Below are 230,686 nucleotides of genomic sequence, written 5' to 3' on the forward strand. Positions count from 1 at the left end.
CCGCCGCGCCCCCCACCCCGCCAGTCGCCACCTCAGTGCCCGACATCGCCCGACGCGGCACCCGGCCAGTCACCACCCCGCCGCCGGGCACCCCGCCAGTAGCCACCCCGCCGCTCAGCACCTCACCGCTCAGCGACGTCCTGCACCGTCACGGCGCCACCCCTTCCGCGATCCTGGACGCCGCCCACCTCGCCGCACCTCTGGGCGCGGGCGGTGCGGCGGATCGAGTGGTGCCGGCGCCGCTGGGCGTCGACCTCGACCGCCTCCTCGGCCCCGCCGCCACCGCGCTGGACCGTCCCTCCACCCGTGAGCCCCTGCTCCCGCTAGGCGCCGCCGAAGCACGCCGGCGCTGCGCACGCCTGACCCCACCACTCGGCCTGGACGCCCAAGCGGCCTACGAGGCGTCCCTCCGCCTCGCCCTCGCACGCCGTGAACGCGACCACCGCCCCGAACACCTGGCCCTCGCCCTCACCGCCCTGGACCCCGGCGTCGCCTGGGTGCTCAAGACCGCGGACGTCGACCGGAGAGCCCTGCTCGCCGACCTGGCCGCGACCTTCCCGCCGCCACGCCGCAACCCGCTCCTCACCGTCGAACGCCGTCTCGGCCTGCCCTCCCGCCACCGCGACCTCGTCCGCCGCTACCAGCGCACCACCGGACGTGCCGTGACCTCGGTGGACGCCCTGCCCGCCCTGATCCGCGGCTGACGAGCGCCCCCAGCGGGTGAACCGGCGGGTCACCGCGGCGGTCGGGCCCGGTGCGCCGGAAAAGGAGTCGGTGAGCACCGATAACATCTCCGGCACAGGACCGAGCACATACCACCGTGCAGCACACACCGAGGAGTCACCGTGTCCCAGCCGCGCCCCGCAGCCGCTCCAACCCCACCGCGCGTGGTGGTGACGGCGGGGACTACCGCGGGGACGGCGGTGCGTGAAGCGGGGCTGCCGGGCAAGGGCCCGGACGCCGTCGTGGTCGTGCGCGACCCCGAGGGCCACCTCCGCGACCTCTCGTGGACGCCGCAGGTCGACGTCGAGGTGGAGGCCGTCGCCGCCGACACCGCCGACGGCCGCAGCGTCATCCGCCACTCGACCGCACACGTCCTCGCGCAGGCCGTGCAGCAGCAGTTCCCCGACGCGAAGCTGGGCATCGGCCCGCCGGTCAAGGACGGCTTCTACTACGACTTCAAGGTCGACAAGCCGTTCACGCCCGAAGACCTCCAGGCGCTGGAGAAGCGCATGAAGTCGATCATCAAGGGCGCGCAGCGGTTCAACCGCCGGGTGGTCGAGTCGGTCGACGCGGCCAAGTCCGAGCTGGCCGCCGAGCCGTTCAAGCTCGAACTGGTGGACATCAAAAGCGACGTGGACACGGCCGAGGTGATGGAGGTCGGCGGCGGCGAGCTGACGATCTACGACAACCTCGACCCGCGCTCCGGCGACCGCGTCTGGGGCGACCTGTGCCGCGGCCCGCACGTGCCGACGACCAAGCACATCCCGGCGTTCAAGCTGACCCGCGTTGCCGCCGCGTACTGGCGCGGCAACGAGAAGAACCCGCAGTTGCAGCGCATCTACGGCACCGCGTGGGAGTCGCAGGAGGCGCTGGACGCGCACATGGAGCTGCTGGCCGAGGCCGAGCGGCGCGACCACCGCAAGCTCGGCGTCGAGCTGGACCTGTTCAGCTTCCCGGACGAGATCGGCTCCGGCTTGGCGGTGTTCCACCCCAAGGGCGGCATCATCCGCAAGGCGATGGAGGACTACTCGCGCGCCCGCCACGCCGAGGAGGACTACGAGTTCGTCTACTCGCCGCACATCACCAAGGGCAACCTGTTCGAGACGTCCGGTCACCTCGACTGGTACAAGGACGGCATGTACCCGGCGATGCACCTCGACGCCGAGTACGACGACGACGGCAAGTTGCGCAAGCCCGGCCAGGACTACTACCTGAAGCCGATGAACTGCCCGTTCCACGACCTGATCTTCAAGTCGCGCGGGCGGTCGTACCGCGAGCTGCCGCTGCGGATGTTCGAGTTCGGCTCGGTCTACCGGTACGAGAAGTCCGGCGTGATCCACGGCCTGACCCGCGTGCGCGGCATGACGCAGGACGACGCGCACATCTTCTGCACGCCCGACCAGGTCCAGGACGAGCTGAAGTCGCTGCTGTCCTTCGTGCTCGGGCTGCTGCGCGACTACGGCCTGGACGACTTCTACCTGGAGCTGTCCACCCGCAACGACGAGAAGTACGTCGGCTCCGACGAGGTGTGGGAGAAGGCGACCGAGGCGCTGCGCGAGGCGGCCGAGGACTCCGGCCTCGAACTGGTGCCGGACCCGGGTGGCGCGGCGTTCTACGGGCCGAAGATCTCCGTGCAGGCGAAGGACGCGCTGGGCCGCACCTGGCAGATGTCGACCATCCAGCTCGACTTCACGCTGCCCGAGCGGTTCGAGCTGGAGTACACCGGCCCGGACGGCACCCGGCAGCGCCCCGTCATGATCCACCGGGCGTTGTTCGGCTCGATCGAGCGGTTCTTCGGCGTGCTGACCGAGCACTACGCGGGTGCGTTCCCGGCGTGGCTGGCGCCCGTCCAGGTGGTCGGCATCCCGATCGCGGACGAGCACGTCGACCACCTGCTGGCGGTCGCCAAGCAGCTCAAGGCGAAGGGCATCCGGGTCGAGGTGGACGCCTCCGACGACCGGATGCAGAAGAAGATCCGAAACCACACCACGCAGAAGGTGCCGTTCATGCTGCTGGCCGGCGGCAAGGACGTGGAGCAGGGCGCGGTGTCGTTCCGGTTCCGCGACGGCACGCAGATCAACGGCGTGCCGGTGGAGCGGGCCGTCGAGACGGTCGTGGACTGGGTGGCGCGACGGGAGAACTCCTCGCCGACGGCGGAACTCGTCCAGTGACGGACCAGTACGAGGAGCAGGACGGGGTCGGGGTCCACGACGCGTTGCAGCGGCTGTGGACCCCGCACCGCCTCTCGTACGTGCGGGGTGAGGGCAAGGCGGTCGGAGACGAGCCGGAGGGGTGCCCGTTCTGCCGGGTGATCGGGCTGAGCGACGCCGAGGGGCTGATCCTGGCGCGCGGCGAGCTGGTGTTCGCGGTGCTCAACCTGTACCCGTACAACCCGGGTCACCTGATGGTGCTGCCGTACCGGCACGTGCCTGACTACACGGGCCTGACGCCGGCCGAGACGGCCGAGTTCGCCGCGTTCACCCAGACGGCGATGCGGGTGATCCGTGCCGTGGCCAGCCCGCACGGGTTCAACATCGGCATGAACCAGGGCGTCGTGGCGGGTGCCGGCATCGCCGCCCACCTGCACCAGCACGTCGTCCCGCGCTGGGGCGGCGACGCGAACTTCATGCCCGTGATCGGCCACACGAAGGTGCTGCCCCAGCTCCTCGGCGAGACCCGCCAGCTCCTCGCCGACGCCTGGCCAACCCCTTGACCTCCCGTGAGTCCTACGTCCAGGACTCTCGCGTTCCGAACGTAGGACTCACGCGTCGTGAACGTAGGACTCTCGGGTTCTGGAGGTACGACTCGCGCGGATACACGGGGTTGGCGTGGGTTAGATCACCACAGTGCGACCATGATCCGACCTTTAGACACCTTCCTGGCCGATCGTCAAGAAGGGTGAGCGTCGATACGGTGCGTTGCATGACCGCACCAGAGCGTTCGCGGCTGGCCCGAGAACGGCTCTCGCGCGAGTTACGAAGGCTGCGCACCGAGGCCAAGATGACCGGAACGGCCACGGCGCGCGCTACCGGGATGAGCCAGTCCAAGCTGTCGAAGATCGAGAACGGCATGCTCCTCCCGTCCGTGACCGACGTGGAGCGACTTGTCGCGGAACTGTCCGCGACCAGGGAGACCAGGGTCGAGCTGGTCGAGTTGGCCCGCCAGCTGCACGCCGAGGCGGAGACCCGCCGAGTGGTGCTGCACCGCGGGGCCCACCGGCACCAGCAGACCGTGGCACGTATCGAGGCCCGCGCCACCACCAGCCGCTTCTTCCAGAACGCGGGTGTGCCCGCGCTGCTGCAGAGCGAGAACTACCTCAGGGTCGTGCTCAACGCCACGCCCTCCCACGAGCAGGACACCGCGATCGCCACCCTGCGCACCCGTCGGGCCCGCATGGACGACCTGGGCAAGCGGTTCGTGTTCCTGCTCGCGGAGAGCGCCTTGCGCTGGCGGATGGGCTCGGCCGACCTGATGTGCGAGCAGATAGACCACCTGCTCGGCCTCAGCCGAAGACCCAATGTGCAGCTCGGCGTGGTGCCGTGGACGGCGGACGCGAACCTGGTGGCGCTGCACGGTTTCCAGGTGTACGACGAGCGGGTGGTGACGTTGAGCGTGCTGACCGGCAACGCGACCATCACCGACCCGCACGACGTGCGCGAGTACCTGGCGCTGTTCGGCAGGCTCGAACGGCTGGCGGTGCGCGGCGACGCGTTGGACGACCTGCTCGCGCAGGTCTCCAGGGACCACCGCAAGCTCGGCTGAGCTGGGCGGTTAGGCTGCCGGGGACCACTTCGTCCCCGTCGGTAGGTGCCTCGCCACCCCATGCTGAACATCTTCGCCCGCGCGTCCGTCTCCCGCGTCACCGATCCGATCGGGGCGTGGCTGCTGCGCCGCGGCCTCACCCCGAACGCCGTCACGGTGCTGGGCACCGTCGGCTCCGTCGCCGCGTCGCTGTGGTTCATCCCGCGCGGTGAGCTGTTCGTCGGCGCCGTGCTCGTCACGGTGTTCGTGCTGCTGGACCTGATCGACGGCGCCATGGCGCGCGCCCAGGGCGGCGGCACGAGGTTCGGCGCCGTCCTGGACGCGAGCTGCGACCGGATCGCGGACGGCGCGCTGTTCGCCGCCATCGCCTGGTGGACGTTCGGCGTCGACGAGCACGGCCTGGCCGCGGCGACCCTGGTGTCGCTGGTCGGCGCCCAGGTCACCTCGTACGTGAAGGCACGTGCCGAGGCGTCCGGCCTGTCCGCCGACGGCGGGATCGCCGAACGGGCCGAGCGGTTCATCGTCGCGCTGGTCGGCATCGGCCTGCACGGCCTCAGCGTGCCCTACGTGCTGCCGATCGCGCTGTACCTGCTGGCGGCGTTGGTGACGATCACCGTGGTCCAGCGCATCCTGGCCGTGAGCCGCGCCGCGAAGGAGCTCGGGAAGTGAAAGCGCGGGACATCAAGGGTGGCTTGGCCGACCTCGGCTACGCGGCCGGGTGGCGCCTGGCGCGGCTGCTGCCGGAGAGCTGGGCGCGCGGCCTGTTCGACCTGGCCGCCGACCGGGCCGCGAAACGGGGCGGCGGCGGTGTCCGGCAGCTGCGGGCGAACCTGCGCCGGGTCGTGCCGCGGGCCGGTGAGGCGGAGCTGGACGAGCTGGTCCGGCTCGCGCTGCGCTCGTACGCGCGGTACTGGCGCGAGGCGTTCCGGCTGCCGTCGCTCGACCTCGAGGCCGCCTACGCCGAGTGCGACCGGACGATGACCGGCGTGGAGAACCTGGACGCGGCGCTGGCCGAGGGCCGGGGCGCGGTGATCGCGCTCCCGCACTGCGGCAACTGGGACATGGCGGGCGTCTGGCTGGTCGGGCACTGCGGCACGTTCACCACCGTCGCCGAGCGGCTCAAGCCCGAATCGCTGTACCGGCGGTTCATCGCGTTCCGCGAGAGCCTCGGCTTCGAGGTGGTCCCGCTGACCGGCGGCGACCGCAACCCGGCGGTCGTGCTCACCGAACGGCTGCGCGCCAACAAGGTCGTCTGCCTGCTGGCCGACCGCGACCTCACCGCCGGCGGCGTGCCGGTGACGTTCTTCGGCGAGCGCACGCTGATGCCCGCCGGTCCGGCGCACCTGGCCGCGACGACGGGCGCGGCGCTGATCCCGGCGGGCCTGTGGTTCACCGAGGACGGCTGGGTCATCCGGCTGCACCCGCCGGTCCGGGTCCCGGGCACGGCGGGCGTGCCGGCCGCGACCCAGCAGCTGGCGGACGTGTTCGCGGCCGACATCGCCGCGCACCCCACCGACTGGCACATGATGCAGCAGCTGTGGCTGGCGGACCTGCCGGAGAGCAGGCAGAAGGCGCTGCGCCGGGTGCTGGCCCGCCGGGGTGAATCGGCGTGAAGGTCGGCATCGTCTGCCCGTACTCCTTCGAGGTGCCCGGAGGCGTGCAGGCCCACGTGGTCGACCTGGCGCGCGCGCTGCGGGGCCTCGGGCACGAGGTGGAGGTGCTGGCGCCCGCGGACGACGACACGCCGGTGCCGGAGTTCGTCACGTCCGCCGGCCGCTCGGTCGGCATCCCGTACAACGGGTCGGTGGCGCGGCTGTCGTTCGGGCCGGTGTCGTTCACCCGGGTCCGGCGGTGGATCGCCGAGCACGACTTCGACGTGCTGCACCTGCACGAGCCGACCGCGCCGTCGCTGTCGATGCTGGCGCTGATGGTCGCGGACGGGCCGATCGTCGCCACCTTCCACACGTCCACGCCGCGCTCGAAGATGCTGTCCGCGTTCCAGGTGGTGCTCCAGCCGTTCCTGGAGAAGATCACCGCCCGGATCGCGGTGTCCGCGCTCGCCCGGCGGGTGCAGGTGGAACACCTCGGCGGCGACGCGGTGGAGATCCCGAACGGGGTGGACGTCGGGTTCTTCGCCGACGCGAAGCCGTTGGACGGCTACCCGCGCCCCGGCGGCACGGTCGGCTTCGTCGGCCGGTTCACCGAGCCGCGCAAGGGCATGCCGGTCCTGCTCGACGCGTTCCGCGCGCTGGACGAGCCGGACGTGCGGCTGCTGATCGTCGGACGCGGTGACGAAGCCGAGTTGCGCAAGCAGGCGGGTCCGGAGCTGGCGTCGCGGATGGTGTTCCTCGGCATGGTGGACGACGAGACGAAAGCGCGCGCGCTGCGCAGCGTCGACGTCTACTGCGCGCCCAACACCGGTGGCGAGAGCTTCGGGATCATCCTGACGGAGGCGATGTCGGCGGGCGCGGCGGTGCTGTCGAGCGACCTGGACGCGTTCCGGCGGGTGCTGGACGACGGCAAGACCGGGGTGCTGACCCCCGTGGGCGACTCGGCGGCGTTGGCGGCGGCGTTGCGCGACCTGCTGACCGACCCGGTCCGGCGGGCGGACTACGTGGCCGCCGCGCGGCAGCGGGTGATGATGTTCGACTGGTCGGTGGTGGCCGCGCAGGTGGTGCGGGTCTACGAGAGCGCCATGGCGGCCGATCCGCGACGGGTGGGCGAGGCGTGACCAGTTCCGGCGTCGCGATGACGTTCCTGGTGTTGTTGGGGTTGGCGGTGCTGATCGGCCCGTGGACGCTCGGCACGGCGAACCGGCTGGACCGGCTGCACGTGCGCACGGACGCGGCGTGGGCGGCTCTCGACGCGGCCCTGGCGCGGCGCGCGGTGGTCACGCGCGCGGTGGCGGCGGTGTGCGGCAAGTCGGACCTGCGCGCGGCGGCGGACCGGGCGGAACGGTCGCCGCGGGCCGATCGCGAGGCGGCGGAGAACCGGCTGTCGGCGTTGCTGGAGGGGCTGGACCGGTCGGTGCTCAAGCCCGAACTGGCGGCCGAGCTGTCCGACGCCGAGCAGCGGGTGGTGCTGGCCCGGCGCGTGCACAACGACGCGGTGCGGGACACGTTGTCGTTGCGGCGGCGGCGGTCCGTGCGGTGGTTGCGGCTCGCGGGCACCGCGCCAACGCCGTCGTACTTCGAGATCGCCGAGCCGGGCGTGGACTCCGAGGTGTCCCCGTTGACCCAGCGCGTGTCGGCGCGGGTCGTGCTGCTGGACGCCGAGGACCGGGTGCTGATGTTCGAGGGCTTCGACCCGACCCGGCCGGACGAGCTGTTCTGGTTCACCGTCGGCGGCGGGGTCGAGCCGGGGGAGGACATCCGGACGGCGGCGGTGCGGGAGCTGTTCGAGGAGACCGGGGTGCGGCTGGTCCGGGAGGACCTGGTCGGTCCGCTGTGGAAGCGGCACGCCGTGTTCGCGTTCGACGGCTTGAGCTACGCGGCGGCCGAGTGGTTCTTCGTCGCGCGGGTGGACGCGGTCGAGGTGGACACCTCGCGGTTCAACGACATCGAGCGGCAGACCATCCGCCGGCACCGGTGGTGGTCGGTGGCGGAGCTGGAGTCCACCGACGCGACCGTGTACCCGGTGCAGCTGGCCGAGGTGCTGCCCGGCGCGCTGGCCGACTGGGACGGCACCACCCGTTCCGTGCGCTGATTTCCCTGCGGTCCTGCCCTGATTTCCCGAAAATAGCGGGCGACCGCACTTCTGCGGATCTTTGCCGGCGGATCCGACTATTGTGTGTGGCACGCTGGGTGGGGGAATACCGCTACTACGGGGACGAATCAGTCCGACTGGGCCAGCGGAATTCGGCTCGCCGTCGGGAGGCTCTGTGTCACTTGTTGAGCGATTCGTCGTCGGCGTCGACATCCAGAGCTTCTCCGCCAGGGTGACCCGGCAGCAGGTCGTGCTCCAGAACGGACTCGACCGGATGCTCGACGAGGCCGCGCGGAGCGTGGGGCTCAACCGCGAGCTGTGGACGCGGCACCCCGCCGGGGACGGCGAGGTCGCGGTGCTGCCCGCTGACGTGGACCTTCTAGCGGTGGTGCGGCGGTTCATCACCGAACTCGACCTCAGGCTCACCGACCACAACGACGACCACGACGCGGGGGCGCGCATCCGGCTGAGGGTGGCGATGCACATCGACGTGGTGACCCGACCCGGTCCGCTGGGTTACGCCGGACCGGCCCTGACCGTGCTGCAGCGCCTGCTCGATTCCGAGCCGCTCCGGTCCGCGCTGGTGGCGGCTCCGAAGGCCAACCTCGCGCAGATCATCTCGGAGTCCCTCTACCGCAAGGCCGTGCTCCCCGAACTCGGCGGGCTGCGACCGCGGCAGTTCCGGCCGGTGCGGGTGGACCTGCCGGCGAAGGACTTCCACGAGGCGGCCTACGTGTTCGTGCCCGGCGAGTCGCCCGCGCCGCAGGCCGAGCAGCCGGACGAGCAGCGCAAGAACCCCGGTGCGGCGTGGTCGGCCTTGCCCGGCTTCCCCTTCGTGCTGCCCGCGCTGCGGACCGAACGGCGACCGCCCAAGCCCCGCGCGCAGCGCTCGACGGCGGTCAAGGAGACGGTGACCGGTGCGGTGGAGGTGGTCGAGCCGGTCGAGCCGCCGTCGGTCGACCTCGGTCCCGAGGTGCGCCAAGCGGTGCGCGAGGTGCGGGAGGCGCTTGCGCGGGGTGAGGTCGACGTCGCGGACGTCCGGACCACGCGGACGTTGCTCGTGGCGGCGGGGCGCGACGGCAAGGGGTGGCTGCGCGCGTCGGACGGGCCACTGCTGGCCGGCGCGCTGCTGACCGAACTCGATCAAGCGTGGTCGGAGTTCTCCGGCGGCGGGTGGGGTTTCCGCGCCCAGCGCGCACGCCTCCACGGGGTGACGCTGACCGGGCCGCGCGAGTTCCGGGAATTGTCGGTCGCACTGGGGTGGCGCGCCGAGAAAGCCGAGACTATTCCGCTGTACCGGGAATTCATCAAGCGGGCGAACGCGGGCGAATCGTTCTACCCGACGTTGCGCAATCCCGAGCGGGAAGTTTATCCGACCTGGCACGACGAGTGGTCGCCGACGGTCATGGCCGTGCACGTCCGGCTGCAGCAGTGGGAGCGGTGAGATGGAATTCATCATCCTGATCGTGGTGGTCGCCGCCGGCGGCTGGTTCGGCGTCGCCGGGGTGCGGACCGTGCCCAGCGGGCAGGTCGGCGTGGTGACCAAGGTGTTCGACACCCGGCCGAGGCGCCCGGAGGACGACCCGCGGGTGAGCTTCCTCGACGCGGCCGGTCCCCAGGCGCGGCTGCTGCACGGGAACACGCGCACGTGGCTGGTCCCGTGGCTGTACCGGGTGGAACTCGTCCCGCAGACGTACGTGCCGAGCGGGACGATCGGCGTCGTCGTGGCCAAGGCGGGTGTGGCACGTCCGCCGGACAGCTCGATCGCCCAGCACGTCGAGTGCGACCACTTCCAGGACGGCGAGCGCTTCCTGCGCGACCGCGGTCAGCAGGGCCGTCAGCTCGAGGTGTTGCCCAGCGGGTTCTACGACATCAACCCGGTGCTGTTCGAGGTGATCACGGTGCACACGCCGGAGGCGATGGCGCGCGAGGGCCTGACGGCACAGGCCCTCGCCGAGATCGAGATCGAGATCGGTGAGACCGGGGTGGTGGTCACCCACTTCGGGGCCAAGCCGCACCTGGTCGACGTCGGCCCACCGGTCGACGGCCACCGGAGCTTCCAGCTGCCGTGGGTGTTCCTGGCCGGTGGGGGATGGCGCGGTGTCCAGCGGGAGACGCTGGACGAGGGTGGCCGCTACACGCTCAACCCGTGGTTCGCGCACGTGGTGGAAGTGCCGACGCGGGTCCTGATCCTGGAGTGGACCAAGGACAAGAAGACCACCAGCAACCTGGACATCTCCCTGGGCCAGGTCGTCCTGGACGTGCAGGGGTACACCGTCCGGCTGGACATGAAGCAGACCGTGCGCATCCCGGCCACGGCGGCGCCGGGCATCGTGCGCAACTTCGGTCTCGGCGGGCAGGGCGAGGCGGGTGGGCGCAGTTCGGTGCAGGAGTTCGTGAAGAAGGAACTGGCGGCCACCGTGGACGCCTACTTCCGCCGGATCTCCTCGCGCTACCGCATCCAGGAGTTCATCACCCGGTACAACGAGGTGTGCAACGAACTCGCGGGTGAGGTGCGCCAGGCGCTGGACCGCACGGGCGTCGACGCCATCACCACGACGCTGGAGAACTTCGAGTGCGACGAGCCGGAGATCAACGACATGCGGCGGCAGATCGCCGTGCAGCAGGAGAGCGTCAAGCTCGAAGAGGCGAAGCTGGCCGAGTTGCGGGCGCGCAAGGCCAGCGAGGAGGTCCGCAACGAGACCGCGTTGCAGCAGGTCAAGGTGGAAGAAGAACGTCGCAGGCTGGATTTCGTCGAGCTGAAGATGCTCGTCGAGCTGCTCGGCCCCGAGCACGTGACCGTGGAGCGCGTCCTCGCGCAGTGGGTGAAGGTCAACGTCCCGCAGTACATCGGCGGCTCGGACGTGATGGGCATGCTCCAGTCGATGCCGATGGCTCAGACGCGGGACATCATGGCCATGATCAAGAACGTCGCGGCGCGTGCGGAACCCGATCCATCGGAACTCACCAGCGGCAACAACGGCTCCGCCGAGAACTGACCCCGGCGAGCACTGGCCCGCCGAGGGCTGATCCAGCCGAGCGCTGGCCCCGCCGAGTGCTGACTCTGTCGAGCACTGACCCGCCGAGTGCTGGCCCGCCGAGTGCTGGCCCGCCGAGTGCTGGCCCGCCGAGTGCTGACCCGGCGAGCACTGGCCCGCCGAGTGCTGATCCAGCCGAGTGCTGGCCCTGTCTAGCGCTGGCCCAGCCGAGTGCTGGCCCCGGCGAGCGCTGACTCCCGCCGGCGGCTACAGGATGAACGTCGCGATCATCTGCCCCAGCAGCCGCACGTCGGCGTGGCCCTTGAACTCCAGTCGCACCTGACCCAGGCCGCTGAACCACAGGTCGAGTTCGGCGTCCATGTCGAACGTCCCCGCCGTCTCGATGGAGAACGCCTGCACCCGGCTGTACGGCAGCGACGTGAAGTCCTTCTTGCGGCCGGTCATGCCCTGGACGTTCACCGCGATCACCCGCTTGTTGGTGAACACCACGAAATCACGCACCGTCTTGAAGCTCGACACGATGTGCTCGCCCTGGATCAGGATCGGCGACACCTGGGACGCGATGTCCTCGGGACGGCACGGGGCCAGCTTGAAGACGGACTGCTTCTCGAAGTCGATCACACCACCGAAAGTACCCGCTAGCCCGACCACCCCGCCCGGTTCGTGGCCGATTCCCGGGAGATCCCCGACCCCGTCTCCGGGTGATCCCCGAACAGGTCGGCGTGCACCCCCGAGAAGAAGTAGCACATCGCCTCACCCTCGGCGTCACCGATGGCCACCCGGGGATCGCGGGACACCGCCTCGTAGAACTCCTGCCCCATGGCGACGATGAAGCCGCGCGCGTACAGGAACCCGTCGTCCGAGCCCTCGGTGACCTCGTGCACGTCGGCCCGGTCGATCTCGTGCAGCTTCCGCTCGACCACCCGGTCCAGCGCGGTCAGCTCCTCGGCGGACAGCCCGGCGCAGGCCTCGCCCAACGCCGCCAGCACCAAGTCGAGGTGTTCTTCGAGTTCGGCGGCTTCCTCGAAGGCGTCAACGGACACGTCGCGCTTGGCCAACGCGTGGCGCAGCTCGTTCGGCTCGGGGCCGAGCGTGGCCCACGCGTCTTCCAGCATCGCCCAGAAACGGGCCTCTTCGGCAGCGGTAGGGAGGATCATGGGGCGAAGCTAGCAACGGGGTCCGACAATTCCGGCCCTCCACCGCGCCGGGTCGTGCCGGGAGAAATCAGTCGGCGCGCTTGAAGCTGTCGATCACGCCGCCCCAGGCGGGCCCGTCCCAGGTGACGACGAGCGACGAGCCGTCCGGCTTGAGCGCCAAGGTCCCGCGCTTGCGGTCCTCGTTCGGCGTGGTGCAGGTGAGGGTGAGGACCGGCTCGGCCGCGTCGGCGTCGGCAACGGCGCCGGGGCACGCGAGCCCGCCGGTCGTCTTCGCGGTCGCGCCGGTGATGGTGAGCGCGGCGATCGGGCTGTCGTTGATCGGCTTCCACGTCCCGTCCAGGCCCTTCGCCTGCGGCTTCTCCGTCGTCGTTTCCGGCGTCGCCGACGTGGTCGTGGTCGTCGCCGGGGACGCGTTCTGCTCGCCCCCGCCATCGCCACCGCCGCAGCCGGTCAACAGCCCGGCGGACAGCCCGAGAACCGCGACACCCAGTGCCAAGCGCATGGAAGAGCCCCCTCTTCAGTGATCTTCCGGCTCTGTGATCTTCCGGAAAGCGGGCACCATCCCAGCGCACCGCCCCCGATCGAGGCAAATCGGCCGTGCGCGGACGTGCGGGCGTGCGGGTGACCGGGGCAGGGTCACCCGCACGCCCAGGGCTGCGATCACACCGGCGCGATCACACCGCCGCGATCACACCGCCGCGATCACACCGCCGCGATCACACCGGCGCGATCACACCGCCGCGATCACATCGGGCGGAATCACATCGGGCGCGATCACACCCGGCCGATCACCTCGTTGCCGTAGGCCGCGAGCGTCTTGTCCTTGTCGTCGTGCATCAGGTACAGCGCGAACTGGTCCACGCCCAGTTCCTTCAGTTCCCGCAACCGGTCCACGTGCGCGGAAGCCGGGCCGAGCAGGCAGAACCGGTCCACGATCGCGTCCGGCACGAAGTCCGTCGACCGGTTGCCCGCCTTGCCGTGGTGGGCGTAGTCGTAGCCCTCGCGGCCCTTGATGTACTCCGTCAACGCCGCCGGCACGACACCCGAGTCGCCGTACCGCGCAACCAGGTCGGCCACGTGGTTGCCGACCATCCCGCCGAACCAGCGCAGCTGGTCGCGCTGGTGCGACAGGTCCGTGCCCACGTACGCGGGCGCGGCCACGCACATCGTGATCGCCGCCGGGTCGCGCCCCGCGGCTACCGCCGCCTCGCGCACCGACCCGATCGTCCACCGCGCGATGTCCGGGTCGGCGGTCTGCAGGATGAACCCGTCCGCCTGCTCTCCGACCAGCTTCAACGCCTTCGGCCCGTAAGCGGCCATCCACATCTCCAGCTTGCCGTCACGCACCCAGGGGATGCGCACCGGCGTGCCGTGGTGCTCGACCTCCCGACCCTCGGCCAACCCCTTGATCACCGCCATGGCCTGGCCCAGGGTCGCCAGGGACGCCGGTTTCTGCCCGATCACCCGCCGCGCCGAGTCGCCACGCCCGATCCCGCACACCGTGCGGTTGCCGAACATGTCGTTCAACGTCGCGAACAGCGAGGCCGTCACCGACCAGTCCCGCGTGCTCGGGTTGGTCACCATCGGCCCGACCACCAGCTCACGGGTGGCCGCGAGCACCTGCGAGTAGATGACGAACGGCTCCTGCCACAGCACCACCGAGTCGAACGTCCAGCCGTACCGGAAACCGTTGTCCTCCGCGGCTTTCATCGTGGCCACGACGTCCCGCGCGGGCGGGTCCGTCTGGAGCACCACACCGAAGTCCACTTCCGCCTCCTACACCAGGTACTGGTTCAGCTCGCGGGACAGGAACTTCCCGTGTCCGGCCGCGCCGTGGAAACCGCCGGAGTCCACGACCACCCGGCCGCGCGAGAGCACCGTGTCGACCTTGCCGGTGATCTCCATGCCCTCGTACGCCGAGTAGTCCACGTTCATGTGGTGGGTGGCCGCCGAGATGACCTGCGTCGCCGACGGGTCGTACACCACGACGTCCGCGTCCGCGCCGGGCGCGACGACACCCTTGCGCGGGTGCAGGCCGAACATCCGCGCGGGCGTGGTGGAGCAGATCTCGACCCACCGCTCCAGGCTGATCTCGCCCTTCACCACGCCCTGGTGCAGCAGGTCCATCCGGTGTTCTACGCCCGGCATCCCGTTGGGGATCTTCGAGAAGTCACCGCGCCCCAGCTCCTTCTGGTCCTTGAAGCAGAACGGGCAGTGGTCGGTCGACACCACCGACAGGTCGTTGGTGCGCAGGCCGCGCCACAGCTCCGACTGGTGCTCCTTGGGGCGCAGCGGGGGAGAGGCGACGTACTTCGAGCCCTCGAAGCCCGGTTTCGCCAGGTCCTCCAGCGACAGGTACAGGTACTGCGGGCAGGTCTCGGCGAACACGTTCTGCCCGGTGTCACGGGCTTTCGTGACCGCGTCCAACGCCTGCGCGGCGGACAGGTGCACGATGTACAGCGGCGACCCGGTGACCTTCGCCAGCGTGATGGCGCGGGACGTGGCCTCGCCCTCCAGCTCGGCGGGCCTGGTCAGGCCGTGCTCGACCGGGTCCGTGCGGCCCTGTGCCAGCGCCTGCGCGACCAGCTGGTCGATCGCGATGCCGTTCTCCGCGTGCATCATGACCGTGGCGCCGGTCTCCCGCGCCTTCTGCATCGCGCGCAGGATCTCGCCGTCCGTGGCGTAGAAGACGCCGGGGTAGGCCATGAACATCTTGAACGTGTTCACGCCCGCGTCGACGCAGGACTCCATCTCCTTCAACGACGTGTCGTTGACGTCGGAGACGATCATGTGGAACCCGTAGTCGATGGCGCAGTTGCCATCCGCCTTGCCGTGCCACTTGTCCAACGTGGACAGCAGCGAGGTGCCCTTCACCTGCACGGCGAAGTCGATGATCGTGGTCGTGCCGCCCCACGCCGCCGCGATCGTGCCGGTCTCGAAGGTGTCCGCGGAGAACGTGCCGCCGAACGGCATCTCCATGTGGGTGTGCCCGTCGATGCCGCCGGGGATGACGTACTTGCCGGTGGCGTCGATCGTCTCGTCGGCCTGCAGCGGGAAACCGGGCGCCAGCAGCGCGACGATCTTCTCGCCGTCCACCAGCACGTCGGCGGCGACGGCGCCGGTGGCGTTCACCACCGTGCCGCCCTTGATCAGGGTGCTCACGGCCGCACCAGCCCCTCGTACGTGTCGGGCCGGCGGTCGCGGTAGAACGCCCACAGGTTGCGGACCTCGGCCAGCAGGTCCATGTCGAGGTCCCGGACCACGATCTCCTCCTCCGTGTCGGAGGCGGCCTCGCCCACCAGCTGACCGCGCGGGTCGGCGAAGTAGGACTGGCCGTAGAAGTCGTTGTCACCCAGCGGTTCCACGCCCACGCGGTTGATCGTGCCGACGTAGTACTCGTTCGCCACGGCCGCCGCGGGCTGCTCCAGCCGCCACAGGTACTCCGACAGGCCGCGGCTGGTCGCGGACGGGTTGAACACGATCTGCGCGCCGTTCAGCCCGAGCGCCCGCCAGCCCTCCGGGAAGTGCCGCTCGTAGCAGATGTAGACGCCCACCTTGCCCACGGCGGTGTCGAACACCGGGTAGCCGAGGTTGCCGGGCTTGAAGTAGAACTTCTCCCAGAACCCCTTCACCTGGGGAATGTGGTTCTTGCGGTGCTTGCCGAGGTACGTGCCGTCCGCGTCGATCACCGCGGCGGTGTTGTAGTAGATCCCCGGCTGCTCCTCCTCGTACATCGGCACCACGAGCACCACGCCGTGCTGCTCGGCCAGCTCGCACATCAGCTCGGTGGTCGGACCGTCGGGGATGCCCTCGGTGTAGGAGTAGAAGTCCGCGTCCTGCACCTGGCAGAAGTACGGCCCGTAGAACAACTCCTGGAGGCACACGACCTGCGCGCCCTGCGACGCGGCGGTGCGGACCGCCTCGACCGCGTTCGCGATCATCGACTCCTTGTCGCCGGTCCACTTCTGCTGCACGAGACCTGCGCGGATGATCTTGCTCACGCGTTCTCCCTCCGTGGCGTCAGGACCAGGTAGACGAGCATGCCGCCGACCAGGCCGACGACCCAGTTGTAGTCGTAGAGCGGTTTGAGGAACGGGATCAGGCCGTCCGCCGGGAACGGCCCGTTGTAGGCGCCGCCCACGGCCAGCACCGAACCCACCAGCGTGGCCGCGACGGCGCGCCAGTTCCAGCCGGCCTTGAACCAGTACGCGCCCCGTCCGGACAGGTACAGGTCGGGCAGTTCCAGCCGGGTCCGGCCGAGGATCCAGTAGCCGGCGACGAACACGCCCGCCACGGACCCCAGCAGGCCGCCGTAGAAGCCGAGCCAGGCGAAGATGTAGATGCCCGGGTCCGAGATCAGCCGCCACGGCTGCATCAGCACGCCGATGACGCCGGTGATGAGGCCGCCGAGCGCGAACGTGATCCGCTTCGGGAACGCGTTGGAGAAGTCGTAGGACGGGCTGACCACGTTCGCCGCGAGGTTCGCCGACACCGTCGCCAGCACCAGCGCCACCAGGGCGACGAGCACCACGGCGGTGCTGTCGAACCGGCTGGCCAGCGCGGCCGGGTCCCAGATCGCCTCGCCGTACAGCGCCATCGCGCCGGACGTGGTCAGGATCGCCACGATGGCGATGAACGACATCGTCGTGGGCAGGCCGAGGATCTGGCCGACGACCTGCTTGCGCTGGCTGCCGCCGAACCGGGTGAAGTCCGGCATGTTCAGCGACAGCGTCGACCAGAACGCGATCATGCCCATCAGCGACGGGAAGAACACCTTCCAGAAGTCCGCGCCCCAGCCGAGCTTGGACGGCTCGGACAGGATCGGGCCGAACCCGCCCGCCTTCACCGCGACGTAGCCGAGCAGGACCAGGAAGCCGACGCTGACCAATGGCGCGGTCCAGTTCTCGAACCGCCGGATGGCGTCCATGCCGCGCCAGATGATCAGCATCTGGACCACCCAGAAGCCCAGGAAGCACAGCCACAGCGTCCACACCTGGCCCAGCACGACCGGCGCGTTCACCCACCCGTCACCGGCCAGCCGGCCGACGATCACGTACAGCGCGACGCCACCCACCCACGTCTGGATGCCGAACCACGCGCACGCGATGAACGCCCGCAGCAACGCCACCAGGTTCGCGCCGCGCACCCCGTAGAACGCGCGGGCGAACACCGGGAACGGGATGCCGTACTTGGTGCCCGCGTGGCTGTTGAGCAGCATCGGGACCAGCACGATGAGGTTGCCCAGGGTGATGGTGACGAACGCCTGCACCCAGTCCATGCCCAGCGCCACCAGGGACGCGGCGAGCGTGTAGCTCGGGATGTTGTGCGCCATGCCCATCCACAGCGCGAAGAAGTTGTAGGTGGACCAGGTGCGCCGCTCCAGCGGGACCGGCGCCAGTTCCGGGTTGTAGTGGGGGCTGTCCGCGATGGCCGAGTGATCGCGGAGTTCGACGCGGCCGTCGGGGTCGGCTGTGACCTGCGTTGCGGAGTCAAGGGCCATCGGTCACTTCCCTGTTACGCTCGTGAAACACCCTTCTGGCGGGCGCTTCGCCGCGATTTCCATCCCGGCATCCTCCGGTCGGCCCGCGTGCCCCGGCAGTGGCAAAGTGTCCACGCTTGCCATGATCAGGGCACACTCTGTCCATTGCCGGCCGAGGGCTCCGCGAGCTGTTGTTGCAGGGCCAAGTGGCGGAACTGGTAGAACGCCCCGAACTGGCGCAACACCTCCAGTCGGTGTGCGTCGGCGAGGAACGTGCCCAACCGCCACGGCAGGTCGCGCCGCAGCGCCAGCAGCACCCTGGCAGGGACGTACGCCGCCCACGCGGTGAACATGGTGATCGCCGCCGGGCCGCCCGCGACCGCGCCACCCGCCGCCCACCAGCCCAGCAAGGCGTCGCCGGTGACGATCCAGACCGAACCGCCGGTGATCACGGCGGCCACGACGGCGAACATCCCGCCGACGACGACCGTGGAGATCCGGTCGCGCCGTAGGGTGGCGTCCGAGGTACGGGCGCGGACCGTGGCGACGCGCTGGTCGAAACCCACCGCGCCGCGCAGCCACGCACCGGCGACGACCCCGATCACGAGGCCGGCCAGCAACGCGGCCGAGATACCCGCGACCACCCCGGCGAACGGCTCGCCGTCCAGGCATGGCAGCGCGCCGCCATCGCCATTGACAGCGAGCGCCACCGCCCACGCCACGGCGATCGCGAGCCCTCCGCCCTTCAGCCGCCGTGCCACGTCGGACCACGTGATGGGCAGGCTGCGGAAACCGCCGCTGCCGGACCCCTCTCGATGCGGTCCGGTCCCCGTGCGGACCGCCGTGTACCCCACGCAGAACGCCGCGCCCAACAGCAGCCCGACGACCGGGCCTATGCCCAGGCCGACCACCTGCGGTCCGAGCACCGCCGCGGCCGCGCCCCATACGAGGCCCGCCGTGACCCCCACGGCTACCTCCAACTGCCCGAGTGGAAGCGCGCGTCGCAACTTCCACCACGCGAAGTTGGGCGTCGCCCGACCTTCGAGGTGCCGGGCGAGGAAGCCGAGCCAACGCCGAGGTCCGTCACCGCGGTGGTGGGGTGTGCGGGTGGTGCCTGCCGGCCGGGCGCGATCGGCGTAGGTCTCGGCGATGAACGACTCCAGCAGGAACACCCGCACCGCCGCCTCGTCGGGCAGCGTGAGCAGCTCGTCCGGCCGCGACACGGCCCGGGCCATCGACACCATCAGCGGCGAGGTGAGCGCGGCGGCCACCGGTTCGTGCGCCACGGCGGACCGCCAGCCCTCGCCCAGGTGCGCCAACGCGTCCGCGATGCGGACCCCGGCGAGCTCGAACGTGGCCACGCCCGCCAACTCTGCCAGCGCCGGGTCCGGCCTGCTGGTCAGCACGACCGGATCGGCGGGACCGAGCTGGGCGTTCAGGGCCTCCACCGCCAACCTGCGCAGCGGCGGGGCCAACTCGTCCAGGCCGTCCAGCACCGGCAGCACCCCGCCCGCGTCTACCAGTTCGGAGCCGGCCGTGATTCCGTAGTCGGCCTCCAGGCGTTCGGCCAGCCAGTCCCGCAGGAGTTGCTGTTCCGGGTTCCACAACGCCAGCAGCACAGGCACCGGCACGGGCTCGTCCGGCCGCCGGTGGTCGAGCATGTCCAGGGTCAACTTCACGGCGAGGACCGTCTTGCCGGACCCTCCCGGACCCACGACGACCAGCCGGCGTACGGGCAGCAGCCGGAACGCCGCCGCGGACCCGGTCAGTTCCGACCGCTCCACCCGGCCCGCCGTCGACCACGCCACCGGCAGCGTGGGGGAGCGGAGCATCCCGCGCCCGACCCACTCGCCGTGCCACTGCGTCCGGACCGTCGCGGCCAGCTGGGCACGTGCGCGGTCGACGTCGACCGCAGGCTCGCGGACCTCGGCACGCCTGCCGAGCAGCACCACGAGCAGCACCAGAGCCACTGCCGCCGCGACCGCGCATGCACTCGCCACGCCCTCGACGCTAGCGAGGTCGAACCAAGTGGCGCGATAGACGGAAAGCCAGATCGAGGACGCCGTGACGCTCGTCAGCGACGCCGCCGCGATCGACAACCACCGCCCGTCGCGCGGCGCGGAGGGCGCGGGGTGGATGTGGACCGCGCCGATCCGCCCCGCCTGGATGACCGATCCGGTGATGTCGGCCGCGGTGACCTCGTTGACCGTTCGGCCATCCTCGGTCACCGGTTCGGCGGCTCACCGGCGCCGAAGCGCTTGCGGAGCAGCCTGCCCTGCTCCACCACCCGGGCCCGCGTCTGCTGGGCGGCGAGCCAGGCGTTCGAGTTCTGCACCGCGGCCAGCCGCACCGCCCAGTCGACCGGCTGGACCACGGTGCCGCTGCGGCGGTCGTGCCAGCACGTCGGGCCGCGCAGCGACAGGCACTCGACCACGGACAGCAGCAGCAACACCAACCCGAGCAACAGCAACGGGATGCTGAGCCGGAGCAGCCCGAAGGTCGACGCCACCCACCCCACGGCCGGCAGCAGCACGGTGAACGTCGTGCGCTTCGCGGCCTGCCCGAGCCGAATCCGCCGCGAGCCGTCGGCCGGGACGACGACCAGCGAGGTGATCACCTTGCCGACCGTCCGCCCCAGCCACGCGTGCGCGACGACGTCGTACAGCGCGACGACGAGCACTTGGGCCAGGATCGTGGCGGCGACCGAAAACGTGACCGTGCCCCAGACGTCGGACAGTCCCGCCGCAGCGCTGTCGCCCACGTCGTCCCACTCCATCGACAGCAGGCCCGTCACGCCGTCGCCCGTGAACGAGGCGGTGTTGAGCGCGGCGTTGCGCTTGATGTGTCCGACGGTCAGCAGCCACACCGGCGAGGTGACCGCAAGGATCAGCAGCCAGTCGACCAGGCGTGCGGCCCAACGGCGGGCAAGGCGGCGCGGCACAGGCAGCTGTTGGGTCATCGCGTACTCCCCGGAATGCTCACGTAGAGTGTTAAAGATACTACGTTCGGTGTTTGGTGGTGCCCGTAGATCTGCGGCCGGAAGGGCACCGCTCTGGTGAACTCCGGTCAATGGTCGACTGGCCGTTCACGGTGACCTAACGTCCGTCGGATGAAGCTCGAACTGCGGCACCTGCGGGTCGTCTGCGCGATCGCGGACTCGGGCAGCCTGTCGAAGGCGTCCGCCCTGCTCGGCCTGGCGCAACCCGCCCTGACGGCCCAGCTGCACCGGATCGAGGCCCTGCTCGGCGGCAAGCTGTTCGACCGGGACCACAAGGGCGCCCGGCCGACCGCGCTGGGCGGGCTGGTGCTGGAACGCGCCCGCGTCCTGCTGCCCGCGTTCTCCCGGCTGGAGGAGGACGCGCTGCGCCTGGTGGACGACGACGCGCCGGGCGATCGGTACCGGGTCGGCGCGGTGAACGGGCCGATGCTCGGCGGCCTGGTGCACCGCCTGACCGAGGCGCACCCCGGCTCGCACGTCTCGACGCAGGTGTCGTGGTCGGGTGACGAGCTGGCCGGCATGGTCGCCGCGGGCCGGCTCGACTACGTGCTGGTGGGCGTGTGCGGGGACGCGCCGCCGCCGTCCGAGCACGGGCTGACGTGGAGCGTGATCGCGATCGACCCGGTGTTCGTGCTGATGCCCGAGGACCACCCGTTCACGCTGCTGGAGGAGGTGGAGCTGGGCGCGCTGGAGGACATGCAGTGGGCCGTCACGCCGGGCGACGGGTGCTTCGGCGACTGCTTCGTCGCCGCGTGCAGCCGCGCCGGCTTCAGCCCGCGCACGATGTACTAGGTCGACATCAACAGCTGCATCGACCTCGTCGCGTCGGGTGACGCGGTGGCGCTGTGCCAGCCGACGTTCCGCCGCACCCCGGGCCTGGTGGCGGTGCCGCTCGCGAGCGCGCCGCTGCGGTGGCGGCACCTGATCGGCTGGAACCCGGAAGGCCCGGCCGCCGCCTTCGGCCCGCAGGTGCTCCGGTACGCCGCCGAGGCCTACCGCGAGACCGCCGAGCGCAACCCGCGCTACACGGCCTGGCTGCCGACGCACCCCGAGTACGGCGCCGTCGCCCTGCACGCCGCCTGAGCGAGAGCCGGTGACGTCCGCCGTCGCCCCTCAGCGGAGCGGCGGCCCACCGCCGCGGTAGCCGAACCCGCCCGGGTCGTCATAACCCGGTCTTATGACCCAACCGGTATTACCGCGGCCGGGCCGGCGGACCTAGGTTCGGGGAATCCCTGCACTCCCTTCGAGGAGAACTCCCTGATGTCAGCACTGTTGAGACCGCTCGCGCTCGCCGCGGCGCTGGTCGCGGCCGGCACCCTGTCGCCGGCCGCCGCCCAGGCCGCTCCCGCCGACCAGAACGCCGAAATCCTGTCCACGATCCAACGCGACCTCGGATTGGACGCGGACCAGGCGCGTGTCCGCCTCGCCGCCGACGAGCGTTCCGCCGTGACCGCGCGCACCCTGCGCAAGCGGCTGGACACCCGGTTCGGCGGCGCTTGGATCGACTCGTCCGGCACGCTCACCATCGGCGTGACACAACCATCCGAAGTGGACGAGGGCGTGCGCACGAAAGTGGTCCAGCGCAGCGAAAGCGACCTGGACGCGGTGAAGTCCGCGTTGGACGCGAACGTCGCCAAGGCGCCGCGTTCCACCCCCGGCTGGTACGTCGACCTGCCCACCAACACGGTGGTCGTGAAGTCCCAGCCTGGCAAGGTCGCCGCCGCGCGCGAGTTCGTCGCGTCCTCCGGCGTCGCCGCTTCCGCCGTCCGGTACCTCGTCACCACCGAGGAACCCCGCCCGCTGATCGACGTGATCGGCGGCAACGCCTACAACATCGGCAGCGGCTCGCGCTGCTCCGTCGGCTTCTCCGTCAACGGCGGGTTCGTCACCGCCGGGCACTGCGGGTCGACCGGCGCGTCGACGTCCAACCCGAGCGGCACGTTCCGCGGGTCGAGCTTCCCCGGCAACGACTACGCGTGGGTCCAGGTGGCGGCGGGCAACACCCCGCGCGGCCTGGTCAACAACTACTCCGGCGGCACGGTCTCGGTCGCGGGCTCGCAGGACGCGCCGGTCGGCTCGACCGTGTGCCGCTCCGGCTCCACCACCGGCTGGCACTGCGGCACGATCCAGGCGCGCAACTCGTCGGTGACGTACCCGCAGGGCACGGTGTCCGGCCTGATCCAGACCACGGTGTGCGCGGAGCCCGGCGACTCGGGCGGCTCCCTGCTCGCGGGCACCCAGGCGCAGGGCGTGACGTCCGGCGGCTCGGGCAACTGCAGCAGCGGCGGCACCACGTACTTCCAGCCGGTCAACGAGATCTTGCAGGCGTACGGCCTCACCCTGATCACCAGCGGCGGCGGCAACCCGGACCCGCCGACCGGCTGCGAGGACCCGGAGGCCACCTACAACGGCTCCCTGGCCTCCGGCGGGCAGACCTACGAGCCCGGCAACAGCTACTACCAGTCCACTGCGTCCGGTGCGCACGTCGGCTGCCTGGTCGGTCCGACGAGCGCGGACTTCGACCTGTACCTGCAGAAGTGGAACGGCAGCTCGTGGGCCGTCGTGGCGAAGGGCGACAGCCCGGCCGCGAGCGAGACGGTGACCTACAACGGCACCGCCGGCTACTACCGATTCCGGGTGCACGCGTACAGCGGGTCCGGCAACTACTCGCTGGGGGTCAAGAACCCCTAGCTGCGGGGGGAAGGAACCGTCGCGGGTCCGTGTCGCGTCTCCCCACGACACGGGCCCGCGCGGTCTTCACGGATCGTGGTCGGTAGATCACCTGATCGAGCGGCTACGGAAGAGCGCGGAAGCGGTCGATGCCATAGGGGTCACTTGCAAGGTCCCCAACCAGGTTAGGAAAACCGTGTCCGGAAACCGCACGCGCGGACTTCTGCGTGCCGCTGCCCTGCTCGCCGTCGGCGCTTCTCCGCTGCTCGCCTCCGCCGCGTCGGCGGCCGAGGCGCCCACCGACATCGTGGACGGCACCATCGGCCACGCGCCCGAGGTCGGCCAGGCCGCGAAGCTCGCGACCGACCTGCTCAGCGGCCAGGCCCTGAAGCTGCCCAGCCCGCTGTCCGTCGGCGCGGGGCAGGTCCAGGCGCCGAAGCTGGCCGCACCCGCCCTCACGCCGCCCGGTGTGCCCGCCGTGCCAGGTGTGCCGGGTGTGCCTGGTGTGCCCGCCGTGCCGGGTGTGCCTGGTGTGCCGCACGTGGGCCTGCCGATGGTGGGCGACGCCCTCGCGCCGCAGGGCCGTGCCCTGCCGTCGGTGCCGGCCGTGCCGCTGCCGCAGCCGCCCGTCGCGGTCCCGCAGCTGCCGGACGTCCCGCCGCAGGTGGGTGCGCTGCCGGTGCACGCGCCGCAGGTCGGCTAGGTCGAGGTGGGCGGGCGGGGCAGTCGAGGGTCCCGCCCGCCCATCTCCTGCACCAGCAACGCCACGTACAGCGACAGCACCGACTCCGGGTCCTCCAAGGACACCCCGAGCACCTGCTCGATCCGGCTCAACTGCTGGTAGTAGGCGGTTCGGGAGAGGTGGGCGGCGGCAGCGGCGGCGGACTTGTTGCCACCGTGCTCGCAGAAGCAGCGCAGCAGCTCCACCAGCCGAGTGCCCTGCGCGCCGTCCCTCGACAGCAACGTCCCCAACTCGCGGTCCGCGAACGCCAGCACCCGCTCGTCCTCGCGCAGCAGGTGCAGCAGCCCGCGCAGCCGCACGTCGTCCAGCCGGTGGTACAGCCGCGTTCCCGGTGACCGCAGGGCCGCCCCCGCGACGTGCGCCGCCTCGCCCAGCGACCGCCGCACGTCCGGCAGCGCGGTCACGGTCGTCCCGACGGCCACCACCACGGGCAGCGCGTGCTGCGTCTCCGCAGCCCGTTGGTGCACCTCCCGGGCGAGCCTCCGCAGCACGCCGTCCAACGCGGCCTGCGGCGGCAGCGACAGCAACGCCCGCACGCTCGTGTCGTCCACGACGCCGACGAGCGCGGGCACCGTCACCCGCCGGGCCGCCAGCGCCGTCGCCTCGGCGAGGTCGCGCAGCACCTCCTGCGAGGCCAACGCCTGCGCGGGTGCGGTGGCGGTGCCGGGCCGGATCGCCACCCCGACGAGCTGCCGCCGTTCCAGCGGCACGCCGAGCGCCGCCGCCCGCGTCGGCAGGTCGTGCGGCGGCTGCCCGAGCAACTGCGTGAGCAGCGTCCGGTGGGTCTGCCGCTCCAGCGACTCCCGGTCCCGCGCCACCAGCCGGTGCACGGCCAGCGCCGACGCCGCGCGTTCGGCCACCACGACGTGCCGGTGCGCCGGCTCGTCCGGGCTGAGCAGCACCAGCCGGCCCCAGTCCGCGCCACGGGCGCCGACCACCGTCACCAGCCAGCCGGCCTCCGCGTGGTACGCCGTCCGCTCCGACACCGCCACGGCCCGTGACCGCTGGCCCCAGTCCGCCAGCAGCGAGGTCGGGTCCTGGCCGGCCGCGTCGTACGCCAGCACCTCGTGCCCCAACGTCTCCAGCACCACCGGCAGCCCGGCGGTCCGCGCCACCTCGCGCAGCACCTCCGCCGGTTCGGCACCGGCCACGGTCAGCGCGGTGAACGTCTCGTGCACCTGCTCGGCCGCCCGCAGCTCGGCCAGCTGGGCGTCCACGATCAGCGACACCACGGCCTCGGTCACCGACACGAACCGGGTCTCCTCGGCCAGCGTGACCAGCGGCAGCTCGTGCTGCTCGGCGGCGGCCACCAGCGCGCCCGGCACCTCGTCGCTCCACCGCCGCACCAGCTCCACCACAAGCCCCGACGCGCCGACGGACGCCAGGTCCGAGACGTACTTCCGCAGCCCTTCGGGGTCCTCGGGCAGCGCGATCCCGGTGGTCAGCACCAGCTCGCCGCCGCGCAGCAGGTGCGCGATGTCGGCGACCTCGGCGACGTGCACCCACCGCACCCGCTTGCCCATCCCGGCCGCGCCCGCGACCACGGCGGGCTTCCCGCGCCGGACCACCGGCAGGGCGAGCGCTTCGGCGACCGTGGGGTACATGGACACAACGTAATGCCGATCGCGGGAAAGCGGTACAGGTTGTCCATGGCGGGCGTGAACCCGGCCGACCAGACTCCTGGGCACGGACCTACGACCGGAGGACGCGATGGGACACGAGGAGTTGCTGGCCCGGCACCGCGCCGTGATGCCCGACTGGATGGCCCTCTACTACGACCGGCCGATCGAGCTGGCGAGCGCGAGCGGACGCCGGGTCACGGACCGTGAAGGCCGCACCTACCTGGACTTCTTCGCCGGCATCCTGACCAACGCGGTCGGCTACGACGTGGCCGAGATCTCCGACGCGATCCGGTCCCAGCTCGACACCGGCGTGCTGCACAGCTCCACGCTCTACCTGATCAGATCGCAGGTCGAGCTGGCCGAGAAGATCGCCGAGCTGTCCGGCATCCCGGACGCCAAGGTGTTCTTCACCAACTCCGGCACCGAGGCCAACGAGACGGCGCTCATGCTGGCGACCAAGTTCCGCCGCAGCGACCAGGTCCTCGCGCTGCGCAACTCCTACCACGGCCGCGCGTTCGCCACCGTCGCGATCACCGGCAACCGCGGCTGGTCGGCGTCCTCGCTCAGCCCGGTGAAGGTCAGCTGGGTGCACGGCGGCTACCGGTTCCGCAGCCCGTTCAAGGACCTGTCGGACGCCGACTACGTCAAGGCGTGCGTGGCGGACCTGCGCGAGGTGATCGAGACCACCACCGCCGGTGACGTGGCGTGCATGATCGTCGAGCCGATCCAGGGCGTGGGCGGGTTCTCCTCGCCGCCCGACGGGCTGTTCCGCGCGTTCAAGGAAGTGCTGGACGAGTACGGGATCCTGTTCGTCTCCGACGAGGTGCAGACCGGGTGGGGCCGCACCGGTGAGCACTTCTGGGGCATCCAGTCGCACGGCGTGACGCCGGACGCGATGACGTTCGCGAAGGGCCTGGGCAACGGGCTGGCGATCGGCGGCGTGGTCGCGCGCGGCGACCTGATGGACTGCCTCACGGCCAACTCGCTGTCCACGTTCGGCGGCAACCCGATCGCCACGACGGGTGCGCTGGCGACGCTGAACTACCTGCTTGACCACGACCTGCAGGCCAACGCCGCCAAGCTCGGCGACCGGCTGATCGGTGGGCTGCGGTCCATCGCGGAGGACCGGCCTGCGGTCGGCGACGTGCGCGGCAAGGGTTTGATGGTCGGGATCGAGATGGTGGGCGCGGACGGCGCTCCGGACCCGGCGAAGGCGGTCGAGGTGCTTGAGGGCACGCGGGAACGCGGGCTGCTGGTGGGCAAGGGCGGCCTGTACGGCAACGTCATCCGCCTCGCGCCGCCCATGACGTTGACCGAGGACGAGGTCGAGGAAGCACTCGGCATCCTGGAGGACGTGCTGTGACCAGCGTGCGGATCACCCCCAAGAGGATCGGTCACTGGATCGGCGGCAAGCCGTGGGACACCGCCGGTGGAGTCGACGGCTCTGTCGGGAGCGCGCGCTCCGGTGACGTGTACGACCCGGCGACCGGGCAGGTGGTGGCGCGGGTCGACTTCGCCGACGAGTCCACTGTGGACGAAGCGGTGGCTTGTGCGCGTGAGGCCTTCACGTCGTGGCGCAACGCTTCGCTGGCGCAGCGGTCGACGGTGATGTTCGCGTTCCGGGAGCTGCTGAACGCCCGCAAGGGTGAGCTGACGGCGATCGTCACCGCCGAGCACGGCAAGGTGCTGTCCGACGCGGCGGGGGAGGTGCAGCGCGCGCTGGAGGCCGTGGAGTTCGCGTGTGGCATCCCGCACCTGCTCAAGGGTGGGTTCAGCGAGAACGCGTCCACCCGGGTCGACGTGTACTCGATCCAGCAGCCGCTGGGGGTGGTCGGCGTGATCTCGCCGTTCAACTTCCCGGCGATGGTGCCGCTGTGGTTCGTGCCCAACGCGATCGCGTGCGGTAACGCGGTGGTGCTCAAGCCGTCGGAGAAGGACCCGTCGGCGGCGAACTTCATCGCGGAGCTGTTCGCGGAGGCAGGGTTGCCGGACGGTGTGCTGAACGTGGTGCACGGGGACAAGGTCGCGGTGGACCGGCTGCTGGAGCACCCGGACGTGAAGGCGGTGTCGTTCGTGGGGTCGACACCGATCGCGCGGTACGTCTACGAGACCGGTACGCGGCACGGGAAGCGCGTGCAGGCGTTGGGCGGTGCGAAGAACCACATGGTGGTGCTGCCCGACGCGGACCTGGACCTGGCGGCGGACGCGGCGGTGTCGGCCGGGTTCGGCTCGGCGGGGGAGCGGTGCATGGCCATCTCGGTCGTGGTCGCGGTGGACCCGGTCGGCGACGAGCTGGTCTCGAAGATCGTAGATCGGATACAGAAACTGCACGTCGGTGACGGACGGCGTCCGGGCTGTGAGATGGGTCCGCTGGTCACCGGCGCCCACCGCGATCGTGTTCTGTCTTATGTGGACAACGGACAATCCGAAGGCGCCTCGCTGGTCGTCGACGGTCGATCGCATGCGATCGACGGTGAAGCCGAGGGGTTCTGGCTCGGCCCGACCCTGTTCGACCACGTCGGCGCGGAGATGTCGATCTACCGGGACGAGATCTTCGGGCCGGTGCTGTCGGTGCTGCGGGTGGCGAAGTACGACGATGCGCTGGACGTGGTCAACGCCAACCCGTACGGCAACGGGACGGCGATCTTCACCAACGACGGCGGTGCGGCGCGGCGGTTCCAGAACGAGGTCGAGGTCGGGATGGTGGGCGTGAACGTGCCCATCCCGGTGCCGGTGGCTTACTACTCGTTCGGTGGGTGGAAGGACTCGCTGTTCGGCGATTCGCACGCGTACGGGCCGGAGGGCGTGCACTTCTTCACCCGGACCAAGGTTGTCACCGGCCGGTGGCTCGACCCGTCCCACGGCGGGGTCAACCTCGGGTTCCCGCAGAACACGTGAGCCCGACGGAACACGTGCGTGAGTTGGTCCGGCGGTTCTACGCCGACGCGTGGAACCGCTGGGACGACTCGGTGGTGGACGGGCTGCTGGCCCCGGACTTCACGTTCCGGGGCTCGCTCGGCGCAACGGTCCGCGGGCGTGACGGCTGGCGGGCGTACCGCGACCAGGTCAGGGCAGCGGTGCCGGACTTCCACAACGAGGTCGTGGCGCTGGTGGTCGAACGTCGGACGGCGGCGGCACGCCTGCACTACACCGGCCACCACCACGGCGTGCTGCTCGGAGTGCGGGGTTCCGGCGGCGCCATCAACTACCCCGGCGCAGCGTTCTTCACCGCGTCGGGCGGGCTGCTGACCGACGCGTGGGTGTTGGGCGACCTCGACACGCTGCGCACCCAGCTCGTCGACACCACCCAGCCCTAACGACCCATTCCACGGCCCGCCTCCACTGTTCGCGGACCGGACCGGGCCGGATCGGGCCGGGGCTGGTGGTGGTTGTCGGTCCGATCCGTCCCCGCGTCCTGCACTTCGGGCGTTCGCTACTTCGACTGGGCAGCCAGTGCCTGAGGGAGCGGGTCGTATCGGCTGAACCGGCGCGTGTACGTGCCGGTGCCCGAAGTGAGCGACCGCAGCTCCACCGCGTACCTGAGCAGTTCCGTGGCGGGCACCTCGGCGCGGATCACCGTGTAGCCGGGGCTTTCCGCCTCCGTGCCGAGCACCCGACCCCGCCGGCTGGACAGGTCGCCGAGCACGGTGCCGAGGTGGTCGTCCGGCAGCCGCACCGTCACCTCGTCCACCGGTTCCAGCAGCGCGGTCCGCCCGTTCGCCGCAGCGTCCTTCAACGCCAGCGAGCCGGCCGTCTGGAACGCGGCGTCCGACGAGTCGACCGAGTGCGCCTTGCCGTCGACCAGCGTCACCCGGACGTCGACCACGGGGTGCCCGCCCAGCAGTCCGCGTTCGAGCTGCGCCCGCACACCCTTCTCCACGCTGGGGATGAACTGGTTCGGAATCGCGCCGCCGACGATCTTGTCCACGAATTCGAAGCCCGACCCGCGCGGCAGGGGGTCGACGATGATGTCGCACACCGCGTACTGGCCGTGGCCGCCGGACTGCTTCACGTGCCGCCCGTGCCCCTTGGCCTGGCCGGCGAACGTCTCGCGCAACGCCACCCGCACCGGCTCCGTGTCGACCTCCGCGCCACCCGCCCGCAGCCGGGCCAGCACGACGTCCGCGTGCGCCTCGCCCATGCACCACAGCACCAGCTGGTGGGTCTCGGCGTTGCGCTCCAGCCGCAACGTCGGGTCGCCCGCGACCAGCTTGCCCAGGTTGCGGGCCAGGTTGTCCTCGTCGCTGCGGCTGCGCGGCACGACCGCGACCGGCAGCAGCGGTTCCGGCATCTCCCACGGCGTCATCAGCAGCGGCTTCTCCGGCGCGGACACCGTGTCGCCGGTTTCCGCCGAGCCCAGCTTGGTCAACGCGCACAGGTCACCCGCCACGCAGTACGGCACCTCGCGGAGGTTCGCCCCCAACGGCGAGTAGATGTGCGCGACCCGCTCGTCCACGTCGTGGTCCTCGTGACCCCGGTCCGCCATGCCATGACCCGACACGTGCACCGGGCGTTCGGGGCGCAGCGTCCCGGAGAACACGCGCACCAGCGACACGCGGCCCACGTACGAGTCGACGGCGGTGCGGACGACCTCCGCCACCAGCGGTCCGTTCGGGTCGGCTGCCAGCCGTGGCTGCGGGATGCCGTCCACGCCGGTCACGTCGGGCAGCGGGTGTTCCAGGGGGGACGGGAACGCGCGGGCGATGCCGTCGAGCAGTTCGGGCAGGCCGAGGCCGGTCAGCGCGCACACCGGCATCACCGGGTGGAACGAGCCGCGCGCGACCGCCGTCTCCAGGTCCGCGACGAGCGTCGCCTGGTCGATGTCCTCGCCACCGAGGTAGCGGTCCATCAGGGTCTCGTCCTCGCTCTCCGCGATGATCCCCTCGATGAGCGCGTTGCGGTCGTCCTCGTGCCGGGGGTCGTCGGTGGTGAGCAGGTTGACCAGGCCGCCGTCGTCACCGGGGAGGTACAGCGGCACGACGCCCGCGCCGAAGGCCGCCTGGCAGGACGCGATCTCGGTTGCCACGTCGGCGCGCTGGTGGTCGGTCCGCGCGACCACGACCGCGCGCGGCATGCCGACCATCGCGCACTCCTCCCACAGCGCGATCGTCGAAGCGTCCACCCCTTCCGACGCGCTGACCACGAACAACGCCGCGTCCGCCGCGCGCAGGCCGGCCCGCAACTCGCCGACGAAGTCCGCGTAGCCGGGGGTGTCGATCAGGTTGATCTTGATGTCACCGTGCCGGACCGGAGCCACCGCGAGCCCGACCGACCGCTGCTGGCGGACCGCCGCGGGGTCGTGGTCGCACACGGTGTTGCCTTCGGTGACCGATCCGGCTCGGGTCAGCACGCCGGTGCTGGCGAGCAGGGCCTCGGCGAGCGTCGTCTTGCCGGAGCCGGACGGGCCGACCAGCACGACGTTGCGGACCTTGGCCGGGTCGTCCACAGCGACCGCGCCTGCCGAGTGGCCGTTGTCGGAGTGTTTGCTGCCCATGGGACCCACACCTCCACAAGTGATTAGTGTCCGATCTCACACCCGTGGGCCGCGGGGGACAACCCCAAGCGGTCACACCCAACCCGGCAGGAGGAATGCGGACGGGCGTCGCGACCAGGCCCGCCGCACCGGGTCGGAGTGCCGGTGGTGGCGGTGTCAATCCGGTGCGTGGCGTAGGCCACTACCTGCGAAGGGAGGGGAAGTGGCCTGCCGAGAACGGGCGTGATTGGCATGCTTGGGCGGTCCACGTGGCCCGTAACATGGAGGTGCAGGTCCTCTACTTCGAGAAAGGTTGGCCGTGACCACTTCACCCGACACCGGCACCCAGGTCACCGGCACTTCCCGCGTCAAGCGGGGCATGGCGGAGATGCTCAAGGGCGGTGTGATCATGGACGTGGTCAACGCCGAGCAGGCCAAGATCGCCGAGGACGCGGGCGCCGTGGCGGTCATGGCGCTGGAGCGGGTCCCCGCCGACATCCGCGCGCAGGGCGGCGTGTCCCGGATGAGCGACCCGGACATGATCGACGGCATCATCGGCGCGGTGTCCATCCCCGTGATGGCCAAGGCGCGGATCGGCCACTTCGTCGAGGCGCAGGTGCTCCAGGCGCTCGGCGTGGACTACATCGACGAGTCCGAGGTGCTGACCCCGGCGGACTACGCGAACCACATCGACAAGTGGCAGTTCACCGTGCCGTTCGTGTGTGGTGCGACGAACCTGGGCGAGGCGCTGCGGCGCATCACCGAGGGCGCGGCGATGATCCGCTCGAAGGGCGAGGCCGGCACCGGCGACGTCTCCAACGCCACCACCCACATGCGCAAGATCCGCGCGGAGCTGCTGCGGTTGCAGAACCTGCCGGCCGACGAGCTGTACGTCGCCGCGAAGGAGCTCCAGGCCCCGTACGAGCTGGTCCGCGAGGTGGCAGAGGCCGGCAAGCTGCCGGTCGTCCTGTTCACCGCGGGCGGCATCGCCACCCCCTCCGACGCCGCGATGATGATGCAGCTCGGTGCGGAGGGCGTGTTCGTCGGGTCGGGCATCTTCAAGTCCGGCAACCCGGCGCAGCGGGCCGAGGCGATCGTGAAGGCGACGACGTTCTACGACGACCCGGACGTGATCGCCAAGGTGTCGCGCGGCCTCGGCGAGGCGATGGTCGGCATCAACGTGGACGAGATCCCCGAGCCGCACCGGCTGGCCGAGCGCGGCTGGTAGGACTTCGGTCGACGTGACAGCGGCCCGCCGGACTTCCGGCGGGCCGCTGTCGTCCTGTCAGGAGATCGGGTAGACCTCGATCCGCGCGTTGTGGCCGTTGGCGCCGGCCAGTTTCTTGTCGCAGGTGATGAGCGGTACGTCGAGTTCTTCGGCGAGCGCCACGTAGAGGGCGTCATAGGCTGATACGGAGTGCCGGATCGCCCATGCACGCCTGATCAGCACTCGATGGCTGACCCGGGTGACCGGGGTCATCCCGATGTGTTCGAGGTGGCGGTATCCCTCCGCCTCGGAGATCTCTCCGCGTAGGGCCATGCCGCGCAGAGCACTCAGCGCCTCCGCGTCGAGGATCTCCGGCGCCGCGAGGTCGGAGGTGAGGAGGCGTCGAACAAGCTCCTGGTCCGGATCTCGGCCTGCGAGGAGTTCGACGAGCGCCGAGTTGTCGACCACCGCGCCGACGGTCATTCGCCCTCCTCCCGAATCTTGCGAACGTCTCGGACGTAGTCGCCGACGTCGAGGGTCGAGCCGTGCAGCCGCGACCGCTGGTAGATCTCGGTCATGGTCGGCTGGCGGGCCATCTCGATGAACATGTTGCGCAGGTAGGCGGTCAGCGAGATGCCCTCCGCGTTCGCACGGGCCTGGAGGGTGGCGACCACGTCGGCGGGCACGTCGCGGATGTGGACCGGCTTGGTCGCGCGCTCGCTCATGCCTTCGACTATAGGTGGGGCGGTTGCTGTCTGCATGCAAGGTTTATCGGTCGCTGCACCGCCCGACTGGATCGCTCGAACGTGCGTTCTAGACGTGCTCCGAGACCAGCAGGGCGGTAGTACCCCGTTCGAGTGCCTGGGCCGTGTGCGGGATGTCGCCGGGGTAGACGAGGTAGTCCCCGGGGCCCAGTTCGATCGGTTCGGTCCGCGGTCCGGCGAGCATCCGGCCGGTGCTGACGATCAGGTGTTCCACGGTGCCCGACATGTGCGGCTCCGACTCGCGGGCCGCGCCCGGTTCCAGCCGGAGCATGTAGATGTCACGGCGGGCGCCCGGCGGGCAGGACGCGAGCAGGGTCGCGGTGTAGTTGGCGCGTTCCGAGTAGATCGCCGGACCCTCGCCCGCCCGGATCACCCGGACCCTGGCGGCGGGCGGGTCGACGAGGCGGGAGAACGGCACGCCGAGCGCCACGCCGAGCGCCCACAGCGTCTCCACGCTGGGGTTGCCGCTCGCCGACTCGAGCTGGGACAGCGTCGACTTCGCGATCCCCGCCCGCTTGGCCAGCTCGCTCAACGACAGGCCGGCCCGTTCACGCTCCCGGCGGAGCGAGGCGGCGATGACCTGGAGCGGCGCGCCTGTGTTCGACATGACAGTCCAATCGTTCGGCTTGACGAACGCCTTCCCGGGTGTTCATCGTAGAAGACGATGCGTTCGACATGGCGAACCCTGGACCCCGAGCTGCTGCGTGACGTCTCCGCGGTGGCGGCCGGCGCGGCGGTCAGCGGCGCCTCGTTCGGCGCGATCTCCACCAGCGCGGGCATGTCGTGGTGGCTCCCCGTCGTGATGTCCCTCCTCGTCTTCGCGGGCGGCTCGCAGTTCATGGCGGTCGGGGTGGTCGCGGCCGGCGGCAGTCCGGCCGCGGCGGTGGTGGCCGGACTCCTGCTCAACGTCCGCCACCTGCCGTTCGGCCTGGCCATCGGCGACGTGCTGGGCAAGGGCCTGCTCCAGCGGCTCGTCGGCAGCCACCTCCTGATCGACGAGACCACCGCGTTCGCGCTGGCCCAACCCGACCCGCGCAAGGCCAAGACCGCCTACTGGCTGTGCGGCGTCACGTTGTTCGTCGCCTGGAACGTGTCGGTGGTCGCGGGCGCGCTGATCGGCCGGAACATCGGCGACCCCAGCGCCTTCGGGCTGGACGCGGTGTTCCCCGCGGCACTCCTCGCGCTCCTGCTGCCGGCCCTCAAGGACGCCGCCACCCGGAACGCCGCCCTGCTCGGCGCGGCCGTCGCGCTGGCCGCCACGCCGTTCCTGCCCGCAGGCGTTCCGGTGCTGTGCGCGGTGCTCGGACTGCTGATCACCGCACGTCAGAAGGTGCCCGCATGACGTTGACCGCGATCCTGGTGCTCGCCGCCGGCACCTACGCATTCCGCCTCTCCGGGCCGCTGCTGCGCGACCGGCTCAAGCTGTCGGACCGGGTCAAGCTGCTGATGTCCACCTCGGCGACGGTCCTGCTGTTCGCCCTGGTCGCCACGTCCACGCTCGCCAAGGGCCAGTCCTTCGCGGGTTTCGCGCTGCCGATCGGCGTGCTGGTCGGTGGTATCGCGGCGTGGCGGAAGGCGCCGTTCGTGGTGGTGGTCGTGCTCGCCGCCGCGACGACCGCCGGCCTGCGGTTCGTCGGCGTGTCCTAGACCGGCGCGGACCGGGCTGCCACGGCGCTCAAGGCCATTCAGGACCGGCGAGATCCCGAGCGGAATCATCGCCGATCAGCGGATGGCGGCGGCCGGCCTACAAGTAGTCGGCCAGCCGGCCGGCGAGCCGGTGGCGGTCGCGGGCGGCGCCGGGGTTCGGCTCCGCGCTGCCGGGCTTGCCCGCCAGCACGTCGTCCACGAACTTCGCCACCGCGTCGGGCGGCGGCACGATCGGCAGGCCGAGGTGGGCCACCACCACCGGCTTCTCCGTCGGGTCGGTCTCCACCGCGATCGACCAGCCGCGCTGCTCGCTCCACAGCAGCATCAGGTCACGGCCCGGCCCTTCCAGGCCCAGGTACGCGGTGGCGGTGTCGCTGACCTCGAACTCGGTGCCCTCGGGGGGCACGCCGACTTCTTCGGCCACCGCCCGCACGTACCTGGCCAGACCGAGACTGATCTGCGCGCTGTCATCCATAACGCCTATTCTGGACCTTTCAGGCGTTCATCGGGGCCGTGAGCAACGACTCCGGGATGCCGAAGGCGTCGACCAGCGCCCGCGCGTGCGGTCGCAACCGCCCGCAAAGCTCGTTCACCGCCTGCGAAACGGCCTTCGCCCGCTGCGGCGTGAGCCGGCCGTGTTCCAGGAACCACGCCCGGTCTGCTTCGATCGTGCTCAACGCGTACAGGTCGCACACCTCGTCCAGCAGCGCCGAAGTCGAGGGGTCGCCGCACCGGTCCACCGCCGCCACGAAAGCCTCCAGCACCACCCGGTCCACGTGCGCGCGGGCGGCGTGCAGCACGTGGTCCTGCGCGGCGTTGAAGACGTCGAACGCGTTCTCCTTCGAAGCACGCCGCAACCGCCGAGCCAACCCCTCCAGCACGTGCTTCTCGCGGTCCTCGAACTGCCGCACCTGCCAGCCGCGGTCCAGCAGCGCGTCCGAACTGCCCGACACCAACCGGTCGATGATCGCCCGCGCGGCCGTCCGCTCGATCACCACGCCCACCGCCTGATCGGCCACGAACCGCGCCATGCCCCACGGGTCCAGGTCGCCGACGTGGTCGCGGTAGCTGGTCAGCAGGCCTTTGGCGACGAGTTGCAGCAACACCGTGTTGTCGCCCTCGAACGTCGTGAACACGTCGGTGTCCGCCTTGAGCCCGGCGATCAGGTTGTCCGACAGGTACCCGGCACCGCCGCACGCCTCCCGGCACGTCTGGATCGTCCGCGTGGCGTGCCAGGTGGCGACGGCCTTCAGCCCGGCCGCCCGCGACTCCAACTCGCGCTGCTGCCGGTCGTCCGCGACGTCGTGCAGCGCCGACACCATCTCCTCCTGCGCGAAGTGCAGCGCGTAGGACGTCGCCAGCGCGGGCAGCAGCCGCCGCTGGTGGGCGAGGTAGTCGAGCACCACGACCTCGGCACCGGTGTCCGGCCGGGTGAACTGCCGGCGTGAGTCGCCGTAGCGGACGGCCAGCGCCAGCGCCTTCTTGGCCGCGCTGCCCGCCCCGCCGGCGACGCTGATCCGCCCGCGCACCAGCGTGCCGAGCATGGTGAAGAACCGGCGGCCCTCGCCCTCGATCGGGCTTGAGTACGTGCCGTCCGGCGCGACGTCGCCGTACCGGTTGAGCAGGTTCGCCCGCGGCACGCGCACCCGGTCGAACGACAGCCGCCCGTTGTCCACGCCGTTCAGGCCGGCTTTCGGCCCGCAGTCCTCGATCCGCACGCCCGGCATCGGTGCGCCGGCGTCGTCCCGGACGGGCACCAGCAGCGCGTGCACGCCCTGCCCCTCGCCGTTGGTCACGAGTTGCGCGAACACCACGGCCATCCGCCCGTCACGGGCCGCGTTGCCGATGTAGTCCTTGCGCGCCGACACGTCCGGCGTGTGCACCACGAATTCCTCGGTCGACGGGTCGTAGGTGGCGGTGGTGCGCAGGTTCTGCACGTCCGACCCGTGCCCGGTCTCCGTCATCGCGAAGCAGCCGGGCAGTTCCAGGCTCATGATCGCGCGCAGGTACCGGTCGTGGTGCCCGGCCGTGCCGAGGGCCTGCACCGCGCCGCCGAACAGGCCCCACTGGACGCCGGCCTTGACCATCAGCGACAGGTCGCCGAACCCCAGCACCTCGAACGCCACCACCGAACCGCCCACGTCGTCCCGGCCGCCGTACTCGGCCGGGAACCCGATCAGCGGGTGGCCTGCCTCGGCCAACGCGTGCAGCTGCTCCAGCACCCAGGCCCGGTACTCCTCGCGCCCCAGTTCGCGCGGCTTGCCGGCGTCGGACTCGAGCAGGCCGGACAGCAGTTCCACCGAGTTCCGGCGCAGCGTTCCCCAGCGGCCGTCGAGCAGTTCGCGCAACGCGTCCGCGGTCGTCCGGTCATCGGTGTCGCCTGTGGTGATCCCCATGCCCCTTGTTAACACACGTTCACGCCGGCGGCTCGACAACGCGCTTGCCCCTGGCCCGCCGCAGGTGTTCGACTGCCGAGGTGATGATCGAGTACACCCGCTACGACGTGCCGGCCGACCGCGTCGAGGCGTTCGAGGCCGCCTACCGGCGTGCCGCCGCGCACCTCGCCGCCGCCCCCGAGTGCCACGACTTCGAGCTGACCAGGGGCGAGGAGGGTCACGTCGTCCGCCTGACCTGGGCGGCCGACCCGGACGGTTTCCGCGCCGGACCCCACTTCGCGCCGTTCACCGCCGAACTCGCCGACTTCGCCGCGTACGCCGACGAGCCGCGCCGGCACGAGCCGGTCGACATCGGCCGGCCGGTGCCGACGCTCTACGAGTGGGCCGGCGGCGCGGAGGCGTTCGAGAAGCTGCTCCACACCTTCTACCTGCGCGTGCCGGAGGACGAGCTGCTGGCGCCGCTGTTCGCCGGCATGGACCCCGACCACGCGCACCACGTCGCGGACTGGCTCGGCGAGGTCTTCGGCGGACCGAGCGCCTACTCGGCGTCGCGCGGCGGGCACCGGGGCATGGTGGGCCGGCACCTGGGCCGGGGGATCACCGAGCAGCAGCGCCGGCGTTGGGTGTCGCTCCTGCTCGACACGGCGGACGACGTCGGCCTGCCGGACGACCCGGAGTTCCGCTCGGCGTTCGTCGGCTACCTGGAGTGGGGCACCAGGATGGCGGTGGTCTTCTCGCAGCCCGGCGCCCAACCGAACCCCGCCGAGCCCATGCCGACGTGGGACTGGGGCAACGTGCGCCCTTGGCAGGGCTGACGCCGCAGGGGCGACACGGGCCTGTTCATCGCGGTGGCTCGGAGCCGTGCCCCGCCCCCCCGCTCAGGACCACCGGTCGTCCCCCACCGGCGGCACGGAGTGCTTGCGGACGTGCTGGAACAGCAGGTTCGTCTGCACCTCGCTCACCTCCCGCCGGGTGGTGAAGCGGTCCAGGACCAGGCGTTGCAGGTGGGCCGTGTCGGCGACCGCGACGTGCACCAGGAAGTCCTCCGGCCCGGCCACGTGCGACATCGCCAGCACCTCCGGCAACGACAGGACGTAGTCCATGAACGGCTCCACGATCGCCCTCGTGTGCGGCCGGACGCGCACCGCGATGATCGCCTGCACCGGCCGTCCGACGGCGGTCAGGTCGACCTCCGCGTGGTAGCCGGTGATCACGCCGCGCTCGCGCAGCGCCCGGTGCCGCACCACGCACGTGGACGCCGCCACGTTGACCCGGTCGGCAAGATCCTTGTTGGGCAGCCGTGCGTCCTTCTGGAGCTCTTGCACGATCGCCGCGTCCACCGAATCCAACACGTCGAACTCCTCCATCCGCCGAACAGCCTGCGGAAGTTTCCCCCCAAGTCCGACGACAAGTCCACGATTCGGCCATGACGCGGTTGCGAACGACGGCGGTGCACGGTGGGCGCGACGACCTCGCCGACCTTGGCGTGCACGCCCTGCCGATCGACCTGTCCACCACCTACCCGATCCCCGACCAGACCGAGGGCGGCTACGCGCTCCAGGCGTTCGCCGAGGGCGCGGCGCACGCCACCTCACCGGTCTACTCCCGGCTGCACAACCCCACCGTGGCCCGGTTCGAGCAGGCCCTGGCCGCGTTGGAGGGCACGTCGGCCGCCGTGGCGTTCGGCAGCGGCATGGCGGCCGTGACCGCCGTGGTGCAGGCCGCGTGCGTGCTGACCGGCAAGACGCACGTGGTCGCGGTGCGGCCCATCTACGGCGGCACGGACCACCTCCTGTCGTCCGGGCTGCTCGGCGTCCGCACCACCTACGCCACCGCCGACGAGGTCGCCGACGCGATCACCCCGGAGACCGGCCTGGTGGTGGTCGAGACGCCGGCCAACCCCAACCTGGACCTGCTCGACATCGCCGCCGTCGTCGCGCGGGCCGGTGACGTGCCGGTGGTCGTGGACAACACGTTCGCCACGCCCGTGCTCCAGAACCCGGCCGCACACGGCGCGACCTACGTCCTGCACTCGGGCACCAAGTACCTCGGCGGCCACGGCGACGTGCTCGGCGGCGTGGTGGCGTGCGACGAAGAGCACGCGGCACCGCTGCGCCAGGTCCGGATCATCACCGGCGCGGTGCTGCACCCGCTGGGCGGCTACCTCATGCACCGCGGCCTGGCCACGCTGCCGCTGCGCGTCGAGGCGGCCCAGCGCGGCGCGGTCGAGTTGGCGGCACGGCTCGACGCGCACCCCGGCACAGGTCTGGTGCGGCACCCGAGCCTGCCCGGCGCCGACCCGGCCGGGCTGATCGGCACGCAGATGCGCGGTCCGGGCGCGATGCTCGCGTTCACCACCCGCGAGGACCCGGCCGCGGTGGTGCGCCGGCTGCGGCTCGTCACGCCCGCCGTCAGCCTCGGCTCGGTGGACACGCTGATCGAGCACCCCGCCGCGCTCACGCACAGGCTGGTGCCCGACGCCGCCCGCGAGGCGTCCGGCGTGCCGGCGAACCTGCTGCGCCTGAGCGTCGGCCTGGAGGATGTCGAGGACATTTGGGACGACCTCGACCAGGCCCTTTCCGGACCTTGTGAACAGGATTACATCAAGCCTTCCTCAAGCGGTTTCCGGGAGCCCGCCGCGAGCCACTAATGTGCGGTCGTCAGGAATGAGCAGCGCGCTGCGGAGCCGGACGCCGTCGAGTGCCCCAATCGGGCTGTGCGGCTGCCGGACCTGCCACAACGGGTCTCCGTGCGCGTTCGCTCGTTCCTCGACGGGAAGCCGGTCGCGTGATGACCGCCGAACTGCGGTCTCCGTGCAATTCGGTTCTCCCTCCAGAAGCCGCCCGGTGTATCGGCGGTGAATCCACCTTTGTCGGACCGTCGACCGGTTCGCGCACATCCCGGTGCCCGTCGTGCCGCCCTCCGTCGGCAGGCGAGCCCCCCAAGCCCGTCGTTCGGTGGCTTACCAGGCCGCCGAACGGGTCGCGGTGCGCGACCACTAGCGCGCCGCGGGAAGTGCCGATCGGGCCGGACGGGTGCCACGAGCAGCCGTCCGGCCCGGTCACCTAGGCTGGTGGGGTTCAACCAGGAAGTCGGCGGAGCCGACAATCAGTCGGAGGAACCCCAGCCGTGTCCGTCGTCGGTGTCCTCGCCCTCCAGGGCGACGTCCGTGAACACCTCGTGGCGTTGGCGGAAGCCGACGTCCTGGCCCGTCCGATCCGCAGGCCGGAGGAACTGGCCGAGGTCGACGGCGTGGTGCTGCCGGGCGGCGAGTCGACGACCATCAGCCGGCTGCTCGCCACGTTCGACCTGCTGGAACCGCTGCGGACGCGGATCAAGGAAGGCATGCCGACCTACGGGTCGTGCGCCGGGATGATCCTGCTCGCCGACCGGGTCCTCGACGGGCGACCGGACCAGCACCAGCTCGGCGGGCTCGACATCGTCGTGCGGCGCAACGCGTTCGGCCGGCAGGTGGATTCCTTCGAGTCCGATCTCGACTTCACCGACGTCGGTGACGTGCACGCGGTGTTCATCCGCGCGCCATGGGTCGAATCGGCGGGTCCGGAGGTGGAAGTACTCGCCCGGGTGCCGGAATCGGCGGACGCGGGAGAGGCCGCCGGTAGGATCGTCGCGGTTCGGCAGGGGCACGTGCTCGCCACCTCGTTCCACCCGGAACTGACCGGCGACGGGCGAGTGCACCGCCTTTTCGTGGACATGGTCCGTGCGGCGGGCTGAGTATTCGACGGAGGACAAATGAGCGGCCACTCAAAGTGGGCGACCACCAAGCACAAGAAGGCCGCCATCGACGCCAAGCGCGGCAAGCTCTTCGCGCGGCTGATCAAGAACATCGAGGTGGCGGCCCGCACCGGCGGCGGTGATCCCGACGGCAACCCGACCCTGTACGACGCCATCCAGAAGGCGCGGAAGAACTCGGTGCCGCTGGACAACATCGAGCGTGCGCGCAAGCGTGGCGGCGGTGAGGAGGCGGGCGGCGCGGACTGGCAGACCATCATGTACGAGGGCTACGGCCCCAACGGCGTGGCGGTGCTGGTCGAGTGCCTGACCGACAACCGCAACCGGGCCGCGTCCGAGGTGCGCACCGCGATGAGCCGCAACGGCGGTTCGATGGCGGACCCCGGCTCGGTGGCCTACATGTTCACCCGCAAGGGCGTCGTGATCGTGCCGAAGGGCGAGCTGGCCGAGGACGACGTGCTGATGGCGGTGCTGGACGCGGGCGCCGAGGAGGTCAACGACCTGGGCGAGAGCTACGAGGTCGTGTCCGAGGCCGGTGACCTGGTCGCGGTGCGCAAGGCGCTCCAGGACGCCGGGTACGACTACGAGTCGGCCGAGGCGAACTTCCTGCCCTCGGTGTCCGTGCAGCTGGAGGCCGACGGCGCGCGGAAGATCTTCAAGCTGATCGACGCGCTCGAGGACTGCGACGACGTGCAGAACGTGTTCGCGAACTTCGACGTGACCGACGAGGTGATGGCGGAGGTCGACTGACCCCGCGTCCGGCCCTCCACAGCCCCGTGCCCGGTCGTGCCGGCGCGGGGCTGTCGGCTGTGGGTGTGCCGGTGCTCATGCGGGGTTGACGCCGGCAACGGGCACAATGGGCAGGGTGTCGAGCCCCGCCCCCAGTCCACAGGACATCAACCTGCGCAATTGGCTGCTGACCCAGGCCGAGCTGCACGGCCACGCGGTGGTCTCCGTACCCGAGGACGCCGAAGGCGCCGGGTACTCGTTCTCCGTGGGCGCGTGGCGCAGGTTCGGCGTGGCCGAGGCGGTGGTGCTCGGGCTGCCCGAGGAGCACGCCAAGGTGCTCATCCACGCCTACGTCGACCGCGCCCGCAAGGGTGAGCGGTTCGTGCCGGGCCGGCTCTACCACGACTTCTTCGAGGGCGTGCCGGTCACGTTCGAGCGCGTGTTCAAGGGCTTCTACCCGGAGTTCTTCGGCAGCGCGTTCCTGCTCTACGGCAAGGGCGACTTCGCCGCCCTCCAGATCATCGTGCCGACCGCCGAAGGCCGCTTCCCGTGGCACCACGACGCGCCGATGGGCTTCGGCGACTGGCAGCTGCTGCTGACCGAGAGCGGTCGGCCGGAGAGCTGGGAGCCGGGCGTCAACGGTCCGTGACCGGCGCCACGTTGTCCGGGAAATGTTGTCAGGTGTGAGGTCACCGACCACTGACAACGCCCGTCGGGTTATCACTGTGATGTGCGTCGGCACGTCGGGGCGCCGCACGCCGCAAGGGGGGAGGCACGTCCCGTCCTGCGCGGGCGAAGGGGGAGCCGCGCAGGACGGGACGCGCGACGAGGCTTGGTCAAGGGGGCCCCGCCCTGGCCAAGGAATGGGCCGTGGGGGGAGTGACCGAGGCTCCCCCCGCGACAAAGCCCGCGGAGGACGACCTCAAGGGCCTGCGGCCTCCGGACGTGCGACCTCAGGGCGTGCAGCTCAGGACCTGCAGGCCAGGACGGGCAGCCTCAGAACGGCGGGCAGCCTCAGAACGGGCAGCCTCGGGACCTGCGACCTCGGGACCTGAGGCCTCCGGACGCGCGCCTCGGAACCTGCGGCCTCCGGACGTGCAACCTCCCGACGTGCAACCTCCGGACGTGCGACCTCAGGGCGTGCGGCCGAGCAGGGCGATCAGCCTGGTCTGCGCGTCCGCGTCGGCGGACACCGGAACCGGTGGGTCGAACAGCCCGCTCGCCGCCCACGACTCGGCGTTCGGCTCGATGTAGTCGAGCACCACCTCGGCCACGTCCGGGTCGATCCGCTCGTCCACCCCGATGGCGCGGGCCAGGTCCCAAGCGTGCACGGCCAGGTCCGTCGTCATCTGCCAGCCGTACTCGATCGCGGGCTCCTTGCCGGAACTCAGGTGGACCGACTTCTGCAACGCCTTCGGCGCGATCCACGCCTCTCTCGCCGCAGCCGCCGCCAGCACCCAGGAGTGCAACGGGTCCTCGCCGAGCTGGTCGCCGTCGAAGCGGTCACCCACCTGCTCGATCGTGCAGCCCGCCAGCAGTTCCGGCGCCCACAGCTGCTCGTGGACCAGGTGGTTGACCAGTTCGCGGACCGTCCACTCCTTGCACGGGGTGCCCCAGTCCCACTGCTCGGGGCGCACCCGGCGCACCCGCGAGTCGAACTCCGTCATCGCGCGTCCGTGAGCCTCGATCAGATCCACCCCACGAGTGCACCAAACGTTGACCCGAACCGCACCCCGAGCCGGTGCATTGGTCCACACGACGGTGCGTGGACTTGATCTAGTGCACCCGTACGGCCCAACGGCGGGTCACTTGAACGCGGCGGCGTTGCGCGCGGCCCAGTCGGCGAACGTGCGGGCCGGACGGCCGAGGACCCGCTCCACGTCCGGGTTCACCCGCTGCTCCTCCGCCGACGGTGTGCCGAGGATGCCCAGCGTGGCGTCCACGGCCGGCTCTGGCATGTACTGCACCATCCCGGCGCGTGCCTCGTCACGGGTCAGCTCGACGAACCGGACCGGCTCGCCCAGCACGTCCCCGATCACCGCGACCTGCTGCCGGGGTGTGATCGGGGCCGGACCGGTCAGCACGTACGTCGCGCCCGCGTGACCCGGTTCCCGCAGCGCCACGGCAGCCATGTCGGCGATGTCGTCCGGGTCGACGGTCGGCAGCGCGACATCGCCGAACGGCGCCATGGCCACCCGCTCCGCGCGGATCGTCGCGGCCCACGCGAAGGCGTTCGAGTCGAAACCGCCCGGCCGCAGCACCGTCCACGGCAGACCCGACCCCTTGACCTCGTCCTCGAAGTCCGACTGGTGGCGACCCGTGCCGACGCCCTGCGAGGACAGCAGGACGACCCGCTGGACGCCACCGGCCCGTGCGACGTCGAGGACGTTCCGCAGCACCGCCCTGTCGCCACCGGCGGCCAACCAGCCGGGTGCGGTCAGCAGGAACAGCGCGTCGGCGCCGTCCAGCGCGGGCGCGAGGCTTTCCGGCCGCACCATGTCCGCCGTGAGGGTTCGCACACCTTCCGGCACGTCCGCCGCCGTGATCCCGCGCGCCACGGCGGTCACGTGCTCGCCGGCCGCCGCCAGTGCCCCTACGAGGGTCCGGCCGACGTTCCCCGTCGCCCCGGTCACCACGATCATGTCCACTCCCGAGAAGTCGTTGTCGAGTACTCGGGGGAAGTTACTGGCCTGGATATAGTAGGTACCTAGAGGAAAGTACTGGCGGAAGGGGCTTGTTGTGACCAGCAGCACAACGTGGACGGCCGGCGCGACGTCCGATCCGGAGCTGGCCTGCCCTATCGCTCCGGTGGTCGACATGGTGTTCAGCCGCTGGACGACGCCGATCCTGTGGACGCTGAACGAGTTCGGCCGGCTGCGGTTCGTCGAGCTGTCCCGGCGCATCACCACGATCACGCCCAAGGTGCTGACCCAGCGGCTGCGGCAGCTGGAGCGCGACGGGCTCGTCATCCGCACCTACCACGCCGAAGTGCCGCCGCGGGTCGAGTACGAGATCAGCGAACTCGGCCGCAGCCTCGCGCCGCTCTTCGCCACGCTGGCCGAGTGGACGGCGGTCAACCTGGAGAAGGTGGAACGGGCCCGGCAGGACCACGACGCCCGGGAACAGGTCGGCGGCCGGCGAACCTGAGCGCCTGCGGGGAAGTCCGCGTCGGCGCGGATAAAGACGCAACGACCCGCCGCGGCGGCGGTGCGGCGGGTCGACGCGCACCTCCAGCATGCACCACATTCCTGAATGGCAGCTGATGGTTTGCCCGATCGGATGTCGATTCGTCACACCTGAAAAGGTCTCGCAACCGCGCCACCGCCCGCCGCTGGTCACGTCCGGTCGCTGGTCACTCCCGGGTCCTGACCACCAGCGACGCCAACCGCCAGGTGCCGCCGTCCGGGGTGGCCTGCGGCGCCTCGGCGAGGGAGAGGTGCGGGAACCGTTGCAGCACAGCGGAAAGCGCCACCTCGGTCTGCACCTTGGCGAACGCCGCGCCGAGGCAGAAGTGAGGACCGTGCGAGTACCCGAGGTGCCCGGTCGAGGGCTCGCGGGTGACGTCGAGGTCGTCCGGCGCGGAGAACGCGCGCGGGTCGCGGTTGGCGGACATGATCCCCGCCATCACCGGCTGTCCCTTGTCGATCACCACGTCGCCGAAGGTCACCTCCTCCTGCGTGTACCTGGGCGCGGTGAGCAGCTGCGGGCCGACCCACCGGGTCAACTCCTCCACCGCGCGCGGCATCAGGCCGGGGTCGGCCCTGAGCGCGGCGAGCTGGTCGGGATGGGTGAGCAGCGCTTCCAGGCCGTTGACGATCAGGTTGGCCGGCGTCTGCCCGGCCAGCGCCAGCTGCCACACCAGCGTGACCAGCTCGGCGTCCGAGAGCCGGTCGCCGTCGTCGTCCTGCACGCGCAGCAGCTGCGAGATCAGGTCGTCACCCGGTGACGTCCGGCGCGACTCGACGGCGGCCTTCGCGCCCTCGATGATCCCGGGGATCGCGGCGAGGAACCCCGGTCCGTAACCCGCCACGACGGCCTCGCCGTACTCGCGCCACCGGAGCCGGTCCTCGGCGGGGATGCCCACCAGCTCGCAGATCACGTCCATCGGCAGTGGGCGGGCGAAGTGCGGCATGAGGTCCACGGTGTCGCCGTCCGGCAGGGCGTCGAGCAGCGCGGCCACGAGCGCCTCGATGCGCGGCCGGAAGCCTTCCGCCCGACGCGCGGTGAACGCGGGCGCGGCCAGCCTGCGCAGCCGGACGTGCTCCGGGCCTTCCATCTCGGACATCGTGCGCAGGTACGGCAGGCAGTGCTCCGGGATGCCGGGCAGGCGCATGAAGCTGTTCGCGTTCAGCGCGAAGCGCGGGTCGCCGAGCATCGCGCGGGCGTCCTCGTGCCTGGTCAGGATCCACAGGTCGCCCATGCCGGGCACGGTCATCCGCGCCACCGGGCAGTCCTCGCGGGCTTTGGCGTAGGCGGTGAACGGGTCGAGCAGCACGTCCGGGTTGGTGGGGTCGATCTCGGGAACGGTCAACGCGAGCCTCCGGATGTTCAGATCAGATGTTCTCATCATCTGAATGGTGACGGTATCTTGACCGCGAGACGCCTGGCAAACAGGGAGCGTGGACGGTGCGGCTGAGCAGGGTGGAAGCCCAGGAGCGCAACCGGGCCCGGGTGCTGGACGCGGCCCGCGAGGAGTTCGCCGAACGCGGGTTCCGGGACGCCAAGATCGACACCATCGCCCGGCGCGCCGATCTCACCCGGGGCGCGGTGTACTCGAACTTCCCCGGCAAGCGCGCCCTCTACTTCGCCGTGCTGGCCGACCTCGTCGAGCGCGCTTCGACCCCCGCGAACCCGCAACGCGGTCCGGACGTGCGTGCAGCCCTCGGCGCGCTGGCCCGCGCGTGGGTCACCTCGCTCAGCCACGACGCGTTGGCGCGGGACTTCATGCCCGAGGTGGTCGCGGAGGAGGTGACGCGGCGGCCGTTCACGCAGCTGCTGAAGCTGGACGCGCTGCTGCTCAGCCTCGCGATGGAAGCCCTCGAACCGGCCGCGACGCCGCCGGGCTCGCCGCCGTTCAGGATGGTGCGCAAGGCCGAGGTCGTGCTCACCGCGCTGCACGGCGCGAGCCAGCTGGCCACCGCCGCGCCGGGGTTCCTGGAGCCGTTCGACGTGGTCAGCGCGTGCGAGCAGCTGGCGGGACTGGAGCTCGGCGACTGGTGGCCGCCACCCGCCGAGGCCGCGGTGCGGACCGAGGACCGGCCGTGGACGCCGCCGACCGCGGTCGACCTCGTGCGCGGCGGGCAGGTGACGCCCGACGAGGACGGCGTGGTCGTCGTGCTGGGGCTCAACAGGCTGGCCGCGGTCGAGGAGGCGGTGCGGGCGGGCGCACGGGTAACCCTCGCGATGGTGACCGGCACGCCGGCCGAGCTGGCACCGCTGGCGCGGCTCGTGGTGGCGCAGCTGTGCGTCAGCCTGCGGCAGGCGTTCCCGGTCGCCGCGTGGCCCGCGGTGCGGGTGGTGTGCGACGAGACCGGCGCGTTGGCGGGCGCGGCGGGCGTGCCGGCCGTGAGCGACGAGACCGAGACCGCGGTCCGCGTCGAGGGCGGCCGGATCGTGGCGCGGGCCGAGGGCTCAGGCGCGGGTCACGCGGTCAGCGCCGGGACGCGGGTGCGGACCTAGGCTCCGGCGCCGTCCTCGGCGCCGTCCTCGGGGCGGTCGTCGGGGTGGTCGCGGTCCTGGGCGTGACCGGACGGCGTTCCAGCACCTTGCGGAAGTCCGCCGGGATCGGGGTGCTGCGCAGCTCCGGCGTGCCGAACGAGACGTAGCGGTTCCAGCCGGTGACGACCGGGGTGCCGTCCACGTCGCCGTCGAACCCCATGGTCAACGTGGTGGTGCCGAGCGTCCGCACGCGCACGGAGATCCGCAGCAGGTCGTCGAACCGGCTCGGGTTGAGGTACCGGATGGACGTCTCGGCCAGCACGAAGTCGATGCCGTGCTTCTCCAACTCCTTGTAGGACCCCAGCAACGACCGCAGGGTCTCCACCATCGCGGCCTCGAAGAAGACCGCGTAGCGGGAGGCGTGCACGATCCCCTGGCGGTCGCAGTCGACCGGGCGCACCCGCACCCGGTGCACGTGGGCAGGTCGCGGGTCAGCCATGCAAGCGATCCTATGGGGTCGCCGGAACGGCCCGCTTCGGCCGGGCGGCGGCTGCTCCGAGCGTCGCCGCCACCAGCTGCCCGACCGCGACCAGCAAGATCACCACCGCCGGGTGCCAGGCGGTGAGCAGCGCGCCGCCGCCCGCCGCACCCGCCGCGAACGCGCCGGTCTTCAGGCTCGCCCCGGTGGTCGACACCTGTCCGAGCAATCCCTCGGGCGTGTACCGCCGGCGTGCGGTGATCGTGGCGGTCAGCGTCGGCCCCTGAGCCACGCCGCTGAGCACCGCCAAGCCCAGGAGCACCGGGAAGTGCGCGGTCACCGGCCAGAGCGCGAGTGTCACCCCGTACAGCGCGACGGTCGTGAAGACCACCCGTTCGGGGCGCCACCGCGGCAGCCGCCGGCGGACCGCCAGGATGCTCGCCACGCAGCCAACCTCCACGGCCGCCCACACGATCCCGGTCTGGTTCTCGTCGACGCCCAACGCCCCGAGGTGCAGCGGCAGCGCCGTGACGAGCATGCCGACCGACCCGTACCCGACCACCGACGCGACGGTCGCGCCGCGCAGCGGGGGAGTGGTGGCCAGGTGCCGGAGCCCGCGCTTCATCGCGGAACGCAGCGACTGGTGCTCGCCGGGAGGGTGCGGCGGCACGCTCAGCGTGATGGTGCACAGCCCACCGGCCGATGACAGCGCGGCGACCGCGGCCACCGCGACGGCGGGTGACGCGGCGGTGCTCAGCACGGCGGCGAGCGCGGGCCCGCCGATCGCCGCCGCGTTGAACAGCAGCGCGTCCTGCGACGTGGCCGCGTGCACGTCGGTCGCCAGGCGCGGGACCAGGCTGGTGAACCCGCCGCTGGTCATCGGCAGCGTGATGCCCGCGACGAACGCCGCCGCCACGAGCCACGGCGCGGGGGCGAACACCATGGCCAGCGCCATCGCGGACAGCACGAACTGGTTGGCGGCAAGAGCGGACACGGGCCGCCGGGTCCGGTCGAGCCACGCGCCGAGCAGCGGTCCGGACAGGATCGACGGCACCGTGTACGCGGCGATCACCGCACCGGACAGCAGCGGCGAGTCGGTGCGCGCCAAGGCGAGCAGCACCACGGCGACGGCGACCATCTCGTCCGCGAGGCGGGCGAGGCCCGCGGACCAGAGGTACCGGACCATCACCCCGTGCGGCGGTGCCGGCGCACGCTCTCCTCGACCAGGTCGAGCACGGGTTCGAGGTCGTCCGCGGGCAGGCCCATGGCCAGGTGCGACACCAGGCCCTCCAGCACCAGCTCCAGGAACGACGTCAGCACGGTCACGTCCACGTCGTCGCGCAGGTTCCCGGCTTCGCGCTGGCGCTCCAACCGCTGCCGCGTCGCGTCGGTCAGCTGCCGCGACCGCTCCGCCCACCTGGCCCGGAACTCGGGGTCGGTGCGCAGCCGGCGGGACACCTCCAGCCGGGTGCCGAGCCAGTCCGCGGGGTGCTCGACCTCGCTCGGGTCGGGCGGCGCGAGGAGGTCGCGCATGACCTGCACGAGGCCCTGCTCGGCGACGACCTCCGCCATCCGCAGCGCGTCGTCCTCGGCGAGGGCGAGGAACAACGACTCCTTGTCCCGGAAGTGGTGGAAGATCGCGCCCCTGGACAGGCCGGTAGCCTCTTCCAAGCGGCGCACGGTGGCGCCTTCGTAGCCGAAACGCGCGAAACACGCACGCGCACCGTCAAGGATCTGGCGGCGGCGGGCATCGAGGTGGTCCTGGCTCACCCTGGGCACCGGTCGATGTTGCCAGGGCCGCCCGGGGAAATCCAATCAGTACGTACGGCTTGCCTGGCCCCACTTTGGGGTGTACTTGCTGATCGGAGCTCGAAACCCCTGGTGGACAGCACTACGGTGGCGCACCGTGACCGCAGGTGAGGACATCCGGCCGCCGCTCAGGTTGGTGCCGGGATTGGGCTGGGCGAGCGGACCGTCCACGGTGGACCGGAATCGGCGCGGACCGGACTTGATCGATCTGATCAGGCTGGTCGGACGCCGCCCCGGCGACCCGGCGGACAGCGCCACGGGGTGCGAGGTGGTGGTGTTCGAGACGTTGTGCGTCCCGGAGCCGCTGCGCACCCCCGCGTACGCGCTGGCTCTCGGTGACGACGGCGGGCACGGCGGTGCGGGGGTCGGCGCGCTCCGGCACACGCGGTACTTCGTGCACGAGGCCGCGTTGCACGCGTGCGTCGGTGACGAAGCGGTCATGGCCGACCAGTTGGACGTGCTCGCGGACCGGGGCGACGTGCCGGTCCGGCTGGTGTCGTTCGCGGCGGGACACGTGGGGGTGCTGCGGTCGTCGTTCGCCGTGCCCGCCGGGCGACGTCAGGTGGAGGTGCTGGACCGGATCGCGTTGGACGTGCCGTCGTCGCGCGCCGAGTTCCGCCGCTGGGCCGCCCACTACCGCAGCCGCTGAACCTCGAGTCCCCGCTCAGGCGCCGCGAGTCCCCGCTCCGGCGCCGCAGGTCCCCGTTCCGGCACCGCGAGTTCTCCGTTCGGCCGCCGCGAGTTCTCCGCTCACGCCCTGAAACGCCCGTTCAGCGCAGTGCGGCGGCGGCCGGTCGGCGGACGGGCGGCCGTCGCACACCGGCTGTTCGGCGGCCACGGGTGGTGCGGGCAGCCGACATGTCGTTGATCCGTAAGGGTTTTACCTAGCTGCGAGTGTCGGTACCCCCGTGTAGCGTCGAACGGGCGAGAATGATCACGGGGAGTGCGCAAAGTGACTGCTGTCCGTAATGTCCCGGTTCCGGGACCCACCCCGGCGGTGTTCCGGGATCGAGCCGAGGCCGAGGCCTACGTCGCCTCGGTCTGCTTCAAGCACGGACCTCCGAGACTGCTCGGAGTCGAGTTCGAATGGACCGTCCACCACGTCGAAGATCCCGCCAGACCGCTCGACGCGAAGACCCTCGCGTCCGCTCTCGGCAAGCACGCGCCACCGACCCTCGTCCCCGACAGCCCTCAGCGACCACTGCCCTCCGGCACACCGCTGACCGTGGAACCGGGTGGCCAGGTCGAGATCTCCACCCCGCCCCGCGAATCGCTGACGGACCTCGTCAAGGTCGTCGCGGCGGACATCGACCACCTGCGCAACCTGCTCGAACCGGCCGGTCTCCGGCTCGGCCAGCGGGGCGCGGACCCGTTCCGCCCGCCGCGCCGGATGCTCCGGATCCCGCGTTACGCGGCCATGGAACACGCCTTCGCGCCGCTCGGGTCCGAGGGCATCACGATGATGTGCAGCACCGCCGGCCTCCAGGTCTGCCTGGACTTCGGGCTGGCGCGCGACCTGCCGAAGCGGTGGGCCGCGGTGCACGCGCTCGGTCCCGTCCTCAACGCCCTGTTCGCCAACTCGCCCGGGGTTAACGGGCGTCGCACCGACTGGGCCAGCGCGAGGATGCGTTCCCTCTACGCCACCGACCCGGTGCGCACCCGGCCCGCCGCGGTGTGCGCCGACCCGGCCGCCGCCTGGGCCAAGCGCGTGCTCGACACACCGGTCATCGCGGTGCGCAGACCCGGCCCGAACTGGTTGCCCCAGCGCCACTTCACGTTCGCCGACTGGATCGCGGGCGCCCACGACAGACCGGCGACCGCGGACGACCTCGACTACCACCTCACCCTCCAGTTCCCGCCGGTCCGGCCGCGCGGGTACGTGGAGGTGCGCTACCTCGACACCCCGCCGGCCGGGCAGTGGCTGCCGCCGGTGGTGCTGATGGCGGCGCTGTTCAGCACGCCCGAGACCGTCGACGGCGTGCTGGCGGCCACCGAGACGGCGACGAACCGCTGGCTCGCCGCCGCGCGCTACGGCCTGGACGACCCGGTGCTCGCCCGCGCGGCGCGCGACGTGGTCGACCTGGGCTGCGTCGCGCTGTCGGACACCGACCTGTCCGTCGGCCAAGCGGACGCGATCGCCGAAGAACTGCAACGCATGCTCGCTGAGAAGACCGCAGGGGGCCGATCATGACCACTTCCGACACCACCGGAACCGACCTGTCCCACGTCGACGGCGTCCGCGACCGGATCGCCGCCCAGCTCACCCGCGCCCGCGACCGCAGCAGGCTGCTCACCGACGCGGTGGACGACCACGACCTCGTCCGCCAGCACTCCAAGCTGATGTCACCGCTGGTGTGGGACCTCGCCCACATCGGCAACCAGGAAGAGCTGTGGCTGGTCCGCGACGTGGGCGGCCGTGAGCCGGTCCGGGCGGACATCGACGAGCTCTACGACGCGTTCAAGCACGCCCGGTCGGCCCGTCCGGAACTGCCGCTGCTCGGCCCCGCCGAGGCGCGCCGGTACGTCGGCGAGGTCCGCGACAAGGTGTTCGACGTGCTGGAGCGCACCCCGCTCGAAGGCCACAAGCTGATCGACGGCGGGTTCGCGTTCGGCATGATCGTGCAGCACGAGCAGCAGCACGACGAGACCATGCTCGCCACGCACCAGCTGCGCGTGGGTGAGCCGGTCCTGGACGCTCCGCCGCCGCCGCGCGGTGGTCCGGTCGGCCCGGCCGAGGTGCTGGTGCCGGGTGGCCCGTTCACCATGGGCACGTCCACCGAGGCGTGGGCGCTGGACAACGAACGGCCCGCGCACCAGGTCGTCACCGATCCGTTCTTCATCGACACCACCCCGGTGACGAACGGCGCGTACGCGCGGTTCATCGCCGACGGCGGCTACACCGACCCGCGGTGGTGGAGCGAGGCCGGCTGGGCGCACGTGCAGAAGGCTTCCCTCGTCGCGCCCCGGTTCTGGGAGCGCGTCGGTGACGAGTGGTACCGGACGGCGTTCGGCGTCACCGCGCCGGTCGACCCGCGGCAGCCCGTGGTGCACGTCTGCTACTACGAGGCCGAGGCGTACGCGAAGTGGGCGGGCAAGAGGCTGCCCACCGAGGTCGAGTGGGAGAAGGCGGCCCGGTTCGACCCGGCGACGGGCCGGTCGCGCCGCTACCCGTGGGGCGACGAGGACCCGGCGGAGCGGCACGCGAACCTGAACCAGCGGCACCTGGCGCCGGCACAGGTGGGCGCCTACCCGGCGGGCGCGTCGGCGTTGGGCGTGCACCAGCTGATCGGTGACGTGTGGGAGTGGACCGGCTCCGACTTCCACGGCTACACCGGTTTCGAGGTGTTCCCGTACGCGGAGTACTCGCAGGTGTTCTTCGGCCCGGACTACAAAGTGCTGCGCGGCGGGTCGTTCGGCAGCGACCAGGCCGCGGTGCGCTCGACGTTCCGGAACTGGGACTACCCGATCCGGCGGCAGATCTTCGCCGGCTTCCGCTGCGCGCGGGACGCCTCGCCCGACGAGTCGGCCTGACGTGTGCCGCCACCTGGGTTACCTGGGCCCGGCCGTGCCCGTCGCCGCTCTGGTGCACGACCCGCCGAACTCGCTCGTCCGGCAGTCGTACGCGCCGCAGGACATGCGCGGCGGCGGCACGGTCAACGTGGACGGCTACGGCGTGGGCTGGTACCCCACGCCGGGCGGTCCGGCGCTGCGCTACCGCCGGGCGGGCACGATCTGGTCGGACGAGAACCTGCTCGCGCTGAGCCGGGTCACCGTGTCCGGCGCGGTGCTGGCCGCGGTCCGGTCGGCGACGGTGGGCATGCCGGTGGCGGACACCGCCTGCGCGCCGTTCACCGACGGGCAGTGGCTGTTCAGCCACAACGGGCGGGTGGTCGACTGGCCGGAGTCCGTGGTGGACGTCGCCAAGACGCTGCCCGTGGCCGCGCTGCTGACGCTGGACGCGCCGACCGACGCGGCCCTGCTGTGGGCGTTGGTGCGGTCCCGGCTGGCGGCGGGCGCCGCGCCCGGTGACGCGCTCGCCGACGTGGTGTCCGAAGTGGCCGCCGCCGCGCCCGGATCGCGGCTGAACCTGTTGCTCACCAACGGAACCGTGCTCGCCGGCACCACGTGGACCCATTCGCTGTGGGTGCTGTCCGGCGACGGCGCGGTGACGCTGGCCTCCGAGCCGTTGGACGACGACCCGCGCTGGCGGGAGGTGCCCGACGGGCACGTCGTCACGGCAGATGTGTCTACTGTGGACGTTCAACGGATTGGACGAGGATGACCGAGCCAGTGCTGGACGTGCACCTGACTCCCGAGGACGCGGCCGTCGCGCTGCGGGCCGAGGCGAGGGCGGGGCTGACCGCGCGGCCGAAGTGGGTGTCGCCGAAGTGGTTCTACGACGCGGTCGGCAGCGACCTGTTCGAGGAGATCACCCGGCTGCCCGAGTACTACCCGACCCGGGCGGAGCGGGAGATCCTGGTCGCGCGGGCGGCGGAGATCGCCGCCCTCACCGACGCGCGGGCGTTGGTGGAGCTGGGTTCCGGCTCGTCGGAGAAGACGCGGCTGCTGCTGAGCGCGTTGCGCAACCACGGCACGTTGACCGAGTTCGTGCCGCTGGACGTGTCGCCGTCGGCGCTGACCGAGGCGGCGAAGGCGATCATGGCCGACTACCCGGGCCTGCGGGTGCACGGCGTGGTCGGCGACTTCACCGAGCACCTGGGCCTGCTGCCGGGCTCACCGCCGCGAGTCGTGGCGTTCCTCGGCGGCACGATCGGCAACCTCATCCCGGAGGAGCGCGACAAGTTCTTCTCGTCGGTGCGCGAGGTGCTGAGCACGGGGGAGTGGCTGCTGCTGGGCACGGACCTGGTGAAGGACCCGGAGGTCCTGGTCCGCGCGTACGACGACGCGCAGGGCGTGACGGCCGAGTTCAACCGGAACGTGCTGCGGGTGATGAACCGTGAGCTGGACGCGGACTTCGACCCGGACGACTTCGCGCACGTCGCCCTGTGGAACGCGGAGGAGGAGTGGATCGAGATGCGGTTGCGGGCGGTGCGCCCGGTCAAGGCGCACGTCGCCGCGTTGGACCTTGACGTCGAGTTCGCCGAGGGAGAGGAGCTGCGGACCGAGGTGTCGGCGAAGTTCCGCCGCGAGGGCGTGGAACGCGAGCTGACCGCCGCGGGCTTCACCTTGCACCGCTGGTGGACCGACTCGGAAGGCCGGTTCGCGCTGTCCCTGGCCCGCGCCATTCCCTGACCTCACAGCGATCTTGCGCGGATGACCGCGTTATCAGGCGCAGCCATGCGGTGTGGCCGTTTTGCCACAGCGCACGGCTGCGCCTTCGGGACTCCGGACGGGCTGAGCCTCGGAGCGTTCGCGCCATGTGCGTCGTCCGTAGTGTCGAAGTGAGCCCGCGGTGTCCACCCCGCCGGCAGGCATCCGTCCAACCCACGTTGACGTCCGAGGTCAGGAGCCGCCGCATGAACGAGTACTCGATCCAGGGGATCGGCATCTCCGAACTGGTCGACCGCTTCGACACACCGCTGTACGTCTACGACGGCGCAGGCATCGAGCGCACCTACCGCGACCTGCGCGCCCGCCTGCACGAGGCGATCGAAATCTTCTACTCGCTCAAACCCAACCCCAACGTCAGCGTCGTCAAGGTCCTGCGCCAGGCGGGCGCGTCGGCCGAGGTCTGCTCCATGGGCGAGCTGAGCAGCGCTCTGCGCGCGGGCTTCCGGCCCGCCGACGTGCTGTTCACGGGCCCCGGCAAGAGCGTCGACGACCTGCGGGAGCTCGTGGCCCTCGGCATCCGCGCCATCATCTGCGAGTCGTGGGGGGAGCTCAAGCACATCGACGAGCTCTCCGCCGCCGCAGGCCTGCGCACGCCCGTGCTGCTGCGGATCAACCCGGCGTTCGGGGTGCGCGGCGGCCGGCTGACGATGGCGGGCAAGCCGCGCGAGTTCGGCATCGACGAGGACCAGGTGCTCAGCGCGACGGATGTCGTGCAACGCCACCCGAACGTGCGTTTCATCGGCGTCCACGTCTTTACCGGCACGCGCATCCTGGACGCACAGGTGGTGGTGGACAACACCGAACGCATCCTCGACCTCGCCGTGAAGGTGTCCGAGGCGCTGGGTTTCGACCTGGAGCTGGTCGACATCGGTGGCGGCATTGGCATCCCGTACTACCCCGAAGAGCGGGAAGTGGACCTCGACGTCCTCGCCACGGGCATCAACAAGGCCGTGGACGCGTTCCTGCTGAGCCGGCCGTCCGCGAAGCTCGCCATCGAGCCCGGCAGGTTCCTCGTCGGCCCCAGCGGCGTCTACGCGGTGGGCGCTCGCTACGTGAAGCAGTCCCGCGGCGAGCGCTTCGTCATCACCGACGGCGGTACCCACCAGAACATGTCGGCGGTGGGCATGGGCACCTACCTCAAGCGCAACTTCCCCATGGCCCTGCTGACCGACCTGGACCGCCCGGTGACCGGCCCGGCGACCGTCACGGGCCTCCTGCTCACCCCGACCGACATCATCGGCCAGGACATCGACCTGCCCGACGTCGAACCCGGCGACGTGATCGGCGTCTTCCAGTCCGGCGCCTACGGGCCGAGCGCGTCCATCACCTACATGAACGGCCAGGGCTTCCCCGCCGAGGTCCTCGTCCACGAGGGCAAGGCCCACCTCGTGCGCAGCCGCGACACCGTGGAGGACCTGTTCACCCGCCAGATCGTGGCGGAGTTCGACGCCGACGCCGCCGCGGCGATCCCCGACGAGGAGCTGTCGGCGGGCGTCCGCGAGGAGATCGCGCGCCTGGTGGGTGAGTCGGAGATGTCCGACGACACCACCCTGTTCGACGACCTGGCGCTGGACTCCCTGTCCGTGGTGAACCTGCTGGGCAGGCTGGAGGGCCGCTTCGGAGTGCACGTGGACCCCCACGAGGTGAGCGGCGAGACCTTCCGGACCGTGGGCTCCCTGACCCGCTTCGTGGCGGACAGCCGTCGTGCCCGCTGAGCACGTGGTGCCGCGCCTGCTGCACCACCTCCTCGACGAACGAGCCGCCGCCACCCCGGACGCGCCGGCCCTCACCACGGCCGACGGCACCCTGACGTACCGCGAGGCGCACGACACGAGCCTGCGCCTCGCCGGCTGGCTGACGGCCCGAGGGGTCCGTCCGCGGGACCGCGTCGTGATCGCCATGCCGACCACGATCGACGTCCCGCCCCTGCTCCACGCCGCGTCCCGCGTCGGAGCGGCGTTCTGCGTGCTGCACGAACAGGTCCGGGGCAACGGCCTGACCCACGTCCTGGACGACCTGGAGCCCTCCCTCCTGATCACCGCGGACGAGGAGGCGTCGACCCAGGCCCACCGCCGCGGTATCCCCGTGGCCATGGCCGCGGACCTGCGCACGGCCGCCGCCACGGCCGAGCCCGTGGCGTTGCCCGAACCGTCCCCCGACGACATCGTGTGCCTGAGCTACACGTCGGGCAGCACCGCGCTCCCGAAGGCCGTGATCTCCGAACACCGCCAGATGGTCTTCGCCGCGACGGCGATCCACCACGAGATCGGCTACGGGCCCGGTGACGTGGTGTTCTGCCCGCTGCCCCTGTCCTTCGACTACGGCCTCTACCAGCTGTTCCTGGCCGCCCTGGGCGGCGCGCACCTCTGGCTCGGCTCCGTCGTCCAAGGCGGTCCGGGCCTGCTCAAGGCCCTGGTCGACGCCGACGCCACCGTGTTGACCGCGACACCCGCCATGACCGAAACCCTGGTGTGGCTCTTGGAGCGGACAACCGTGGTGCCGCAGCGCTTGCGCCTGCTCACCACGACGGGTGCGGCGATGAAGCACCACACCGCGGCGGCACTGCGCGCGGCCCTGCCCGCTCTCCGCCTGCAGATCATGTACGGCCTGACCGAGTGCAAACGAGTCTCGATCATGCCCCCGGACGAAGACCTGACCCGTCCGGGAGCCTCGGGCCGCCCCCTGCCGGGAACCGAGGTCCACGTCCAAGGCCCGACCGGCGAGCGCCTGGCCGTGGGCGAGACCGGCGAATTCGTCGTCCGCGGCCCCCACGTGATGCCCGGCTACTGGCGCCGCGAAGACCTGACCGCCGACCGCTTCCCCCTGGCGTCCGACGGAACCCGGGAACTCCACACCGGCGACTACGGCCGGATGGACGAGGACGGCTACCTCTACGTGGACGGCCGCAGGGACGACATCTACAAGGAGCGGGGCTTCCGGGTGAGCACGACGGAAGTGGAAGCAGCCGCCCAGACAGTCCCGGGCGTCCGCTTGGCGGCCGTGATCCCACCCCGAGACGCACCAGGCTCGTCCGCGGTCCTGGTGGTGACCGGCGACGTGCGGCCAAGAGCCGTCCTTGGTGCCCTCCGCAGCCGCATAGAACCGTACAAAGTCCCCCAAGAGTGCGTGGTGGTGGACGAAATCCCGTTGTCCGGCAACGGCAAACTGGCACGAGCCGCCCTGGCCGACATGCTGGCCAACCGCACCGTCCCCGCCGCGGAGATCCACTGACTCCACGCGACGCGCGAGCGTGGTCCGGTTGTTGCCGGGCACTGATCTGGTGAAGGACCCCGATGTCCTGGTCCGGGCGTACGACGACGCGTTGGGCAAGCCCGGCCGACCCCGGTTCGGGTCGGCCGGGCTTGTCAGACGAGCCGGTGCCCGCCGTCGACGTGCAGGACGGCTCCGGTCATGAACCGGTTGCGCTGCACGGCCACGAACGCCTCGGCGATGTCCTCGGGCGTCCCGATCCGGCCGACGGGCAGGCGGTCGGCCATCGCGGCGAGCCGTTCGGCCTTGGCGGGACCGGCCAGGACGTCCCACACGGGGGTGTCGACCCAGCCGGGCGAGACGACGTTGACCCGGATCGGCGCCAGTTCCACCGCCAGCGCGCGGGCGAGTGCTCCGAGCGCGCCGTTGGCGGCGGCGAGCACCGAGGCGCCCGGCCCCGGCCGGTACGCGGCGATGCCGGAGGTGAACGTGATCGAGCCGTCGGGTGCGACGTGCGGCGCGGCGTGCTTGGCCACCAGCCACGGTCCCAGCAGCTTGACGTCCAGCGCGGCGCGCGCGTGGGCCAGGGGGAAGCCGTCGATCGGGTGGTAGGCGTCGGTGGCGTCGACCGCGGTCACCACGACGTGGTCGAGCGCGCCGGTCCGCTCCACGAGCCGCCGCACGTCGTCTTCCCGGGTGATGTCGGCCTGGGCGGTGCGCAGGCTTTCGCGGGCGAGGTCCTGTGCGGCGGCGGCGAGCCGGTCGGCGGACCGGCCGGCGATCGTGACGGTGGCGCCCTGGGCCAGGAGGAGCCGGGCCAGGCCCAGACCCATGCCGGAACTGCCGCCGACGACGAGTACGTGTGTCATGGGAGCAGCGTCGCGGTCGCGGACGGCTGTCGGGAGACCGGAGCGGGCCTGGTCCTCGCGGGGCCACCCCGGCGTGGTGCGAGACTCGGGGCGTGCGAGGTGCCCTGGGTGAGTTCCTGCGCGGCAGGCGTGGTCGCGTCCGGCCCGAGGACGTCGGGCTGCCGGCCGGGGTCGGGCGGCGGCAGACGCCGGGGCTGCGGCGCGAGGAGCTGGCGGCGCTGGCCGGCGTGAGCGTGGACTACTACACACGGCTGGAACAGGGGCGTGACACGAACCCCGGGCCGGAGGTGCTGCACGCGCTCGCCTCGGCACTGCGGCTCGGCGACGACGAGCGGGCGCACCTGCACGCGTTGGCGCGCAACGCGTCGGGCACGTCACCCGTGCCGCGCCTCGGCGCGGGTGCGCCGCGTCCCGGTCTGCTGCACTTGATCGAGGCGGTGCGCCCGGCCGCGGCGTACGTGCTCGACCAGATCAGCACCGTGCTCGCGGTGAACCCGGAGGGCACCGCCCTCATGCCGGGCGTGCGCGAGTGCGGCAACCTGGTGCGCTACGTCTTCACCGACCGGCGTGCCCGCTCGGTGTTCGTCGCGTGGGACGACATGGCGCGGGACTGCGTGGCCCACCTGCGCACCGTCGCCGCCGCCGACCCCACCTCCACGGCCCTCGCCGACCTGGTCGCGGAACTCTCCGCAGCCGACCGGGACTTCGCCACCCTGTGGCGGCACTACGACGTGAAGGTCAAGACCGGCTCCCGCCGCGCTTTCCGCCACCCGACCGCCGGCCTCGTCACCCTGACGTCCGAAATCCTCACCGCCCCGGACGGCCAACGCCTCGCCGTCTTCCGCCCCACCCCCTGACCCCCGAAACACGACTCACTGGGTGTGCCGGTGTTGGTCGACGGAGCCGGTGGGCGGGAGGGCGGCGATCGACGGGTCGGTGATCGAGGCGCGGAGGGCGTCGGCGAAGCGGTCCGCCCGCAGCACCCGGAACGGGCGCGAGTGGTACGGGCGGGTCGTCGGGTCGACGGGGGCGGCCAGGCCCAGGTCGTTGCACCGGGCCGCCACCTCCTCGTACGCCGCGGCCAGGTGGCGCTCCCGCTCGTGCCAGTCGGTGGCGGCGAGCACCGACCGCAGCACCGGCACGAGGTCGGTGTACCGGGCGAACGCGGACCCGAGCCACTTGCCGTAGGGCGGGTAGCGGCGGTCGATCAGCAGCCGCAGCCGCATCAGGTCGCGGGTGAGCCGAGCCGCCACGACGGCCGACCCCAGCTCGTCCCCGACCTCGCCGCACCGCCCGACGAAGGCCTCCTCCTCCGCGATCCGCGACCACTGGCACGCCAGCACGTACCGCCACACGTCGTCCGGGTACCACCGCAACGCCTCGCGCGCCGCGGTCAGCACGCCGAGCCCGTCGTGGAACACCGCGCCCGCCGTCGTCTCCGCCAACCGCTGCGTCGGCGCGCTCAACCAGTCCCGCGCGGTGACGCCGCCACGCGGGTCGAAGCCCAGCTCCCGGTCGAACCACGTGCCCGCGTCCGTGACGTCCACCCGGTGGTCCACCGGTCCCTCGGTGAAGGTCATCTGCGCGCTCGCGTGGTCGCCGTCGCCGCCGGCGAAGTGCGTGGGGTAGCCGAGGAACGACTTGGGCAGGTGCTCGGCGAGCGCGGTCCGGAGGTCGCCGGCGCGGGTGTCGTCCGGGTCGAGGAACAGTTGCAGGCGCGGGCCCCACTCGTGGTCGGCGGACCGCTCGGTGTCGAAGCCCAGCACCTCGGAACCGGAGCCGATCCGGGCGGCGCTGTGCGGCACCTCGCCGAAGTGCCGCCTGACCAGCGGTTCGACCGCCTCCCGGTAGAAGCGCTCGGACAGGACCAGGCCGGGCACGAACCGTTCGTCGGTCACGAAACCTCCGTTCTGCGGGTGTTGCCCCGCTCGAACGAGTGAAACTCTCGCGCGGTGGCGTCGTGGTGTGATCGAGGGGCGACGCCGAGTGAACCGAGGGAGCGCCACCACATGCAACTCCATAAGAGAACCTTGGCCCTGGTGCTGGCGGCGGGCACGGTGATGTCCGGGCTCGTGGGCGTCGGCACCGCCGCCGCCGCGCCGGCTGCCGCCCCCGTCGAGTGGTCGACGTGCGCGGCGGACGTGCTCGCCGAGATCCCGGCCGCGGAGCGGGACAAGGTCAGCTGCGCGAACCACCCGGTGCCGGTGGACCACGCCAGGCCGAACGGCGCGAAGATCACCATCGCGCTGATGAAGCGCCCGGCCGAGGACCAGGCCAACCGGATCGGCTCGCTCTTCATCAACCCCGGCGGTCCCGGTGGCGCGGGGCTCATCTACTCCGCGTACGGCAGTTCGTTCTTCCAGCCCGAGATCATGAAGCGGTTCGACCTGATCGGGTTCGACCCGCGCGGCGTCGGCCGCAGCGCGCCGTTGCGCTGCTTCAAGACCCTTGAAGAGGCCGACGAGATCTTCGGCCGCATGTCCGCCATCCCGGTCACCCGCACCGAGATCCGCAACACCATGGACGCGACCGAGGACTACACCGACGCGTGCGCGCGCAACGCCGGCCCACTGCTGAACCACATGTCCACCGAGGCCGTGGCACGTGACCTCGACCTGCTGCGGCAGGGCGTCGGTGACCGGCAGTTGACGTTCGTCGGCTTCTCCTACGGCACGCTGCTCGGCGCGACCTACGCCAACATCTTCCCGTCGAAGTCCCGCGCCCTGGTGCTGGACGGCAACGTCGACCCGGCGCTGCGCACGTCCGACGGCGCGGAGTACGACCGGCAGCGCGCGCAGGGCTTCGAGCTGGCGCTGGACGCGTTCCTGAAGCGCTGCGACGCCGACGGCGACAAGTGCGCGTACAGCGACGGCGACCCGCGGGCGAAGTTCGACGAGGTGCGCGACCACCTGCGCACGCAGTCGATCACGCTGCCGTCCGGCCAGGTCGTGACCTACGACGGCTACATCGGCCGGGTCACCGGTGACCTGTACGCGCCGACCAGGTTCAAGGCGCTGGCCGCGTGGCTGCAGGGCGTCTACGCGGTGCTGCACCCGGGCGTCGCCACGTTCAGCGCGCAGGCCGAGTTGTTGCCGCCGTTGGCGAACAAGCACGGGCTGGCGGACATCCGGGCCGGGCGCACCGGCGACACCGAGTACCTGTACGACGACTCGTACTACGGCGTGAACTGCACGGACAAGCCGTTCGTCCGGGTGCCGCAGCTGTTCCCGGTGCTGGCCGCGAAGTGGGAGCGGGAGTCGCCGACGTTCGGCCGCCAGCAGGCCGCGTCCGACCTGCTGACGTGCGCGACCTGGCCGGTGCCCCGTCCCGACCGCTGGGCCGGGCCGTGGCACCGGCGCACGCCGAACCCGGTCGTCGTGGTGGGCAACTACTACGACCCGGCCACGCAGTACGAGTTCTCCAAGCGCATGGCCCGTCAGCTCGGCAACGCGCGGCTGATCAGCGTGGACTCGTTCGGGCACTGCATCCTCGGTGACAGCGCCGGCGCGGACGCCCTGGTGACGGACTACCTGGTGAACCTCAAGGCCCCGGCCGACGGCCAGGTGTTCCAGCCCAACGCCCAGCCGTTCTAGCGGTCCGGGGTGCGGCCGTGGCGAACGCGACGGCCGCACCCGCCAGGACCACCGAGCCCGCCGGGACCTCGGGGAGCCACCACCCCGGCGACTCCATGGCGAACGCCCCGGCCAGGTAGGCGGCGGCCGTGAGCAGCACGGTCACGTCCCGCCGCCGCCACGCCAGGACGGCGAGGCCTGCCGCCACCACCACCGCGAGCGCCAGCTCGTCGTAGTCGACGTGGTCGAAGGTGACGGCGGTGGCCGACACCATCGTGAAGGAGCCTTCGTCCGGCGGGTCCACCGCGATGAACCAGCCGTCGAAGGCTTCGCCCAGCCACAGCCAGACGCCGACGAGCAGCAGCGGGTACCAGGCGCCGGGACGGCGGGCGTGCAGCTCGTAGCCGGCGAGCACCAGCGCGGCCAGGCAGAGCAGGAGCGCCATCGGTTCCCACAGGGCGCCGACGAAACCGACCGCCGCCAGGACGTGCCACGGCCGCACGCGGTGGGCGTGCGCGTGGGCGACGACCGCGCCGGCGGCGAGCGCGAACTCGGGGTAGCCGGGGTCGGGCAGCGGCGTGACGCTCCACATCAGCGCCGCGAACTGCTCCTCGGACAGGAATTGCAGGCCCGGTGCCGGGGGAACGGGCTCGTAGAGGTACCAGAGCGCGATCAAGTAGCCCAGCGCGGAGCCGCCGAGAGCGGCGCTGCGTGCCCGCCACGCCCAGAACCCCAGACCGATCGCGACCGCCGTCCCGGCCAACAACCTGATCACCTCGACCACGAACCCCACCCCCGGCGGGCAACCCTAGCGATCCGGCAGGGGCGTTTCTCCGGCAGTTCGGGAGGGGCCGTGGCGTACGCGACCGCCGCCCCCGCCAGTACCACGACCTGCGCCGGCGGCGCCGACAGCGTGATGAACCAGGGGACGATCAAGGTCTCCCGGTTGGCGGTCACGTAGGCGAATCCACTGTAGACAAGGCCTGTGAGCAGCATGATCGGGCTCCTGCGCCGCCACGACCACACGGCCAGCACGATTGCGGCCACGACAGCCAGGACGACCTCGTCGTAGCCGGCCACCGAGTTCGAGGTGGTGGCGGCACTCCGGCCCGAGACCACCAGGAGGGGTGCCTCGCCATCGGGCAGGTTCGAGATCCCCGGCTCGCGGAACGGCGATGCCGGGATCACCCTGTCCACGGCCAGCCACACCACCAGACCGACACCGACGACCAGCAGCGGGTACCAGGCGCCGGGACGGCGGGAGTTCAGGTCGTAGGCGGCGGCCAGCACGGCCACGACCAGCAGGGCCATCGACAGCACGGTCGCCGCGGTGACCTGCGCCAGCAAGCCGGGCAACCCGACGATCGCCACCACGTGCCAAGGTCGCCGACCGTTCATCCGGGCGTGCGCGAACACGGCGCCCGCGACCACCACCAGCTCCGGGTACGGCGGTAGGTTGAGGTCGAAGGACGGTTCCACGGCAAGCGGCATGTAGGACATCCAGCCCGTGTACTCGACCTCCCTCGGCATCAACAACCAGAGCGCCGCCAGGTACCCCGCCGCGGTGGCCGCGATCGTGAAGCTGCGCGCCCGCCACGCCCAGAAGCCCAGGCCGACGGTGACCGCCAGCCCGACCAGGAACCGGCCGACGTCGAACACCGGCGGATCGATCCAGAGCACCCACCAGCCGATCGATCCCCGGGTCAGCGAGACCGCGAACAGGGTGGCTCCGGTCACCAGCAACGGGAACCAGATGCCGGGCTTCTCGGCGTGCGCCGCACGTGCCTTCAGCAGCAGTCCCGCGATCACCAGCGAGAGCCCGGTTTCGGCCGGCGGGCCGCCCTCCCACAGCGGGAGGACGAGCCCGACCAGCACGAGTAACGCCCAGCCGGTGTCGAACCACACGGCTTTCGGTGTGAGGACCCCCATGGGCGCGTAACCCTAGCGGCTCTCCGAAATGCCGAACCGGGTGTGCACATGACGCAGCCACCCCGGCGCCCACCAGTTCGCGCGACCCGCGAGCCGCATCAACGCGGGCACCAGCACGGCCCGCACGAACGTGGCGTCCACGATGATCGCCACCGCCATGCCCGCGCCCAACATCTGGAGGTACATCACGCTGCCCGACGCGTAAGCGGCGAACGACAGGGCCAGGATCGCCGCCGCCGCCGTGATGAGCGGCGCGCTGCGCTGGATCCCGGTGGCGACGGCGGCCCGCTCGTCACCGGTGCGCGCGTACTCCTCGGCGATGCGCGAGACCATGAACACCTCGTAGTCCATGGACAGCCCGTAGGCGATGCAGAACATCAGGATCGGGATGCTCGGTTCGAGCGTGCCGGTCGGCGTGAAGTCCAGGACGCCCGACAGGTTCCCGTTCTGGAAGCCCCACACCACAACGCCGAACATGACCCCGAGGCTGAGCAGGTTCAACACGGTTGCCTTGAGCGGCAAGAGGATGCTGCCGGTCATCAGGAACAGCAGCACGAAGGTGATGATCAGGATCAGGGCCACGACGAGCGGCACGCGGTCGGTCAGCGCGTCGCGGAAGTCGGCCAGTTCGGCCGGGTAGCCGCCGACGAGGTAGTCGGGCTGGAGGGCGCGGACCTTCGCGACCAACTCCGGCACGTCACCCGAGAGGGCTCCCTGGGACGGGATCGCCGTCCACACCGTGCCGTAGCCGTTGGTCTCCACGTCGACCTGCACGATGCCGGGGACGTCCCCGAGCCGTGCCGCGAAGTCGTCATCCTGCGCACCTTCGTTCCGGGCGCCCTTGGCGATCACGCGGATGGCGTCGGTCTGCTCCTGACCGAAACCGTCGCGGATCTGGTCCTGCACGATCCGGCTGGACGCGTCGGCGGGCAGGATCCGGTCGTCGGGCAGGCCGAACTTCAGGCCCAGCACCGGTGAGGCGAGCAGGAGCAGCAACGCCAGCACCGCACCACCCACCAGGACCGGCCGGTTCATCACCGTGTTCGCCGTCCGTGCCCAGAATCCGAGGGCGCCGAAACCGTTGGACCGTTCGACGGCCGGGTGCGGCTTGAGGGACGCGAGGGCGGCGGGCAGGACGGTGAGCGCGCCGACCACGGCGAAACCGACCACCAGCACGCCCGCGTAGGCGAAGGAACGCAGGAACGGGAAGGGGAACAGCAGCAGCATCGCCAGGGACGCGGCCACGGTGAGTCCGCTGAACAGGACCGTGCGCCCGGCCGTCGCCACCGCCCGTTCAACCGCTTCCGGCACGCTCGCGCCGCCGGCGAGTTCCTCGCGGTAACGGGCGATGACGAACAGGCAGTAGTCCACGCCCAGTGCCAGGCCCATGACCAGGGTGATGTTCGCGGCGAACGTGGAGACCTCGGTCAGGGCCGTGAGCCCGCGCAGCGCGGCCAGGGTGCCGACCATGGCGAACAGGCCAACGCCGAGCGTCGTCAACGCCAGGGAAACCCGGCGGTACAACAGGATCAGCAGGAGCAGCACCACCGGCACCACGATGAGCTCGGCGCGCAGGAAGTCCTTGGCGGCCTGGGCGCCGACCTGGCGGAACACCTCGTCCTGCCCGCCGACGCCCACGGTGATCACGTCGTCCGCCCGGGTGAACCGTTCGGACAGTTCCGCGATGGCCTTGCGGGCCTCGGTGGCCGAGCCCGGAACCCACGCCAGGATCAACGCCTGGCTGCCGTCCTCGGACTTGAGCGCCGGGCTCTCGCGGTCCCAGTAGGACTCGACCTGGCGCACCTCGGGCGCGAGTTCCGCGGCCAGCGCACGGCCCCGCTCGGCGTTGCGCGGATCGTCCACGTCGCCGCCGCGTGCCGTGACCAGCAGGGTCAGGTTGGGGTTGCCGGTGTCGAACTCCTCGGCCAGCACCTCGGCCGCGCGCAGCGACTCCGTGCCCGGCGCCTCGAAGCGGGACAAGGACAGCGCCGCCAACGTGCCGCTGCCCACGACGGCCGCCGCCACCGCGACGATCGCGGCGACGATCAGGATCAAGCGTCGCCGGCGCACGGCGAATCGCCCCAGCTTGAACACGGGGTACTCCTCGGATCGGGCAGAATGCGAGCAAGTGCTCGTGTTCTGAAAATACGAGTACTTGCTCGTGTTTGTCAACGAGTGGCAAGGTGGTGCCCGTGGAGCCGAAGGTGGTGCGCCGGCAGGCGCGGGGTGAACGGCGGATGGCCGAACTCCAGGACGCGGCGGCGGCGGTGTTCGCCGAAGTCGGCTACGAGGCCGCGACTACCAACGCCATCGCCGCGCGGGCAGGCGTGTCGCCGGGCACGCTGTACCAGTTCTACGGCAACAAGGAGGCCATCGCGCAGGCGTTGGCGGACCGGTACCTGGAGCAGCTGCGGTCCGCTCACGGGGCGTTGACGCCGGAGTTGGCGCACCTGCCGCTGGACGAGCTGGTCGACCGGATGGCCGGGCCGATGATCGAGGTGAACGTGGCCAACCCGGGCTTCAAGGCGTTGTTCGGTCGGGCCGACATGCCGGAACGCCTGGCCGAGCCGACCCGGGCCGTGCACGCGGCCCTGTTCGGGCGGATCGACGCGGTGCTCGCGGCTCGCCGCCCGGACCTGCCCGCCGCCGACCGCGTCCGTGCCGCGCAGGTGACCATGCGGCTGTTCGGCGGGCTGATCCCGATGATCGTGTCGGCCGGGGAGGACGAGCGCCCGGCGTTGGTGGAGGAGCTGAAGAAGGTGCTGCGCGGCTACCTCGTGCAGATCCTCGGGTGAACGCGCGGACGTGAGGGACGCCCTGATCGGCGCCCCTCACGTCCTGTCGTGCGGCCTGTCGCTCACCTCGTCGGCGCCTACTTCGGCGGCGGCGGGACCAGGCAGCTGATCGGCGTCGACTGGTTGCCCGACGCGTCCACGCCGTAGACGAGCGCGTCGCCCTTGAGCGTGATGCGCCAGTCGATGTCACCGACACCCGGCTTCTGGTTCGGCGTCGCACCCGGCGCCTGCACCAGCTTGATCTTCGTGCCGGACGGGAACCCGCCGAACACGGCCGTGCTGGCCGAGTCGGAGACGAAGACCTGCGGGTCCGGGTCGACCGCGTCGGTCGCGGTCAGGACGAAGAAGCCGTCCTCGTTGTCGGCCGGCGGCTCGGTGCCACCGCCCGGGTTGTTGGTGGGCTGGCACGTCACGACCGGGGGCGTGGTGTCCACCCAGTCCTTCAGCACGTCGTCGCACACCTGGTTGCCGGCGGCGTGCGTGAAGCAGCCGCGGATCGAGTCCGTGCCGAGGCCCGCGAGGCCCTGGGTGGCCGGGTAGACGAAGTCCACCGTGCCGGCGGCCGAGGTGTTGCCGCCACCGGCCGCGTTCACGTTCGGGCCGGACAGGATCGTGAAGGTGACCGGGACGGACGCCACGGGGTCGCCGAAGTCGTCGGTGACGGTCGCGGTCACGGTGTGCGTCTGGCCCGGCGTGCCGAGCTCGTTGACCTCGTGCTCGGGCTCGACGTCGATGGCCGCCGCGCAACCGCGCACGTTCACCGTCGGGTTGCCGAACGCCACGACGTGGCCCTCGGTGTCGGAGTAGGTGACCGACGGGTTGACCGCCAGCGCGCCGCCACCGGCGGTCGGGACGTGGGTCGCGGTGAACGTCAGGGTCACCGCTTCGGTGCCGAGCTCGTCGATGGTCCAGGTGAGCTGGTTGCCGGCCTGGACGACCGAGCCCTTGGAGACCGCCGCGCCGCTCGCGGTGAACTGCGGCGCCACGGTGTCGACCACGGTCACGTTCGTCGCCGCGGGCACCACGATGGCCGCGCCGATGGCTTCGAAGACCTCTTGCAGCTGTGCGGGAGTCGGAGCCTCGTAGTAGTGCGTGGCGTCGGGGTCCGTCGTCCAGTCCCGGATCTCGGCGGAGTCGACGGAGCCGAGGCCGATGCCGAAGATCTCGGTGCCGGCCGCGCGTGCCGCCGCGGCGGCGGGGCTCGCGTCCGGGCCGACGGTCGTCTGGCCGTCGGTCATGATGACCATCGTCTTGGAGTTGGTGGGCACCGATCCGGCGAGTTCCGCCTGGCCGGTCGAGATGGCGGCGGAGTGGTTCGTGCCGCCGGACGCGTTGAGCGCGTCGATGGCGGACTTGGCGGCGTTCGCGTCCGACGAGAGCGGGGCGTCCACCGTGGCGCCGTCGGCGAAGCTGACCACGCCGATGCGGCTGCCGTTGGCGATCACGCCGTTCAGCGAGCCGTCGGTGGCCTCGTCGATGATGTCCACGAACGACTTGGCGGCGTTCTTGAGGTCGCCGATGGCCCCGGCCATGCTGCCGGACCGGTCGAGCACCAGCTCGATGTCCACCGGGTTGCCGGAGATGCCGGTCTGGGCGTCGAGCGTCACGGTGACCGGGACGGAGCCGCCACAGCTGATGTCGGTGGCGCCGAGCGCCTTGGTGCCGGTGACCGTTCCACCGGCCGCTGATGCCGCGGTGGTCGTGGCGAGTGGGGCGGCGAGCGCGGCCAAGAGGATCGCGGTTACGCCACAAGCCCGTCTTCGGGAGTTCTTGTGCATTCGGGTTCGCACCTCCTCGTGCGTGCCGACGGGTGTGAATCCCCCTCTGGAATCACGCCTGAGTATTCCGGTGAAGCCGGGTAAGTCAGTCCCCGAACAGGTGCGGACCAGCGACGATCCGACCTAATGACGTTCCGAGCGAGTCGGATGGCGTCGGCATGACGAGGTTAAGCGCGTATTCTGTAGAACGACAATACCTTCACCCGTTCGGTCTAGCAGAAATGATCCGTCGTTTTCGATCTGCGCTTCGTTACATTGATTGTCGGAATTGTGACGACAATGCGGCGGACGAGTGGCGCGCAACCCGTTTCCAGGCGTGGAAGTCGTCTGTCGACCAGTCCCGTCGGCCCTGGAACACTGGACCTCGTGGCGCGGATCGAGCTCGTCCTCGGTGACATCACCGAGCAGCATGTCGACGTCGTGGTGAACGCCGCGAACTCGTCCCTGCTCGGAGGTGGTGGTGTCGACGGCGCCATCCACCGCAAGGGAGGCCCGGACATCCTGGCGGAGTGCCGCAAGCTCCGTGCGGGCCACTACGGGCGCGGCCTCAGGACCGGCCAGGCCGTGGCCACGACCGCCGGCCGCCTGCCCGCGAAGTGGGTGGTGCACACCGTGGGGCCGGTCTGGTCGCCGACGGAGGACCACTCCGGCCTGCTGGCCGACTGCTACCGCAACTCCCTGCGCGCAGCCGCGGACCTCGGTGCCCGCACCATCGCGTTCCCCGCGATCTCCACCGGCGTCTACCGCTGGCCGATCGCCTCCGCCGCTCGCGTCGCCCTGACGACGGTCGCCGAGGTGTCGTCGGACCTCCCGACCATCGCCACCGTCCACTTCGTCCTCTTCGACCGCGCCGCCTACGACGCTTTCCGAGCCGCAACGGCTCCTTGAGCAGCGAAAGGGCCGCCCACCCGGAGGTGGACGGCCCCTTCTGGGGTGTCGACTAGCTGCGGACCATCTTGCGCAGCACGTACTGCATGATGCCGCCGTTGCGGTAGTAGTCGGCCTCACCCGGGGTGTCGATGCGGACCACCGCGTCGAACTCCACCTTCGCGCCGTCCGCCTTCGTCGCCGCCACGTGCACCGTCCGGGGCGTGTCGCCGTCGTTCAGCGCGGTGATGCCGGTGAAGTCGAACGTCTCCGTGCCGTCCAGACCCAACGACGCCGCCGTCGAGCCCTCCGGGAACTGGAGCGGCAGGACGCCCATGCCGATCAGGTTCGAGCGGTGGATGCGCTCGAACGACTCGGCGATCACGGCCCGCACGCCGAGCAGCGAGGTGCCCTTCGCGGCCCAGTCGCGCGACGAACCGGAGCCGTACTCCTTGCCCGCCAGCACGACCAGCGGCACACCGGCCGCCGCGTAGGCCTCGGACGCGTCGTAGATCGTGGTCTGCGGCGCACCCTCCTCCAGGAAGTTCCGGGTGAACCCGCCCTGCACGCCCTGGCCGTTGTCCTCGTCGGCGAGCAGCAGGTTGCGCAGCCGGATGTTCGCGAACGTGCCCCGGATCATCACCTCGTGGTTGCCGCGGCGCGAGCCGTACGAGTTGAAGTCCTTGCGGTCGACGCCGTGCTCGGTCAGGTACTTGCCCGCGGGCGAGTCGGCCTTGATCGAACCGGCGGGGGAGATGTGGTCCGTGGTGACCGAGTCGCCCAGCAGCGCCAGCACGCGCGCGCCGCCGATCTCCGTCACCGGAGCCGGCTCCATCTCCATGCCCTCGAAGTACGGGGGCTTGCGGACGTAGGTCGACTGCGGGTCCCACTCGAACGTCTTGCCGGTCGGCGTGGGCAGCGACTGCCACCGCTGGTCACCGGCGAACACGTCCTTGTAGCCCTTGGCGAAGCCCTCCGGCGAGATCGACGACGCGACGACCTCGGAGATCTCCTGCGGCGACGGCCAGATGTCGGCCAGGTACACCGGCTTGCCGTCCTGGTCCGTGCCCAGCGGCTCGGTGGTGATGTCCTTGTCCATCGAACCGGCCAGCGCGTACGCCACCACGAGCGGCGGGGACGCGAGGTAGTTCATCTTGATGTCCGGGTTGATCCGGCCCTCGAAGTTCCGGTTGCCCGACAGCACCGACACCGCGGCCAGGTCGCCCTGGTTGATGCCCGCGGAGATCTCGTCCTGCAACGGGCCGGAGTTGCCGATGCACGTGGTGCAGCCGTAGCCGACCAGGTGGAAGCCCAGCTTCTCCAGGTACGGCAGCAGCCCCGCGCGCTCGTAGTAGTCCATGACGACCTTGGAGCCCGGCGCCAGCGTGGTCTTGACCCACGGCTTGCGCTCCAGGCCCTTCTCCACGGCCTTCTTCGCCAGCAGCGCCGCGCCGAGCATCACCGACGGGTTGGACGTGTTGGTGCACGACGTGATCGCGGCGATCGCGACGGCGCCGTGGTCCAGCTCGAACTCCGCGCCGTCCAGCGACACCTTGACCGGGTTGGACGCCCGGCCCTCCGCGCCCTCGGCGGCGGAGTGGAACACGTGCGGCGAACCGCCCGCGTCACCGTTGCTCAGCGCGGCCGGGTCGCTGGCCGGGAACGACTCCTCGGACGCCTCGTCCACCGGCGAGTTCTCCACGCCGTCGGTGTGCGCGACGTACGCGCCGAGCGCCTGCCGGAACGCCTCCTTGGCGCTGGTCAGCTCGATCCGGTCCTGCGGGCGCTTCGGGCCGGCGATCGACGGGACGACCGTCGACAGGTCCAGCTCCAGCGTCTCGGAGTAGACCGGCTCGGCCGACGGGTCGTGCCAGAGGCCCTGCTCCTTGGCGTAGGCCTCGACCAGCGCCAGCTGCTCGGCCGAGCGGCCGGTCAGCTTCAGGTAGTCGATGGTCTCGCCGTCGACCGGGAAGATCGCGCAGGTGGACCCGAACTCGGGGCTCATGTTGCCGATGGTGGCGCGGTTGGCCAGCGGTACCGCGCCGACGCCCGAGCCGTAGAACTCGACGAACTTGCCGACCGCGCCGTGCTTGCGCAGCATCTCGGTGATCGTCAGCACCAGGTCGGTCGCGGTCGCGCCGGCGGGCAGCTCGCCGTGCAGCTTGAAGCCGACGACGCGCGGGATCAGCATGGAGACCGGCTGGCCCAGCATGGCGGCCTCGGCCTCGATGCCGCCGACGCCCCAGCCCAGCACGCCGATGCCGTTGACCATGGTGGTGTGGCTGTCGGTGCCGACGAGCGTGTCCGGGTAGGCGATGCCGTCGCGGGTCATCACCACGCGGGCCAGGTGCTCGATGTTCACCTGGTGCACGATGCCGGTGCCCGGCGGGACGACCTTGAACTCGTCGAACGCGGTCTGGCCCCAGCGCAGGAACTGGTAGCGCTCCTTGTTGCGCTGGTACTCCAGGTCGACGTTCAGCTCGAACGCGTCCGGCCTGCCGAAGATGTCGGCGATCACCGAGTGGTCGATGACCAGCTCGGCGGGCGCCAGCGGGTTCACCTTCGTCGGGTCGCCGCCGAGCTGGGTGACGGCCTCGCGCATGGTGGCCAGGTCGACCACGCACGGCACGCCGGTGAAGTCCTGCATCACCACCCGCGCGGGCGTGAACTGGATCTCGGTGTTCGGCTCGGCCGACGGATCCCAGCTGCCCAGCGCGCGCACGTGGTCGGCGGTGATGTTCACGCCGTCCTCGGTCCGCAGCAGGTTCTCCAGCAGGATCTTCAAGCTGTACGGCAGGCGCTCGGCGCCGTCGACCGCGCTCAGCCGGAACACCTCGTACGAGGCGTCGCCGACGGTGAGCGTGCCGCGGGCGCCGAAGCTGTCCTTGCTTGGTGCAGTCACGTGAAACTCCATCTGGTCACGCGCGAAGTCGGTAGGGGAACTTCTGTCGAGTCTTCCGCACCGTCCGGTGCGGCGCCCTCTCACCCCAAACAGTACGCGTGTCCTGTATTCCGCTTCAACCCGGTCCTACGTTGATCGGGGCATCATCACATCCGTGGTGCGTCTTGATCGAATCGGCAAGCGCTACGGCCGCGGGCCGTGGGTGTTGCGCGACGTCTCGCTGACCGTGGAACGCGGTGAAGTGGTCGTGCTGCGCGGCGGCAACGGGTCGGGCAAGTCGACCTTGTTGCGCGTCGCGGCGGGCGTCACGGCGCCGTCGGCAGGCCTGGTGCGCAGGGGCGCGTCGGTCGGGTACGTGCCGGAGCGGTTCCCGACCGGCGTGAAGCTGTCCGCGCGGGACTACCTGCGCCACCTCGCCGACGTGCGGGGCGTGCCGGTGCGGTGGGACCTGGTGGAGGCGCTGGGTTTCGTCGGTGAACCGACCGCGCCGATGGCGACCCTGTCGAAGGGCAACACGCAGAAGATCGCTCTGGCGCAGGCGTTGCACGCGACGGACCTGCTGGTGCTGGACGAGCCGTGGTCCGGGCTGGACGCCGCCGCGGCCGGTGCGCTGACCGACCTCGTGGCGTCGTCGGAGGCGGCCGTCGTGCTGACCGACCACCACGGGCACGACGTGCCGGGTGCCCGCGAGGTGGCGCTGGGCGCGGTCGCCCAGGGTGGCGTGGTGATCGAACTGGACTCGGTGGGGGAGGCGTTCGCGCTGATCAGCTCGTTGGAAGGGGTGTCCGCGGCACGTGCGGTCGGCGGCGGGGCGCGGGTCGAGGTGCGGGCCGGGTTCAGCGACGGCGTGCTGGCCGAGGCGCTGCGGCTCGGCTGCTCGGTGCGGAGCGTCCGCTCGTGACGGCCCTGGTGCGGTACCTGCTGGTGGACGTGCTGCGCACCCAGCGCTGGCTGCCGCCGTTGCTGGTGCACTTCGCCGTGCTGGGGATGCTCTACGCCTCCGACGCCGGTCCGCCGCTGCCCGCGTACGCCGGGACGTGCGTGCTCGTCTACCCGGTGTCGGTGTGGCTGACGGTGGTGATCGGCACCGCCGAGGACCCGGTCCGCCGGACCGTCACCGTGGTGACGGCTGGGGGCTGGGCCCGTGCGCAGGCCGCCGTGACCGCGCTGTCCGTCCTGGCGGCCCTGGGGCTGGCCCTGATCGCCGCCCTGGCGCCCGTCGTGACGCAACCGCGCCCGTACCCGCCCGGCACGGTGGCGCAGGGCTTCGCGGCGCTGGCGGTGTGCGCGCTGGTCGGCGTCGGCGTCGGCGTGCTGTGCAGCCGTCCGGTGATCACGCAGACCGGCTGGTCCGTCCTCGCGGCGACCGCGTTGGTGGCGCTGGTGTTCCTGTTCGGCCGCACCCCGCCGGTCGGCAACGTGCTGTGGTCGCTGTCCCACGACGACGGCGTCACGTCCGCGTTGACGCTCTCCGGCGTGCTCGCGGTCCTCTTCGTGGCCGGCGCGACCTGGCTCGGCACAGCGGTCGGCCCCCGCCGCGGGTGACGCTCGCGACGGGGGCCGACCGGTAGAGCCCGGGTTACTTGACGGCCTTGAGCAGCTCGTCGATGTCCTTCGGCTCCAGACCGCGCATCAGCGTCAGGAACAGCTCGCTGTAGGTCCGGAACGGGCTGACGTACCACTTGCCGTCCACCTCGGTGGCGACCACGCCGATGCCGTCCTTCAGCACCTGCGCGCCGATGCGGGCGATCACGTCGACCGCGGCCGGCGGGATGTCGCCGCCGCCCTGCTGCTCGACCATCTGCGTGATCTCGTCCGCGCAGAGCTTCTGCGACTTGCCCTGGACGGTGGCGCTGTAGCAGTCGCCGTCCCGGCTGATCGACACCTTCTCGCCCTCGGCCTCGATCACCAGCTTGCGGATCGTGAGCAGGGAGCCGCCGGAGACGTCCTCGGAGTCGGTCTCCAGCTCGATCAGCTTCGCGCCCGTGTCGGGCGTCTTGCCCATCTGGTCCAGCAGCACCGGGCCGAGGTCCTGGAGCACGCCCATCTCGTCCGGCGGCAGGAGCGCGATAACGCCCTCGATGTCACCGGCGAGCGCCTTCGTCACCATCTGCTTGGCGGCGTCGTTCGCCGAACCCGCGCCGGCCGGTGCGATGCCCTTGGCGGGCCACTTGAGGTCTTCGGACTCCAGCGCGGCGTGCGCGATGGTGTAGAAGAGGCTCGGGTACCACTCGTCGCCGACCTTGATGGTGGCGATGCCGATCGGCTTGCCCTTGCGGTCGGCCTTCTCCTTGGCGAAGTCCAGCGTCTCCGTCTCGGGGGTGGCCTTGTCGAGGTCCGCGCCGAGCGCGTCGACGAGCTTGTCCGTCAACGGGATCTGCTTGACGTCCGAGGTGATCGTGATCTTGCCCTCGATCACCTTGTTGATCGTCAGGTGGTCGTTGACCTTCTCCGCGGCGGCGTCGTCGAACTTGATGCCCTCGCTCTTGATCTGGACACCGGTGAGCTTGTTCGGGTCGGCGTCCGGCTTCAGGATCTCCAGCCGCTTGGCCTCGCTGACGGTGGCCTCGGTGTAGTCCTTGCTCAGCTTGGCCTCGGCGGGCGCCAGGCCGTTCATGATGCCGAGGACGTCACCGCTGCCCAGCGCGCTGAGCAGGTTGTTCGCCGCCGTGGACGGGCTCTCCGAGCCGGCCGCGACGTCGTCGGAGCTGCGCAGCGCCCACACCGTGGCGACCGTGCCCGCGGCCAGCGCGAGAACGGCGACGATCGAGGTGATGATCAGTCCGGTGCGCTTCTTCTTCGGCGGCTCGCCACCGGAGAAGCCGTACGGCTGCTGGCCGAAGTCCTGCTGGTAGCCGGGCTGCTGGGGCTGCGCGAAGCCCTGCGGACCGGTCTGCGGGTAACCCTGCTGAGGCTGCGGACCGGTCTGCGGGTAGCCACCCTGCTGCGGGTAACCCCCCTGCTGCGGGCCCTGCTGGGGGTAGCCGCCCTGCTGCGGGTAGCCCCCCTGCTGCGGCTGGCCGTACGGGTTGTTCTGCGGTGGCCATTCGCCTCCGCCGCCACCTGGGTAGCTCACGGTGCTCCTCCTGGAGTGCTGATCGCTGTGCGGGATTTCGCGGTGAGCACGGTGATCGCCCCGGCGACCCCCAGCACAGCACCACCGAGGGTTGTCACCGGTCCGGTCGTGGTGATCCCGACCAGTGCCGCCTCGTTGCCCCCTTGGACGGCGGCAAGTGCCGCCACCGTTCCCGCAATCGTGCCAAAGAGGAGAACCAGCCATGCGGCGAACCGGCGAAGTCGCACCACCCAGAGCACCACGCAGCACACCGCCAACGGGGTGAGCCCGACCCAGATCCCGCGGACCACCTCGCCCGACACGCCGTCCAACCCGGCGAAACCACGCAGAGCGAGTACCTCGTAACTGGTCCTCGTGACGGTGCCCGAACGCAGCCAGGGCAGGAACGTGCCCACCACCGCTGTGACCAAACCGATAACTCCGAGCACGGCTCCGGCCCGTCCCCTGGCGGTCGGCTCCGCCGAAGGTCGTCTCATGGTCGGCTCCACTGACGTGTCCTGCGCACCCGGACATGCTCGCAGGCGTGTGGGACGGTGGTCGCATGAGTGCGCGGGACGTGATGGCCGTCGCACGGCGGATCACCGTGCTCACCGGCGCGGGGGTGTCCGTCGAGTCGGGGGTGGTGCGGTTCGCGTTCGACGCGTCGTCGTTCGCGTCGTCGGCGGCGGTGCGGCGGGCGGCGTGGGAGTCCTGGCTGGACGATCCGATGTGGACGGCCGCGCCGAACGCCGCGCACCGCGCGTTGGCGGGGTTGGAGCGGGCCGGGCGGGTGCGGTCGTTGGTGACGCAGAACGTGGACGGGCTGCACCAGCGGGCCGGGTCTTCGTCGGTGGTCGAACTGCACGGGTCGATGTCGCGCGTCGTGTGCTCGTCGTGTGGTGACACCGGTGCGATGAGCGAGGCGTTGGACCGCGTGCGCGGAGGTGACGCGGTACCGCTGTGCGTGGTGTGCGGCGGGGTTCTCCGGCCGGCCACGGTGGCGTTCGGCGAGCCGTTGAGCCCCGATGTGCTGCGTGCGGCGCGGACGGCGGCGCTGGACTGCGACGTGATGGTGGTCGCCGGGACGTCGCTCATGGTCGAGCCCGCCGCGGGGCTGGTGCCGCTGGCGGCGCGGGCGGGCGCGGCGGTGATCATCTGCGCGCTGGAACCGACGCCGTACGACGGACTCGCGGCTGCCGTCGTGCGTGAGCCGGCCGCGTCGGCGTTGCCGGAGCTGGCGGCGGTGCCCGTGGTGGCGACCGGGCCGATCCGCACGTGGGGCGACCCGAGCAGCTGGTGACCACCCGTTCGGTGGGTACGACCAGCCTTCCGTGATCAGCCGCCGGTGGCAGCATCGACGGCGTGGGAGACCAGCAGTCACCGATCAACCTCCGCGACGCCGTGGTCGTGCCGCGCTTGGAGGACGAGCTGGCCGTCAGGTGGCGCGCCGACCAGTTCAGCGCCGCCGAGGAGGGCCACGGCTGGCGCTTCCGGCCGAAGGGCGACCACGCGGTGCGCCTGTCCGGGCGCGAGTTCCGGCTCGACAACATCCACTTCCACCGCCCGAGCGAGCACTGGGTCGACGGCCGGGCGCGGGGCGCGGAGATGCACGCCGTCCACCTGAGGGCCGAGGACGTCCTGCAAGCGTGCGTGGTGGCGGTGTTCGTCGGCCTCGGTGAGCCGGGCGCGTCGGACGCGAAGCCGCCGAGTGGCATCGACCTGCCCGCGCTGTTCCCGGGCGGCGGCTTCCACCGCTACGAGGGTTCGCTGACCACCGGCGAGTTCGACGAGGTGGTGAGCTGGGTGGTGATGACGGAGCCGGTCCAGGTGGACGACCCGGCCCTGCGCGCCTTCGTCCGGGCGCACGCCGACCGCGCCCGGCCCGTGCAGCCCCTCAACCGCAGGTTCGTGCTGACGAGCCGCTGAGCCCCGCTGCCCCTGGCCGACGCGGTCCACTCCGGACATCGGGGAGTCCGCTCGCGAGGCCTGCGTCCCGGCAAGGCCCCGACCGACCGCGAAGTCCGGCGGTAGCGATCGACGGTGGTGGTCAATAAGGTCATCGGGCATGCGCGTACCCCTGACTGTCGCCGATTTCCTCCACCGCGCGGAGCAGGTCTTCGCCGACACGACGGCCACCGTCGACGAGCCCGACCAGCCCGCCGCGCCCGTGCCCACGACCACGTACGGCGGGTTCGCCACCCGCGTCCGCGCCTGGCAGGCCGGGTTCGACGCGCTCGGCGTCGGCGAGGGCGAACGGGTCGCCGTGGTCAGCCACAACTCGGCCCGGCTGCTCGAACTGCTGCACGCCGTGCCCGCCTCCGGGCGCATCGCGGTGCCGGTCAACTTCCGGCTGCGCGCCGACGAGGTGTCCTACATCGTCGAGCACAGCGGCGCGTCCGTCCTCCTGGTCGACCCCGAACTGGACTTCGACGGGATCACCGCCCGCCACCGCTTCGTCCTCGGGGAGGAGACCGAGTCGGAGCTGATGCGGTTCGACGCCGAACCCCGCCCGTGGCGCGAACCGGACGAGGACGCGACCGCGACCGTCAACTACACGTCCGGCACCACCGCCCGGCCCAAGGGCGTCCAGATGACGCACCGCAACATCTGGATCAACGCGGTCACGTTCGCCATGCACGCCCGCGCCTGGGAGCGGGACGTCTACATGCACGTCCTGCCGATGTTCCACTGCAACGGCTGGGGCATGCCGTTCGGCCTCGCGGGCCTCGGCGTGCCGCAGGTCGTGCTGCGCAAGGTCGACGGCGCCGAGATCCTGAGGCGCGTGCGCGACCACGGCGTCACGCTGATGTGCGGCGCGCCCGCGGTCTGGAACGCCGTCCTCGACGCGGCCCAGGAGTGGGACGGCGAGATCCCCGGCCGCGACGCGGTGCGGATCATCTGCGCGGGGGCGCCGCCGCCGAGCCGCACGATCGCCCGCGTCGGCGAGGAGCTGGGCTGGGAGTTCCTCCAGCTCTACGGCCTGACCGAGACGTCACCGCTGCTCACGTTCAACCGGTCCCGACCGGCTGACGACGCGCTGTCGGCGCAGGAGCGGGCGCGGAAGCTGTCGCGGGCCGGCGCGCCGGGGCTGGGCGTGCGGCTCAAGGTGTCCGAGGGCGGCGAGGTGCTGGCCCGCGGGAACGTCGTGATGGCCGGTTACTGGGAGAACCCGGAGGCCACCGCCGAGGCGCTGGAGGGCGGCTGGTTCCACACCGGCGACGGCGGCACGCTCGACGACGAGGGCCACCTGACGATCTCCGACCGGAAGAAGGACGTGATCATCACCGGCGGCGAGAACGTGTCGTCGATCGAGGTGGAGGACGCCCTGTTCAGCCACCCGGCGGTGGCCGAGGCGGCGGTGATCGGGGTGCCGCACGACAAGTGGGGCGAAACGATCAAGGCGCTGATCGTGCCGGCCGAGGGAGCCGAGGTGACCGAGGCGGAGCTGATCGCGCACTGCAAGGCGCGGCTCGCCGGGTACAAGGCGCCGACGTCGGTGGAGTTCCGCGACGCCATCCCGCGCACCGCCACCGGCAAGGTGCAGAAGTTCAAGCTGCGCGCGCCGTACTGGTCCGATCTGGACCGCGAGGTCAACTGAGAGTGGGCGACCGCCCGGCGCACGGTGGTTTACCGCGCCTCCTGTGACCCATGTGGTTGATGTTCAGCCCGGGACCATTGGAATCAGTGAGGTAGGAGTGGCAGAGTCGGTCCACGTGACGCCGTTCGGCGTAACGCGGATCGGCTGAGTGCGCGGGAGGCGGGAGTCGTGACGCGATGGATGGTCTCGGTCGTGGTCGCGCTGTTCACCGTGGTGTGCCTGGCGGGTACGGCCGTCGCCGTGCCGCCGCCGCCCCCGAACCCGGGTGACGCCGAGATCGCCGCCGGTCGGCAGCAGGCGGACGCCAAGGCCGCGCTGGTCGGCGAGCTGACCGGTCGGCTCACCGACGCCGAGGCGCGGTTGCGGCAGCTGACCGACGACGTCGCGTTCAAGATGGAGCTGGCGAACAAGGCGCGGGTCGACCTGGAGACCGCCCAGGCGGCGGCCGACCGGGCCCGCCGGGAAGCGGAAGCGGCGAAGGTCGAGGCCGACGCCGCGGGGCAGGCCGTCGAGCAGGCCCGCGTGCGGTTGGACGAGTTCGCCGGCGCCAGCTTCCGGCAGGGCAGCCTCGTCGGGTCCGTCTCGGCGTACATCGGCGCGTCCAGCCCGGAGGACCTGCTGGCCCGCGCGCAGCTGCTGGAGGCCGTGAGCGAGTCCAGCCTCGACGCGCTGGACGACGTGGAGCGCAGCCGGGGCGAGAAGGCGAACAAGGACGCCGCTGCCCGCGCCGCCCTCGACGTGGCCGGGCAGAAGGAGTCCGCCGCCGATCAGGCCAAGCGGGACGCCGACGCCGCACAGGCCACCGCGTCGGAGGCCCAGCAGGGCCAGGCCGCCGCCGCGCAGCGCATCCAGGACGACAAGGCCGTGGTGGAGGGCGAGCTCAACCAGGCGTTGGGCGCGGTCGAAGGGCTGGAGGGCCAGCGCGCCCAGTACAACCAGTGGCTGGACGACAAGCGGCGCGAGGAGGAGGCGGCGGCGTTGGCCGCTGCGGCTGCCGCTGCCGCGGCGGCTGCTGCTGCTCAGCCTGCGCCACCGCCGGCCGTTCGACCGCAACCCGTGGTGCCGCCGAGCAGTGGCGGCGTGGAGACCGTCGTCGCGCGTGCGATGAGCCAACTGGGCGTGCGGTACTCGTGGGGCGGCGGCAACTACGACGGCCCGACCGTCGGCATCCCCGACGGCGGCGTCGGCGATGCGCACGGGGACTACTACACCGTCGGTTTCGACTGCTCGGGGCTGATGATGTACGCGTTCGCGGGGGTGGGCGTCTACCTGCCGCACTACAGCGGCTACCAGTACAACGCCGGCCGCAAGGTGCCGCTCGCCCAGGCGCAGCGCGGCGACATGCTGTTCTGGGGTCCGGGCGGCGGCACCCACGTCGCCCTGTACCTGGGCGGCGGCATGATGGTCGAGGCGCCGTACTCCGGCTCGTCCGTCCGCGTCTCCCCGGTCCGGTACGGCGGGATCATGCCGTACGCCACGCGCCTGCTGTAGCAACTGCCCCGCCTGCGGCTACTGCCCAGCCGTCGCCGTACCCACCCGCTCCAGGCGCAGCGCCCGCACCTCCTCGCGCAACGCCCTGATCTCGTCCAGCAGCCGGTCGTCCGGGGTGACCGCCCCCGCCTTCGCGCCGGACCCGGACCCGGACTCGGACTCGGACTCCATGGCGCTGCACACCACCGCGATGAACAGGTTCAACATGGTGAACGTGCCGACGAGCAGGTAGACCAGGAAGAAGATCCAGGCCAACGGCTGCGTGGCCATCAGGTCCCGCATCACGTCCGACCAGCCGTCACCGGTGGTGATCTGGAACAGCGTCAGCACGGTCGAGCCGAGGTCGCCGAAGCGGGGGTCACCGCCGGCGCGGAACAGGTTGACGGCGACCACGCCGCCGACGTACAGCAGCAGCACGAGCAGACCGGACAGCGACAGCAGGCCGGGGATCGACCTCACCAGCGCGGTCACCACGCGGCGCATGCTCGGCACCATCGCGACCAGCCGCAGCGCGCGCAGGACGCGCAAAGCCCGGATCACCGACAGCGGCCCTGCGGCGGGCAGCAGGGCGATGCCGACGACGACGAGGTCGAAGCAGTTCCACGGGTCGCGGAAGAACCGGAGGCGGTGCGCGTAGAACCGCGCGGCCAGCTCGGCCACGAAGACCACCATCGCGGCGTCGTCCAGCCCGGTCAGCAGGCCGCCGTACGACGAGACCAGGGCCGGTGACGTCTCGCAGCCGAGGGCGATCGCGTTGACCGCGATCACCCCGATGATCACCTGCTGGAAGCGCTTGCCGTCCACCACGTCGCGGACGCGGTCGCGCAAAGCCATGCCGAACTCCTCCTGCGCACAGGTCGGGGGATCTTGCTCGATCGAGCACCGCCCCATCGGCAAGCCGCGCGTACCGCTTGAGCCGATTCACCTGGACGAGCGGAAGAAGTCGAGGTCGGGCGCACACGGGCTCGGGCATCCCCATTCTGCGGGACAAGGCGCGATCGGGTCGGTCCACTGTGGACTCAGGGTGGATATTCCCCTTATTCGGCGTGACCGCGAATTCATGTCCGGAAATGCGGATATTTGGTAATTTCGGTCATGATCACCCCAATGCGCGGCGCGGATTCGGTAATGTCCTGGGATCTGAGGAAGTCTTGTCCAGGGGGGACCATGGCGGCCGGCTCATTGCTGCCCGATGACGGCGAAGTGACCATCGAGAGACGTGGCCCTGGTGTCGTCCACCAGGCCCCGCCGCGGTTCCCCAGCGCGTCGCGATGAACGACCGCTTCCACCGGGCGGTGCTCGAACACGCCGACGCCGCGGTGCTGGTGGTGGACCCGAGCGACCTCGGCGTCCGGTGGGCGTCCCCGGCGGCGCGGCGGCTGTTCGGCGGCGCGTCCGGCGTCCTGCCCGACCTGGTGGCGGACTCCGACGCGGCGGCCGTGGGCACGTTCCTCCAGGCGGCGGGCCGCACGGGCGCTTCGCGGTGCACGTGCGCGGTGCCGGTGGAGGGATCGGTGCACCGGCGCGTCGACCTGGTCGCCCGTGACCTGAGCGCGGACCCGGACGTCGGCGGTCTCGTCGTGGTCGCGCTCGACGTCACGGGCTGGGCGGAGACGGCGGACGAACTGGGCAGCCGGCTCAACACCGACGTGCTGACCGGCCTGGCGAACCGCCCGGGGTTCCTGCCCCGGCTTGAGCAGGCGGTGCGCGGCGCGCCGGGCACGGTGCTGCTGTTCCTCGACCTCGACCAGTTCAAGGAGGTCAACGACCACCACGGGCACGCCGCCGGCGACCACGTGCTGCGCCTGGTGGCGTTCCGGCTGGCCGCGGTCGTGGCCGGTCGCGGCACGGCGGCCAGGCTCGGCGGCGACGAGTTCGTCGTGCTGCTCGACCGGCTGGACGAGCAGCAGGCGATCGCCGCCGCCCGCGAGATCCTGGCCGTGATCGCCACGCCGGTGGCGTTGGCGGACGGCGTGGTCCGGGTGTCGGTGTCGGCGGGCATCACGTTCGTCCGGCCGGGGCACGGCGCGGAGGACCTGCTGCACCAGGCGGACCTGGCGATGTACCGGGCCAAGACGATCGGCCCGGTGGGCGTGGCCGTGTACGACGAGGACCTGGAGGACTGGGCGCTGGCCCGCAAGCACCAGGTCGACCGGCTCGCCGAACGGCTGGAGGAGCTGCACGCGGAGAACCGGGCGCTCGCCGAGGCGGCGACCATCGACCAGCGGACCGGCCTGCCGAACCCGGCCACGTTCGACGCCGACCACGCCCGCCTCAACCGCGCCGGCGAGCCGTACAGCCTGCTGCTCGTCGACATAGACCGCTTCCACAGCTACAACACGCTGTACCGCTACCTGGCCGGGCACGAGACGTTGCGCAAGGTCGGCCAGGCCATCCACCGCACCGCCCGGTCCGCCGATCGCGCGTACCGGTACGGGGGCGAGGAGTTCACCGTGCTGCTGCCCGACACGCGGCTGGACGGCGCGCTCGCGCTGAGCGAGCGGATCAGGCAGGCGGTGGAACGGCTGGGTGTCGAGCACCGGGGCAACGCCGGCGGGGTGGTGACGGTGTCGATCGGCGTGGTGGAGGTGCCTCCCGGCGCGTCGGTGGCGGACGCGGTGGAAGAGGCCAGTGTGGCGGTCCTGGAGGCCAAGGACGCCGGCCGGAACCGCGTGGTCGGCCGACGGGCGGGCAGCTAGCCGTCCCGGCCGGTCACGCTGCGAGCGCGTCCAGCAGCCACGAGTACGCCGCGCCGACGCTGACGTCCTCGCCGGTGACCGTCCCTACCAGCGCCCAGTACCGGCGCAGCCGGGGATCGCGCTCGACCTCCGTCCGGCCGAGCAGGGTGCGGCGGAACGAGGGCGTGTCCCGCGCGTCCCACACCGCCGCGTGCGCCGCCACGAACAGGTCCAGCGCCGGCCCCGGCTCCGGTGGCCGTTCGGCTCGGACCAGTGGACGCGCCAGGACACACGCCCGGCCCACCCCGTCGTGCAACGCCCGTTCGTCCGGCACGCGGTGACGGGCAGCCAAGCGGCGGCGCAGCGACAGGTCCGCCGTGAGCACGGCCATCTCGGCGTACGCGAGCACCTGCGCGGGCGTCGGATCGGCCGGCGGCGGTGGCGCGCTCACGGACAGGAACATCTCGACCGTGTCCGGGGGCGCGGGGCCGAGGTAGCACCGGCTCCAGAACGACGTCAGCGACTCCCGTACGGCCCGCCCATCCTGCGCGCCGGCGAGCAGTGCCAGGCGTGCGTCGCGCGCGGCCGGTGACGCCTCCTCCACCGCGCGCAGGGAAGCACGGCGCCAGGTCAACTCCGCCAGCGACACGTCGAGCGCGGCCCGTTCCGCCGTGACCACGTCGGCCAGCGACCGCCGTCCGGCGAGGACGTCCGCGATCACGGCCAGGCCGAGCCCGAGGCCGCGCAGCCGCCGGACGGTCTCCAGCCGCTCCACCGCGTCCCGGTCGAACCTCCGGTGCCCGCCGGCGCTGCGCGGCGGATCGAGGATGCCCTCGTCGCAGTAGAACCGGATCGTGCGCACCGGCACGCCGGTCAGCCGTGCCAGGTCGCCGATGCCCAGCACTGTGTCCCCCGTCACGATCGGTTGAACCTCCACCCCGGTGCCGTTCCTACGGTACGGCCATGACGACTTCCGACCGGCTCGCCGAGTGGTTGTGCGAGCAGACCTCCGCCTTCGTCGCGCACGTGCGCGACTTCGCCGTCCCGGTGCCGACCTGTCCGGAGTGGACGGTGCGGGACCTGGTCGCGCACGTCGGCCAGGAACACCGCTGGGCCGCCGACGTCGTGCGCACCGGCCGTCCGCTCGCGGTGCCCGACCCCCGTGAGCAGGAGGTGCCCGAGGACTGGGCCTCGTGGCTGCACGCCGGCGCGCGGCAGTTGATCGACGTGGTGGGGGACGGCGCGGCCCCGGTGTGGACGTACCTCGGCGCCCGGCCCGCCCGGTTCTGGCTGCGCCGGATGCTGCACGACACCGCCGTGCACCACGCAGACCTCGCGGGCCGTGCGCCGGTGATCCCGGCCGACCTCGCGGAGGACGCCGTCGACGAGGTCCTGGGCTTCGTGGCCGCGCCGGGTGCGGCGGCTGTGAAGCCGGCGTTGGCCGAGCTGCGTGGCGACGGCCAGACGCTCTCGCTGCGCCCGCGCGACAGGGCCCCGTGGCTGATCACCCGTGGTCCCGCCGGGCCGACCTGGCGACGCGGTGACGACGACGCGGACGTCACCGTCACCGCGACGGCCCGCGACCTGCTGCTGATCGTGACCCGGAGGCTGCCGCCCGACGACCCCCGGGTCGCGATCGGCGGAGACCGGGCGCTGTTGGACCACTGGTTGGCCCACACGGCGCTGTAGACGCGCTGTCATCACCCGCATGGGGCCTGGGGTGGGCCGTTCGGCCGTCGTGATGACTACGTTGGGTAGACAAACTGGCCAGTTTGATTGCGAGTCAATGAATTAACCTGGGCCGTTCTGGTGAAAGTGGTTACAGCGGGTTAGGAATGTGGCGCGCCGCCGCGCGCACGGGGAACGCGGCGCGTCTCACCTGAACCCAGGATCGGTGCCCTTGAACCACGACTCGATGCAGCACTTCTCGTCCGGCCTCTCCACCCTCACGCTCGCCTACGTCGTCTCGGTCATCGGCTCGCTGCTCGGCCTGGCCTGCATGGCCCGCGCCCGCGCCGAGCGGACCCGGGCGGCCAAGGTGCGGTGGACGGTGTTCGGCGCGGTCTCCATCGGCGGCGTCGCCATCTGGCTCATGCACTTCATCGCCATGCTGGGCTTCGAGGTCCCCGGCACCCCCGTCAAGTACTCCGCGCCCGTCACCGCGCTGTCCGCCGTCGTCGCGATCGGGGTGGTCGGTGTCGGGCTGTCCCTGGTAACGCTCATCCGGTTCACCAGGATGCGGCTGCTGGTCGCGGGTGCGCTGGCCGGGCTGGGCGTGGCGGGCATGCACTACCTGGGCATGTCCGCGATCCGGTTCAAGGGCGAGATCTCCTACGACACCACGATGGTGGTGCTGTCGTGCGTGATCGCGGTGGTCGCGGCGACGGCGGCGTTCTGGTTCACCCTCGTGGTGAAGACCGCCGTGGCCAGGACGGCGGCCGGGCTGATCATGGGCGTGGCGGTGACCGGGATGCACTACACCGGTATGGCGGCGGTGCGGGTGAGCGTCGACCCGGAGTTCGCCGTGCCGTCGGGCACGAGCGTGTTCGACCTGGTGTTCCCGGTCTTCGTGACGAGCGCGGTGGTGGTGGCGGCGCTGCTGTGGATGCTGTTCACCGCCGACGACGACGCGCTGGGCGAGACCGCGTAGACCGCGGCTACCGTGAGGGCTGTGGTGTCCTGGGCGGCGGTGGTCCTCGCGGGTGGTCGGGGCAGCAGGCTGGGTGGGGTCGACAAGGCGGCGGTCGTGGTCGACGGCCGTACGCTCCTCGACCACGTGCTGGACGCTGTCGCGTCGGCGCGGCAGACCGTGGTCGTCGGGCCGCGCAGGGACGACGTGCCCAGGGTGACGTGGGCGCGGGAGGATCCGCCGGGCGGCGGACCGCTGGCGGGCCTTGCCGCGGGGTTGGCGCACGTCGACGCCGAGGTGGTCGTGGTGCTGGCGGTGGACCAGCCGGGCGTCACGCGTTCCACCGTGGACCGGCTCTTGGCCGCGGTCGGTGACACGGGCGCGGTGCTCGTGGACGACGGCGGCCGGCTCCAGTGGCTCACCGGCGCGTGGCGGACCGAAGCGCTGCGCCGGGCACTGCCCACCGATCCCCGTGACGTCTCGATGCGGTCCGTCCTCGGTCCGCTGGACCCGGCCCCTGTCGTCGCCCGACCAGGAGAAGCCCACGACATCGACACCCCGCACGACCTCACCTGATAGCCGTCGCGTCAGTGGGGGATCGGCCGGTGGGGGCGTCGGACCAGGTCGCTCCGGTGGTGCTCGAGCGCCCGCGGCCGGACCCGACCCGACCTGTCCACTGTGGATCACCCCAAGGGCACGCGCCACGACCGGAAACGAGCCGTCGCCGCTGTCAAGACCCCCTTCACAAGGTCCATACCGTCCTCGGGGGAGACTGGGCCGGCAGTCGCACAACCCTGTCGAGGAGGACCTTTGTCCGAGCCCGCCGCCGAGGCGATCCACACGCCGGCTCGTGACGCCCAGCTGCTCGAACGCACTGTGTTCGAGGTCAAGCGGGTGATCGTCGGGCAGGACCGGCTGGTCGAGCGGATGCTCGTCGGTCTGCTGGCCAAGGGCCACCTGTTGCTGGAGGGCGTGCCCGGCGTGGCCAAGACGCTGGCCGTGGAGACGTTCGCCAACGTCGTCGGAGGCTCGTTCTCGCGCGTCCAGTTCACCCCCGACCTGGTGCCCGCCGACATCCTCGGCACCCGCATCTACCGCCAGGGCAGCGAGACGTTCGACGTCGAGCTCGGCCCCGTGGTGGCGAACTTCGTCCTCGCCGACGAGATCAACCGCGCGCCCGCCAAGGTGCAGTCGGCGATGCTGGAGGTCATGGCCGAGCGGCACGTGTCCATCGGCGGCAAGACGTTCCCGATGCCCAACCCGTTCCTGGTCCTGGCCACCCAGAACCCGATCGAGAACGAGGGCGTCTACCCGCTGCCCGAGGCGCAGCGCGACCGGTTCCTGTTCAAGATCCAGGTCGAGTACCCGACGGCCGAGGAGGAGCGGGAGATCGTCTACCGGATGGGCGTCGAGCCGCCGGTGCCCAGCCAGGTGCTCGGCCCGGACGAGCTGGTCCGCCTCCAGGGCGTCGCCTCCCGGGTCTTCGTGCACCACGCGCTGGTCGACTACGTGGTGCGGGTGGTCATCGCGACCCGCGCGCCCAAGGAGCACCAGCTCAACGACGTCGCCGGCTGGGTCGCGTACGGCGCGTCGCCGCGCGCCAGCCTCGGCATCATCGCCGCCGCCCGCGCCCTGGCGCTGGTGCGAGGGCGTGACTACGTGCTGCCCCAGGACGTCGTGGACGTTGTGCCGGACGTGCTCCGCCACCGCCTGGTGCTGTCCTACGACGCGCTCGCCGACGGCGTCCCGCTGGACCACATCATCACCCGCGTGCTCCAGACGGTGCCGTTGCCGCAGGTCTCGGCACGTCCGCAGGCCCCGCAGCCCGCGGGCAGGCCGTGACCGAGTCGACCCCGACGGCCCCCGAGCGGCCGAACTGGGCACCGCCGACCATGCACGGTGGCCGGCTGGAAGCGGCGCTGCGCACGCTCGAACTGGAGGTCCGCCGCCGGCTCGACGGGCTGCTCCAGGGCAACCACCTCGGCCTCGTGCCCGGACCGGGCTCCGAGCCCGGCGAGGCGCGGCCCTACCAGCCCGGTGACGACGTGCGGCGGATGGACTGGGCGGTCACCGCCCGCACCACCGTGCCGCACATCCGCGAGACCGTCGCCGACCGCGAGCTGGAGACGTGGCTCGCGATCGACCTGTCGCCGAGCCTCGACTTCGGCACGGCCGCGTGCGAGAAGCGCGACCTCGTGGTCGCCGCGACGGCCGCGGTCGCGCACCTGACGCGCGGTGGCGGCAACCGGATCGGCGCCCTCGTGTCGACCGGAGAACACCTGGTCAGAGTGCCCGCACGGGGTGGTCTGGCGCACTCTCGGGGCCTGATCCGCAAGGTCGCCGAGACGCCCCGCGCCCCCGAGGGCACCCGCGGTTCGCTGGCCGACGTGGTCGAGCAGCTGCGCCGCCCGCCGCGCCGACGCGGCCTGGTCGTGGTGATCTCCGACTTCCTCGGCGGCACGGAGTGGCAGCGCCCGCTGCGCGCGTTGTCCGCCCGGCACGACCTGGTCGCGATCGAGGTGATCGACCCGCGTGACATCGACCTGCCGGACGTGGGCACGGTCGTGCTGGCCGATCCGGAGAGCGGTCGGCAGCGCGAGGTGGTCGCGTCACCGTTGTTGCGCCGTGAGTTCGCGGCGGCGGCGGCCGAACACCGCGCGGAGGTGGCCGCGGGCCTGCGTCGCGCCGGTGCGGGCCACCTGGTGCTGCGCACCGACTCGGACTGGATCGCCGACACCGTCCGCTTCGTCGTCGCACGCAAACGCCGCTGGTCGGGAGGGGTGGCCTGATGAGCCTGTCCGGGTTCACCGCGCCGTGGTGGTTCCTGCTGCTGGTCGTGGTGGCGGCGCTCGCGGTGTTCTACGTGGTGCTGCAACGCGTGCTGCGCAAGCGGACGCTGCGGTTCGCCAACCTGCCGATGCTGGAGAAGGTCGCGCCCAAGCGGCAGCGCTGGTACAAGCACGTGCCGGCGGCGTTGCTGATGGTGGCGTTCATCGTGCTGACGGTGGCGCTGGCCGGGCCGACCGCCGAGCAGAAGGTGCCGCGCAACCGCGCGACCGTGATGCTGGTGATCGACACGTCGCTGTCGATGAAGGCGACGGACGTCAAGCCGTCCCGGCTGGAAGCCGCGCAGGTGGCCGCCAAGTCGTTCGCGGACGGGCTCACGCCGGGCATCAACCTCGGGCTGATCTCGTTCGCCGGGTCGGCCACCGTGCTGGTCGCGCCGACCACCGACCGCGAGGCGGTCACGCAGAGCATCGACGGGCTGAAGCTGGCCCAGTCGACGGCCACCGGTGACGCGATCATGGCCGCGCTCGCGGCGGTCGACTCGTTCGGCAAGATCGTCGGCGGCGCGGACGGCCCGCCGCCCGCGCGCATCGTGCTGATGACCGACGGCAAGGAGACCGTCGGCACCCGCAAGGCGTTCGACGCGGCCGACGACGCGAAGAAGACGGGCATCCCGATCTCCACGATCTCGTTCGGCACCGAGGACGGTGTGGTCGAGATCGAGGGACGGCAGCAGGAAGTGCCCGTCGACGACGACTCGATGAAGGAGATCGCCGAGCGGTCGGGCGGCGAGTTCTTCAAGGCGGCGAGCGCCGAGGAGCTGCGCCGGGTGTACGACACGCTGGGCGAGCAGATCGGGTACGAGAAGAAGCAGTCCGACGCGTCGCGGCCGTGGGTGGCGCTGGGCACCGTGCTGGGGATGATCGCTGTGGCGGGCGCGCTGCTCTTCGGGCAACGTCTGCCGTGAGCGGGCAGTATGTCGGCCGTGGCGGAGACGCGGTGGCGGGAGATGGTCGACTGGTCCGTGGCGCTGCTGCGCCGCGGCACCGGCGAGGGCGTGCCCGAGTGGAACCGGCGGGTGCTGTCCTCGGGGCTCGACAACGAGTGCGACCTGCGGGTCTGGCTGGGTGAGCAGGGGGTCACCGGCTACCCGCAGATGCTGCTGGTGATGGAGCGGTTCGGCTACCCGGACGTGCTGGAGGCGTGGTCGGACGCGTTGGTGAACGCCCAGTACGCCGACCGGCCCGAGCTGCGTCCCATCCTGGACCGGCTGCTGGCTGAGGCGGCGCTGCTGGGACCGATGCGCGTCCAGGCGCGCAAGACGTACGTGGCGCTGGTGTCGCCGCGGCGCACGTTCGCCATCGTCAAGGCCACCTCGCGCACCCGCGTCGACCTGGGTTTGCGCCTCGCCGGCCATGAGCCGACCGGCCGCCTGGAAGCCGCGTGCTCGCTGGGCAACGACACCATCACCGTCCGGATCGGCATCGTCAGCGCCGACGACGTGGACGACGACACCCTCTCCGTCCTCCGCCGGGCCTACACCGCCAACACGTGAGTCCTACATTCACGCCCCGTGAGTCCTACGTTCAGAACCCGTGAGTCCTACCTTCAGAACACCCGTGTCCTACGTTCAGAACGCATGAGTTCAACGCTCAGAACGCTGGAGTTCCAACGCCGAACGACAGCCCCGTGTTCTGAGCGTTGAACTCGGGGGTCCTGAACGTAGGACTCACGCGTACTGAACGTAGGACTCACGCGACCGGAACGTAGGACTCACGGGGTTAGCCGTGGATGGTGCGGTACGTGGCGGCGGCGCCGGGATGGAGGGGGAGGCCGGCGGTGCCGATCAGGCTGCGGACGTCCAGGAACTGGGTGCCCAACGTCTGCCGGGGGACGAGAGCGGCGGCACGGGAGATCAACGTGCGGGTGATCGCGGCGGCCACGGCGTCCGGCAGCGACGCCCGGCACACCAGCAGGTTCGCGACGCCGATCGTGGGCACCTCGCGGGTCGCGCCGTAGACCCCGACCGGCACCGGCACCTGCTCGTACACCGAACCGTGCGCCGCGCGCAAACCCGGCAGCAGCTCCGCCAACGGCAGCAGCCGGATGCCGGACAGCCCGTCCAACGTCGGAGTCGGCACCCCACCGGACCACAGCAGCGCGTCGATCTGCCGTTCCACCAACGCCTGCGCCGCCTCGCCGAGCCGGTAGTGCTCCACCCGCACCGAGTCCCGCAGCCCCAGCGCGACGAGCATCCGCTCACCCGACAACGACGCGCCGGACCCCTCCGCGCCCAGCGACATGCTCCGCCCGGCCAGGTCGACGGGCGCCTGCGCCGGATCGTCCTCGCGCACCACGAGCTGGAGGTAGTTCTCGTACACCCGCCCGAGGGCGCGCAGCTCCAGCCCCGGATCGGCGACCCGGGCCGAGTCGGCGAGCGTCAGCGCGACCTGGGCCCGACCGTCGCCGAGCAGGGACAGGTTCGCCAGGCTGCCCTCCGTCTCCAACACCCGCCCGCGCACGTCGATCAGCTGCTCGGCGAGCAGGGTGGCGAAGTCGAAGTACATGCCGCCACGCTCACCCGCCGCGATGGTCAGCTCGTCGGACGGCACGCCTGCCGTGCAGCCGGTGGCCACCAGCCCGAGGAGGAACACCCGCCGGTTCACAGCGTCGGCTCCAACGGCAGCGTGACGCATGCGGTGAACCCGTCCACGGAGACAAGCGACAGGACACCCTGCCGCGCCTTCACCAACTGGTCCGCGATCGCCAGGCCCAGGCCCGTGCCCGGTTTGCCCGACCGCCCACGCCAGAACCTCGACGTCGCCAGCGTCAACTCCTCCGCCGTCAGCCCCGGTCCGTCGTCGTGCACCTCCACCCACCCCACACCGGCCGAACGGTCCGCGCCCAACGACACCCGCACCGCCCCGCCGTACTTGACCGCGTTGTCCAGCAACACGTCCAGCACTTGCGCCAGGTCCGACTCCGGGCAGCGCACCAGCACCGGCAACGTCGGCGTCCCCGGCACCGGCACCTGCCAGAACCCCGCCCGGTCGACCACGAGCGCGCCCAGATCGGTCAACCCAGGCTCACGCCCACCCGCCGCGACCTCCGTGGCCGCGCTCTCCGCCGACGCCAACGCCAACAGCCCGTCCAGCAGCGATTCCAGCCGCTCGATCTCGGCCACGCCCGCCGTGTACGCGCGCTGACCCTCGGGCTTCACCTGCCCGCTCAACGTGTCCATCCGCAGCCGCAGCGCCGCCATCGGGTTCCGCAACTGGTGCGACGCGTCCGCGATCAGCCGCCGCTGCTGGTCGGCGGCCTCCGTCACGGCGTCCGACATCCGGTTGAACGACTCCGACAGCTCGCGCACCTCCGGCGGCCCACTGCTGCCGGCCACGTGCGCCCGCCGTTCACCCGCCGCCACCGCACGCACGCCGACCGCCAACTCCGCCAACGGCTTCAGCAGCCACCGGGCCACCGCGACGACCAGCAGGATCGAGATCACCGCCGCCGCCAACGCCCCACCCAGGATCAACAGCCACCGCGTGGTCACGTCTGCCGCAGCGCGCTCCACCGAAGCCCGGAGCACCACCGCCCCGGCGACCCGCGTGCCCGTGCCGACCGGCCGGGCGAACACCACGTCACCCGACGACCACGGCTTCACCGTCGGCACGGACGACGCGGGCTGGTTGCGCAGCGCGGCGTCCAGCACCCTCGCCAGCGACGGGTCTTCCGAGGTCAGGCCCGCCTGGGCGACCGGCTGCCTGCGCGCGTCCACCACCACGACGGGCTCGCCGTACAGCTCGACGTAGGCCGTGACCTCGTCCACCAGCGCCGCGTTGTCCCCGGTCGTGTCCGCCTGCTGGGCGAGCGCGGCGAACCGGTCGAGGTCGGCGGTGCGGGTCAGCACGAACCGCTGGGTGCGTTCGGCGGCCGTCGCCGACAGCAACGGCACCGCGAACGCCGCCACGGCCGCGGCGGAGAACAACAGCAGCACCAGCAGCAGGCGGCGGCGCATTCACCCACCCAACCGGTAGCCGAAACCGCGGATCGTCGTCAGCAGGTTCGGCCGGTTCAGCTTCGCCCGCAGCCCCGCCAGGTGCACGTCCAGGGTCCGCGACACCGCCAGGTACGCGTCACCCCACACCTCGTCCATGAGCTGCTGCCGGCTCACCGCCGTGCCCGCCCGACTGGCCAGCGCGGCGAGGACGTCGAACTCCTTGGTGGTCAACGAGACCTGCGCGTCGCCGACCGCCACCCGCCTGCCCTCCAGATCGATCTCCACGTCGCCGACCCGCACCGTGCGGTCCTTCGGCCCGGTGAGCGCCGCGCTGCGCCGCGCGACCGCGTCCATCCGGGCCAGCAACTCGCCGAGCCGGACCGGTTTCACCAGGTAGTCGTCCGCGCCGAGGCGCAGGCCGCGCACCAGCGACCGCTCGTCACCCCGCGCGGTGAGCACCAGGACCGGCACCGGCGACACCTTCCGGATCTTGCGCAGCACTTCCAGCCCGTCGGTGTCGGGGAGGCCGAGGTCGAGCAGGAGGAGGTCGAAATCGCGGTGGACGAGGAGCGCGTCCGCGCCGCGGGCCACCCGGCTCGGCCGGTGGTCGTTCGCCTCCAGTGCCTCGACCAGGGCGTCCGCGACCCCGTCGTCGTCCTCGACGAGCAGCACGCGCACTTCGTCCACCACCTTCGGTTGGGGCGATTATGGCCTCCGGGGTGTAGACATTGGCTTGTGAGCATCGGAGAACAAGTACCAGCGGCCCTGCTGGACGAGGCCAGCGAGGCGCTGGAGGAACTGGCCGGAGTGCTGGCGGGCGGCCAGACGCTGAACGACGCGCTCCAGCAGCTGGTCGAATCGGCGTCGCGGGTCATCCCGGACGCCGAGAACGTGAGCGTGACCGTCGTGGGGCCGAAGGGTGCGTCCACCGAGGCCTGGACCGACGAGAAGGTCGTCGAGATCGACCGCAAGCAGTACGAGACCGGTGACGGGCCGTGCCTGGAGGCCAACCGGACCCAGCGGCCGGTGCGGGCCACCGTGGAGGGCGGCCGGGAGAAGTGGCCCGCGTTCGCCGAGGCCGCCGAGCGCGCGGGCGTGCAGGCGTACCTGTCCGCGCCGATCGTGGTCGAGGACGACGTGATCGGCTCGCTGAACCTCTACAGCTCGGACGGCCGGGCGTTCGACCCGTTCGACGAGGCGTTGCTGCGGCTGTTCGTCACCGCCGCCTCCACCTCCATCACCGGGTTCCGCCGGTACGAGCGGTCACGTCGACTGGTCCAGCACTTGCAGCACGCGCTGGAGTCGCGGGGCGAGATCGACCAGGCCAAGGGCGTGCTGATGGCCGCGCACGGCGTCGACGCCGAGGAGGCGTTCGCCCGGCTGGTGGGCGAGTCGCAGAAGCACAACACCAAGCTGCGCGACGTGGCCCGGAACCTGCTCGCGTCGGTGCGCGGGCCGTCGGGCCAGGCGAACCGGGGTCAGGACGACCAGTCCGACCAGGCTCAGTCCGACCGGGATTCCGCCGGGGACAGGTAGAGCCAGGCGCCGTCCTCCCGGACGAAACGGCTGTTCTCGTGCAGCACGTCGCGTTGCCCCTGCCAGCGGTAATGGGCGCGGAACTCCACGGTGCCGGTCGTCTGGAACGGCGTGCCGCCGGTCCGGGACAGGACCTCCAGGTGGGTCCAGCGCTGGTCGGGGTCCAGGTCCACGGATGCCGGCCGGGTCGACGGGTGCCAGGTCGCCAGCAGGTAGTCCTCGTGGCCCAGGGCGAAGGCGCTGAAGCGGGAGCGCATCAGGGCCTCGGCCGTCGGAGCCTTGCGGCGGCCCTGGTGGAACGGGCCGCAGCACGTGTCGTAAGGGTCACCCAGGCCACACGGGCAGCGAGTGGTCACGACGTCATTCCGGGCGGTCGCACGCCGTGCGGCCCGAACGGTCGTAGCGCACCCAGGCCAGCGCGTTCTCCGCCTCGCGGTCGCCGGCGGCGGCCTCGGCCGCGAGGGACGCGTGCACCTGGTAGCGCACGTCCGCCGGCACGGCCGGGTTGACCAGCAGGTTCGCCCGGATGGCCGGCCGCGGGTCGTCGGCGAGCAGCGCCAACGCCTCGGCGGGCGCGGCGGGGTCGGTCGACAGCGCCTCGCGCACCGCGTCGTCCGGGTCACGGGCAAGCGCGACACCGCGCGCGGCGGACATCGGTTCGGTCACGGGCACCAGGATAGAGAGGGAAGCGGCCCCCCTCCCGTTGACTGCCAGTCGGGGAGGGGAGCCGCTTCGAGGGAGGGCCGGCTACGGCGTCAGCCGCAAGCCGCACCGTTCAAAGTGGGAGACGTGAACGGTGGGGTGCCGCCGGAGAAGCTCGCGTTGTAACCGATGGTCGCGGTACCACCGGTTGCGAGCCCGCCGTTCCAGGAAGCGTTGCCGACGCGAACGATGTCGCCAGAGTCGGTCCACGTCCCGTTCCAGCCCTGGGAAACGGTCACACCGGGTGCGGAGAACGTCAGGGTCCAGCCAGTGAGCGCCGCGCCCCGGTTCTCGATGACGATCTCACCGGTGTAACCGCCCGACCACTGGCTCACCACGCGGTGCGCCACCGTGCACCCGCCGGGGGGCGGGGTGGTGGTCGTCGTGGTCGAGGTGGTGGTCGTGGAGGTAGTGGTGGTGGTGGAAGTGGTGGTGGAGGTCGAAGACGACGTGGTGGTGGACGTCGTGGTGCTGGTCGGTCCCGCCGCGATCGCCATGTCGTACGCCCGCTGCGGCACGAACTGGCCGGCACTCGCGATGCAGCCGTCGGCCTCGCCGGGCAGTTTGATCCACAGGAACGCGCCGATCTGCGAGTCGCCCGTGTTGGTGGTGCTCGCCGTGCCGATCGCCCGGCCGGCCGGGTCGCACCACTCGCTGCCGAGCGGCCCGTTGCCGTTGCGGCTGGTGTCGATGACCGCCTTCATCCGCGAGTCGCCGAGGTTGTTGAGCACCGCCTTGGCGAACGAGACCTCGTCGCGGGTGTACCGGTAGTTCGACACGTTGGTCGAGATGCCGTCCGCGCTGTTGGAGATGTCCGCCGCACGCAGCCGGTTGGCCGCCTCGCCGGGGGTGAGCCACGCCGAGTGGCCGATGTCGAAGTACACCTTCGCCTGCGCCGAGCCCGACTTGAGCTTCTTGCCCGCGTAGGCCATCGACGCCTTGGTCTCGTTCTGCTGGGACTCGCTCTGGCACGAGGTCATGATCGGGAGCACGTCCGGCTCCAGCACGATCGACGCGGGACGGCCCCCGAGCCCCGCGGCGACCTGGTCGACCCAGGCCCGGTACGCCGAGTGGGAAGGCGCACCGCCGCCGCTCGCGCCGCCGCAGTCGCGGTTCGGCACGTTGTAGACGACCAGGATCGGGATCTTCCCGGCCGCCGCGGCGGCGCCGACGAACGCGTCCACCTGGCCCCTGACCTCGGACGTGTTGGTCGTGGTGAACCAACGCGCCTGCGGGGTGTTGGCGATACGGTCGCGGATGACCGCGGCCCGTGAGTCGTTCGGGTTCTGCGCCACCCACCTCGCCGCCGAGGCGTTCGGGTCGACGTAGAACTCCGAGTCGGCCGCCTGGGCGGTCGTCGCCCCGGTGCCGAGGACCAGCGCGACCGCACTGGCGACCAACGCGCTGGAGAGCACGCTCGCCGCGGCCAACCTGGCCTTGTGGCGCGGTCGGTGGTCGGCGTGACCGGAGTGGGTGGCGTTCTGTGCTCGCATCGGGGTCCTCGCAGCGTCGGTGCTGAACGGGGGCTGACTGGCACTGGGAGCGCTCCCAGGTGGCAGGACTGTAGCCAGTCGGAAACGTTGAGGAAAAGAGGGCGTGTCGACTGGAGGCTCGCCGCCGTGTCTCACGTTCCGTGAAGAAATGGCCCGCTGAACCCTGGTTGAGATCGGTTGGTTGCCGCCGAACAACCCTTCCGTCGACGCTGTGTAGGCATTCGAGAGAGTGGCTGAGCTGAACGGGTGACCGAGGTCTGGGTCATGGGCGAGTCGAAGTTGATGTCCGAAATTCAGTGAATTACGCCGTGAGGACGCGGCACGGATAGGCCGAAAAGCTCAACTCTGGTGCAGGAAAACGGACAATCGTAGTCTGGGAACGCTCCCAGACCTCTTTCGATCCCGTTTCCACCCGGAGGCCAACGCAATGACGCGCACTCCCTCCCGCTCCGTCGCGGTGGCGGTGACGACGGCAGTCCTGGCGGCCGTCGCCCTGTCCGCCACCGTGCTGGTGCCGCACCTGCGACCGGTCGCCACCGCGCAGGTGGCGGCCCAAGCCGACCCGAGGGTCGAGCAGCTGCTCGCCCGCATGTCGCTCGACGACAAGGTCGGCCAGATGACGCAGGTCGACCGCGGCGCGCTCGACTCCCCGCAGGACCTGGCCACCTACCGGATCGGCTCGCTGCTGTCCGGCGGCGGTTCGGCACCGGCCACGAACACGGCCCAGGGCTGGGCCGACATGTACGACGACTTCCAGCGCACGGCCATGTCCACGCCGCTCGGCATCCCGCTGATCTACGGCGTGGACGCGGTGCACGGGCACAACAACGTGCGCGGCGCGACGATCTTCCCGCACAACATCGGCCTGGGCGCGAGCCGCGACCCGGAGCTGGTCCGGCGCATCGGCGAGGCCACCGCGAAGGAGGTCGCGGGCACCGGCATCGACTGGAACTTCGCGCCCTGCCTGTGCGTGGCGCGCGACGACCGCTGGGGCCGCACGTACGAGTCGTTCGGCGAGGTGCCGGAGATCCCCACCGCGATGACGACCTACATCGACGGTCTCCAGGGCGCGACGCTCGGCGGCACGAACAGCTCCGTGCTGGCCACCGCCAAGCACTACATCGGCGACGGTGGCACGACCGCCGGCGACGACCAGGGCAACACCCAGATCAGCGAGCAGGAGCTGCGCTCGGTGCACCTGCCGCCGTTCAAGGCCGCGGTGGACCGCAACGTCGGCTCGGTGATGATCTCCTACAGCAGCTGGAACGGCGTCAAGGCGCACGGCCACCGCTACCTGATCACGGACGTGCTCAAGACCGAGCTCGGCTTCACCGGGTTCGTCGTCTCGGACTGGGCCGGGATCGACCAGATCGACGGCGCGTCCGGGTTCACCGGCGCCGAGGTCGCCGCGTCGGTCAACGCGGGCATCGACATGGTCATGGTCCCGCACGACTACCGGAAGTTCACCAGCCTGCTCAAGACCGAGGTCCAGGCCGGACGGGTGTCGATGACCCGGATCGACGACGCCAACCGGCGCATCCTGACCAAGAAGTTCGAGCTGGGCCTGTTCGAGCGGCCCCTCACCGACCGCTCGCTGACCGGCACCGTCGGCTCGTCCGCGCACCGCGACCTGGCCCGCCAGGCCGTCCGCCAGTCCCAGGTGCTGCTGCGCAACGACCGCGTGCTGCCGCTGGCCAAGACCGGCAAGTACTTCGTCGCGGGCAAGTCGGCCGACAACATCGGCTACCAGAGCGGCGGCTGGACGATCTCCTGGCAGGGCGGCAGCGGCAACGTCACCCCCGGCACCACGATCCTCCAGGGCATCCGCGAGACGGTCGGCTCCGGCGCGACCGTCACCCACGACCGCTACGGCGCGGGCGTGGACGGCTCGTACACCGCGGCGATCGCGGTGGTGGGGGAGACACCGTACGCCGAGGGGGAGGGCGACCGGCCCTACGGCCTCGGCCTGGACCGGGAGGACCTGGAGACGATCAACCGGCTCCGCTCGGCGGGCGTCCCGGTGGTCGTCGTGCTGGTCTCGGGTCGGCCGCTGGACGTCGCGAACCAGGTCGGCGACTGGAACGCGCTGCTCGCGTCGTGGCTGCCCGGCACCGAGGGGCGCGGCGTGGCCGACGTCCTGTTCGGCGACTACAACCCGACCGGCACCCTGCCCGTGACCTGGATGAACAGCGGCTCGCAGCAGCCGATCAACGCGGGTGACGGCAAGGCCGCCCTGTACCCGCTCGGCCACGGCCTGAGCTACGCCCCGCGCACGACGACGACCACCCCGACCAGCACCACGACCACCACTCCGACCAGCACCACGACGACAAGCACCACCACGACCACCACGACCACCACGACGTCGCCGAACGCCGGCTGCGTGGCAACGACCCGCATCGCGAGCTCCTGGCAGGGCGGGTTCCAGGCGGAGGTCACGGTCACCAACCGGGGTGGCGCCGGGATCAACGGCTGGACCGTCACCTGGGCCAAGCCGAGCGGCCAGACGATCAACTCGCTCTGGAACGGCAGGCTGACCCAGACCGCGACCTCGGCCTCGGTGGACGACGTCGGCTGGAACGGCACGCTCGGAGCCGGCGCTTCGGGGTCCTTCGGGTACGTCGCGAGCGGCGAGGCCTCGACGCCCGAGCTGATCTGCCGATCAAGGTAGTGACGGGTCTTGGCTACTTTCTGGGAGCGCTCCCCCACGCTGCGTCATTCGGCGCAGCGCGGGCCAACGTTCGGTCCAGCAGGCGGGTGCCTCGGGGGCGAATTTGTCAAGGCTTTGTGGCTCAACCCTCTTTTCACGGTGTTTCGATGCCGTTACAGTCCCGACTGGGAGCGCTCCCAGAAACCTCCACCGCCCTGCCCCTCGGAGGCACCACATGCGACGACGCATGTTCAGAGCGTTGACCGGCACGCTGGCCGTGCTGGTCAGCGCGTTGACGCTGACACCGTTCCAGCCCGCGGCGACGGCCGCCCCGGCGTTCAACTACGCCGAGGCGCTGCAGAAGTCGATCTGGTTCTACGACGCCCAGCGGTCCGGGGCGCTGCCCGCGGACAACCGGGTGAACTGGCGCGGTGACTCGGCGCTGCGCGACGGCAGCGACGTCGGACTCGACCTGTCGGGCGGTTTCTACGACGCGGGCGACCACGTCAAGTTCGGCCTCCCGTTCGCGGCCACGCTCTCGATGCTCGCCTGGGGCGCCGTCGAGAACCGCGACGCCTACGAGAACTCGGGCCAGCTGCGGCACCTGATGTCGAACCTCAAGTGGGGCACGGACTGGATCATCAAGGCCCACCCGTCGCCCAACGTGGTGTACGGGCAGGTCGGCAAGGGCGACGACGACCACAAGTGGTGGGGCGCGGCCGAGGTCATGCAGATGGCGCGGCCCGCGTACAAGGTGGACGCCTCCTGCCCAGGCTCGGACCTCGCGGGCGAGTACGCCGCCGCGATGGCGTCGGCCTCGATGGTGTTCAAGCAGACCGATCCCACCTACTCGGCCACCCTGCTGACGCACGCCAAGCAGCTCTACAGCTTCGCGGACACCTACCGCGGCAAGTACAGCGCCTGCATCACCGACTCGGCGAACTTCTACAACTCGTGGAGCGGCTACCAGGACGAGCTCGTGTGGGGCGCGATCTGGCTGTACCGCGCGACCGGCGACGCGAGCTACCTGGCCAAGGCCAAGGCGGAGTACCCGAAGCTGTCCACGGAGTCGCAGACCACCACGCGGTCCTACCGGTGGACCATCGCCTGGGACGACAAGTCCTACGGCGCCTACGCCTTGATGGCGAAGCTGACCGGTGAGGCGGAGTACGTCGCCGACGCCAACCGCTGGCTGGACTACTGGACCACCGGCTACAACGGCAGCCGCGTGCGGTACTCGCCGGGCGGCCAGGCGCACCTCGACACGTGGGGCTCGCTGAGGTACGCCGCCAACACCGCGTTCGTCGCGCTGGTCTACAGCGACTGGCTGCGCCAGAGCGACGCCGCCAAGGCGACCGTCTACCACGACTTCGGCGTGCGGCAGATCAACTACGCGCTGGGCGACAACCCGCGCAACGCCAGCTACGTCGTCGGCTTCGGCGCCAACCCGCCGAAGAACCCGCACCACCGCACGGCACACGGCGCGTGGGCCGACACGATGGAAGACCCGGTCACCAGCAGGCACGTCCTGTACGGCGCGCTGGTCGGCGGCCCCGGCACGAACAACGACGCCTACGTGGACAGCCGCAAGGACTTCGTGGCCAACGAGGTCGCGCTGGACTACAACGCCGCGTTCACCGGCGCGCTCGCCCGGCTGTACAAGGAGTACGGCGGCACGCCGCTCGGGAACTTCCCGGTCGCCGAGGCGACGGACGGCCCCGAGCTGACCGTGCAGGCGTCGGTGAACCAGAGCGCGACGGGCTTCACCGAGATCAAGGCGTTCGTCCTCAACAAGTCCGCGTGGCCGGCCCGGATGTTCAACGGCTCGCTGCGCTACTACTTCACCCTCGACGGCGCCACCACGCCGGACCAGGTCACGGTCGCCACGAACTACAACCAGTGCGGCACGCCCAGCGGACCCAAGCAGCACAGCGGTTCCGTGTACTACGTGGACGTCCCGTGCCCCGGCGTGTACCCCGGCGGCCAGTCCGCGCACAAGCACGAGGTGCAGTTCCGGATCACGAGCACCGGCACGTGGGACCCGTCCAACGACTGGTCCTACGCGGGCCTGGGCACCGGCAACACGGTGGCGCAGACCGACCGCGTCGTGCTCGCCCAGGACGGCCGGGTGCTGTGGGGCAAGGAGCCCGGACCGGCGGTCGAGGACCGCGAAGCCCCGACCGTCCCCACCGCGCTGCGGGTGACGAGCACCGGGACCAACAGCGCCACCCTCAGCTGGGTGGCCTCCACCGACAACGTCGGGGTGACCGGCTACGACGTGCTTCGGGCGGACGGCACGGTCGTAGGTGCCACGGGCACCCCGACGTTCCAACTCGCCGCGCTGTCCCCCGGCACGCACACGTTCTCCGTGCGGGCCAAGGACGCGGCGGGCAACCTCTCGGCGGCGAGCGCGCCGATCTCCATCACGATCACGGAGGTCGACGACCGCGAGCCCCCGACAGTCCCGAGTGGACTGTCCGTGTCCGCGGTCACCACCTCCGGCGCGACGCTGACCTGGGCAGCCGCCACGGACAACCAGGCCGTGTCCGGCTACGAGGTCGTGCGTTCCGACGGCACGATCGCGGCCACCACCACCGGCCTCAGCCACAAGTTCACCGACCTGGCCGCCGACACCGCGTACACGTTCACGGTCCGCGCCAAGGACACGTCCGGCAACGTCTCGGCGGTCAGCACGGCGGTGACGTTCCGGACCACGTCCGGCGGTGTGGCCGGCGCGATCGCCGTGCAGCAGCGCGGCAGCGGCGCGGCGAGCACCAACCAGATCGGCGCGACGATCGCGGTGGTCAACCGGGGCACGACCGCGGTCGACCGGTCCACCGTCACCACGCGGTACTGGTTCACCGGTGACACGGCCAACGCCAACTACCAGGTGTTCTGCGACTGGGCGGTGGTCGGCTGCGCGAACGTGCGCGCCACCGTGGTGAAGCTGCCCGGCGGGCGTCCCGGCGCGGACGCGTACCTCCAGGTGTCCTTCGCGGCCGGCACGCTCGCCGCCGGCGCGAGCACCGGCGACATCCAGTTGCGGGTGGCCAAGTCCGACTGGTCCTCGTTCAACCAGGCCGACGACCACAGCTACCGGGTCAGCTCCGCGCTGACCGACTTCGACCGGGTGACCGCGTACACCGGCGGCACCCTCGCCTGGGGCATCGAGCCCTAGCACCCGATCTCGGCACGGGGCGTTCTGCGCGCCCAGGCGTCCCGTGCCGACACCACTCGCCGCACGCCCTTGGAGCTCGCGGATCAATGGCTGATCCGTGCAGGAGGAGGACGCATGAGGTACCGCACCAGAGCGGGACGGTTGCGAACCGGACCGCTCGCGTTGATAGCCGCGGCGGCAACCGCCGCGGGTGTTATGCCGTTCGTCGCGCCGGTGGCCAACGCCGCGGTGGCGTGCACGGTCAACTACCAGATCTCCAGCCAGTGGCAGGGTGGGTTCGGCGCCAACGTCAGCATCCGCAACGAGGGTGACGCGGTCAACAACTGGCGTCTCACGTGGACCTTCCCGGACGGCCAGCGCGTTCAGCAGGGCTGGAACGGCACGTTCACGCAGAGCGGCTCCGCGGTCACCGTGGCGGCGCCCGGCTGGGCGCCGAACCTCGGTACCGGCGCCACGGTCACGCCCGGCTTCAACGGCTCCTGGACGGGCCAGAACCGGCCGCCGACGGACTTCGCGCTGAACGGCACGCGCTGCACCGGCCCGAACGTCAACGTCGACCCCACGGTGTCGCTGACGTCCCCGACGACGGGGCAGGCGTTCCAGTCCGGCCAGGCGGTCGGGCTGGCGGCCTCCGCCGCGGACACCGACGGCACCGTCGCCAAGGTCGAGTTCCTGGCCGACGGCGTGGTCGTCGCGACCGACACGAGCGCCCCGTACACGGGTTCGTGGACCGGCGCGACCGTGGGCGAGCACGCGATCGTGGCCCGCGCCACCGATGACAAGGGCGGCATCGGCAACTCCAGCATCGCGAGCATCCGCGTCATCGCGGGTCAAGCGGTGCAGGTCAGCCCGCCGTCGTTGAGCGTGCGGCAGGGCGGCACCAACACCTTCGGCGTCTCGCTGGCCACCGCGCCCACCTCGTCGGTGACGGTCGCGGTCGCGCGTTCGGCGGGCAGCACCGACCTGACGGCCGGTCCCGCGTCGCTGACGTTCACCACGTCCAACTGGGCGACCAAGCAGAACGTCACGGTCACCTCGGCGGCCAACGGCGGCGACCTGGCCACGGCCACGTTCACCGCCAGCGCCACCGGCGTCACCCCGGCGTCGGTCGAGGTCAAGGAGATCTCCGACTCCGCGTCGGACTTCGAGCAGGCCTTCCTGGACCAGTACGCCAAGATCCACGACCCGGCGAGCGGCTACTTCCGCACGTTCTCCGACGGGCTCAAGGTGCCGTACCACTCGATCGAGACGCTGATGGTGGAGGCGCCGGACCACGGTCACCAGACCACGTCCGAGGCGTTCAGCTACTACCTGTGGCTCGAGGCGAGCTACGCCCGGATCACCAGTGACTGGTCTTCGTTCAAGAAGGCCTGGGCCGCGATGGACAAGTACATCATCCCGGCCACGGCGGACCAGCCGACGAACAACAAGTACGACGCGTCCAAGCCCGCGACCTACGCTCCCGAGCACCCGCGGATGGACATGTACCCGTCGCAGCTGGAGTCCGGCGTCCCGGTGGGTCGCGACCCGATCGCGGCCGAGCTGAAGTCGGCCTACGGGACCGACGACATCTACGGCATGCACTGGCTGATCGACGTCGACAACACCTACGGCTTCGGCCGGTGCGGCGACGAGTCCGACGCGGCGCCCGCGTACATCAACACCTACCAGCGCGGTTCGTCGGAGTCGGTGTGGGAGACCATCCCGCAGCCGTCCTGCGACACCTTCGCGCACGGTGGGACGAACGGCTTCCTCGACCTGTTCACCAAGGACGCCAGCTACGCCAAGCAGTACAAGTACACCAACGCCCCGGACGCCGACGCGCGTGCGGTGCAGGTGGCGCTGCTGGCGCAGGAGTGGGCGACCGAGCAGGGCAAGGCCGCCGAGATCGCCCCTGAGATCGCGAAGGCCGCGAAGATGGGCGACTACCTCCGCTACGCCATGTTCGACAAGTACTTCAAGAAGATCGGCAACTGCACCAGCCCCTCGTCCTGCCCCGGTGGCACCGGCAAGGACAGCGCGCACTACCTGATGTCCTGGTACTACGCGTGGGGTGGCGCGACCGACACGTCCGCCGGTTGGGCGTGGCGCATCGGTTCCGGCGCCTCGCACCAGGGCTACCAGAACCCGCTCGCCGCGCACGCGCTGGCGAACGTGGCGGCCCTGAAGCCGAAGTCGGCGACGGGTCAGCAGGACTGGGCCACGTCGATGACCCGTCAGCTGGAGATGCTGCAGTGGCTGCAGTCGGCCGACGGCGCCATCGCCGGTGGTGTCACGAACACGTGGGAAGGCTCGTACAGCCAGCCGCCGGCCGGCACGCCGACCTTCTACGGCATGTTCTACGACGCCCACCCGGTGTGGCGCGACCCGCCGTCGAACCGCTGGTTCGGCTTCCAGGCGTGGCAGATGGAGCGCACCGCCGCCCTGTACGAGATGACCGGCAACGCGGCGGCCAAGAAGATCCTCGACAAGTGGGTCCCCTGGGCCATCGCCAACACCACCCTCGGCACCAACGGCCAGTTCCAGATCCCGTCGGACCTGGAGTGGACCGGCGCTCCGGACACCTGGAACGCCACCAACCCCGGTGCCAACGCGAACCTGCGCGCCAAGGTGCTCAACTTCAGCCAGGACGTCGGCATCGCCGCGTCCTACGCCAAGACGCTCCTCAACTACGCGGCCAAGTCGGGCAACGCCCAGGCGAAGACCGTCGGTGAGGGCCTGTTGACGGCGCTGCTGGCGCACCAGGACGACAAGGGCATCGCGATTCCGGAGGAGCGCAAGGACTACAACCGCTTCGACGACGTCTACAACACGACGACGCTCGAGGGTCCGTACGTCCCCGCCGGCTGGTCGGGCGACATGCCCAACGGCGACATCGTGAAGCCGGGCGCGTCGTTCCTCGACATGCGCTCGATGTTCAAGCAGGACCCGGACTGGCCGAAGGTCCAGGCTTACCTGGACGGCGGCCCCGCGCCGACCTTCACCTACCACCGGTTCTGGGCGCAGGCTGAGATCGCTACGGCGTTCCAGCTGCACGTGGAACTGTTCGGGTAGAACCCGAAGGTCGCCGACACCCCCCTCACGACGTGGTGAGGGGGGTGTTCGGCTTGCGTCGTCTCAATAGACGGACGCATCCGGGTCTGATGGCCGCGGACATCCTGGTGAAACAGCGTTGAAACTTCGGTGTTGACGCGGGTGAGAGAGCTGTGCCACATTTCTGGCACCCCGCCCCGATCTACAGGTGGGTACTCGTGACGCGGCGATCGAAACGATTCGATTCAGTGAGCTGCGCATTCGAGCAATTCGACGACCACGAGAGGTGTGCCGTGGACCCGCTGCCGTTCCGCGACCCGGGTCTGCCGGTCGAGGCCAGGGTGGCCGACCTGCTCGGCCGGCTGACCGACGAGGAGAAGGTGGCGCTGCTGCACCAGCACCAGCCCGCGGTGCCGCGTTTGGGCCTGTCCGGGTTCCACACCGGCATGGAGGCGCTGCACGGCGTCGCGCGGGTGGGCACGGCCACCGTCTTCCCCCAGGCCGTCGGGCTGGGCTCATCGTGGGACACCGGCCTGGTGCGGCGGGTCGGCGAGGCGACCGGCGTGGAGGCGCGCGGGTTCCACCACCGCGATCCGGTGGCGTACGGGCTGAACGTGTGGGCGCCGGTGGTGAACCCGTTGCGGGACCCGCGGTGGGGCCGCAACGAGGAGGGCTACTCGGAAGACCCGACGCTGACCGCGGCGATGGGCACGGCGTACGCGACGGGTCTGCGCGGCGACCACCCGCGCTACCTGCGGACGGCGCCGACGTTGAAGCACTTCCTGGGCTACAACAACGAGGACGACCGCTGCGCCACGTCGTCGGATCTGCGGCCACGGGTGCTGCACGAGTACGAACTGCCGTGCTTCCGCGGCCCGGTCGAGGCGGGTGCGGCGGTGGCGGTGATGCCGTCGTACAACCTCGTGAACGGCCGTCCGGCGCACCTGAGCCCGTTGATCGAGGACGAGCTGCGGACGTGGGCGCCGGACGGGCTCGCGATCGTCAGCGACGCGTACGCGCCGTCGAACGTGGCGGGGATGCAGGAATATTTGGAGACGCAGGCCGAGGGGCACGCGGCGCTGCTGAACGCGGGGCTGGACAGCTTCACCGACCAGGACGACGACCCGACGTTGATGATCGAGAGCGTCACCACGGCCCTCAAGGACGGCCTGCTGGAGTGGTCCACTGTGGACCGGGCGGTCGGCAACGTGCTGGCGCTGCGGTTCCGGCTCGGCGAGTTCGACCCCGTCGACGGCAACCCGTACGCGGGGATCACGTCCGATGTGGTCGGCACGCACGGAGAGCTGGCGCTGGAGGCGGCACGTCAGGCGGTCGTGCTGCTGCGCAACGACTCCGTGCTGCCGTTGGAGCGCGGCACGAAGCTCGCGGTCATCGGCACGCACGCGGACGCGCTGTTCGAGGACTGGTACAGCGGCACCCTGCCGTACCAGGTGACCGTCCGCCGGGGACTGGAGGAGTTCGCCTCCGTCTCGTACGCCGAAGGGGTCGACCGGATCGCGCTGCGCGCGGCGGACGGCCGTTACCTCGGTGTGCGCGGTGGTGTCGTCGGGCTGGGGGAGCGGGCGCTGTTCGACCGCTTCGACTGGGGCGACGGCGTGTGGACGCTGCGGGACGTGGGTTCCCGCCGCTACCTGGGCACGTCCGAGGACGGCACGCTGGTGGCCGCGGCGACCGCACCGGGCGGCTGGGACGTGCGTGAGCTGTTCGAGCCGCGGCTGACCGACGGCGGCGTGGTGCTGCACAACACCGTCGGTGGGATCGACACGGGGCCGTTCGCGGTGGAACTGGTGGCGGACGGCGTCGCGGCGGCGGTCGAGGTGGCGGCGGACGCCGACGCGGTCGTGCTGGTGCTGGGCAACGACCCGCACGTCAACGGCCGTGAGACGCAGGACCGCACCACGCTGCGGCTGCCGTGGCTGGACCTGGTGCGCGCGGTGCGCGAGGCGAACCCCAAGACGGTGCTGGTGCTCGTGAGCAGCTACCCGTACGCGTTGGACGGTGAGGAGCAGCACCTGCCCGGGATCGTGTGGACCGCGCACGGCGGGCAGGAACAGGGGCGGGCCGTCGCGGAGGCGCTGTTCGGCCGGTACTCGCCGTCCGGCCGGCTCCCCCAGACCTGGTACCGCTCCGACGACGACCTGCCGGACATCCTCGACTACGACATCATCCGCGCGGGCAGCACGTACCTGTACTTCACCGGCGACCCGCTGTTCCCGTTCGGCCACGGGTTGGGCTACACCGCGTTCGAGTACTCCGGTCCGGAGTGGACGGACGGCGTCGTCACCGTGTCGGTCACCAACACCGGACCGGTCGCGGGTGCGGAGGTCGTGCAGCTGTACTCCGCGGCGCCGGACTCGCGGGTGCGGCAGCCCGTGCGCAGGCTCCAGTCGTTCCACCGGGTGTTCCTGGAACCGGGGGAGACCGCGGTGGTCGAGTTGCCGGTCGAGCACCTGTGGCACTGGGACGTCACCACCGGACGCTGGGTGGTCGAGGCAGGGCGGTACGAGCTGATGGTCGGGGCGTCCTCGCGCGACATCCGCGGACGGCTGGTGGTCGACGTGGCGGGGGAGGTGGTCGCGCCGCGCACGGGTGCGTTGCGCGCCTTGGACTTCGACGATTGCGACGGGGTGCGGCTGGTGGACGACGAGGTGGTGTTCACCTGCGAAGGCGCGTGGATCGCGTTCCACGACGTGACACCGGAACCGCGGTCCGCGCCACCCGGCACCCGGCTCTCGGTCGACGGCACATCGGTCGTGCTCACCGCGGACGTGGCGGGCACGCGGGTCAAGGAGGTGAGCTGACGTGGTCACGATCGCCGACGTCGCCCGGCACGCCGGGGTCGCGCCGAGCACGGTGTCCTACGTGCTCACCGGCCGCCGCTCGATCTCCACGGCCACCAAGGCCAGGGTCGAGGCGAGCGTGCGGGCGCTGGGCTACCACCCGCACGCGGGCGCGCGGTCGCTGGCGAGCAACCGGGCCAACGTGCTGGCGCTGGTGCTGCCGATGCGCGAGGGCATGCACATGCCGGTGCTGATGCAGTTCGTCGTCGCGGTGGCCAACGCGGCCCGGCGGCACGACCACGACGTGCTGCTCGTGACCGCGGACCAGGGCGCGGCCGGCTTGCGCCGCGTGGCGGGCAGCGCCCAGGTCGACGGGCTGCTGGTGATGGACGTCGAGATGCACGACGAGCGCGTGCCGGTGCTGCGGGAGCTGGACCGCCCGTCGGTGCTCATCGGCTTTCCCGCCGACGCCGCCGGTCTGACGTGCGTGGACCTCGACTTCGCCGAGGCGGGCTCGCGGTGCCTGGACCACCTGGCCGACCTCGGGCACAAGTACGTGGCGCTGGTCGGCGCGCCGCGTGCCGTCTACCAGCGCGACACCGGGTTCGCCCACCGCACCATGGCCGGGTTCAGCGCGGCGGCGATGCGCCGGGACGTCTCGTCGACCACGCTGCCCACCGAGACGGACCACGAGTCGGTCCGGGTGGCGATCACGGGCTTGCTCGAACGGCACCCGTCCGTCACGGCCCTGGTGGTGCACAACGAGGCGGCGTTGCCGTCCGTGGTCGAGGTGCTGCGGTCGCTCGGCCGGAAGGTGCCCGACGACATCGCGGTGATCGCGATCTGCCCGGACGACCAGGCCGAGCGCCTGATGCCGCCGTTGACCTCGGTCGCCGTGCCCGCCGAGCAGTTGGGCCACCACGCGGTCGCGTTGCTGATGGCCAAGCTGGACCGGACCCCGACCCCTCCGCTGACGCTGCTGCCGCCACGCCTCACCGAGCGGGCGAGCACGGCGCCGCGCTGAATTCGGTGCCTCCTGGCGCTACCCTCCGGTGGATGAGCGACAACCACGTCGTGGTCATCACCACCACCGACAGCGAGGACGCGGCGGTCGCGTTGGCGCGGGCCGTCGTGGAGGCGCGTCTGGCGGCGTGCGTGCAGATCAGCAGCCCCGTCCGCAGCGTCTACCGGTGGGACGGCGAGGTGCGTGACGACCACGAGTGGCAGCTCTGGATCAAGACCGCTTACGACCGGGTCGACGAGCTGACCGAGTTCGTGACGGCGCGGCACACGTACGACGTGCCGGAGGTCCTGGCGCTGCCCGTGCTGGGCGGCAACCCCGACTACCTGGAGTGGATCACCTCCGAAACCCGGCCACCCACCCACCCCTCCCCGTGAGTCCTACGTTCACGTCGCGTGAGTCGTCCCTTCGGAACCCCCGTGTCCTACGTTCGGAACCCCCGAGTTGAACGCTCAGAACAATGTCGGCCGGCTCGGGCCGTTCTGAGCGTTGAATTCGGGGGACGGGAACGTAGGACTCACGCGTTCTGAACGTAGGACTCACGGGGGGTTAGAGGGATAGGCGGTGGCGTAGGAGGGTGGCGGTGTGGACGGGGGTGGCGGACGAGCCGTGGCGGACCTGGGTGCGGCAGCTGAAACCGTCCGCCACGATCGCGGTGTCGGGGGCGGCGGCGCGCACGGCGGGGAACAGGGTTTCCTCGCCCACCGCCATCGACACGTCGTAGTGGCCGCGTTCGAAGCCGAAGTTGCCGGCCAGGCCGCAGCAGCCTTCCAGCAGGGAAGCACCCACCCCCGCCTTCGCCAGCAGCTCGCGGTCGGCGTCCACACCACCCTCCGCGTACTGGTGGCAGTGCGGCTGCACGATCGCCCGGTCGGCACCGGCCAACGGCTCCAGCAGCGGCGACACGTGTTCGGCGAACGTGCGCACCGACTCGGCCAGCCGCACCACGTCCGGGTCGTCGCCCGCCACCTCCACCGCGTCCGAACGCAGGAACGCCGTGCAGCTCGGCTCCAACCCGACCACCGGCACACCGTCCCGCGTCCATGGCCGCAGCAGCCGGGCCGTCCGCCGCACGACCCGCCGCGCCACGCCCAACTGCCCGGTGGAGAACCAGGTCAACCCGCAGCACACCGCCGAAGTGGGCACCTCGACTCCCTGGCCGACGTGCCCGAGCACCGCCGCCGCGTCGAAACCGATCCCCGGTTCGAAGTGATTCGTGAACGTGTCCGGGAACAGCAGCACCCGCTCACCGCCGCCGCCACCGGGCGAGAACCGGGACTGGAACGAACGCACCGGCACGGGCAGCGGCCGTTCCGGGGCCACCCCGCCGAACCGGGCGAACCGCGCGCTGACCCGGTTCACCAACCGCAGCCGCAGCCACAGCGGCAGCCACCCCATCGAGTAGTGCGCCGCCGGACGCACCCGCCGCCGGTAGTGGTGGTGCAGGAACTCCGCCTTGTACGTGGCCATGTCCACGTCCACCGGGCAGTCCCGCTTGCACCCCTTGCACCCCAGGCACAGGTCCAGCGCGTCTCGCACCTCCTCGGAACGCCACCCGCCCCGCACCACCTGCCCGCCGAGCATCTCGAACAGCAGCCGCGCACGTCCCCGCGTGGAGTGCTTCTCCTCCCGCGTCACCCGGTAGCTCGGGCACATCACCCCACCGGACGTGTTGAGGCACTTGCCCACCCCGACGCACCGCCGCGAAGCCGCCGCCAGGTCACCCCCGTCGGCGCGCAGGGCCAGCCGCGCGCGCGTCGGGATCACCGGGGGCGAGACCAGCACCCGCAGGTCGGAGTCCAGCTTGGCGGGCGCGACGATCCGCCCCGGGTTCATCCGGTTCTCCGGGTCGAACGCCGCCTTGAACCGCTCGAACGCCCGGATCGCGGCCGGCGGGTACATCCGGGGCAGCAGCTCCGACCGCGCCTGCCCGTCGCCGTGCTCACCGGACAACGACCCGCCGTGCGCCACGACCAGGTCCGCCGCGTCCTCCACGAAGGACCGGTGCCCGCGTTCGAAGTCGAAGTCGATCCGCACGTGCAGGCAGCCCTCGCCGTAATGCCCGTACGTGACGCCGCGCCGCCCGTGTCCCGCCAACAACGCGTCGAACTCCCGCAGGTAGGCGCCCAACCGCTCGGGTGGCACGGCCGCGTCCTCCCACCCGGACCACGCCTCACCGCCGTCCGCCATCCGGGTCGCGAGCCCTGCGCCGTCCTCACGCACCCGCCACAGCGCGCGCTGCCGCCCCGGATCGGTCACCACCAACGAGTGCGGTGCGAGCGCGGCGGCGGCGTGCGCGACGGCGTCCTCGGACGTCTCGACGAACAGCCAGCTCTCACCGCGCGGCAGCAGCAGCCGCGAGTCGCCCGCGGCCCGTGCCAGCTCGGCGTTCAGGCCCTCGATCGTGAGCACGTCCAACTCGCGCAGCGCCGGGGCGAGGTCGGCCGCGTCGTACGGCCCGTCGAACCCGAGCACCGCCAGCACCCGGCGCGGCGGAGCCTCCACGAGGCGGAGGGTCGCACCCAGCACCGTCGCGCACGTGCCCTCGGAGCCGACCAACGCCCTGGTCAGGTCGGGCAGCGCGTCCAGCCGGTACCCGGACACCCGCCGGTCCAGCGCGGGGAACCACGTCGGGTCCACCTCGGGCAGGTCCAGCGGCGGGGGAGTGCGGGTGTCGAACCGGCGGCCGTCCGCCAGCAGCACGTCGAGCGCGCGCACGTTGTCGCTGGTCTTGCCCCATGCGACGGAGTGCGCGCCGCACGCGTCGTTGCCGATCATCCCGCCCAGCGTGCAGCGCGAGTGCGTGGACGGGTCGGGCCCGAACACCAGCCCGTGCGGCCGGGCAGCGTCGTTGAGCCGGTCCAGCACCACCCCCGGCCGCACCACCGCGATCCGCTCGACCGGGTCGAGCGAGATCACCTGGTCGAGGTAACGCGAGAAGTCGATCACCATCCCGGTGCCCGCCGAGTTGCCCGCGATCGACGTGCCCGCGCCGCGGTTCGTGATCGGCACGCCGTGGTCGGCCGCCACCCCCACCGCGGCCACCACGGCGTCCACCGTCCGGGGCCTGACCACGACCGACGGCACGTGCCGGTAGTTGGAGGCGTCGACGGAGTAGAGGGCGCGGTCGGCCGGCCCGGCGAGCACGTCGCCGTCCACCGCCGTCCGGAGTTGCTCGACGAATCCGGTCACGGACCGATTGTGATCCACCTCCGGCCGATGATGGCGTACCCGTTGGTACGGGATAGCCTCGCCCGCATCAACCAGCACCGTGTCAACCAGCAGTGATGGGAGCAAGCGTGTCGAGGTCCGTTCTGGTCACCGGAGGCAACCGGGGCATCGGCCTGGCGATCGCGCGGGCGTTCGCCGCGCAGGGCGACAAGGTCGCGGTGACGCACCGCGGTTCCGGCGCGCCCGAGGGCCTGCTCGGTGTCAAGTGCGACGTGACCAGCTCCGCCGAGGTCGACGCGGCGTTCGCCGAGGTCGAGGCGGCGCACGGGCCGGTCGAGGTGGTGGTGGCCAACGCGGGCATCACCGACGACACGCTGCTGCTGCGGATGACCGACGAGCAGTTCGCCCGCGTCCTCGACGCCAACCTGACCGGCGCGTTCCGGGTCGCGCAGCGCGCGTCCAGGGGGATGCTGCGCAAGCGCTACGGCCGGATCGTGTTCATCTCGTCCGTGGTCGGCCTCGCGGGCGGCGCGGGCCAGGTCAACTACGCGGCCAGCAAGGCGGGCATGGTGGGCGTCGCCCGGTCCATCGCCCGTGAACTGGGCAGCCGCAACATCACCGCGAACGTCGTCGCGCCCGGGTTCATCACCACGGACATGACCGACGCGCTGCCCGAGGAGCGCAGGAACCAGATCCTCGCCCAGGTGCCGGCGGGCCGGTACGGCACGACCGACGAGATCGCCGCCGCCGTCACGTTCCTGGCCTCCGACGCCGCCGCCTACATCACCGGCGCGGTGCTGCCGGTCGACGGCGGCCTCGGCATGGGCCACTGAACGCGCCGCCGAGGCGCTGAACCCCACGCCTCCCCACCGAGTACACAGCCACACCAAGCACAACATTCCGGAGGACGTTTCAGTGACGGGACTGCTCGAAGGCAAGCGGCTGCTGGTCACCGGGGTGATCACGGACGCGTCGATCGCCTTCCACGTGGCCAGGGTCGCGCAGGAGCAGGGCGCGCAGGTCGTGTTGACCGGTTTCGGCCGGATGACCCTCGTGGAGCGCATCGCCAAGCGCCTGCCGCAGACCGCGCCGGTGGTCGAGTTGGACGTGCAGAACCAGGAGCACCTGGACTCGCTGGCCGACCGGGTGCGCGAGCACGTGGACGGTCTCGACGGCGTGGTGCACGCCATCGGCTACGCGCCGCCGTCGTGCCTCGGCGCGCCGTTCATGGACGCGCCGTGGGAGGACGTGGCCACGGCCATGCACGTCTCGGCGTACTCCTACAAGGCGCTGGTGCAGGCGGCGCTGCCGCTGATGGGCCGCGGCGCGTCGGTGGTCGGCCTCGACTTCGACGCCCGCCAGGTGTGGCCCGCCTACAACTGGATGGGCGCGGCCAAGGCGGCGTTCGAGTCGATCAACCGGTACATGGCGCGCGACCTCGGGCCGCAGGGCATCCGGGTGAACCTCGTCTCGGCGGGCCCGGTGCGCACCATGGCCGCCAAGTCGATCCCCGGTTTCGCCGACCTGGAGTCCCTGTGGGCCGAGCGCGCGCCGCTCGGCTGGAACGTGGACGACCCGACGCCGGTCGCCCAGTCGGTGTGCGGGCTGCTGTCCGACTGGTTCCCGGCCACCACCGGCTCGATGGTGTTCGTCGACGGCGGCGTGCACTTCCTGGGGTTCTGACCCGGCAGCCGGGTCGGCGTGTGAACGGTCACGCCGACCCGGTTGAGCGGCTTCCGCGCACCGGCGCGAGGATGTCAGGGTGAGTTACGACGCGCTGCTCTGGCTGTCCTTCGGCGGACCGGAAGGACCCGAGGACGTCCGCCCCTTCCTGGAGAACGTGACCCGCGGTCGCGGTGTGCCGCCCGAGCGGCTGGACGAGGTCGAGCAGCACTACCAGCACTTCGGCGGCGTCTCGCCGATCAACGCGCTCAACCGGGCCGCGATCGAGGCCGTGCGCGGCCTGGTCGACCTGCCGATCTACTTCGGCAACCGCAACTGGCACCCGATGGTCGAGGACGCGCTGGCCGAGATGAAGGCCGCCGGTGTCCGGCGCGCGCTCGTCTTCCCGACCAGCGCTTACGGCGGCTACTCGGCGTGCCGGCAGTACGACGAGGACATCCTCCGGGCCCGTGCGGCCGTCGAGGACGCGCCGGAACTGGTGAAGCTGCGCCAGTTCTTCGACCACCCGCTGTTCGTGGAGTCGTTCGCGGACGCCGTGCGCGCCGCCGCGGCAAGCCTGTCCGAAGCGGATTACCGACTGGTGTTCACGGCGCACTCGGTGCCGGTGGCGGCGGACAAGGCCGCCGGACCGCCCGAGGACGGCGGCCACCTCTACTCCCGGCAGGTCGCCGAGGCGTCCCGGCTGGTCGCCGCCGCCGTCGGCGTGGCCGACTTCGACGTGGTGTGGCAGTCGCGGTCCGGTCCGCCGCAGGTCCCGTGGCTGGAACCGGACATCGTGGACCACGTCGAAGCCCTGTACGACAAGGGCGTGCGGAACGTGGTCGTGTGCCCCATCGGGTTCGTCAGCGATCACCTCGAAGTGGTGTGGGACCTCGACACCGAGGCCCGTGAGCGCGCCCAGGAGCTGGGCATGGGCTTCGCCCGCGCCGGCACGCCCAACGACGACCCCAGGTTCGCCGAGCTGGTGGCCGAACTGGTCGCCGAGCAGGTGTCCGACGGGCCTGTGCGCAAGTTGTCGGGCTTCCCGGCCCGCGGCTGCACCACGAACGGCGCGTTCTGCGCCACGCGCTGCTGCGAGCCCGCGAAGCGGCCGGGAGCGGGCCGGTGAGCGTCGACTTCAGCTGGTCGCCCCGGCCCGCGGACTGGCGTGACGCGCTGCGCATCGCCGTGCCGCTGTACCGGTGGGCGCCGTGGTTCGCCGCGGCGCTCGGCGTGCTGGGCGTCGTCGTGCTGGCGATGGGCATGACGTGGGCGGGCGTGTTCGGGCTCGTCCTCGCTGTGATCATCGTCGCACTCGTCCCGGTGGGCACCGCGGTGAACTTCCACAACCACCCGCTGGCGGCCAAGACCGTCACCGGCACGGCGGACGCCCACTCGCTGCGGATGTCCGTCGGCGAGGCGGCGCGCAGCGAGCTGAACTGGGCCGAACTGCCCGGCTGGGCGGAGACGGCGCGCGGCTTCGTCCTCAAGACCGGCACGACGGCCGTGTACGCCGTGCCGCGCCGTGCGTTCGCCGACGACGAAGCGGCGGCGGCGTTCCGCTCCCTGCTCGTGGAACACGTCGGCCCGGAGGCCTGACGCGGCCGAACGGCCGCGTACCCTCGGTAGGCGTGTCCTGTGCGAGTGCGACGCTGGTCGTCTGGACGTCAGCCTGGCTGCATGGTGCGGCTGCGGCCGACGACGTCCTCGACGCCCTGGGGTTCTGGGCCGAGCTGCACGAAGTGGCCGCGGATGACGACGGCACCGCGACCGCTCTCGACCTGCCCGGCCCCGACGAGGTCCCGGTGGGGCCCGCCCTGCTGCTGGCGTCGCTGCGCCGCGCCTCCCCCACCACGGCGAGGTTGGTGATCCCCGTGCCCGGCGACGTCCGCGGCCTCGGTGGCAGCGGGCCGCTGTCCAAGTGCGCGCTGCGCGCCGGGCAGGCCGCCGTGCTGCCCGATGTCGGCGTCGGCCTGGTGCCCGCGCTGGTGGCCGACGGCGTGATGCGGTGGACGGTGTTCGACCTGCCGTCCGCGCCCGGTGGCGAGCACGTGCCCATCGGGGAGGCGGAGCACGGCCTGGCGTCGGCGATGCGCGAGGCGGCCACCGCGCTGGTGACGCTGGACGTGGCGCGGCACCGGCCGAACGTGCGGGCCGAGATCGCCGAGCTGTCCGCGGAGCACTCGAAGGTCGACTGGCCGGCGGGGATGCCGCCGCGAGCGCTGCGCGTGCTCCAGCGCGCCGCCGAGGTGGCCGCGATCCTCGCCGTGGCGGCGTCCGACGCGCCCGGCAGCGCCGTCTCGGCCACCGCCACGCGGGCTCGGGACGAAGCGCTGCGGCCGTTGTCCGAGGCGGTGCGGCGGGCTCGGCTCGCGGCCGTGGACGAAGCCGTCCGGGTCCTGTCGGATCAAGGCGCCGGCCGCCATTAGGTCGATGGCGGTCGTCGAATATTCGACACCCATTCGATGAACGGCGAAATATTTGCGGTCCGAAACCGGTACCGCCGCGTCGTTCACATCCGCGGAAGTATTTTCGAAGTCGACGGTGAAGTGTCCTGGATCGGCGCTCGTAATAGGCCGAACAGGCGATCGGCGCGGCATCCGTTTGCCGTCCGAATCGATTCCGGCGCGCTTCCGCACGGCAATCGCATCGGCGTGTGAAGTACTGCAAACCGCAGGTCAGCGCGTTCGGGGCGGCGGTACGCGCACGGGTATAGCGCTGGATTAAGTGCAGGTCAACCCCTCGTCAACACGACGTGTCATGCGTTACCGTTCGTCTGGGAGCGCTCCCAGTCCCCAGCTGTTTCGGTCTCGCGTCGAATCCCGACTCGGCGTTTGGCCTGGGAGCGCTCCCAGATGGCGGGTTGCACGCAAGGAGGCGATGCATGAGTCTGCGCACTTTTGTACGGTCCCGGAAACTCACCGGAGCATTGGCGGTGACCTCGGTGGCGGCCCTGTCCGTAGCCGGGGTGGTGGCCTCGCTCCCACGCAGTTCAAGCTGAACGGGACGATCTGCACGGGGAACATCAGCACCACGACCTCGACGTCGACGTCGACGTCGACCACGACGAGCACGTCCACGACGACGACCACCACGTCCAACAACCCGGGCGGTCCGAAGGTGGACAACCCGTACGTGGGCGCCGGCGTGTACGTGAACCCGCAGTGGTCGCGTCTCGCCTCGGCCGAGCCGGGTGGCTCGCGGATCGCGAACCAGCCGACCGGTGTCTGGCTGGACCGGATCAGCGCGATCGAGGGCAACGACTCGCCGACCACCGGCACGATGGGCCTTGCGGACCACCTGGACGAGGCGGAGAAGCAGCGCGCCGCCCGTTCGGACGGCCAGCTGGTCTTCCAGTTCGTGGTCTACAACCTGCCCGGTCGCGACTGCGCGGCGCTGGCGTCGAACGGTGAGCTCGGCCAGACCGAGATCGGCCGGTACAAGACCGAGTACATCGACCCGATCGTGAGCATCGTCTCGCGGCCGGAGTACTCGAAGCTGCGCATCGTCCCGGTCATCGAGATCGACTCGCTGCCGAACCTGGTGACCAACGTGTCGCCGCGTCCGACCGCCGTGGCGAACTGCGACGCGATGAAGGCGAACGGCAACTACGTCGAGGGTGTCTCGTACGCCGTCGGCAAGCTCGGCGCCATCGCCAACGTCTACAACTACATCGACTCCGGCCACCACGGCTGGATCGGTTGGGGCGACACGGTTCCGGAGTACGACAACTTCTACGCCGCGGCGAAGACGTTCGCGTCCCTCCTGGGCAAGAACGGCGCCACCAAGGACAAGATCCACGGCTTCATCACCAACACGGCGAACTACTCCGCGCTGGAGGAGCCGTTCTGGACGGTCGACGACCTCGTCGGTGGCCGCCCGGTGAAGGAATCCGCGACCTGGGTCGACTGGAACGACTTCAACGGTGAGGTGGGCTTCGCCCAGGGCATGCGCGCCGAGCTGGTGAAGCAGGGCTTCGACAGCGGCATCGGCATGCTGATCGACACCTCGCGCAACGGCTGGGGCGGCCCGAACCGGCCCACCGCCAAGTCGACCGCGACCAACGCGAACGACTACGTGAACGAGTCGCGCATCGACCGCCGCTACCAGAAGGGCAACTGGTGCAACCAGGCCGGTGCCGGTCTGGGCGAGCGTCCGAAGGCCGCTCCGAAGCCGAACATCGACGCCTACGTCTGGATCAAGCCGCCGGGCGAGTCCGACGGTGCCAGCGAGGAGATCCCGAACCCCGAGGGCAAGGGCTTCGACCGCATGTGCGACCCGACCTACGGTGGCAACGTGCGCAACGGCAACAACCCCTCGGGCGCCCTGGCCAACGCCCCGCTGTCGGGCCACTGGTTCTCGGCCCAGTTCCAGGAGCTCATGGCCAACGCCTACCCGGCGCTGTGACCACCGGCTGACTGGTACGACAACTGAACAGCTCTTGCACTCCGTAGGCGGCGTCCACTTGGGCGCCGCCTACGGGCGTTTATCCGGTTGCGGGCGCGGTTACCGTGCGTCGGTGGACGTAGAAGAGATCACCGCGCGGTTGGCGCTCCGGTTCGGTCCGTCGGTCGCGCCGTGGTGCGCGCGCGTGCCGGAGCAGGCGGCTTCGGTCGCTTCACGGTGGAATCTCACGCTCGGCGGGATGACGCCGCAGGGCGCGTCATCGGTCGTGGTGTCCTGTGCGCGGTCCGACGGTGCTCCGGCGGCGCTGAAACTCAGCCCGGACGCCGTTTTCCTGGCCGAGCAGGCGGCGGTGCTGAGGCTGTTCGCCCCGTCCGGTCGGGTGCCCGCCGTGCTGGGGGAGGACGAGGGCGTGCTGCTGATGGAGGCGATCCGGCCGGGCACGATGGCCGACGAGCTGCCGGTTCCGCCGACGCCCGAGGAGTGGGCCGGGCTGGCCGCCGCCCTGCACACCGTGCCGGACTCCGGTGGGCCTTGGCTGGAGCTGCGGGCCCGGTGCGAGGAGTTCTACACCCGCATCGGCCGTCGCCTGGCGGACCCGGTCGTCGCCGCGCACGTGTCACCGGCGATGTGGGACCGGGCCCGTGACCGCTGCCGCGCCCTGCTCGACACCCAGCCGCGCGTGCTGCTGCACGGTGACCTGCACCTGGGCAACGTGCTGGACGGTGGTCCGCGGGGCCTGATCGCGATCGACCCGCGGGCGTGCGTCGGCGACCCGTGCTTCGACGTCGTGGACTACGTGCTGGACGCGGCCGGCCGTGAAGGCGTCGCCGAACGCGCCAAGCGGGTAGCCGAGGCGGCGGACCTCGACCCCGACCGCCTGCACGAGTGGTGCCGGGCGCTGGCCCCGGTGAACGCCCTCGCCTACCTCGACGACGAGGCCGCGCTCACCGAACTGCTCGCCCTCGCCCGCTGATCGGCTCCGCCCGCGGGTGGAGCTGCTCTACGTCGACCGACGACCGATCGGTGCGTAGGTTCGGTGGGGTGACTTCCGAACTCCCCACCACCGCGGGCGCCCTCCGCGCGGCAGGCCACCTGCCGCGCGGGGTGAAGGCCGAGATCCGGGAAAACCTGCTGGCCGCGCTCCGGGAAGGCCGCGACCCGTGGCCCGGGATCGTCGGGTTCGACCGCACCGTCCTCCCGCAGCTGGAACGCGCCCTCCTCGCGGGCCACGACGTGGTGCTCCTCGGCGAACGGGGCCAGGGCAAGACGCGCCTGCTGCGCACCCTCGTCGGCCTGCTGGACGAGTGGACCCCGGTGATCGCGGGCGCCGAGCTGAACGAGCACCCGCTCGACCCGATCACCCCCGAGTCGAAGCGCCGCGCCCGGGAGCTCGGCGACGAGCTGCCCGTCGAGTGGAAGCACCGCGACGAGAGGTTCGCCGAGAAGCTCGCCACGCCGGACACGAGCGTCGGCGACCTCGTCGGCGACGTCGACCCGGTCAAGGTCGCGCAGGGCCGCAGCCTGGGCGACCCGGAGACCATCCACTACGGCCTCCTGCCCCGCTCGCACCGCAGCATCATCGCCGTCAACGAGCTGCCCGACCTGGCCGAACGCATCCAGGTCGCGCTGCTGAACGTGATGGAGGAGCGCGACATCCAAATCCGCGGCTACACGCTGCGGCTCCCGCTGGACGTCCTCCTCGTCGCCACCGCCAACCCCGAGGACTACACGAACCGCGGCCGGATCATCACCCCGCTCAAGGACCGGTTCGGCGCCGAGATCCGCACCCACTACCCGCTGGAGATCGGCGCCGAGATCGACCTGGTGCGCCAGGAGGCGGACCTGGTCGCGGAGGTCGGCGACCACCTGCTGGAGGTCATCGCCCGGTTCGTGCGGCACCTGCGCGAGTCGTCCGCGATCGACCAGCGCTCCGGCGTGTCGGCCAGGTTCGCGGTCGCGGCGGCGGAGACGGTGGCGGCGAGCGCCCTGCGTCGCAGCGCCCTGATCGGGGAGAACCCGCCGATCGCCCGCCCGGTCGACCTGGACTCGGTGCCCGAGGTGCTGCGCGGCAAGCTGGAGTTCGAGGCCGGCGAGGAGGGCCGCGAGCAGGAGGTGCTGGTCCACCTGCTGCGCCGGGCCACCGCGGACACGGCGCGGTCGACGTTCGCCGGGATCAACCTGCGGCCGTTGGCCGAGCTGGTGTCCGACGGGCACCCGGTCGCGACCGGTGAACGGGTTCACGCGGGCGACCTGCTGGCCGCGCTGCCGGAACTGCCGGTGCTGCACGAGGTGGCGGAGCGCGTGGGCGCGGGACCGAAGGACCCGGTGGGGCGGATCGCGTCGGCCGTGGAGCTGGCGCTCGAATCGCTCTACCTCACCCGCCGGCTGGCCAAGGACAGCGACGACGACCGGACGGTGTACGGATGAGCACCTACCGGTACGGCCGGTACGCGGACGGGCCGGACCCGCTGGCCCCGCCGACCGACCTGCGTGCCGCCATGGACGAGCTGGGCCGCGAGGTCATGGAGGGCGCGTCGCCCGAGTCGGCGCTGCGCGAGCTGCTGCGCCGGGGCACGTCCGGCACCCGTGGCCTTGACGACCTGACCGCGCGGCTGTGGCAGAAGCGCGCCGCGCTGACCAGGCGGAACCGGTTGGACGGCACGCTGCAGGAGATCCAGCGGCTGCTGGACGAGGCGGTGACGGCGGAACGGGCGGCGCTGTTCCCGGACCCGGACGACGACGCGCGGTTCCGCGAGGCCACGCTGGACGCGTTGCCGCAGTCGACGGCGGCGGCGGTGAGCGAGCTGGCCGAGTACGACTGGCGCTCGCCACAGGCCCGGGAGTCCTACGAGCAGATCCGGAACCTGCTCGGCCGGGAGCTGATGGACCAGCGGTTCCAGGGCATGAAGCAGGCCATGGAGAACGTCCGGCCCGAGGACGTGCAGCGCATCCAAGCCATGCTGGGCGACCTGAACGCCCTGCTCGCCGCCCACGCCCAGGGCGATGACACGACGGAGCGGTTCGCGGAGTTCATGCGCGAGCACGGCGAGTTCTTCCCGGAGGACCCGAGGTCGGTGGAGGAGCTGATCGACGCGCTCGCCGCCCGGTCGGCCGCCGCCCAGCGGATGATGAACTCGATGACCGACCAGCAGCGCCAGGAGCTGTCGGCGTTGTCGCAGCAGGCTTTCGGCGACTCGGGTGTCGGATCGCAACTGTCCCGATTGGACTCCTTGTTGCAGGGCCTGCGGCCCGGTGAGGACTGGACCGGTTCGGCGCGGTTCCGGGGCGACAACCCGATGGGGTTGGGCGAGGGCGCGCAGGCGATGGCGGACCTGGCCGAGCTGGACGCGTTGGCCGAGCAGCTGTCCCAGTCGTACCCCGGTGCGAGGTTGGAGGACATCGACCTGGAGGCGTTGGTCCGGCAGCTCGGTGACGAGGCCGGGGTGGACGCGCGGCGGCTGGCCGAGCTGGAACGGGAGTTGAGGTCGCAGAACCTGCTGGAACGCGCGCCGGACGGTTCGCTGCGGTTGACGCCGAAGGCGTTGCGGCGGTTGGGGGAGACGGCGTTGCGCGGCGTGATCGACAGCGCGCGGCAGCAGGGGCAGCGGGACAACTCGTCGGCGGGTGCGGCGGGTGAGCTGATCGGGTCGACGCGGCCGTGGCAGTTCGGCGACACCGAGCCCTGGAACGTGCCGCGCACGGTGACGAACGCCGTGCTGCGGTCGGCCGGTGGCCCGGTGCGGTTGGACGTGGTGGACGTCGAGGTCAGCGAGACCGAGCAGCGGTCGCGCGCGGCGGTCGCGCTGTGCGTCGACACGTCGTGGTCGATGGTGCAGGACGGCCGGTGGGTCCCGATGAAGCGCACCGCGCTGGCGCTGCACCACTTGGTGCGGACCAGGTTCCGGACGGACGCGCTGGAGCTGATCACGTTCGGCCGGCACGCCGAGACCGTCGACATCGGCCGGCTCACCGCGCTGGAAGGCGTCTGGGAACAAGGCACCAACCTCCACCACGCGCTGTTGCTGGCAGGTCGGCACGTCCGCAGGCACCCCGATGCCCAGCCGGTGGTGCTGGTTGTGACCGACGGCGAACCCACCGCGCACCTGGAGGCGACCGGCGAAGCCGAGTTCCACTACCCGCCCCTGGACCGGACCCTCGGCAAGACGTTGGTGGAGGTGGACGCCCTGGCCCGGTTGGGCGCGTCGATCACCGTGTTCCGGCTCGGTGACGACCCGAGGCTGACCGCGTTCGTGGACACCGTTGCCCGCCGTTCGGGTGGCCGTGTCGTGGCGCCGGGGGAGGACGGCCTCGGCGCGGCCGTGGTCAGCGACTACCTGCGCTCCCGCAAGCGCCGTCACTGACCCTGCCGGCCCACCTGCGGCGACCTCGGCCGGGGAAACCCCGGAATCCCTCAGCCGCCCGCCAGGCAGCGTCGCACTGCGGACAGGTGGGTCGGCACCACTCGTCCCTGGTGGGGGCGGGCTTGCCGGTCGTAGGTGTCGGCCCAGCGGGCGAAGGCGTCGCGGGACTGGGCGGAGGTGAGGGCCGAGTCGGCCAGGTGACGCATCCTGGCGTCGTAGGCGGCAACGGCGTCCGGGGCGTCGTGGAACACGGTAGCCGTGTCGGTCTCCACGTAGGCCAGGGACGAGTCGCGCCCGTCGACCCTGGTCCCGGCCGGCTCAGTCTTCCCGTTCCTCCCTGATCTCACTCTTCGTCTCACGCTCCCGCTCGGTCGGCGCGAGGGCCCTTTCCGTCGCCGTGTCCGGCTCCACCCGGTGTTTGCCGGGGCGGGTCAGCGAGAAGTGCGACTCGTCGCGCATCCGCTCCACCATGTGCGGGTAGTGGAGTTCGAACGCGGGCCGCTCCGACCTGATCCGGGGCAGTTCGGTGAAGTTGTGCCGGGGCGGCGGGCACGTCGTCGCCCATTCGAGCGAGTTCCCGAAACCCCACGGGTCGTCGCGTTCCGCCGGGTCGCCGAACCGGTAGCTGCGCAGCACGTTCCACACGAACGGCAGCACGGACGCGCCCAGCAGGAATGCCCCGACCGTGGAGATGGTGTTCATCAGGGTGAACCCGTCGGACGGCAGGTAGTCGGCGTACCGGCGCGGGAAGCCGATGTTGCCCAGCCAGTGCTGGATCAGGAACGTCAGGTGGAAGCCGAGGAACGTGGTCCAGAAGTGGAGCTTGCCCAGCGGCTCGTTCAGCATCCGCCCGGTCATCTTGGGAAACCAGAAGTAGATGCCCGCGTACGTGGCGAACACGATCGTCCCGAACAGCACGTAGTGGAAGTGCGCCACCACGAAGTACGTGTCCGTGACGTGGAAGTCGAGCGGCGGCGACGCCAGGATGATGCCGGTCAGCCCACCCAGCAGGAACGTGATCAGGAACCCGACGCTGAACAGCATCGGCGTCTCCAGCGTGATCTGCCCCTTCCACATGGTGCCGATCCAGTTGAAGAACTTGATCCCGGTCGGCACCGCGATGAGGAACGTCATCAGCGAGAAGAACGGCAGCAGCACCGCGCCCGTGGCGAACATGTGGTGCGCCCACACCGCCACCGACAGCGCGGCGATGGCGAACGTGGCGAACACCAGCCCTTTGTAGCCGAACAGCGGTTTCCGGCTGAACACCGGGAAGATCTCCGACACGATGCCGAAGAACGGCAACGCCACGATGTACACCTCGGGGTGCCCGAAGAACCAGAACAGGTGCTGCCACAGGATCACGCCGCCGTTCGCGGGGTCGAACACGTGCGCGCCCAGGTGCCGGTCGGCGGCCAGGCCCATCAGCGCCGCGGTGAGGATCGGGAACGCGAGCAGGATCAGCAGGCTGGTGACGAAGATGTTCCAGGTGAAGATCGGCATCCGGAACATGGTCATGCCGGGCGCGCGCAGGCAGCACACCGTGGTCACCATGTTGACCCCGCCCAGGATCGTCCCGAGCCCCGACACGGCCAGGCCCATGATCCACAGGTCGGGTCCGACGCCCGGCGCGTGCACCGCGCTGCTCAACGGCGTGTAGCCGGTCCAGCCGAAGTCCGCCGCGCCGCCCGGCGTGACGAACCCGAGCATCACGGTCAGCCCGCCGAACAGGTACAGCCAGTACGAGAACGCGTTGAGCCGGGGGAACGCCACGTCCGGCGCGCCGATCTGCAACGGCAGGATGTAGTTCGCGAACCCGAACAGGATCGGCGTCGCGTACAGCAGCAACATGATCGTGCCGTGCATGGTGAACAGCTGGTTGTACTGCTCGGTCGACAGGAACTGCAGCCCCGGCCGGGCCAGCTCGCCCCGGATCAGCAGCGCCATCAGGCCACCGACCATGAAGAACATGAACGACGTCGACAGGTAGAGCAGCCCGATCTGCTTCGGGTCCGTCGTCTTGAGCAGACTCAGGAACACGGCGCCCTTGGACCGTCGCCTGGCCGCACCAGGGTGGGTGATCACGGGTTCCGGCTTGAGCGCGGTCATCCCCGCCTCCCTCGTCCCGACGACGTCCCGACGACGTGAGCCAAGCCACATGTTCCTCCGGTCGGACGCGCGCGGCAAACGCGCGGGACCGGCGTTCAGTCGACCTCGGGGCGCTTGACCTGCTGTTCTATCGCGCCCGACGCTCGTTCGAGGAAGCGCAGCAGCTCCACCGGGAACGGCAGCACCAGCGTCGAGTTCTTCTCCGCGGCCACCTCCACGATGGTCTGGAGCAGCCGGAGCTGGAGCGCGGCGGGCGCCTGGGTCATGGCCACCGCCGCCTCGGACAGCTTCTTCGACGCCTGCAGCTCGCCGTCCGCGGTGATGATCCGGGCCCGCCGCTCCCGCTCCGCCTCGGCCTGCCGCGACATGGACCGCTTCATGCTCTCCGGCAGCGCCACGTCCTTGATCTCGACCCGGTCGATCTCGATGCCCCACGACAGCGCCGGGTTGTCGATCATCAGCTCGAGGCCCTGGTTGAGGCGTTCCCGGTTGGACAGGAGGTCGTCCAACTCGCTCTTGCCGATGATCGAGCGCAACGACGTCTGCGCGACCTGGAGCATGGCGAACCGGTAGTCCTCGACGCTGACCACCGCCCGGACCGGGTCGACCACCTTGAAGTAGACGACGGCGTCCACGCGCACGGTGACGTTGTCGCGCGTGATGCCGTCCTGCGCCGGGATCGGCTGGGTGACGATCTGGAGGTTCACCTTCCGGAGCCGGTCGACGCCCGGCACGACCATGGTCAACCCGGGTCCGCGCAACGACGGCAGCACCCTGCCGAACCGGAAGACCAATGCCTGTTCGTACTGCTTCACGACGCGTGCGCTGCCCGCGAGCCCGAGCGCGACCAGACCGAGCACGCCGATGACGATGTCGAGGACCATCGCGACCATCTCCCTGGTCAGAGGGTACGCCCGCCGTCCCACCAGGCGGACGTTCGTCCACCGTCCGGTAGGGGAGTTAGTGTCGTTCACATGCAGACCTGGTCATCTACTCCAGTCCCGCGGGTAGCGGGCGAGCCGCGCCCGCTGCGGCTGTTCGACACCGCCACCGGCGAGGTGCGCCCGACCGCTCCCGGTGCCACCGCCAGGTTGTACGTCTGCGGCATCACCCCGTACGACGCCACGCACCTGGGGCACGCAGCCACCTACCTGGCGTTCGACCTGGTGCACCGGGTGTGGCTGGACAACGGCCACGACGTGCACTACGTGCAGAACGTCACGGACATCGACGACCCGCTGCTGGAGCGCGCCGAGCGGGACCAGGACGACTGGGTGGTCCTCGGCATGCGGGAGACCGCACTGTTCCGCGAGGACATGGTGGCGTTGAGGGTGCTGCCGCCGCGCGAGTACGTCGGCGCGGTGGAGGCGATCCCGGAGGTCGTCGAGGCCATCGCCAAGCTGATGGCGAGCGGGGCCGCGTACCGGGTGGACGACGCCGAGTACCCCGACGTGTACTTCGACCAGTCGGCGACCGGCCGGTTCGGCTACGAGTCGAACTACGACCTGGAGACGATGACCCGGTTCTTCGGCGAGCGCGGCGGCGACCCGGACCGGCCGGGCAAGCGGCACCCGTTGGACGCCCTGGTGTGGCGGACCGCGCGGCCCGGTGAGCCGTCGTGGCCGTCCGAGCTCGGCGCCGGCCGGCCGGGGTGGCACATCGAGTGCAGCGCGATCGCGTTGAACCGGCTCGGCACCGCGTTCGACGTGCAGGGCGGCGGCTCCGACCTGATCTTCCCGCACCACGAGTTCTCCGCCGCGCACGCCGAGTCGTTGACCGGTGAGCACCCGTTCGCGCGGCACTACGTGCACGCGGGCATGATCGGCCTGGACGGCGAGAAGATGTCCAAGTCCCGCGGCAACCTGGTGTTCGTGTCCAAGTTGCGGGCCGAGAAGGTCGACCCGAACGCGATCCGGCTGGCGTTGCTGTCGGGCCACTACCGCACCGACCGGCCGTGGAGCGACGCGCTGCTGGCGGAGGCCGAGGCGCGGCTGGCGAAGTGGCGTGCGGCGGCGGCCCTCGCGTCGGGTCCGAGCGCGGTGGACGCGGTTGCCCGGCTGCGCGACCACCTGGGCGACGACCTCGACACGCCCCGCGCGCTGGCGGCCTTGGACGGCTGGGCCGCCGAGGCGCTGTCGACGGGCGGCTCGGACGCCACCGGGCCCGCCCTGTTCCGCACGGCCGTCGACTCGCTGCTGGGCGTGGAGCTGTCTTCAGCGGAGCTGTGACCAGCGCGGACGAGAGCGGGGCCGCCCCTCGAAGGGACGGCCCCGCCGGTCACGCGACAGCTCAGGCGTCGAGCGTCCAGCTGTTGATGTAGCCCGTGTCCAGGGAGGCCTGGTCGCGGACGCGCAGCTTCCAGGTGCCCGCGGCGGCCTCGGACGAGGCGTTCACGGTGTAGCTGCGGCTGATGTTGTCGGTGCTGCTGCCGGTGCGGTTGTGCAGGTTGTAGACCGAGCCGTCCGGCGCGACCAGGTCGACGATCAGGTCACCGATGTAGGTGTGCCGGATGTCCACCTGCACGGTGGTGCTGGACGAGGCGTTGCCGGCGCAGTTCAGCGTGATCGTGCTGTTCACGTCGGAGTTGTCGCCGATGGTCACGTCGGTGCCGTTGGTGGCCGCGGCGCAGCCGCTGGTCGTCGTGACGGCCCACGAGAACGTGGTGCTCGCGGTCCGCGACGCCGAGTCGCGCACGGTCGCCGTCACCGAGTAGTTGCCCGCGGTCGTCGCCGTGCCGGAGATCAGGCCGGACGAGCTGATCGACAGGCCGGCGGGGAGGCCGGTGGCCGAGAATGTGTACGGCGCGGTGCCGCCGGTGGCGGACAGCTGGACGCTGACCGAACCGCCGACGAGCGTCGACTGGTTGCCCGGGTTGGTGACCGCCGGGCCGCCGGGGGTCGCCGAGCCGGTGTACATCAGCTTGTTCGGCGAGCCGGTGCCCGGGCTGGTGATCTTGTCCGAGGTGGCGGCGGCGATGACCGCCGAGTTCACCGTCGGCGGGGTGGCCGTGGGGTTGTCCGCCAGGTACAGCGCCGCCGCGCCCGCGACGTGCGGGGACGCCATCGACGTGCCGCTGATGGTGTTGGTGGAGGTGTCGTTGGTCATCCACGCCGACGTGATGTTCTGGCCGGGCGCGAACAGGTCGGTGCAGGTGCCGAAGTTCGAGAACGAGGCACGCGCGTCGGTGTTGGTCGACGCGTTCACGCTCAGCGCCTCGGCGACCCGGGCCGGCGAGTAGTTGCACGCGTTCGCGTTCGAGTTGCCCGACGCCACCGCGTACGTGATGCCGGCCGCGATGGAGTTGCGCACCGCGGTGTCCAGCGCGGAGTCAACGCCGCCGCCCAGCGACATGTTCGCGACGGCCGGCTTGACGGCGTTCTGGGTGACCCAGTTGACGCCGTTCACCACGCCCGCCGTGGTGCCCGAGCCCTGGCAGTTGAGCACCTTGACGGCGATCAGCTGCACGCCCTTGGCGACGCCGTGCGCGGTGCCGCCGACGGTGCCGGCAACGTGCGTGCCGTGGCCGTTGCAGTCGGTGTTGTTGGTGTCGACGGTGTTGGTGCCCCAGGTGGCACGGCCGCCGAAGTCGCTGTGCGTGGTCCGGATGTGCACGAACGCGACCCGCGGGTCGGCGGCGAGGCGCCTGGCCTGCCCGGCGGACAGCGAGGCGTGGAAGCCGTTGAGGGCGTGCTGCCACGCCACGCGGACCTGGCCGCCGTACTTGCCGACCAGCGAGGACGCGGTCGACGCGGACTCCGATCGCGGTGACGAGGCGTCGTTCAGGGCCACGATGTAGGAGCCGGGGACGGCGTCGGCGCGCTCGGCGCCGAGCACGGTGCCCTCGGCTGCCGCCACTCCGGTGTTCGCGAAGGCCAGCGCGGCGGCCGACACGGCGGCCAGGCCGAGCACGGCCAGCTTTCTGGTGGTGCGGGCGTCTCCCATGGCAGGGTTCTCCCTTTTTGGGCAGGGCGGCGCGGCCGTGCCGGGCGGGTGCGCCGGGCGGCCGTGCGTGCAGGGTGGGGACGTTCGCGCGAACTGGGTGTAGCGACCTGGTCACGTGAATGCTCCGTGACGACACCGGGCCCCGATAGCGCCGATCGTCGGTACTCGGCGCGATCTAAACCGATCACTACGGCCGAACGCGTCCGATCAGCGTCGGACAGGGCCGAATGCCGACCCGGTCAGGGGGCCAGTCGCTCGTCCCGGTACTCCCGCCACCGCTTGAGCATCTTCGGCAGCTCGGCGTGGAAGAACTCGAAGAACATCAGGGTCTCGGCGATGCGCTTGCCCGCGGGCGTCTCGACGCCGAGCGCGCTGACGCCTTCCTTGAGCGGTCCGGTCATCCGGCGCAGCATCTCGTCCCGGCGGAACAGCGCCTCGTACCAGAGGTCGTCGAGCACCCGGTAGAGGTCGCGGCGGGTGCCCGTCTCCCGTTCCCGGCTCACCAGGCCGATCTGGGTCAGGTACCGGACCGCGCCGGAGATCGCGGCAGGGGACACGCGCAGCACGTCGGCCAGTTCGGCGGCGGTCATCTCGCCGGAGTCGGTGGCGAGCAGGGCCACGAACACCCGCGCGGGCATCCTCGGCATGCCGGACTCGGTGAACACCGAGGAGAAGCGCTCGATGAAGCGCAGCACGGCCTGATCGTCCCGCTCGTCCACCTGTGTCACCGCCGGATCATCCCCTCGTGGCTCTTCGAACGGGTGGCAGTTTATACGCTTCCTTAACTTCACGACTTTGTGAATCGACTGTAGCTTTCTGCTCATGACTGCTGCGATATCCGTGTCGGCCCTGGTCAAGACGTTCGGGCCGACGCGTGCACTGGACGGCTTGGACCTCACCGTCCACGAGGGGGAGGTGCACGGCTTCCTCGGCCCCAACGGTTCGGGCAAGTCGACCACCATCCGGGTCCTGCTGGGTCTGCTGCGCGCCGACGCGGGCTCCGCGTCGCTGCTGGGCGGCGATCCTTGGCGCGACACCGCCGAACTGCACCGCCGCCTCGCCTACGTGCCGGGCGACGTGAGCCTGTGGCCGAACCTGACCGGCGGCGAGGTGATCGACCTGCTAAGCAGGCTGCGCGGGGGCCTGAACGAGAAGCGCCGGGCCGACCTGCTGGAACGCTTCGAGCTGGACCCGCGCAAGAAGGGCCGCACCTACTCCAAGGGCAACCGGCAGAAGGTGGCACTGGTCGCCGCGCTCGCCTCGGACGTGGAGCTGCTGATCCTGGACGAGCCGACCTCCGGGCTGGACCCGCTGATGGAGGCCGTGTTCCAGGAGGCCGTCAACGAGCTGCGCGGCCGGCGGACGGTGCTGCTGTCCAGCCACATCCTGGCCGAGGTCGAGGCGCTGTGCGACCGGGTCAGCATCATCCGCAACGGCCGCACGGTGGAGACCGGCACGCTGGCAGACCTGCGCCACCTCACTCGCACCAGCGTGTCCGCCGAGCTCGTCGGCGCCCCGAACGGGCTGGCCGGGCTGTCCGGCGTGCACGACCTCGAGGTGGACGGGACGCGGGTGAAGTTCGAGGTGGACACCGACCACCTCGACACGGCGCTGCGCGCGTTGGTCGGCAGCGGCGTCCGCACGCTGACCAGCCAGCCGCCCACGCTGGAAGAGCTGTTCCTGCGCCACTACGAGGACGAGGCGCCGGCCGGAGGAGTGGAAGAGGCGGTGTCGTCGTGACCGGGCTCGGCTCGCTGGTCCGCCTCGCCCTGCGCCGCGACCGGCTGCTGCTCGCCGCGTGGATCATCGGCCTGGTCGGCATCACCCTGTCCACCGCGTCGACCCTGGAAGAGCTGTACGGCTCGGTCGACTCGCGGCAGCAGTTGGCCGCGACGGCGGGGAGCAACCCGGCGTTCCTGGCCATGCTCGGCCCGCTGCACGACGCGTCGACCGTCGGCGGCGTGCTGGCCTGGCGGTGGGGCGTGTTCGGCTCGCTGCTCATCGGCCTGATGAGCATGTTCCTGGTCACCAGGCACACCAGGGCCGAGGAGGAGACCGGCCGGCTGGAGCTGATCGGCTCGGCCGTCGTCTCCCGGCACGCGCCGCTGGCCGCCGCGGTGGTCGTGGCGCTGCTGGCGAGCACGGCGATCGGCCTGCTGATCGCGTTCGGCCTGCTCGGCGTGGGTCAGTCGGCGGCCGGGTCGTTCGCGTTCGGCCTGGCCTTCGCGTCGGTCGGCTGGGTGTTCACCGGTGTCGGCGCGGTGAGCGCGCAGCTGTCGGAGAGCGCCCGCACGGCCAACTCGATCTCCGGTGGCGTGCTCGGCGCCGCCTACCTGTTGCGCGCCGTCGGTGACGGGGCGGGCGACCAGGGCCCGACGTGGCTGACGTGGCTGTCGCCGTTGGGGTGGCTGGAGCAGACCAGGGCGTTCGCCGGCGACCGGTACTGGGTGCTGCTGCTGCCGTTGGCCCTGTTCGCGGTGCTGCTGGTCGCCGCATCGGCGCTGGTGGCGAAGCGCGACATCGGCGGTGGCCTGCTGCCGACCCGGCTCGGCCCGGCCCGCGCGCCCGCCTCGCTGGGCAGCGCGTTCGGCCTGGCCTGGCGGTTGCAGCGGGGCATGCTGATCGGCTGGACGGTGAGCCTGTTCGGGCTCGGCGCGGTCTACGGGTCGATCGCGCGGGGGGTCGAGCAGATGTTGGAGGCCAACCCGGCGCTGGAGAAGATCCTGTCGCAGATGGGCGGCGCGGGCGCGATCGTCGACGTCTACCTGGCGTCGATCATCGGCATCATCGCCCTGTTCAGCGCGATCTACGTGGTGCAGGCGACGTTGCGGCTGCGCGGCGAGGAGACCGAGTTCCGCGCCGAGGCGGTGCTGGCCACGCCGGTCAGCCGGTACGCGTGGGTCGGCAGCCACCTGGTGTTCGCCACCGCCGGCACGGCCGTGGTGCTGGCCGCCGCGGGTGCGGGCGCGGGTCTGGTGCACGGGGCGCGCGTCGGCGATGTCGGCGGGCAGGTCGTCCGGCTGGTGGGCGCGGCGTTGACGCACGTCCCGGCGGTGTGGGTGGTCGCGGGGATCGCGCTGGCGCTGTTCGCGGTGGTGCCGAAGCTGGCCTCGGCGGGCTGGGCGGTGATCGTGGTGTTCCTGGTGCTCGGCCAGCTCGGGCCGCTGCTCCAGCTCGACCAGTGGGCGATGGACTTGTCGCCGTTCACGCACATCCCGAAGGTTCCGGGCGCGGACGTGACCGCTGGGCCGCTGCTGTGGCTGACGGTGGTCGCGCTGGGGCTGGTGGCGGTCGGGTTCGCGGCGTTCCGGCGGCGGGACGTCGGCTGAGGTCGGGGAAGAGGCCTTCCGGGAAGAGTTTGTGAAAGGAGTCTTTCGAAACATCTCTTTCAGGTCTACCGTCGGGGCCATGGATCTGCCACAGCCCCGACGGGTCACCGATGTCGACGCGCTGCGGGCGCTGGCCCACCCGCTGCGCGTGTCGCTGTTGAACCACCTGCTCGCGGTCGGGCCGCGCACCGCGAGCTCCTGCGCGGAGGCCGTCGGGTCGACCGCGTCGAACTGCAGCTGGCACCTCCGGCAGCTGGCGAAGAACGGGTTCGTGGAACGCGTCGAGGCCGGTGACGGGCGGGAACGGCCGTGGCGGGCCACGTCGGTGGGCTACGACGTCGGCGGGTTCGACGAGGACCCGGAGGTCCGCACGCAGCAGGACGCGCTGCTCGCGTTGGGGCTGAACGACGAGAACCGGCTGGTGCAGCGGTTCCTGGACCGGCAGCACGAGCTGCCGCGCGAGTGGCTGGAAGCCTCCGCGATGCACGGATACGCGGTCAACGTGACGCCGGAGGAGCTGGTCGGCCTGGTCGGCCTGATCGACGACATCCTGCGCCCGTACCTGGTGCCGGTTCGCGAGGACGTGCCGGAGGGCGCTCGGCCCGCGCACGTCGGCATCAGGGCCTTCCCGCGGTGAAGGGGCCGTTGGGGGTGCCCGCGTTCCGCCGGTTGTGGATCGCCGGGTTCGTCTCCGAGATCGGCGACTGGGTGCTTTTGGTCGCGTTGCCGGTGTACGTGTACCAGCTCACGGGCTCGACGGCGGCGACCGCGACGACGTTCGTGGTGGCGTTGCTGCCGAGCCTGGTCCTGTCGCCGCTGGCCGGGGTGCTGGCCGACCGGTGGGACCGGCGGAAGCTGATGCTGCTGGTCAGCCTCGCCCAAGCCGTCACCCTGCTGCCGCTGCTCACCGGCGACCTGGTGCTGGTCAACGTGGTGACGGCGGTGCAGGCCGGGCTGGCCGCGCTGTTCGAACCCGCGAAGAACGCGCTGCTGCCGACGCTCGTGCCGCGTGAACAGGTGCCCGCGGCGAACGGGCTGGTGGCGTTGAACAGCAACCTGGCCCGGCTGGTCGGCGCGTCGCTGGGCGGTCTGGTCCTCGGGTACACCGGGCTGCCCGGCGTGGTGCTGGCCGACGTGGTGTCGTTCCTGCTCGCGGCACTGCTGTTGGCATCGGGGACGGCGGACCCCGCTCGTGAGGCCGGGAAACCCGCGTGGCGGGCGTGGCTGGACGGGCTGCGCGAGATCCGGGGACCGTTGCGGCCGATGGTCGCCGTGGTCGGGCTGATGGCGGTGAGCCAAGGGCTGTTCGTCGTGCTGTTCGTGGTGTTCGTGACCTCACGGCTCGGCGGCGGCGCGGCCGAGGTCGGGTTGCTGCGCGGCGTCCAGGCGGTGGGAGGGCTGCTCGGCGGTCTGCTGGTGGGCGTGGTGGCCCGAAGACTGCCGCCCGGCAGGCTCCTGGGGGTGGCGCTGCTCGGCTTCGGTGTGGTCGCGGCGGTCGGCTGGAACGCCCCGCACCTGACCACGGCGCCGGCCTTCTACCTGGCAGTTTTCGCGGTGGTCGGCGTGCCGGGGGTGCTCGCGGGCGCGGGGATGATGTCGGCGCTCCAACTGCACACGGTCGACGAGGTGCGCGGTCGGGTGCTGGCCACGTTCGGCAGCCTCTACGACGGCGGCCAGGCGCTCGGCATGGTGCTGGCCGGTGTGCTGACGCCCATGCTCGGGCTGTCCGCGCTGCTCAACGTGCAGGCCGGTCTCTACGTCATGGCCGGGGCGCTGGCGCTGGCCCGTCTTGGCGCCCGGCGTCCGCGCGTCGCGGCTTGAACCCGAGCAGCAGCGCGGGCGGCACGGCCAGCACCAGGCCCGCGGGCACGAGGAACGCGCTCATCGGGTCCAGGTGGTAGAGCGGCACGAACGCGATCGGCGACGCCGCGCCGCCGAGGAACCGCAGCGACTGTACCACCGACACCGCCCCGCTCCGGTTCTCGCCGCCGTCGGACAGCACCAGCGCGTTCAGGCTCACGATCACCGCCTGGCTGAACGCGCCCGCCACCGCCCACAGCGCACCGACCGCCACCACCGACGGCAACACCCCGACACCCGCCAACAGCACCGCGCCGCCCGCCGCACCGAACAACGCCCAGCGCCGCGCGCCGAACCGGTCGATCGACCACCCCGTCAACCGCGCGCAGAAGATCCCGACCAGGCCGAACCCGGTCAGCACCAGCCCGCGCTGCCCGGCGCCCAACCCGAACGAGTCACCCAGCCGGAGCGCCACGAGGAACGACACACCGCCCAGGCACCCCCAGCCCACGAATCCGACTACGGCGACCCGCAGCGTCCGGAGCTGCCAGGCGCTGCGCAACCGTGGCCGTTCACCGCCGCGCGGCGGGTCGGCGGGCAACCCGGCCAACGCCAGCGCACCGGCCACCACCGCCGCGCCGACGAACGCCCACCGCCACGACGCCTCCGCCGCCAACCCGCTCAGCAGCGGCGCCGACGTCTGCCCGGCGGCCTGCATGGACGCGAACACGCCCAGCGCCCGCCCCAACCGGGCCTGCGGCGTCACCGCGGCGATCGCCGCCAGCAGCAGGGGAGTGGTGAACGCGTTCGCCGCACCCTGCAGAGCCCGCCCGCCCATCAGGACGGGAAACGACCAAGCGACCGCGCACAACACCGAGGCGACCACGTAGACGGCGTAGGCGATCCGAATGGTCCGCCGCGCGCCCCACCGTTCGCCGAGCGTGCCGGACACCAGCATGAGCAGGGCGAACGGCACCATGTACCCGGTCAACGTGGCGGCGGCCGAGCCGGCGGAGATGCCGAAGCCGGCACCCACCTCGGGCAGCACCGACGACGTCATCGCGCCGCCGAACGGCCCCAGGAACCCACCCGCGTAGAGCGCCGCGAGTCGGACCCGGGAGCGGGACGTGTCCACAGGAGCCGCTTTCACCACCGGAATTGTCGGCCCCTTCCGGCAGGGTTGAAGCAGGGGCCCTGCCGGGGACGACGTGCCGGCCGGTCGGGCCTGGTCACATGCCGGTCGGCCCGCGCCCCGGTCCGCGCCCGCGCCGCCGCAGGTACCGCTCGAACTCGGCCGCGATGGCGTCACCACTGGCCTCGGTGATCTGGATCTCCGCGTCCCCGCGCTCCTCCAGCGCCCGCACGTAGTTCCGCACGTCCTCGTCCTCGTCGGCCATCTCGCTGACCGTGCGCTCCCACTCCTCCGCCTGCTCCGGCAGCGCACCCAGCGGCACCTCGACGTCCAGCACCTCTTCCACCCGGTGCAGCAGCGCCAGCGTCGCCTTCGGCGACGGGGGCTGGGACACGTAGTGCGGCACGGCGGCCCAGAACGAGATCGCGGGCACCCCCGCCTGCACGCACAGGTCCTGGAAGACACCCACGATCCCGGTGGGCCCCTCGTACCGGGACCGCTCCAGCCCGAACTTCGCCGCCGCCGCCGCGTCGTACGCCGTCCCCGTCACCGGCACCGGCCTGGTGTGGGGGGTGTCCATCAGCAGCGCACCCAGCGTGACCACCGTGGTCACGCCCAGGTCCTCGATGTGGCCCAGCAGCTCGGCGGCGAACTTCCGCCACCGCATGTTCGGCTCGATCCCGTGCACCAGCACCACGTCGGTGGACGACCCGGGCGGGCGGCACACCGACAGCCTGGTGGTCGGGAATTCAACCCGTCGGGTGATGCCGTCCACCAGTCGAACTGTGGGACGAGTCACCTGGAAGTCGTAGTAGTCGTCCGGATCGATCTCCGCCAGGGGCGTCGCGTCCCACGTGAGTTGCAGGTGCTCGATCGCCGTGCTGGCGGCGTCGCCAGCATCGTTCCACCCCTCGAACGCCGCCACCATGATCGGATTGGTGAGCGGTTCGCTGGGGTCGAAGGGGGTCTGGGCGGCCTCGTCCGGATCGGTCACGGCGTCAGACTACGACCACTGCCGCAGACCCGACGCCGTAGGCTTGGCGCATGTCGGATCGTGTCACGCCCCCTTTTCCGGGCGCGCCGGCCGACCCTCGACGTGACCAGGCCCGATGTCGTGCCCCACGTGCACCGCACGATCGCCGGCAGTCGGCGCGCACGCCGTGGAGATCACCACGTTCGGGGCCGATCCGCCCAATCGTTCAACGCGTGATCACTGGGGGAAGGTGCGCATGACGGTCGACGCCGTGCTGTGGGACATGGACGGCACGCTGCTGGACTCGGAGAAGCTGTGGGACATCCCGCTCTACGAGTTCGCCGAGAAACTGGGCGGCACGCTGTCGCTGGAGACGCGGCACGCGATGGTCGGGTCGAACGTGGCCACGACCATGGCGTTGCTGTTCACCGAGGTCGGCATCACTCCGGGTGACGGCGACATCGAGGACGGCGCGGCGTGGATCCAGCGGCGCACCGAAGAGGTGTTCCGCGCCGGACTGCCGTGGCGGCCGGGCGCGCGCGAGGCGTTGCGAGCGGTGCGGGACGCCGGGGTGCCGATGGCGCTGGTGACGTCGACCGAACGGCAGTTGACCGAGGTCGCGCTGGACACGATCGGGCGAGACCTGTTCGACGTCACGGTGTGCGGTGACGAGGTCGACGGCCTGAACAAGCCGCTGCCCGAGCCGTACCTGAAGGCGGCCCGCCTGCTCGGCGTCGACCCGACCCGCTGCGTGGCGGTCGAGGACTCGCCGACCGGCACCACCGCCGCCGTCGCCGCGGGCTGCACGGTCCTGGTCGTCCCCTGCGACCTCCCGGTCCCCGAAGGCGAACGCCGCGTCTTCCGCGACTCGCTGGTGGGCGTGGACCACCGGACCCTCGCCGCGCTCCTGGCCCGCTGACCGCGCGAGTCGCCCACTCCGGTACCCCGAACTCCGCGCTCGCGTCCGGCGAGGCGTCCACGAACGTGGAGTTCCGGGTGTCCGGGGTGGACGAATCGCGGTCAGGCGGCGGGTGACACCGCCCGGGCGCGGCGCGCGGCCGGGTCCACCAGCAGGCCGAACACCACGCCGAGACCGAGCCACAGCGTGGCGGTCTCGGCCAGCGAGGCCAACCGGAAGTCCCACAGCACCTCGCCCGGCACGTCCGCCGGAACGGCGTCCGGGGTGGCCGGGAACGCCACCAGCAGCACGACCACCGCCACCACCACGGCCAACGCCACGGCGGTGCCCCGGACGGGCCGGTTCAGGTGACCGAGCCGGGACGCCAGGTAGCTCGCACCGAACGCGACCAGCAGCCCGGCCGCGATCAACCCCAGGTAGAGCACCGTCCGGTACTCCACCGTGTTCGGGTCGCCCACCGCCGGCGGGTTCGCCGGGTACTTCACCGCGGGCAGCAACGCCGCCGCGCCGAACACCGCCGCCGACAACGTCACCGCCCGCACGAACGGCGCCTGGGACGCGAACCAGCGCCGCGACCCCGCGTACGCGGTGGCGAACAACGCGCCGACGGCGACACCCACCAAAACTGCGGCGAGCACACCGCCGACCACCTGCGTGCCACGGCTGAACAGCTCGCCGTGCCCGTGACCACCCGGCTCCACCGGCCGTGCCTGCTCGACGGCCAGCGCCGCCCGGATCGGCGGTCCGACCACCAGCACGCCGACCAGGCCCGCGAGCAGCCCGGACACCGCGCCCGCGCCGACACCGCGGAGCAGCAGACCCTTGTAGGTGGGCACGTTCGCCCGCATGTCGGCGAGCCCTAGTGGCACGGGACGCCGAGTGCGTGGCGCCCGTCGTGGAAGAACTCGTGCACGGTCTCGGCGGCGTGGCCGAGCGCGACGCCGTTCTCCTGGAGGACCAGCCACGTCATGGTCAACGCGACCAGAGCGATGGCATAGGCCCATTTGGGGATCGGACTGGCTTGATCGTCGGAAACTGCGGGAACCTGCGCGGGGCTCGTCATGACGGCCTCCTCCATACCTCGTGGAAGGTCAACAACACTTCGCGCCGCAGCCGGTCTCCTGACTCCCGGATCGACACCGTCCCCGCGTCTTCCCAGCCGCTCCACGCGACCAGTGACGTTCTCGGCGGGTTGGTTCCCCGGTCACAGTGGCGAGGACCGCGCCGGATTCACACCGGCTTCCCGTCCACTGCGGCGCCCGAACCGTAGATGTGGATCGTGGCCGGGCACAACCGGCCAGACGAGTTGTCGTACTCCTCACGCGTGCGGGTCAGCGCGGGTCAGCGGGGCGGCAGCGGGCAGTCGCCGCACGTCCCGCCGCCGTCGAGCCGGTAGTAGAGGCAGCAGCTGCGCCGGCGGAACACGACCTCGCCGGGGAACGGGATGAACTCGCCCGTGCCCTTCAAGGGCGGCTCGGCGAACAACTCCTCGCCGAGCTCGACGCAGTCCGCCGCGATGCCGCTGCGGCTGATCGTGCGCAGCGCGCCCGCCATGGAGGACGCCGCGTTGCCCCACAGCAGGCCGCGCGCCACCGACGTGATCCCGTGCACCGCTTCGACCACCGGCTCCATCGACTCGGCGATGCCGACGCCCGCGACGGGGTCCTTGAGGCGGACTTGCAGGCCGTCCGGCCGGTACCGCCACCACAGGTTGGCGGGCCGGACGTCCGGCGCCACTCCGTCGACCGCGCGGGCCGCCACCACCGGACTGAGCAGCCGCGCCGTGTAGCTGAGGAAGAACAGCGACGCGGCGACCCGCCTCTCGGCCGTGCGGTACCGGGTGGCGATCCGGTCGAGCGCGTCGGGCAGGGCCGGGCCGTGCAGCAGGTCTTCGCCGTCGTGCCAGCCGTCGTCGGGCCGGACGCCGTCGGTGGGCCGACCGACGTCCAGGACGAAGAACGGGCTCAGGCCGCGGATCTGCCGCAGGGTGGTGAGGACTCGGGCGAACTCGGACACGTGTCCTAGTCTGCCGCCGTGGACGCACTGGGGTTGGGACTGACCCTCGGCTTGGCCGCCGGCATCAGCCCTGGCCCGCTGTTGGTGCTGGTGGTGACGTCGGCGTTGCGCTCAGGCCGGAGGGCCGGCGTGTTGACCGCCTGCGCGCCGTTGTTGTCGGACGCCGTCGTGGTCGCGGTGACGCTGCTCCTGCTGGACCGGTTGCCCGGACGGGCGCTGGGCGTGCTCGGGGTGGTGGGCGCGGTGTTCGTGGTGTGGAGCGGCGCGCAGACGGTCCGGGAGGCACGGTCAGCCGCCCTGCCCACCGATGCCACGCACCCAACCCTCGAAACCACCACCGAAACCACCACCGAAACCGGTGCCCTGAAGCGGGCGGTGGTGGTCAACCTGCTCAGCCCGCACCCGTGGATCGCGTGGGCGACCGCGTTGGGGCCGCTGATCGTCACCACCTGGCGCGAGTCGGCCGGCGCGGGTGCGGCGCTGCTGATCGGGTTCTACGCGACCCTGGTCGGCGGCAAGATCGTGATCGCCCTGCTCGTCGCCCGCGGGCGCAGTCGGCTGCGCCACAACGGTTACCGACGTGCGCTGACCTGTGCCGGGGTACTGCTCGTCCTCGTCGGCATCACGATGGGCGTCGAGTTCGCGGGCCACCTGCGCACGGACTGACCAGTGCTCCCACGTCGGTTCGGTCTGCTCGCCGGGTTCACCAAGGACGACGTTCTCCAACGCTCGCCGCGAAACTTGATTGACCGGCGCTGGACACTAAGCCTCGTGCGAAAGGGTCGGGGCGATCCGCATCCCGAACCGGAGCCGCCGGCGCCACGCCGGTGATCACCGTCGACTCGGAGGAACCCTGGTGGAAGACGTCACCTTCACCAACGCCGAGGTGGTGTTGGCCGGTTCGTTGACCTTGCCCGACCGGGGTGCGCCGGTGCCGGGTGTGGTGATGGTCGGTGGGGCGGGGCCGTCGGATCGGGACAACGACACGTACTTCCCGGCGATCCGGCGGCACCTGGTGGACGCCGGGATCGCCGTGCTGTCCTACGACAAGCGCGGTGTCGGCGGGTCGTCCGGGGACTGGGTCGACGCGACGTTCGACGACCTGGCGTCCGACGCGGGCGCGGCGCTGGATTTCCTCCGTGCGCGGCCGGAGGTGCGGAGCGGGGCTGTCGGGCTGTTCGGGCACAGCGAGGGCGGCTGGGTCGTCCTGCGCGCCGCCACGTTGAGGGACGACGTTCCGTGGGTCGTCACGAACGGCGGCCCCGGCACGACACCTGCCGCGCAGGGCCGCCACGAGCTGGCAGTCTCCCTGGGGCGCGACGGCGTCACCGACGACGGGATCGGGGCCGCGCTGGCCGCCTACGACCGCGTTATCGAGGCCGGTCGACGCGACGCCGACTTCGCCGAGGCCGCCCGACTCGCCCACACGCCGCCCACCGCGTTCAGCGAGCGCGCGGCCCAGGTGGACGAGCGGTTCTGGGGGTTCCTCAAGCGCGGGCAGGACCACGACCCGTTCCCGGACGCGCTGCGCCTGCGCTGCCCGCACCTGGCGATCTTCGGTGCCGACGACGCCGTGGTCCCGGTCGCCGACAGCGTCCGGGTGTTCACCGCCGCCGCCCGCCACCCCGACCGCGACAACCGGGCGACGCTGACCGTCGAGGTGTTCCTGGGCGCCGACCACCGCGTCCGGATCGACGGCGGCACCCGCCTGGCACCCGGCTATCCCGACGCCCTGACCCGATGGATCATCGGCCGGAGCGCCTGAACCCGTTCGTGTGCAACCGGCGCGAGGCCGCTTTGGTAACTGCTTCAGTCTGCTCACGGTCGGGCAAGCACCCTCAGGGGATGTAGAACGTCATCAGGTCGCCGCGCACCGGCGGGAACAAGGTGTGCAACAGCTCGGCGTTCGGGCCGGGGTAGACGTCCGGTTCCCGCGCGGTCAGGCCTTTGAGGCCGTGCGGGCCGAACAGCAGCGATGCCAGGAGGTCCGGCGCCACCCCCGCACCGCCCGCCGCGCCCGGTGCCTGCATGGTGCCGCCCGGCACGACCCGTCCGACCTCGCCCGCCTTGAACGGCAGCCGCACGTGCGAGCGGTAGAAGGAGACCACCGCCTCGCCCTCCTGCTCGCCGAAACCGCCGTCCGCCAACCGCCGCCCGAACGCCGGCCGCAGGTGCTCCACCAACGCGATCGGGTCGCCGATCCGCACGTAGTAGGAACTCGCGTCCTCCGGCGCCGGCCCCAGGAACGGCTCCAGCGCCGCACCCGCGACCGTGCCCGGTCGCTCGTTCACCTCGGTGGCCCCGGTCAACGCGAGCAGCGCGTGCGCGGCGGCCTCGTCCACGGCCGCCACCTCGCACAGCCGGACGCCCTCGTCCGGCGGGGTGGTGCGCCCGGTCGCCACCGGCACGCCGTCCCGCTCGACCAGCCACTGCGCGCTGCCGTCCCGCGCCACCAGCCACCGCCACAGGCCGGGGGAGTGCGGCATCCGCAGGTCCGCCCGTGCCTGCTCGGCGTCCTGGAGGCGTTTCATCGTCGGGATGTCGGCGGCCGTCGCCTCACGCAGGACGTGGCCGGAGCCGTCCGGTCGGCTCGTCACCGGCCGGGTGGCCGAGATGGGGATTGCGTAGGTGTAGCCGAACAGGCGGTAGAAGTACGGAATGCCGAGCATGACGTTTACCAGCTGACCGCGCGCGGCCGACCGCTCGTGCGCCCACGCCATCAACGCCCGCACCAGCCCACGGCCCTCGTACGCGCGGTCGGTGGCGACCAGTTCCACCTGGCCCGCCGGGATCTCCAGCCCGTTCAGCACCAGCGTCTCGTCCAGCAGGGTCGCGGTGGACACGACCTTGTCGCCGTCCACGACGACCGCGCACGCCTCCCAGCCCGCGTCCGGGTCCTCGATCACCAGGCGGTGGTCGATCGCGTCCGCCGGTTCACCCCGGTCGGTCAGCAGGGCGGCGATCCCGTCCAGGTCTTCCGGGCGCGCGGTCCGCAGCACCAGCCCACCTGACAGCCCGCTCCCGGTCAGCCCGCCGCCACTTGACGGCCCGCCGTCGCTCAGCCCGCCGTTGTTCAGCTCGGCACCGTTCAGCCCGCCGTGGCTCAGCCAGCCACCTGACAGCCCGCCGTCGTTCAGCCCGCCATCGGTCATCCGGGCAGTGTCTCGGCGTGCCGCGCGCGACGCCATCGGATTTTCGGTGGCGTTCCGGCCCACGCCACCGCACAATCCGCGCATGCCGTGGCTCCCCGCTGACTTCGCCCACCCGACCCGCGTCCCGCTCGACGCCGAACACCACCTGCGGCCCATCCGCGAGTCCGATGTGGACATCGACTACCCGGCCGTGATGGGCTCGCGCGAGCGGCTGTGGTCGCTGTACGGCGAGCACTGGGGCTGGCCGCCGGCCACCATGACCCACGAGCAGGACCGCGTCGACCTCGCCCGGCACGAACGCGAGCAGGAGGCGCACGAGTCGTTCAACTACGCCCTGTTCAACGCGGACGAGACCGAGCTGCTGGGGTGCGTCTACATCGACCCCGCCGACGACGCGCTGATCTCGTGGTGGGTCGTGGACGAGCACGCGGGCACGGACCTGGAGCGCGCGCTGGACGCGTTCGTGCCGAAGTGGATCGCCGAGGTGTGGCCCTTCACGAGCCCGCGCTACGGGATCGAGGGCCCGCAGTGACGGAGCGGCCCACGCGACCGAACCGGGGGTCTGCCTGCCTGCGGCCGTTCGGGGGATGCGAGGATCAGACCCCGTGAAGACCTTCGACGAGCTGTTCGCCGAGCTGAGCGAACGCGCACGCACCCGCCCTGAGGGCTCCGCCACCGCCGCGGCTCTGGAGGCCGGGGTGCATGCGCAGGGCAAGAAGGTGCTGGAGGAGGCCGGCGAGGTCTGGATCGCCGCCGAGCACGAGTCCGACGAGCGCCTGGCCGAAGAGGTCTCCCAGCTCCTGTACCGCGTGCAGGTGCTCATGCTCGGTCGCGGGCTGACCCTCGAAGACGTGTACAAGCACCTGTGATCCTGGAAGTCGCCGCGCTCGACGTCCGCCCCGGCCTGGAGGCGGACTTCGAGCAAGCGTTCGCGGAGGCGCGCGGGCTCATCGCGCAGTCGCCGGGGTTCGCCTCGCTCGACCTGCGGCGTTCGGTCGAACAGCCGTCCCGCTACCTGCTGCTGGTGGAGTGGGAGCGGCTGGAGGACCACACGGTCGGCTTCCGCCAAGGGCCGCTGTACCCGCGCTGGAAGGCGCTGCTGCACCACTTCTACGACCCGTTCCCCGTCGTGGAGCACTACCGCGCTCTCTGAACGGCCGTCAGCCCCGCCGCAGCAGCTCGATGACCTGGTCGTCGGTGGTCTGGTCGAAGTGCCGGTAGAACCGGCCGACCGCGCGGAAGTCGGTGCGGGGGTACGGGCACACCACCAGGTCGGCGTCGGCGTTCAACGCCCGCACCGACTCCGCCGCACCCACCGGCACCGCCAGCACCAGGCGACGGGGGTTCTGGTCCCGTGCTTCGCGCAGCGCGGCACGGGCGGTGACACCCGTGGCCAGGCCGTCGTCCACGACCAGCACGTCACGTCCTTCGAGCCGCACCGGGCCGTCCCGGTACAGCTCCAGCCGCCGCCGGGCCTCACGCCGTTCCGCTTCGCACGTGTCGGCCATGTCGTCGGGGGTGAGGCCGAGGGCGGTCATGGCCTCCTCGTTGAAGATCGGATCGCCGCCGGCGGTGACCGCGCCGATGCCGAACTCCGGCTGACCGGGCGCCCCGATCTTGCGCGCCACGGCCACGCCCAGCTCACCGCCCAGCGCCGAGGCGACCTCGGCGGCCACCGGCACCCCGCCGCGCGCGAGGCCGAGCACCAGCGGATCGGTCCAGGACTCGCCGACCAGCGTCCGGGCGAGCACCCGGCCGGCGTCGGAGCGGTCTGTGAACCTCATGCCTCCATGGTGCGCGTGCCTGCCGCCGGCTGCGACCACGGCGACGAGCGCAACCAGAGCGACCAGCAGGACCAAGGCAACCAGGAGGCCCGGTAAGTGACCACCAGGGCGCCTCCTAGCGCTTCCGCACGAAGAGCGACTGCGCCGTCCGCCCCACCGGTCCGCGCTCGTCGTGCAGGACGCTCGTCGCCACGCCGATCCCGGACGGCCCGATCACGGTCCGCGCGTCCAGCGCGTACCACTCGCCGACCGGTTCCCGGTGCAGGTGGACGGTCAGGTCGGTGTTGATCGCGTACCACTCGCGGATGTCCACCCGGCTGGACACGCCGCTCGCCGAATCCGCCACGGTGAACAGGCGCTGCGCCGCGCTCGGCTCCTCACCCGCCACCACGCGCACGACCGGCCTCGCCCACACCACCGCGTCACCGGACGTGAAAATCCCGCCGCTCACCGCCCGCCACTCCATCGCGGCCAGGTACCCGCCGCCCCGCCACGCCTCAGGGATGGCCATCCGCGCGCACCCGAGCGGAGACGCCAACGGCTCACCCGGCCCGGACGCCAGCTCCGCCGTGTCACCGGTGACGATCCGCCACGCCCTCGCCCGCAGCACCGGCCGGCCCTCGTGAGCCAACTCCGCCGCCAGCAGCTCCACCGAACGCCCCGGCCGGTCGACCGACGCCGTCACGGTCAGCTCCGCCACCGGCACCGGCCCCAGCACCTCGAACGTCACCCGCGAGAGCATCGCCTCCGGACGCGGCGCGCACCGCTCCAACGCCCGCACCAGCAGCGCCGACGGCGGCCCGAGGTGCTGGCTCTCGACGCTCCACGGCCCGGAGGTGTGCCCGGTCGAGGCGAACCTGTCGTCGTCCAGCCGCTCGTAGAAGGCGTCCACCTAGTCCGCCCGGTCCAACGCGGTCTCCACACCCGCGTCCGGCTCGGGCCAGCCCGGGTACGGCGGCGGCGTGCCGTCGAACGCCGGGCACAGCGCCTTGTGGTCGCAGTAGTCGCACAGCCGGCTCGGGTTCGGCCGGAAGTCACCGGACTTCGCCGCGCGCAGGATGGCGTCCCAGATCGCCTCCAGCGTGCGCTCGAACCGGGTCAGCTCGGCCTCGTCCGGCTGGTAGGCCAACGCCTGCCGGTCGGCCAGGTACATCAGCCGCAGCTGGCGCGGCACCACGCCGCGCAGCCGCCACAGCACCAGCGCGTAGAACTTCATCTGGAACAACGCCTTGGCCTCGCCGACCTCGCGCGGCGCGGCGCCCGTCTTGTAGTCGACCACCCGGATCTCGCCGGTCGGCGCCACGTCCACCCGGTCGACGTACCCGCGCAGCAGCACCCCCGACGGCAGCTCCCACTCCACCAGCAGCTCACGGGCGTCCGCGTCGAACCGGCGCGGGTCCTCCAGGCCGAAGTAGCCGTCCAGCAGGCCTTCCGCCGACGCCAGCCACTCGTCCTGCTCCGGATCACCCTCGGTGAACAGCTCCGCGAACTCCGGCCGCTCGGCCCGCACCCGTTCCCAGGCTGGACCGACCAGCGCCCGCGCCGTCTCCGGCAGCCGTTCGGCGGCGGGCAGTCCGAACAAGTCCTCCAGGACCGCGTGCACCACCGTGCCGCGCACCTGCGCCCTGGTCGGCTTCTCGGGCAGCCGGTCGACGGCGCGGAAGCGGTAGAGCAGCGGGCACTGCTTGAAGTCGCCCGCGCGGGAGGGCGACAGCGCTGGCCTGCGAACAGGGCGCTCGGTGATCGTCGGCACTGCCATGGCCCAAGACCATAGGCCACCACCCCGACAAGATCGTCTAATCGCGGTGCGGACCGGCCTGCGCGGCAGCACGCGCGTAGTCCCGGAGCTCGACGTCGTCGCTGATGTCCTTGCCCGCCTTGAGCATCAGGTCGAGCAGGAACCGGTTGCCCAGGAGCGTGTTGCGCATCCGCAGGGCGAACCGGCTCGGCGGCGCGAGGAACTTCCCCGCCCGGTCGCCACCCTTCTGGCACCGTTGCGCGTAGCCGCGCATGACGTGCTCGTACCGCCGGAACGCGGCCGTGTGGTCGCCGTTCGAAGCGGCCAGCTCGCCCGCGAGCACGTACGCGCCGACGATCGCCGTGCCCGTTCCCATACCGCCGATGGTGGCGCCGCAAGCCGCGTCGCCGACCAGCGCGACGCGCCCGCGCGACCACGTCGGGACGTCCGCCCGGCTGATCGAGTCGAAGTACATCTCCGTCGTGCGCGCCAACGACGCCAGCAGCCGGGGCGTCTCCCAGCCCAGCCCGCCGAACGCCTCGGTGATCAACCTGCGCTGCTGCCCCTGGTCACGCCGGTCGTACTCCAGGCGAGGCGACCGGAACGCCACGAACGCGCTCGCCCGGTCGCCGGTCCCGCTGGTGGAGACGAGCCGTCCCGGCACGTTGTGGTTCAGCGACCCGGACGGGACGCCGAAGCCGTCGGGCAGGTCCCAGCCGGCGACGTAGTACCCGAGGTGGCTGACGAACCGCTCTTCCGGCCCGAAGACGAGGCCCCGCACGCCCGAGTGGATGCCGTCCGCGCCGATGACCAGGTCGAACGTCCGCTCGACGCCGGAAGCGAACGTCACGTCGACCCCGCCGGCCGTCTCGGTCAACCCGACGACGGAGTCGCCGAACACGTACTCCGCCGCATCCCTGCCGTGCTCGTAGAGCACCCGCGAGAGGTCGGAACGCAGCACTTCCAACTCGCCGCCCGCGAAGTCCGCCGGCAGGTGGAGCACCGTGCGCCCCCGCTCGTCGACGAACGTCATCGGGCTGCCACCGGTCTGGATCGCGCGCAGCCGGTCGAGGACGCCCATGCGTTCCAGCACCGTCATGTGCGCCGCACCGCGGAAGTCCACCGCCGCGCCACCCCGGCGCAGCGCGGGAGCGATCTCCACGACGGTCGGCTCGAAGCCGTGGCGCGCCAACCAGTAGGCCACGGCCGGTCCCGCGACGCTCGCACCCGAGACGAGAACCCGCTTGTTCGCCATCGCCACCCACCCCTGGACTGGGTCCGCTCGAACTGTGTCCGGCGGAAGCAATTATTTCTGTGTACCTTAGACACAGTTCTTGGGCTTGGGCAACACCGGAGGTCACGATGGACACGGCGGGCACCTTCGAGCTGCTGTGGGGTGACCCCCCTGGCCCTCGCCGCGGCCCCAAGCCCGCGCTCAGCCACGAGCTCATCGCCAGGACCGGCATCGGGATCGCGGACGCCGACGGGCTCGCCGCCGTCTCGATGCAGCGCGTCGCCGCCGAACTCGGCTTCACGAAGATGTCCCTCTACCGCTACGTGCCCGGGAAGGCCGAGCTGGTCGCGCTCATGGCCGACCTCGCGATGGGCACGCCACCCGAAGACCTCCACGACGGCGACTGGTGCGACCGGCTCCGAACGTGGGCGCTGGCGCTCCTACCGGGCTTCTTGAGCCACCCGTGGGTCTTGGAGGTCACCACGGGTCCGCACGTCGTCGGGCCCAACGAGCTGGCCTGGATGGAAGCCGCCCTCGCCGTCCTGGACGGCACGGGCCTGCCGGGCGTCGAACGGATGGACGTGCTGGCCGTGCTCGCCGGGCACGTCCGCAGCCTGGCCCAACAGGTCGCGAAGACACCGGGCGGCGACACTGGCGCCCAATTCGGCGCCGTCCTGGCGGAGGTGGTGTTCCAGCGCGGGGACCGCTACCCCCACACCAGGGCGGTGTTGGCGGAGTCGATAGCCGGGGGAGATCAGGACAAGGCCCTCGACTTCGGCCTCGACCTCATCGTCGACGGCCTCCGGGCCAGGGTGGAACGCGCGCGGAGCAGCGGCGATTCAACACGCCGCTGATACACGCCTGCCCCTAGGCTCGGTCCGTGGCGACGACGGGCAGTTGGCGGCGGCAGGTCGGCAGGGACGGCGGGCTGCCGCTGTTCCGCGCGGCCGGGATCCCGGTGCTGCTCGCGCCCTCCTGGTGGCTCGGCTCGGCGGCCATCGTGGTCCTCTACGCGCCGCTCGTCGGCCGCATCGCGCCCGGCACCGGCGGCCTCACCGGCGTGCTCCTCGCCGCCACCTTCGCGATCTTCCTCGGGCTCTCCGTGCTGGCGCACGAACTCGGCCACAGCCTGGTCGCGCTGCGCCTGGGCCTCCCGGTGCGCCGGCTGCGCCTGTTCCTGCTCGGCGGCGTGTCCGAGGTGATGCGCACCCCGACCCGACCGGCCCACGAAGGCGCGATCGCCGCCGCGGGCCCGATCGTCTCCATCGCGCTCGCCGGGGTGTTCGCGCTGGTCGCCGCCGCCATCCCGTACCCCGAAGCGGTCTGGCTGCTGATCGCCCAGACCGCCTTCGCCAACGCCGCCGTCGCCGTGTTCAACCTGCTGCCCGGCCTGCCGCTGGACGGCGGCCGAATCCTGCGCGCGGGCGTGTGGGCGCTCACGGGCCGCCGTGCGACGGGCACGAAAGCCGCCGTCATCGGTGGCGGCGTGGTGGCCGCGCTGCTCGTCGTGTGGGCGATCTGGGGCGTCATGGAAGGCGCCGAGGACCGCTGGCTCCGCTTCGGCGTGTGCCTGCTGACCGCGTGGTTCGTGCTGGCCGGCGCGCGCGGCGAGTTCACCGCCGAGCGCCGCAGCACCTGGCCGGACGGCCTGACGCTGGGCGAACTCGTCCGCCCCGTCCTCCAGCTGCCCGCCGAGAGCCCGGTGTCCGGTGCGCTCACCGCGTCCGCCGGCCGGGGCGTGGTCCTGGTCCGCGCGGACGGTGTCGCGGCCGGCCTCCTCGACCGCGAGCTGGCCCGCAGGCTGGCCGACACCTCGCCGCACGCGCCCGCCGAGCAGGCGGCCGTGCCGATCCGGCCTGAAACCGTGCTGCTGGCGAACGAGAGCGGCGCCGAAGTGGTGGAGCGCGTGCGCGGCACCGCCGCCTGGGAGTACCTGGTCGTCGACCTCGAAGGACGACCGGCGGGCGTGCTGCGCCGCGAGGACCTCAAGGCCGCGCTGAACCGCCGCTGAACAGGCCGGCCTCCTGCGCCACGATCGCCGCCTGCACCCGCGACCGCAGGTCCAGCTTCGTCAGCACCCGCGACACGTGCGTCTTCACCGTCGTCTCGCCTATGTGCAGCCTTCGCCCGATCTGGTGATTCGACAGCCCTTCGCCGAGGCAGCGCAGCACGTCGACCTCGCGGTCGGTCAACGAGTCCAAGCCGGCCGGGCGCGACCGGGGCGCGGCCGAGGCGAACTCCCGCATCACCCGCCGCGTCACGCTCGGCGCGAGCACGCCGTCACCGGCCGCGACCTGTCGCACCGCGTCCACCAGCGCGGGCGCCTCCACCGACTTCAGCAGGAACCCGGCCGCACCGGCCCGCAGCGCGCCGTGCACGTACTCGTCCAGGTCGAACGTGGTCAGCACCAGCACCTCGCACACCCCGCTGAGCTGCCTCGTCGCCTCGATGCCGTCCACACCGGGCATCCGGATGTCCATCAGCACGACGTCCGGCTCCAGCCGCGTCGCCACCCGCACCGCCTCCGCGCCGTCACCGGCCTCGCCGACCACCTCGATGCCGTCCGCGCCGCCGAGGATCATCACCAGGCCCGCCCTGATCGCCGCGTGGTCGTCGGCCACCAGCACCCGGATCACAGCGGCAGCTCCGCCCGCACGACCCAGCCGTCACCGTCGCGTCCGGCGGCGAACGTGCCGCCGACCACGCGTGCGCGTTCCGCCATGCTCACCAGTCCCGTCCCCGAACCCTCCGACCCGCCCGCAGCCCGCCCCACGGTGTTGCGCACGACCACCACCAACCGCCTGACCTGCCGTTCCACCGTCACCGACGTGCGCGAGCCGGGTGCGTGCTTCAACGCGTTCGTCAACGCCTCCTGGACGATCCGGTACGCGGCGACGTCCACCGCCACCGGCAGCTCGGCCACGTTCGCGCCGCGCAGCTCGACGTCCAGCCCGCCCGCGGCGGCCGACTCGACCAGCCTGCCGACGTCCGCCAGCCGCACCGCAACCGGCTCGTCCACCGGGTCGTCGGCCCGCAGCACGTCGATCATCATCCGCATCTCCTCGAGCGACCGCACGCTGTTCTCGCGCACCGACTTCAGCACCGTGCGCACCGTCTCCGGGTCGCCTTCGCGCATCGCGAGCACCGCCTCGGACTGGATCGCGATCGCCGACAGGTGGCCGGCCACCACGTCGTGCAGGTCGCGGGCCATCCGGTTGCGCTCGGCGTTCACCGACGCACGCCGGTCCAGCTCCGAGATCAGCGCGATCTGCTCGGCGCTCTCCCGGTGCTGCCGCACGTTCGTCGCCCACCACACCGGGACCACGAGCAGCGAGAACACCTGCAACCCGGCGTAGAACGACAGCCGCCAGTCGCCCACCACCGCGACCGCCGCCGCCACGCCGACCGTGGCCACGGCCACCGCACCGACGAGCACCGCGTGCAGCCGGCGCGGACCGTGCAGGGCCGCCGAGAACAGCACGTCGATGGCGACCATCACCACCGGCATGCTCAGCCCGAAGTACAGGTCGCCAGAGGTGGCGACGGTGACGACGAGCAGCGCCGCCACGGGCGCGGACCGCCGGAACAGCTGGCCGACGCACGCCACCACGAGGATGAGCAGCCGCGTGGCCAACGGCGTGTGGTCGCCCCGGCCGCCCACCACCAGGTCCATGTCGAGCCCGTAGACCACCGCCCCCACGGTGAAGAACACCGCCGTGACCAGCACGTCCCGGTGTGCACGACGGAGCTCCACGACGTCATCACAGCACAGGCCCCGACGTGCCGGCGTCCTACTAAGTGATGACCCGCGGTCGGTCGGCCCGACGACGCGCGGGCGGACGCCCGGCCCGCACGCTTGGGCCGTGGTTGAACCGCTGGTCGTCCTCATCGTGGCGTGCGAGATCGGATTCTGGGTCGTGCTGGGCGCGGGGCTGCTGGCCCGCTACGCGCTGAGGATGCGCAGGCTCGGCGCGGCCCTGCTCGTCTGCACCCCCGTCGTCGATGTCGTGCTGCTCGTCGCCACCGTCTTCGACCTGCGGTCGGGCGGCGAGGCGACGTCCGTGCACGGCCTGGCCGCGATCTACCTGGGGTTCAGCGTGGCGTTCGGGCACAGCATGCTTCGGTGGGCCGACCAGCGGGTCGCCCACCGGTTCGCCGGCGGGCCGCCGCCGACCAAGCCGCCGAAGAGCGGACCGGCGAAGGTCCGGCACGAGTGGCGCGAGTTCGGCAAGTTCGCCGTGGCGTGGGCGATCGCGTGCGGGGTGATGCTGCTGCTGATGTTCGTCGTCGGCACGCCGGAGCGCACCCAGGCGCTGTGGGGGCAGATGTCGGGCATCACGGGCATCGGCGTGGTCTGGCTGCTCGGGTGGCCCGTCTACCACTCGGTAGCGGAAGTGGTCAACGGCGGGCAGAAGTCCCGCCAGTAGGGCCGCGCGGGCACCGTGGGACCATCGTGCGCTGTTGACACGAGCGTTCATGCAGGAGGTTTGCCGCGGTGAGCACCGCCAGTGGTCCGTTCCAACCGGGTGACCGGGTGCAGTTGACCGACCCGAAGGGACGGCACTACACGATCGTGCTCGAACCGGGCAAGGAGTACCACACCCACCGCGGCGCGTTGTCGCACGACAAGCTGATCGGGCTGCCCGAAGGGTCCGTGGTGGTGTCGGTCGGTGGCACGTCGTTCCTCGCGCTGCGGCCCCTGCTGCCCGACTACGTGCTGTCCATGCCGCGCGGCGCGCAGGTGATCTACCCCAAGGACGCCGCCCAGATCGTGATGTACGGGGACGTGTTCCCGGGCGCGCGGGTGCTGGAGGCCGGCGCCGGTTCGGGTGCGCTGACCTGCTCTTTGCTGCGCGCGGTCGGCGAGAAGGGCAGCGTGACGTCGTACGAGGTCCGCCAGGACCACGCCGACCACGCGATCCGCAACGTCGAGCAGTTCTTCGGCGAGCGGCCGGGCAACTGGTCGCTGACCGTCGCCGACGTGAACGAGCACGAGGGCGAGGTCGACCGGGTCGTCCTCGACATGCTCGCGCCGTGGGACGTGCTGCCCGCCGTGTCCCGCAGCCTCATCCCCGGCGGCGTGCTGGTGGTGTACGTGGCCACCACGACCCAGCTGTCGAAGGTCACCGAGGCGATCCGGGAGCAGCAGCACTGGACCGAGCCGCACGCGTGGGAGACCCTCGTCCGGCCGTGGCACGTGGTGGGCCTGGCGGTGCGGCCCGAGCACCGGATGATCGGGCACACGGCGTTCCTGCTGACCACCCGCAGGCTCGCCGACGGCGTCACCCCGCCCCGGCCGCAGCGCCGACCGTCCAAGGGCTGACCCCAGCTCGCTGACCAGCGAAAACGGCCCGCGCACCGTGAGGTGCGCGGGCCGTTGCGGCACTGGTCGGCTCAGTCGCAGGCGACCCAGCCGTCGTCGGTCTTCTTGAACGGGATCTTCGCGCCGCTCTGGTCCTTCATGAGCGCCTTCATGTCCTCGGGCACGTTCTGGTACTTGACCGAGATCGAGGCCTCCGCCGTCGTGTCGGTCTTCTCGACCACGTTGTCGACGGCGAGGGTGATCTTGACGTCCTTCGCCTTGTCGATCGACTTCTGGGCCTCTTCCCGCATCTCCGCGGGCAGGTCCTCGAGCTGCTTCTCGATCTCCGCGCTCATCGTCGCGGGGTCGTAGAGCTTGCGCATCTCGTCGATCTCGCCGTGGTGCTCTGCGCAGGTCAGCGACCGGACCTTGTCGAAGTCCTTGGCGTTGATCGCCGCCGCGTAGGAGTCGGCGGCGTCCTTCGCGGTGCCGTTGCTGCCGCCGGTCATCGTGACGACGAGGACGACGATCACGGCGATTACGACGAGGGCGCCGGCGCCACCCAGGATCAGGGGCAGGGGGCTCTTCTTGGGCGGCATGCCGGATGGGTCGCCGAAACCACCCGGTTGGCCGTAACCGGGCTGGTTGAACTGTCCCGGCTGGCCGTAGGGCTGCTGGCCGTAACCGGGCTGGCCGGGCTGCCCCGGCTGACCGGGATGCTGCTGGTAGCCGCCCGGAGGCGTGCCGTAACCGGGCTGCTGCCCACTGGGTGGGAAGCCCGGCGCAGGCGGCGGGTACCCGCCGGGCTGCTGTCCGGGGCCCGGCTGCTGGCCGAATTGACCTGGTTGTTGGCCAAATTGACCCGGCTGCTGACCGTAGGGACCCGGCTGCTGCGGCGGGACGGACATCACGTTCTCCTAGAACTTTCCGCTGGTGGCAGTGACACTGCCCGGACCACTCTCGTGGGACTGGTACTCCACGCACGGTAGCGGGTGGGAGGTACCGACTGACACCGGATTGGAGCAGTTCGTCCGGCCGAGGGGGCGGAATGTGTGATCACTTGACGCCCGGGAACTCGCAGGGTGTCGGCTTTTGTCGGTGATCGCCGGTATCGTCGTGGGACGAACACGGGAGGAGGGTGCCGACATGCAGCACGGTCATCCCGGCAGCCGGCCCGATGAGGGCGGCGAGCTGAACAAGGGCAACAACTCTGGTGAGCTGACTGCGCAGATCCGGTTCCTCGAGGACGAAATCGCGTTGCTGCGCCGCAAGTTGACGGAATCCCCACGACACGTCCGCCTGCTGGAGCAGCGGTTGGCGGAGGCGACTGAGCGCGTCAGCCAACTGACCGAGCGCAATACGAAGCTTATCGACACCCTTCGAGAAGCACGGAGCCAACTCCTCGCGCTGCGCGAGGAAGTCGACCGGCTCGCGCAACCGCCCAGCGGTTACGGCGTGTTTCTGGCCCGATTCGAGGACGGCACGGTCGACGTGTTCACCTCCGGCCGTCGCATGCGGGTATCGGTTTCACCGGCGGTCGAGACACCGTCGCTGGTCCTGGGCCAGTCGGTGCGCCTGAACGAGGCGTTGACCGTGGTCGAGGGCGGCGACTTCGAGCGCACCGGCGAGGTCTGCACGCTGCGTGAGGTGTTGCACTCCGAGATCGAGGACAGCTCGATCGGCAGAGCCCTGGTCGTCGGGCACGCCGACGAGGAGCGGGTCGTCTGGCTCGCGCAGCCGCTGATGGACTCGCCGCTGAAGGCCGGCGATTCCCTGCTGGTCGACTCGAAGGCGGGCTTCGCGTACGAACGGGTGCCGAAGGCCGAGGTCGAGGACCTGGTGCTGGAGGAGGTGCCCGATGTCAGGTACGAGGACATCGGTGGCCTGTTCCGGCAGATCGAGCAGATCCGCGACGCCGTGGAGATGCCGTTCCTGCACGCCGACCTGTTCCGCGAGTACAAGCTCCGCCCGCCGAAGGGCGTGCTGCTCTACGGCCCTCCCGGCTGCGGTAAGACGCTCATCGCGAAAGCGGTGGCGAACTCCCTGGCCAAGCAGGTTCACGCCGCCCGCGGCGAGAACCACCGCGAGGCCAAGAGCTACTTCCTCAACATCAAGGGCCCCGAACTGCTCAACAAGTTCGTGGGCGAGACCGAGCGGCACATCCGGCTGATCTTCCAGCGGGCCCGGGAGAAGGCCTCCGAGGGCACTCCCGTGATCGTGTTCTTCGACGAGATGGACTCGATCTTCCGGACCCGCGGCAGCGGCGTGTCGTCGGACGTCGAGACCACGATCGTGCCCCAGCTCCTCAGCGAGATCGACGGCGTCGAGGGCCTGGAGAACGTGATCGTGATCGGCGCCTCCAACCGCGAGGACATGATCGACCCGGCGATCCTGCGTCCGGGCCGGCTCGACGTCAAGATCAAGATCGAGCGTCCGGACGCCGAGGGCGCGAAGGACATCTTCTTCAAGTACCTCACGGCCGACCTGCCGATCCACGCCGACGACCTGGCCGAGTTCGGCGGCGACCCGGTGGCCTGCATCGACGGCATGGTGCAGCACACGGTCGAGCGGATGTACGAGGAGTCCGAGGAGAACCGGTTTCTGGAGGTCACCTACGCCAACGGTGACAAGGAGGTCCTGTACTTCCGGGACTTCAACTCCGGCGCCATGATCCAGAACATCGTCGACCGCGCGAAGAAGGCGGCCATCAAGAGCCTGCTGGACACCAAGCAGCCGGGCTTGTCGGTGCGCCACCTGCTGGACGCGATCGTGGACGAGTTCGCCGAGAACGAGGACCTGCCCAACACGACGAACCCGGACGACTGGGCCAGGATCTCGGGCAAGAAGGGCGAGCGGATCGTGTACATCCGCACGCTCGTGACCGGCAAGAACCAGGAGTCGGGTCGCGCCATCGACACGGCGACGAACACCGGTCAGTACCTGTAGCACCCGCAGTCGTCGACAACCGCAACCCGCTTGGAACGCCCGCCCGGCCGAGATGGCCCGGCGGGCGTTCCGCGTCCCGGGGCCTCAGGTCCCCGGAGTCTTCGTCGGCCGCGGCTCACGACCGGGCGGTGACCAGCCCGGACTCGTAGGCGACGATCACCAGCTGGGCCCGGTCGCGGGCCTGGAGCTTGTGCAGCAGGCGGCCGATGTGGGTCTTCACCGTGCCCGCCGACAGGTGCAGCTCGCCCATGATCTCGGCGTTGGAGCACCCGCGCGCGATCAGCAGCAGCACATCCTGCTCGCGTTCGGTGATCTCGTCGAGCCGGACCGCGCGGGGTGGCGGCGTGCGGGAGAACTCGGCGACCAGGCGGCGGGTCACGGAGGGTGCCAGGAGGGCGTCCCCGGCGGCCATCACGCGGATGGCGGCCAGCACGTCGGCCGGGGGAGTGTCCTTGAGCAGGAAGCCGCTTGCGCCGGCCCGCAGCGCCGAGTACACGTACTCGTCCAGGTCGAACGTGGTCAGGATCAGCACCCGGGCGGTCGAGGAGGAGCAGATCTCGCGGGTGGCCGCGATGCCGTCCATCCCGGGCATCCGGATGTCCATCAGCACCACGTCGGGTGACACGTCGCGCACCACGGACACCGCCTCGGCGCCGTCACCAGCTTCGCCGACGACCCGCAGGTCGGGCGCGGAGTCCACGAGCACCCGGAAGCTGCCGCGCAGCAGCGCCTGGTCGTCCACGACCACCACCGAGATCACGACAGCGGCACCTCGGCGCGCACCGCGAAACCGCCGCCGGCCAGCGGCCCGGCCGTGAACGTGCCGCCGTACACCGCCACCCGCTCCCGCATCCCGATCAACCCGTGCCCTCCGCCGCGACCGGCCAACACCCGTTCCCCTGGTCCGTCGTCGACCACCGAGATCACCACCGAAGCATCCCCTACGGCGATCGAGACCGTGCAGGAGGCCGGCGCGGCGTGTTTGACCACGTTCGTGACGGACTCCTGGACGATCCGGTACGCGGTCAGGCCCAGGCCGTCGGGCACCTCGCCGGACACCGTCAGCTCCACCGGCACCCCGGCCAGTTCCGCCCGGGACACCAACTCGGGTAAATCGCCCATACCGGGCATGGGTGCCAGTTCCGCCGACGTGTCCTCCGAGCGCAGCACGCCGAGCAACCGCCGCATCTCGACCAGGGTGCTGCGCGACGCGCTCTCGATCACCCTCAGCGCCTCCTGGGCCTGCTCGGGCCGCGACGACGCCACGTGCGCGGCGACACCGGCCTTGACCGTGATCAGGCTCAGGCTGTGCGCGACCACGTCGTGCAGCTCGCGGGCGATCCGCATCCGCTCCTCGGCGATGGCCGCGGACGCCGCCTCGACGGCCTGCCTGGCCTCGTAGGACCGCCGGATCCAGGTGGTCCGGCCGAGCGCCCACGCCGCACCGAGGGCCAGCGCCGCGAACAAGGCGAGCCCGACGTCTTCAGGCCACGGCTCGGCGATGAACACCGCCACCGCCGCCACCGCCAGCGAGCCGACCAGCGCGCCGACCGCGAAGCGCCGTTCGCAGGTCGCGGCCACCATGTAGATCGCGAACGCGGTCGCGCCGTAGGGCTCCAGCGTGATGTGCGCGATCGTGGCCACAGTCTGGGCCGTCAGGACGATGCCGAGCGTCAGCAGCGGCCTGCCCCGCCGCATCGCGAGCGGCGCGCCGATGAGCAACGCCAGCGGGTAGCCCAGCCACGCCGGTGCGGTGCTGACCTCGGCGAACGTCAGGTACACCAGGACGATCACCACGGCGACGGCGATGTCCAGCGCGTACAGGTACGCCGTCGGCAGGAACTTCAGGATTCGCGACGTCACACGACGGGAAGGTAATCGGGGCTCGTGCGGCCGGCGTCGGACCACGGTCCGACATCCGAGTCCGGACCACGGTCCGATCCGCCCAACCCTCCGACCGAGCACGCTCGTCCCCATGATCGAAGTAAGGCAGCTGACCAAGCGCTACCGCTCCACCAGGGCCGTGGACGGCCTCACGTTCGAGGTGAAACCCGGCTACGTCGCGGGCTTCCTCGGCCCCAACGGGGCGGGCAAGTCCACCACCATGCGGGCGATCCTCGGGCTGGACCGGCCGACCAGCGGTGAGGCGCTGGTCGACGGACGGAGGTACGCCGACATCCGCCGCCCGATGCACCACGTCGGCGCGCTGCTCGACGCGGGCGCGGTGCACGGCGGCCGGTCGGCGTACGACCACCTCCGCGTGCTGGCCCGGAGCAACGGCATCAAGGACCGCCGCGTCGTGGCGACCCTCGAACAGGTGGGTCTGGCGAGTGCGGCGGAACAGAGGGTCGGATCGCTGTCCCTGGGCATGAAGCAGCGCCTCGGCGTGGCGGCGGCCCTGTTGGGTGATCCCGGGGTGTTGCTGTTCGACGAGCCGGTGAACGGCCTGGACCCGGAGGGCATCCGCTGGATCCGCCACCTGATGCGCGGCCTGGCGCGGGAGGGCCGCACGGTCCTGGTGTCCAGCCACCTGATGAGCGAGATGGCCCTCACCGCGGACCGGGTGATCGTGATCGGCCGCGGGAAGTTGATCCTGGAGGCGTCCATGCGGGACCTCGAGGAGAGGTTCAAGAAGGACGTCCTGGTCCGTTCCCCCGTGCAGGACGCGCTGGCCGCGGTCCTCCACGCGGCGGGCGCGACGGCGAGACCGGAGGACAGCGCCTTGTTGGTGCAGGGTCTGGACGCCCCGGGCATCGCCGACCTCGCCGCCCGCCACCACATCCCGATCCACGAACTGACCCCCCGTAGCGCGTCCTTGGAGGACGTCTACTTGGAACTGACCGACGACAGCCTCGAGTACCGAACCACCGACTCCCGCCCCGACTCCCGTCGCCCCAACACCCGCCCCGCTTCCGACCCTGCCGCTTCCGACCCTGCCGCTTCCGACCCTGCCGGTTCCCGCCCTGCTGACTCCCGCCTCGCGGATTCGCGCCCTGCTGACTCCCGCCCCGCCGACCCGCGTCCCGCCGACCCGCGTCCTACCGAGTCCCGCCCCGCCGAGTGCCGCACCGCTGACTCGCGTCGTGCCGACTCTCGCGCCGCCGACCCGCGCCCGGCCGAGTCCCGTCGTGCCGACCCGCGCCCGGCCGAGTCCCGTCGTGCCGAGTCCCGCCCGGCTGAGTCCCGCCCGGCTGACTCGCGCCCGGCCGACGCCCGCCCCGCTGACTCCTCCCCGGCTGACTCGAGCCCCGCCGAGTTCCGCTCTGCCAACTCCCGCGCCTCGGAGGCCAACCGATGACCGACGTCCTGAACTCCGAACTGCTGAAGCTCCGCTCGGTCCGCTCGACCACCTACGTGCTGCTCGCGATCCTCGTCGCCTTGCTGGCCGGCGCGTTGATCTCGTACCTGATGACCGCCGACTGGGACACCTCGCCGCCGGACCTCCAGCAGCGGTTCGGTGCGGCTGATCCCGGGGTGATGGTGGTCCCGTTCGGCCAGTTCTGCCTGGGCGTGCTCGGCGCGCTGGCGGTCACGTCGGAGTACGGCAGCGGCATGGTGCGCACCGCGCTGGTGTCCGTGCCCAGACGCAAGTCCTATCTCGCCGCCAAGACCCTCGTGGTGGCCGGCGTGTCCTTGGTCGTCGCCCTCGTCACCACACTGCTGGCCTACCTGACGGGTGAGCTGATCACCGGTGACCGGCCGAAGCCGATCTCGGCCTACGACTCGCTGGGCGACGCCGTTCCGACACTGCTGGCGAGCACAGCGTCGCTGGTGCTGCTCTCCCTCGTCGGCCTCGGCCTGGGCTTCCTGCTCCGCTCCACGGCAGGCGCGCTGGTGACCCTGTGCGGCCTGCTCTTCGTGCTCCCCGCGCTCACGCTGCTGCTTCCGCACCCCTGGAACGACCGGGCGTACTCGGTGATGCTCCCGGTCCTCGCACCGCAACTGTCGGGTGAACTGCCCGACCCACCGCTGTCGCCCATCGGCGCCGGTCTGGTGATGATCGCGTACCTCGTCCTCGCTCTGGGCTCCGGTGCCACCGTGCTGCTGCGACGTGACGCATGACGACCCGTCCGGCAATCCGAGCAGGGCCGGCGGCGTGGTCCGGCGGCCACTCCGAGACCGGCGGATTACGGTGTCGGACGTGCCCGAATTCGCCTTGGGGCTGGCCGCGCTCGGCCGTCCCGCCTACATCAACCTCGGCCGCGAGCACGCGTTGCCCGAACACCGGGACGTCGACGCCATGCGCGCCCAGTGCCACGCCGTCCTGGACGCCGCCTACGCGGCGGGTGTTCGGCGGGTGGACGCGGCCCGTTCCTACGGGCGGGCGGAGGAGTTCCTGGGCCAGTGGCTGGCCGCGCGCGGCCACCGGGACGTCCGGGTGTCCAGCAAGTGGGGCTACGCGTACGTCGCGGACTGGCGGCGGGACGTGGCCACGCACGAGGTGAAGGAGCACTCGCTCGACCGGTTCACCCGTCAGTGGCGGGAGACGCAGGAGCTGCTCGGCGCGCACGTCGGCCTGTACAACGTGCACTCCCTGACGCCCGACAGCCCGCTGTTCGGCGATCCGGACCTGCTTCTCGCCCTCGGCGGGCTGCGGGACTCGGGTGTCCGGCTCGGGTTCTCCACGTCCGGCCCGGACCAGGCCGGCACGGTGCGGCGGGCGCTGGACCTGGAGGTGGAGGGGCGGCGGCTGTTCGAGAGCGTCCAGTCCACCTGGAACGTGCTGGAGACGTCGGTGGGACCGGAGCTGGCGTACGCGAAGGAATCCGGAGCGGAGGTGTTCGTCAAAGAGGGCTTGGCCAACGGCAGGCTGGCCGTCGACCCGCCGCCACGCGTGCGCGAACTCGCCGCCGAGCACGGCGTGGGGCCGGACGCGATCGCGTTGGCGGCCGTGCGCGCGCAACCCTGGGCGGACGTGGTCCTGTCCGGGGCGGCGAGCCCGGAGCAGCTGCACGCCAACCTGAAGGCACGGGACATCGACCTGGAGCCGGACGAGTTGGCGGACTGCGCCGAGCCGGCCGAGCGGTACTGGGCTACTCGGTCGTCCCTGCCTTGGGAATGAGCCGGATCCGGCCGGAGTCGAGGTCGACCGGTCCGCGCGGCGGCGCGCCGGTCTCCTCGTCCTCGCCCAGCATCAGCGTCACCTCGCGTTGCCGCAGCTCGATGTGCTTGCTCCCGGAGAACAGCGTGGTGAACTCGTCGAACGCCGCCGCAGAGACCACCGGCGGGTCGCCCCTGTGCCGCCGGACCGCCTGCCAGACCCGCTCACCCGCCGCCAGCACGACCAGCAGCACGGCCAGACCGGGGATCGACATCGCGAAGATCATGCCCATGTGAACCACTCCCGGATCAGTGCCCGACCGTCCGGCACGACCGGCCACCCGGGGTCTTCCGCCTTCACCCGCACCTCCGCCAGGTCCATCCAGCCGCCCCAGGCCACTTCTTCCGGCTGGTGGGTGAACGGTCCGTCGCTGCGCACGTCGTAAACGTGCGCCACGTAGCGGATAGTTCCGTCCACGAAGGGCGTCGTGAACCGGAATTCCGGCACCGCCGTGATCCCCAGCTCCTCGGCCAGCTCACGCACCGCGCACTCGTCCGGCGTCTCACCCGCCGCCATCACGCCACCGCACGTCGGGTCGTACAGACCGGGGTAGACGTCCTTGGTGTCGGTTCGCCGGTGCACGTACACGCGCGTCCCGTCGAGAGACCGCACGACGATGGCCGCGCACGCGTGCCACAGCCCTTCCGCACGCATCCGGGCGCGCGTCGCAGTGCCGACCGGGGTGCCGTCAGGGTCGACCACCGTCACAAGCTCCACCCCAAGATCCTCCCTGAGTACTACCGGCGGGTGCTACCTCGGACCGACGCCCGCCGACGGCCCTGCTTCCTACCGTCGTGGAGTTCGCGTCACGAGGAGGAGTTGTGCCCACATCCCTGCGGCTCGCGGTCGCCGAGTTCCGCAACCGGCCCGGTCGCGCCGTGCTGCCCGGTGTCGCCCTGGTCGTCGGCGTCGCCTGCCTGCTGGCCGCCCTGATGCTCAGTGACGCGATGGTCCGCGCCACCAACGAAGGCGCGCCCGTCGTCCCTGCCGGCGTCGACCTCGTCGTGCGCCCGGAGCCCCGCTCCGACGTGGTGCTCGACCAGGGGACAGCCGATCGGGTGGCGCAGGCCGCCGGGGTGACGCAGGTGCACCCGGTCCGCGAGGTCCGCGTCGACCTGCTGATCGACGGCGGCCGGGCGAACGACCGCCGGACCACGGCCGACATCGAACCGGACCGGGACGCCCTGCGCCGGGTGCCGATCCTGGAGGGCCGCTCACCCGGCGCGGACGGCGAGGTCGCGATCGACCGGGTCACCGCGTACGAGCACGGCCTCAAGCCCGGCGCCTCGATCAAGCTCGCCGACGCGGCGGGCAAGCCGCTGGACGTGGTGGTCCGGGGCATCACCAAACGCGGCTCGGTCGCCGAGGAACCGCGGCTCGTGATCGGGGAAGGGCTGGCCGCGAAGCTCGGCGGCACGCACCGGTTCGAGGCGCTGCACGTCGTCGGCGGCGACCGGGACGCCGTGGCGCAGGCCGTCGGCCAGGGCTTCCGGGTGGACACCGGTGCGGCGGTCGCCGCGGAGCCGCCGAACGACGACCTCGCCGACGTGCTGCTGCCGTTCAGCATCCTGGCGCTGGCCACGTCGGTGTTCGTCGCCTCGGCCACCTACCGCGCCGTCTACGCGCAACGCCAGCGGCACACCGCGCTGCTGCGCTGCCTGGGCGCCCACCGCGGTCCGCTCGTCTGGGCGAACCTCCTCGAAGCGCTGCTCACCGGCGTCGTCGCCGGTGCGGTGGGCGCGCTGCTCGGCGGGTCGGTGGCGTGGCTGCTGGCCAGGCTGTTCGACGCCACCGGCCTGTCCGCGCTGCTCGGCGCGGTGGAGATGAGCCCGTCGCTGCTGCCCACGACGGGGCAGCTGGTGGTCGGCGTCGTCACCGCCGCCACGCTCAGCGCGTTCGCCGCCGTCCGGCCCTCCCTGGCCGCCGCGCGCATCTCACCGCTCGCGGCGCTGCGGACGTCCGAAGGCCAGACCCCGGACCAGGCCGTGGTGCGCAGGCGGCGCAGGTTCGGCATCGGCGTGGTGGCCGTCGCGGTGGTGATGGCCGTCCTCGCGGTGATCGCCAGCCGGTCCATGGCGGCGATCTTCCTGGTCCTGTTCTCCGGCATCACCGCCGTGTTCGGCCTGTTCGGCGTGCTGGGACCGGTGATCGTGCCCGCGCTCGGCCGGGTCTTCGGCTCGGTCGCGAGCCGCTTCGGCGGCGCGCAGTGGAAACTGGCCGCGGCCGAGGTGCGGCGGGTGCCGCAGCGGTCGGCGTCCGTGGCGATGCCGCTGCTCCTGGCCGCCGCGATGGTCACGTTCTTCGCCGTCACGGTCGGTTCGGCCCAGCGCATGGAGGACGAGTTCAGCAACGAGCCGAAGCCCGACGCCGTGGTGGTGGACTCGGGCGGGCGCGCCCTCGACGGCGCGGTCGGCGCGGCGGCCAACCGGCCGGAAGCGGCGAACACCGTCGTAGTGCACGGTCTCGACGTGGAGCAGGAGGACGCGGACGGGTTCACCTTCCCGACCCAGGTCGTCGGCGCCGACCCGGACCGCATGCGCGAGTGGCTGACCAGCCAGGACGTGGACGCCGCCGGGTTCGCGCCGGGCACCGTCCTGCTCGACGAGTGGTACGCCGAGCGGCTCGGGGCGCAGGTCGGCCAACCGTTCACCCTCGACGGCCTGCCCGGCGGCCCGCGCACCGCCACGGTCGCCGGCACGTTCACCGGCTCGCTGCTCGACGACGCGGAGGTGGTGCTGCCCGACCCCGGCCTCGCACCGGCGTCCAAGGTGCTGGTCATGTTGCGGCAGGGCGCGGACCCGGCGGCATACCAGGAGGGCGTGCGGGAAGCCCTGACCGGCGCGCCGACCATTCTGGTGAAGACGAAAGCCGAAGCGACCGCGCAGAACCAGCGGTACCTCGATCTGGGAATCGTGATGCTCATGGTGCTGTTGGGACTGTCCGTCGCGGTGGCCGTGACCGGCATCGGGACCGCGTTGACGATCTCCGTGCAGGAGCGCCGCAAGGAACTGGCACTGCGGCGCGCGCTCGGCGTCACGAAGGGCGGTCTGCAGGGCGGCGTGGTGGCCGAAGCGGTGCTGTTGGCGCTGGTAGGAGTGCTGGGCGGCGGTATTTTCGGATTGGTCTACGCGGAGCTGACACTGGCCGCGGTCGGCGTGTTCGCGTGGCCCACCGCCGCGGTGGTCCCACTGCTGGTCGGCGGCACCGGGGTGGTCGTGCTGGCGGTCGTCGCGGCGTTCGGGCCGGCCCGCGGCGCGTCCCGGATCCGACCCGCCGCGGGACTCGCCGCCGGCTGAAACGTGACCCGGGTACGGGCGGTCTGTCGGTGGTTGGTCGTAGGCTGCGCGTATGCGGCGGATCATGGGAACCGAAGTGGAGTACGGCATCTCGGTGCCGGGTGACGCGACGGCGAACCCGGTGCTCACCTCGACACAGGTGGTGCTGGCCTACGCGGCTGCCGCCGACATACCGCGGGCACGCCGGGCACGCTGGGACTACGAGGTCGAATCGCCGCTGCGCGACGCGCGCGGCTTCGACCTCGGCACGCCCGGCGGCCACCCCGGCGACAACGACGTCGAGGACCTGGGCGCGGCCAACGTCATCCTCACCAACGGCGCGCGCCTCTACGTCGACCACGCGCACCCCGAGTACTCGGCGCCCGAGGTCACCAACGCGCGCGACGCGGTGATCTGGGACAAGGCGGGCGAGCGGGTGATGGAGGAGGCCGCGATGCGCGCGGCCACCGTTCCCGGCCAGCCACGCCTCCAGCTGTACAAGAACAACGTGGACGGCAAGGGCGCCAGCTACGGCACCCACGAGAACTACCTCATGCAGCGCAGCACGCCGTTCACCGCCGTGATCGCCGGGCTCACCCCGTTCTTCGTGTCCCGCCAGGTCGTCGTCGGCTCCGGCCGGGTCGGCGTCGGCGCGGCGGGCGAGGAGGCCGGCTACCAGCTGTCCCAGCGCTCGGACTACATCGAGGTCGAGGTCGGCCTGGAGACCACGCTCAAGCGCGGCATCATCAACACCCGCGACGAGCCGCACGCCGACGCGGACAAGTACCGCCGGCTGCACGTCATCATCGGCGACGCGAACCTCGCCGAGTACTCGACCTACATCAAGTGCGGCTCCACGTCGCTGGTGCTCGACATGATCGAGGCCGGCCGCCGGTTCGACGACCTGCGGTTGCAGGACCCGGTCCGCGCGGTGCACCAGATCAGCCACGACCCGACGCTGAAGGTCAAGGTCGAGCTGACCGGCGGGCGCAAGTTCACCGGGTTGGACCTCCAGTTCGCCTACTACGAGCGCGCCTGCGCGTTCGTGGAGCAGGAGGGCTACGGCGACCGCGACGTGCTCCGCGTGTGGGGCGAGGTGCTGGACGCCCTCGCCCGCGACCCGCAGGAGTGCGCCGACCGGCTCGACTGGGTGGCGAAGCTGCGGCTGCTGGAGGGCTACCGCGCCCGGGACGGCCTGGCCTGGGGTTCGCCCCGGCTGTCCCTGGTCGACCTCCAGTACTCCGACGTGCGGCTCGACAAGGGCCTGTACAACCGGCTGGTGGCCCGCGGCTCGATGAAACGCCTGGTCAGCGAGGAGGAGGTGCGTGCGGCCGTCCTCTCGCCCCCTGAGGACACCCGCGCCTACTTCCGCGGCCGGTGCCTGGAGCGCTACCCCACGTCCGTGGCTGCGGCCTCGTGGGATTCGGTGATCTTCGACCTCGGCCGGGAATCACTCGTTCGGATTCCGACCCTCGAGCCGCTGCGCGGTACGAAAGCGCACGTCGGAGCCCTGCTGGAGGCCTCGGACACGGCCGAGCAACTGGTCGAGGCGCTGACCAGGGGCTGATCATCCGACCCGAGTGGCAGGCACACAATGTCGGCCCTGGTAGGTAGTGTTTGAGTCGCAGGACCCGAAGACCGGGAGGTCGACATGGCCCAGGAACAGGTTCAGCGCCAAGGCGGCGGTGACGGCGACGAGAACGGCGACGGCGCGGCGGCGGCCGGCCAGGAGCGCCGGGAGAAGCTCGGCGAGGACGTCGACGCGATCCTCGACGAGATCGACGACGTGCTCGAGGAGAACGCCGAGGACTTCGTCCGCGCGTACGTGCAAAAGGGCGGCGAGTAGAAAGCCACCGGCGGGACAGGAGAAGAACGCACACATGGACCACAGCTCGACCGGGCACTACCCGGCCGCGTCGCTGCCCCCGGCCTACCTCAGGCCGGGGTCGTCGTCGTTCACCGATTTCCTTCGCGCGCAGGCCCCCGAACTGCTGCCGTCGAGCCGCAAGCTGCCCGAGGGCAGCACGGTGCAGGCACCGCACGGCACCACCATCGTCGCGCTCACGTTCAAGGGCGGCGTGGTGATCGCGGGCGACCGGCGCGCCACGATGGGCAACGTGATCGCCCAGCGCGACATGAAGAAGGTGTTCATCACCGATGACCACTCGGCGGTGGGCATCGCGGGCACGGCGGGCATCGCGGTCGAGATCGTCCGGCTCTACGCGGTGGAGCTCCGGCACTACGAGAAGATCGAGGGCGTCTCGCTGTCCCTGGACGGCAAGGCGAACCGGCTCTCCGCGATGATCAAGGGCAACCTGGACGCCGCGCTGGCGGGCCTCGCCGTGGTGCCGCTGTTCGCGGGCTTCGACATCGACGCGGCCGACCCGGAGCGCGCGGGCCGCATCGTGTCCTACGACGTGACCGGCGGGCGTTACGAGGAGTCGCAGGGCTACCAGGCCGTCGGCTCCGGCTCGCTGTTCGCCAAGTCCGCGTTGAAGAAGCTCTACGACCCCGACGCGGACGCGGAACTGGCCACCAGGACCGCGATCGAGGCGTTGTACGACGCCGCGGACGACGACTCGGGCACCGGCGGACCGGACGTGATCCGCAAGATCTACCCGGTCGTCGTGACGATCACCGCCGACGGCGCCGCGCACCTGTCCGACGAGCGGACCGCGACCCTGGCCGAGTCGGTCGTCGAGGGCCGCCGGATCAAACCGGCGGGCTGAGCACCGTGTCGATCCCCATCCCCACCCGCATCCGCCGAGCCCGGGAGCCGCAGCAGTGACGATGCCGTTGTACGCCTCACCCGAGCAGATCCTCCGCGATCGCGCGGAGTACGCCCGGAAGGGCATCGCCCGCGGCCGGAGCGTCGTCGTGCTCCGGTACGCCGACGGCGTGCTGTTCGTGGCGGAGAACCCCTCCGCCACGCTGCACAAGGTCTCCGAGATCTACGACCGGATCGCGTTCGCCGCGGTCGGCCGGTACAGCGAGTTCGAGAACCTGCGGCAGGCGGGCATCCGGTTCGCCGACATCCGCGGGTACCAGAACGACCCGCGCGACGTCACCGGCCGGTCCCTGGCGAACGTGTACGCCCAGACGCTGGGCTCGATCTTCGCCGAGCAGATCAAGCCCCTCGAGGTGGAGATCTGCGTGGCCGAGGTCGGGGCCACGCCCGAGCAGGACACGCTGTACCGGTTGACCTACGACGGGTCGATCGTGGAGGAGCCGCAGTACGTCGTGATGGGCGGCCAAGCGGAGGCGACGGGCACCGCGTTGAAGGACGCGTACGCCGAGAACCTCCCGCTGGCCGACGCCGTGCGCGTCGCGGTGAAGGCCCTGAGCGCCGGCAGCACCACCACCGGCAACGGCAAGCCCGACCTCCTGGACCGCGGCAAGCTCGAAGTGGCGGTCCTGGAGCACGACCGCCCGCGCCGCGCGTTCCGCCGCATCACGGGCGCCGCCCTGGCGGCCCTGCTCCCCGGCGACGAGCCCGCGGTCGCGGCCGGTGAACCGGCGGCACCGCCGGCCAAGGGCGGTCGGAAGAAGCCGGTGACGGACGTGAACCTGCCGCCGAACGACGACAAGGCGTAGGTCTCGCACCAGCACGACACGAAGGCCCCCGGCGCTGAGCCGGGGGCCTTCGTCGTGCCGAAGCCGAAGGGTGCGGGTTCAGACGTGGGCCAGGGGTGAGGGGAGTTCGGCGAAGTCCTTCGTGCGCTCCAACGTGGTGAGCGCGGCGAGCAGGTCGGCCGGCGGCGTGGTGAGCCGGCGGGCGTCCAGGTCGAGCCACCCGGCGGTGGTCTCGATCGTGGCGGCGGTCCGGCCGTCCTCCTTGACGATCCGGTTGTGCAGGCGGAACCGCGCGCCGTCCGACGCCATCCCGGACAGCCGCAGTTCCACCGTGAACGCTTCGAGCAGGCGGAGTTCGGCGCGGTACCGGATGTCGTCGCCGTGCGAGATGGGGCCGAGGCGGCGGGCGGTCAGTTCGGGGACCGGGAAGCCGACCGAGGCGAAGAACTGCATCCGGTTGTCCTCGGCCGCGTCCAGGTACGCGGTGGTGCGCATGTGGCCGTTCGGGTCCACATCCGGCCAGCGCACGTGGGTGGTGCTGGTGAAGGGCATGGATCGAGTATGCCGACCGCACCCGCACCACCCGCACGTTCCTAGGCGATTGCCTTGGCCAGCAACCGACCTGTGCGCTCACGCACCGAAGGCGTGTCCAGACCGCGCACCACGACGGTGGTCCGCCGCCGCAGCACGTCGTCCACCTCGGTCGCCCACTCGTACCGCTGCGCGTGCGCCACCTGCGCCCAGATGTCCGGACCGTCGGGGTGCACCCGGTCGAGCAGCGACGGGTCGTCCAACGCCATCGCCAGCACCTCGTGGCTCACCGTGCCGTAGTGCGTGGCCAGGTGGCTGAGCACGTCGTCCGGCAACGACGGCAGCTCACGCCCCAACTGCGCGCTCACCCGCTCGGGGAGCGAGGCGCCCGGCAACGCCGACGGCACGCCGTCGAACGCGTGCGACAGGTCGCGCCCCAGGGCCTCGCCGACGCGGGCCAGGACCGACGCGCCGATCCGCCGGAACGTGGTCCACTTGCCGCCCGCCACGCTGATCATCCCGCCGCTCCCGCTGGTGATCACCGTCTCGCGCTTGGCGTGGCTGGTGTCGCCGGACCCGCTGTCACCCGGACCCCTGGGCAGCACCCGCAGCCCGGCGAACGTGTACGCCAACCGCGACCGGTCGAGGGCTTCCGGTGCGATGCCGACCGACGCCTCACCGAGGATCTGGTCGATGTCGGCCTGCGAGCACCGCACGTCGGCCGGGTCGCCCTCGTACGCCTCGTCGGTCGTGCCCAGCAGCAGCTGCCCTTCCCACGGGATGGCGAACGACACCCGCACGTCGTCCAACGGGATGGTCATGGCGGCACGCCACGGCGTCTCCGTCTTCATCACCAGGTGCGAGCCCTTGGACAGCCGGATGCTCGGCGCGGCCGACGCGTCCTCCATCCGCCGCAGCCGGTCCAGCCACGGTCCGGTCGCGTTGACCACGACCGACGCGTCCACCCCGAACTCCGACCCGTCCAGCCGGTCCCGCAGCTCCACACCGGTGACCTGCGAACCGCTCTTGCGCAGTCCCAGGACCTCGACGTGGTTCAGCAGCACCGCACCGGCCTCGGCCGCCGCCCGCGCCGCCGTGATGGCCACCCGGGCGTCGTTCATCTGGTGGTCGTAGTAGAGCGCGGCACCGCGCAGCCCTTCGGTGCGCAGGTGCGGCACGTACTCGACCGCACGCCGCGCCGACAGCACCTTGCCCATGCCGTCACCGAACCCGGACAGCGCCGAGTACAGCATCACGCCCGCGCCGAGGATCGGCCGCGAGTGCGGCCCACCCCGGTACACCGGCACCAGGAACGGCAGCGGCCGGACCAGGTGCGGCGCCAGCCGGTCGCCCAACGCGCGCCGCTCGGCGTGGTTCTCCCGCACCATCGGGACGGCGCCCGGACCCATCGCCAGGTACCGCAGCCCGCCGTGCACGAGCTTGGACGACGCGCTGGACGTGGCGCCGGCGAAGTCGCCCGCCTCCACCAGGGCCACCCGCAGACCCGACCGCGCCGCCGCCCACGTGGTGGCGATGCCCAGCGCGCCGCCGCCGATCACGACCAGGTCGAAGGCCCCTTGCCCCAACGCCTCGCGCGCCCTGTCCCGCTGTTCACTCATCGTTGTCGTCCTCGTCGATCCAGCCGACGGTCCGCTCGACCGCCTTCTTCCACTTGCGGTAGCCCTTGTCGCGGGTCTTGGCGTCCATCGTCGGCAGCCACTCGGCCGCCTTGTGCCAGTTCTCCCGCAACGACTCGGTGTCCGACCAGTAGCCGACCGCCAACCCGGCCGCGTAGGCCGCGCCCAAGCACGTGGTCTCGGCGACGATCGGCCGCACCACCGGCACGTCCAGCACGTCGGACAGGAAGCCCATGAGCAGGTTGTTCGCCGTCATGCCGCCGTCGACCTTCAGCGCGACGAGCTCCACGCCCGAGTCGGCGTTCATCGCGTCCACGACCTCGCGCGTCTGCCACGCGGTCGCCTCCAGCACCGCGCGGGCGATGTGGCCCTTGTCGATGTAGCCGGTGAGACCCGCGATCACGCCCCGCGCGTCGGACCGCCAGTGCGGCGCGAACAGACCGGAGAACGCGGGCACGAAGTACGCCCCGCCGTTGTCCTCCACGGTGCGCGCCAACGTCTCGATCTCGGCGGCGCTGGAGATCAGCCCCATCTTGTCCCGGAACCACTGCACCAGCGCGCCGGTCACCGCGATCGCGCCTTCCAGCGCGTACGCCGCCGGCTGGTCGCCGATCTTGTAGCCGACCGTGGTCAGCAGGCCGTTCTCCGAGACCACCGGCTTGTCACCGGTGTTGACCAGCAGGAAGCTGCCGGTGCCGTACGTGCACTTGCCCTCGCCGGGCGCGTAGCAGGTCTGGCCGAACAACGCGGCCTGCTGGTCACCGAGCGCGGACGCCACGGGCACGCCTTCCAGCGTGCCGGTCGCGGTGCCGTAGACCTCGGCGGACGAGCGGATCTCCGGCAGCATCGCCCGGGGCACGCCGATCGCGTCGACCAGCTCGTCGTCCCAGTCCAGCGTCTCCAGGTTCATCAGCATGGTGCGGCTGGCGTTGGTGACGTCGGTGACGTGGCGACCGGTGAGCTTCCAGATCAGCCAGGTGTCCATGGTGCCGAACAGCACCTCGCCCGCTTCGGCGCGCCGGCGCAGGCCGTCGACGTGGTCGAGCAGCCAGCGGACCTTCGGGCCCGAGAAGTACGTGGCCAGCGGCAGGCCGCACTTCTCCCGGAACCGGTTCTGCTCGCCGAGCTCCTTCACGAGCTGGTCGGTGCGGGTGTCCTGCCAGACGATCGCGTTGTGCACGGGCTTGCCGGTGGCCTTGTCCCAGACCAGCGTCGTCTCGCGCTGGTTGGTGATGCCGACGGCGGCCAGGTCGTGCACGGTCAGCGACGCCTTCTGCAGGGCGCCGTGCACGACGTCCAGCACGTTGGCCCAGATCTCCTCGGCGTCGTGCTCGACCCAGCCGGGCCTGGGGAAGATCTGCCGGTGCTCCTTCTGGGACACGGAGACGATCGCGCCGCCGTGGTCGAAGACGATGCAGCGCGAGGAGGTCGTGCCTTGGTCGATGGCTGCCACGAAGGATCGGGCTGAGTAGGTGGTCACGTGACGCTCCTCAGTAGACGGCGATGTCGACGAGCCCGGCCAATGCTCCGCCGATCAGGGGACCGACGACGGGGATCCAGGCGTATCCCCAATCCGATGCACCCTTTCCGGGGATCGGCAGGACGGCGTGCGCGATGCGGGGGCCGAGGTCGCGCGCGGGGTTGATGGCGTAGCCGGTGGGTCCGCCGAGGGACATGCCGATGCCGACGACCAGCAGGGCGACGATCAGCACGCCGGTGCCGGAGGTCTCCAGGCCCTTGGTCTGACCGGTCGCGAGGATGACGAACACCAGCACGAACGTGGCGATGGCCTCGGTGGTCAGGTTCTGCACGCGGTGGCGGACCTCGGGGCCGGTGGCGAAGATGCCGAGCACCTCACCGGTGTTGGCGCGGAACTGGCCGAGGTAGGCGAGGTAGCAGAGGACCGCGCCGGTGAACGCCCCGAGCAGCTGCGCGGTGACGTAGAGCGGGACGGTGCTCCAGTCGCCGTTGTGGATGGCCAGGCCCACGGTCACGGCCGGGTTGAGGTGCGCGCCGGACAGCGGTGCGACGGCGTAGGCACCCGCCAGCACCGCGAAGCCCCAGCCGAACGTGATCACCGCCCAGCCCGCGCCGTTCGACTTCGACTTGGCCAACACCACGCCCGCGACGACGCCGTTGCCGAGCAGCAACAGCAGTGCGGTGCCCAGGAACTCCCCGATGAAGATCGACTGGTTGGTCATCCACGCGCCCTCTCTGACCTGAATACCGTTCGACATTGTCGTACGGTGCGCGTGAATCCTGTGCCGACGCTCACAAGATGTCAACCCTCCCGAAGCGGTCCGGTAACCGGGCCGCGCTCTACCAGGGGATGGCGCCGAGTTCGCGCGAGATGGACCGCGCGGCCTCGCGGACGTAGGAGACGAGTTCGGCGCGGGGCTGCTTCTTCTCGTCGCACAGCCGCTCGACCGGCCCGGAGATGCCCACGGCGCCCACGGTCACCGCACGGCGGTCCCGGATGGGCGCGGCCAGCGACACCTCGCCCTCGACCAGCTCCTCCACGTCACTCGCCCAGCCGCGCTGCCTGACCTGCTCCAACGCGTCGCTGAGCCGGTCGAGGCCGGTGATGGTGGCGGCGGTGTAGGCCTTGAGGGGCTCGTCGTCGGCGAGGCCGAGGCCGACCGGGTCGTCGGCGAGCAGGACCTTGCCCAGCGCGCTGGCGTGCGAGGGCAGGAGGGCGCCGACTTCGAGGACCTGGCGCGAGTTGTCCGGGCGGAACACGTGGTGCACGACCAGGACCTGGTTCTCGTGCAGGGTGCCGATGCGGACGCTCTCCATGCTGCGCGAGGCCAGCGAGTCCGACCAGTTCAGCGCGCGGGTGCGGAGCTCGTTGCCGTCGAGGTAGCTGCTGCCGATGTGGAACAGCGCCGCGCCGAGCTGGTACTTGCCCGTGTCCGGCGACTGCTCGACGAACCCGACCAGCTGCAACGTCCGCAGGATGCCGTGGACTGTCGGTTTGGGCAGCTCGAGGGCCCGCGCCAACTCCGCGACCCCCATCCGCCGCGCCCCGCTGGCCAGCAGCCGCAACACGGCGGCTGCCCGTTCGATGGACTGGATGGGACCGGGCACGCGATCACTCTAGCGCGGAACCGTTCGACCATGTCGAACTCGAGCGGTCCGGTGTGTCCCGGGCTCAGAGGTCGAGCGACCAGGTCTGCGCTTCCAGGTCGTCGCGCCCGTACAGGTGGTCCGGCGTGCTCTTGTCGAGCGTGAACCCGGCCTTCTCGTAGATGTGCCGTGACGCCGCCAGCCCGGACACCGTCCACAGCACCATCCGCCGGTACCCGGCCCGGCGGGCGAAGCGGAGGCACTCCTCGACCAGGCGGGCGCCGATGCCGAGGCCGCGGGCGGCCGGTTCGACCAGGAGGAGGCGGAGTCGGGCGGTGCGGTCGTCGTCCCGGACGCAGAAGATCGAGCCGACCGGTTCGCCGTCGACCTCCGCGATCCACGCCGCTTCGTGGTCGGGGGAGTGGTGCTCGACGTACTCGGCCGCCACCCGCGCCACCAGCGCCTCGAAGGTCTGGTCGAAGCCGTGCTCCTCCGCGTACCGCGCCCCGTGCCGGTTCACCACCCAGCCCAGGTCGCCGGGCCGCAGCGGTCGCAGCACGTACGACCGGGGCGTGCCGGTGAGGAGGCGTTCGATCCTGCGCATGGCCGCCACCAGTTCCAGGCGGTCGGACGGCGGGACGCGGTCCAGCAGGGCGCCGATCTCCGCGTCGGAACGGGCGTTCAGGTCGGCGAACACCGACTCGCCGCGCGGGGTGAGCGTGACGACGTGGCGGCGCGAGTCGCGGGACGACGGCGCACGGCTGACCAGGCCGTCGCGTTCGAAGGACGTCAGGATCCGGCTCAGGTACCCCGCGTCCAGCGCCAGCGCGGCGCGCAGGTCGGGCACCTCGCACGGCCCGGCGGACAGTTCGAACAGCACCCGCACCTCGGTCAGCGAGTACGGCGACGCCAGGTAACTCCGGTCGAGCACGCCGATCACGCCGGTGTAGAAGCGGTTGAACGCGCGGACGTCCGCGACCGTCATCGTTGACTCCCTCAACAGAACTGTTGACGGAGTCAACCTTAGTCTTGCGGTCGGTAGACGGCCAGGGCCGCCGGGCGGGAGCGGAACTCGAACGTGGAACCGGTGGGCCCGACCTCGCCGTCCGTCGCGATCGCGACCGCGCCGTCGAGCAGCCGCACGTCCAGCCACCGCGTCTCCAGGTGCCGGTACGTCCGGCTGTGGTGCAGGGAGCCGAGCAGCGCGCCGACGAAGAACCTCGCCCGGGAGAACCGCGTGTCGGCGCGGATGTACCGGACGTCCATCAGCCCCGCGTCCAACGCCGGCCGCATAGTCGGCGCGAAGCCCTTCGGCCGGTACGGGCCGTTGCCGACGAACAGCATCCAGATCAGCTGCGGCTCGCCGTTCAGCTCGACCCGCATCGGCCGGGACGTGCGCAGCACCCGGGCCAGCGCGATGGCCGCCGCCGGCCACTTGCCCCACCGGTCCTGCAACTTCTCCCGCAGCCGCACCATGTCCGGGTAGCCGCCGAGGCTCGCCGTGTTGACGAACCACCGCGGCCCGGCGCCGTCCACCGACACCGCGGCCAGGTCCACCAGCACACCCTCGCCTTCCGCCACGGCCCGCGCGGTGTCCTCCACCCCGTGCACGCCGACGTCCCGGGCGAAGTGGTTCAGCGTCCCCGCCGGCACCAACGCGAACGGCAGCCGGTGCGCCGCCGCGACCGCAGCGACCGCCGCGACCGAGCCGTCACCGCCCGCCACGCCCAGTGCTTGCGGAGCGTGGTCGTCGATCACCGTGTCGAGATCGTCGATTCCCACGATCGTGGCTTTCGGCCACTCCTGCGCCACTTCCTCGGCCGGGTCGGACGCGCCGAGGCTCGTCGCACCCAGGCCCGCGTTCCGGTTCACCACGACCACCAGGCCCTCGCCGTCGACCAGCGCCGCCAACGACTGGTGCTCCCGCGCCGTCGCCCGCTCGGTCCGGCCCAACGGCCACCAACGCCTGGTCAGCAGGCCCGCGGCGACCCCGATGGCGGCGCCCGCGGCCACGTCGGACGGCCAGTGGACGCCCGTGTGGACCCGCGAGTACGCGACCGCCGCCGCGACCGGTGCGACCGCCACCCCCAGCGCGGGCGACTCCATCGCCAACGCCGTGGTGAACGCCGCCGCCGACGCCGCGTGCCCGGACGGGAACGACGACGACGTCGGCCGCTTCGTCAGCCGCCGGGGCTCCTCCAGCAGGTCCGCGGCCGGCCGCCGGCGCGGGAACAGCCGCTTCGCCACCAGGCTCGCGCTGAAACTCGCACCCGCGATGGCCGCCACCCCGCGCAGCGCCGCCCGCCGGCCCACCCCCTTGCGCGCGGCCAGCGCACCAGCGACGACGAGCCACAACGCGCTGTGGTTCGCGACGCGCGACAACCTTTTCAGCCCGTGATCGACAGGCGACGGTCGCAGGGCGCCGGAACGCCTCATGAGGGCCAGGTCCAGGCGGTTCACGCGGCGCAGCACACCCGAACGTTATCCCCGGGAACGACGAGACGCCCGATTGGATCACTGAGGAAAGTTCCGAATGCGCCTACTGTTAGAGGATGCAGCGGCGGATCTTCGGCATTGAGACTGAGTTCGGGGTGACCTGCACCTTCCACGGGCAGCGCAGGCTGTCCCCGGATGAGGTCGCGCGTTATCTGTTCCGCCGGGTCGTCTCGTGGGGACGCTCGTCGAACGTCTTCCTGCGCAACGGCTCTCGGCTCTACCTGGACGTCGGCTCGCACCCCGAGTACGCGACGGCGGAATGCGACGACCTCGCCCAGCTCGTGACGCATGACAAGGCTGGTGAGCGGATCCTCGAAGACCTGCTCGTCGACGCCGAGCGCAGGCTCGCCGACGAGGGCATCGGGGGAGACATCTTCCTGTTCAAGAACAACACCGACTCCGCGGGCAACTCGTACGGTTGCCATGAGAACTACCTGGTCGCGCGGGCGGGGGAGTTCTCCCGCATCGCCGACGTCCTGCTGCCGTTCCTGGTGACCCGGCAGCTCATCTGCGGCGCGGGCAAGGTGCTCCAGACGCCCCGCGGAGCGGTCTACTGCCTGTCGCAGCGGGCCGAGCACATCTGGGAGGGCGTGTCCAGCGCCACCACCCGGTCGCGGCCCATCATCAACACCCGCGACGAGCCGCACGCCGACGCCGAGCGCTACCGCAGGCTGCACGTCATCGTCGGCGACTCGAACATGTCCGAGGTGACCACGCTGCTCAAGGTGGGCAGCGCGAACCTGGTCCTGGAGATGATCGAGCAGGGCGTCCAGTTCCGCGATTTCAGCCTGGACAACCCGATCCGCGCGATCCGCGAGATCAGCCACGACCTGACCGGCCGCCGCACCGTCCGCCTCGCGGGCGGCAAGGAGGCCTCGGCGCTGGACATCCAGCGCGAGTACTACGAGCGCGCGGTGGAGCACGTGGCCAAGCGCGCGCCGGACCCGATGGCCGAGCGGGTGCTCGAACTGTGGGGCCGCACGCTGGACGCGGTCGAGGCCGAGGACCTGTCCAAGATCGACCGCGAGATCGACTGGGCCATCAAGCACCGGCTGATGGAGCGCTACCAGGCCAAGCACGGCATGGACCTGTCCAACCCGCGGATCGCCCAGCTCGACCTCGCCTACCACGACATCAGGCGCGGCCGGGGCATCTTCGACCTGCTCCAGCGCAAAGACCAGGTGGAACGGGTGACCGACGACGGCGAGATCGAGGCCGCCAAGGACACCCCGCCGCAGACCACTCGGGCCAAGCTGCGCGGTGACTTCATCGCCGCCGCGCAGGCCGCGGGCCGTGACTTCACGGTGGACTGGGTGCACCTGAAGCTGAACGACCAGGCGCAGCGCACCGTGCTGTGCAAGGACCCGTTCCGCGCGGTGGACGAGCGCGTGGAACGGCTGATCAACTCGCTGTAGACCAGCGGGGACGACCCCGGGCCGGGTGGGCCCGGGGTCTTCTTCGGCCCCATTGACAAAACAGTTTTTTACGTACAAGCTGGTTTTTGCGATGAGAGACGTCCTGTACCTGGAGCAGATCGAGCAGGCCGAGGCACTGCTCAAGCCGCAGCGCATCGAGGTGCTGCGGCAGTTGGCCGAGCCGCGGTCGTGCACCGAGGTGGCGGCGGTGCTCGACCAGACCCCGCAGCGGGTCTACTACCACGTGAAACGCCTGGTCGAAGCCGGTCTCGTGACGCTGGTGAGTGAGCGACGCGTGCGTGGCATCAACGAGGGCGTGTACCAGGCGAGCGCGCGTTCGTACTGGCTGTCGCCCGGCCTCGTCGGCCGTCTCGGGCTGCGCCGGGCGCAGGACGAGTTGAGCCTGGGGTACCTGCTGGACCTCGTGGAACGGGTCCAGGCGGACATCGCGGGCCTCGACCGGACGCGGCCCGAGCTGCCGTCGCTCGGCGTGTCCGGCGAGATCCGGCTGCGGCCCGACCAGCGGCAGGAGTTCTTCGCCGACCTCAAGACGACATTGCAGGACTTGTTCGCCCGCTACGGCGGAGCGGAGGGCGACGCCTTCCGGCTGGCCGTGGCGTGCTACCCGATCGAGGAGGAGACCGATGACTGAGACCGTGGTCCTTCGCGTCCGCACCAGCGCGTCCGCTGACCGGGTGCGGCAGGCGGTGACCGACGCGGGCGAGCTGAGCACGTGGCTGGCCGAGCACGCGGAAGTCCGGCTGCCCGACCGGTTCGTGTTCTGGGGCAGGTACACGCCCGAGGGCGACGAGCCGCACCAGACGGTGCAGCACGCCGACGACCGGTCGTTGCGGTTCGGCTGGAGGGTCGGCGGCGAGGACACCACCGTCGAGCTCTCCTGGGCGGCGCAGGACGGCGACACCGTCGTCACGCTGTCGCAGACCCACTTCGCGGGCTGGGAGGCGGCCGTCGCGGAGACCGGCGTGCTCGGCCAGCTCTACACGTACTGGGCGCTGTCCCTGGCCAACCTGGTCGACCACGTCGAAGGGCGCCCGCTGACGCCGAAGGTCGACTTCAGCAGCAGCGAGATGCGCGCCGAGGTGGTGATCGGCGCGCCGGTCGAGGCGGTGGCCCGGTCGCTGGTCGAGTCCGAGCAGTACTCGCGGTGGTTCGGCGCGAAGATCGACATCGAGGCGTGGGAGGGCGGTCGGGTCGCCATGGGCGGCTTCGACGCGACCCCCGAGCCCGCGAAGGTGCTGGAGTTCGTGCCCGGCGAGCGGATGTGCGTCGACTGGGGCGGCATGGTGGCGACGTGGGAGCTGGCCGAGTCGGGCGGCGGCACCCGGCTGACGTTCGTGCAGAGCGGGTTCGACGCCGACAAGCCGCCGTACGGGGCGTGGGCCGGTTGGCTGTCGGGGGTGGGGGAACTGCGCCGGTACCACGAGCTGGCCGACTGGCGGCCGATCTGGCTGCGCCCGGACGTGCCCGGCCTGCCCGAAGGGATGCTCACCGGCGGCTGAACAGGACCGACGGCCGGGCCGGGCGGGTGGTCGACCGGACCGACGGTCGGGTCGGGCTGGCGGTCGGGCCGGGCGGGCGGTCGGGCTGGCGGTCGGGCCGGGCGGGTGGTCGACCGGACCGACGGTCGGGTCGGGCCGGTGGTTGGGGGTCGGCGGGCGCGGGTACCGGGGCGTCGTGGACGACTTCACCCTGACCCGGATCGACACGGGCGACGCGGAGCTGAGGGTGAGCACGGGCGGTTCCGGCCCGCCCGTGCTCCTCGTGCACGGCCACCCGCGCACGCACACGACGTGGCGGCACGTAGCGCCCCTGCTCGCCGCCGACCACACGGTCGTGTGCCCCGACCTGCGCGGCTACGGCGAGTCCTCCAAGCCCGAGACCGCACCCGACCACGCGCCCTACTCGAAGCGGGTGATGGCGCGGGACCTCGTGACCCTCATGCGGGAGCTGGGGCACGAGCGGTTCGCGGTCGTCGGGCACGACCGCGGCGGGTACGTGGCGACCCGGCTCGCCCTGGACCACCCGGAAGTGGTCACGCACCTGGTGGCGCTGGATGTGGTGCCGATCGGCTCGGCACTGGCCCGCTGTGGGCCGGAGTTCGCGCGGAGCTGGTGGCACTGGTTCTTCCTGGCCCAGCCCGACGTGCCGGAACGGGTCATCTGCGCCGACCCCGACGCCTGGTACCACACCGACACCGCACCGGTGGACGACGACACCCTGCGCGCGATGCACGACCCGGCGACCGTCCACGCGATGGTCGAGGACTACCGCGCCGGCCTCGGCGTCGACCGCGAACACGACGACGCCGACCTGGCCCTCGGCCGCCGCGTCCGGTGCCCGGTGCTCGTGCTCTGGGCCGAGGACGACGACCTGCCCACCCTCTACGGCGACGTGCTCGGCGTGTGGCGCGACTGGGCGGACGACCTGCGCGGCCACGGGCTCCGCTCCGGGCACCACCTGGCGGAGGAAGTGCCGGAGGAGCTGGTCGCCGAGCTGCGCGGGTTCTTCGCGACGACCGGCCGGCACGGGCCGCACGCCCGGCGGTCACCGGCCGCGCAATCGGCTGAATGGACCATTCATCCGCACTGAGGGCGGGGATGGCGTCACTGGACGTTCGTCCGGGGTTAGGGTTCCGGGGTGGCCATTGCACGCGCCGAACGGCTCGTCAACCTGGTGATCTGCCTGCTGTCGACCCGGCAGTACCTGACCGCCGAGCGCATCCGCGCCATCGTCCCCGGCTATGCCGACGCCGCGACGGACGAGGCGTTCTTCCGCATGTTCGAACGCGACAAGACAGAGCTGCGCGACCTCGGCGTGCCGCTGGAGACAGGCCGCAGCGTGGGCTTCGACGCGATCGACGGCTACCGCATCGCCCGTCGCGACTACGAACTCGGCGACATCGACCTGGAACCGGACGAGGCCGCCGCAGTCGCCCTCGCGGCCCGGCTCTGGGACTCGCCGCAGTTCACCGGCGCCGCGCACGGCGCCCTGATCAAGCTCCGCGCGGCCGGCGTCGACGTCGACCAGGACGTGCACGTGCCGGTCGAGCCGAAGGTCCGCACCAGCGAACCGGCGTTCCCGCCGCTGCTCGCGGCGGTGCAGGAGGGGCGCGTGGTCGAGTTCGACTACCGCCGCCCGGTGCCCGCCGAGGTGGGCACCCGCACGGTCGAGCCGTGGGGAGTGGTCGCCTGGCGCGGCCGGTGGTACCTCGTCGGCCACGACCGGGACCGGAACGCGCCCCGCTGCTTCCGGCTGTCCCGGATCGCCGGCGACGTCCGCGTCGTCGGCAAGGCCGGTGCGGTCCAGCGCCCCGACCAGATCGACCTGCTCTCGTTCGTCACCCGGACCCAGCCCGCCGCCGACCAGGAGGTCGCCACCGCCAAGCTGTGGGTGGCCGAAGGCCGGGCGCAGGGCGTGCGCCGGCGGGCCCGGGTCGTCGGCACGCAGGAGTTCGACGGCGATCCCGGCGACCTGCTGGAGATCGACCTGAGGTTCCCCGACTCGGCCGCGACGTGGATCGCCGGGTTCGGCCCCGACGTGGTGGTGCTGGAGCCCGAGGTGCTGGCCAAGACGGTGCGGGAGAAGCTGCTGGGCGCGCTGCGCGGTGCGGGGGTGCGCGCGTGAACGCCGCCACCGACCGGCTGCCCCGGCTGCTCGCCCTGGTGCCGTACCTGCTGGCCCGGCCGGGCGTGCCGATCGACGAGGTCGCGACCGACTTCGAGGTGTCGCCCAAGCAGATCCGGCGCGACCTCGAACTGCTGTGGATGTGCGGCCTGCCCGGCTACGGCCCCGGCGACCTGATCGACCTGTCGTTCGAGGGCGAGACGGTCACCGTCACGTTCGACGCCGGCATGAGCCGCCCCCTCCGGCTGACCGCGGCCGAGGCGACATCGCTGCTGGTGGCGCTGCGCGCGCTGGCCGAGACGCCGGGCGTCGCGGACCAGGCCGCGGTGCAGCGGGCGGTGGCCAAGATCGAGGCCGCCGTCGGCCAGGCGCAACCCGCCGGGGTGGCGGTCGGCCTGGCGATGAGGGAGGCGCCGGAGACGGCCCGCGTGCGCGACGCGGTGTCGGACGGCGTCCTGCGCGGTCGCGCGCTCCACCTGCGCTACTACACGCCGTCACGGGACGAGATCACCGACCGCGTGGTCGACCCGATGCGGATGCTCCTCGTCGAGGGCCGCAGCTACCTGGAGGCCTGGTGCCGCGCCGCCGACGGCGTCCGCCTGTTCCGGCTCGACCGGATCGACGCCGTGCGGGTGCTGGACGAACCCGCCGCCCCGCCGCCGCACGCCACGCCCACCGATACGTCGGAGGGGTTGTTCCAGCCGGACCCGTCCCAGCGGACGGCCGTGCTGGTGCTCGAACCGGACGCCCGCTGGGTGGCCGAGTACTACCCGACGGACGGGCTGGTCGAGCTGCCCGAAGGCCGCGCGCGCGTGCTGATGCGGTACGCCGACACGCCCTGGATGGTGCGGTTGCTGCTCGGCCTCGGCGGTGACGTGCACGTGGAGCAACCGCCCGACCTGGTGGGCGAGGTCACCCGGCAGGCGGAAGCGGCGTTGCGCCGGGCGGATCACCTTCCGGCAACCTAAGCCAAGTACGGTGGTGCCGTGCCGTACTTGCCGATCCTGGTGCTGGTCCTGTTCGGGCTGGTCGTGCTGGTTGCGATCGTGGTCCGAGTCATCGGATCGTTGCGCCGCTTCCGCGCCGCCAGCACTCTGGTGGCTGACAGGGTCGGCGACGACGCGGGTCTGCTGCGGGCGCGGTTCGCCGCGCTCGGGGTGGCCTTCGCCGAACGGCGTCCGGACCAGGCCCGTCAGGGCAAGCCCCGCGTACCATCGGTGGACCGGGGGAGACAGGAGGACAACCGTGGGTAACCTCGGACCAACCGAACTGATCATCATCGCCGTGGTGATCATTCTCCTCTTCGGCGCGAAGAAGCTGCCCGACATGGCGCGCTCGATCGGCCGTTCCGCGAAGATCCTCAAGGCCGAAACCAAGGGTCTGCGCAGCGAGGACGACCCGCAGCAGACCGCCCAGCCCGGCACCACCACCGCGCAGCAGATGCCCTCCCAGCAGCAGCTTCCGCCCGCGCAGCCGCAGGTCGTCCAGCCGCCCGTGCAGCAGCCCGTCGCGCAGCCGCAGCCGGTGCAGCCGCAGGTGGCGCCGCCCATCGAGCAGTCGCAGCAGAACCTCCAGAACAAGCAGAACTCCAACTAGAACCGCGTCAACGAGAGCCGAAGGACGGTCCGCACGGTGGGGGCAAGTCCGGTCCGGTGGTGGTCCCAGCGCCGGGAACGCCGCAAGGTCACGAGCCGCAGGGGCAACCCCGACGGCACCATGTCGTTGAAGGATCACCTCTACGACCTCCGGCACCGCCTCGGCCTGGCGCTGCTGATCATCGCGTTCGGCGCGATCTTCGGCTGGTTCTGGTGGAGCTGGCGGATCTTCGGCCTGCCCAACCTCGGCGACATCGTGATCGCCCCCTACTGCGGCATCCCGGTCGGCCAGCGGCTCACGCAGGGCGGCGAGGGCTGCCAACTGCTCCAGACCCAGCCGTTCGAGATCTTCATGATCCGCCTGAAGGTCGGCGCGGGCGCGGGCATGGCCATCACCGCGCCGCTGTGGCTCTACCAGGTGTGGCGGTTCATCGCGCCCGGCCTCTACGCCAAGGAGCGCCGCTTCGCGGTCGTCTTCGTGGCCTGCGCGTCGGTGCTGTTCGTGACGGGCGCGGCGCTCGCGTTCTACGTGGTGCCGCAGGGCCTGTCCGTGCTGGTCAGCTTCGGTGACGAGAAGTTCATCACCGCGTTGACGGCGGGCGAGTACATCAGCTTCGTGCTCACCCTGCTGCTGATCTTCGGCGTGAGCTTCGAGCTGCCGCTGATCGTGGTGATGCTGAACCAGGTCGGCGTCCTGACCTACGACAAGCTGCGCCGATGGCGGCGCGGCATCACGTTCGCGCTGGTCATCTTCGCCGCGGTCGCGACGCCGGGCACCGACCCGATCTCGATGGTCGCGCTGGCCATCGCGCTCGTGCTGCTGTTCGAGCTGGCGATCCAGATCGCCCGCGTCCACGACCGGCGGGTCGAGCGCCGGCGCAAGGCGGAGGGCCTGGACGAGCTGTCCGACGACGAGGCCGCGCCGTTCGAGTACACGCCGTCGGCCGCCGAGGAACCGGAGCCGCTGCCCACACCGGACCCGGTGCCGACGCCCCCGGACGCGGGCCAACAGCCACCCGGTCGGGTCCGCTACGACGACGCCACCTGACCTGCATCACCTGCTCGGCGTTACCTGATCGCCGCCGGACGCCTGCTTCGTGTCACCTGATCGGGGTCACCTGATCGGGCGGTGTGTTTGTAGGCTTCCCGACCATGTCGACGTCAACGCGGGCGGCCCTGCTGGTGTGCCCCACCTCGGGCAAGGGCCGAGCCGGGCGGGTCGCGGGCGCCGTCGCCGCCCGCCTGCGCGACGTGGTCGACCGCCTCGACCTGCACGTGGCCTCGTCAGCGGAGGGCACGGCGGAGGTGGCACGCCGAGCGGTGGACGACGGTGTCGACGTGCTGGTCGTCCTCGGCGGTGACGGCGGCGCGCACCTGGCGGTGCAGGCGTGCGCCCAGTCGTCCACCGCGCTGGCCGTGGTGCCCGCAGGCACCGGGAACGACCTGGCCACCGCGCTCGGCGCCAGGTCCGTCGACGACGTGGTGACCGCGTTGCGCGACGGCAGCCGCCGCACCCTCGACCTGGGCCGGATCGAGAACGGCCCGTGGTTCGCCACCGTGCTCTGCGCCGGGTTCGACTCGGCCGTCAACGAGCGCGCCAACTCGATGCGCTGGCCCGCCGGACCCCGGCGCTACGACCTGGCGATCGTGGCCGAACTGGCCGCGCTCCGACCCCAGCGGCTGGTCGTCGAGACCGAGGACGACTCGCTCGAACTGGACGCCCTGCTGATCGCGGTGGGCAACACGACCAGTTACGGCGGCGGCATCCCGGTGTGCCCGGACGCCCTGCCCGCCGACGGCCTGTTCGACCTGACCGTGGTGGCCGCCGCGCCGCGGCGCACGCTGGTGCGGATGCTGCCCACGCTCCGCACCGGACGGCACGTCGAACACCCCGCGGTGCGCACCCTCCGGGCCCGGTCCGTGCGGCTGTCCGGGACGTCCTGGGTGGCGTACGCGGACGGCGAGCGGATGAGCGGCGTGCCGTTGACGACCACGTGCGTCCCGGGGGCGCTCACGGTCGTCAGCGGTGTCGGCTGAGCACGTCCCGCCTGCGCCACGAGGCGTGCGGCTCGCTCGTGCCCCGCTCGTACAGCCACCCGGCCACGGTCAGCACGCCGCCGGCCGCGTCCAGCGGTGTCCCGTGCGCCGACTCGACGGTCTCGATCTCGTGCCGGCCGCAGTCCCGGATCGCGTCGCAGCGGACCGAGATCTCTCCCTCCACCTGCCACGGAGGCGGCAGGGCGAGCACGTGGCGGTGCGGGTCGCGCGGCGGTGACACGTGGACGCGGAACGCCACCTCGTCGATCTCGGTGAGGGCGGACAGGCCCGCGTAGGGCACGCCGGGAAGGTGGTCGAACACCAGGCCGGCGCCCGGTATGCCCAGGTGGCCGGACAGCCGCTCGACCCGCGCGGCGGCCAGTCTCAGCACGTCGAGCACCGGGTCCACGTCGATGAGGTCGGGGAACACCCACCGGAGGTCGCCCTCCGCCAACGGAATCGCCTCCACGACCGTGAGTCTGCACCATGGTCGACCTCTGTGGTCTTTATATCTTCAGTGTTGATTAAATAGGATGTTCCGCGGTCCGCCCACTATCTGGAGCGAATTTGTCGGTCCCGTGTGACAGCCTGGACGGGTGTCAAGCACTTCGCGGTCCCCGGCCGAGGCGTACGCGGATTCCCGCCGCCGCTCCACCTGGCCCAAGCTGACCGATTTCCTCGGGGTCCTCTCGTTCGAGCTCGACCCGTTCCAGCAACGCGCGTGCGAGGCGCTGGAGGGCGGGCACGGCGTGCTCGTCTGCGCGCCCACCGGCGCCGGCAAGACGGTGGTCGGCGAGTTCGCCGTGCACCTGGCCCTGTCCGAGGGCCGCAAGTGCTTCTACACCACCCCCATCAAGGCCCTGTCGAACCAGAAGTACGCCGACCTCGTCGCCCGCTACGGCCCGGCGAAGGTCGGCCTGCTCACCGGCGACACCTCGGTCAACGGCGACGCGCCGATCGTCGTGATGACCACCGAGGTGCTGCGCAACATGCTCTACGCGGGCTCCTCCACGTTGAAGAGCCTCGCCTACGTCGTCATGGACGAGATCCACTACCTGGCCGACCGGTTCCGCGGCCCGGTGTGGGAGGAAGTGATCCTGCACCTGCCCGAGTCGGTGCGGTTGGTCGGCCTGTCCGCGACGGTCAGCAACGCCGAGGAGTTCGGCGAGTGGCTGGTCGAGGTCCGCGGCGACACGACGGTCGTGGTGGACGAGCACCGGCCCGTGCCGCTGTGGCAGCACATGATGGCGGGCGGCCGGATGATGGACCTGTTCGCGGGCGACGCGCCCGACGGGCACGCCCGGATCAACCCGCAACTACTGCGCCACACCGACGACCTGTCCCGCTACCACGTGCCGTGGAGCCGGAACCGCAACAACAAGGACCAGCGCGGCCGGCCGCCGCGCGGGTCGGGGTTCAAGCCGCCGTCACGGGTCGACATCGTGCAGCGGCTGGACGGCGCGGGCCTGCTGCCGGCGATCGACTTCGTGTTCAGCCGGGCGGGCTGCGACGCGGCGGTCCTCCAGTGCGTGCGGGCGGGGCTGCGGCTCAACTCCAACGACGAGGTCGAGCAGATCCGCGAGGTCATCGAGGAGAAGACCAAGGACCTGCCTCAGGGCGACCTGATGGTGCTGGGCTACTGGGAGTGGCGGGAAGCGCTGGAACGCGGCATCGCCAGCCACCACGCCGGCCTGCTGCCCGCGTTCAAGGAGACCGTGGAAGAGCTGTTCGTCCGCGGACTGGTGAAGGTCGTGTTCGCCACCGAGACCCTGGCGCTGGGGATCAACATGCCCGCGCGCACCGTGGTGCTGGAGAAGCTGGTCAAGTACAACGGCGAGGCGCACGTCGACCTGACGCCGGGCGAGTACACGCAGCTCACCGGCCGGGCCGGGCGTCGCGGCATCGACGTCGAGGGCCACGCGGTGGTCGTGTGGCAGCCCGGCGTCGACCCGAAGGCGGTCGGCGGCCTGGCGTCCACCCGCACGTACCCGCTGCGGTCGTCGTTCCGGCCCGGCTACAACATGGCCGTCAACCTGGTCAACCAGCTCGGCGCGGCGGCGGCGCGGGACATCCTGGAGCAGTCGTTCGCGCAGTTCCAGGCGGACCGGTCGGTCGTCGGACTGGCCCGGCGCATCGACCGGAACCGGGAGGCGCTGGAGGGCTACGCCGAGGCGATGACGTGCCACCTGGGTGACTTCTCGGAGTACGCGTCGCTGCGCCGCCGGGTCGCCGAGCGGGAGAAGGCGTTGGCGCGGCAGAACACGTCGGCGAAGCGGGCCGAGGCGGCGCAGTCGTTGGAGCGGCTGCGCAAGGGCGACGTGATCGCGGTGCCGTCCGGGCGGCGGTCGGGGCTGGCCGTGGTGATCGACCCGGGGTTGGAGCCGCTGGGCGAGGCCCGGCCGTTCGTGGTGACGGAGGACCGGTGGGCGGGTCGGCTGTCGTCGGCGGACTTCCCGATGCCGGTCGAGGTGTTGGGCAAGATGCGGCTGCCGAAGCAGGTGGACACGCGGTCGCCGAAGTCGCGGCGTGACTTGGCGGCGTCGTTGCGGGCCACCGGGATCGTGGCGCCGGCGATGCGGAAGCGCCGGTCGACGGCGGACGACGACGCGGAGCTGGCGACGTTGCGGCGGGCGTTGCGGGCGCACCCGTGCCACGGCTGCGAGAAGCGTGAGGACCACGCCCGGTGGGGTGAGCGGTACCACCGGCTGCTGGCCGAGACGGAGCAGGTGGAGCGGAAGGTCGCGGCGACGACGCACTCGTTGGCGCGGGAGTTCGACCGGATCCGCGGTCTGCTGCGGGAACGCGGCTACCTGCACGCGGACGAGAACGGGCCGGGCGAGGAGGTCACCGAGCACGGCAAGCGGCTGACGAGGCTATACAGCGAGTCGGACCTGCTGGCGGCGGAGTGCCTGCGGCACGGCGTGTGGCGTGACCTCGACCCGGCCGAGTTGGCGGCCGTGGTGTCGGCGCTGGTGTACGAGGCGCGGCGGGACGGTCCGCTGGAGGCGCGGCTGCCACCGGGGAAGGTCGGGGACGCGTTGACCGCGACGGCCAGGCTGTGGGCCGAGCTGGAGGACGACGAGCGCCGGCACCGGCTCGACCGGACCCGTCAGCCCGATCCGGGTTTCGCGTGGGCGGTGTACCGGTGGGCGCGCGGAGAGTCGTTGGAGAAGGTGCTGTCGGCGGCCGAGGAGAACGGCGCTGAGCTGGGCGCGGGCGATTTCGTCCGGTGGTGCCGGCAGGTGATCGACTTCCTGGACCAGATCCGGGACGTGGTCGGCGGCGGTGACCCGGTGGGTGCGTCCGCCCGAAAGGCGGTGGACGCGTTGCGCCGTGGGGTGGTGGCGATGGCCACCGTTTGACAAAGCTTTGCGGGGCGGGTGGGTAACGTCCGCATGGCTGTGGTTTGATCGCGCCCGCAAGGCTTGAACACCGCTTTCAGGCCCGGCGCAGTGCCAGACCGTTTCGAGACCGTTTTCCAGACCGACCGTCGGAGGCCGAGCATGACCAGTCCGTACGGACCGTCCGGAGGGAACGACCCGCAGCCGCAGTGGGGCCAGCAACAACAGCCCTACGGTGGTGGTGGGTTCCCCGGCACGCCGTCGGGTGGTTTCCCCGCTCAGCAGCCCAACCCCTACGGGCAGCCGGACCCGTCGCAGCAGCCCAACCCGTACGGGCAGCCCGACCCGTCGCAGCAGCAGCAGCAGTGGGGGCAGCAGCCACAGCAGCAGCCGTACACGCAGCAGTACCCGGCCGGGTACGACCCGAACAACCCGCAGTCGAACCCGTACGGGCAGCCGGCGCAGGCAGGTCAGTACGGGCAAGCCGGTCAGTTCGGGCAGCAGGGGCAGTACGGCCAGCAGCCGGGCCAGTTCGGGCAGCCCGGGTACGGGCAGCAGCAGCCGCCGAAGAAGTCCAACACGATGGTGTGGGTCATCGTCGCGGTGGTCGTGCTCCTGGTCGCGGCGGTGGGCGTGCTCGGGTTCGTCACGCCGGGCTGGTTCACGAAGAAGGTCTTCGACAACGCGTCCGTGCAGCAGGGCGTCGTCGGGATCCTGAAGGACGACTACAAGATCAAGGACGTGGAGGGCGCGACCTGCCCCGCGGACCAGGAGGTCAAGCCGAACACGACCTTCGAGTGCACGGTGAAGGTCGGCGGCGAGGACAAGAAGGTCAAGATCACGGTGAAGACGGACGACGGCGAGTACGAGGTCGGCCAGCCCGCCGGCTGATCCGCGTCGTCGGTGCCCCGAGGCCGCCCCACCGTTCACCGGTTGGGGCGGCCTTGGCGTTTCGCGGGGAAACTCGTTAGCGAAGCGAGCGATCTCGCCGGCAGGATGCTGGGGTGACCGACTACGACATCCGGGTGCTGGACGACGACTCCCAGCACCGGGCCGCGCACACCCTGTTCCGTGGCACGCTGCACCACCCGCCGGCGCCGGACGACCGGTGGCCCGCGGTGCGGGAGTCGTTCGAGCCAGGTCGTGTGATGGGCGCGTTCGCGGACGGGGAGATGATCGGGACCGTCCAGTCGTTCTCGTCGCGGCTCGCCGTGCCCGGTGGGGCGGTCGTGCAGCACGCGGCGGTGAGCCGGGTCGGGGTGCGGGCGGACTGGACGCGTCGGGGTGTGCTGACGGCGTTGCAGCGGGCGCAGTTGCGTGCGATGCGGTCGGCGGGTGACGTGGTGTCGTCGTTGCGCGCGTCGGAGACGGTGATCTACGGGCGCTACGGGTACGGGGCGGCGACGCGGTTCCGGTACCTGGACATCGACCGGCGTCGAGCCGCGCCGCGGACGCGTCCGGTGGGGCGGGTGCGGTTCGTGGAGGGCGAGGAGGGGCAGCGGATCGTCCGGGAGTTGTTCGACGAGCTGGGGTTGCGGCGTGCGGGCACGATCTCGCGGTGGCCGGGGTGGTGGACGGTGAACGCGCGGATCGGGTCCGAGGAGTACGTGAAGACCGCGGTCCGTTCCTCTGGTGCTTCCGGGACTTCCGGGACTTCCGGGACTTCCGGTGCTTCCGGGTACGACGGCTATGTGACGTTCAAGGTGGAGCCGGGCGAGAACGATCCACGGCAGGGGAAGCAGACCAGGCTGAGCGTGCTGGACCTGTGGGCGCGGGACGCGGAGGCGTGGGCCGACCTGTGGCTGTTCGTGCTCGGGATCGACCTGGTGGGCGAGGTGTCGGCGGTGGGGCGGCCCGTGGACGAGCCGGTCCAGTGGCTGTTGGGCGATCCCCGTGCTTGCCGCATCCCCGACGAGTTCGACGAGACGTGGCTGAGGTTGCTGGACGTGCCCGCCGCCCTGACCGCCCGCACGTATCGCGAGGGTGAGCCGGTGGTGATCGGTGTGCGGGACGTGTACCTGCCGGAGAACTCGGGGTCGTACCGGATCGCGGCGGACGGCGTGACGCGCGTCGAGGGGCCTGCGGAACTGGTCGTGGACGTGGACGTGCTCGCGTCGGCGTACCTGGGTGACGTGTCGTTCTCGACGCTGGCGGCAACCCGTCGGCTGGACGTGGTGGAACCTGCGGCACTAGCCCGTGCGGACGCCCTGTTCGCCGTGTCCGAAGCGCCCTGGTGCGGCACGTACTTCTAGCGCCACCAAGCCCTTCCCGACATCACCGCACCCACTCCGCTGCACCGGCGACAACGCACCCACTGAGCCACCCACTCCGCCGCGCGCTGCGCCCGCCGCTCGACCCTGCGCCCGCCGCTCGACCCTGCGTTCGCTCCGCCCTTTCGCCGCTTCGCCGCTCGACCCGTTCGGCCGCTCGAACCACTCGGCCGTTTCGTCGCTCTGCGGCTTCGTCGCTATCCGCCTTGCGGTGCCCGGCGTTCCATGGCGGCCAGGAGCCGGGGCAGCGAACTGCCGAGCCCCCAACGCCGGGTCAGCTCGGCGACCCGATCGGGGTCGACCGGCGCGGCGGGCACCACGTCGGAGCGGTCCATGACGATCTCCGCGTCGGTCGCCACGTTCACCACGGTCGGTGCCACGGCGAGGTAGTCCTGGGCGTTGAGCAGCGCAGTCCGTGCCCGCGTGGTGAGCTTGCGGTCGCGTCCGTCGTGCACCGCGTCCAGCACAGCCTGCAACGACCCGAACTCGCTGATCAACTTCGCCGCAGTCTTCTCCCCGATCCCGGCCACGCCGGGAAGGCCGTCCGACGGGTCGCCGCGCAGCACCGCCATCCCGGCGTACGCGCGACCGGCGTCGTGCACCGGAAGGGCGTACTTGGCCGCCAGCTCCTCAGGCCCCAGCAGTTCAGCCTTCGCCCACCCGCGCCCCAGGTACAGGACGCGCACCGGCGTGGGCTCCTCGCGCACGACCTGGAACAGGTCACGATCGCCGGTGATCACCTCGACCGGATCGGTGGTCTCGCGAGCGGCGAGGGTGCCGATCACGTCGTCGGCTTCGTAGCCGGCCGCCTCGGCGGTGGCGATGCCGACCGCGTCGAGGACGTCGAGGATGATCGGCACCTGCGGGGTGAGGGTGTCCGGGACTTCCTCTTCGCCGTCGACGGCGCCTTCGGCGACGCGGTGCGCCTTGTACGACGGGAGCGCGGCGACCCGGAACTCCGGCCGCCAGTCCGCGTCCAGGCACGCCACCAGGCGGCCGGCCTTCCGGTCGGTGATGACCCTGGCGATCGTGTCGACGAACCCCCGCACGGCGTTCACCGGGGTGCCGTCCGGTGCGGTCATCGACTCGGGCAGCGCGTAGAACGCCCGGAAGTACAGGCTGGCGGCGTCCATCAGGACCAGCGGGTTGCTCACCCTGGACAGCTTGCCAGAGACCACCGACATACCGGTGACCGCCGATGCCGGGCGACTCATGCCGGGCTACGGACTGCGAGAGCGCTGGTGGAGCGCTGGTGGGCCAGCTGGCGGGCCACTGGCGGGCCACTGGTGGGGCGGCTACCGGCGGCCACCTGTGCCGGATCACCGACAGCCGGGACGTTCGACTCTCGCGGCTTGTCCCTTCGAGCTCGGACCGCCAAAGCGTGGACTGCAGCGTGGACTGCCGGGTCTCGGACTGCCGGCTATGGACTGCCTGAGCCTTGGACTATCGAGGGCCTCGGACTGTCGAAGGTCTTTGACTGGCGGGGTCTTGGACTGGCGGGGTCTTGGACTGGCGAAGGTCTTGGGCTGCCCGGGGTCTGGGATTGCCTGGGCCTTGGGCGGGCGGGGCACCGGTGCGGGTCGGCCATCGGCCGGGGGAGTACCCGACAGTCGTGTGCCTGCCGGGACGAGACACCGCGGGCCGGTCGCCGTTCGCCTGCCTTGGGGTGCAGGGGGTGGTTGGCGGGGCCTCGTTGTTTCAACCGACGTTTCAGGTTGAGTATAACGGCGTTTTCTTAGGTGTCGTCGTGATGATCACCCGAAAGTGTCACCGGAGGGAGGTCGTTGCGACGGGGTGGGGGTGTGTGTGGCGTGGTGTTGGGTGGGGGTTTGACCACTAGGCTGGCCGATATGTCGACCCATGTTGGGCCCGTCGACGTGGATGCGTTGCGTGCGCGCCTTGATCGGGCCACCGCCGCGGCGTCCGTCGCGGGTGTGGATGCGTTGTTGATCTCGCCCGGTTCGGATCTGCGCTACCTCCTCGGCGCCGGTGGGTCGTCGTTCGAGAGGCTGACGTGCCTGGTCCTCCCGGTCGGCGCATCGCCCGTGCTGGTGGTGCCCAAGCTGGAGCAGCCCGGCTACGCGGCCATCCCGACCGGGGACCTCGGCGTCGAGGTCGCCACCTGGGTCGACGGTGAAGACCCCTACGCCCTTGTCAAGCAGGCGTTGAAGGGCTCCCGCACGGCCGTCTCGGACATGATGCCCGCCCTGCACACCCTCCGCTTGCGCGATGTGGTCGGCGCGGACCAGGTGTTGGCCGGCCCGATCCTCCGGGAACTGCGGATGCGCAAGGACGCCGCGGAAGTGGCGGCGTTGCGCAAGGCGGGCGCCGCCATCGACCGGGTGCACGCTCGGATGGCCGAGTGGCTGCGACCCGGGCGCACGGAGGCCGAGGTGGGCTCCGACATCGCTGCCGCGATCGTCGCGGAAGGCCACACGGCGGCCGATTTCGTGATCGTCGGCTCCGGCCCGAACGGCGCCTCACCGCACCACGACGTGTCCGACCGGGTCATCGAAGCCGGTGACGTGGTCGTGGTCGACATCGGCGGGCCGGTGGCCGAGGGCTACAACTCCGACTCCACCCGCACCTACGTCCTGGGCGAGCCGCGCGACGCCGACGTGTGGGAGACCTACGCGGTCCTCCAGGCGGCGCAGCGCGCAGCGGTCGAGGCGGTCCGGCCGGGCGTCACGTGCGAAGCGGTCGACGCCGCCGCGCGCGAGGTCATCGCGGACGCCGGGTTCGGCGACTTCTTCGTCCACCGCACGGGCCACGGCATCGGGCTGGACGTCCACGAGGAGCCGTACATCGTCGCCGGCAACGACCTGCCGCTGGAACCGGGCATGGCGTTCAGCGTCGAACCCGGCATCTACCTCCCCGGCCGGTGGGGCGCCCGCATCGAGGACATCGTGGTGACCACCGCGGACGGCGTGGAGAGCGTCAACAACCAGCCGCACGAACTGGTGGTGCTGCCCGCGTGACGAACCTGGCGAACCCAAACCTGGAACCCACGGACCGGGCGATCCTGCGCGAGCTGGCCGCCGACGGCCGGTGCAGCTTCACCGATCTCGCCGAACGGGTGGGGCTGAGCGTTTCGGCCGTGCACCAGCGGGTTCGGCGGCTGGAGCAGCGCGGCGTGGTCCGCGGTTACGCGGCACGGCTGGACGGCGACGAGATCGGCCTGCCGCTGACCGCGTTCATCTCGCTGACCCCGATCGACCCGGCCGCCCCGGACGACTACCCCAAGCGGCTGGAGCACCTGCCGCAGATCGAGGCCTGCTACTCGGTCGCCGGCGACGCCTCGTACCTGGTCCGCGTCCGGGTGGCCTCGCCGACGGCGTTGGAGGAGCTGCTCCGGCACATCCGCGAGTCCGCGAACGTGTCGACGAGGACGACGGTGGTCCTGTCCACGCCGTACGAGGACCGGCCGCCGGCCGTCTGACCCGGCCGGCGGCAGGCTTGCTCGGGGTTCGGACTATCCCGCAATCGGACTACCCCGGACGGACTACCCGGAGCCCGGCCTACTCCGCTAGCCGGCTCCACGTGCGGGCGAAGCGGGCGAGCACGTCGCGGTCGTTCCGGCCGGGAGCCCGTGGCAGGAGGCGTTTCACCTCGGCGTCGGTCGCGGGCCGGACGGAGAGGACGAACTCGCGCGCGGCGTCGACGTCCGCCTGGCCCGACACCTCGGCCGTCACCTCGACGTCGCCCACCCGCCGCGTGAACACGTGGTCGCCGTGGTCCCGCCGGTACACCAGCTCGGTCGTCTCACCCGTCGCACGCCCCATCGTCAGGCTGGGGAACGCGCGCAGCGGCCGGTCGCGACCGCCGGCGCCGTAGGACAGGGCGGCGCGGTCGTCGCCGACGGTCAGGCGGGGGAAGTCGTAGCCGTCGGGCGTGGCGATCAGCAGCACGCCACCGGGCAGGTTCGCGTGCGCGACCCGGGACGCGGCGTCGTCGGCCGGCATGGTGCCGGGCAGCCAGACGCCGAACGCCACCGCCGCGACGGTCACGCCGACCGCGATCAGCCGCACCACCAGCCCGTGCGCCAGCACGGCGGCGGCGAGCGCGAACGGCAGGCCCAGCCCGGCGATGGCCAGCCACGTCGGTGGTTCGGCGGGTTCGCTCGCCTCCAGCACTTCCGTGTAGAACACCGCGCCGACCAGACCGGACAGGGTCACGAGTGCGGCCCAGCCGACGCGTCGCCCGGCGGTCTCCGTCAACGGGCTCGCCTTGGGCGTGAACGTGCCGACCAGGAAGATCACCGCGAACGGGCCGATCATGCCGATCGCGACCAGCGCGGCGCTCTTGACGAAGAACCCGAACAGCACCAGCCAGCCGACGACCATCGCGGACAGCCCCATGACGAGCCACATCACGGCGATCTGGACGAGGACCCGTAAGTCGATCATCGGCACACGGTCCCGCGCGGCGGGCTCGGCGGACATCGGTGGATCTACTCAATCGAACGGGTCGGCGGGGATCGCGTCGTAGGCGGCCTGCACCCTTGCGAGGGCCGGACCGTCCACGGTGAACTCGACGTCGTCGATCCCCGACACCGCGACCACGCCGATCGAGTTGGTCGCGAACGCGCCCCGGTACCGGCCGAAGTCCGTCAGCCGCACCACTTCCCGGCGGGTCGGCAGTTCCCGTTCGAGCAGTTGCATGGTGATGCCGTGCAGCCACGCCGCCTGCGGCCACACCACGTCGCCGGCGTCGTCCAGGAACGCGATGTTCGCGATCGCGGCCTCCACCACCACGCCGTTGGCGGTGAGCAGCGCGCCGTCGTACCCGGCCCGCTCGGCGAGGTTGCCGTGGTGGATCTGCCCGAACCCGCCGATGTGCTTCACGTGCGGCAGCGGACGGGTGTAGGGCACCGACATCAGGCGTCGCGGCGTCGCCGGAGGATCGTGGGGCGGGCCCACGACGACCATCACCGAGGGCGTGTCCACGCCGAACACGACGACCCTCACGGCCGCGTCGCGGACGTCGTCGCCGAGCGCGTGGGAGATCAGGGCGCGGACGTGGTCGCCGGGTAGTTCCTTGCCGTACAGCTCGCGGTTGGCGTCGTCGAGGCGGCGAAGGTGCAGGTCGAGGCCTTTGGTGCGGCGGTCGCGCACCTGCATGGCGGTGAAGTGCCCGTAGTTGGCCAGCAGGCCGGTGGCGAGCCGGTCGGTGGTCGGCGGCTCGCCGTCGATCTCGATCCTCAGCACGGACCAGAACGTAGCGTGGCAGGAATCGAGGGTCGTGGGTCGTTGCCGCCACCGCGGTAGGCGGAGAGGGTGGACGGTGTGGAACGAGAGGTGCTGGTCGTCGGCTATGCGGGGGCGACCATGACCGATATCGCGGGCCCGGTGGACGTGTTCGCCGGCGCCACCTTCGCGCGGGGCGAGCGCGGGGACGGGTACCGGGTGCGGCTGGCGGCGGTCGGCGGCGGGTTCGAGGTGTCCGGTGGGCTGCGGATGGAGGCCGAGGACCTGCGGGACGTGTCCGGAGGGGTGGACACGGTCCTGGTGGTCGGCGGCTTCGGGTTCACCGGTGCGGCTCGTGACGCCGAGCTGCTGAGCCACGTGCGGCGCGTGGCGGACTGCTCGCGGCGGGTCGCGAGCGTGTGCACGGGCGCGTTCGTGCTCGCGGAGGCGGGGCTGCTCGACGGCGTCCGCGCCACCACGCACTGGGCGTACTGCGACCGTCTCGCCGACGACCACCCGTCGGTCCGGGTGGTGCCGGACGCGATCTTCGTGCAGGACGGGCGGGTGGTCACGTCCGCCGGTGTCACCGCGGGCATCGACCTCGCGTTGGCGCTGGTGGAACGCGACCACGACGCCGCGCTGGCCCGGCTGGTCGCGCGCTGGATGGTGGTGTTCCTGCAACGGCCCGGAGGCCAGTCGCAGTTCAGCGTGCGGTCACGGGTGCAGCCGGTGCGGGAACCGGGGCTGCGGGCCGTGCTCGACGCGATCGCCGACGACCCGTCGGCGGGTTGGACGGTCGAGGAGATGGCCCGCCGCGCCGCGATGAGCCCCAGGCACTTCGCGCGGGTGTTCCCGCGCAGGGTCGGCGTGCCGCCCGCCCGGTACGTCGAGCGGGTCCGGGTCGAGGCGGCGGCCGGGTTGTTGGAGTCGGGCGACGAAGGGTTGGACGTCGTCGCCCGACGCACGGGTTTCGGTTCGGCGGAGACGATGCGCCGGGCCTTCTTGCGGGTGCTCGGCGTGACGCCGGGCGGTTACCGCCACAGGTTCCGCACCACCGGTGCGGCATGAGTCGAGGGGGAACCATGGACGTGGCTTTCGTGCTCTACCCGGACATGACGGCGCTGGACCTGATCGGTCCGTACGAGGTGCTGGGGCACCAGCCGGAGGTGACCGCGCACTTCGTGGCCGAGTCACGCGAGCCGGTGCGCACCGACGCCGGGCTGATGATCGTGCCGACGACGACGTTCGCCGAGGTGGACCGGGCCGACGTGATCGTGGTGCCCGGCGCCCGTGGCTGGGCCAAGGTGCTGGCGGACGGCGTGGTCGGGGCGTGGCTGCGCGAGGTGCACCCGACCGCGACCTGGACCACGTCGGTGTGCACCGGGTCGACGCTGCTGGCGCAGGCGGGCATCCTCGACGGCCGTCCGGCGACCACGCACTGGGCGTTGCGCGACGAGCTGGCCGCCCGCGGCGCGGTCGTCAGCACCGAGCGGGTGGTGGTCGACGGGTCCGTGGTCACCGCCGCCGGGGTGTCCGCCGGGATCGACATGGCGCTCACCCTGACCGGTCTGATCTGGGACGACCAGCGGGCCGAGTTCACCCAGCTCTTCCTGGAGTACGACCCCCGGCCGCCCTACGGGAGCGGGTCCCCCGAGACGGCGCCCGCCGAACTCGTCGCCTTCGCCCGCGGCGTGCTCACCGGGAGCTGACCGGGTCACCGCGAGCAGCACGGCGGGCTGCCCGCCGTGCTGTCGCAGGACTTCCAGCGGCAGTCGGACCGGAGCCGGCCCAGCAGGAGTCGGCTCAGCAGGTGCCGGCCCGGCAAGGGTCGGCCCGGCAGGAGTCGGTCCGGCAAGGGCCAGCACCGATCCTCCCGGGAACAGCTCGCCGTCCAGGTCGAGCACGCCGCTGAGGACGATCACCAACGCGTCCCGCCACTCGGCGGGGTCGTAGGGGAGGGAGCCCGCCACCGTGACCACGCGGACGTCGAAGTTCACAGCGTCGCGGGCAGGCCGAAGAGCGGGAACCGGTCCGGGCCGAACGTGATGACCTGGGCGATCACGTCGTCCTCCACGCGCAGCACGTCCAGCGCCACCGGCTTGAAGAACTCCTCGCCGGGCTTGCGGGCGTAGCACGCCAGCGCCGGCTGCCGGTTCGCCCTGGTCTCCACGACCTTCCACTCGCCGAACGCGTCCGGGCCGACCATGACCGACGCCCACGACCCGATCAGCTCGTCCCGGCCGCGGAGCCACTCGGGCTGCGGCGGCATGGTCCACGTGACGTCCTCCCGCAACACGGCGGCCATCCGCTCCAGGTCACAGCTCTCGGTGGCCTCGACCAGCCTCCGCACCACCGCCTTCTCCCGCGGGTTCGGCTCACCCGACCAGTCCGCACGCCGTTCCGGCAGGTGCTTGCGCATGGTGACGCGGGCGCGTTGCAGCGCGCTGTTCACCGCCGGCACCGTCTCCTGCAGCAACGCCGCCGTCTCGCTCGCCGGCCAGCCCAGCACGTCCCGCAGCACCAGCACCGCCCGCTGCCTCGCCGGCAGGTGCTGCACCGCGGCCAGGAACGCCAGCTCGATCGTCTCCCGCGCCACCACCTCCACGTCCGGCTCGGCGTCCAGCAGCGAATCGGGGAACGGCTGGAGCCACGGCACGTCCGCCGCCGGCATGTCGTCGGTCGTGGCCCGCGGAGGACGGCGGTTGATCACGTCGAGGCACGCGTTCGTGGCGATCCGGTACAGCCAGGCCCGGAACGACGACCGCCCCTCGAACGTGTCCCGCGCCCGCCACGCCTTGAGGAAGGTCTCCTGCACGAGGTCTTCGGCCTCGTCGAACGAGCCGAGCAGCCGGTAGCAGTGCACCCGCAGCTCGTGCCGGTACCGCTCGGCTTCCCGCGTGAAGTCAACCGTCATCGCCGAAACCCCACTCATCGTCACCCTCCGGGCTTGTACGGTGACGTGCCGGTCGCACGTCGCACAACTTGTGACCGGGTCGGCCCCGGAAACTCATCGGTCGCGTCGGGATCGGCTGCGTCGGGATCGGCTGCGTCGGATCTGCCGGCATCGGATCGGCCGGTCGGAGCGGGGGATCAGGGTGGTCGGGGGCACGGGGTTCCGCGCGGTGTTCGCGGTGCCGGAGTTCCGGGTGCTGTGGTCGGCGGCGGTGCTGTCCACCGTCGGGGACCAGCTGGCCCGGGTCGCTTTGTCGGTGCTGGTGTTCCAGCGCACCGGCTCGGCGGCGTGGACCGCGTTGACCTACGCGTTGACGATGCTGCCCGCGCTGGTGTCGGGCGTCCTGCTGACCGGGCTGGCCGACCGGTACCCGAGGCGGACCGTGATGGTGGTCGCGGACGCGGTGCGGGCCGTGCTGCTGGCCGTGATGGCGATCCCGGGCGTGCCGTTGCCGCTGGTCGCGGCGTTGCTGGTGGTCGCGCAGCTCGCGGAGCCGCCGTTCGCCGCCGCGCAGGGCGCGCTGCTGCCGTCCGTGCTGGGCGACCGGTACGAGGCCGGGCAGTCCGTGCACCTGATCACGCACCAGGCGGGGTTGCTGCTGGGGTTCGTCGGCGGCGGCCTGGTGGTGGCGTGGCTGGGGACGTCCGGGGCGCTGTTGGCGGACGGGGTCACGTTCGCGTTGTCGGCGCTGCTGCTGCGGTTCGGCCTGCGGCACCGCCCGGCGCCCGCGTTCGTGCCCGCCGCGCACGTGCGGATCAGGGCCGGCGCGGCGCTGGTGTGGCGGGACAAGCGGCTGCGGATGCTGGTCGGGCTCGGGTGGCTGGCGATGTTCACCGTGGTGCCGGAAGGGCTGGCCGCGCCGTTCTCGGCGGAGGTCGGCGCGGGCGCGGCGGGCGTCGGCCTGCTGCTGGCCGCCGACCCGGCCGGGATGGTGCTGGGCACCGTGCTGCTGAGGTTCCTGCCCACGTCGCTGCGGGTGCGGCTGCTCGGACTGCTGGCGGTGGCCACGGCGCTGCCGCTGGTCGGCTACCTGCTCGCGCCGGACCTCGTCGGCGCGGTGGCGCTGCTCGCGGTGAGCGGCGTGTTCAGCGCCTACCAGGTGACGGCGGGAGCGACGTTCGTGCGCCTGGTGCCGGACGAGCAGCGCGGGCAGGCGTTGGGCTTCGCCCGCAGCGGGCTCGTCGCCGCCCAGGGCATCGGTGTCGCCGCCGGCGGCCTGCTGGCCACCGTGACCGGTTCCGCGGGCGCCGCCATCGCCGTGGCGGGCGTCGCGGGCACGGTCCTGGCACTCGCCGCCACCACCGCCTGGTCCCGCGTCGCACCCGCCGCGGCGAACTGACGCGGTGAACTGACGCGGTGAACTGACGCGGTGAACTGACCAGGTGAACGAACGCGTGCCGGACACCCCGCTGTGGCGCAACGCGTCGTTCGCGCTGCTCTGGGCCGGGCACACGGTGTCGCTCGTCGGGTCGCAGGTGACGGTGATCGCGGTGCCGCTGATCGCCGCGTTCACGCTGGGCGCCGGGCCGTGGGCGATCGGGGTGGTCGCCGCGTGCGGGCGGTTGCCGTACCTGGTGTTCGGGTTGCCGGCCGGGCTGTGGGTGGACCGGTGGCCTCGGCGGGCGGTGGCGGCGGTGTGCGCGATCGGGCAGGCGGTGGCGCTGGGGGCGGTGCCGGTCGCCGCTGCGGTCGGGGTGCTGTCGGTGCCGTTGCTGGCCGCGGTGGCGTTCGTGGCGGGGGCGTTCGCCGTGGTCGGGGACATCGCGGGGTTGGCGCTGGTGCCGATGGTGGTGCCGCGCGGGCAGTTGACCCGGGCGCAGGGCGCGGTGGAGGTCGGTCAGGCCACGGCGCAGATCGCCGGGCCCGCGCTGGGCGGGTGGCTGGTCGGTGTGATCACGGCCGCCGGTGCGCTGCTGGCCGACGCGGCCACGTTCCTCGTCGCGGCGGTGACGCTCGTCCGGCTGCGGCAGGTGGGGGAGCAGCCCCAGGCGACCGGCGGGATGTGGGACGGCGTCCGGGCCGTCTTCGGGCACCACGCCCTGCGGCGGGTCACGCTGTGCACGGCGACGCACGTCTTCTGGTTCAACGCCTTCACCGTCGTCGTCCTGCTGCACCTGGTGTCGGACCGGGGCATGTCGGCGGCGCAGGCCGGGCTGACGCTGTCCGTCGGGGCGGTCGGTGGGCTGGCGGGCGCCCTCGTCGCCGCCCGGCTGGGCGAACGGTGGGGCCGCCGCCGCACGATGGTCGCCGCGATCCTCGTCGCCGGCGGCGGGCAGGCGCTGGTGGTGGTGGAGCCGTTCACGGCGGTCGCGGTGATGTGGTTCGCGCTCCAGGTCTACAACGTGCACCAGGTGCCGGTGCGGTACGAGGCCACGCCGGGCGCGCTGCACGGGCGCGTCAACGCGACCATCCGCACCGTGGTCTGGGGCACGGCGCCCGCCGGGGCGCTGGTGGGCGGGCTGCTCGGTCAGGGCGTCGGTCTCGGCGCGACGCTCGTGCTCAGCGGCGTCGGCGCCGCGACGGCGTGCCTGTGGCTGATCCGGACCCGGGTCGGCTGACCAGGTCGACCCCGCTGGCTGGCTGCGCTGGCTGACCGCGCTGGCTGACCGGGCTGGCTGGCTGTGCTGGCTGACTGCGCCGCCTGATCGGGGCTGGCTGACCGCGCGCCGCCTGTGCTGGCCGACCGGGCTGGCTGACTGCGCTGACTGCGCTGGCTGACTGCGCTGGCCGACCGGGCTGGCTGCCGCGTCGGCTGACCGCGCCGGCCGCGGGAGTCGGGTCTCGCCGCGGCCTGGCCCTCGGGGTTCTCGTCGTGCACCGTTCTTCTCCCGTGCCGGGCATCACCAGATCTTGTCGCGCATGGCGGCGCACCTCCCTCGGCGTGGCTCACGGTCCGCACTTCGTCACCACGGGGGTTCACCAGATCTTGTCGCGCATGCCGGAACACCTCCTTCCGCACGGCTCGCCGTCGGTACTCGGTCTCACCACGGGGGATCACCAGATCTTGTCGCGCATGACCACACCTCCGCCCTTCCCTCGTCCGGATGCCCTGACCAGCGGTTTCACCAGATCTTGTCGCGCACCGCAATCACCTCCAGTGGTTGCCGTCACCCCGGTAGCGGCTGACATCCGCGCAGGTCACCTATACTGTGACCCTCCGTCCGGGCACGATGACAGTCCGGTGTAGACGGCCGTGAGGAACCATGGGCAGAGAGCGTTCGGCGTCGTCGGGCGATCGACGCTGGTCACTATGGTCCCTGCCCCGGCAGGCCTTGGTGTACGTGCTGTCGGTGGATCTTCTCGCCGTGATCGCGATCGCCGCGTCCACCGCGTGGCCCGTGCCGGCCGACTCCTGGACCGTGTTCGCCGTCCTCCTCGGCTGCGCCGCCCTGCACCTGCACTCCTCGCGCTGGATCGAGCGCATCCGCCGCGACCACAGCCACCTGCCACACGTCGACCTGTGCAGCATCTGGATCGTGGCCGGCGCGCTGGTGCTGCCGCCGACCCTCGCCGTCGCCCTCGTCGTGATCATGTACGCGCACCGCTGGTGGGTCGTCGGCCGCTGGGACGCGTCCCGCCCGCCGCACCGGTGCGTGTTCACCACGGCCATGATGGTGCTGGCCACGCTCGCCGCGAGCACCGTGGCGGGCATCACCGGGCTGCGCGAGCACCTGCGCACCGGGCAGCCCGACGGGCCGCTCGACCTGGTCGGACTGGTCGGCGCGGGCACCGCGCAGTGGCTCGTCAACACCGCCCTGGTCGCCGCCGTGATCCTGCTGACGGTCCGGCCCCGCTCGGTGAAGGACGCCATCGGCAGCGGCGCGGACAACCTGCTCGAAGCCGGTCAGCTCGTGATGGGCGGGTTCGTCGCCCTCGCCGTGGCGTGGTGGCCCGGGTTCGCGGTGCCGATGGTCGTCGCGGCCGTCGCCCTGCACCGCACCGTGCTCATCCACCAGCTGGAATTGGCCGCCCGCACCGACACCAAGACAGGACTGCTCAACGCCGAGGCGTGGCACCTCCAGGCCATGCTGGAACTGCAGCGCACCCGTCAGCAGCCGCCCGGCGCGCGGGTCGGCCTGTTCATGATCGACGTCGACCACTTCAAGGACATCAACGACACGCACGGCCACCAGACCGGCGACCTGGTGCTCAGGCGCATCGCGGCGGCGCTGGAGTGCGCGGTCCGGCGCGGTGACGCGGTGGGCCGGTTCGGCGGCGAGGAGTTCGCCGTGCTGCTGCCCGGCGTGGAGCACGAGGAGGCGGTGGCGATCGCCGAGCGGATGCGCTCGGAGGTCCACCGGGTCCTCGTGGACGACGGCAACGGCGGGACGGTCGCCGGTCTGACGGTCAGCATCGGCATCGCGGTGTGGCCCGAGGTCGACGAGGACACCGTGGAAGGCCTGCTCGCGGCGGCCGACGCGGCGCTGTACGACGCCAAGCGGCTCGGCCGCGACCAGGTGCAGTCCGCGGGCAGGCACCGCCGCTCACCGTGGACCCCGGCGGCCCGGTCGGAACGGCCCGGCGTGTAACAACCGCGCATCCCCGCCGGATCTCCTACAGGTCAGGCCGTCGGTGGCGTAGTTTCTGGCCCGCCACCACCGACACGGTGGACCATCCGGTTGCAAGGGTCGTGAGACTGTGGACCTCGGTGCCCCGCACGGAGTTCGATTCCGCTTCGAGGCGGGGTTGCTGCGTGCCGTCCTGCTCGACGTGCACCGCAAACCGCCGGTCGACGCGGTCGAGGAGCTGACCGCCGAGGCGGGAGCCCGCGACCTGTTCGTCGACGAGACCCGCGACGGGCACGTGCGCGCGTCGCTGCGGCAGCGGTTCGACCTGCCCGCGCCCGCCCGCTGGCGGCTCGCCGTCGACGCGCCCGCCACCCGGACCGGCGACGGGGTGTCGTTCGCCCTGCCCGGCTCGGTGACGCTGGTGGTGTCCGGCTCGGTGCCGTGCGAGGTGGAGGACGGCGGCGTGTCCGTGGAGCTGCCCGAGGGCGTGTCGGAGCTGGACGTCACGGTGACCAGCGAGCCGGTGTTCGACGTCGGTGACACGGTCGTGGTGTGCCGCCCGGACCAGGTGCGGGAGGCCGCGGTCGTGGTGTCGTGCCTGCCGGCGGACCGGGTCACCCCCGTCGTCACGCTCCGGGCGGGGGACGCCTCGTCGCACCGGCACGACGAGCTGGTCACCGACCTCCTCGACGCGATGGGCGTGCGGCGGGTGGTGTTCCTCGCCGAACCCGACCTCGAACCCGACCTCGGACCCAACGTCGCCGGACCCGACGGCGCCGTCTCCGAGCTGTTCCCCGACCTGCCCGAACGCCTGCACCTGACCTGCGACGACCCCGTCGGCCTGACCGGCAAGGCGTGGGAGCTGCTGCGCGGCGGCGGCGAGCCGGAACGCACCCTCGACGTCGCGCCGGACGCGGACTTCGTCGCCGCGCTGTTCACCGCCCTGCGCACCGGGGCGGCGCTGCGCGTGGACGACGACGCCCCGCCCGTGCCGTTCGCCGAGCACAACCCGGCCGACGGCGACGAGGCCGTCCTGGTCGAGCGCACCGGCGAGGCGGACGACCTGGTGGCCGCCGTCTACGCGCACCACCGCGGCGCCCGGCTGGTCGTCACGCCGAAGCCGGACCTGGCCGAGGTGCGCACGGTGGTGGCCGAGGAGCAGGACCGGGTCACCGCGGCGGCGGGCGCGATCGGGGACGCGGTCAAGGGCATCGGGTTCGTGGAGGCCCTGTGGCGGTACCTGTCCTCCGGCGGCCACGACCCGTACGCGGCGGTCGAGGCCGTGGTGACCGCGCAGGTGCCCGCCGAGGCGGTCGAGGCCGTCGGCGACCGGGCGCTGACGGCGTTCACCACCGGTCTGCCCTACCCGTTCGTGCACACCGAGACCGTGAACTGGGCGCGCAAGCCGATCGGGCACGTCGTGGCGGACCCGACGCTGGTCGTGCTCACCGAACTGCACCGCGCGGGCGTGGCGCGGGAGCCCGGCGCGTTCAGCCTGGTGCTCGACTCCGGCACGTTCCTGGAGGTCCCGGAGAGCACCGCGTCGCTGGGCCACCACACCCACCCGATCGTGCTGACCGACGCGTCACCCGACGACCTGCGTGACCTGGTCGCCGACCTGCCGGTCGAAGTGGTGTTCTTCAACGTCCACGACGCCGACGACGCCATCGTGCTGGGCGGGCGGGGGCTGCCGGACGGGGACGTCCCGGTGACCCTGCGGAACCGGCCGATCGTGTTCAACAACTCCTGCCGGTCCTGGACGGACCTGGGCCGCGAGTTCGTGCGGGCCGGCGCGCGCGGCTACATCGGCACGCTGTGGACCATCCCGGCGAACCTGGCCGCCGGGTTCGCCCGAACCGTCGTGCGGCGGCTCACCGCCGAGGAGACGCCCGCCGCGCGCGCCATCGTCAACACCGGCACGCCCGGCGGCATCGAACGGTCCTACCTGTACGCGGGCACCGTGAACGGCAGGCTGGACGAGTGGCGCGACCGGTCCACCACCCACGCGGAGGCGGCGCTCACCGGCTGCGAGCTGCTGGCCGCCGCCGCGCGCCGCCGCACCGGCCCGCTGTCCTCCGTGCTGCACCGGGAGATCTCGGCGCTGCGCCGGATCGCCGAGACGGGTGACGCGACCGACACCCCGTCGTTCGCCGGCGTGCTGCTGGCCGAGCTGGCGCTGGAGGACGACGACTGGGTCGCCGCCGACCTGGTCGAGCGGATCGACGCCCTGCTGCCCGGACTCGGCCTGCCGGACAACGAGGTGGAACCCCTCTGGGCGACCAGGTTCGCGCTCACCGCGTCCCGGTCCGAGCGCCGCGGGGAATACCCGGCGGCGTTGGCGGACTTCGAACGGTGTGTGGGCCTGGGCGACGCGTGCCGCGACCGAGCGGACGTCCTGCTGCGGATGGCGAGGCTGCTGATGCGAGAAGGCAGAACGGACGAGGCCGGCCAGGCGGCTCGGCTGGCGCACGACGAGCACCGCGCCCGCGGGGACAGACCCGGGCTGCTGGACTCGATCACCGTGCTCGACGAGCTGGGCGAAGCGGACACCGGGACCGCCCTCCGCTACGCCATCGAGGGCCACGATCTTGCCGAGGAACTGGGTGATCGCGTCCGGCAGGCGGCGTTCGCGCTCCTCGAGTGCGACCGGTACCGCGAGCACGGCGACCTGGCCGGCGCGATCGACGCCGGATCACGTGCGGTGGAGCTGTTCCGCGAGCTGGGCGACGACCGGCAGGAGCTGGCCGCGTTGCGCCGGCTCGGCGAGTGCCACCGCGTCCGGGGCGACCTGGAGACCGCGCAGCACTACGCCACCGTCGGCCTGGCCCGCGCGGAGCAGGTGGGTGCGGCGGCCGAGGTGGCGTCGTTCCACGACGACCTGGGCGGCGTGCTCAGCGCGCGCGGCGAGCACGCCACGGCGTTGGGGCACTACCGGCACGCGGTGGAGAAGCTGGTCGCGACCGGCGCCTGGGAGCGCGGCGCGGAACTGCTGCCGCACCTCGCCGTCGGCGCGGTCCGCGCGGCCGACCCGGAGGCGCTGTGGACGGCCGCCCTGTGCGGTGGCCTGATCTGCGAGGTCGCGCCGCGCGAGGTGTGGGCGTCGGTGCTGCCGCTGGTGGTGGACTCGATGAAGCGGGCGATCGAGACCGGGCCGCTGGAGCTCACCGAACGCGGCATGACCGACTTCGCCAGCGCGGTGACCGCCGGCAAGCGCGAGGACATGCCGTTCCAGGTGGGTCTGCTCGCCGACGTGGTGGTCGTGCTGCTGGCGTGGCTGATGGACCGCGCCGACTCGGGCATCCTCGGGTTCGCCCGCGAAGTGGACCGCACCAGCGGCGGCGTGCTCGACCTCGTCGGCTACACGGCCGTGCCGTACGGCGAACGCGCCCGCAACCCCGGGGTGGGCCGGTCGCGGCCTACCAGTGCCGGCCCGCGGTGAGGTCGTCCAGCTCGGGCCGCGACAGGTGCGGCACGCGGTAGCGCACCTCGTCCTCGGGTGCGGCCTCCGGCGTGCTCCACACCGTGAAGTGCAGCAGCTCCCAGTGCCTCGGGTCGATCGCCAGCGCGGTGGCGTGCACCTCGGGGTGGTCCTTGCGCCGCTCCAGGTCGGCCAACGCCCGGTCGATCGCCTCGGCGGGGTCGGCGTCGGCGGGGAGGTGCCAGGTGCGCTTGGAGGCGGCGGTGGCCGTGGCGGCGGCGCCCCGCTCGAACGCCAGACCCGCCCAGTGCTGCACCACCGGCCGACCGAAGTCCCCGCTCAGGCCGCGGAAGCCCGGCCCCCACAGGAAGCTGTTCATGCCCTCGGCGGTGCGCCAGAGGTAGAACGGGGCGTACTGGTTCACCGGCGAACCGTCGACCCCGCGTTCCCGCACGCAGTACGCCTTGAGACCCAGCCCCGGGAAGGCGTCCAACGCCGAGCCGCGGGTGGCGACCCTGGTGCGGATGACGTCCATGTCGTAGTCGGCGGGCAGGGTGATCTCGTACTGCATCGCGTGCATGGTCAGGTCCTCAGGTACGTGGCTGCGGTGCGTGGGTACAGCTCGCGGTAGGCCGCCAGGTGGCCCCACGGCGTGGTGACGGACTCGGCGCGGAGCAGGCCGTGCACCAGCGCCCGCGCGAACACTTCCCGTGCCGCCGCGAGCACTTGGTCCGGGTCGGCGGCGAGCGCGCCTGCATCGGGGGTGCCTGCGTCGTGTGTGCCGGTCGAGGCGGCGAAGACCGTGTCGCCGTCGGTGAGGCCGTGCGCCGGGCGGACGGCGAGCGCCAGGCCGTCCTGAGCGGCGGTGGCCAGGCCGAACAGGTGCGGCAGGCGGGCGTTCGTCGCCACCACGCCGATGACCGTGTTGAACGGCTGGGCGTGGCCGGCGATCCGGGCGGCTTCGAGGTCGTCCCCCTGGTAGGCGGGGAACTCGCCCGGCCCGCCGAGGTGGGTGGCGAACGGCAGGCCGGTGTCGACGTCGACGGAGGGGCCGACCGCGTTCAGGGCCGCGATCGCGCCGACGACCACGCCGCCGGGCAGCGTGGTGCTCGCCGTGCCCAGCCCGCCTTTCAGCGTGGCGTTCAGCGCGCCCATGCCCGCGCCGACGTTGCCCTGCGCGACCTCGACGCCCGCGTTCCGCACCGCCTCCGCGCCCTCGTCCGGCCCGGGGAAGGCGTGGAAGTCACCGCCGCGGCCGAGGTCGAACAGCGCGGCGGCGGGCACGAACGACCCCAGCTCCCGAGCGGCACCGTCCGCCGCCGCCAGCCCGTAGGCGCTGCCACCGGTCAGCACGATGCCGCGCACCTCACGGCCGCCGTAGCGGGCGTCCAGCGCGGCCGTGTCCCGCGTCGCCGGAGCACCACCGCGAACGTCCACAGTGGACAGCGTGCCGGGCGGGAAGAGCACGGCCGTGGTGCCGGTCAACGCACCGCCACCGATCCGCGTGGCGTGCCCGACCAGCACACCTGCCACATCGGTGATCGAGTTCCGCACGCCGCCGATGGTACTGGCCGGGCGCCCGCCGACCTCGTCGGTCAGCCCCGGAGCAGCCGGGCGCCGATCTCGCGGACCACGGAGGCCAGCAGGTCGACGTCCTCGTCGGTGGTCCGCCAGTTCACGATCGCCGGCCGCAGCGCGACCATGCCCCGGTACACGGTGGTGCCCGCGAACACCCGGCCGTCCTCGATCAACTCCTCGCCGATCCGGCGGTTGAGGTCGTCGACGGCTTCGGCGGGCACGCCCGGCGGCCGGAAGCGGAAGCAGACGATGAACACGGTGATCGGGGCCAGCAGTTCCAGGTCCGGCGCCTCCGCGATCCGGCGGCCCAGGCGCAGCGCCAGGTCCTGGTGGCGTTCCACCATCGCCCGGTGGCCCTCGCGGCCGTACGCGCGCAGCGTCGCCCACATCGGGATCGCCCGCGCCCGCCGTGACGACTCCGGCCCCAAGTTGTTGTAGTTGACGAACTCGTCGTCCGGTTCCGGCAGGTAAGGGGCGTTCCAGCCGCCGAACGCCCGGCCCAGGAACGACCGGTCCTTGACGAACGCGACACCGCTCTCGTACGGCACGTTGAGCCACTTGTGCCCGTCGGCGGCCACCGAATCGGCCCGCTCCACGCCGCGCACCAGGTCCGCGGTGCGGGGGGAGAGGGCGGCGAACAGGCCGAACGCGCCGTCCACGTGCAGCCACGCGCCGTGCCGCTCCGCCAGGTCGGCCAGCTCGTCGATCGGGTCGAAGTCGCCGCCGTTGACCTCGCCCGCGTTGCCGATCAGCACCGCCGGCCCCGAGGACGCCAACTCCCGGTCCAGCGCCTCCACGTCCAGCCTGCCCGCGTCGTCACGGGTCAACGTCCGGACGCCGTCACGCCCGAGGCCCAGCGTCTGCAGCGCCTTCCGGCTGCTCGGGTGCACGTACCCGCTGGAGAACACCGGCATCCGCGGCAGACCCACCAGGCCGTCCGCCGTCACGTCCACGCCGTGCCGCTCGGCCCACCAGAACCGCGCGCACGCCAACCCGGTGAGGTTCGCGAACGTCGCGCTCGGCGTCAGCACACCGCCGTGCGACGCGGGCAGCCCGAACATCTCCTTCAGCCATCGCAGCACCACCGTCTCGGCCTGCGCGGCGAACGGCGACGCCTGCCACAGGCCCGCGGCCTGGTCCAGCAGGGACGTCACCCAGTCCGCCGCCTGCGCCGCCGGTGTCGCGCCGCCGACCACGTAGTGGAAGAACCGCGGCCCGGACGAGTGCGTCGCCGCCCGCGTGCCGATGCGCAGCAGGTCCGCGACCGCGGCGATCGTGCCGTCACCGGCCTCCGGCAGCGGCCCGTCCAGGTCCTCGAGCAGGTGGGCGTGCGTCACGTCGCGCACCGGCAGGTGCGGCAACGCGTCGAGGTACGGCCCAGCGGCCCGCGCCACCATCCCCAACGCCTCGGCGGCGTCCTCCCGTGCGTTCAGCGGATCACCCATCCTGGCAGGGTAGACGCCGATGACACGACGTGGGCGGTTCCGGGGCAGGGCGATCGACGCCGAGGTGGACGCGTTCCTGGGCGTCCGGTACGCGGAGCCGCCGTTCGGTCCGCGCCGGTTCGCCGCGCCCGTCCCCGTGCACGCCGAGGGCGACTGCCTGGAGTTCGGGCCGATCGCGCCGCAGTCCGCGAGGCTGCCCGGCGCGCCGGTGTGGCGGCCGGGCGACGAGGACGTGCTGAGCCTCAACGTCTGGACACCGTCCACTTCGGACGGCCCGTGGCCGGTGCTGTTCTACGTGCACGGCGGCGCCTACGCGTTCGGCTCGTCGGCCCAGCCCGACTACGACGGCGCCGCTCTGGCCCGTGCCGGATTGGTCGTGGTGACGTGCAACTACCGGCTGGGGTTCGAGGGCTTCGGGCACGTGCCGGGGCAGCCGGACAACCGTGGCCTGCTCGACCAGCGGGCTGCGCTGCGGTGGGTGCGGGAGAACATCGCCGTGTTCGGCGGCGACCCGGACCTCATCACCGTCGGCGGCCAGTCGGCGGGGGCCGGATCGGCGTTGTTCCTCGCCTCGTGGGAGCCCGTGCGGCGGGTGATCGCGCACAGCGTGCCCAACCGGTTCTACACGCCCGGGTTCGCGCGGCGGGTCGCCGAGTGGATCGACACCACCACGCCCGAGTCGGCGGTGACCTCGGCGGACGCGCTCGCCGCGGCCCAGCGCACCGGGCCGTTGGCGTACGACCCGGTGCTGTTCGGACCGGTGGCCGACGGGCTGCCCGCGTTGCGCCCGGACGTCGACGCCCTGCTGTGCCACACCGACGTCGAGTACCTGCTGTTCTCGGCGGTCGGCACGTTCCGGCCGCCCGGGCTCCAGGAGTTCGGCCGCGCTTGGGGCATCCCGGACCACGTCGTGGCCGCTTACGAGCACTTCGAGGACGCACGGGTGCGGCTCGCCGGCGACTTCGTGTTCGGCGAGCCCACCGCCCGACTGGCCGAGGCGCACGGTGTGGCGTTCCTGGCCCGGTTCACCCGACCGCCCGCCTGGCACACCGCCGACGTGCCGTTCTCGTTCGGCAACCTGGGTGGTGCGGACTTCCTGCTCGGTGGACCCGCCGGGGACGACGAGCGCGCGCTGTCCCGCCGCATGCTGCAAGCCTGGGTGGACTTCTGCGCGACCGGCGACCCCGGCTGGACCGGCGTGCGGCACTGGGGCGAGGAGGTCGAGGCCAGGCGTGCTCCGTGGCGGGGCGTGGACCTGTCCGCGCCCGTCAACCACCCGGTCCAGCCAGTCGGCTGAACGTCACCCCCGGCCGCGCGTGCACCCCTCGCGCGACGTGCCCCGCCGGTCAGCGTGCCGGGTCGTCGCGCTCCCGTCGCACGGTCACCTTGCGGCCCTTGATGGTGGCGCCCCGCAGTGACGCGATGACCTGCTGGGCCGCCGAGTCCGGCACCTCCACCAGCGAGAACCGGTCGGCGATCTCGATCGCGCCGATCTCCCGGCCGTTCAGCCTCGCCTCACCCGCGATCGCGCCGACCAGGTCCTGCGGCCGGATGCCCGAGCTGCGGCCCGCGCCGACGAACAGCCTCGTCATGCCCGCGGACGGGCGGCGCGGCTTGCGCGGCTCACGGCGTTCGCCGCCGCCCTCGCGACCGCGGCGGTCACCGGACGGCCCCGACCGCGGCACGTACTCCGGGATCTCCTCCTCGTCGGCCGCCGCGCCGGAGGCCTCGTGCGCGAGCTTGACCGCCGCGAGCGCCACCTCCATCACATCGAACTCGTCGGTCAGCGTCTCCACCACGACCCGGAAGCTCTCCAGGTCGTCCTCCAGCAGGCTCTCGTGCAGCGCGGCCCTGGTCAGCTCCAACTTGCGCGCCCGCAGGTCGGCGATCGTCGGGACCTTCTCCATGTGGATGCGCTGCTTGGTGACGCGCTCGATCGTCTTCAGCATGCCGTGCTCGCGCGGCTCGGCCAGCGTGATGGCCACGCCCTCGCGGCCCGCCCGCCCGATCCGGCCGATGCGGTGCACGTACGACTCCGGCGCGGACGGCACGTTGTAGTTGACGACGTGCGTCAGCTGCTCGATGTCCAACCCGCGTGCCGCCACGTCCGTGGCCACCAGCAGGTCCGCGGTGCCGTTGCGGAGCCGGGTCATCACCCGGTCGCGCTGCTCCTGGCTGATGCCGCCGTGCAGCGACTCCGCCCGGTAGCCGCGCCCGTTCAGCGTCTCGGTGAGCTGATCGACCTCGTCACGCGTGCGGCAGAACACGATCGCCGCCGTCGGCGCTTCGACGTCCAGGACGCGGCCCAGCGCGGCGGGCTTGTGCGCGCGCGGCACGACGTACGCGCTCTGCCGCACCTTCGGCGCCTCGCCCGGCTCGGCCTGCTCGCGGCCGATGGTGATGCGCACCGGGTCGGACAGGTGCTGGCGGGCCAGGCGGTCGATGCGTCCCGGCATGGTCGCGGAGAACAGCACGGTCTGCCGTTCGGACGGCGTCTCGGCCAGGATCGTGTCCAGGTCCTCGGCGAAGCCCATGTCCAGCATCTCGTCGGCCTCGTCCAGCACGACGACTTCCAGCTGCTCCAGCTTCAACGTGCCGCGGCTGAGGTGGTCCACCGCGCGGCCCGGCGTGGCCACCACGACGTCCACGCCCTGCTCCAGCACCCGCAGCTGCCGCCCGATGGGCTGGCCGCCGTAGATCGGCAGCACCCGTGCGCCCAGCTCCCGGCCGTACCGGTGCACCGCTTCGGAGACCTGCACCGCCAGCTCGCGGGTCGGCACCAGCACGAGCGCGAACGGCGCCCGCCGGTTCCGGTCGGCGTTGGCCATGCGCTCCAACACGGGCAGCGCGAACGCGGCGGTCTTGCCGGTGCCGGTGGCGGCCTGTCCGAGCAGGTCACGGCCTTCGGTCAGCGGCGGGATCGCCTCGCGTTGGATGGGGGTGGGCTCCTCGTAGCCGAGGCCGGTGAGCGCCCGGAGGAGTTCGGGGCGCAACCCGAGGTCGGCGAAGCTGGTCCGGTCGTCGGGCTCGTCGTTCATACCCCCAAGTCTCGCTGATCGCCCCTGAACCGCTCGGTGAGGGGTCCGCCCACGATGTGGTCCGCGCGTTCCGGGCGATGAGGTCCGGTGTTCCGGGCGGTGAGGTCCGGGCGTTCGTCGCCGTGGGGTCCCGGCGTTCCGAGCGTTGAATTCGGGGGTTCCGAACGTAGGACACGGGGGTTCCGAACGTAGGACTCACGCGTTCTGAACGTAGGACTCACGGGGTTAAGCGATTAAGGTCTCGTTGTGAAGCCACTGCGTTGGGGTGTCCTCGGAGCCACCGCCCACATCAGCGGCCGGGTCCTGCCGGCGATCCACCGGACGCCCGGGAACGTCGTCGCCGCCGTCGCCTCCCGTCCCGGTCGGCACGCGGCGGCTGCCGAGGTGGCGCGGCCGTTCGGGGCACGGGTGCACGACGGCTACGACGCGCTGCTCGCCGATCCCGACGTCGAAGCCGTGTACATCGCGCTGCCCAACACGCAGCACGTGCCGTGGACGCTGCGCTCCCTGGACGCGGGCAAGCACGTGCTGGTCGAGAAGCCGATGGCGCTGTCCGAAGAGGACTGCGTGAGGATCGAGCGGTCCGCGGCCGACCTCGTGGTCATGGAGGCGTACATGTACCGCTTCCACCCCCAGCAGCTGCGTGCCGCCGAACTCCTGGCGTCCGGTGAGATCGGTGACCTGCGGGTGGTGCGGTCCGCGTTCGCCTACCCGACCGCCACCGAGGGCAACATCCGGTTCGACCCGGCGCTGGGCGGCGGCGCCACCTGGGACGTCGGCTGCTACGCGTTCGACGTGCCGCTGTGGGCGTTCGACACCGACCCGCTCCGGGTGCGCGCCACGTTCCACTCGCGTGAGGTCGACCTGAGCGCGGTGGCCACGCTGGACTTCGGCGACGGCCGCTGGGCGGTGCTGGACTACAGCCTCCAGTACGGGCCGCGCGCCGCCTACGAGTTCCAGGGCACGCGCGGCTCGATCTCCGTGCGCAACGCGTGGACCAGCCCTGACGAGGAAGGGCTGATCACGGTGGTCACGCTGGACGGCGTGCGCGACGAGGTCGTGCCCGCCGCGGACGCCTACGAGCACCAGGCCGCCGCGTTCGCCGAGGCGGTCCGGGAGAAGGTCACGCCGCTGGTGTCGCCGGCCCATTCGGCCCGCACGGCGCGGGTCGGCGAAGCGCTGGTGCGGTCGGCGGCGGCCGGCACCGAGATCGCGCTCCGACGCCGGCCCTGACGGGTCCGTGCAGTGGCAGGTCCGCCCAGTGGCAGGTTCGTCCAGTGACGGGTTCGGCCGAGTGGCGGGTTCGGCCCAGTGACGGGTTCGGCCGAGTGGCGGGTTCGGCCCAGTGACGGGTTCGGCCGAGTGGCGGGTTCGGCCCAGTGACGGGTTCGGCGTAGTGGCGGGTCCGGCCCAGCGGCAAGTCCGTTCAGTGGCAGGTCCGTTCAGCGGTGTGCCGCGCAGCGACGGGTCCGTTCGGCGACGGGGCGTGCAGTGGCAGGTCCCGTTCAGTGGCGTGCCGCGCTGAACTCGGCGAGCCACCTCCCCACCTCGGCGGCCGATCGCAGCCGCACCCACGGCACGCCGTTGCGCTCCAGCCGGTCCGGGTACTCGGCACGGTGCCGACGGTGCGCGTGATAGGCCCAGGTGAGCAGTGAATCCGGGCCGAACAGCGCGTTCAGCGTCTCCCGGTTGCCGTTCCACAGCTCGGACCGGCGCACGATCCGCGCCGTGCTGCGCCGGACCAGCCGCGGCAGGATCACCCGCAGCGGCAGGTCCAGCCACACCACCAGGTCCGCGCGGTGCCACAGGACGGCCGCGGCCCGGTCGACGTAGTTGCCGTCGACCACCCAGGCCGGGCCGTCCGTGGCCGCCGCGAGCCTCGCCCGGAACTCGTCCACCGGCGTCGGCGTCCAGTTCGGGCCGTGGTGGAGCGCGTCGAGCTCGACGTGCGTGCCGTCGACCAGCGGGACCAGCTCGTGCGCCAACGTCGACTTGCCGGCGCCGCTGACACCGAGGATGACGATGCGACGGGGAGTCATGCCGGATCGCGCGGGAAGGTTTTCACGCCGGAAAGCATCCCGCGCAGACGGCAGCGTGCAACTGATTCAGTCCACGCAGCCGTCTTCCGGCGTCGGCTGGGCGGGGGTGCCGACGGGACTGCCGTCAGGCGTGGTGGACGGAGTGGCGGGCTGGTCGGCGAAGAAGCCCGCCGTGAACGTCCGGACCGCCGCCGGGTCGACGGCCAGTCTCGCGCCCGCCTCGCTGTCGATCACCTCGCCGACCGGGATGGTCGCCGTCCGCACGGTCCCGTTCAGGTGCCGCGCGAGTTCCAGCGGGTTCCAGCCGGGATCGGTGCGCACGTTGGCCCGCACCACCTCCACCAGCTCGTTCAGCTTCGCCACGTCGCCCGCACGGATCACCTTCGTGGCCAGGGATCGCAGGAACACCTGGTGCCGCGTGATCCGGTCGAGGTCGCCGTAGTGCAGCCCGTGGCGCTGCCGCAGGAACGCCAACGACTGCGCGCCGTCCAGCGAGTGCCGCCCGGCGGGCAGGTCGATGCCGGAGAACTGGTCCTTCGCCGCCGTCCTGAGGCAGACCTCCACCCCGCCGACCGCGTCGGCCAGCGCGCCGAAGCCCGCCATGTCGACCGACGCGTAGTGGTCGACCTGCGTGCCGGTCAACGCCTCGACCGTCAGCACGAGCGCCTCCGCGCCCGCCGCGTGACCGTCCCGCCCCTCGGCCTGCGCGGCCGAGTGGGCTCGGGCGTAGGCGGAGTTCAGCCTGCCCATGCCCACGCCGGGGATGTCGACCCACGAGTCGCGCGGCAGCGACGCCGCGCTCGCGGTGCCGTCCGGGCCGAGCCGAGCCAGCACGACCGAATCGGTGTTCGTGACCTCGTCCAGGCCGATCAGCAGCACGTTCTGCGCGGGCGCCTGCCCCGCCGGCGGTGCGGCCGGGTCGACCGTTCCCGGAGCCGCGCCCCGGTCCACGCCCAGCGGCACGATCACCGCGACGGCGGCGACGGCGGCGGCCACCCCGATGGCCGCGAACAACGCGATCGGCCGTCGTCGGGGCTTCGCGCGGTGCAGGTCGGACAGCACGGCGCGGTAGTCCACCGCCTGGTCCGCCTCGGCCGCGATCGCTTCTCGGATCAGGCGTTCCTGCTCGTTCACCGCAGCACCTCCGACGGGATGTTCTCGTTGACCCGCAGCTTCTGGAGCGCGCGGGAGATGTGGCTGCGCACGGTGCCTTCCGTGCAGCCCAGGATGCGGGCGATCTCCGTGTCGGTGCTGTCCTCGTAGTAGCGCAGCACGAGCGCCGCCCGCTGTTTGCGCGGCAGCACGGCGATCCGGGCGCGCATCGCGTCCCGTTCCGCGTGCCGCACGGCGTGGTCGGCGACCATCGGCGCCAACTCGTCCAACGTGGCGTGCGTCGAGGACACGTCCCGCCTGGCCTTGCGGCGACGCCACGACAGGAACTCGTTGGTCACCATCCGCTTGACGTAGAGGTACGGGGCGGCCATCTCCCCGATCCGCCCCCACCGCTGCCGCGCGCGGAGCAGCACGTCCTGGACGATGTCCTGGGCGAGGTGCTTGTCGCACGTCAACGCCGTGGCGTAGCGCAAGAGTCGATCAAGACGTTCGGTGACGAACTGGTCGTAGTCGTCGTCCGGCACGTCGCCCCCTTCTGCCGCTGTCGGTCTTCCGTTGCGGTCGGGAAACCCTTTTGAGGACGCGCCACGCCGAACCACTCGGGTGTGACCTGTGCCACTTCGCGTCGAGGCGAACGCTGGTGGGTGCGTCGTCGAGCGGGTCCGCGCACGTTCGGCCGCAGGCCGTTCTTAATCGTGGTGAACAGGTCACACCGGGCGACGGAGGCTGGCTGGGCGGCCGGGTGACGGGGTAGCTTCGGCGTCGTACGCGCACCAGCCACGGGGAGCACATGCGATTCCTCTTCCGCCCACCCGCCACCGAGGCCGGTGGCCTGCTCTCCCTGCCCTGGGCCCAACCGCTGGAGGAGTGGGACGAGAAGCTGCTGCTGACCGTCCCCCAACGCGGTATTTCGCGGCACGTGGTGAGGTTCGTGGCCAGCGAGGGCCAGGTGTACGCGCTGAAGGAGATCGCGGAAGCGCTGGCGCGGCACGAGTACGCGGTGCTCGGCGACATGGAGCGGGAGGGCATGCCCGCGGTGTCGGTGCTCGGGCTGTGCGTGGACCGGCCGGACGACCAGCAGGCCATCCTGGTCACCCGCTACCTCGAGCACTCCATGTCCTACCGGTACCTGTTCTCCAGCCCGCGCGGCGAGCACTCGGCCGATCGACTCGTGGACACGCTCGTCGAACTCCTCGTGCGGCTGCACCTGTCCGGCACGTTCTGGGGTGACTGCTCGCTGTCGAACACGCTGTTCCGGCTCGACGCGGGCAACCTGGCCGCGTACCTGGTGGACGCCGAGACCGTCGAACGCCACCCCGTGCTGTCCAGCGGTCAGCGCACCTACGACGTGGACCTGGCCCGGGAGCGCATCGGCGGCGAGCTGATGGACCTGGAAGCCGGCGGTCTCCTGCCGCCCGAGATCGACCCGGTCGAGGTCGCCGACAGCGTGCCCCGGCGTTACGCGGCGCTGTGGGACGAGGTGACCCGGGAGGAGTTCTTCCAGCTGGACGAGCAGCGCTACCGGGTCGCCGAACGCCTGCGCCGGCTCAACGACCTGGGCTTCGACGTCGGCGAGGTCGAGCTGGTCACCTCCGACAGCGGCGCGCGGCTGAGGGTGGACATCCGGGTCGCCGAGATCGGCCAGCACCGGCGCGAGCTGTTCAAGCTCACCGGCCTGGAGGTGCAGGAGGGCCAGGCCCGCCGACTGCTCAACGACCTCCGCTCGTTCCGCGCGTTCCTGGAGCAGCGTGACGGCCGACCGGTCCCCGAGACCACCGCCGGTCACCTGTGGCGCAACGAGGTGTACGACCCGGTGGTCGCCGCCGTCCCGCCCGACCTGCTCGGCGTGCTGGCGCCGGCGGAACTGTTCCACGAGGTCCTGGTCCACCGCTGGTACCTGTCCGAGCACGCGGGCCGCGACGTGGGCACCACCGCCGCGCTCCGCTCCTACCTCGCCACCGTCCTGCCGGACCGCGAGGCCGAAGCGGAAGCGGCCTCCGCCGCCGCCGACCCCGACCTGGTCGACGACCTCGACTGACCACCGCGGTACTCCACTCGGCACCGCGGTACTCCACTTCGGCACCGCGGGTCGCGCGGTCCGGCGGTGGGCCGCTTAGATTCCTGTCCATGATCTTCGGGATCGCGGCCATCGTGCCTGCCCTCTTCTTCGTGGTCGGTGTGATCCGGGACCGGCGGCGGATCGGCAACGCGGTGTGGCTCGGCGTGACGTTGGTGCTCCTCCTGCTGTGGCTGGTCTTCCGGGCCTCGGCGAACGGCGGGTGGACGGCCGTCGCGGTCGGGTACGGGTTCGTGGCCCTCCTGCTCGGGCTGGGTTTCGTGCTGCCGATCGCGCTGATCGCGAACGGCGTGCTGATGCTGCGCCGGGAGGGTTTCCGGCCGGCGAACCTGCTGTCGCTGCTCGCCGGGCTCGCGATCTTCGGCGTCGTCTACGCGTTCGGCTTCGCCACCGCGCACACCGGGCCGGTGGTCGACGCGGTGATCGGCTCGCTGCTGATCGTCGCCGCGTACGTCGCGTTCCTGTTCGTCAGCCTGCTGCTGTACTCGATCGTCTACGGCAGCATCGGCCGCCGCTCCGGCTTCGACGCCGTCGTGGTGCTGGGCGCGGGTTTGATCGGCGACCGCGTCCCGCCGCTGCTCGCGAGCCGGCTCGACCGCGGCCTCCACCTGTACCGGCGCGAGGTCGAGTCGGGCCGCACGCCGCTGCTCGTCGTCTCGGGCGGGCGGGGACCGGACGAGAAGGTGTCCGAGGCGGCGGCGATGCGCGACTACCTGCTGCGCCGCGACGTGCCCGACGACCTGATCGTGGTGGAGGACCGGGCGACCACCACCGAGCAGAACCTCCAGTACAGCGCGGAACTCCTCGCCGGACGCGGCTGGAGCGGCCGTGCCGTGGCGGTGACCAACAACTTCCACGTGTTCCGCGCCGCGGTCCTGGCCCGCCGGCTCCGGCTGCGGATGCAGATCATCGGCGCGCGCACGGCGTGGTACTTCCTGCCCAGCGCGTTCCTGCGGGAGTTCGCCGCGCTGCTGACGCACAACCCGATCACGCACACCGTCACGTGCGGCCTGCTGGTGGCGGCGCACGTGCTGCTCACCCTCGGCTGATCACGCCCCCGCACGGCGGGCGCCCGCGCGGTGCACGCCCGCGTTCCGTCGTTTGCGGTCGGGCAGGCCGGGTAGTCGGACGGGAACGTCAGTGCCGGGACTACGGGGGTGGGACGCGGTGGACCCCGACTTCGACTTCGACAACACGCCGGCCCACGGCCTCCAGCGGTACGTGACGGCCGTCGCGGCGGAGCTGGGGCTGGCGGGGGAGTGCTCGTCCGCCGACCCCGGCCCGCCCGCGACCGCCTACCTCGCCGTGCGGGGCTACGTGCCGTCCCTCCCCGACCAGAACCTCGCGTTGCTGTGGGACGAGGAGTTCGGCTGGGCCGGCGCGGTGGAGACCCGCTCGGGCGGACCGCCGGTCGTCATCTCCTACCTGAGGGGCGACGTCCTGCCCGAGACCGCGGACGTGGCCGCGTTCGTGGCGGCGCTGCTGCGTGGCGACCACCCCGGTGATCCCCGGCCGGTGCGCCTGCGCGCGTACGGCGCGGCCGACGACCTCATGAACCGCCTCAGCGAGTACCCGACGGAGTCGACCCGGCACGACCACGGCGAGTAGACCGCTGGTCCGCTGTGCCCCGCCCGCTGCGACCTGCCCGCTGCGACCTGCCCGCTGCGACCTGCCCGCTGCGACCTGCCCGCTGCGACCTGCCCGCTGCGACCTGCCCGCTGCACCTGCCCGCCGCGACCCTCCTGCTGCTACTCGCCCGCTGTGACTACCCCTCGTGAGCCGATGCCTCGACGGGCTCCGGCATGCCCGTCGCCTGGACGTAGACGCGGACCGTCTCGGCCGCGATCCGCGCGGTGCTGTACCGGGCTTCCACGCGGTCCGCGGCGGCGATGCCGTACGCGTCGCGACGGGCGTCGTCGGCCAACAGGGGGCGCAGCGCGCGGGCGAGGGCCTTCGGGTCGTTCGGCGGCACGAGCATCCCGGTGACACCGTCCACGACCGTGTCGGTCGCCGCGCCGACGGTCGCGGCCACCACCGGCACACCGCACGCCATGGCCTCCTGCGGAGCCGTCGACGCGCCCGATCCCCCGCACACCACCACGTCGGCGGACCTCAGCAGCGCGGGCAGCGCGACCCGCGGCACCCGGCCGACCAGCCGCACCCGGTCGCCGACCTCGTGCACGCGGGCCTGCTCGCGCAACCAGCGCAGGTCACCGGCCCGGCCACCGACCACGACCAACTCGGTGTCCCACACCGACCGCAGCGCGGCGATCACGTCCTCGGCGCCGTCGGCGGGCGCGACCAGGCGGTGGGCCGACTGCCGGTTCAACCGCGGCCCGTCCGGCTTGAACCGCTCGACGTCGACCCCTCGCGGCACCACCGCGATCCGCGCCCGCGGCACGCCCAGCCGCACCAACTGCGCCTTCTCGTCCGTGCAGCCGGCCACGACCCGGCTCGCCTCGCGGCCGATCAGCCGTTCGGTGGACACGCGAGCCGCCGGCACTGCCTCACCGTCGACCTGCTCCATCGCACCCAACGAGTGGAACGTCTGCACCACCGGCACGCCGAGACCGTTCGCGGCCAGCACCGACGCCACGCCGGACGTCCAGTAGTGGGCGTGCACCACGTCCGGCCGGTCGGCCTGCCACTGACCGCGCAGGAACCGGGTGAGGTCGTCGAGGTGGGGCAGCAGCTCGTCGGGGTGGAGCGGGGTCGGCGGCCCGGCCGTCACGTGGACCACGTCGTAACCCCGACGGGTGTGCACCACGTCGCGGGGCCGAACCGAATCACGTCGGGTGTGCACCACGACGTCGTGCCCTGCCGCGGCCAGGGCCGCCGCCAGATCCGCCACGTGGACGTCCTGGCCGCCTTCCTCGGCGTCGGCGAGCACGGGCAGCGGGCTCGCGTGGGCCGAAACGACTGCGATTCTCATGGGTTCCTCCAGCCGCGGGAGCGGAGGTGCCCGCGTCACGCCGGATCAGGCTGTCGTCTCAACCCAATTCCGGACCGTACAAGCAACCCCGTGCCCCTGCCACTCGGAACGACCACGTCCGGTGACGCGCGGTTGGTCCGGCCACGGCCGGGTATGGGAGTGGACGACCACCCGATCCGACCACCGAGGAGGGGCCATGGCCACCGGCGAGACCGGCTTCGACGACGTCACCTACGACCTCATCTCCGTCCAGTACCACGCGCTCAAGGCGGGCCACGACTACGGGCAGTACGTGCGTGACGCGGAGAACGCCGGCAAGGGGGAGATCGCCGACTTCTTCCGGCAGGTGATGGCGGAGGACTCCGAGCGCGCCAAGCGGTGCCACGAGTTCCTCCGCGAATTGAGCGTCAGCGGCGACGCCGGCCCTGCCGTGACCTGAACGCGGGTTCCAGGGGCGGGGTAGCGTGCGCGGCATGCGGGTCGTCGTGCTGTCGGACACCCACGCGCCCCGGCGGTGGAAGTCGTGTCCCCCGGAAGTGGCGAAGCACCTGCGCGGTGCGGACGTCATCCTGCACGCCGGTGACGTCTGCGTGGCGTCCGTGCTGGACGAGCTGGCGCAGTACGCGCCGGTGACCGCCGTGTGCGGGAACAACGACGGCCCGGACGTGGTCGCGTGGGGAGCGCCCGAGACCGTGGAAACGGATTTCGGGGGCCTGCGCGTGGCGATGATCCACGACAGCGGACCGGCCGCCGGCCGCACCGCGCGGATGCGCCGCCGGTTCCCCCGGGCCGACCTGGTCGTGTTCGGCCACTCCCACATCCCGATGGACGTCACCGGTGACGGCGTGCGCGTCTTCAACCCCGGCTCGCCCACCGACCGCCGCCGGCAGCCGCACGGCACCGTCGGGCTGCTCGACATCGAGGACGGCGCGCTCATCGCGGCCCGGATCGTGCCGGTGACGTAGGTCGGGTCAGCAGCAGTGGTCACCGCGCCAGGCGTCCCGGCCCTCCTTCACCGCGACGGCGGCGATGACGAGGGCGACCACCGGGTCGGCCCAGGACCAGCCGAACAGGGAGTTGAGCAGCAGGCCGACCAGCAGCACGCCGGACAGGTAGGTGCACAGCAGGGTCTGCTTGGAGTCGGCGACGGCGCTGGCCGAGCCCAGTTCGCGCCCGGCCCGGCGTTGCGCGGCCGACAGGAACGGCATGACCAGCAGTGACACCGCCGCCAGCACGATGCCGACCGTGGAGTGGTCGGCGGCCTCGGCGCCCAGCAGGGAGCGCGCCGACTCGACCGTGACGTAGGCGGCGAGCGCGAAGAACGACACCGCGATCACCTTCAACGCCGCCCGCTCGCGCGACTCGGGGGCCTTGCCGGAGAACTGCCAGGCCACCGCCGTCGCCGAGGCGACCTCGATCACCGAGTCCAGGCCGAAGCCGATCAGGGCGGTGGAGGAGGCGATGGTCCCGGCGGTGATCGCCACGATCGCCTCGACCACGTTGTAGGCGATCGTGGCGGTGACCAGCAGCCGCACGCGGCGGGTCAGCACCGCTCGCCGTGCCGGGTCGACCTGCGGGCTGTCGGCGGCGTCGCAGCAGGCGTCCGCGCACCCGTCACCCGTGGGGGCGGGCGGCAGGTCGGCCCGGCCGGGGTCGGTGTTCATCCGCTCGCCCCCGCCGTGGCCGGGACCGGCTGCTCGTCGTCGAGGCACGGCTCGGTGGTGTCGACGGCGAGCACGACCTTGACCAGCTCGCCCAACGCCCGTGCGAGGTGGACGTCGGCGAGGGCGTAGCGGACCTTGCGGCCCTCGTAGGAGGCGACCACCAGCCCGCAGCCGCGCAGGCACGACAGGTGGTTCGAGACGTTCGAGCGGGTCAGGCCAAGGTGGTCGGCGAGCTGGGCGGGGTAGCTGATCCCGTCGAGCAGGCCGACGAGGATGCGGCAGCGGGTCGGGTCGGCCAGCGCCTTGCCCAGCCGCGCCAACGCGTCCTCGCGGGTCTCACACTTCAGCATGACGGCAACCATACAGTGAACGCTGTACTGATGTCGGGTGTGATCGTTTGACCGGGCGGAGGGGAGCCAGCGAGGATCGCACCGTGACGCGGATCGGCCTGGCGACCATCGCCCGTGAGTGGGGGCGCATCGGCTGCATCGGGTTCGGCGGACCGCCCGCGCACATCGCGTTGCTGCGGGACCTGTGCGTCACCCGGCGCGGCTGGCTGACCGACCGGGAGTTCGAGGACGGCATCGCGGTGACGAACCTGCTGCCGGGGCCGGCGTCGACGCAGCTCGCGATCCTGTGCGCGTGGCGGCTGCGCGGGACGGCGGGGGCGTTGGTCGGCGGCTTGTGCTTCATCGTGCCGGGACTGCTGCTGATCCTCGCGTTGGCGATGCTGTTCCTGGCCGACAACGCGCCGGCGTGGGTGATCGGTGCGGCGGCCGGAGCGGGTGCGGCGGTGCCCGCGGTGGCGGCGCACGCGGCGTGGGGGCTGATCCCGGGTAGTCGGCAGCGCATCGGCGTCGAGCGGGCGGCACGCGTGCGGTGGGTCCTGTACCTGCTGGCCGGCGGGGTCGCGGCGGCGGTGACGGGTCCGTGGCTGGTGCTCGTGCTCATCGCGGCCGGGTTGGTGGAGATCGCGGTGCGCGCGCCATCCGGCCGACATGCCGCGTGGCCCGTCGTGCTCGCGTTGCCTGCGGCCGGGGGAGGTTTGGGCGCGCTGGCGTGGGTGTCCGCCAAGGTCGGCGCCCTGTCGTACGGCGGCGGGTTCGTCATCATCCCGTTGATGCGGGAGGACGCCGTGCACACGTACGGGTGGATGTCCGACGCGCAGTTCCTCAACGCGGTGGCGCTCGGGCAGATCACGCCGGGACCGGTGGTGCAGACCGTCGCGGTGGTCGGGTACGCCGCGGCCGGGCTGGGTGGTGGGCTGCTGGCCGCACTCGTGGCCTTCGGGCCGTCGTTCGTGATGGTCATCGCGGGCGGGCCGAGGCTGGAACGGCTGCGGGACAACGACAAGGCCCAAGCGTTCCTGACCGGCGCGGGCGCCGCCGCCATCGGCGCGATCGCCGGCTCCACCCTGCCGCTGGCCCTGTCCCTGGACAGGCCGTGGCAGTTCGTCCTACTCGGCCTCGCCGCCCTGTGGCTGCTCGTGCTGCGCCGAGGCGTGGTGACGGCGCTGGTGTCCTGCGGCGTCATCGGCGCAGCAGTCGCCCTGTTCTGACCAGCCAGGCACACGACACAGGCGACCGGATGGTGCCGGAGGCCTGTACCACCCTCACGTGGGGGGAAGACGCGCCGGCTGGCACCGCTATGCAGGCCGACATCGGACCACCCCCGCATGCGCGGGGAAGACGAGCACCTCGACCGCGTGCTGCGCGGCGAGGCGGGACCACCCCCGCACGCGCGGGGAAGACTCTGAAAGGTTGCTATGACGTCTATCGCCGTCTAAGGACCACCCCGCACGCGCGGGGAAGACTCCTACTCGCCGCCCTGCTCGCGGCGCGCGATGGGACCACCCCCGCACGCGCGGGGAAGACAGCGCACCGTCGACATGAACCCCGCGCTCTCGGGACCACCCCCGCACGCGCGGGGAAGACTGGCAGCCGGGGTGTGGCGGGCGGCCCGTTCTGGGACCACCCCCGCACGCGCGGGGAAGACATGCCGGCCGGGTAGTGCGCCTCGCGGGACTCGGGACCACCCCCGCACGCGCGGGGAAGACCTCCGTGGGCACCCGAGGACTGGACCGAGTCCGGGACCACCCCCGCACGCGCGGGGAAGACGAGGTGGTGACGGATGCGGCCTCGTTGGGTCAGCGGACCACCCCCGCACGCGCGGGGAAGACGTGCGGTCTCGGACAGGCCGCAATGCACCCCGCGGACCACCCCCGCACGCGCGGGGAAGACGATCAGGTACAGCACCACCGGGGTCGCCACCACGGACCACCCCCGCACGCGCGGGGAAGACTGCGCGATGCCGCACGCACGGTGCTGGCCGACCGGACCACCCCCGCACGCGCGGGGAAGACCTTCGGCACCGCCGAACCGCCGTTGCAGGCCGCGGACCACCCCCGCACGCGCGGGGAAGACAGGGAGGCACGATGGCGCACAGGCCATCAGCGGGGACCACCCCCGCACGCGCGGGGAAGACGGGTCGCCCTTGCCCAGCTCCTCTAGGCGGTTCGGACCACCCCCGCACGCGCGGGGAAGACGGGTCGCCCTTGCCCAGCTCCTCTAGGCGGTTCGGACCACCCCCGCACGCGCGGGGAAGACCTGATCCGGCGGTGCGAACGGCGCCAGGTCAGCGGACCACCCCCGCACGCGCGGGGAAGACGCCCGATATGCCCGGGGTGCCGTCAGCCGGTCCGGACCACCCCCGCACGCGCGGGGAAGACACGCCCCCGCACCCCGAAGCGTGACGGGAGGCAGGACCACCCCAGCACGCGCGGGGAAGACCTCAGTCCCAAAAGGCTGAGGGCGGATCGCCAGGGACCACCCCCGCACGCGCGGGGAAGACACTTCTTGACCAGGGACGTTACAGCGCCGGAGTCGGTTCTAGCATCGGTTTGCTCGGGCCTTGACGGTTGTACCGGACTGACGCCGCACAGGAGACGGAGGCCCGTCCACCGGGTCAGTGATGGTCTGGGCAAGCGCGCAGTCAGGCATGTGTGAGTGACGTTCGGTTGCTGGCCGTCGACGGGTTGTCGGCGTGACGTTAGTGGCCGCGAGTCAGCGTTTGCCGTAGCGGCGTCGGCGGCCGGCTGTGCTCCAGCCCTTGCCTCCGGACTTCTGCTCGGAGTCGTTGTCGGGTTGTGGGTCGGCAGGGCGAAGCATGAGTTGGATGCCGTCGTAGTCGACAGGGTGCCAGGTGTGGTGGTGGACTTTGAAGTCGAGCCCTTGTTCGTTGTCGGCGTGGTGGACCATGATGGCGCGGCCGGTGCGGACCATGTCGATGACCCTGGCCCACATCAGGTCGCGGACCCGCTTGCTGACTTTGCCGACGAACACTCCGGGCGAGATTTCGAGTAACCAGCGGGTGAGGTGGCCACGGAGGCCGATGGGGCACGCGGCGACGACGATGACTGTCACAGGTCGTCGTCCTCGTCGTGGTAGTTGGTGCCGCCTGCGACGGCTCGACCGTTGTCGTCCCAGAGCATGACGACGTTGCGGGACTCGAAGTCGATATCCTCGAATGCTTCCGGTCCGTACTCGACCAGTCCGTCGTCTTCACGGAGGAGGTTCTTGACGTCGCGGACGCAGGTTTCCAGGAATGCCCCGTCGCGCATGTGGTCGCGTATGGCGCGGCGGGTTTCGGTGCCGATATCGGCGACATCGCGCGCGGTGATGTCGAAGGCGATGGGGATGGAGATGTCCGCCTTGTAGAGGTCTGCGATGTCGTAGACGAAGGACCGGACGTGTCCGGTGTGGACAAAGCCGAGACCGGGGGCGCACCCGAGTGCGACGATCACTGCGTGGACGACGCCGTACAGGCTTGTGTTGGCTGCGGAGAGGGCCTTGTTGACCGGCGTGCCTGAGTCGAAGTCGTCGGGGGCGTAGTCGCGGCGCTGCCAGTCGATGCCGGTGCGTTTGGCGTGCTCCCGGTACATGCGCCGGACGCGGGCACCTTCACGTCCGCGCAGTTGTTGCATGGTGAGACCGGTGGTGTCCTCGCCGGGAAAGCGCATGGCGTACATCTCGCGTGCCACGCGCAGTCGGGTGCGGGTGTTGGACACCAGATTGGCCTGGGCTTCGAGCAGTCGGGAGGAACGGCGAAGGATCGGCCGTGGGCGTAGTAGCGCACACCGTGCTCGCCGACCCAGACGGCGGTGGAGCCGCTTTCGGCGAGCAGCACCATGGCCTGCTGGGTGACGTTGGTGCCGGGGCCGAGGAGCAGCGCGCCGAGGGTGGCAGCCGGGATGTGGACGGTGCCGCGTTTGTCGGTGGCGGTGATGGCGTTGTCGTCGCGGTTGACGACGCAGTGTTCCAGGTACAGGAACGACAGGCGGTCCTGCGCGCGGACGAGCTGCGACAGCGGAACGGGACGAGCACCGGGGATGTCAGGCACGGATCACCTCAGGCGCGGCGGACAGGTGCGAGGGTGAGCAGGCCGCAGCCGTAGCCCTTGGCGGGGCCGATTCCGTTGACGAGGGTCGCGCGCAGGGAGTCTGGGTTGCTGATGTGCAGGCGACCCTCGAACACGGCGGTGGAAAGGGTCACGTCGGTGCCCTGCCGTGCGAACGACAGGGTCTCGCGTTCGCGGACGGCGACGTCGGGTTCCTTGTGCTCCCCGGTCGGGATGGTGAAGCCGTGCCGTTCGGTGCGGCGCAACAGCCATTCGCTCTGCTGGGCGACGGTGACGTGTCCGAAGCGCTGTGAGCGCGTCGAGTCGGCGTTCTTCCGGCGGCTGCTGACGGGGTTGGCCTTGAGCCGGAACGCCCACTCCTGTCCCGCGTCCAACCTGTCGAGCAACGCTCGATAGTCACGGGTGTCCCATTCGTGCGTGGTAGGCCAGCCGACCTGCTCGACGAGGTGGGTCAGGTCCGGGCGCTGCGGGCCGACCAGGTAGAGCATCACCTGGTGCTGTCGCCGGTCGATCCGCCACAGCACCCGCCCGTCAGAATCGGGGACGGCAGTGGTGGTGGGGAAGGAGGCCATGACCGCGGCGTGGAGTTTCTGCGGCGAGGCGAGCAGTGCCCGAGCGTCGCGGCGGGCGGCGTTGATCTCGAATCGGGTCAGGTACATCAGGCGATTCCCTCGAATGCCGCCATCGGGTCGAGCGGGTCGATCACGGGGCCGGACTCGACGCCGGATGCTGCGCGGTGGGCGGGGTTGGGCACGGTGACCTTGTCGCGGCGGACGGAGCGCCATCCGTAGCGGCGCTCGCGCGGGTCGAAGCTGAGCGGCTCGTCGCGGACGAGTTCGGCATCGGGCGCATCGGCCGGGCAGTCGACGACGATGTCGAGGTCGACGGTGGTGCCGTGGTGGCGGCGTTGCACCCACTGGGAGGCCAGCCAGGGATGGTTCTCCAGGCGATCCCTCAGGGTGCCGGCATGCATGCCGTGCAGCAGTTTCCCGGCGGGTGGACAGGAACGGCGGCCGAGGAACAGCGGGAACGCTGGGGCGCACAGTGCCTGCCGCACCGTCTCCAACACTTCGGGTTCGCCTTCGATGGCGACGGCGAACACGGCGTCGGCCACGTAGAACCGGTAGGACAACGGCATCGAGCCCGACCCGTCACGGGTCCGGGCGGTCTGGAAGTCACGTTCCAGCTGACCCGCCTGGTCGACCCGAATCCCGATGCGCAGGTCGAGCAGTTCCTCCAGCGGATCGGTGCGGCGACGGCCCTTGGCGGCGGCGAGCATTCCGAGGATGCCACTGCGGCTGGGCGCGCGATCGGTGTTGCGGCGGACGAAGCGGCTGCTGGTGCCCCAGGACTGCAACGGGGCGCCGAGCCGCAGCAACAGGGTCGTCACGCCTGCTCCGCGAGCCGGCCGGCGACGAGGGTGCCCACCGCGTGCACGGTCGGATCGATGGTGCTGGGCCGGGCCAACTCGGTCAGCGGGGAGACCTTCTTCTCACCCACGCCGAACACCCAGGCCTCGACCGGCCGCTCGTCGAACGCCTCGTGCAACTCGCGGGCGTGCTCGGCAAGCCGTTCGATCGCGGCCACGACCCGACCTCCCTCAACGTTGTCGTCTACGGCCTCCTCGAACGCTCCGACCAGGTTGATCGACTGGCTTTCGCGGACGATGACCAGGACGGCGTCGGGGAGGGTGCGGTTGGCGAAGGTGTTCTGCTTGCCGGTCGGCATGCTGGTCACGAACGCCCGCGTGAACGCCTCCACCGCCCGCCTGGTTGCCTCCGCGTCGCCCAGGTTGTCCTGCAAGCGGTCCACGTCCACCGTGGCGTAGCGGTACAGGGTGGAGGAGTTGAACTCCACCGTGCCGATCATCCCGGCGCCGGCGTCTTCCTGGTCGTCGGCCTTCTTGTGGTCGTCCACGGCGGTGAAGTAATCGTATTCGTTGTCTACTGCGTGCACGCTCAACGCGTGCGCGACCTGGCATGCCGCGTCCACGTTGAGATCGGTGGCGTTGGCGACCATCCGCCCGAACAGCGAAACGTCCACCGAGTGCTGCCGGTCGGCCCGCGCCCGCGCCTCGGCCTTGTCGATGTCGAGCTTGCCGTCCCCGGCCGCTTCGACGGCGTCGATCACCAACTCGGCCAGGCCGACGACCTGCCTGCGGCTGAGGAACAGCAGGAACTCCGCCTCGGGCAGTGCTTCCTTCTTGCGTGCCGCGACGATCTTGATGCCGGCTGCGGTGAGCACAGCCCCGGCCAGCTCAGCGGACCGGTCCGCCAGAGCCGGTTGCTGCCGGGTGATCTCCTCGCCCAGCAGCTCCACGACCCGCTTGGTGCGCACGCCCAACTCCGTCGGGTCGAGCAGTTGGTCGAATGCGTCCCGGGTCGCGCGCTTCCAAGACTGGCTCGACACCCGCGCGCGCCTCCGGCCGCCGTACACCGCGGTCTTGGGGCTACCGGTGTCATCACGGTTGATATTGCTCGGCGGAACGGTCTGGATGACGTGGATGTCGACGATGGTGCGAGGCATGGAGATTGTCCTTCGAGACGGGGGAGCGGGTCATTGGGAGGAGGTGGACTGATCGGCCGGTTGGGGAACGCGGTAGAACTCTCGTCCCCACCGCAGCCTCACGGTCGACGCGCCACCACGGCGCTGCCACAGGGCCAGTTCATCGGACAGCAAGGCGTAGTCCAACGGGATGCCGCGTCCGCGCTGCAGTTGCACCATGCCTCGCAGGTGGTGCACCAGTTCGTCCGGGCTCTGCGCGGTGCCCAAAGCCTGGAACCGGCGCAGCACGGGCGGCACGACGACGCCGAACTCCTCCGGGTGCAGCATCCGTACCGCGCGGCCCAGTCCGAAGCCGCGCTGGTGCATCCGCTTGTGCTGCGACTGCTGGTGCGTCGCGTACAGGGTCAACGCGACGTGCGCGGCGGTCTCCGCCGGTGTCGGATCGTCACCGGCACCGGGTCCCGCGAACTTCTCCGACACGGTGTACTGCAGGATCTCGTTGACGCTGCCCGCGGGCTTGCCGACACCGCGCCGCAGCCGTGCCAACGCGGCGACCGCAGCCGAACGGTCGGCCAGTACCCCCTCCTGCAACGGGGCAATGCGGGCATGGACCTCCGCGCCGATGTCGGTCAAAGCCGCCCACCGGGGCTGCCTGCCCGCCGGAGCCTGCTGTCCTTCCACGACGGTCACGACGCGATCTCGCTTTCCTCGATGTGGGTCAGGGGCAGCGCGGCGCGCAGGTCGGTGCGGAACCACCGGTCCGCGTGCGCCGAGGTGACCAACCGCTTGTCCACCACCCGGCCGGACCACGCCTGCATCGGTGCCCGCGCCAACAGTTCGGCACCCAGCGCCCGGACCACCCGATGGGCGGTCCGGTGCCACTGCGTCTCGGCCTCCGACGGGGTGGTGTCCGCCCGCAAACCGCGCAACCAGGTGCGGAACGCGCTGCCCAGGTCGGCATAGGCCAGTTCGACGGCACGGGTGCGCGGCCCTTCCCGCTCGTCCTTACCGGCTCCAGCCGCGGCGGCCAGGTTGGCGGCGAGCTTGCCCACAGCCCGTGCGGCTTCATCGGCGGCGCGGACGCTCGTCACCACCGCATGCGCCAAAGCGGCGTTCTCCCGGCGCAGCAGCACCACGCGCATCGACAGCGTGTCGTCGAGGATGTCGGCGGTGGTGGAGCTGTTGCTGCCGTAGGTCATGCCGATGGTGTGCAGGCGAACCGGGAAGTCGCTGCCCACGATCTGCTCGACCTCGGCGATCCACTCCAGGACTCGTGGCGCAAGGAACGGCGCCGCCTCGTCGCCCTGCGCCGACACCGCGCCCGGCAGCATCGACTGCAGGCCACGCCACACGGCCCGTTCCGGGTCGTGCTCACGCGGCATGTAGACCGTGCCCTCGCGCAGCTTCTTCTCCTGCGCCTTGCTGCGCCGCCACCCGGTGTGAGGCTCGACGTGGTGCTTGTTCTGCGGGGTGATCCGGTCGCCGTTGCAGATCAACACCCCAGTCACCCGGCCACCTCGGGCCACCAGGCGCAGCCGTCGGCTCTGCCAGGTGTAGAGATCCACCGGCCCGCTGGGACGTCCGACCGGGGAGTCCTCGGCCGGACCGAGCGGGGTGCGTTCCCACGTGGGTGGGTCTTCCGAGTGGGAACGGGCCATCGACTCGGAGTCCCCCGCGATGAGATTGAGCAGCAGCGTGTCGCGCAGCGACGGACCCTCGGGCAGCACCCCTCCCAGGTAGCCGGACCAACCGGTGCCGATCGGGTAGCCCCTGCCGCCTTTCACCCGCGCGTCGCCGACGGCACCGGACTTGATGCCCGACGGGTCGAACGCATGGCAGTGCACCACCCACCGCGCGGCCTCCGCGAACGACAGGGAGACGTCGCCACCCAGACGGGTCGTGAAAAACTGGTGACCGTTCGGCATGTCGGCGATCAGCTTGTTCAGCTCCGACACCTCGCCCTTCGCCGTGTGCAGCCCGGCGACCTGGAGGAACGGGGTCTCCGGGCCGAACAGGTCGAACCGGGACCGGTGCCGTTCCAGATAGCCCCGCACAGCGGCCTCGGGCAGTTCCCCGTCCGACCACAGCTGTTCCCAGTGATCGAGGTCGCGCGGCCCTTCGAGGGCACCGTGCAGCACGGCGAGCAGCAGTCGCGTCAACGCGAACACCTGCGTGGGCACATCGCCCACCAGACCCGCGAGTTCGTGAGCCCGCCGGA

213 protein-coding genes, 2 pseudogenes, 1 CRISPR repeat array and 1 riboswitch (1 of these 217 cut by a window edge) are annotated in these 230,686 nt (G+C 71.6%); of the genes and pseudogenes, 122 read left to right on the forward strand and 93 right to left on the reverse strand.

What is annotated here, in order from left to right:
• From OQ02_RS26630 to OQ02_RS26680, 10 genes are all read left to right on the forward strand, one after another.
• A partial coding sequence (locus OQ02_RS26630; RefSeq protein ID WP_442973680.1) for a hypothetical protein occupies positions 1–704 on the forward strand: 704 nt, incomplete at its 5' end.
• A 183-nt stretch (positions 705–887) separates the two neighbouring features.
• A complete protein-coding gene (gene thrS, locus OQ02_RS26635) occupies positions 888–2,894 on the forward strand; it encodes a threonine--tRNA ligase (RefSeq protein ID WP_156077340.1) in 2,007 nt (668 codons plus the stop codon).
• A complete protein-coding gene (locus tag OQ02_RS26640) occupies positions 2,891–3,436 on the forward strand; it encodes an HIT family protein (protein WP_033441343.1) in 546 nt (181 codons plus the stop codon). Before thrS ends, OQ02_RS26640 begins: the two co-directional genes overlap by 4 nt.
• A gap of 209 nt (positions 3,437–3,645) precedes the next feature.
• Positions 3,646–4,485, forward strand: coding sequence for a helix-turn-helix domain-containing protein (locus tag OQ02_RS26645; RefSeq protein ID WP_033441344.1), 840 nt, complete (start codon positions 3,646–3,648; stop codon positions 4,483–4,485).
• A gap of 60 nt (positions 4,486–4,545) precedes the next feature.
• Complete coding sequence (gene pgsA / locus OQ02_RS26650) at positions 4,546–5,154, forward strand: phosphatidylinositol phosphate synthase (RefSeq protein WP_033441345.1); 609 nt, start codon at positions 4,546–4,548, stop codon at positions 5,152–5,154.
• Between the two features lie 11 nt (positions 5,155–5,165).
• Positions 5,166–6,098 carry a phosphatidylinositol mannoside acyltransferase gene (locus OQ02_RS26655; RefSeq protein WP_033441496.1) on the forward strand — a complete coding sequence of 311 codons (933 nt, stop codon included), beginning with the start codon at positions 5,166–5,168 and terminating at the stop codon, positions 6,096–6,098.
• Positions 6,095–7,216: a glycosyltransferase family 4 protein gene (locus OQ02_RS26660; protein ID WP_033441346.1), complete on the forward strand. Its 1,122-nt coding sequence runs from the start codon at positions 6,095–6,097 to the stop codon at positions 7,214–7,216. Before OQ02_RS26655 ends, OQ02_RS26660 begins: the two co-directional genes overlap by 4 nt.
• On the forward strand, positions 7,213–8,190 hold the full coding sequence (locus OQ02_RS26665) for an NUDIX hydrolase (protein WP_033441347.1): 978 nt from the start codon (positions 7,213–7,215) through the stop codon (positions 8,188–8,190). The genes OQ02_RS26660 and OQ02_RS26665 overlap by 4 nt, the downstream gene beginning before the upstream one ends.
• 175 nt (positions 8,191–8,365) lie before the next feature.
• Complete coding sequence (locus OQ02_RS41340; RefSeq protein WP_156077329.1) at positions 8,366–9,634, forward strand: GUN4 domain-containing protein; 1,269 nt, start codon at positions 8,366–8,368, stop codon at positions 9,632–9,634.
• Position 9,635: 1 nt separating this feature from the next.
• A complete protein-coding gene (locus OQ02_RS26680; protein ID WP_051772833.1) occupies positions 9,636–11,189 on the forward strand; it encodes an SPFH domain-containing protein in 1,554 nt (517 codons plus the stop codon).
• A 246-nt stretch (positions 11,190–11,435) separates the two neighbouring features.
• On the opposite strand, the gene OQ02_RS26685 is transcribed toward OQ02_RS26680, so the two are convergent.
• From OQ02_RS26685 to OQ02_RS26725, 9 genes are all read right to left on the reverse strand, one after another.
• Positions 11,436–11,810 carry a PH domain-containing protein gene (locus OQ02_RS26685; RefSeq protein ID WP_033441348.1) on the reverse strand — a complete coding sequence of 125 codons (375 nt, stop codon included), beginning with the start codon at positions 11,808–11,810 and terminating at the stop codon, positions 11,436–11,438.
• Positions 11,811–11,827: 17 nt separating this feature from the next.
• Positions 11,828–12,346, reverse strand: coding sequence for a DUF4240 domain-containing protein (locus OQ02_RS26690; protein WP_033441349.1), 519 nt, complete (start codon positions 12,344–12,346; stop codon positions 11,828–11,830).
• Between the two features lie 67 nt (positions 12,347–12,413).
• Positions 12,414–12,848: a hypothetical protein gene (locus OQ02_RS44140; RefSeq protein WP_033441350.1), complete on the reverse strand. Its 435-nt coding sequence runs from the start codon at positions 12,846–12,848 to the stop codon at positions 12,414–12,416.
• A gap of 272 nt (positions 12,849–13,120) precedes the next feature.
• A complete protein-coding gene (locus tag OQ02_RS26700) occupies positions 13,121–14,113 on the reverse strand; it encodes a TIGR03842 family LLM class F420-dependent oxidoreductase (protein WP_033441351.1) in 993 nt (330 codons plus the stop codon).
• Between the two features lie 9 nt (positions 14,114–14,122).
• The gene (gene hydA / locus OQ02_RS26705; protein WP_033441352.1) at positions 14,123–15,508 is read right to left on the reverse strand and encodes a dihydropyrimidinase; all 1,386 of its coding nucleotides are present in this window, start codon (positions 15,506–15,508) and stop codon (positions 14,123–14,125) included.
• Positions 15,505–16,347, reverse strand: a complete 843-nt coding sequence (locus OQ02_RS26710) for a nitrilase-related carbon-nitrogen hydrolase (protein ID WP_033441353.1) — start codon at positions 16,345–16,347, stop codon at positions 15,505–15,507. Before OQ02_RS26710 ends, hydA begins: the two co-directional genes overlap by 4 nt.
• Positions 16,344–17,846, reverse strand: coding sequence for an NCS1 family nucleobase:cation symporter-1 (locus OQ02_RS26715; RefSeq protein WP_051772834.1), 1,503 nt, complete (start codon positions 17,844–17,846; stop codon positions 16,344–16,346). The genes OQ02_RS26710 and OQ02_RS26715 overlap by 4 nt, the downstream gene beginning before the upstream one ends.
• Positions 17,847–17,971: 125 nt before the next feature.
• Positions 17,972–20,053: an NACHT domain-containing protein gene (locus tag OQ02_RS26720; protein WP_033441354.1), complete on the reverse strand. Its 2,082-nt coding sequence runs from the start codon at positions 20,051–20,053 to the stop codon at positions 17,972–17,974.
• Positions 20,050–20,784, reverse strand: coding sequence for an RDD family protein (locus OQ02_RS26725; protein ID WP_081915971.1), 735 nt, complete (start codon positions 20,782–20,784; stop codon positions 20,050–20,052). Before OQ02_RS26725 ends, OQ02_RS26720 begins: the two co-directional genes overlap by 4 nt.
• A 150-nt stretch (positions 20,785–20,934) precedes the next feature.
• On the opposite strand from OQ02_RS26725, the gene OQ02_RS40250 reads away from it, so the two are divergent.
• The 4 genes from OQ02_RS40250 to OQ02_RS26740 all read left to right on the forward strand — a co-directional run bounded on the left by OQ02_RS40250 (position 20,935) and on the right by OQ02_RS26740 (position 24,196).
• Positions 20,935–21,615, forward strand: a complete 681-nt coding sequence (locus tag OQ02_RS40250) for a LysR family transcriptional regulator (protein ID WP_231500238.1) — start codon at positions 20,935–20,937, stop codon at positions 21,613–21,615.
• Positions 21,616–21,660: 45 nt separating this feature from the next.
• Entirely contained in the window at positions 21,661–21,906 is a 246-nt protein-coding gene (locus OQ02_RS46090) for a hypothetical protein (RefSeq protein ID WP_231500239.1), read from the forward strand.
• A gap of 177 nt (positions 21,907–22,083) precedes the next feature.
• On the forward strand, positions 22,084–23,514 hold the full coding sequence (locus OQ02_RS26735) for a S1 family peptidase (protein ID WP_033441355.1): 1,431 nt from the start codon (positions 22,084–22,086) through the stop codon (positions 23,512–23,514).
• A gap of 175 nt (positions 23,515–23,689) precedes the next feature.
• Positions 23,690–24,196, forward strand: a complete 507-nt coding sequence (locus tag OQ02_RS26740) for a hypothetical protein (RefSeq protein ID WP_033441356.1) — start codon at positions 23,690–23,692, stop codon at positions 24,194–24,196.
• Here the strand turns inward: OQ02_RS26740 and OQ02_RS26745 are convergent.
• The gene (locus OQ02_RS26745; protein ID WP_051772836.1) at positions 24,193–25,839 is read right to left on the reverse strand and encodes a PucR family transcriptional regulator; all 1,647 of its coding nucleotides are present in this window, start codon (positions 25,837–25,839) and stop codon (positions 24,193–24,195) included. The genes OQ02_RS26740 and OQ02_RS26745 overlap by 4 nt on opposite strands.
• Positions 25,840–25,945: 106 nt before the next feature.
• Here OQ02_RS26745 and OQ02_RS26750 point away from each other — a divergent pair, with 106 nt between their 5' ends.
• Genes OQ02_RS26750 through OQ02_RS26760 form a run of 3 tightly spaced genes read left to right on the forward strand, consistent with a single transcriptional unit; the run spans position 25,946 to position 29,174 of the window.
• Positions 25,946–27,220 (forward strand): aspartate aminotransferase family protein, encoded by a 1,275-nt coding sequence (locus OQ02_RS26750; RefSeq protein WP_033441357.1) that lies wholly within the window; start codon positions 25,946–25,948, stop codon positions 27,218–27,220.
• Positions 27,221–27,225: 5 nt separating this feature from the next.
• Positions 27,226–28,755: a CoA-acylating methylmalonate-semialdehyde dehydrogenase gene (locus OQ02_RS26755; protein ID WP_442973683.1), complete on the forward strand. Its 1,530-nt coding sequence runs from the start codon at positions 27,226–27,228 to the stop codon at positions 28,753–28,755.
• Between the two features lie 14 nt (positions 28,756–28,769).
• Positions 28,770–29,174, forward strand: a complete 405-nt coding sequence (locus OQ02_RS26760) for an ester cyclase (protein WP_051772837.1) — start codon at positions 28,770–28,772, stop codon at positions 29,172–29,174.
• A 116-nt stretch (positions 29,175–29,290) separates the two neighbouring features.
• Here OQ02_RS26760 and OQ02_RS26765 read toward each other — a convergent pair whose 3' ends face one another.
• Positions 29,291–31,351, reverse strand: coding sequence for an elongation factor G-like protein EF-G2 (locus OQ02_RS26765; protein ID WP_033441358.1), 2,061 nt, complete (start codon positions 31,349–31,351; stop codon positions 29,291–29,293).
• Between the two features lie 298 nt (positions 31,352–31,649).
• On the opposite strand from OQ02_RS26765, the gene pdxS reads away from it, so the two are divergent.
• Positions 31,650–32,558 (forward strand): pyridoxal 5'-phosphate synthase lyase subunit PdxS, encoded by a 909-nt coding sequence (pdxS, locus tag OQ02_RS26770; RefSeq protein ID WP_197043509.1) that lies wholly within the window; start codon positions 31,650–31,652, stop codon positions 32,556–32,558.
• Between the two features lie 57 nt (positions 32,559–32,615).
• Here pdxS and OQ02_RS26775 read toward each other — a convergent pair whose 3' ends face one another.
• The 3 genes from OQ02_RS26775 to OQ02_RS26785 all read right to left on the reverse strand — a co-directional run bounded on the left by OQ02_RS26775 (position 32,616) and on the right by OQ02_RS26785 (position 33,908).
• A complete protein-coding gene (locus OQ02_RS26775) occupies positions 32,616–33,020 on the reverse strand; it encodes a type II toxin-antitoxin system VapC family toxin (protein WP_033441360.1) in 405 nt (134 codons plus the stop codon).
• A complete protein-coding gene (locus OQ02_RS26780; RefSeq protein WP_033441361.1) occupies positions 33,017–33,262 on the reverse strand; it encodes a FitA-like ribbon-helix-helix domain-containing protein in 246 nt (81 codons plus the stop codon). Before OQ02_RS26780 ends, OQ02_RS26775 begins: the two co-directional genes overlap by 4 nt.
• A gap of 88 nt (positions 33,263–33,350) precedes the next feature.
• Positions 33,351–33,908, reverse strand: coding sequence for a helix-turn-helix domain-containing protein (locus OQ02_RS26785; RefSeq protein ID WP_033441362.1), 558 nt, complete (start codon positions 33,906–33,908; stop codon positions 33,351–33,353).
• 57 nt (positions 33,909–33,965) lie between these two features.
• On the opposite strand from OQ02_RS26785, the gene OQ02_RS26790 reads away from it, so the two are divergent.
• Positions 33,966–34,643, forward strand: coding sequence for an AzlC family ABC transporter permease (locus OQ02_RS26790; protein WP_033441363.1), 678 nt, complete (start codon positions 33,966–33,968; stop codon positions 34,641–34,643).
• Entirely contained in the window at positions 34,640–34,948 is a 309-nt protein-coding gene (locus OQ02_RS26795; protein WP_033441364.1) for an AzlD domain-containing protein, read from the forward strand. The genes OQ02_RS26790 and OQ02_RS26795 overlap by 4 nt, the downstream gene beginning before the upstream one ends.
• Positions 34,949–35,045: 97 nt before the next feature.
• On the opposite strand, the gene OQ02_RS26800 is transcribed toward OQ02_RS26795, so the two are convergent.
• Both OQ02_RS26800 and OQ02_RS26805 read right to left on the reverse strand, forming a co-directional pair.
• On the reverse strand, positions 35,046–35,423 hold the full coding sequence (locus OQ02_RS26800; protein WP_033441365.1) for a DUF6292 family protein: 378 nt from the start codon (positions 35,421–35,423) through the stop codon (positions 35,046–35,048).
• Between the two features lie 19 nt (positions 35,424–35,442).
• Positions 35,443–37,344: an acyl-CoA dehydrogenase family protein gene (locus tag OQ02_RS26805; RefSeq protein ID WP_051772838.1), complete on the reverse strand. Its 1,902-nt coding sequence runs from the start codon at positions 37,342–37,344 to the stop codon at positions 35,443–35,445.
• An 83-nt stretch (positions 37,345–37,427) separates the two neighbouring features.
• Here OQ02_RS26805 and OQ02_RS26810 point away from each other — a divergent pair, with 83 nt between their 5' ends.
• Positions 37,428–38,159 (forward strand): group II truncated hemoglobin, encoded by a 732-nt coding sequence (locus tag OQ02_RS26810; protein ID WP_197043510.1) that lies wholly within the window; start codon positions 37,428–37,430, stop codon positions 38,157–38,159.
• 63 nt (positions 38,160–38,222) lie between these two features.
• On the opposite strand, the gene OQ02_RS26815 is transcribed toward OQ02_RS26810, so the two are convergent.
• A complete protein-coding gene (locus OQ02_RS26815) occupies positions 38,223–38,696 on the reverse strand; it encodes an Lrp/AsnC family transcriptional regulator (RefSeq protein ID WP_442973681.1) in 474 nt (157 codons plus the stop codon).
• Positions 38,697–38,770: 74 nt separating this feature from the next.
• Here OQ02_RS26815 and OQ02_RS26820 point away from each other — a divergent pair, with 74 nt between their 5' ends.
• From OQ02_RS26820 to OQ02_RS26835, 4 genes are all read left to right on the forward strand, one after another.
• Positions 38,771–39,994 (forward strand): trans-sulfuration enzyme family protein, encoded by a 1,224-nt coding sequence (locus OQ02_RS26820; RefSeq protein ID WP_033441368.1) that lies wholly within the window; start codon positions 38,771–38,773, stop codon positions 39,992–39,994.
• A 479-nt stretch (positions 39,995–40,473) separates the two neighbouring features.
• The gene (gene pdxT / locus OQ02_RS26825) at positions 40,474–41,079 is read left to right on the forward strand and encodes a pyridoxal 5'-phosphate synthase glutaminase subunit PdxT (protein ID WP_033441369.1); all 606 of its coding nucleotides are present in this window, start codon (positions 40,474–40,476) and stop codon (positions 41,077–41,079) included.
• A gap of 18 nt (positions 41,080–41,097) precedes the next feature.
• Positions 41,098–41,847: a YebC/PmpR family DNA-binding transcriptional regulator gene (locus OQ02_RS26830; RefSeq protein ID WP_033441370.1), complete on the forward strand. Its 750-nt coding sequence runs from the start codon at positions 41,098–41,100 to the stop codon at positions 41,845–41,847.
• Between the two features lie 106 nt (positions 41,848–41,953).
• On the forward strand, positions 41,954–42,475 hold the full coding sequence (locus OQ02_RS26835; RefSeq protein ID WP_033441371.1) for a DUF4262 domain-containing protein: 522 nt from the start codon (positions 41,954–41,956) through the stop codon (positions 42,473–42,475).
• A 484-nt stretch (positions 42,476–42,959) separates the two neighbouring features.
• On the opposite strand, the gene OQ02_RS26840 is transcribed toward OQ02_RS26835, so the two are convergent.
• Complete coding sequence (locus OQ02_RS26840; RefSeq protein WP_051772862.1) at positions 42,960–43,493, reverse strand: TIGR03086 family metal-binding protein; 534 nt, start codon at positions 43,491–43,493, stop codon at positions 42,960–42,962.
• A 138-nt stretch (positions 43,494–43,631) separates the two neighbouring features.
• Positions 43,632–44,468, reverse strand: coding sequence for an NAD(P)H-binding protein (locus OQ02_RS26845; protein WP_033441506.1), 837 nt, complete (start codon positions 44,466–44,468; stop codon positions 43,632–43,634).
• 175 nt (positions 44,469–44,643) lie between these two features.
• Here OQ02_RS26845 and OQ02_RS26850 point away from each other — a divergent pair, with 175 nt between their 5' ends.
• Entirely contained in the window at positions 44,644–44,973 is a 330-nt protein-coding gene (locus OQ02_RS26850; protein ID WP_051772863.1) for a winged helix-turn-helix transcriptional regulator, read from the forward strand.
• A gap of 205 nt (positions 44,974–45,178) precedes the next feature.
• Here OQ02_RS26850 and OQ02_RS26855 read toward each other — a convergent pair whose 3' ends face one another.
• The gene (locus OQ02_RS26855; RefSeq protein WP_051772864.1) at positions 45,179–46,393 is read right to left on the reverse strand and encodes a cytochrome P450 family protein; all 1,215 of its coding nucleotides are present in this window, start codon (positions 46,391–46,393) and stop codon (positions 45,179–45,181) included.
• 59 nt (positions 46,394–46,452) lie between these two features.
• Here OQ02_RS26855 and OQ02_RS26860 point away from each other — a divergent pair, with 59 nt between their 5' ends.
• Positions 46,453–47,505: a TetR/AcrR family transcriptional regulator gene (locus tag OQ02_RS26860; protein ID WP_033441375.1), complete on the forward strand. Its 1,053-nt coding sequence runs from the start codon at positions 46,453–46,455 to the stop codon at positions 47,503–47,505.
• Here OQ02_RS26860 and OQ02_RS26865 read toward each other — a convergent pair.
• From OQ02_RS26865 to OQ02_RS26875, 3 genes are read right to left on the reverse strand one after another with little or no spacing between them, the layout of a single operon-like run.
• Positions 47,477–47,983, reverse strand: a complete 507-nt coding sequence (locus tag OQ02_RS26865) for an acyl-CoA thioesterase (protein WP_033441376.1) — start codon at positions 47,981–47,983, stop codon at positions 47,477–47,479. The genes OQ02_RS26860 and OQ02_RS26865 overlap by 29 nt on opposite strands.
• A gap of 10 nt (positions 47,984–47,993) precedes the next feature.
• Positions 47,994–49,148, reverse strand: coding sequence for an MFS transporter (locus OQ02_RS26870; protein WP_033441377.1), 1,155 nt, complete (start codon positions 49,146–49,148; stop codon positions 47,994–47,996).
• Positions 49,148–49,741, reverse strand: a complete 594-nt coding sequence (locus OQ02_RS26875) for a TetR/AcrR family transcriptional regulator (RefSeq protein WP_033441378.1) — start codon at positions 49,739–49,741, stop codon at positions 49,148–49,150. Before OQ02_RS26875 ends, OQ02_RS26870 begins: the two co-directional genes overlap by 1 nt.
• A gap of 127 nt (positions 49,742–49,868) precedes the next feature.
• On the opposite strand from OQ02_RS26875, the gene OQ02_RS26880 reads away from it, so the two are divergent.
• From OQ02_RS26880 to OQ02_RS26910, 7 genes are all read left to right on the forward strand, one after another.
• The gene (locus OQ02_RS26880) at positions 49,869–50,420 is read left to right on the forward strand and encodes a Scr1 family TA system antitoxin-like transcriptional regulator (protein WP_033441379.1); all 552 of its coding nucleotides are present in this window, start codon (positions 49,869–49,871) and stop codon (positions 50,418–50,420) included.
• A gap of 348 nt (positions 50,421–50,768) precedes the next feature.
• The gene (locus OQ02_RS26885) at positions 50,769–51,962 is read left to right on the forward strand and encodes a glutamate-cysteine ligase family protein (RefSeq protein WP_231500240.1); all 1,194 of its coding nucleotides are present in this window, start codon (positions 50,769–50,771) and stop codon (positions 51,960–51,962) included.
• Positions 51,959–53,302 (forward strand): ergothioneine biosynthesis protein EgtB, encoded by a 1,344-nt coding sequence (egtB, locus tag OQ02_RS26890; protein ID WP_033441381.1) that lies wholly within the window; start codon positions 51,959–51,961, stop codon positions 53,300–53,302. Before OQ02_RS26885 ends, egtB begins: the two co-directional genes overlap by 4 nt.
• Before the next feature lies 1 nt (position 53,303).
• Complete coding sequence (egtC, locus tag OQ02_RS26895) at positions 53,304–54,053, forward strand: ergothioneine biosynthesis protein EgtC (RefSeq protein ID WP_033441382.1); 750 nt, start codon at positions 53,304–53,306, stop codon at positions 54,051–54,053.
• Positions 54,050–55,024 (forward strand): L-histidine N(alpha)-methyltransferase, encoded by a 975-nt coding sequence (gene egtD, locus OQ02_RS26900; RefSeq protein ID WP_033441383.1) that lies wholly within the window; start codon positions 54,050–54,052, stop codon positions 55,022–55,024. The genes egtC and egtD overlap by 4 nt, the downstream gene beginning before the upstream one ends.
• A 224-nt stretch (positions 55,025–55,248) precedes the next feature.
• Positions 55,249–56,778, forward strand: coding sequence for a diaminopimelate decarboxylase (lysA, locus tag OQ02_RS26905; protein ID WP_063747157.1), 1,530 nt, complete (start codon positions 55,249–55,251; stop codon positions 56,776–56,778).
• Positions 56,768–58,294: a class I adenylate-forming enzyme family protein gene (locus OQ02_RS26910; RefSeq protein ID WP_231500241.1), complete on the forward strand. Its 1,527-nt coding sequence runs from the start codon at positions 56,768–56,770 to the stop codon at positions 58,292–58,294. Before lysA ends, OQ02_RS26910 begins: the two co-directional genes overlap by 11 nt.
• 134 nt (positions 58,295–58,428) lie before the next feature.
• Here OQ02_RS26910 and OQ02_RS26915 read toward each other — a convergent pair whose 3' ends face one another.
• Positions 58,429–59,142, reverse strand: coding sequence for an SDR family oxidoreductase (locus tag OQ02_RS26915; RefSeq protein ID WP_033441384.1), 714 nt, complete (start codon positions 59,140–59,142; stop codon positions 58,429–58,431).
• Between the two features lie 92 nt (positions 59,143–59,234).
• Here OQ02_RS26915 and OQ02_RS40255 point away from each other — a divergent pair, with 92 nt between their 5' ends.
• Complete coding sequence (locus OQ02_RS40255; RefSeq protein ID WP_197043511.1) at positions 59,235–59,999, forward strand: helix-turn-helix transcriptional regulator; 765 nt, start codon at positions 59,235–59,237, stop codon at positions 59,997–59,999.
• Positions 60,000–60,014: 15 nt separating this feature from the next.
• Here the strand turns inward: OQ02_RS40255 and OQ02_RS26925 are convergent, their stop codons facing one another.
• Positions 60,015–61,040, reverse strand: coding sequence for a DUF4037 domain-containing protein (locus OQ02_RS26925; protein WP_033441509.1), 1,026 nt, complete (start codon positions 61,038–61,040; stop codon positions 60,015–60,017).
• Between the two features lie 111 nt (positions 61,041–61,151).
• Between OQ02_RS26925 and OQ02_RS26930 the strand changes: the two genes are divergently transcribed.
• Positions 61,152–62,735, forward strand: coding sequence for an alpha/beta hydrolase (locus tag OQ02_RS26930; protein WP_033441385.1), 1,584 nt, complete (start codon positions 61,152–61,154; stop codon positions 62,733–62,735).
• Here the strand turns inward: OQ02_RS26930 and OQ02_RS26935 are convergent.
• The 3 genes from OQ02_RS26935 to OQ02_RS26945 are packed head-to-tail and all read right to left on the reverse strand — an operon-like array spanning position 62,683 to position 66,737.
• Complete coding sequence (locus tag OQ02_RS26935; RefSeq protein WP_156077331.1) at positions 62,683–63,498, reverse strand: hypothetical protein; 816 nt, start codon at positions 63,496–63,498, stop codon at positions 62,683–62,685. The two genes, OQ02_RS26930 and OQ02_RS26935, sit on opposite strands and share 53 nt — an antisense overlap.
• Positions 63,486–64,643: a hypothetical protein gene (locus OQ02_RS26940; RefSeq protein ID WP_156077332.1), complete on the reverse strand. Its 1,158-nt coding sequence runs from the start codon at positions 64,641–64,643 to the stop codon at positions 63,486–63,488. The genes OQ02_RS26935 and OQ02_RS26940 overlap by 13 nt, the downstream gene beginning before the upstream one ends.
• Before the next feature lie 12 nt (positions 64,644–64,655).
• Positions 64,656–66,737 (reverse strand): MMPL family transporter, encoded by a 2,082-nt coding sequence (locus tag OQ02_RS26945; protein WP_051772839.1) that lies wholly within the window; start codon positions 66,735–66,737, stop codon positions 64,656–64,658.
• Positions 66,738–66,835: 98 nt separating this feature from the next.
• Here OQ02_RS26945 and OQ02_RS26950 point away from each other — a divergent pair, with 98 nt between their 5' ends.
• Entirely contained in the window at positions 66,836–67,438 is a 603-nt protein-coding gene (locus OQ02_RS26950) for a TetR/AcrR family transcriptional regulator (RefSeq protein WP_231500242.1), read from the forward strand.
• Positions 67,439–67,515: 77 nt separating this feature from the next.
• Here OQ02_RS26950 and OQ02_RS26955 read toward each other — a convergent pair whose 3' ends face one another.
• A complete protein-coding gene (locus OQ02_RS26955; protein WP_033441389.1) occupies positions 67,516–69,168 on the reverse strand; it encodes a vWA domain-containing protein in 1,653 nt (550 codons plus the stop codon).
• A 414-nt stretch (positions 69,169–69,582) separates the two neighbouring features.
• Between OQ02_RS26955 and OQ02_RS26960 the strand changes: the two genes are divergently transcribed.
• Positions 69,583–70,104 carry an O-acetyl-ADP-ribose deacetylase gene (locus tag OQ02_RS26960; RefSeq protein ID WP_033441390.1) on the forward strand — a complete coding sequence of 174 codons (522 nt, stop codon included), beginning with the start codon at positions 69,583–69,585 and terminating at the stop codon, positions 70,102–70,104.
• Between the two features lie 52 nt (positions 70,105–70,156).
• Here OQ02_RS26960 and OQ02_RS26965 read toward each other — a convergent pair whose 3' ends face one another.
• Positions 70,157–72,985 carry an aconitate hydratase gene (locus tag OQ02_RS26965; RefSeq protein WP_033441391.1) on the reverse strand — a complete coding sequence of 943 codons (2,829 nt, stop codon included), beginning with the start codon at positions 72,983–72,985 and terminating at the stop codon, positions 70,157–70,159.
• A 157-nt stretch (positions 72,986–73,142) separates the two neighbouring features.
• Here OQ02_RS26965 and OQ02_RS26970 point away from each other — a divergent pair, with 157 nt between their 5' ends.
• Together OQ02_RS26970 and OQ02_RS26975 are read left to right on the forward strand one after the other, a co-directional pair.
• A complete protein-coding gene (locus tag OQ02_RS26970) occupies positions 73,143–73,886 on the forward strand; it encodes an ATP-binding cassette domain-containing protein (protein WP_231500243.1) in 744 nt (247 codons plus the stop codon).
• Positions 73,883–74,530 (forward strand): hypothetical protein, encoded by a 648-nt coding sequence (locus OQ02_RS26975; RefSeq protein ID WP_033441393.1) that lies wholly within the window; start codon positions 73,883–73,885, stop codon positions 74,528–74,530. Before OQ02_RS26970 ends, OQ02_RS26975 begins: the two co-directional genes overlap by 4 nt.
• A 34-nt stretch (positions 74,531–74,564) precedes the next feature.
• Here the strand turns inward: OQ02_RS26975 and OQ02_RS45060 are convergent, their stop codons facing one another.
• Positions 74,565–76,061, reverse strand: a complete 1,497-nt coding sequence (locus tag OQ02_RS45060) for a hypothetical protein (protein ID WP_051772842.1) — start codon at positions 76,059–76,061, stop codon at positions 74,565–74,567.
• Positions 76,058–76,537, reverse strand: coding sequence for a hypothetical protein (locus OQ02_RS26985; protein ID WP_033441512.1), 480 nt, complete (start codon positions 76,535–76,537; stop codon positions 76,058–76,060). Before OQ02_RS26985 ends, OQ02_RS45060 begins: the two co-directional genes overlap by 4 nt.
• A 65-nt stretch (positions 76,538–76,602) precedes the next feature.
• Here OQ02_RS26985 and OQ02_RS26990 point away from each other — a divergent pair, with 65 nt between their 5' ends.
• From OQ02_RS26990 to OQ02_RS27005, 4 genes are all read left to right on the forward strand, one after another.
• Positions 76,603–77,340, forward strand: coding sequence for an SIR2 family NAD-dependent protein deacylase (locus OQ02_RS26990; RefSeq protein WP_033441513.1), 738 nt, complete (start codon positions 76,603–76,605; stop codon positions 77,338–77,340).
• A gap of 62 nt (positions 77,341–77,402) precedes the next feature.
• Complete coding sequence (locus OQ02_RS26995; protein ID WP_051772844.1) at positions 77,403–77,966, forward strand: carbonic anhydrase family protein; 564 nt, start codon at positions 77,403–77,405, stop codon at positions 77,964–77,966.
• Between the two features lie 139 nt (positions 77,967–78,105).
• Positions 78,106–79,638 (forward strand): AMP-binding protein, encoded by a 1,533-nt coding sequence (locus OQ02_RS27000; protein WP_033441394.1) that lies wholly within the window; start codon positions 78,106–78,108, stop codon positions 79,636–79,638.
• A 168-nt stretch (positions 79,639–79,806) separates the two neighbouring features.
• Complete coding sequence (locus OQ02_RS27005; protein ID WP_156077334.1) at positions 79,807–81,129, forward strand: NlpC/P60 family protein; 1,323 nt, start codon at positions 79,807–79,809, stop codon at positions 81,127–81,129.
• An 18-nt stretch (positions 81,130–81,147) separates the two neighbouring features.
• On the opposite strand, the gene OQ02_RS27010 is transcribed toward OQ02_RS27005, so the two are convergent.
• The gene (locus OQ02_RS27010) at positions 81,148–81,963 is read right to left on the reverse strand and encodes an ion transporter (protein WP_033441396.1); all 816 of its coding nucleotides are present in this window, start codon (positions 81,961–81,963) and stop codon (positions 81,148–81,150) included.
• 437 nt (positions 81,964–82,400) lie between these two features.
• On the opposite strand from OQ02_RS27010, the gene OQ02_RS46770 reads away from it, so the two are divergent.
• Positions 82,401–83,828, forward strand: a complete 1,428-nt coding sequence (locus tag OQ02_RS46770; RefSeq protein WP_033441397.1) for a sensor domain-containing diguanylate cyclase — start codon at positions 82,401–82,403, stop codon at positions 83,826–83,828.
• Between the two features lie 13 nt (positions 83,829–83,841).
• Here the strand turns inward: OQ02_RS46770 and OQ02_RS27020 are convergent, their stop codons facing one another.
• Positions 83,842–84,726, reverse strand: a complete 885-nt coding sequence (locus OQ02_RS27020; protein WP_033441515.1) for a MerR family transcriptional regulator — start codon at positions 84,724–84,726, stop codon at positions 83,842–83,844.
• A gap of 44 nt (positions 84,727–84,770) precedes the next feature.
• Here OQ02_RS27020 and OQ02_RS27025 point away from each other — a divergent pair, with 44 nt between their 5' ends.
• The 7 genes from OQ02_RS27025 to OQ02_RS27055 all read left to right on the forward strand — a co-directional run bounded on the left by OQ02_RS27025 (position 84,771) and on the right by OQ02_RS27055 (position 90,778).
• Positions 84,771–85,496: a maleylpyruvate isomerase family mycothiol-dependent enzyme gene (locus OQ02_RS27025; protein WP_033441398.1), complete on the forward strand. Its 726-nt coding sequence runs from the start codon at positions 84,771–84,773 to the stop codon at positions 85,494–85,496.
• Positions 85,497–85,707: 211 nt separating this feature from the next.
• Positions 85,708–86,457 (forward strand): MHYT domain-containing protein, encoded by a 750-nt coding sequence (locus tag OQ02_RS27030; RefSeq protein WP_156077335.1) that lies wholly within the window; start codon positions 85,708–85,710, stop codon positions 86,455–86,457.
• Positions 86,458–86,478: 21 nt separating this feature from the next.
• Complete coding sequence (mobA, locus tag OQ02_RS27035; protein ID WP_331281554.1) at positions 86,479–87,012, forward strand: molybdenum cofactor guanylyltransferase; 534 nt, start codon at positions 86,479–86,481, stop codon at positions 87,010–87,012.
• Positions 87,013–87,246: 234 nt separating this feature from the next.
• Entirely contained in the window at positions 87,247–88,278 is a 1,032-nt protein-coding gene (locus tag OQ02_RS27040) for an AAA family ATPase (RefSeq protein ID WP_033441399.1), read from the forward strand.
• A gap of 50 nt (positions 88,279–88,328) precedes the next feature.
• Entirely contained in the window at positions 88,329–89,225 is an 897-nt protein-coding gene (locus OQ02_RS27045; protein ID WP_051772866.1) for a DUF58 domain-containing protein, read from the forward strand.
• Positions 89,225–90,190 (forward strand): VWA domain-containing protein, encoded by a 966-nt coding sequence (locus OQ02_RS27050; protein ID WP_033441401.1) that lies wholly within the window; start codon positions 89,225–89,227, stop codon positions 90,188–90,190. Before OQ02_RS27045 ends, OQ02_RS27050 begins: the two co-directional genes overlap by 1 nt.
• Before the next feature lie 18 nt (positions 90,191–90,208).
• A complete protein-coding gene (locus OQ02_RS27055; protein WP_442973682.1) occupies positions 90,209–90,778 on the forward strand; it encodes a DUF5655 domain-containing protein in 570 nt (189 codons plus the stop codon).
• Between the two features lie 226 nt (positions 90,779–91,004).
• Here the strand turns inward: OQ02_RS27055 and OQ02_RS27060 are convergent, their stop codons facing one another.
• Genes OQ02_RS27060 through OQ02_RS27070 form a run of 3 tightly spaced genes read right to left on the reverse strand, consistent with a single transcriptional unit; the run spans position 91,005 to position 93,901 of the window.
• Positions 91,005–91,919 (reverse strand): TAXI family TRAP transporter solute-binding subunit, encoded by a 915-nt coding sequence (locus OQ02_RS27060; RefSeq protein ID WP_033441403.1) that lies wholly within the window; start codon positions 91,917–91,919, stop codon positions 91,005–91,007.
• Positions 91,886–93,241: a sensor histidine kinase gene (locus OQ02_RS27065; RefSeq protein WP_033441404.1), complete on the reverse strand. Its 1,356-nt coding sequence runs from the start codon at positions 93,239–93,241 to the stop codon at positions 91,886–91,888. Before OQ02_RS27065 ends, OQ02_RS27060 begins: the two co-directional genes overlap by 34 nt.
• On the reverse strand, positions 93,242–93,901 hold the full coding sequence (locus OQ02_RS27070; protein WP_033441518.1) for a response regulator transcription factor: 660 nt from the start codon (positions 93,899–93,901) through the stop codon (positions 93,242–93,244).
• A gap of 57 nt (positions 93,902–93,958) precedes the next feature.
• Between OQ02_RS27070 and OQ02_RS27075 the strand changes: the two genes are divergently transcribed.
• On the forward strand, positions 93,959–94,759 hold the full coding sequence (locus OQ02_RS27075) for a GAF and ANTAR domain-containing protein (RefSeq protein ID WP_231500245.1): 801 nt from the start codon (positions 93,959–93,961) through the stop codon (positions 94,757–94,759).
• On the opposite strand, the gene OQ02_RS27080 is transcribed toward OQ02_RS27075, so the two are convergent.
• From OQ02_RS27080 to OQ02_RS27090, 3 genes are all read right to left on the reverse strand, one after another.
• A complete protein-coding gene (locus OQ02_RS27080) occupies positions 94,726–95,115 on the reverse strand; it encodes a YchJ family protein (RefSeq protein WP_033441405.1) in 390 nt (129 codons plus the stop codon). The genes OQ02_RS27075 and OQ02_RS27080 overlap by 34 nt on opposite strands.
• A gap of 4 nt (positions 95,116–95,119) precedes the next feature.
• Complete coding sequence (locus OQ02_RS27085) at positions 95,120–95,425, reverse strand: hypothetical protein (protein WP_033441406.1); 306 nt, start codon at positions 95,423–95,425, stop codon at positions 95,120–95,122.
• A gap of 89 nt (positions 95,426–95,514) precedes the next feature.
• The gene (locus tag OQ02_RS27090) at positions 95,515–96,954 is read right to left on the reverse strand and encodes a glycoside hydrolase family 6 protein (RefSeq protein ID WP_081915976.1); all 1,440 of its coding nucleotides are present in this window, start codon (positions 96,952–96,954) and stop codon (positions 95,515–95,517) included.
• A gap of 427 nt (positions 96,955–97,381) precedes the next feature.
• Between OQ02_RS27090 and OQ02_RS27095 the strand changes: the two are divergent.
• From OQ02_RS27095 to cutA, 7 genes and pseudogenes are all read left to right on the forward strand, one after another.
• Positions 97,382–99,217 (forward strand): annotated as a pseudogene (locus OQ02_RS27095) (glycoside hydrolase family 3 protein); the annotation flags it as partial.
• A gap of 120 nt (positions 99,218–99,337) precedes the next feature.
• A complete protein-coding gene (locus OQ02_RS46110) occupies positions 99,338–99,625 on the forward strand; it encodes a cellulose binding domain-containing protein (RefSeq protein WP_231500254.1) in 288 nt (95 codons plus the stop codon).
• 214 nt (positions 99,626–99,839) lie between these two features.
• Positions 99,840–102,782: a glycoside hydrolase family 9 protein gene (locus tag OQ02_RS27100; RefSeq protein ID WP_051772845.1), complete on the forward strand. Its 2,943-nt coding sequence runs from the start codon at positions 99,840–99,842 to the stop codon at positions 102,780–102,782.
• Between the two features lie 195 nt (positions 102,783–102,977).
• Complete coding sequence (locus tag OQ02_RS27105; RefSeq protein WP_231500246.1) at positions 102,978–105,836, forward strand: glycoside hydrolase family 48 protein; 2,859 nt, start codon at positions 102,978–102,980, stop codon at positions 105,834–105,836.
• 272 nt (positions 105,837–106,108) lie between these two features.
• A complete protein-coding gene (locus OQ02_RS27110) occupies positions 106,109–108,637 on the forward strand; it encodes a beta-glucosidase family protein (protein WP_197043513.1) in 2,529 nt (842 codons plus the stop codon).
• A gap of 1 nt (position 108,638) precedes the next feature.
• A complete protein-coding gene (locus OQ02_RS27115; protein ID WP_033441409.1) occupies positions 108,639–109,640 on the forward strand; it encodes a LacI family DNA-binding transcriptional regulator in 1,002 nt (333 codons plus the stop codon).
• Positions 109,641–109,672: 32 nt separating this feature from the next.
• On the forward strand, positions 109,673–110,014 hold the full coding sequence (gene cutA, locus OQ02_RS27120; protein WP_033441410.1) for a divalent-cation tolerance protein CutA: 342 nt from the start codon (positions 109,673–109,675) through the stop codon (positions 110,012–110,014).
• Between the two features lie 172 nt (positions 110,015–110,186).
• On the opposite strand, the gene OQ02_RS27125 is transcribed toward cutA, so the two are convergent.
• Positions 110,187–112,829 (reverse strand): FAD-binding and (Fe-S)-binding domain-containing protein, encoded by a 2,643-nt coding sequence (locus OQ02_RS27125; RefSeq protein WP_033441411.1) that lies wholly within the window; start codon positions 112,827–112,829, stop codon positions 110,187–110,189.
• Between the two features lie 107 nt (positions 112,830–112,936).
• On the opposite strand from OQ02_RS27125, the gene fabG reads away from it, so the two are divergent.
• The 5 genes from fabG (at position 112,937) to OQ02_RS27150 (ending at position 116,899) form a co-directional block, all read left to right on the forward strand.
• A complete protein-coding gene (fabG, locus tag OQ02_RS27130; protein ID WP_033441412.1) occupies positions 112,937–113,641 on the forward strand; it encodes a beta-ketoacyl-ACP reductase in 705 nt (234 codons plus the stop codon).
• 82 nt (positions 113,642–113,723) lie between these two features.
• Positions 113,724–114,491 carry an enoyl-ACP reductase FabI gene (gene fabI / locus OQ02_RS27135; protein ID WP_033441413.1) on the forward strand — a complete coding sequence of 256 codons (768 nt, stop codon included), beginning with the start codon at positions 113,724–113,726 and terminating at the stop codon, positions 114,489–114,491.
• A 79-nt stretch (positions 114,492–114,570) separates the two neighbouring features.
• On the forward strand, positions 114,571–115,599 hold the full coding sequence (locus OQ02_RS27140) for a ferrochelatase (protein WP_033441414.1): 1,029 nt from the start codon (positions 114,571–114,573) through the stop codon (positions 115,597–115,599).
• A complete protein-coding gene (locus tag OQ02_RS27145; RefSeq protein WP_033441415.1) occupies positions 115,596–116,069 on the forward strand; it encodes a YcxB family protein in 474 nt (157 codons plus the stop codon). The genes OQ02_RS27140 and OQ02_RS27145 overlap by 4 nt, the downstream gene beginning before the upstream one ends.
• Positions 116,070–116,101: 32 nt before the next feature.
• Entirely contained in the window at positions 116,102–116,899 is a 798-nt protein-coding gene (locus tag OQ02_RS27150; RefSeq protein WP_033441416.1) for a hypothetical protein, read from the forward strand.
• 489 nt (positions 116,900–117,388) lie between these two features.
• Here the strand turns inward: OQ02_RS27150 and OQ02_RS46775 are convergent, their stop codons facing one another.
• A complete protein-coding gene (locus OQ02_RS46775; RefSeq protein WP_269321644.1) occupies positions 117,389–117,598 on the reverse strand; it encodes a hypothetical protein in 210 nt (69 codons plus the stop codon).
• On the opposite strand from OQ02_RS46775, the gene OQ02_RS27155 reads away from it, so the two are divergent.
• The 4 genes from OQ02_RS27155 to OQ02_RS27170 all read left to right on the forward strand — a co-directional run bounded on the left by OQ02_RS27155 (position 117,591) and on the right by OQ02_RS27170 (position 123,238).
• Positions 117,591–118,877 (forward strand): glycoside hydrolase family 6 protein, encoded by a 1,287-nt coding sequence (locus OQ02_RS27155; RefSeq protein ID WP_269321645.1) that lies wholly within the window; start codon positions 117,591–117,593, stop codon positions 118,875–118,877. The two genes, OQ02_RS46775 and OQ02_RS27155, sit on opposite strands and share 8 nt — an antisense overlap.
• A gap of 112 nt (positions 118,878–118,989) precedes the next feature.
• A complete protein-coding gene (locus OQ02_RS27160; protein ID WP_033441417.1) occupies positions 118,990–119,850 on the forward strand; it encodes an aminoglycoside phosphotransferase family protein in 861 nt (286 codons plus the stop codon).
• Positions 119,851–119,918: 68 nt separating this feature from the next.
• Entirely contained in the window at positions 119,919–121,304 is a 1,386-nt protein-coding gene (locus OQ02_RS27165; RefSeq protein ID WP_033441418.1) for an AAA family ATPase, read from the forward strand.
• Positions 121,301–123,238, forward strand: coding sequence for a vWA domain-containing protein (locus OQ02_RS27170; RefSeq protein ID WP_033441419.1), 1,938 nt, complete (start codon positions 121,301–121,303; stop codon positions 123,236–123,238). Before OQ02_RS27165 ends, OQ02_RS27170 begins: the two co-directional genes overlap by 4 nt.
• A gap of 50 nt (positions 123,239–123,288) precedes the next feature.
• Here the strand turns inward: OQ02_RS27170 and OQ02_RS27175 are convergent, their stop codons facing one another.
• The 3 genes from OQ02_RS27175 to OQ02_RS27185 all read right to left on the reverse strand — a co-directional run bounded on the left by OQ02_RS27175 (position 123,289) and on the right by OQ02_RS27185 (position 126,231).
• On the reverse strand, positions 123,289–123,597 hold the full coding sequence (locus OQ02_RS27175; RefSeq protein ID WP_331281555.1) for a Scr1 family TA system antitoxin-like transcriptional regulator: 309 nt from the start codon (positions 123,595–123,597) through the stop codon (positions 123,289–123,291).
• Positions 123,557–125,347 (reverse strand): aa3-type cytochrome oxidase subunit I, encoded by a 1,791-nt coding sequence (gene ctaD / locus OQ02_RS27180; protein ID WP_033441421.1) that lies wholly within the window; start codon positions 125,345–125,347, stop codon positions 123,557–123,559. Before ctaD ends, OQ02_RS27175 begins: the two co-directional genes overlap by 41 nt.
• 95 nt (positions 125,348–125,442) lie before the next feature.
• Entirely contained in the window at positions 125,443–126,231 is a 789-nt protein-coding gene (locus OQ02_RS27185; protein WP_033441524.1) for a slipin family protein, read from the reverse strand.
• Positions 126,232–126,321: 90 nt separating this feature from the next.
• Between OQ02_RS27185 and mshC the strand changes: the two genes are divergently transcribed.
• A complete protein-coding gene (gene mshC, locus OQ02_RS27190) occupies positions 126,322–127,575 on the forward strand; it encodes a cysteine--1-D-myo-inosityl 2-amino-2-deoxy-alpha-D-glucopyranoside ligase (RefSeq protein ID WP_033441422.1) in 1,254 nt (417 codons plus the stop codon).
• Positions 127,576–127,636: 61 nt separating this feature from the next.
• Here the strand turns inward: mshC and OQ02_RS27195 are convergent, their stop codons facing one another.
• A complete protein-coding gene (locus OQ02_RS27195) occupies positions 127,637–129,289 on the reverse strand; it encodes a S8 family serine peptidase (RefSeq protein ID WP_033441423.1) in 1,653 nt (550 codons plus the stop codon).
• A gap of 239 nt (positions 129,290–129,528) precedes the next feature.
• The gene (locus OQ02_RS27200) at positions 129,529–130,017 is read right to left on the reverse strand and encodes a GbsR/MarR family transcriptional regulator (RefSeq protein WP_033441424.1); all 489 of its coding nucleotides are present in this window, start codon (positions 130,015–130,017) and stop codon (positions 129,529–129,531) included.
• A 94-nt stretch (positions 130,018–130,111) separates the two neighbouring features.
• Between OQ02_RS27200 and OQ02_RS27205 the strand changes: the two genes are divergently transcribed.
• From OQ02_RS27205 to OQ02_RS27220, 4 genes are all read left to right on the forward strand, one after another.
• Positions 130,112–131,029 (forward strand): ABC transporter ATP-binding protein, encoded by a 918-nt coding sequence (locus OQ02_RS27205; RefSeq protein ID WP_033441425.1) that lies wholly within the window; start codon positions 130,112–130,114, stop codon positions 131,027–131,029.
• Positions 131,026–132,618, forward strand: coding sequence for an ABC transporter permease (locus tag OQ02_RS27210; RefSeq protein WP_033441426.1), 1,593 nt, complete (start codon positions 131,026–131,028; stop codon positions 132,616–132,618). Before OQ02_RS27205 ends, OQ02_RS27210 begins: the two co-directional genes overlap by 4 nt.
• 79 nt (positions 132,619–132,697) lie before the next feature.
• Positions 132,698–133,255, forward strand: coding sequence for an ArsR/SmtB family transcription factor (locus tag OQ02_RS27215; RefSeq protein WP_033441427.1), 558 nt, complete (start codon positions 132,698–132,700; stop codon positions 133,253–133,255).
• Positions 133,252–134,439 (forward strand): MFS transporter, encoded by a 1,188-nt coding sequence (locus OQ02_RS27220; RefSeq protein WP_033441428.1) that lies wholly within the window; start codon positions 133,252–133,254, stop codon positions 134,437–134,439. The genes OQ02_RS27215 and OQ02_RS27220 overlap by 4 nt, the downstream gene beginning before the upstream one ends.
• On the opposite strand, the gene OQ02_RS27225 is transcribed toward OQ02_RS27220, so the two are convergent.
• Together OQ02_RS27225 and OQ02_RS27230 are read right to left on the reverse strand one after the other, a co-directional pair.
• Positions 134,378–135,568 carry an MFS transporter gene (locus tag OQ02_RS27225; protein WP_063747161.1) on the reverse strand — a complete coding sequence of 397 codons (1,191 nt, stop codon included), beginning with the start codon at positions 135,566–135,568 and terminating at the stop codon, positions 134,378–134,380. The two genes, OQ02_RS27220 and OQ02_RS27225, sit on opposite strands and share 62 nt — an antisense overlap.
• A 79-nt stretch (positions 135,569–135,647) precedes the next feature.
• The gene (locus OQ02_RS27230) at positions 135,648–136,544 is read right to left on the reverse strand and encodes a PAC2 family protein (RefSeq protein WP_033441429.1); all 897 of its coding nucleotides are present in this window, start codon (positions 136,542–136,544) and stop codon (positions 135,648–135,650) included.
• A gap of 235 nt (positions 136,545–136,779) precedes the next feature.
• Here OQ02_RS27230 and OQ02_RS27235 point away from each other — a divergent pair, with 235 nt between their 5' ends.
• Positions 136,780–137,442, forward strand: coding sequence for an HAD family hydrolase (locus OQ02_RS27235; RefSeq protein WP_033441430.1), 663 nt, complete (start codon positions 136,780–136,782; stop codon positions 137,440–137,442).
• Between the two features lie 101 nt (positions 137,443–137,543).
• On the opposite strand, the gene OQ02_RS27240 is transcribed toward OQ02_RS27235, so the two are convergent.
• The 3 genes from OQ02_RS27240 to OQ02_RS27250 all read right to left on the reverse strand — a co-directional run bounded on the left by OQ02_RS27240 (position 137,544) and on the right by OQ02_RS27250 (position 139,458).
• Positions 137,544–138,311, reverse strand: coding sequence for a CbtA family protein (locus OQ02_RS27240; protein WP_231500247.1), 768 nt, complete (start codon positions 138,309–138,311; stop codon positions 137,544–137,546).
• On the reverse strand, positions 138,302–138,505 hold the full coding sequence (locus OQ02_RS27245) for a CbtB-domain containing protein (RefSeq protein ID WP_033441526.1): 204 nt from the start codon (positions 138,503–138,505) through the stop codon (positions 138,302–138,304). Before OQ02_RS27245 ends, OQ02_RS27240 begins: the two co-directional genes overlap by 10 nt.
• A gap of 31 nt (positions 138,506–138,536) precedes the next feature.
• A riboswitch (cobalamin riboswitch) is annotated at positions 138,537–138,712 on the reverse strand.
• Between the two features lie 71 nt (positions 138,713–138,783).
• Entirely contained in the window at positions 138,784–139,458 is a 675-nt protein-coding gene (locus tag OQ02_RS27250; protein ID WP_033441432.1) for a (2Fe-2S)-binding protein, read from the reverse strand.
• Between the two features lie 18 nt (positions 139,459–139,476).
• Between OQ02_RS27250 and OQ02_RS27255 the strand changes: the two genes are divergently transcribed.
• On the forward strand, positions 139,477–140,124 hold the full coding sequence (locus tag OQ02_RS27255) for a LysE family translocator (protein ID WP_033441433.1): 648 nt from the start codon (positions 139,477–139,479) through the stop codon (positions 140,122–140,124).
• Positions 140,125–140,314: 190 nt separating this feature from the next.
• Positions 140,315–141,223, forward strand: a complete 909-nt coding sequence (locus tag OQ02_RS27260) for an alpha/beta hydrolase family protein (RefSeq protein ID WP_051772847.1) — start codon at positions 140,315–140,317, stop codon at positions 141,221–141,223.
• A 73-nt stretch (positions 141,224–141,296) separates the two neighbouring features.
• Here the strand turns inward: OQ02_RS27260 and OQ02_RS27265 are convergent, their stop codons facing one another.
• The gene (locus tag OQ02_RS27265; RefSeq protein WP_081915980.1) at positions 141,297–142,610 is read right to left on the reverse strand and encodes a GNAT family N-acetyltransferase; all 1,314 of its coding nucleotides are present in this window, start codon (positions 142,608–142,610) and stop codon (positions 141,297–141,299) included.
• Positions 142,611–142,692: 82 nt separating this feature from the next.
• Between OQ02_RS27265 and OQ02_RS27270 the strand changes: the two genes are divergently transcribed.
• From OQ02_RS27270 to OQ02_RS27280, 3 genes are all read left to right on the forward strand, one after another.
• Positions 142,693–143,142 carry a hypothetical protein gene (locus tag OQ02_RS27270; RefSeq protein WP_033441434.1) on the forward strand — a complete coding sequence of 150 codons (450 nt, stop codon included), beginning with the start codon at positions 142,693–142,695 and terminating at the stop codon, positions 143,140–143,142.
• Between the two features lie 73 nt (positions 143,143–143,215).
• Positions 143,216–143,479, forward strand: a complete 264-nt coding sequence (locus tag OQ02_RS27275) for a phosphoribosyl-ATP diphosphatase (RefSeq protein WP_033434999.1) — start codon at positions 143,216–143,218, stop codon at positions 143,477–143,479.
• Positions 143,476–143,763, forward strand: a complete 288-nt coding sequence (locus OQ02_RS27280; RefSeq protein ID WP_033441435.1) for an antibiotic biosynthesis monooxygenase family protein — start codon at positions 143,476–143,478, stop codon at positions 143,761–143,763. Before OQ02_RS27275 ends, OQ02_RS27280 begins: the two co-directional genes overlap by 4 nt.
• Before the next feature lie 7 nt (positions 143,764–143,770).
• Here OQ02_RS27280 and OQ02_RS27285 read toward each other — a convergent pair whose 3' ends face one another.
• The 4 genes from OQ02_RS27285 to OQ02_RS27300 form a co-directional block, all read right to left on the reverse strand.
• On the reverse strand, positions 143,771–144,394 hold the full coding sequence (locus OQ02_RS27285; protein WP_033441436.1) for a phosphoribosyltransferase: 624 nt from the start codon (positions 144,392–144,394) through the stop codon (positions 143,771–143,773).
• Positions 144,395–144,509: 115 nt separating this feature from the next.
• Positions 144,510–145,286, reverse strand: coding sequence for a thioesterase family protein (locus tag OQ02_RS27290; RefSeq protein WP_033441437.1), 777 nt, complete (start codon positions 145,284–145,286; stop codon positions 144,510–144,512).
• Positions 145,287–146,153, reverse strand: coding sequence for a RecB family exonuclease (locus OQ02_RS27295; protein ID WP_033441438.1), 867 nt, complete (start codon positions 146,151–146,153; stop codon positions 145,287–145,289). It lies immediately after the preceding gene.
• 37 nt (positions 146,154–146,190) lie between these two features.
• Positions 146,191–147,387, reverse strand: a complete 1,197-nt coding sequence (locus tag OQ02_RS27300; protein ID WP_033441529.1) for an FAD-dependent monooxygenase — start codon at positions 147,385–147,387, stop codon at positions 146,191–146,193.
• A gap of 107 nt (positions 147,388–147,494) precedes the next feature.
• On the opposite strand from OQ02_RS27300, the gene OQ02_RS27305 reads away from it, so the two are divergent.
• A complete protein-coding gene (locus OQ02_RS27305; protein WP_033441439.1) occupies positions 147,495–148,220 on the forward strand; it encodes a TetR/AcrR family transcriptional regulator in 726 nt (241 codons plus the stop codon).
• Positions 148,221–148,246: 26 nt separating this feature from the next.
• Complete coding sequence (locus OQ02_RS27310) at positions 148,247–149,377, forward strand: site-2 protease family protein (RefSeq protein ID WP_051772848.1); 1,131 nt, start codon at positions 148,247–148,249, stop codon at positions 149,375–149,377.
• Here OQ02_RS27310 and OQ02_RS27315 read toward each other — a convergent pair.
• Both OQ02_RS27315 and OQ02_RS27320 read right to left on the reverse strand, forming a co-directional pair.
• A complete protein-coding gene (locus OQ02_RS27315) occupies positions 149,352–150,002 on the reverse strand; it encodes a response regulator (protein ID WP_033441440.1) in 651 nt (216 codons plus the stop codon). The two genes, OQ02_RS27310 and OQ02_RS27315, sit on opposite strands and share 26 nt — an antisense overlap.
• Complete coding sequence (locus OQ02_RS27320; protein ID WP_033441441.1) at positions 149,999–151,120, reverse strand: sensor histidine kinase; 1,122 nt, start codon at positions 151,118–151,120, stop codon at positions 149,999–150,001. The genes OQ02_RS27315 and OQ02_RS27320 overlap by 4 nt, the downstream gene beginning before the upstream one ends.
• 109 nt (positions 151,121–151,229) lie before the next feature.
• Here OQ02_RS27320 and OQ02_RS27325 point away from each other — a divergent pair, with 109 nt between their 5' ends.
• Both OQ02_RS27325 and OQ02_RS27330 read left to right on the forward strand, forming a co-directional pair.
• A complete protein-coding gene (locus OQ02_RS27325) occupies positions 151,230–151,793 on the forward strand; it encodes a hypothetical protein (RefSeq protein ID WP_081915981.1) in 564 nt (187 codons plus the stop codon).
• 68 nt (positions 151,794–151,861) lie between these two features.
• A complete protein-coding gene (locus OQ02_RS27330; protein WP_033441442.1) occupies positions 151,862–152,689 on the forward strand; it encodes a tRNA (adenine-N1)-methyltransferase in 828 nt (275 codons plus the stop codon).
• A gap of 71 nt (positions 152,690–152,760) precedes the next feature.
• Here OQ02_RS27330 and OQ02_RS45065 read toward each other — a convergent pair whose 3' ends face one another.
• Positions 152,761–153,576: an Rv0361 family membrane protein gene (locus OQ02_RS45065; protein WP_197043516.1), complete on the reverse strand. Its 816-nt coding sequence runs from the start codon at positions 153,574–153,576 to the stop codon at positions 152,761–152,763.
• A gap of 238 nt (positions 153,577–153,814) precedes the next feature.
• Here OQ02_RS45065 and arc point away from each other — a divergent pair, with 238 nt between their 5' ends.
• The gene (gene arc / locus OQ02_RS27340; RefSeq protein ID WP_033441443.1) at positions 153,815–155,614 is read left to right on the forward strand and encodes a proteasome ATPase; all 1,800 of its coding nucleotides are present in this window, start codon (positions 153,815–153,817) and stop codon (positions 155,612–155,614) included.
• Positions 155,615–155,729: 115 nt separating this feature from the next.
• Here arc and OQ02_RS27345 read toward each other — a convergent pair whose 3' ends face one another.
• Together OQ02_RS27345 and OQ02_RS27350 are read right to left on the reverse strand one after the other, a co-directional pair.
• Positions 155,730–156,374, reverse strand: a complete 645-nt coding sequence (locus OQ02_RS27345; RefSeq protein ID WP_033441444.1) for a response regulator — start codon at positions 156,372–156,374, stop codon at positions 155,730–155,732.
• Positions 156,371–157,477 (reverse strand): sensor histidine kinase, encoded by a 1,107-nt coding sequence (locus tag OQ02_RS27350; RefSeq protein ID WP_051772851.1) that lies wholly within the window; start codon positions 157,475–157,477, stop codon positions 156,371–156,373. The genes OQ02_RS27345 and OQ02_RS27350 overlap by 4 nt, the downstream gene beginning before the upstream one ends.
• A 112-nt stretch (positions 157,478–157,589) precedes the next feature.
• On the opposite strand from OQ02_RS27350, the pseudogene OQ02_RS27355 reads away from it, so the two are divergent.
• The 3 genes and pseudogenes from OQ02_RS27355 to OQ02_RS27365 all read left to right on the forward strand — a co-directional run.
• Positions 157,590–158,480, forward strand: a pseudogene (locus tag OQ02_RS27355) (ABC transporter ATP-binding protein); the annotation flags it as partial.
• A gap of 428 nt (positions 158,481–158,908) precedes the next feature.
• Positions 158,909–159,676, forward strand: coding sequence for an ABC transporter permease (locus OQ02_RS27360; RefSeq protein WP_033441445.1), 768 nt, complete (start codon positions 158,909–158,911; stop codon positions 159,674–159,676).
• 79 nt (positions 159,677–159,755) lie between these two features.
• A complete protein-coding gene (locus tag OQ02_RS27365) occupies positions 159,756–160,676 on the forward strand; it encodes an aldo/keto reductase (RefSeq protein ID WP_051772868.1) in 921 nt (306 codons plus the stop codon).
• On the opposite strand, the gene OQ02_RS27370 is transcribed toward OQ02_RS27365, so the two are convergent.
• Together OQ02_RS27370 and OQ02_RS27375 are read right to left on the reverse strand one after the other, a co-directional pair.
• Entirely contained in the window at positions 160,648–160,947 is a 300-nt protein-coding gene (locus tag OQ02_RS27370; RefSeq protein ID WP_033441447.1) for a DUF6191 domain-containing protein, read from the reverse strand. The genes OQ02_RS27365 and OQ02_RS27370 overlap by 29 nt on opposite strands.
• Positions 160,938–161,432: an NUDIX hydrolase gene (locus OQ02_RS27375; protein ID WP_033441448.1), complete on the reverse strand. Its 495-nt coding sequence runs from the start codon at positions 161,430–161,432 to the stop codon at positions 160,938–160,940. The genes OQ02_RS27370 and OQ02_RS27375 overlap by 10 nt, the downstream gene beginning before the upstream one ends.
• Before the next feature lie 104 nt (positions 161,433–161,536).
• Between OQ02_RS27375 and OQ02_RS27380 the strand changes: the two genes are divergently transcribed.
• The 5 genes from OQ02_RS27380 to prcA all read left to right on the forward strand — a co-directional run bounded on the left by OQ02_RS27380 (position 161,537) and on the right by prcA (position 167,584).
• A complete protein-coding gene (locus OQ02_RS27380) occupies positions 161,537–164,011 on the forward strand; it encodes an FtsX-like permease family protein (RefSeq protein WP_033441449.1) in 2,475 nt (824 codons plus the stop codon).
• 52 nt (positions 164,012–164,063) lie between these two features.
• Positions 164,064–165,557 (forward strand): depupylase/deamidase Dop, encoded by a 1,494-nt coding sequence (gene dop / locus OQ02_RS27385; protein WP_033441450.1) that lies wholly within the window; start codon positions 164,064–164,066, stop codon positions 165,555–165,557.
• An 84-nt stretch (positions 165,558–165,641) separates the two neighbouring features.
• A complete protein-coding gene (locus OQ02_RS27390) occupies positions 165,642–165,836 on the forward strand; it encodes a ubiquitin-like protein Pup (protein ID WP_033441451.1) in 195 nt (64 codons plus the stop codon).
• A gap of 34 nt (positions 165,837–165,870) precedes the next feature.
• Positions 165,871–166,719, forward strand: a complete 849-nt coding sequence (gene prcB, locus OQ02_RS27395) for a proteasome subunit beta (protein ID WP_033441452.1) — start codon at positions 165,871–165,873, stop codon at positions 166,717–166,719.
• Positions 166,720–166,774: 55 nt separating this feature from the next.
• Positions 166,775–167,584 (forward strand): proteasome subunit alpha, encoded by an 810-nt coding sequence (gene prcA, locus OQ02_RS27400; RefSeq protein ID WP_033441453.1) that lies wholly within the window; start codon positions 166,775–166,777, stop codon positions 167,582–167,584.
• A 78-nt stretch (positions 167,585–167,662) separates the two neighbouring features.
• Here the strand turns inward: prcA and OQ02_RS27405 are convergent, their stop codons facing one another.
• The 7 genes from OQ02_RS27405 to OQ02_RS27435 all read right to left on the reverse strand — a co-directional run bounded on the left by OQ02_RS27405 (position 167,663) and on the right by OQ02_RS27435 (position 175,233).
• Positions 167,663–168,115 carry an acyl-CoA thioesterase gene (locus OQ02_RS27405; protein WP_033441454.1) on the reverse strand — a complete coding sequence of 151 codons (453 nt, stop codon included), beginning with the start codon at positions 168,113–168,115 and terminating at the stop codon, positions 167,663–167,665.
• 41 nt (positions 168,116–168,156) lie between these two features.
• A complete protein-coding gene (locus OQ02_RS27410) occupies positions 168,157–169,713 on the reverse strand; it encodes a glycerol-3-phosphate dehydrogenase/oxidase (protein ID WP_033441455.1) in 1,557 nt (518 codons plus the stop codon).
• Positions 169,706–171,211 carry a glycerol kinase GlpK gene (glpK, locus tag OQ02_RS27415; protein WP_033441456.1) on the reverse strand — a complete coding sequence of 502 codons (1,506 nt, stop codon included), beginning with the start codon at positions 171,209–171,211 and terminating at the stop codon, positions 169,706–169,708. Before glpK ends, OQ02_RS27410 begins: the two co-directional genes overlap by 8 nt.
• Before the next feature lie 10 nt (positions 171,212–171,221).
• Positions 171,222–171,968, reverse strand: coding sequence for an MIP/aquaporin family protein (locus OQ02_RS27420; protein ID WP_331281556.1), 747 nt, complete (start codon positions 171,966–171,968; stop codon positions 171,222–171,224).
• An 82-nt stretch (positions 171,969–172,050) separates the two neighbouring features.
• Positions 172,051–172,818 (reverse strand): IclR family transcriptional regulator, encoded by a 768-nt coding sequence (locus OQ02_RS27425; protein ID WP_033441458.1) that lies wholly within the window; start codon positions 172,816–172,818, stop codon positions 172,051–172,053.
• Positions 172,819–172,882: 64 nt separating this feature from the next.
• Complete coding sequence (locus OQ02_RS27430; protein WP_033441459.1) at positions 172,883–173,782, reverse strand: bifunctional helix-turn-helix transcriptional regulator/GNAT family N-acetyltransferase; 900 nt, start codon at positions 173,780–173,782, stop codon at positions 172,883–172,885.
• A 38-nt stretch (positions 173,783–173,820) separates the two neighbouring features.
• A complete protein-coding gene (locus OQ02_RS27435; protein WP_051772869.1) occupies positions 173,821–175,233 on the reverse strand; it encodes a bifunctional phosphatase PAP2/diacylglycerol kinase family protein in 1,413 nt (470 codons plus the stop codon).
• A 116-nt stretch (positions 175,234–175,349) separates the two neighbouring features.
• On the opposite strand from OQ02_RS27435, the gene pafA reads away from it, so the two are divergent.
• The 10 genes from pafA to OQ02_RS27485 all read left to right on the forward strand — a co-directional run bounded on the left by pafA (position 175,350) and on the right by OQ02_RS27485 (position 183,985).
• Positions 175,350–176,708, forward strand: coding sequence for a Pup--protein ligase (gene pafA / locus OQ02_RS27440; RefSeq protein WP_033441461.1), 1,359 nt, complete (start codon positions 175,350–175,352; stop codon positions 176,706–176,708).
• A gap of 91 nt (positions 176,709–176,799) precedes the next feature.
• Complete coding sequence (locus tag OQ02_RS27445) at positions 176,800–177,360, forward strand: ArsR/SmtB family transcription factor (RefSeq protein WP_033441462.1); 561 nt, start codon at positions 176,800–176,802, stop codon at positions 177,358–177,360.
• On the forward strand, positions 177,353–178,228 hold the full coding sequence (locus OQ02_RS27450) for an SRPBCC family protein (RefSeq protein ID WP_033441463.1): 876 nt from the start codon (positions 177,353–177,355) through the stop codon (positions 178,226–178,228). The genes OQ02_RS27445 and OQ02_RS27450 overlap by 8 nt, the downstream gene beginning before the upstream one ends.
• A 175-nt stretch (positions 178,229–178,403) precedes the next feature.
• Positions 178,404–179,318 carry an alpha/beta fold hydrolase gene (locus OQ02_RS27455; RefSeq protein ID WP_197043517.1) on the forward strand — a complete coding sequence of 305 codons (915 nt, stop codon included), beginning with the start codon at positions 178,404–178,406 and terminating at the stop codon, positions 179,316–179,318.
• Positions 179,319–179,366: 48 nt separating this feature from the next.
• Positions 179,367–180,353, forward strand: coding sequence for a helix-turn-helix transcriptional regulator (locus tag OQ02_RS27460; RefSeq protein WP_033441464.1), 987 nt, complete (start codon positions 179,367–179,369; stop codon positions 180,351–180,353).
• Positions 180,350–181,321 carry a helix-turn-helix transcriptional regulator gene (locus OQ02_RS27465; RefSeq protein ID WP_033441465.1) on the forward strand — a complete coding sequence of 324 codons (972 nt, stop codon included), beginning with the start codon at positions 180,350–180,352 and terminating at the stop codon, positions 181,319–181,321. Before OQ02_RS27460 ends, OQ02_RS27465 begins: the two co-directional genes overlap by 4 nt.
• An 18-nt stretch (positions 181,322–181,339) precedes the next feature.
• Entirely contained in the window at positions 181,340–181,606 is a 267-nt protein-coding gene (locus tag OQ02_RS27470) for a bacteriophage holin (RefSeq protein WP_051772853.1), read from the forward strand.
• A complete protein-coding gene (gene tatA, locus OQ02_RS27475; protein WP_033441466.1) occupies positions 181,599–181,949 on the forward strand; it encodes a Sec-independent protein translocase subunit TatA in 351 nt (116 codons plus the stop codon). The genes OQ02_RS27470 and tatA overlap by 8 nt, the downstream gene beginning before the upstream one ends.
• 120 nt (positions 181,950–182,069) lie before the next feature.
• Positions 182,070–182,996, forward strand: coding sequence for a twin-arginine translocase subunit TatC (gene tatC, locus OQ02_RS27480; RefSeq protein WP_081915982.1), 927 nt, complete (start codon positions 182,070–182,072; stop codon positions 182,994–182,996).
• A 104-nt stretch (positions 182,997–183,100) separates the two neighbouring features.
• Positions 183,101–183,985, forward strand: coding sequence for a diacylglycerol/lipid kinase family protein (locus tag OQ02_RS27485; protein WP_033441468.1), 885 nt, complete (start codon positions 183,101–183,103; stop codon positions 183,983–183,985).
• On the opposite strand, the gene OQ02_RS27490 is transcribed toward OQ02_RS27485, so the two are convergent.
• A complete protein-coding gene (locus OQ02_RS27490; RefSeq protein WP_033441469.1) occupies positions 183,969–184,454 on the reverse strand; it encodes a hypothetical protein in 486 nt (161 codons plus the stop codon). The genes OQ02_RS27485 and OQ02_RS27490 overlap by 17 nt on opposite strands.
• Before the next feature lie 127 nt (positions 184,455–184,581).
• Here OQ02_RS27490 and OQ02_RS27495 point away from each other — a divergent pair, with 127 nt between their 5' ends.
• The 3 genes from OQ02_RS27495 to OQ02_RS27505 all read left to right on the forward strand — a co-directional run bounded on the left by OQ02_RS27495 (position 184,582) and on the right by OQ02_RS27505 (position 189,578).
• Positions 184,582–187,347 carry a DEAD/DEAH box helicase gene (locus OQ02_RS27495; RefSeq protein ID WP_033441470.1) on the forward strand — a complete coding sequence of 922 codons (2,766 nt, stop codon included), beginning with the start codon at positions 184,582–184,584 and terminating at the stop codon, positions 187,345–187,347.
• Positions 187,348–187,488: 141 nt separating this feature from the next.
• Positions 187,489–188,217 carry a DUF4333 domain-containing protein gene (locus OQ02_RS27500; RefSeq protein ID WP_033441471.1) on the forward strand — a complete coding sequence of 243 codons (729 nt, stop codon included), beginning with the start codon at positions 187,489–187,491 and terminating at the stop codon, positions 188,215–188,217.
• A 113-nt stretch (positions 188,218–188,330) separates the two neighbouring features.
• Positions 188,331–189,578: a GNAT family N-acetyltransferase gene (locus OQ02_RS27505; RefSeq protein WP_033441472.1), complete on the forward strand. Its 1,248-nt coding sequence runs from the start codon at positions 188,331–188,333 to the stop codon at positions 189,576–189,578.
• Between the two features lie 215 nt (positions 189,579–189,793).
• Here the strand turns inward: OQ02_RS27505 and OQ02_RS27510 are convergent, their stop codons facing one another.
• Positions 189,794–190,750 (reverse strand): 5'-3' exonuclease, encoded by a 957-nt coding sequence (locus tag OQ02_RS27510; protein ID WP_033441537.1) that lies wholly within the window; start codon positions 190,748–190,750, stop codon positions 189,794–189,796.
• A gap of 696 nt (positions 190,751–191,446) precedes the next feature.
• Here OQ02_RS27510 and OQ02_RS27515 point away from each other — a divergent pair.
• Together OQ02_RS27515 and OQ02_RS27520 are read left to right on the forward strand one after the other, a co-directional pair.
• Entirely contained in the window at positions 191,447–192,574 is a 1,128-nt protein-coding gene (locus OQ02_RS27515) for a M24 family metallopeptidase (protein ID WP_033441473.1), read from the forward strand.
• 5 nt (positions 192,575–192,579) lie between these two features.
• On the forward strand, positions 192,580–193,035 hold the full coding sequence (locus OQ02_RS27520; protein WP_197043522.1) for an Lrp/AsnC family transcriptional regulator: 456 nt from the start codon (positions 192,580–192,582) through the stop codon (positions 193,033–193,035).
• Positions 193,036–193,114: 79 nt separating this feature from the next.
• Here OQ02_RS27520 and OQ02_RS27525 read toward each other — a convergent pair whose 3' ends face one another.
• Together OQ02_RS27525 and OQ02_RS27530 are read right to left on the reverse strand one after the other, a co-directional pair.
• Positions 193,115–194,002 carry a hypothetical protein gene (locus tag OQ02_RS27525; protein WP_156077338.1) on the reverse strand — a complete coding sequence of 296 codons (888 nt, stop codon included), beginning with the start codon at positions 194,000–194,002 and terminating at the stop codon, positions 193,115–193,117.
• A gap of 48 nt (positions 194,003–194,050) precedes the next feature.
• The gene (locus tag OQ02_RS27530) at positions 194,051–194,803 is read right to left on the reverse strand and encodes an aminotransferase class IV (RefSeq protein WP_033441475.1); all 753 of its coding nucleotides are present in this window, start codon (positions 194,801–194,803) and stop codon (positions 194,051–194,053) included.
• A gap of 78 nt (positions 194,804–194,881) precedes the next feature.
• Here OQ02_RS27530 and OQ02_RS27535 point away from each other — a divergent pair, with 78 nt between their 5' ends.
• Together OQ02_RS27535 and OQ02_RS27540 are read left to right on the forward strand one after the other, a co-directional pair.
• Positions 194,882–195,850 carry a GlxA family transcriptional regulator gene (locus OQ02_RS27535; RefSeq protein ID WP_033441539.1) on the forward strand — a complete coding sequence of 323 codons (969 nt, stop codon included), beginning with the start codon at positions 194,882–194,884 and terminating at the stop codon, positions 195,848–195,850.
• A gap of 14 nt (positions 195,851–195,864) precedes the next feature.
• Positions 195,865–196,491 carry a DJ-1/PfpI family protein gene (locus OQ02_RS27540; RefSeq protein WP_033441476.1) on the forward strand — a complete coding sequence of 209 codons (627 nt, stop codon included), beginning with the start codon at positions 195,865–195,867 and terminating at the stop codon, positions 196,489–196,491.
• Positions 196,492–196,775: 284 nt separating this feature from the next.
• On the opposite strand, the gene OQ02_RS27545 is transcribed toward OQ02_RS27540, so the two are convergent.
• Positions 196,776–197,714: an RNA polymerase subunit sigma-70 gene (locus OQ02_RS27545; RefSeq protein ID WP_051772871.1), complete on the reverse strand. Its 939-nt coding sequence runs from the start codon at positions 197,712–197,714 to the stop codon at positions 196,776–196,778.
• Between the two features lie 163 nt (positions 197,715–197,877).
• Here OQ02_RS27545 and OQ02_RS27550 point away from each other — a divergent pair, with 163 nt between their 5' ends.
• The 4 genes from OQ02_RS27550 (at position 197,878) to OQ02_RS27565 (ending at position 205,682) form a co-directional block, all read left to right on the forward strand.
• Positions 197,878–199,074 carry an MFS transporter gene (locus OQ02_RS27550; protein ID WP_033441478.1) on the forward strand — a complete coding sequence of 399 codons (1,197 nt, stop codon included), beginning with the start codon at positions 197,878–197,880 and terminating at the stop codon, positions 199,072–199,074.
• A gap of 43 nt (positions 199,075–199,117) precedes the next feature.
• Positions 199,118–200,293 (forward strand): MFS transporter, encoded by a 1,176-nt coding sequence (locus tag OQ02_RS27555; protein WP_051772854.1) that lies wholly within the window; start codon positions 199,118–199,120, stop codon positions 200,291–200,293.
• A gap of 732 nt (positions 200,294–201,025) precedes the next feature.
• Positions 201,026–202,264: a GGDEF domain-containing protein gene (locus tag OQ02_RS27560; protein ID WP_231500248.1), complete on the forward strand. Its 1,239-nt coding sequence runs from the start codon at positions 201,026–201,028 to the stop codon at positions 202,262–202,264.
• A 109-nt stretch (positions 202,265–202,373) separates the two neighbouring features.
• Entirely contained in the window at positions 202,374–205,682 is a 3,309-nt protein-coding gene (locus OQ02_RS27565) for a tetratricopeptide repeat protein (protein WP_033441479.1), read from the forward strand.
• Here the strand turns inward: OQ02_RS27565 and OQ02_RS27570 are convergent.
• Genes OQ02_RS27570 through OQ02_RS27580 form a run of 3 tightly spaced genes read right to left on the reverse strand, consistent with a single transcriptional unit; the run spans position 205,660 to position 208,684 of the window.
• Positions 205,660–206,241: a DUF4865 family protein gene (locus OQ02_RS27570; RefSeq protein ID WP_033441480.1), complete on the reverse strand. Its 582-nt coding sequence runs from the start codon at positions 206,239–206,241 to the stop codon at positions 205,660–205,662. The two genes, OQ02_RS27565 and OQ02_RS27570, sit on opposite strands and share 23 nt — an antisense overlap.
• Positions 206,242–206,243: 2 nt before the next feature.
• Entirely contained in the window at positions 206,244–207,215 is a 972-nt protein-coding gene (locus tag OQ02_RS27575; RefSeq protein WP_033441481.1) for a P1 family peptidase, read from the reverse strand.
• Between the two features lie 41 nt (positions 207,216–207,256).
• Positions 207,257–208,684, reverse strand: coding sequence for a pyridoxal phosphate-dependent decarboxylase family protein (locus tag OQ02_RS27580; protein ID WP_033441482.1), 1,428 nt, complete (start codon positions 208,682–208,684; stop codon positions 207,257–207,259).
• A gap of 19 nt (positions 208,685–208,703) precedes the next feature.
• Here OQ02_RS27580 and OQ02_RS27585 point away from each other — a divergent pair, with 19 nt between their 5' ends.
• Positions 208,704–209,981 (forward strand): carboxylesterase family protein, encoded by a 1,278-nt coding sequence (locus OQ02_RS27585; protein ID WP_051772856.1) that lies wholly within the window; start codon positions 208,704–208,706, stop codon positions 209,979–209,981.
• Between the two features lie 49 nt (positions 209,982–210,030).
• Here the strand turns inward: OQ02_RS27585 and OQ02_RS27590 are convergent, their stop codons facing one another.
• On the reverse strand, positions 210,031–211,722 hold the full coding sequence (locus OQ02_RS27590) for a DEAD/DEAH box helicase (protein WP_033441483.1): 1,692 nt from the start codon (positions 211,720–211,722) through the stop codon (positions 210,031–210,033).
• Between the two features lie 246 nt (positions 211,723–211,968).
• Between OQ02_RS27590 and OQ02_RS27595 the strand changes: the two genes are divergently transcribed.
• Positions 211,969–212,955, forward strand: a complete 987-nt coding sequence (locus OQ02_RS27595) for a Gfo/Idh/MocA family protein (RefSeq protein WP_197043519.1) — start codon at positions 211,969–211,971, stop codon at positions 212,953–212,955.
• Between the two features lie 272 nt (positions 212,956–213,227).
• Here OQ02_RS27595 and OQ02_RS27600 read toward each other — a convergent pair whose 3' ends face one another.
• From OQ02_RS27600 to OQ02_RS27610, 3 genes are all read right to left on the reverse strand, one after another.
• Positions 213,228–213,761, reverse strand: a complete 534-nt coding sequence (locus tag OQ02_RS27600; protein WP_033441484.1) for a hypothetical protein — start codon at positions 213,759–213,761, stop codon at positions 213,228–213,230.
• Between the two features lie 66 nt (positions 213,762–213,827).
• Positions 213,828–214,895, reverse strand: coding sequence for an LCP family protein (locus tag OQ02_RS27605; protein WP_051772857.1), 1,068 nt, complete (start codon positions 214,893–214,895; stop codon positions 213,828–213,830).
• Positions 214,892–215,398, reverse strand: a complete 507-nt coding sequence (locus tag OQ02_RS27610) for a SigE family RNA polymerase sigma factor (protein ID WP_033441485.1) — start codon at positions 215,396–215,398, stop codon at positions 214,892–214,894. The genes OQ02_RS27605 and OQ02_RS27610 overlap by 4 nt, the downstream gene beginning before the upstream one ends.
• A 266-nt stretch (positions 215,399–215,664) precedes the next feature.
• Here OQ02_RS27610 and OQ02_RS27615 point away from each other — a divergent pair, with 266 nt between their 5' ends.
• The 3 genes from OQ02_RS27615 (at position 215,665) to OQ02_RS27625 (ending at position 218,559) form a co-directional block, all read left to right on the forward strand.
• Positions 215,665–216,912, forward strand: coding sequence for a DUF4032 domain-containing protein (locus OQ02_RS27615; RefSeq protein ID WP_051772858.1), 1,248 nt, complete (start codon positions 215,665–215,667; stop codon positions 216,910–216,912).
• A gap of 89 nt (positions 216,913–217,001) precedes the next feature.
• The gene (locus tag OQ02_RS27620) at positions 217,002–218,000 is read left to right on the forward strand and encodes a YdcF family protein (protein WP_033441486.1); all 999 of its coding nucleotides are present in this window, start codon (positions 217,002–217,004) and stop codon (positions 217,998–218,000) included.
• Between the two features lie 118 nt (positions 218,001–218,118).
• A complete protein-coding gene (locus OQ02_RS27625; RefSeq protein WP_051772859.1) occupies positions 218,119–218,559 on the forward strand; it encodes a DUF6292 family protein in 441 nt (146 codons plus the stop codon).
• A 157-nt stretch (positions 218,560–218,716) separates the two neighbouring features.
• Here the strand turns inward: OQ02_RS27625 and OQ02_RS27630 are convergent, their stop codons facing one another.
• A complete protein-coding gene (locus tag OQ02_RS27630) occupies positions 218,717–219,883 on the reverse strand; it encodes a glycosyltransferase (RefSeq protein WP_033441487.1) in 1,167 nt (388 codons plus the stop codon).
• A gap of 196 nt (positions 219,884–220,079) precedes the next feature.
• On the opposite strand from OQ02_RS27630, the gene OQ02_RS27635 reads away from it, so the two are divergent.
• Positions 220,080–220,322 (forward strand): hypothetical protein, encoded by a 243-nt coding sequence (locus OQ02_RS27635; RefSeq protein WP_033441488.1) that lies wholly within the window; start codon positions 220,080–220,082, stop codon positions 220,320–220,322.
• Between the two features lie 34 nt (positions 220,323–220,356).
• Positions 220,357–220,848, forward strand: coding sequence for a metallophosphoesterase family protein (locus OQ02_RS27640; protein ID WP_033441547.1), 492 nt, complete (start codon positions 220,357–220,359; stop codon positions 220,846–220,848).
• Between the two features lie 6 nt (positions 220,849–220,854).
• On the opposite strand, the gene OQ02_RS27645 is transcribed toward OQ02_RS27640, so the two are convergent.
• Positions 220,855–221,547, reverse strand: a complete 693-nt coding sequence (locus tag OQ02_RS27645) for a cation transporter (RefSeq protein ID WP_081915986.1) — start codon at positions 221,545–221,547, stop codon at positions 220,855–220,857.
• Positions 221,544–221,897, reverse strand: a complete 354-nt coding sequence (gene cmtR, locus OQ02_RS27650) for a Cd(II)/Pb(II)-sensing metalloregulatory transcriptional regulator CmtR (RefSeq protein ID WP_033441549.1) — start codon at positions 221,895–221,897, stop codon at positions 221,544–221,546. Before cmtR ends, OQ02_RS27645 begins: the two co-directional genes overlap by 4 nt.
• Before the next feature lie 83 nt (positions 221,898–221,980).
• Between cmtR and chrA the strand changes: the two genes are divergently transcribed.
• Positions 221,981–223,105: a chromate efflux transporter gene (gene chrA / locus OQ02_RS27655; protein WP_033441489.1), complete on the forward strand. Its 1,125-nt coding sequence runs from the start codon at positions 221,981–221,983 to the stop codon at positions 223,103–223,105.
• A gap of 287 nt (positions 223,106–223,392) precedes the next feature.
• A CRISPR array of direct repeats spans positions 223,393–224,397; the repeat unit is 29 nt; unit sequence CGGACCACCCCCGCACGCGCGGGGAAGAC.
• Positions 224,398–224,609: 212 nt separating this feature from the next.
• Here chrA and cas2e read toward each other — a convergent pair.
• From cas2e to casA, 7 genes are all read right to left on the reverse strand, one after another.
• Positions 224,610–224,969, reverse strand: a complete 360-nt coding sequence (cas2e, locus tag OQ02_RS27660; RefSeq protein WP_033441490.1) for a type I-E CRISPR-associated endoribonuclease Cas2e — start codon at positions 224,967–224,969, stop codon at positions 224,610–224,612.
• Positions 224,966–225,613, reverse strand: coding sequence for a type I-E CRISPR-associated endonuclease Cas1e (cas1e, locus tag OQ02_RS40260; protein ID WP_231500249.1), 648 nt, complete (start codon positions 225,611–225,613; stop codon positions 224,966–224,968). The genes cas2e and cas1e overlap by 4 nt, the downstream gene beginning before the upstream one ends.
• Positions 225,614–225,953: 340 nt before the next feature.
• On the reverse strand, positions 225,954–226,622 hold the full coding sequence (cas6e, locus tag OQ02_RS27670) for a type I-E CRISPR-associated protein Cas6/Cse3/CasE (RefSeq protein ID WP_033441491.1): 669 nt from the start codon (positions 226,620–226,622) through the stop codon (positions 225,954–225,956).
• Positions 226,622–227,353, reverse strand: coding sequence for a type I-E CRISPR-associated protein Cas5/CasD (gene cas5e / locus OQ02_RS27675; protein ID WP_033441492.1), 732 nt, complete (start codon positions 227,351–227,353; stop codon positions 226,622–226,624). Before cas5e ends, cas6e begins: the two co-directional genes overlap by 1 nt.
• Positions 227,350–228,489: a type I-E CRISPR-associated protein Cas7/Cse4/CasC gene (gene cas7e, locus OQ02_RS27680; protein WP_033441493.1), complete on the reverse strand. Its 1,140-nt coding sequence runs from the start codon at positions 228,487–228,489 to the stop codon at positions 227,350–227,352. The genes cas5e and cas7e overlap by 4 nt, the downstream gene beginning before the upstream one ends.
• 30 nt (positions 228,490–228,519) lie before the next feature.
• Positions 228,520–229,158, reverse strand: a complete 639-nt coding sequence (gene casB, locus OQ02_RS27685; RefSeq protein WP_231500250.1) for a type I-E CRISPR-associated protein Cse2/CasB — start codon at positions 229,156–229,158, stop codon at positions 228,520–228,522.
• A protein-coding gene (gene casA / locus OQ02_RS27690; protein WP_033441494.1) for a type I-E CRISPR-associated protein Cse1/CasA crosses the window boundary here: on the reverse strand, positions 229,155–230,686 show its 3' portion. The gene runs 103 nt beyond the window's last position; the window shows 1,532 of its 1,635 coding nt (coding positions 104–1,635); its start codon lies off the right edge, out of view; it ends in the stop codon at positions 229,155–229,157. Before casA ends, casB begins: the two co-directional genes overlap by 4 nt.

The organism is Saccharothrix sp. NRRL B-16314 (assembly GCF_000716595.1).
GTDB lineage: Bacteria > Actinomycetota > Actinomycetes > Mycobacteriales > Pseudonocardiaceae > Actinosynnema.

Excerpts from the sequence above, each read along its gene's own strand:
- OQ02_RS26645 (WP_033441344.1), top strand. The coding sequence starts at position 3,646 with ATGACCGCACCAGAGCGTTCGCGGCTGGCCCGAGAACGGCTCTCGCGC.
- pgsA (WP_033441345.1), top strand. The coding sequence starts at position 4,546 with ATGCTGAACATCTTCGCCCGCGCGTCCGTCTCCCGCGTCACCGATCCG.
- OQ02_RS26680 (WP_051772833.1), top strand. The coding sequence starts at position 9,636 with ATGGAATTCATCATCCTGATCGTGGTGGTCGCCGCCGGCGGCTGGTTC.
- OQ02_RS26690 (WP_033441349.1), bottom strand. The coding sequence starts at position 12,346 with ATGATCCTCCCTACCGCTGCCGAAGAGGCCCGTTTCTGGGCGATGCTG.
- OQ02_RS44140 (WP_033441350.1), bottom strand. The coding sequence starts at position 12,848 with ATGCGCTTGGCACTGGGTGTCGCGGTTCTCGGGCTGTCCGCCGGGCTG.
- OQ02_RS26715 (WP_051772834.1), bottom strand. The coding sequence starts at position 17,846 with ATGGCCCTTGACTCCGCAACGCAGGTCACAGCCGACCCCGACGGCCGC.
- OQ02_RS26725 (WP_081915971.1), bottom strand. The coding sequence starts at position 20,784 with ATGACCCAACAGCTGCCTGTGCCGCGCCGCCTTGCCCGCCGTTGGGCC.
- OQ02_RS40250 (WP_231500238.1), top strand. The coding sequence starts at position 20,935 with ATGAAGCTCGAACTGCGGCACCTGCGGGTCGTCTGCGCGATCGCGGAC.
- OQ02_RS26735 (WP_033441355.1), top strand. The coding sequence starts at position 22,084 with ATGTCAGCACTGTTGAGACCGCTCGCGCTCGCCGCGGCGCTGGTCGCG.
- OQ02_RS26745 (WP_051772836.1), bottom strand. The coding sequence starts at position 25,839 with ATGTACCCCACGGTCGCCGAAGCGCTCGCCCTGCCGGTGGTCCGGCGC.
- OQ02_RS26750 (WP_033441357.1), top strand. The coding sequence starts at position 25,946 with ATGGGACACGAGGAGTTGCTGGCCCGGCACCGCGCCGTGATGCCCGAC.
- OQ02_RS26765 (WP_033441358.1), bottom strand. The coding sequence starts at position 31,351 with ATGGGCAGCAAACACTCCGACAACGGCCACTCGGCAGGCGCGGTCGCT.
- OQ02_RS26775 (WP_033441360.1), bottom strand. The coding sequence starts at position 33,020 with ATGACCGTCGGCGCGGTGGTCGACAACTCGGCGCTCGTCGAACTCCTC.
- OQ02_RS26780 (WP_033441361.1), bottom strand. The coding sequence starts at position 33,262 with ATGAGCGAGCGCGCGACCAAGCCGGTCCACATCCGCGACGTGCCCGCC.
- OQ02_RS26785 (WP_033441362.1), bottom strand. The coding sequence starts at position 33,908 with ATGTCGAACACAGGCGCGCCGCTCCAGGTCATCGCCGCCTCGCTCCGC.
- OQ02_RS26790 (WP_033441363.1), top strand. The coding sequence starts at position 33,966 with ATGCGTTCGACATGGCGAACCCTGGACCCCGAGCTGCTGCGTGACGTC.
- OQ02_RS26795 (WP_033441364.1), top strand. The coding sequence starts at position 34,640 with ATGACGTTGACCGCGATCCTGGTGCTCGCCGCCGGCACCTACGCATTC.
- OQ02_RS26800 (WP_033441365.1), bottom strand. The coding sequence starts at position 35,423 with ATGGATGACAGCGCGCAGATCAGTCTCGGTCTGGCCAGGTACGTGCGG.
- OQ02_RS26805 (WP_051772838.1), bottom strand. The coding sequence starts at position 37,344 with ATGGGGATCACCACAGGCGACACCGATGACCGGACGACCGCGGACGCG.
- OQ02_RS26810 (WP_197043510.1), top strand. The coding sequence starts at position 37,428 with ATGATCGAGTACACCCGCTACGACGTGCCGGCCGACCGCGTCGAGGCG.
- OQ02_RS26820 (WP_033441368.1), top strand. The coding sequence starts at position 38,771 with ATGACGCGGTTGCGAACGACGGCGGTGCACGGTGGGCGCGACGACCTC.
- OQ02_RS26830 (WP_033441370.1), top strand. The coding sequence starts at position 41,098 with ATGAGCGGCCACTCAAAGTGGGCGACCACCAAGCACAAGAAGGCCGCC.
- OQ02_RS26835 (WP_033441371.1), top strand. The coding sequence starts at position 41,954 with ATGGGCAGGGTGTCGAGCCCCGCCCCCAGTCCACAGGACATCAACCTG.
- OQ02_RS26840 (WP_051772862.1), bottom strand. The coding sequence starts at position 43,493 with ATGACGGAGTTCGACTCGCGGGTGCGCCGGGTGCGCCCCGAGCAGTGG.
- OQ02_RS26845 (WP_033441506.1), bottom strand. The coding sequence starts at position 44,468 with ATGATCGTGGTGACCGGGGCGACGGGGAACGTCGGCCGGACCCTCGTA.
- OQ02_RS26850 (WP_051772863.1), top strand. The coding sequence starts at position 44,644 with ATGGTGTTCAGCCGCTGGACGACGCCGATCCTGTGGACGCTGAACGAG.
- OQ02_RS26855 (WP_051772864.1), bottom strand. The coding sequence starts at position 46,393 with ATGAGAACATCTGATCTGAACATCCGGAGGCTCGCGTTGACCGTTCCC.
- OQ02_RS26865 (WP_033441376.1), bottom strand. The coding sequence starts at position 47,983 with ATGGCTGACCCGCGACCTGCCCACGTGCACCGGGTGCGGGTGCGCCCG.
- OQ02_RS26870 (WP_033441377.1), bottom strand. The coding sequence starts at position 49,148 with ATGGTCCGGTACCTCTGGTCCGCGGGCCTCGCCCGCCTCGCGGACGAG.
- egtB (WP_033441381.1), top strand. The coding sequence starts at position 51,959 with ATGACCACTTCCGACACCACCGGAACCGACCTGTCCCACGTCGACGGC.
- egtD (WP_033441383.1), top strand. The coding sequence starts at position 54,050 with ATGACCGAGCCAGTGCTGGACGTGCACCTGACTCCCGAGGACGCGGCC.
- lysA (WP_063747157.1), top strand. The coding sequence starts at position 55,249 with ATGAACGAGTACTCGATCCAGGGGATCGGCATCTCCGAACTGGTCGAC.
- OQ02_RS26915 (WP_033441384.1), bottom strand. The coding sequence starts at position 59,142 with ATGACACACGTACTCGTCGTCGGCGGCAGTTCCGGCATGGGTCTGGGC.
- OQ02_RS26930 (WP_033441385.1), top strand. The coding sequence starts at position 61,152 with ATGCAACTCCATAAGAGAACCTTGGCCCTGGTGCTGGCGGCGGGCACG.
- OQ02_RS26940 (WP_156077332.1), bottom strand. The coding sequence starts at position 64,643 with ATGGGGGTCCTCACACCGAAAGCCGTGTGGTTCGACACCGGCTGGGCG.
- OQ02_RS26985 (WP_033441512.1), bottom strand. The coding sequence starts at position 76,537 with ATGAGACGACCTTCGGCGGAGCCGACCGCCAGGGGACGGGCCGGAGCC.
- OQ02_RS26990 (WP_033441513.1), top strand. The coding sequence starts at position 76,603 with ATGAGTGCGCGGGACGTGATGGCCGTCGCACGGCGGATCACCGTGCTC.
- OQ02_RS27000 (WP_033441394.1), top strand. The coding sequence starts at position 78,106 with ATGCGCGTACCCCTGACTGTCGCCGATTTCCTCCACCGCGCGGAGCAG.
- OQ02_RS27010 (WP_033441396.1), bottom strand. The coding sequence starts at position 81,963 with ATGGCTTTGCGCGACCGCGTCCGCGACGTGGTGGACGGCAAGCGCTTC.
- OQ02_RS46770 (WP_033441397.1), top strand. The coding sequence starts at position 82,401 with ATGAACGACCGCTTCCACCGGGCGGTGCTCGAACACGCCGACGCCGCG.
- OQ02_RS27025 (WP_033441398.1), top strand. The coding sequence starts at position 84,771 with ATGACGACTTCCGACCGGCTCGCCGAGTGGTTGTGCGAGCAGACCTCC.
- OQ02_RS27045 (WP_051772866.1), top strand. The coding sequence starts at position 88,329 with ATGCACGGTGGCCGGCTGGAAGCGGCGCTGCGCACGCTCGAACTGGAG.
- OQ02_RS27050 (WP_033441401.1), top strand. The coding sequence starts at position 89,225 with ATGAGCCTGTCCGGGTTCACCGCGCCGTGGTGGTTCCTGCTGCTGGTC.
- OQ02_RS27060 (WP_033441403.1), bottom strand. The coding sequence starts at position 91,919 with ATGCGTCACGCTGCCGTTGGAGCCGACGCTGTGAACCGGCGGGTGTTC.
- OQ02_RS27065 (WP_033441404.1), bottom strand. The coding sequence starts at position 93,241 with ATGCGCCGCCGCCTGCTGCTGGTGCTGCTGTTGTTCTCCGCCGCGGCC.
- OQ02_RS27090 (WP_081915976.1), bottom strand. The coding sequence starts at position 96,954 with ATGCGAGCACAGAACGCCACCCACTCCGGTCACGCCGACCACCGACCG.
- OQ02_RS27100 (WP_051772845.1), top strand. The coding sequence starts at position 99,840 with ATGCGACGACGCATGTTCAGAGCGTTGACCGGCACGCTGGCCGTGCTG.
- OQ02_RS27105 (WP_231500246.1), top strand. The coding sequence starts at position 102,978 with ATGCCGTTCGTCGCGCCGGTGGCCAACGCCGCGGTGGCGTGCACGGTC.
- cutA (WP_033441410.1), top strand. The coding sequence starts at position 109,673 with ATGAGCGACAACCACGTCGTGGTCATCACCACCACCGACAGCGAGGAC.
- OQ02_RS27170 (WP_033441419.1), top strand. The coding sequence starts at position 121,301 with ATGAGCACCTACCGGTACGGCCGGTACGCGGACGGGCCGGACCCGCTG.
- ctaD (WP_033441421.1), bottom strand. The coding sequence starts at position 125,347 with ATGACCGCGCTCAAGCCGGAACCCGTGATCACCCACCCTGGTGCGGCC.
- OQ02_RS27185 (WP_033441524.1), bottom strand. The coding sequence starts at position 126,231 with ATGGTCCTCGACATCGTCATCGGCGTGCTCGGTCTGGTCGCGCTCGGG.
- mshC (WP_033441422.1), top strand. The coding sequence starts at position 126,322 with ATGCAGACCTGGTCATCTACTCCAGTCCCGCGGGTAGCGGGCGAGCCG.
- OQ02_RS27195 (WP_033441423.1), bottom strand. The coding sequence starts at position 129,289 with ATGGGAGACGCCCGCACCACCAGAAAGCTGGCCGTGCTCGGCCTGGCC.
- OQ02_RS27205 (WP_033441425.1), top strand. The coding sequence starts at position 130,112 with ATGACTGCTGCGATATCCGTGTCGGCCCTGGTCAAGACGTTCGGGCCG.
- OQ02_RS27215 (WP_033441427.1), top strand. The coding sequence starts at position 132,698 with ATGGATCTGCCACAGCCCCGACGGGTCACCGATGTCGACGCGCTGCGG.
- OQ02_RS27235 (WP_033441430.1), top strand. The coding sequence starts at position 136,780 with ATGACGGTCGACGCCGTGCTGTGGGACATGGACGGCACGCTGCTGGAC.
- OQ02_RS27245 (WP_033441526.1), bottom strand. The coding sequence starts at position 138,505 with ATGACGAGCCCCGCGCAGGTTCCCGCAGTTTCCGACGATCAAGCCAGT.
- OQ02_RS27265 (WP_081915980.1), bottom strand. The coding sequence starts at position 142,610 with ATGACCGATGGCGGGCTGAACGACGGCGGGCTGTCAGGTGGCTGGCTG.
- OQ02_RS27270 (WP_033441434.1), top strand. The coding sequence starts at position 142,693 with ATGCCGTGGCTCCCCGCTGACTTCGCCCACCCGACCCGCGTCCCGCTC.
- OQ02_RS27285 (WP_033441436.1), bottom strand. The coding sequence starts at position 144,394 with ATGAGGTTCACAGACCGCTCCGACGCCGGCCGGGTGCTCGCCCGGACG.
- OQ02_RS27295 (WP_033441438.1), bottom strand. The coding sequence starts at position 146,153 with ATGGCAGTGCCGACGATCACCGAGCGCCCTGTTCGCAGGCCAGCGCTG.
- OQ02_RS27300 (WP_033441529.1), bottom strand. The coding sequence starts at position 147,387 with ATGGCGAACAAGCGGGTTCTCGTCTCGGGTGCGAGCGTCGCGGGACCG.
- OQ02_RS27305 (WP_033441439.1), top strand. The coding sequence starts at position 147,495 with ATGGACACGGCGGGCACCTTCGAGCTGCTGTGGGGTGACCCCCCTGGC.
- OQ02_RS45065 (WP_197043516.1), bottom strand. The coding sequence starts at position 153,576 with ATGTCCGTCCCGCCGCAGCAGCCGGGTCCCTACGGTCAGCAGCCGGGT.
- arc (WP_033441443.1), top strand. The coding sequence starts at position 153,815 with ATGCAGCACGGTCATCCCGGCAGCCGGCCCGATGAGGGCGGCGAGCTG.
- OQ02_RS27360 (WP_033441445.1), top strand. The coding sequence starts at position 158,909 with ATGACCGACGTCCTGAACTCCGAACTGCTGAAGCTCCGCTCGGTCCGC.
- OQ02_RS27370 (WP_033441447.1), bottom strand. The coding sequence starts at position 160,947 with ATGGGCATGATCTTCGCGATGTCGATCCCCGGTCTGGCCGTGCTGCTG.
- dop (WP_033441450.1), top strand. The coding sequence starts at position 164,064 with ATGCGGCGGATCATGGGAACCGAAGTGGAGTACGGCATCTCGGTGCCG.
- OQ02_RS27390 (WP_033441451.1), top strand. The coding sequence starts at position 165,642 with ATGGCCCAGGAACAGGTTCAGCGCCAAGGCGGCGGTGACGGCGACGAG.
- prcB (WP_033441452.1), top strand. The coding sequence starts at position 165,871 with ATGGACCACAGCTCGACCGGGCACTACCCGGCCGCGTCGCTGCCCCCG.
- OQ02_RS27405 (WP_033441454.1), bottom strand. The coding sequence starts at position 168,115 with ATGCCCTTCACCAGCACCACCCACGTGCGCTGGCCGGATGTGGACCCG.
- OQ02_RS27410 (WP_033441455.1), bottom strand. The coding sequence starts at position 169,713 with ATGAGTGAACAGCGGGACAGGGCGCGCGAGGCGTTGGGGCAAGGGGCC.
- OQ02_RS27420 (WP_331281556.1), bottom strand. The coding sequence starts at position 171,968 with ATGTCGAACGGTATTCAGGTCAGAGAGGGCGCGTGGATGACCAACCAG.
- OQ02_RS27430 (WP_033441459.1), bottom strand. The coding sequence starts at position 173,782 with ATGACGGTCGCGGACGTCCGCGCGTTCAACCGCTTCTACACCGGCGTG.
- OQ02_RS27435 (WP_051772869.1), bottom strand. The coding sequence starts at position 175,233 with ATGAGGCGTTCCGGCGCCCTGCGACCGTCGCCTGTCGATCACGGGCTG.
- pafA (WP_033441461.1), top strand. The coding sequence starts at position 175,350 with ATGCAGCGGCGGATCTTCGGCATTGAGACTGAGTTCGGGGTGACCTGC.
- OQ02_RS27445 (WP_033441462.1), top strand. The coding sequence starts at position 176,800 with ATGAGAGACGTCCTGTACCTGGAGCAGATCGAGCAGGCCGAGGCACTG.
- OQ02_RS27450 (WP_033441463.1), top strand. The coding sequence starts at position 177,353 with ATGACTGAGACCGTGGTCCTTCGCGTCCGCACCAGCGCGTCCGCTGAC.
- tatC (WP_081915982.1), top strand. The coding sequence starts at position 182,070 with ATGTCGTTGAAGGATCACCTCTACGACCTCCGGCACCGCCTCGGCCTG.
- OQ02_RS27485 (WP_033441468.1), top strand. The coding sequence starts at position 183,101 with ATGTCGACGTCAACGCGGGCGGCCCTGCTGGTGTGCCCCACCTCGGGC.
- OQ02_RS27500 (WP_033441471.1), top strand. The coding sequence starts at position 187,489 with ATGACCAGTCCGTACGGACCGTCCGGAGGGAACGACCCGCAGCCGCAG.
- OQ02_RS27515 (WP_033441473.1), top strand. The coding sequence starts at position 191,447 with ATGTCGACCCATGTTGGGCCCGTCGACGTGGATGCGTTGCGTGCGCGC.
- OQ02_RS27525 (WP_156077338.1), bottom strand. The coding sequence starts at position 194,002 with ATGATCGACTTACGGGTCCTCGTCCAGATCGCCGTGATGTGGCTCGTC.
- OQ02_RS27540 (WP_033441476.1), top strand. The coding sequence starts at position 195,865 with ATGGACGTGGCTTTCGTGCTCTACCCGGACATGACGGCGCTGGACCTG.
- OQ02_RS27545 (WP_051772871.1), bottom strand. The coding sequence starts at position 197,714 with ATGAGTGGGGTTTCGGCGATGACGGTTGACTTCACGCGGGAAGCCGAG.
- OQ02_RS27570 (WP_033441480.1), bottom strand. The coding sequence starts at position 206,241 with ATGCACGCGATGCAGTACGAGATCACCCTGCCCGCCGACTACGACATG.
- OQ02_RS27580 (WP_033441482.1), bottom strand. The coding sequence starts at position 208,684 with ATGGGTGATCCGCTGAACGCACGGGAGGACGCCGCCGAGGCGTTGGGG.
- OQ02_RS27585 (WP_051772856.1), top strand. The coding sequence starts at position 208,704 with ATGACACGACGTGGGCGGTTCCGGGGCAGGGCGATCGACGCCGAGGTG.
- OQ02_RS27590 (WP_033441483.1), bottom strand. The coding sequence starts at position 211,722 with ATGAACGACGAGCCCGACGACCGGACCAGCTTCGCCGACCTCGGGTTG.
- OQ02_RS27600 (WP_033441484.1), bottom strand. The coding sequence starts at position 213,761 with ATGACTCCCCGTCGCATCGTCATCCTCGGTGTCAGCGGCGCCGGCAAG.
- OQ02_RS27615 (WP_051772858.1), top strand. The coding sequence starts at position 215,665 with ATGCGATTCCTCTTCCGCCCACCCGCCACCGAGGCCGGTGGCCTGCTC.
- OQ02_RS27620 (WP_033441486.1), top strand. The coding sequence starts at position 217,002 with ATGATCTTCGGGATCGCGGCCATCGTGCCTGCCCTCTTCTTCGTGGTC.
- OQ02_RS27630 (WP_033441487.1), bottom strand. The coding sequence starts at position 219,883 with ATGAGAATCGCAGTCGTTTCGGCCCACGCGAGCCCGCTGCCCGTGCTC.
- OQ02_RS27635 (WP_033441488.1), top strand. The coding sequence starts at position 220,080 with ATGGCCACCGGCGAGACCGGCTTCGACGACGTCACCTACGACCTCATC.
- OQ02_RS27640 (WP_033441547.1), top strand. The coding sequence starts at position 220,357 with ATGCGGGTCGTCGTGCTGTCGGACACCCACGCGCCCCGGCGGTGGAAG.
- OQ02_RS27645 (WP_081915986.1), bottom strand. The coding sequence starts at position 221,547 with ATGAACACCGACCCCGGCCGGGCCGACCTGCCGCCCGCCCCCACGGGT.
- cmtR (WP_033441549.1), bottom strand. The coding sequence starts at position 221,897 with ATGCTGAAGTGTGAGACCCGCGAGGACGCGTTGGCGCGGCTGGGCAAG.
- cas6e (WP_033441491.1), bottom strand. The coding sequence starts at position 226,622 with ATGTACCTGACCCGATTCGAGATCAACGCCGCCCGCCGCGACGCTCGG.
- cas7e (WP_033441493.1), bottom strand. The coding sequence starts at position 228,489 with ATGCCTCGCACCATCGTCGACATCCACGTCATCCAGACCGTTCCGCCG.